The organism is Chitinophaga sp. S165 (genome assembly GCF_003182155.1).
In the GTDB taxonomy this organism is placed as follows: Bacteria; Bacteroidota; Bacteroidia; order Chitinophagales; family Chitinophagaceae; genus Chitinophaga.
The window spans coordinates 692,057-883,548 of sequence record NZ_QGTG01000002.1; the positions used below are offsets into that span (position 1 = coordinate 692,057).

Annotated in this window: 165 protein-coding genes, 2 tRNA genes and 1 riboswitch (1 of these 168 cut by a window edge); of the genes, 79 read left to right on the top strand and 88 right to left on the bottom strand. The window is 45.6% G+C overall.

The window, feature by feature from the left end:
- Positions 1–148, top strand: partial view of a cardiolipin synthase gene (cls, locus tag C7475_RS11035; protein WP_110053411.1) — the final stretch only. 1,331 nt of this gene lie to the left of the window's left edge; only the last 148 of its 1,479 coding nucleotides appear in the window; the start codon falls outside the window, past its left edge; its stop codon occupies positions 146–148.
- A gap of 7 nt (positions 149–155) precedes the next feature.
- Here the strand turns inward: cls and C7475_RS11040 are convergent, their stop codons facing one another.
- The 5 genes from C7475_RS11040 to ybeY all read right to left on the bottom strand — a co-directional run bounded on the left by C7475_RS11040 (position 156) and on the right by ybeY (position 6,672).
- Entirely contained in the window at positions 156–509 is a 354-nt protein-coding gene (locus C7475_RS11040) for a hypothetical protein (protein WP_110053412.1), read from the bottom strand.
- 68 nt (positions 510–577) lie between these two features.
- Positions 578–1,663 (bottom strand): lactonase family protein, encoded by a 1,086-nt coding sequence (locus C7475_RS11045; RefSeq protein ID WP_233259819.1) that lies wholly within the window; start codon positions 1,661–1,663, stop codon positions 578–580.
- A gap of 682 nt (positions 1,664–2,345) precedes the next feature.
- Positions 2,346–4,214, bottom strand: coding sequence for a tRNA uridine-5-carboxymethylaminomethyl(34) synthesis enzyme MnmG (gene mnmG / locus C7475_RS11050; protein WP_110053414.1), 1,869 nt, complete (start codon positions 4,212–4,214; stop codon positions 2,346–2,348).
- Between the two features lie 398 nt (positions 4,215–4,612).
- Positions 4,613–5,152: a hypothetical protein gene (locus C7475_RS11055; protein WP_110053415.1), complete on the bottom strand. Its 540-nt coding sequence runs from the start codon at positions 5,150–5,152 to the stop codon at positions 4,613–4,615.
- A gap of 1,097 nt (positions 5,153–6,249) precedes the next feature.
- Positions 6,250–6,672 (bottom strand): rRNA maturation RNase YbeY, encoded by a 423-nt coding sequence (gene ybeY / locus C7475_RS11060; RefSeq protein ID WP_110053416.1) that lies wholly within the window; start codon positions 6,670–6,672, stop codon positions 6,250–6,252.
- Positions 6,673–6,876: 204 nt separating this feature from the next.
- On the opposite strand from ybeY, the gene C7475_RS11065 reads away from it, so the two are divergent.
- From C7475_RS11065 to C7475_RS33155, 4 genes are all read left to right on the top strand, one after another.
- On the top strand, positions 6,877–7,116 hold the full coding sequence (locus C7475_RS11065; RefSeq protein ID WP_110053417.1) for a FeoA family protein: 240 nt from the start codon (positions 6,877–6,879) through the stop codon (positions 7,114–7,116).
- 71 nt (positions 7,117–7,187) lie between these two features.
- Positions 7,188–8,168, top strand: a complete 981-nt coding sequence (locus tag C7475_RS11070) for an AraC family transcriptional regulator (protein ID WP_110053418.1) — start codon at positions 7,188–7,190, stop codon at positions 8,166–8,168.
- Between the two features lie 50 nt (positions 8,169–8,218).
- The gene (locus C7475_RS33150; RefSeq protein ID WP_199236209.1) at positions 8,219–8,569 is read left to right on the top strand and encodes an SDR family NAD(P)-dependent oxidoreductase; all 351 of its coding nucleotides are present in this window, start codon (positions 8,219–8,221) and stop codon (positions 8,567–8,569) included.
- A gap of 15 nt (positions 8,570–8,584) precedes the next feature.
- Positions 8,585–8,935 carry an SDR family oxidoreductase gene (locus tag C7475_RS33155; protein WP_199236210.1) on the top strand — a complete coding sequence of 117 codons (351 nt, stop codon included), beginning with the start codon at positions 8,585–8,587 and terminating at the stop codon, positions 8,933–8,935.
- A gap of 723 nt (positions 8,936–9,658) precedes the next feature.
- Here the strand turns inward: C7475_RS33155 and nadA are convergent.
- Entirely contained in the window at positions 9,659–10,663 is a 1,005-nt protein-coding gene (nadA, locus tag C7475_RS11080; RefSeq protein WP_110053419.1) for a quinolinate synthase NadA, read from the bottom strand.
- A gap of 769 nt (positions 10,664–11,432) precedes the next feature.
- Here nadA and C7475_RS11085 point away from each other — a divergent pair.
- Positions 11,433–13,541, top strand: a complete 2,109-nt coding sequence (locus C7475_RS11085; protein WP_110053420.1) for a peptidylprolyl isomerase — start codon at positions 11,433–11,435, stop codon at positions 13,539–13,541.
- A gap of 176 nt (positions 13,542–13,717) precedes the next feature.
- Positions 13,718–14,221, top strand: a complete 504-nt coding sequence (locus tag C7475_RS11090) for a DUF2480 family protein (protein ID WP_110053421.1) — start codon at positions 13,718–13,720, stop codon at positions 14,219–14,221.
- Here C7475_RS11090 and corA read toward each other — a convergent pair whose 3' ends face one another.
- A complete protein-coding gene (corA, locus tag C7475_RS11095) occupies positions 14,222–15,343 on the bottom strand; it encodes a magnesium/cobalt transporter CorA (protein WP_110053422.1) in 1,122 nt (373 codons plus the stop codon).
- A 247-nt stretch (positions 15,344–15,590) separates the two neighbouring features.
- Between corA and C7475_RS11100 the strand changes: the two genes are divergently transcribed.
- Both C7475_RS11100 and C7475_RS11105 read left to right on the top strand, forming a co-directional pair.
- Positions 15,591–16,598, top strand: coding sequence for a hypothetical protein (locus tag C7475_RS11100; protein WP_110053423.1), 1,008 nt, complete (start codon positions 15,591–15,593; stop codon positions 16,596–16,598).
- Positions 16,599–17,155: 557 nt separating this feature from the next.
- On the top strand, positions 17,156–17,707 hold the full coding sequence (locus tag C7475_RS11105; RefSeq protein ID WP_110053424.1) for a type 1 glutamine amidotransferase domain-containing protein: 552 nt from the start codon (positions 17,156–17,158) through the stop codon (positions 17,705–17,707).
- Positions 17,708–17,780: 73 nt separating this feature from the next.
- Here the strand turns inward: C7475_RS11105 and C7475_RS11110 are convergent, their stop codons facing one another.
- From C7475_RS11110 to C7475_RS11150, 8 genes are all read right to left on the bottom strand, one after another.
- A complete protein-coding gene (locus C7475_RS11110; protein ID WP_110053425.1) occupies positions 17,781–18,155 on the bottom strand; it encodes a septal ring lytic transglycosylase RlpA family protein in 375 nt (124 codons plus the stop codon).
- A gap of 51 nt (positions 18,156–18,206) precedes the next feature.
- Positions 18,207–20,513 (bottom strand): BamA/TamA family outer membrane protein, encoded by a 2,307-nt coding sequence (locus tag C7475_RS11115; protein ID WP_158286485.1) that lies wholly within the window; start codon positions 20,511–20,513, stop codon positions 18,207–18,209.
- A 1-nt stretch (position 20,514) separates the two neighbouring features.
- Complete coding sequence (locus C7475_RS11120; protein ID WP_146217520.1) at positions 20,515–25,578, bottom strand: translocation/assembly module TamB; 5,064 nt, start codon at positions 25,576–25,578, stop codon at positions 20,515–20,517.
- A gap of 163 nt (positions 25,579–25,741) precedes the next feature.
- Positions 25,742–26,314, bottom strand: a complete 573-nt coding sequence (locus C7475_RS11125; protein WP_146217521.1) for a hypothetical protein — start codon at positions 26,312–26,314, stop codon at positions 25,742–25,744.
- 77 nt (positions 26,315–26,391) lie between these two features.
- Positions 26,392–26,976 carry a hypothetical protein gene (locus C7475_RS11130; protein WP_146217522.1) on the bottom strand — a complete coding sequence of 195 codons (585 nt, stop codon included), beginning with the start codon at positions 26,974–26,976 and terminating at the stop codon, positions 26,392–26,394.
- Positions 26,977–27,143: 167 nt separating this feature from the next.
- Positions 27,144–28,619, bottom strand: coding sequence for a glutamate synthase subunit beta (locus C7475_RS11135; protein ID WP_110053430.1), 1,476 nt, complete (start codon positions 28,617–28,619; stop codon positions 27,144–27,146).
- A 30-nt stretch (positions 28,620–28,649) separates the two neighbouring features.
- On the bottom strand, positions 28,650–33,179 hold the full coding sequence (gene gltB / locus C7475_RS11140; RefSeq protein WP_110053431.1) for a glutamate synthase large subunit: 4,530 nt from the start codon (positions 33,177–33,179) through the stop codon (positions 28,650–28,652).
- Positions 33,180–34,146: 967 nt separating this feature from the next.
- Entirely contained in the window at positions 34,147–34,917 is a 771-nt protein-coding gene (locus C7475_RS11150) for a DeoR/GlpR family DNA-binding transcription regulator (RefSeq protein WP_110053433.1), read from the bottom strand.
- Between the two features lie 322 nt (positions 34,918–35,239).
- Here C7475_RS11150 and C7475_RS11155 point away from each other — a divergent pair, with 322 nt between their 5' ends.
- From C7475_RS11155 to pafA, 5 genes are all read left to right on the top strand, one after another.
- Positions 35,240–36,814 (top strand): glycerol-3-phosphate dehydrogenase/oxidase, encoded by a 1,575-nt coding sequence (locus tag C7475_RS11155; RefSeq protein ID WP_110053434.1) that lies wholly within the window; start codon positions 35,240–35,242, stop codon positions 36,812–36,814.
- Positions 36,815–36,871: 57 nt separating this feature from the next.
- On the top strand, positions 36,872–38,410 hold the full coding sequence (glpK, locus tag C7475_RS11160) for a glycerol kinase GlpK (protein WP_110053435.1): 1,539 nt from the start codon (positions 36,872–36,874) through the stop codon (positions 38,408–38,410).
- A gap of 67 nt (positions 38,411–38,477) precedes the next feature.
- Entirely contained in the window at positions 38,478–39,218 is a 741-nt protein-coding gene (locus C7475_RS11165) for an MIP/aquaporin family protein (protein ID WP_110053436.1), read from the top strand.
- A 73-nt stretch (positions 39,219–39,291) separates the two neighbouring features.
- A complete protein-coding gene (locus C7475_RS11170) occupies positions 39,292–40,221 on the top strand; it encodes a glycerophosphodiester phosphodiesterase family protein (protein WP_199236211.1) in 930 nt (309 codons plus the stop codon).
- Between the two features lie 342 nt (positions 40,222–40,563).
- Positions 40,564–42,201 carry an alkaline phosphatase PafA gene (gene pafA, locus C7475_RS11175; protein WP_110053437.1) on the top strand — a complete coding sequence of 546 codons (1,638 nt, stop codon included), beginning with the start codon at positions 40,564–40,566 and terminating at the stop codon, positions 42,199–42,201.
- A gap of 67 nt (positions 42,202–42,268) precedes the next feature.
- Here pafA and C7475_RS11180 read toward each other — a convergent pair whose 3' ends face one another.
- Positions 42,269–43,822 carry a glycoside hydrolase family 10 protein gene (locus C7475_RS11180; protein ID WP_110053438.1) on the bottom strand — a complete coding sequence of 518 codons (1,554 nt, stop codon included), beginning with the start codon at positions 43,820–43,822 and terminating at the stop codon, positions 42,269–42,271.
- Between the two features lie 261 nt (positions 43,823–44,083).
- Here C7475_RS11180 and C7475_RS11185 point away from each other — a divergent pair, with 261 nt between their 5' ends.
- The 4 genes from C7475_RS11185 (at position 44,084) to C7475_RS11200 (ending at position 47,687) form a co-directional block, all read left to right on the top strand.
- Complete coding sequence (locus C7475_RS11185; RefSeq protein ID WP_110053439.1) at positions 44,084–44,680, top strand: NifU family protein; 597 nt, start codon at positions 44,084–44,086, stop codon at positions 44,678–44,680.
- Between the two features lie 109 nt (positions 44,681–44,789).
- Positions 44,790–46,463 (top strand): PNGase F N-terminal domain-containing protein, encoded by a 1,674-nt coding sequence (locus tag C7475_RS11190; RefSeq protein WP_233259821.1) that lies wholly within the window; start codon positions 44,790–44,792, stop codon positions 46,461–46,463.
- A 19-nt stretch (positions 46,464–46,482) separates the two neighbouring features.
- Entirely contained in the window at positions 46,483–47,118 is a 636-nt protein-coding gene (pnuC, locus tag C7475_RS11195) for a nicotinamide riboside transporter PnuC (protein WP_110053440.1), read from the top strand.
- Positions 47,119–47,165: 47 nt separating this feature from the next.
- A complete protein-coding gene (locus C7475_RS11200) occupies positions 47,166–47,687 on the top strand; it encodes an AAA family ATPase (protein WP_110053441.1) in 522 nt (173 codons plus the stop codon).
- 21 nt (positions 47,688–47,708) lie between these two features.
- Here C7475_RS11200 and mtgA read toward each other — a convergent pair whose 3' ends face one another.
- Positions 47,709–48,422 carry a monofunctional biosynthetic peptidoglycan transglycosylase gene (gene mtgA / locus C7475_RS11205; protein ID WP_110053442.1) on the bottom strand — a complete coding sequence of 238 codons (714 nt, stop codon included), beginning with the start codon at positions 48,420–48,422 and terminating at the stop codon, positions 47,709–47,711.
- Between the two features lie 111 nt (positions 48,423–48,533).
- Here mtgA and C7475_RS11210 point away from each other — a divergent pair, with 111 nt between their 5' ends.
- Together C7475_RS11210 and C7475_RS11215 are read left to right on the top strand one after the other, a co-directional pair.
- Complete coding sequence (locus C7475_RS11210) at positions 48,534–49,151, top strand: L-threonylcarbamoyladenylate synthase (protein ID WP_110053443.1); 618 nt, start codon at positions 48,534–48,536, stop codon at positions 49,149–49,151.
- A 20-nt stretch (positions 49,152–49,171) separates the two neighbouring features.
- The gene (locus C7475_RS11215) at positions 49,172–49,519 is read left to right on the top strand and encodes a hypothetical protein (protein ID WP_146217523.1); all 348 of its coding nucleotides are present in this window, start codon (positions 49,172–49,174) and stop codon (positions 49,517–49,519) included.
- Between the two features lie 568 nt (positions 49,520–50,087).
- Here C7475_RS11215 and C7475_RS11220 read toward each other — a convergent pair.
- The 3 genes from C7475_RS11220 to polA all read right to left on the bottom strand — a co-directional run bounded on the left by C7475_RS11220 (position 50,088) and on the right by polA (position 54,982).
- A complete protein-coding gene (locus C7475_RS11220; RefSeq protein ID WP_110054039.1) occupies positions 50,088–51,230 on the bottom strand; it encodes an aminopeptidase C in 1,143 nt (380 codons plus the stop codon).
- A gap of 174 nt (positions 51,231–51,404) precedes the next feature.
- Positions 51,405–51,926 (bottom strand): GNAT family N-acetyltransferase, encoded by a 522-nt coding sequence (locus C7475_RS11225; RefSeq protein ID WP_110053445.1) that lies wholly within the window; start codon positions 51,924–51,926, stop codon positions 51,405–51,407.
- Between the two features lie 233 nt (positions 51,927–52,159).
- On the bottom strand, positions 52,160–54,982 hold the full coding sequence (polA, locus tag C7475_RS11230; protein ID WP_110053446.1) for a DNA polymerase I: 2,823 nt from the start codon (positions 54,980–54,982) through the stop codon (positions 52,160–52,162).
- A 41-nt stretch (positions 54,983–55,023) separates the two neighbouring features.
- Between polA and C7475_RS11235 the strand changes: the two genes are divergently transcribed.
- Complete coding sequence (locus tag C7475_RS11235) at positions 55,024–55,485, top strand: arsenate reductase family protein (RefSeq protein ID WP_233259822.1); 462 nt, start codon at positions 55,024–55,026, stop codon at positions 55,483–55,485.
- A 160-nt stretch (positions 55,486–55,645) separates the two neighbouring features.
- On the opposite strand, the gene C7475_RS11240 is transcribed toward C7475_RS11235, so the two are convergent.
- Complete coding sequence (locus tag C7475_RS11240) at positions 55,646–56,746, bottom strand: glycosyltransferase (RefSeq protein WP_110053447.1); 1,101 nt, start codon at positions 56,744–56,746, stop codon at positions 55,646–55,648.
- A gap of 378 nt (positions 56,747–57,124) precedes the next feature.
- On the opposite strand from C7475_RS11240, the gene C7475_RS11245 reads away from it, so the two are divergent.
- From C7475_RS11245 to C7475_RS11255, 3 genes are all read left to right on the top strand, one after another.
- On the top strand, positions 57,125–57,373 hold the full coding sequence (locus C7475_RS11245; RefSeq protein WP_110053448.1) for a hypothetical protein: 249 nt from the start codon (positions 57,125–57,127) through the stop codon (positions 57,371–57,373).
- Between the two features lie 149 nt (positions 57,374–57,522).
- A complete protein-coding gene (locus tag C7475_RS11250) occupies positions 57,523–58,668 on the top strand; it encodes a formimidoylglutamase (RefSeq protein WP_110053449.1) in 1,146 nt (381 codons plus the stop codon).
- A gap of 17 nt (positions 58,669–58,685) precedes the next feature.
- Positions 58,686–59,585 carry a YitT family protein gene (locus C7475_RS11255; RefSeq protein ID WP_233259823.1) on the top strand — a complete coding sequence of 300 codons (900 nt, stop codon included), beginning with the start codon at positions 58,686–58,688 and terminating at the stop codon, positions 59,583–59,585.
- A 40-nt stretch (positions 59,586–59,625) separates the two neighbouring features.
- Here C7475_RS11255 and C7475_RS11260 read toward each other — a convergent pair whose 3' ends face one another.
- The 5 genes from C7475_RS11260 to C7475_RS11280 form a co-directional block, all read right to left on the bottom strand.
- A complete protein-coding gene (locus C7475_RS11260) occupies positions 59,626–60,033 on the bottom strand; it encodes a lysozyme inhibitor LprI family protein (RefSeq protein ID WP_110053451.1) in 408 nt (135 codons plus the stop codon).
- A gap of 113 nt (positions 60,034–60,146) precedes the next feature.
- Complete coding sequence (locus C7475_RS11265; protein WP_110053452.1) at positions 60,147–61,430, bottom strand: pitrilysin family protein; 1,284 nt, start codon at positions 61,428–61,430, stop codon at positions 60,147–60,149.
- Between the two features lie 64 nt (positions 61,431–61,494).
- Positions 61,495–62,730 carry a pitrilysin family protein gene (locus C7475_RS11270; RefSeq protein ID WP_110053453.1) on the bottom strand — a complete coding sequence of 412 codons (1,236 nt, stop codon included), beginning with the start codon at positions 62,728–62,730 and terminating at the stop codon, positions 61,495–61,497.
- 58 nt (positions 62,731–62,788) lie between these two features.
- A complete protein-coding gene (locus C7475_RS11275; protein WP_110053454.1) occupies positions 62,789–63,721 on the bottom strand; it encodes an aspartyl protease family protein in 933 nt (310 codons plus the stop codon).
- 82 nt (positions 63,722–63,803) lie between these two features.
- Complete coding sequence (locus C7475_RS11280; RefSeq protein WP_233259824.1) at positions 63,804–65,036, bottom strand: aspartyl protease family protein; 1,233 nt, start codon at positions 65,034–65,036, stop codon at positions 63,804–63,806.
- Between the two features lie 61 nt (positions 65,037–65,097).
- Between C7475_RS11280 and mqnC the strand changes: the two genes are divergently transcribed.
- The 3 genes from mqnC to C7475_RS11295 all read left to right on the top strand — a co-directional run bounded on the left by mqnC (position 65,098) and on the right by C7475_RS11295 (position 67,772).
- Positions 65,098–66,222, top strand: a complete 1,125-nt coding sequence (gene mqnC, locus C7475_RS11285) for a cyclic dehypoxanthinyl futalosine synthase (RefSeq protein WP_110053455.1) — start codon at positions 65,098–65,100, stop codon at positions 66,220–66,222.
- A 316-nt stretch (positions 66,223–66,538) separates the two neighbouring features.
- Complete coding sequence (locus C7475_RS11290; RefSeq protein WP_110053456.1) at positions 66,539–67,180, top strand: hypothetical protein; 642 nt, start codon at positions 66,539–66,541, stop codon at positions 67,178–67,180.
- Between the two features lie 49 nt (positions 67,181–67,229).
- Positions 67,230–67,772: a GNAT family N-acetyltransferase gene (locus C7475_RS11295; protein ID WP_110053457.1), complete on the top strand. Its 543-nt coding sequence runs from the start codon at positions 67,230–67,232 to the stop codon at positions 67,770–67,772.
- On the opposite strand, the gene C7475_RS11300 is transcribed toward C7475_RS11295, so the two are convergent.
- Complete coding sequence (locus C7475_RS11300; protein ID WP_110053458.1) at positions 67,769–68,662, bottom strand: hydroxypyruvate isomerase family protein; 894 nt, start codon at positions 68,660–68,662, stop codon at positions 67,769–67,771. The two genes, C7475_RS11295 and C7475_RS11300, sit on opposite strands and share 4 nt — an antisense overlap.
- A gap of 322 nt (positions 68,663–68,984) precedes the next feature.
- Between C7475_RS11300 and C7475_RS11305 the strand changes: the two genes are divergently transcribed.
- A complete protein-coding gene (locus C7475_RS11305; protein ID WP_110053459.1) occupies positions 68,985–69,302 on the top strand; it encodes a hypothetical protein in 318 nt (105 codons plus the stop codon).
- A gap of 193 nt (positions 69,303–69,495) precedes the next feature.
- On the opposite strand, the gene C7475_RS11310 is transcribed toward C7475_RS11305, so the two are convergent.
- Both C7475_RS11310 and C7475_RS11315 read right to left on the bottom strand, forming a co-directional pair.
- A complete protein-coding gene (locus C7475_RS11310; protein WP_110053460.1) occupies positions 69,496–72,363 on the bottom strand; it encodes a TonB-dependent receptor in 2,868 nt (955 codons plus the stop codon).
- A 42-nt stretch (positions 72,364–72,405) separates the two neighbouring features.
- Positions 72,406–73,188, bottom strand: a complete 783-nt coding sequence (locus C7475_RS11315) for a GLPGLI family protein (protein ID WP_110053461.1) — start codon at positions 73,186–73,188, stop codon at positions 72,406–72,408.
- Between the two features lie 174 nt (positions 73,189–73,362).
- Between C7475_RS11315 and C7475_RS11320 the strand changes: the two genes are divergently transcribed.
- The 5 genes from C7475_RS11320 to C7475_RS11340 all read left to right on the top strand — a co-directional run bounded on the left by C7475_RS11320 (position 73,363) and on the right by C7475_RS11340 (position 78,475).
- Positions 73,363–74,769 (top strand): sensor histidine kinase KdpD, encoded by a 1,407-nt coding sequence (locus tag C7475_RS11320; protein ID WP_110053462.1) that lies wholly within the window; start codon positions 73,363–73,365, stop codon positions 74,767–74,769.
- 11 nt (positions 74,770–74,780) lie between these two features.
- The gene (locus C7475_RS11325; protein WP_110053463.1) at positions 74,781–75,473 is read left to right on the top strand and encodes a response regulator transcription factor; all 693 of its coding nucleotides are present in this window, start codon (positions 74,781–74,783) and stop codon (positions 75,471–75,473) included.
- Between the two features lie 15 nt (positions 75,474–75,488).
- A complete protein-coding gene (gene pheS / locus C7475_RS11330) occupies positions 75,489–76,517 on the top strand; it encodes a phenylalanine--tRNA ligase subunit alpha (RefSeq protein WP_110053464.1) in 1,029 nt (342 codons plus the stop codon).
- A 91-nt stretch (positions 76,518–76,608) separates the two neighbouring features.
- Positions 76,609–77,469, top strand: a complete 861-nt coding sequence (locus C7475_RS11335) for a 3-hydroxyacyl-CoA dehydrogenase NAD-binding domain-containing protein (protein ID WP_110053465.1) — start codon at positions 76,609–76,611, stop codon at positions 77,467–77,469.
- A 19-nt stretch (positions 77,470–77,488) separates the two neighbouring features.
- A complete protein-coding gene (locus C7475_RS11340) occupies positions 77,489–78,475 on the top strand; it encodes an NAD-dependent epimerase/dehydratase family protein (protein WP_110053466.1) in 987 nt (328 codons plus the stop codon).
- Between the two features lie 3 nt (positions 78,476–78,478).
- Here the strand turns inward: C7475_RS11340 and C7475_RS11345 are convergent, their stop codons facing one another.
- From C7475_RS11345 to C7475_RS11405, 12 genes are all read right to left on the bottom strand, one after another.
- Positions 78,479–79,153: a hypothetical protein gene (locus tag C7475_RS11345; protein ID WP_146217524.1), complete on the bottom strand. Its 675-nt coding sequence runs from the start codon at positions 79,151–79,153 to the stop codon at positions 78,479–78,481.
- A gap of 58 nt (positions 79,154–79,211) precedes the next feature.
- On the bottom strand, positions 79,212–80,156 hold the full coding sequence (locus tag C7475_RS11350; RefSeq protein WP_110053468.1) for a UDP-3-O-(3-hydroxymyristoyl)glucosamine N-acyltransferase: 945 nt from the start codon (positions 80,154–80,156) through the stop codon (positions 79,212–79,214).
- A gap of 484 nt (positions 80,157–80,640) precedes the next feature.
- Complete coding sequence (hemN, locus tag C7475_RS11355) at positions 80,641–81,999, bottom strand: oxygen-independent coproporphyrinogen III oxidase (protein WP_110053469.1); 1,359 nt, start codon at positions 81,997–81,999, stop codon at positions 80,641–80,643.
- A 1-nt stretch (position 82,000) separates the two neighbouring features.
- Positions 82,001–82,717, bottom strand: coding sequence for a sulfite exporter TauE/SafE family protein (locus tag C7475_RS11360; protein WP_110053470.1), 717 nt, complete (start codon positions 82,715–82,717; stop codon positions 82,001–82,003).
- Positions 82,718–82,724: 7 nt separating this feature from the next.
- Positions 82,725–83,162, bottom strand: coding sequence for a FixH family protein (locus C7475_RS11365; protein WP_110053471.1), 438 nt, complete (start codon positions 83,160–83,162; stop codon positions 82,725–82,727).
- Between the two features lie 30 nt (positions 83,163–83,192).
- A complete protein-coding gene (gene ccoG / locus C7475_RS11370; RefSeq protein ID WP_110053472.1) occupies positions 83,193–84,575 on the bottom strand; it encodes a cytochrome c oxidase accessory protein CcoG in 1,383 nt (460 codons plus the stop codon).
- 23 nt (positions 84,576–84,598) lie between these two features.
- A complete protein-coding gene (locus C7475_RS11375; protein ID WP_158286486.1) occupies positions 84,599–85,693 on the bottom strand; it encodes a cbb3-type cytochrome c oxidase N-terminal domain-containing protein in 1,095 nt (364 codons plus the stop codon).
- 40 nt (positions 85,694–85,733) lie between these two features.
- Positions 85,734–85,898 (bottom strand): CcoQ/FixQ family Cbb3-type cytochrome c oxidase assembly chaperone, encoded by a 165-nt coding sequence (locus C7475_RS11380; protein WP_110053474.1) that lies wholly within the window; start codon positions 85,896–85,898, stop codon positions 85,734–85,736.
- 30 nt (positions 85,899–85,928) lie between these two features.
- The gene (ccoN, locus tag C7475_RS11385; protein WP_110053475.1) at positions 85,929–88,055 is read right to left on the bottom strand and encodes a cytochrome-c oxidase, cbb3-type subunit I; all 2,127 of its coding nucleotides are present in this window, start codon (positions 88,053–88,055) and stop codon (positions 85,929–85,931) included.
- A 56-nt stretch (positions 88,056–88,111) separates the two neighbouring features.
- Entirely contained in the window at positions 88,112–88,324 is a 213-nt protein-coding gene (ccoS, locus tag C7475_RS11390) for a cbb3-type cytochrome oxidase assembly protein CcoS (protein ID WP_110053476.1), read from the bottom strand.
- An 86-nt stretch (positions 88,325–88,410) separates the two neighbouring features.
- Positions 88,411–90,804 carry a heavy metal translocating P-type ATPase metal-binding domain-containing protein gene (locus C7475_RS11395; RefSeq protein WP_110053477.1) on the bottom strand — a complete coding sequence of 798 codons (2,394 nt, stop codon included), beginning with the start codon at positions 90,802–90,804 and terminating at the stop codon, positions 88,411–88,413.
- A gap of 662 nt (positions 90,805–91,466) precedes the next feature.
- On the bottom strand, positions 91,467–92,147 hold the full coding sequence (locus C7475_RS11405) for a Crp/Fnr family transcriptional regulator (RefSeq protein ID WP_233259825.1): 681 nt from the start codon (positions 92,145–92,147) through the stop codon (positions 91,467–91,469).
- A 95-nt stretch (positions 92,148–92,242) separates the two neighbouring features.
- Between C7475_RS11405 and C7475_RS11410 the strand changes: the two genes are divergently transcribed.
- The 7 genes from C7475_RS11410 to C7475_RS11440 all read left to right on the top strand — a co-directional run bounded on the left by C7475_RS11410 (position 92,243) and on the right by C7475_RS11440 (position 97,997).
- Entirely contained in the window at positions 92,243–92,830 is a 588-nt protein-coding gene (locus C7475_RS11410; RefSeq protein WP_110053480.1) for a pseudouridine synthase, read from the top strand.
- Positions 92,831–92,954: 124 nt separating this feature from the next.
- The gene (locus C7475_RS11415) at positions 92,955–93,830 is read left to right on the top strand and encodes a YicC/YloC family endoribonuclease (protein WP_110053481.1); all 876 of its coding nucleotides are present in this window, start codon (positions 92,955–92,957) and stop codon (positions 93,828–93,830) included.
- Positions 93,831–93,878: 48 nt separating this feature from the next.
- Entirely contained in the window at positions 93,879–94,385 is a 507-nt protein-coding gene (locus C7475_RS11420) for a gliding motility lipoprotein GldH (RefSeq protein ID WP_110053482.1), read from the top strand.
- Positions 94,366–95,385 carry a sensor histidine kinase KdpD gene (locus C7475_RS11425; RefSeq protein WP_110053483.1) on the top strand — a complete coding sequence of 340 codons (1,020 nt, stop codon included), beginning with the start codon at positions 94,366–94,368 and terminating at the stop codon, positions 95,383–95,385. The genes C7475_RS11420 and C7475_RS11425 overlap by 20 nt, the downstream gene beginning before the upstream one ends.
- Before the next feature lie 23 nt (positions 95,386–95,408).
- Positions 95,409–96,116 (top strand): response regulator transcription factor, encoded by a 708-nt coding sequence (locus C7475_RS11430; RefSeq protein ID WP_089829386.1) that lies wholly within the window; start codon positions 95,409–95,411, stop codon positions 96,114–96,116.
- A gap of 282 nt (positions 96,117–96,398) precedes the next feature.
- Positions 96,399–97,112 carry a sensor histidine kinase gene (locus C7475_RS11435; RefSeq protein ID WP_110053484.1) on the top strand — a complete coding sequence of 238 codons (714 nt, stop codon included), beginning with the start codon at positions 96,399–96,401 and terminating at the stop codon, positions 97,110–97,112.
- 132 nt (positions 97,113–97,244) lie between these two features.
- The gene (locus C7475_RS11440) at positions 97,245–97,997 is read left to right on the top strand and encodes a LytTR family DNA-binding domain-containing protein (RefSeq protein ID WP_110053485.1); all 753 of its coding nucleotides are present in this window, start codon (positions 97,245–97,247) and stop codon (positions 97,995–97,997) included.
- A gap of 53 nt (positions 97,998–98,050) precedes the next feature.
- On the opposite strand, the gene C7475_RS11445 is transcribed toward C7475_RS11440, so the two are convergent.
- The 3 genes from C7475_RS11445 to C7475_RS11455 all read right to left on the bottom strand — a co-directional run bounded on the left by C7475_RS11445 (position 98,051) and on the right by C7475_RS11455 (position 101,632).
- Positions 98,051–98,812, bottom strand: coding sequence for an SH3 domain-containing protein (locus C7475_RS11445; protein WP_110053486.1), 762 nt, complete (start codon positions 98,810–98,812; stop codon positions 98,051–98,053).
- Positions 98,813–98,831: 19 nt separating this feature from the next.
- Complete coding sequence (locus C7475_RS11450; RefSeq protein ID WP_110053487.1) at positions 98,832–100,817, bottom strand: BatD family protein; 1,986 nt, start codon at positions 100,815–100,817, stop codon at positions 98,832–98,834.
- A gap of 110 nt (positions 100,818–100,927) precedes the next feature.
- Entirely contained in the window at positions 100,928–101,632 is a 705-nt protein-coding gene (locus C7475_RS11455; protein WP_110054042.1) for an SDR family oxidoreductase, read from the bottom strand.
- Between the two features lie 94 nt (positions 101,633–101,726).
- Between C7475_RS11455 and C7475_RS11460 the strand changes: the two genes are divergently transcribed.
- Entirely contained in the window at positions 101,727–102,425 is a 699-nt protein-coding gene (locus tag C7475_RS11460) for a YjjG family noncanonical pyrimidine nucleotidase (RefSeq protein ID WP_110053488.1), read from the top strand.
- Between the two features lie 82 nt (positions 102,426–102,507).
- Here C7475_RS11460 and C7475_RS32765 read toward each other — a convergent pair whose 3' ends face one another.
- Genes C7475_RS32765 through C7475_RS33265 form a run of 5 tightly spaced genes read right to left on the bottom strand, consistent with a single transcriptional unit; the run spans position 102,508 to position 105,627 of the window.
- Positions 102,508–102,759, bottom strand: a complete 252-nt coding sequence (locus tag C7475_RS32765) for a hypothetical protein (RefSeq protein WP_146217526.1) — start codon at positions 102,757–102,759, stop codon at positions 102,508–102,510.
- Between the two features lie 36 nt (positions 102,760–102,795).
- Entirely contained in the window at positions 102,796–103,449 is a 654-nt protein-coding gene (locus C7475_RS11470) for a phosphatidylserine decarboxylase family protein (protein ID WP_110053490.1), read from the bottom strand.
- Positions 103,450–103,474: 25 nt separating this feature from the next.
- Positions 103,475–104,362, bottom strand: a complete 888-nt coding sequence (locus tag C7475_RS11475; protein WP_110053491.1) for a phosphatidate cytidylyltransferase — start codon at positions 104,360–104,362, stop codon at positions 103,475–103,477.
- 47 nt (positions 104,363–104,409) lie between these two features.
- A complete protein-coding gene (locus tag C7475_RS11480) occupies positions 104,410–104,631 on the bottom strand; it encodes a DUF2007 domain-containing protein (protein ID WP_110053492.1) in 222 nt (73 codons plus the stop codon).
- A 30-nt stretch (positions 104,632–104,661) separates the two neighbouring features.
- Entirely contained in the window at positions 104,662–105,627 is a 966-nt protein-coding gene (locus C7475_RS33265; RefSeq protein WP_110053493.1) for a CPBP family intramembrane glutamic endopeptidase, read from the bottom strand.
- Between the two features lie 93 nt (positions 105,628–105,720).
- Here C7475_RS33265 and dusB point away from each other — a divergent pair, with 93 nt between their 5' ends.
- On the top strand, positions 105,721–106,785 hold the full coding sequence (gene dusB, locus C7475_RS11490; protein ID WP_110053494.1) for a tRNA dihydrouridine synthase DusB: 1,065 nt from the start codon (positions 105,721–105,723) through the stop codon (positions 106,783–106,785).
- 31 nt (positions 106,786–106,816) lie between these two features.
- Positions 106,817–107,386 (top strand): helix-turn-helix domain-containing protein, encoded by a 570-nt coding sequence (locus C7475_RS11495; protein ID WP_110053495.1) that lies wholly within the window; start codon positions 106,817–106,819, stop codon positions 107,384–107,386.
- Positions 107,387–107,466: 80 nt separating this feature from the next.
- Here the strand turns inward: C7475_RS11495 and C7475_RS11500 are convergent, their stop codons facing one another.
- Complete coding sequence (locus tag C7475_RS11500) at positions 107,467–110,778, bottom strand: DEAD/DEAH box helicase (RefSeq protein ID WP_110053496.1); 3,312 nt, start codon at positions 110,776–110,778, stop codon at positions 107,467–107,469.
- Between the two features lie 71 nt (positions 110,779–110,849).
- Positions 110,850–111,368 carry a thermonuclease family protein gene (locus tag C7475_RS11505; RefSeq protein WP_110053497.1) on the bottom strand — a complete coding sequence of 173 codons (519 nt, stop codon included), beginning with the start codon at positions 111,366–111,368 and terminating at the stop codon, positions 110,850–110,852.
- Positions 111,369–111,443: 75 nt separating this feature from the next.
- Between C7475_RS11505 and proC the strand changes: the two genes are divergently transcribed.
- A complete protein-coding gene (proC, locus tag C7475_RS11510; protein WP_110053498.1) occupies positions 111,444–112,244 on the top strand; it encodes a pyrroline-5-carboxylate reductase in 801 nt (266 codons plus the stop codon).
- A 2-nt stretch (positions 112,245–112,246) separates the two neighbouring features.
- Here the strand turns inward: proC and C7475_RS11515 are convergent, their stop codons facing one another.
- From C7475_RS11515 to rimP, 6 genes are all read right to left on the bottom strand, one after another.
- Positions 112,247–112,747 (bottom strand): histidine phosphatase family protein, encoded by a 501-nt coding sequence (locus C7475_RS11515; RefSeq protein WP_110053499.1) that lies wholly within the window; start codon positions 112,745–112,747, stop codon positions 112,247–112,249.
- 201 nt (positions 112,748–112,948) lie between these two features.
- The gene (locus tag C7475_RS11520) at positions 112,949–114,796 is read right to left on the bottom strand and encodes a class II glutamine amidotransferase (RefSeq protein WP_110053500.1); all 1,848 of its coding nucleotides are present in this window, start codon (positions 114,794–114,796) and stop codon (positions 112,949–112,951) included.
- 134 nt (positions 114,797–114,930) lie between these two features.
- Complete coding sequence (locus tag C7475_RS11525; RefSeq protein ID WP_110053501.1) at positions 114,931–116,316, bottom strand: peptidylprolyl isomerase; 1,386 nt, start codon at positions 116,314–116,316, stop codon at positions 114,931–114,933.
- Positions 116,317–116,404: 88 nt separating this feature from the next.
- Positions 116,405–119,995, bottom strand: a complete 3,591-nt coding sequence (gene infB, locus C7475_RS11530) for a translation initiation factor IF-2 (protein ID WP_110053502.1) — start codon at positions 119,993–119,995, stop codon at positions 116,405–116,407.
- A gap of 124 nt (positions 119,996–120,119) precedes the next feature.
- Positions 120,120–121,367, bottom strand: coding sequence for a transcription termination factor NusA (nusA, locus tag C7475_RS11535; RefSeq protein WP_110053503.1), 1,248 nt, complete (start codon positions 121,365–121,367; stop codon positions 120,120–120,122).
- A 22-nt stretch (positions 121,368–121,389) separates the two neighbouring features.
- Positions 121,390–121,854 (bottom strand): ribosome maturation factor RimP, encoded by a 465-nt coding sequence (gene rimP / locus C7475_RS11540; RefSeq protein ID WP_233259826.1) that lies wholly within the window; start codon positions 121,852–121,854, stop codon positions 121,390–121,392.
- Between the two features lie 260 nt (positions 121,855–122,114).
- On the opposite strand from rimP, the gene C7475_RS33520 reads away from it, so the two are divergent.
- The 3 genes from C7475_RS33520 to C7475_RS11555 all read left to right on the top strand — a co-directional run bounded on the left by C7475_RS33520 (position 122,115) and on the right by C7475_RS11555 (position 123,042).
- On the top strand, positions 122,115–122,357 hold the full coding sequence (locus C7475_RS33520; RefSeq protein WP_370445426.1) for a DUF2752 domain-containing protein: 243 nt from the start codon (positions 122,115–122,117) through the stop codon (positions 122,355–122,357).
- The gene (locus C7475_RS11550; RefSeq protein ID WP_110053504.1) at positions 122,350–122,700 is read left to right on the top strand and encodes an NINE protein; all 351 of its coding nucleotides are present in this window, start codon (positions 122,350–122,352) and stop codon (positions 122,698–122,700) included. The genes C7475_RS33520 and C7475_RS11550 overlap by 8 nt, the downstream gene beginning before the upstream one ends.
- Positions 122,701–122,790: 90 nt before the next feature.
- Positions 122,791–123,042 carry a DUF4834 family protein gene (locus tag C7475_RS11555; protein WP_110053505.1) on the top strand — a complete coding sequence of 84 codons (252 nt, stop codon included), beginning with the start codon at positions 122,791–122,793 and terminating at the stop codon, positions 123,040–123,042.
- A 9-nt stretch (positions 123,043–123,051) separates the two neighbouring features.
- Here C7475_RS11555 and C7475_RS11560 read toward each other — a convergent pair whose 3' ends face one another.
- The gene (locus C7475_RS11560) at positions 123,052–123,666 is read right to left on the bottom strand and encodes an HAD family phosphatase (RefSeq protein ID WP_110053506.1); all 615 of its coding nucleotides are present in this window, start codon (positions 123,664–123,666) and stop codon (positions 123,052–123,054) included.
- A 154-nt stretch (positions 123,667–123,820) separates the two neighbouring features.
- Between C7475_RS11560 and C7475_RS11565 the strand changes: the two genes are divergently transcribed.
- Positions 123,821–123,894: transfer RNA gene (locus tag C7475_RS11565), tRNA-Ile, on the top strand.
- Positions 123,895–124,144: 250 nt separating this feature from the next.
- On the opposite strand, the gene C7475_RS11570 is transcribed toward C7475_RS11565, so the two are convergent.
- Positions 124,145–124,684 (bottom strand): hypothetical protein, encoded by a 540-nt coding sequence (locus C7475_RS11570; RefSeq protein ID WP_110053507.1) that lies wholly within the window; start codon positions 124,682–124,684, stop codon positions 124,145–124,147.
- Between the two features lie 487 nt (positions 124,685–125,171).
- On the opposite strand from C7475_RS11570, the gene C7475_RS11575 reads away from it, so the two are divergent.
- The 9 genes from C7475_RS11575 (at position 125,172) to C7475_RS11620 (ending at position 132,110) form a co-directional block, all read left to right on the top strand.
- Entirely contained in the window at positions 125,172–125,678 is a 507-nt protein-coding gene (locus C7475_RS11575; protein ID WP_110053508.1) for a hypothetical protein, read from the top strand.
- Between the two features lie 529 nt (positions 125,679–126,207).
- On the top strand, positions 126,208–127,050 hold the full coding sequence (locus tag C7475_RS11585; protein ID WP_110053510.1) for an AraC family transcriptional regulator: 843 nt from the start codon (positions 126,208–126,210) through the stop codon (positions 127,048–127,050).
- 30 nt (positions 127,051–127,080) lie between these two features.
- Positions 127,081–127,614, top strand: a complete 534-nt coding sequence (locus tag C7475_RS11590; RefSeq protein ID WP_110053511.1) for a carboxymuconolactone decarboxylase family protein — start codon at positions 127,081–127,083, stop codon at positions 127,612–127,614.
- 172 nt (positions 127,615–127,786) lie between these two features.
- Positions 127,787–128,257: a YHS domain-containing (seleno)protein gene (locus C7475_RS11595; protein ID WP_110053512.1), complete on the top strand. Its 471-nt coding sequence runs from the start codon at positions 127,787–127,789 to the stop codon at positions 128,255–128,257.
- A 22-nt stretch (positions 128,258–128,279) separates the two neighbouring features.
- Positions 128,280–128,729, top strand: coding sequence for a YHS domain-containing (seleno)protein (locus C7475_RS11600; RefSeq protein WP_110053513.1), 450 nt, complete (start codon positions 128,280–128,282; stop codon positions 128,727–128,729).
- 24 nt (positions 128,730–128,753) lie between these two features.
- Complete coding sequence (locus C7475_RS11605) at positions 128,754–129,155, top strand: DoxX family protein (RefSeq protein ID WP_110053514.1); 402 nt, start codon at positions 128,754–128,756, stop codon at positions 129,153–129,155.
- On the top strand, positions 129,152–129,667 hold the full coding sequence (locus C7475_RS11610; protein ID WP_110053515.1) for a DinB family protein: 516 nt from the start codon (positions 129,152–129,154) through the stop codon (positions 129,665–129,667). Before C7475_RS11605 ends, C7475_RS11610 begins: the two co-directional genes overlap by 4 nt.
- Positions 129,655–131,445 (top strand): NRDE family protein, encoded by a 1,791-nt coding sequence (locus tag C7475_RS11615; RefSeq protein WP_110053516.1) that lies wholly within the window; start codon positions 129,655–129,657, stop codon positions 131,443–131,445. The genes C7475_RS11610 and C7475_RS11615 overlap by 13 nt, the downstream gene beginning before the upstream one ends.
- On the top strand, positions 131,442–132,110 hold the full coding sequence (locus tag C7475_RS11620; protein WP_110053517.1) for a LysE family transporter: 669 nt from the start codon (positions 131,442–131,444) through the stop codon (positions 132,108–132,110). The genes C7475_RS11615 and C7475_RS11620 overlap by 4 nt, the downstream gene beginning before the upstream one ends.
- An 18-nt stretch (positions 132,111–132,128) precedes the next feature.
- Here the strand turns inward: C7475_RS11620 and C7475_RS11625 are convergent, their stop codons facing one another.
- Complete coding sequence (locus tag C7475_RS11625; protein ID WP_110053518.1) at positions 132,129–133,004, bottom strand: helix-turn-helix domain-containing protein; 876 nt, start codon at positions 133,002–133,004, stop codon at positions 132,129–132,131.
- 141 nt (positions 133,005–133,145) lie between these two features.
- Positions 133,146–134,024 carry an SDR family oxidoreductase gene (locus tag C7475_RS11630; protein ID WP_110053519.1) on the bottom strand — a complete coding sequence of 293 codons (879 nt, stop codon included), beginning with the start codon at positions 134,022–134,024 and terminating at the stop codon, positions 133,146–133,148.
- Between the two features lie 150 nt (positions 134,025–134,174).
- Between C7475_RS11630 and C7475_RS11635 the strand changes: the two genes are divergently transcribed.
- Genes C7475_RS11635 through map form a run of 3 tightly spaced genes read left to right on the top strand, consistent with a single transcriptional unit; the run spans position 134,175 to position 136,050 of the window.
- On the top strand, positions 134,175–134,546 hold the full coding sequence (locus C7475_RS11635; RefSeq protein WP_110053520.1) for a helix-turn-helix domain-containing protein: 372 nt from the start codon (positions 134,175–134,177) through the stop codon (positions 134,544–134,546).
- A 45-nt stretch (positions 134,547–134,591) separates the two neighbouring features.
- Positions 134,592–135,278 carry a dTMP kinase gene (gene tmk, locus C7475_RS11640; RefSeq protein ID WP_110053521.1) on the top strand — a complete coding sequence of 229 codons (687 nt, stop codon included), beginning with the start codon at positions 134,592–134,594 and terminating at the stop codon, positions 135,276–135,278.
- 7 nt (positions 135,279–135,285) lie between these two features.
- Positions 135,286–136,050, top strand: a complete 765-nt coding sequence (gene map / locus C7475_RS11645; protein ID WP_110053522.1) for a type I methionyl aminopeptidase — start codon at positions 135,286–135,288, stop codon at positions 136,048–136,050.
- A gap of 76 nt (positions 136,051–136,126) precedes the next feature.
- On the opposite strand, the gene C7475_RS11650 is transcribed toward map, so the two are convergent.
- From C7475_RS11650 to C7475_RS11675, 6 genes are all read right to left on the bottom strand, one after another.
- The gene (locus C7475_RS11650) at positions 136,127–137,692 is read right to left on the bottom strand and encodes a RagB/SusD family nutrient uptake outer membrane protein (protein ID WP_110054045.1); all 1,566 of its coding nucleotides are present in this window, start codon (positions 137,690–137,692) and stop codon (positions 136,127–136,129) included.
- Positions 137,693–137,721: 29 nt separating this feature from the next.
- Positions 137,722–140,877 carry a TonB-dependent receptor gene (locus C7475_RS11655; protein ID WP_110053523.1) on the bottom strand — a complete coding sequence of 1,052 codons (3,156 nt, stop codon included), beginning with the start codon at positions 140,875–140,877 and terminating at the stop codon, positions 137,722–137,724.
- Between the two features lie 496 nt (positions 140,878–141,373).
- Positions 141,374–142,504 carry an esterase-like activity of phytase family protein gene (locus tag C7475_RS11660; protein ID WP_110053524.1) on the bottom strand — a complete coding sequence of 377 codons (1,131 nt, stop codon included), beginning with the start codon at positions 142,502–142,504 and terminating at the stop codon, positions 141,374–141,376.
- Between the two features lie 139 nt (positions 142,505–142,643).
- Complete coding sequence (locus tag C7475_RS11665; RefSeq protein ID WP_110053525.1) at positions 142,644–143,468, bottom strand: ferritin-like domain-containing protein; 825 nt, start codon at positions 143,466–143,468, stop codon at positions 142,644–142,646.
- Positions 143,469–143,507: 39 nt separating this feature from the next.
- The gene (locus C7475_RS11670; protein WP_110053526.1) at positions 143,508–144,206 is read right to left on the bottom strand and encodes a ferritin-like domain-containing protein; all 699 of its coding nucleotides are present in this window, start codon (positions 144,204–144,206) and stop codon (positions 143,508–143,510) included.
- A 288-nt stretch (positions 144,207–144,494) separates the two neighbouring features.
- Complete coding sequence (locus C7475_RS11675; protein WP_110053527.1) at positions 144,495–144,647, bottom strand: lmo0937 family membrane protein; 153 nt, start codon at positions 144,645–144,647, stop codon at positions 144,495–144,497.
- 307 nt (positions 144,648–144,954) lie between these two features.
- Here C7475_RS11675 and C7475_RS11685 point away from each other — a divergent pair, with 307 nt between their 5' ends.
- The gene (locus C7475_RS11685; RefSeq protein ID WP_110053529.1) at positions 144,955–145,416 is read left to right on the top strand and encodes a PA2169 family four-helix-bundle protein; all 462 of its coding nucleotides are present in this window, start codon (positions 144,955–144,957) and stop codon (positions 145,414–145,416) included.
- A 205-nt stretch (positions 145,417–145,621) separates the two neighbouring features.
- On the opposite strand, the gene thiH is transcribed toward C7475_RS11685, so the two are convergent.
- The 7 genes from thiH to thiS form a co-directional block, all read right to left on the bottom strand.
- A complete protein-coding gene (thiH, locus tag C7475_RS11690) occupies positions 145,622–146,734 on the bottom strand; it encodes a 2-iminoacetate synthase ThiH (protein ID WP_110053530.1) in 1,113 nt (370 codons plus the stop codon).
- 11 nt (positions 146,735–146,745) lie between these two features.
- Complete coding sequence (locus tag C7475_RS11695; protein ID WP_110053531.1) at positions 146,746–147,519, bottom strand: thiazole synthase; 774 nt, start codon at positions 147,517–147,519, stop codon at positions 146,746–146,748.
- On the bottom strand, positions 147,516–148,130 hold the full coding sequence (locus C7475_RS11700; protein ID WP_110053532.1) for a thiamine phosphate synthase: 615 nt from the start codon (positions 148,128–148,130) through the stop codon (positions 147,516–147,518). Before C7475_RS11700 ends, C7475_RS11695 begins: the two co-directional genes overlap by 4 nt.
- Positions 148,127–148,882, bottom strand: coding sequence for a hydroxymethylpyrimidine/phosphomethylpyrimidine kinase (locus C7475_RS11705; RefSeq protein ID WP_110053533.1), 756 nt, complete (start codon positions 148,880–148,882; stop codon positions 148,127–148,129). Before C7475_RS11705 ends, C7475_RS11700 begins: the two co-directional genes overlap by 4 nt.
- Entirely contained in the window at positions 148,855–149,469 is a 615-nt protein-coding gene (locus tag C7475_RS11710; RefSeq protein WP_110053534.1) for a thiamine phosphate synthase, read from the bottom strand. Before C7475_RS11710 ends, C7475_RS11705 begins: the two co-directional genes overlap by 28 nt.
- 5 nt (positions 149,470–149,474) lie before the next feature.
- The gene (thiC, locus tag C7475_RS11715; protein ID WP_110053535.1) at positions 149,475–151,304 is read right to left on the bottom strand and encodes a phosphomethylpyrimidine synthase ThiC; all 1,830 of its coding nucleotides are present in this window, start codon (positions 151,302–151,304) and stop codon (positions 149,475–149,477) included.
- A gap of 111 nt (positions 151,305–151,415) precedes the next feature.
- Positions 151,416–151,619, bottom strand: coding sequence for a sulfur carrier protein ThiS (gene thiS, locus C7475_RS11720; RefSeq protein ID WP_110053536.1), 204 nt, complete (start codon positions 151,617–151,619; stop codon positions 151,416–151,418).
- A gap of 51 nt (positions 151,620–151,670) precedes the next feature.
- Positions 151,671–151,779: riboswitch (TPP riboswitch) on the bottom strand.
- Positions 151,780–151,824: 45 nt separating this feature from the next.
- On the opposite strand from thiS, the gene C7475_RS11725 reads away from it, so the two are divergent.
- A complete protein-coding gene (locus tag C7475_RS11725; RefSeq protein WP_110053537.1) occupies positions 151,825–152,325 on the top strand; it encodes a lipocalin family protein in 501 nt (166 codons plus the stop codon).
- 85 nt (positions 152,326–152,410) lie between these two features.
- On the opposite strand, the gene C7475_RS11730 is transcribed toward C7475_RS11725, so the two are convergent.
- From C7475_RS11730 to dnaN, 3 genes are all read right to left on the bottom strand, one after another.
- Positions 152,411–152,668 (bottom strand): hypothetical protein, encoded by a 258-nt coding sequence (locus tag C7475_RS11730; RefSeq protein WP_146217527.1) that lies wholly within the window; start codon positions 152,666–152,668, stop codon positions 152,411–152,413.
- A 42-nt stretch (positions 152,669–152,710) separates the two neighbouring features.
- Positions 152,711–153,514, bottom strand: a complete 804-nt coding sequence (locus tag C7475_RS11735; RefSeq protein WP_110054046.1) for a sterol desaturase family protein — start codon at positions 153,512–153,514, stop codon at positions 152,711–152,713.
- A gap of 234 nt (positions 153,515–153,748) precedes the next feature.
- Positions 153,749–154,867 (bottom strand): DNA polymerase III subunit beta, encoded by a 1,119-nt coding sequence (gene dnaN, locus C7475_RS11740; RefSeq protein ID WP_110053539.1) that lies wholly within the window; start codon positions 154,865–154,867, stop codon positions 153,749–153,751.
- A gap of 352 nt (positions 154,868–155,219) precedes the next feature.
- Here dnaN and C7475_RS11745 point away from each other — a divergent pair, with 352 nt between their 5' ends.
- Positions 155,220–156,479: a pyridoxal phosphate-dependent aminotransferase gene (locus C7475_RS11745; protein ID WP_110053540.1), complete on the top strand. Its 1,260-nt coding sequence runs from the start codon at positions 155,220–155,222 to the stop codon at positions 156,477–156,479.
- Positions 156,480–156,587: 108 nt separating this feature from the next.
- Here the strand turns inward: C7475_RS11745 and C7475_RS11750 are convergent, their stop codons facing one another.
- Complete coding sequence (locus C7475_RS11750; RefSeq protein ID WP_110053541.1) at positions 156,588–157,067, bottom strand: hypothetical protein; 480 nt, start codon at positions 157,065–157,067, stop codon at positions 156,588–156,590.
- Between the two features lie 995 nt (positions 157,068–158,062).
- Here C7475_RS11750 and C7475_RS11755 point away from each other — a divergent pair.
- The 4 genes from C7475_RS11755 to C7475_RS11770 all read left to right on the top strand — a co-directional run bounded on the left by C7475_RS11755 (position 158,063) and on the right by C7475_RS11770 (position 164,616).
- Positions 158,063–158,674: a TetR/AcrR family transcriptional regulator gene (locus tag C7475_RS11755; RefSeq protein ID WP_110053542.1), complete on the top strand. Its 612-nt coding sequence runs from the start codon at positions 158,063–158,065 to the stop codon at positions 158,672–158,674.
- A 302-nt stretch (positions 158,675–158,976) separates the two neighbouring features.
- Positions 158,977–160,338, top strand: coding sequence for a TolC family protein (locus C7475_RS11760; protein ID WP_110053543.1), 1,362 nt, complete (start codon positions 158,977–158,979; stop codon positions 160,336–160,338).
- 30 nt (positions 160,339–160,368) lie between these two features.
- Complete coding sequence (locus C7475_RS11765) at positions 160,369–161,430, top strand: efflux RND transporter periplasmic adaptor subunit (protein WP_110053544.1); 1,062 nt, start codon at positions 160,369–160,371, stop codon at positions 161,428–161,430.
- 6 nt (positions 161,431–161,436) lie between these two features.
- Entirely contained in the window at positions 161,437–164,616 is a 3,180-nt protein-coding gene (locus C7475_RS11770; RefSeq protein WP_110053545.1) for an efflux RND transporter permease subunit, read from the top strand.
- 140 nt (positions 164,617–164,756) lie between these two features.
- On the opposite strand, the gene C7475_RS11775 is transcribed toward C7475_RS11770, so the two are convergent.
- Together C7475_RS11775 and C7475_RS11780 are read right to left on the bottom strand one after the other, a co-directional pair.
- Entirely contained in the window at positions 164,757–166,172 is a 1,416-nt protein-coding gene (locus C7475_RS11775) for a nicotinate phosphoribosyltransferase (RefSeq protein ID WP_110053546.1), read from the bottom strand.
- An 11-nt stretch (positions 166,173–166,183) separates the two neighbouring features.
- Positions 166,184–167,092, bottom strand: a complete 909-nt coding sequence (locus C7475_RS11780; protein ID WP_110053547.1) for an NUDIX domain-containing protein — start codon at positions 167,090–167,092, stop codon at positions 166,184–166,186.
- A 411-nt stretch (positions 167,093–167,503) separates the two neighbouring features.
- Here C7475_RS11780 and C7475_RS11785 point away from each other — a divergent pair, with 411 nt between their 5' ends.
- Positions 167,504–169,939: an ABC transporter permease gene (locus C7475_RS11785; protein WP_146217528.1), complete on the top strand. Its 2,436-nt coding sequence runs from the start codon at positions 167,504–167,506 to the stop codon at positions 169,937–169,939.
- 94 nt (positions 169,940–170,033) lie between these two features.
- On the opposite strand, the gene C7475_RS11790 is transcribed toward C7475_RS11785, so the two are convergent.
- From C7475_RS11790 to C7475_RS11800, 3 genes are read right to left on the bottom strand one after another with little or no spacing between them, the layout of a single operon-like run.
- Positions 170,034–170,720 carry an NUDIX domain-containing protein gene (locus tag C7475_RS11790; RefSeq protein WP_110053549.1) on the bottom strand — a complete coding sequence of 229 codons (687 nt, stop codon included), beginning with the start codon at positions 170,718–170,720 and terminating at the stop codon, positions 170,034–170,036.
- Between the two features lie 50 nt (positions 170,721–170,770).
- Complete coding sequence (locus tag C7475_RS11795; RefSeq protein ID WP_110053550.1) at positions 170,771–171,172, bottom strand: hypothetical protein; 402 nt, start codon at positions 171,170–171,172, stop codon at positions 170,771–170,773.
- Positions 171,173–171,209: 37 nt separating this feature from the next.
- Positions 171,210–172,829, bottom strand: a complete 1,620-nt coding sequence (locus C7475_RS11800; RefSeq protein ID WP_110053551.1) for a M28 family peptidase — start codon at positions 172,827–172,829, stop codon at positions 171,210–171,212.
- 306 nt (positions 172,830–173,135) lie between these two features.
- Between C7475_RS11800 and gcvT the strand changes: the two genes are divergently transcribed.
- The 4 genes from gcvT to C7475_RS11820 all read left to right on the top strand — a co-directional run bounded on the left by gcvT (position 173,136) and on the right by C7475_RS11820 (position 179,478).
- Positions 173,136–174,224, top strand: a complete 1,089-nt coding sequence (gene gcvT / locus C7475_RS11805; RefSeq protein ID WP_110053552.1) for a glycine cleavage system aminomethyltransferase GcvT — start codon at positions 173,136–173,138, stop codon at positions 174,222–174,224.
- A 34-nt stretch (positions 174,225–174,258) separates the two neighbouring features.
- A complete protein-coding gene (locus C7475_RS11810) occupies positions 174,259–174,732 on the top strand; it encodes an SRPBCC family protein (RefSeq protein WP_110053553.1) in 474 nt (157 codons plus the stop codon).
- Between the two features lie 89 nt (positions 174,733–174,821).
- On the top strand, positions 174,822–175,550 hold the full coding sequence (locus tag C7475_RS11815; RefSeq protein WP_110054047.1) for a 2-phosphosulfolactate phosphatase: 729 nt from the start codon (positions 174,822–174,824) through the stop codon (positions 175,548–175,550).
- A 181-nt stretch (positions 175,551–175,731) separates the two neighbouring features.
- Positions 175,732–179,478, top strand: coding sequence for a DEAD/DEAH box helicase (locus C7475_RS11820; RefSeq protein ID WP_110053554.1), 3,747 nt, complete (start codon positions 175,732–175,734; stop codon positions 179,476–179,478).
- Positions 179,479–179,546: 68 nt separating this feature from the next.
- On the opposite strand, the gene C7475_RS11825 is transcribed toward C7475_RS11820, so the two are convergent.
- Positions 179,547–180,068 (bottom strand): metalloprotease family protein, encoded by a 522-nt coding sequence (locus C7475_RS11825; RefSeq protein WP_233259827.1) that lies wholly within the window; start codon positions 180,066–180,068, stop codon positions 179,547–179,549.
- Positions 180,069–180,091: 23 nt separating this feature from the next.
- Positions 180,092–181,138 carry a hypothetical protein gene (locus tag C7475_RS11830; RefSeq protein ID WP_110053556.1) on the bottom strand — a complete coding sequence of 349 codons (1,047 nt, stop codon included), beginning with the start codon at positions 181,136–181,138 and terminating at the stop codon, positions 180,092–180,094.
- A gap of 171 nt (positions 181,139–181,309) precedes the next feature.
- On the opposite strand from C7475_RS11830, the gene C7475_RS11835 reads away from it, so the two are divergent.
- Positions 181,310–182,008, top strand: a complete 699-nt coding sequence (locus C7475_RS11835) for an outer membrane beta-barrel protein (RefSeq protein ID WP_110053557.1) — start codon at positions 181,310–181,312, stop codon at positions 182,006–182,008.
- Between the two features lie 72 nt (positions 182,009–182,080).
- Here the strand turns inward: C7475_RS11835 and C7475_RS11840 are convergent, their stop codons facing one another.
- Together C7475_RS11840 and C7475_RS11845 are read right to left on the bottom strand one after the other, a co-directional pair.
- The gene (locus C7475_RS11840) at positions 182,081–182,860 is read right to left on the bottom strand and encodes an enoyl-CoA hydratase-related protein (protein ID WP_110053558.1); all 780 of its coding nucleotides are present in this window, start codon (positions 182,858–182,860) and stop codon (positions 182,081–182,083) included.
- Between the two features lie 82 nt (positions 182,861–182,942).
- Positions 182,943–184,970 (bottom strand): S9 family peptidase, encoded by a 2,028-nt coding sequence (locus tag C7475_RS11845; RefSeq protein ID WP_110053559.1) that lies wholly within the window; start codon positions 184,968–184,970, stop codon positions 182,943–182,945.
- 137 nt (positions 184,971–185,107) lie between these two features.
- Between C7475_RS11845 and hflX the strand changes: the two genes are divergently transcribed.
- The 6 genes from hflX to C7475_RS11875 all read left to right on the top strand — a co-directional run bounded on the left by hflX (position 185,108) and on the right by C7475_RS11875 (position 190,534).
- Positions 185,108–186,301, top strand: coding sequence for a GTPase HflX (hflX, locus tag C7475_RS11850; protein WP_110053560.1), 1,194 nt, complete (start codon positions 185,108–185,110; stop codon positions 186,299–186,301).
- An 8-nt stretch (positions 186,302–186,309) separates the two neighbouring features.
- Positions 186,310–186,648, top strand: coding sequence for a Rieske 2Fe-2S domain-containing protein (locus C7475_RS11855; protein WP_110053561.1), 339 nt, complete (start codon positions 186,310–186,312; stop codon positions 186,646–186,648).
- Positions 186,649–186,719: 71 nt separating this feature from the next.
- Entirely contained in the window at positions 186,720–188,315 is a 1,596-nt protein-coding gene (locus C7475_RS11860; protein ID WP_233259828.1) for a glycosyltransferase family 39 protein, read from the top strand.
- Positions 188,316–188,387: 72 nt separating this feature from the next.
- A tRNA-Asn gene (locus C7475_RS11865) sits at positions 188,388–188,461 on the top strand.
- Between the two features lie 184 nt (positions 188,462–188,645).
- Positions 188,646–189,953 (top strand): AAA family ATPase, encoded by a 1,308-nt coding sequence (locus tag C7475_RS11870; protein WP_110053562.1) that lies wholly within the window; start codon positions 188,646–188,648, stop codon positions 189,951–189,953.
- Positions 189,950–190,534, top strand: coding sequence for a hypothetical protein (locus C7475_RS11875; RefSeq protein ID WP_110053563.1), 585 nt, complete (start codon positions 189,950–189,952; stop codon positions 190,532–190,534). Before C7475_RS11870 ends, C7475_RS11875 begins: the two co-directional genes overlap by 4 nt.
- Before the next feature lie 463 nt (positions 190,535–190,997).
- Here C7475_RS11875 and C7475_RS11880 read toward each other — a convergent pair.
- A partial coding sequence (locus C7475_RS11880) for a hypothetical protein (RefSeq protein WP_110053564.1) occupies positions 190,998–191,492 on the bottom strand: 495 nt, incomplete at its 5' end.

The following is a 191,492-nucleotide window of genomic DNA, read 5'->3' on the forward strand; positions in this document are numbered from 1 at the left end:
CGATAAACAATTCGTTCATAAACTAAATGCAGCTTTCGAGCAAGACCTACACGACTCAGTTCATATTGAACGCCGGCTGTGGAAAAACCGCTCGATCTGGCAAAGGTTCATTGACGCGGTATGTAGATTATTAACTCCCTTATTATAATAGATGATCAAACATCATCATCGTTAGTCTCTTCCAGGTCTTCATGTCTGTCACCACCCAGACTGTAGTAATTATTCTCTTCATCTTCTTCTCCGATCCGTTCATTCTCATCATCAAGATCAGAACCTGGAACATCAAGTCCTTCTTCTTCTTCTTCCAAATCATCCAGATTACCAGACGACTCTCTGGCTAATTCATTATTGATCCTGGAAGACCTGGTTACTTGTTCGACATCCAGATCTTCCTGTTCCCCTCTTGAGGTAATATCTTCACTCGCCGGATAAGCAGGATAACCTGGGAACTTTTCATCTTCGTTCAATTCGGATTTTTTATCTGTCGGTTTTGTCACTTTCTTTTTCATAGCTGATCCTTTTTAATTTTCTCTGAAAAAGTTATGCCAATCGGATGCGCTACATTTTTCCCTTCATTTTAATTACTGCCGATCATTTTCAAACAGACTGGTTTTGGAACTTTGATTTCATGTCCGGTAGCTTTTAACAGCCCGGTAGTTTTATTTCTTTTAAACACCACTACATTATCAGAATCCTGATTAGCTACTAACAAAAAGTTACCGTCAGGCTCAATCATAAAATTACGTGGCGCTTTTCCACCAGTTGCCTGTTCGCCTTTTTTAACCAGTTGCCCGTTTTTACGATCTATACTGTAGATAACAATATTATTCAACTTATCTCTGTTCGAAGCATACAAAAATTTTCCATCTGGAGAAACATGAATATCTGCTCCGGAGATAGGTCCTTTATATGCAGCGGGTAAAGTTGACAAAGTCTGAAAAGGAATCAGCCTTCCCCTCACATAATTAAAGGCGGTAACTTTTCCGTCCAGTTCATGAATGATGTAAGCCCACTTTCCATTGGGATGAAAAGTGATATGTCTCGGACCAGATCCCGGCGGTAGCAAAGCATACCCGGTATCAGCGGGTACCAATGGTAATACGTCACCCTGTCTGTATGAATAAATAACTACCTGGTCTATCCCAAGATCCGATACATATAATGAATGATGGTCCGGACCAAATACTGTACAATGTACATGTGGTTTTTCCTGACGGTTTTTATTTGGTCCTGTACCTGTATGCTCAATGGTTTGCACCGGTGCATCAATTTTTCCATCTGCCCGAACCGGTAATACAGATAAACTTCCTCCACTGTAGTTTCCAACGATCACATATTTTCCATCCTGGTCAGTAGTAATATAACAGGGCGCAGCTCCTCCCGAAGATTGTTTATTTAAAAAAGTTAAGGTTCCACTCGTTGTGTCCCATTCAAAAGCACTTACTCCCCCTTCATTATTTTCATTGACAGCATACACATGTTTCTGATCAGGTGCAATAACCAGGTAAGACGGATTATTTATATTTTTTGTAGTGCTCACATAACGTAATGCTCCGGTACTGTTGTTGAACGCGTAAACATTAATCCCTTCTTCCTCATTTTTTGTATAGGTGCCTATCAATAAATATTTTTCTTTCGTGGTATCAGTTTGTGCTGCTAACATAGTTGACGATAGTAAAACCGTGGAGGTGAGTAAAATATTGAGCATACATTGGGACTTTTTAGGTAAGACAAATTACTAAATATGACATAAAGTAAGAAAAAGCAATTTTAAGGCCTCTTTTTTCAATTACATCCCATTTTGAACCAAACATATTATTCAACATAAGATCGTTGAAATTTCGGGAGATAATGAGACCGACTAAAAAATTCATAATTATCTGATAATCAATAAATAATGAATTTTAGGATAAAAAAGCCCAGTCCGAAGAAACGGACCGGGTATTATATACTTCTAATTTAACCTTAACTTTAATCGTTAATAATTTATGTTGAATACAATATTATCGGGAACGGTGCCACGTTACATTTGATGCAACGTCACACTTATCCGAATAGTTAGAATAGTTGAAATAATTTGTTGATGAAATTTTCCAGGAAATCCGGTGGTGAATAAATCCATAGGCTCACTAAATAGTCATTAGTGGAACTGGCTATAAATAAATTTCAACCTGCTTCGTTAGAAATTCTTCGTGGATGAAAATTGTGTCGGTCGTGTCATAGGTTCAATCTCTTTCATCTTTTTTCAGGGTCCAGATATTTTGGTCGACAAACGAATATAGACAAAAAAAATACATGCCCATAGAAAGCATGTATTTTTATTTTCGATTCAATAAATATTTTCATTACCTCCCCATATACACCATCAGGATCTGTACATCACTTGGATTCACTCCACTTATTCTACTTGCCTGACCCAATGTACGTGGCCGGATTTTATTAAATTTCTGTCTTGCCTCGGTACTCAATGAAACGAGTTTTGCATAATCAAAACTATCTGGTATGATCAGATCTTCCATCTGGCTCATTCTTTTTACCAGGTCATTTTCCTTTTCTATATACACTTCATACTTGATCTGAATTTCCGCCTGTTCCAAAACTTCATCACTAAATTCAGAAAGCGCTTTTCCGATTTTCGCTACGTTGTTCTTCATGGAAAAAATATCCAGGGAAGGCCGTAATAAAATTTGGTAAGCGCGCATTCTCTGTGGAAGTGGTGAACTATTTTTTTCTATCAAAAGGTGATTGATCTCTTCCGGATCGATCGGTAATTCTTTCAAAATACTTTTTATCTTTTCTACCCCTTCCCTTTTCAAAGTCACTTTGTCAAATCTGTTTTGTCCGGCCAGTCCCATTTCAAAACTTCTTTCTGTCAATCGAAGGTCTGCATTATCCTGTCTTAATAAAGTTCTGAATTCAGCTCTTGATGTAAACATGCGATAAGGTTCATCGGTTCCTTTATTAATCAGGTCATCAATTAACACTCCGATATAAGCTTCACTTCTTTTCAACACAAATGGCGCCTGACCTTTTGCTTTCAGGTGAGCATTGATACCAGCCATTAGTCCCTGACAAGCTGCCTCCTCATATCCGGTCGTTCCATTAATTTGTCCAGCAAAAAATAAATGTTGGATATGTTTTGTTTCCAGGGAGAACTGTAACTGTGTTGGCGGGAAGTAATCATATTCGATCGCATACCCTGGACGGAACATTTTTACATTCTCAAATCCGGGAACTAACTGCAGTGCTTTATATTGTACGTCTTCCGGAAGGGATGTTGAAAACCCATTGACATAAATTTCTACGGTGTTCCAACCTTCCGGCTCAACAAATAGTTGGTGCCTGTCTCTTTCCGCAAATCTGTTTATCTTATCTTCAATACTTGGACAGTACCTGGGTCCTACTCCCTGAATCCTTCCCTGAAACATAGGTGATCTGTCAAATCCTGTTTTCAACATTTCATGTACCTTATCACTGGTGTAAGTGATATGACAACTTCTCTGTTGTTCAGGTTTAATCTTTTCAATGTCCAGATAAGAAAACCCAGTGATCACATCATCACCTGGCTGTTCTTCCATTTTTGAATAGTCCAGACTTCTTGCATCAATTCTGGGAGGTGTTCCTGTTTTTAAACGATCACTTTCGAAACCGAGAGAAACAAGTTGTTCAGTGATTCCGGTAGCTGCTTTTTCTGCAACCCTTCCTCCCCCGAACTGTTTATCTCCGATATGCATTACTCCATTCAGAAAAGTACCATTAGTCAGTACAACTGATTTTGCTTTTATTTCGTGACCGAGTCCGGTTACTACTCCATAACAAACCCCATCTTTAACAAGTAATCCTTTTACCATGTCCTGGTAAAAGTCCACATTTGGAGTTTGCTCCAATGCTTCCCTCCACTTTGCGGCAAATAGCATCCTGTCATTCTGAGTACGAGGGCTCCACATAGCTGGTCCTTTTGAACGGTTCAGCATGCGGAACTGTATCATTGATTGATCTGTAACAATACCGGAGTATCCACCCAGCGCATCAATTTCTCTTACTATTTGCCCTTTAGCGATACCACCCATTGCTGGGTTGCAACTCATCTGCGCTATAGTTTGCATATTCATGGTCACCAGTAATACTTTGGATCCCATATTTGCAGCAGCTGCCGCTGCCTCGCAACCGGCATGTCCGGCGCCTACCACAATAACATCGTAAGATGGAAACATAATCTTGTTTAAATAGAAATGCAAAAGTACATAGAAGGAAGGACATATAATGTTCCACGTGGAACATGTTGTTTATTGTTGTGAAGCACACGGAGGAGTTATATAAATATTACATGTTCAGGCCAGATTCTTTTTATAAACATGTTCCATATGTTGATCCCCCATTAGCGAACCACAATATCCCTAACGAATAGTTTCCTCACAAACATGAAAGATAACCAAAGTTTAAACGGACCAGGTTGAAAACCTGGGAGATTCGTGTGATCAGGTCACAGCCATGCCTATCCACTTTTAACGCGGAACAACACATATCAAAATAATCCATGCCAGGCTGGTAAACGTATTCGAGAATGTTCCTTAACCAGAAAGAAGCCATTCATAAACCGTGAAGACGGTTTTTATGTAAGCAGCAATTCTTTCACCGTTCGGTTTCCCGGTAAATCTCTTACGTCTACAATGACCTTACCGCCTGCAGGCAGTGCAGTGGCTATATAATACCAATCTACTCCGTTCCTGCCTAAAACTGCCCGCCCACGCTCGGTAATAACACCGTCACCGTCTATTACTTTTACCTCCACTTCCGCTACCCGGAACTCATCTTTGGCAGTCACCACAACCTCCTGGTCTTCTAACCTGATGTTTTGTACTTCGGGACTGCGGTAAGCATCCTTCACCGCCATATTATAGGCATTTTGCCCCGGCCCGGCCAGCGATTCATAGTAAGCCTTGATCTGCGGATCTTCCAGCATAATATGTGCACGCATCGAAGCGACAGTCATCTTATGCCTTGCTTCTAACTGCTTTTGGGTAGGCTTTTTCCGAGAAGGGCCGCGTTTCTTCGCCATAATGATTTGCCCATTCCTTTCGTAGATCGTGATCTGTTTGCCGAGGGTGCCCCGGACAAGTTGCATGAGGATATTGTCTTTAACAATGGCCATAAAAAGGTCGTTTTGAGGTTAGTACTACAAGTTTCCTGTATCGTTTTACTAAGGTACGTATAAGCTTACCAATATGTAACTAAAAGGTCATTTAAAGGTCACTTCAATATCGATTTGATATATAAATGCCCTTTAAATATCCTTTTGGTAACCTTTTAGTAAGCTTATATCAAGCCAGTAGAAAACCTATTGGGACACTGTAGAAGGATAACTATAATGAAGAGTCTATTATCCTGATGTGAGGAAACTGGCGGATTGCCAAAACCAACCGGTTCGGGGACTGCGACGCAAGCGGGTAAAGGAAAGAATTTGTCTTGAACGGTCTGAAATTTATGCTGAACACAAATCCCCGGTTTTTAACTTGATCCGTTAAACACTCACATTTGACCTATCTGTTTTAGGTCCCATCCGATTCACCATTCAAAAGATATGACAGCAGTAGTATTTTGGGGGGACCGGCCCAATCATATTTTAAAAATGAAATATGAAATTAAAGTACCTCCCATTTAACTAAACTCTGAAGATGGTATGTGCGCTTTAGAAATCTGGCCGGCCATACCTGATATTGGGTGTAAGACTATACTGACGGGCCAGTCTGTATATAAAGCATGTGTTTCCTCCCTACTCCCTTTCAACCACGCTAACCACCATTTTCTCCAAAACGACATAAATACCCCATATATAGTAACATATGAGTTATCATTATTTACCTCTTACGATATTAAAAAGTGTGCATGTATCAAAGAACTACCATTTGACGTGAGGTTATTAATCTCGGACAAAGGATAGAGATAAAAATTGTATACGGTCCGGGAGACTAAACATTGGGGTAATATTTCCATCAAGGATCTTTGTATGCCAACCGAGCTTAGTAAGGTGTGAGAATTGCATATATCAATTTCTGATAAAAGATCTTTTAGCTTGGGTTAATACAATGTAAAGGTGCGCATCTATCAGAACAAAGTATCGAATTCTTTCCTTCTGGAATTGAGATCAATACCACCCTATTTCTTTCCCATCAATATTTCCAAAATAAGAAAACCCGAACCTTAGTAGTTCGGGTTTCGTAAATGTTCCACGTGGAACATAATAAGTTTCTATCCAAAGTAAAGCTCGAGACACTCATTTTCCTTCTCCCTCATAAGAGCGGATTGATCTTTTGTTTTGTCCTTATAACCACATAAGTGCAAAGCTCCATGAAAAATTACCCTATGTAATTCCTGTTCTTCTGTTACACCAAACTTCATGGCATTTTCCTTAACCCTATCAACACTAATATAAATCTCCCCTTCGGTAACATCAGGATCCTCCCCCAATTCAAAAGTAACTATATCGGTCAGCGTATCGTGTTGTAAAAACTCCTGATTAATCTGCAGTAGATACTCGTCAGTGCAGAACACATACTGCAAATTTTGTAGCCCCTGCCCTTCTCTGGCAAATAAATCTTTAATAAAAGCCTTCAACCTGGTCTTGTTCTTCAGATTTAACTTCACCTCATGAGGGGCAAAATTGATAGCCATAAGCAGTATTCTTCGTTTTATAAGTAATTGAGAATGTAAAAATATGGTGAAATTTCGGTTTCACCCTACTCTGTCTTTGTTCGATTGATACCCAGCCTGTACCTTTGCTCCGTCAGGAAATCGAGACCTTAGTGAGATATACAATTTATCAACTGCTAAGTTTGAGAAAGAAAGCACCAGGCATTAAAGATTAAATTACAACGGATGAAAAAAGGAGTGATTAAATTGTCTTCGCTTGCTATTGGTAAAAGTGCCGTGATAACGTCTTTCGAAAAAGATGAACTGCACATCAAATTAATGGAGATGGGGTGTGTACCCGGAGAAACTGTAAAAGTAGAGAAAATTGCCCCCCTTGGTGACCCGATCTCTATCATGGTTGCCGGCTATAACCTTTCCCTCCGCAAAACAGAAGCTGACTTTATATGGGTAGAAGAATTAGTCTAATTGACAGATACGAATGATCCATTTGGTTTACAACATTTGGCGAACAATGGATCATTCGTATTTTTGATACTATGAAGCCGCCCAACAATATTCCAACCCAACCACTCTCCTCCCAACACGCTAAACTTCACCGTGATACTTCCCAAATAAGCCCCTTCGGATACCATCAACTAATAGAAACTAAAAAGCTACCAGGCTTTGAGATCTATTCAACTGAAGGAATGATACCGGATTATGGCCCTGCTAAATCAGATTTCTATAGGATCGGAGTAGTTACAAATGGCACTCTTAGGATGCAGCTCGGGCTTGAATTATTTGACGTGACTTCGGATACGCTTAATTTTTCCATCCCCGGGCAGATACATGCAAAGTCAAATGCCAGCCAAGACGTATTCGGCTACTATATTCTGTTCGAAGAAACCTTCATTGAAAATCTCATACCACATAATAATCTCAGGGGACAATTTCCATTCTTCAATCATGAAGGACATCAGGTATTCAAGTGTAATCAAATGGAGATGACAGAGATAACATTTTTACTTCAAAAAATAGATAGAGAACTCCAGGAAATGAATACAGATAGAACCACCGCCATCAAAATGTATCTTTATCTGTTACTGCTAACAGCAAAAAGAAGTTATGAAAGACAAGATCTGGCTGACGATTCGCGGGTTATGGATACAAATGCGCACCTTGTCAGTCGGTTCTATAAACTAGTTGGTAAAAGTTTTTTATCATTAAGACAAGTAACCGACTACGCAAAAATGCTTCATGTCACCCCAAATCATCTGAATAGGGTTGTAAAAAGCGTGACTAATCAGACCGCGTCGGACGCAATCAGTAACATGTTGGCCCAGGAAGCAAAAGTTTTACTCAAATCAACAACACTGTCAGCGGCGGAAATAGCCTATCAATTGGATTTTAGTGAGCCAGCCGCATTCAGCCGGTTCTTTAAGAAAGTAACCGGACTTACTCCCCTGATGTATCGCCAACAGGAAACAAGGATCAGGATTGCAGGATCCGATCAATCATCTGCATACTTGGAACAATAATACCGAGCATAGACTTTTGAACTTTGCACTGTTAAACAAACAGTAAACAAATGATCAAAGATCTCCAGAATCAAAAAATAGTAATAGCAGGCGGCACCTCTGGTATTGGACTAGCTACAGCGAAAATGTTAGTTGAATCATTAGCAAATATCACTGTAACAGGGCGCGAACAGAAAAAAATCGAGGCGCTTCATATTTCTGACCCCAAACTGAACGCAATTGCAATAGACAGTAGCGATAAAAACCAATTGACAACTTTCTTTTCCACGTTCGGTTCATTTGACCACCTGATCATTACCTTAAGTGGTGCAAAAGGTGCCGGTAGTTTTTCAGAACTTTCGTTAGATGATCTTAGAGAAGGTTTCGAGAAAAAATTTTGGCCCTATCTCCAAACAATTTAAAGCGCCCTCCCATTTTTGAAAAAAACCGGAAGCATTACAATATTAACCGCCTCGTCAACCGCTGCTCGTCTTCCGGGAACCGCCGGCCTGGCCGCTATTAACGGCGCACTTGAAATTATGGTCCCAATCCTTGCAAAAGATCTCAAACCAATTCGCGTCAACGCTATTTCGCCTGGCGTAATTGATACTCCATGGTGGAATTTTCTGAACGAAAAAGATAAACAGGAAACCTTCCGCCAATTTTCTCAACAAATACCGGTAGGAAGAATAGGCGCGGCAGAAGAGATTGCACAGGCAATTGCAGGAGTAGTAACAAACAACTATCTGAACGGAAGTGTGATCTTTTGTCACGGAGGACTTTCTTAGAAACTAAGAAAGCTTTTCTTTGCGTAAAACCGTGGGCAACTTACAGCTCTGATTATAAAATAAAGGCCGTTAGAATTTAACGGCTGGTTATACTCCTGATAACAATTTTTCCGCCGCACTCATAAGGCCTTCACATTTGAAGGCCTTATGACTTAAATGGAGTCTCATTTCCCGTAGTACCCTACAGAAAAAACTGATCCGTTGAATTCCTGAAGCATTCTTTTCAACTGCCCACCAGAAAGATATCGCCCACTGGACGTCGCAAATTAATTTTTCATCGTATTCATAAGCCCTTCAAAAATGAAGGCGCTATATTTTCGTTCTAAGGTAAATTCCCGTAGGGTCCTACGGGAATTCCAGGAATATTTAAGCCTTAAAGCCTTCATTTTAGAACGTTGACAGTAGCATATAGCCGACCATATCCCTATACCTACACATACACTACATCTATGAAGCCTTCATTTTAGAAGGCCCTATATTTTCAATAAACTAATTTTTTCCGTAGGTACCCACAGGAAAAATATTTTCATCGCAGCTATAAGGCCTTCAAATCGAAAGGCCTTATACTTAAACTGCATACCCATATACCCGATACTGTAATATTCATCGCAACTATAAGCCGTTCGAAGACATAAAAAAGGCCCGATTGATGTCTCAATCGGGCCTTTTTATAGAAAACATAACCTTGTATAACTTATAATCTATTAATTATCAACTAATTAACTATAATCCGTACTGTGCACTAATCTCTAACATCCGCTCAATAGGTTTCTTTGCAGCAATCCTTAATTGTTCATTCATTGTGATCTCCGGTTCTTCATATTCCATACACAAATACAACTTTTCCAGCGTGTTCAACTTCATATGAGGACAGTCATTACATGCACATGCGTTATTTGGTGGCGCAGGAATAAAAGTTTTGGATGGATTTTCTTTCTGCATCTGATGAAGGATACCGGTTTCGGTAACTACAATGTACTCCTGGGCATCATCTTTCTGAGAGAATTTTAAAAGTCCGGTAGTGGATCCTATATAATCTGCAATTTCGAGGACAGCTGCTTCACACTCTGGATGGGCTATCACTTTAGCTTTCGGGTGACGAACCTTCAACTTGGTTATCTTTTCCAGGGAGAAGATCTCGTGAACCATGCACGCTCCATTCCAGAGCAACATGTCCCTACCCGTTTTTTTGGCCAAATAAGCCCCTAAATTCCTGTCGGGGGCAAAAATGATCGGTTGATCCTTGGGGACGCTATCGATGATCTTTTCGGCATTAGACGACGTGCAAATGATATCGCTGAGCGCTTTGATGCCTGCAGAACAATTTATGTAAGAAATAACGAGGTGATCCGGATGTTTTTCCTTGAACTTTCTGAACAGTTCAGGAGGAGCACTATCGGCCAGGGAACATCCTGCTTTCAGGTCCGGTAATAACACTTTCTTTTGTGGACTCAAAATTTTTGCCGTCTCAGCCATAAAGTGTACTCCGGCAAAAACAATAATGTCTGCATCGGTTTTGGCAGCCTGCTGACTTAACCCCAAACTGTCCCCGATGTAGTCTGCCACATCCTGGATGTCGGGTTCCTGGTAATAGTGTGCCAGGACGATCGCATTTTTTTCCTTCTTAAGCCGTTCGATTTCTGCAAAGAGATCCAGTCGCACGTCAACCGGCAAATCCAGGTATCCTTTTTTTTGCAGTTCGCTTTTTGCAATTTCCAGCTCCCTCATCATAATTATATATATAGTTTATTATTTAAAAAGAAAAAACCCACTACTATTAGGGCTGTGAATATGTGAGAACTAATTTTGACCATCGTGTACAAATGTAGTTGTTATTCTTTTGGTCTTAGCTATCCACAGGAAATTAACAATGAAGATCGGCCATAGTATTGGAAAACCCTAACTTCATCCACATAGGTGGATATCGTTTTCCGTGAATATTTTTTTCTGGACCCACCTATTGAAAACATGTGGACAGCTGTTCAAAACAATCCCCAAAACTGACCTTTGGTTAACGCGACTATTTTCTCCGGGAATAACAAAATTAGTTTTCAGGTACCTGAAGTGAGGTTTTTACCAAGATATTGGACAAATTCTACCGCTTTTTTAACACTCAATGTGGATAAACTACAACTAAAAAGTTATATCAGGTTAAGATTGCTTTTTTAGCTTTACATCGATCTTTGTACACACTTTAATGTGAATGAAGATTTTGCCGTCTGCGAAATGTGAATAACCGAGCACATATTTTTAAGAAGGCAAAAATCCTGAAATAATGGCTGATAGCCGTATTGAAAATTCCCCGGGTCTTACGCACAACCTGGTACAAAAATCATGACAAATGTGGATAACCTGTGAATGAAACCTAAAATACCTTTCCCGGTAAATTGCTTGAAATCCTTTCCTGTATTGGGTTTGGGGCAATAAAAACTGTTTTGCAGTTACAGTTATTTTATTCTATTTTTGCTTTCCTTAAAAAATTTAGACTATATAATATATGTCAGTTATTCAGAAGATCAGGGATAAATATGCTGTGGTGATCGTCGTAGTGATCTGCCTGGCTATTGTCAGTTTCCTGTTACAAGATGCCTTTTTCGGCAAAAACTCTCTCATTCGCCGTTCCACGGTTGTTGGTAAAGTAAATGGTGAAGAACTAGAATTCTCTGATTATCAGCAGATGATCAAAGCTTCGGAAGATCGTATGCGCCAGGGTAATAATATGCTCGCCGAGCAGATTACCGAACAGGCACGCGAATCCGCATGGAACCAGTTCCTGAGCAAACAGATCATGGACGCTCAATACCAGAAACTTGGTCTTGCCGTAACTGATGAAGAGATTAAAGATCAGTTCACCGGTAAAAACCCTAGCCCGGTTGTTGCCCAGCAATTTACTGACGAAAAAACTGGACAATTTGATCGTGCCCGTATGCAACAGGTATTAGCTAACATCAGCCAGGACAAAACTGGTCAGATGCGCGCCGGTCTGTTACAACTGGAAGATTACATTGCTCAGTCAAGGATTTCCGAAAAATATCTTTCCCTGGTCAAACAAGCGGTATATTATCCTAAATGGTTAGCTGAAAAGCAAATTGCGGATAATGGACAAGTGGCATCTATCTCTTATGTGTCAGTTCCATACGCTACCATCGCTGACTCCACTATTAAAGTGACAGACAGCGAACTGAATACTTATATTAATAATCATAAAGAACTGTTCAAAACAGAAGAGTCCCGTAAAGTAGATTATCTCTCTTTCAACGTGATCCCTTCTGCTGCCGATACAGCTGCCGCACTGAAAGTGCTGTTCGAAGCTAAACAGGAACTCGATACTATCAGCAATACTGATGTAGCCGCTTTCATCAACCGCAACTCAGACTTACCTTTCTATGATAGCTACATTGCAAAGAGTGCACTGATGGTTCCTCAGAAAGATACTTTATTAAGTTTACCTAACGGCGCTGTGTTCGGACCGTATTATGATAATAACCTGATAGTTTTCGCGAAAATGATCGATCGTAAGTTATTACCAGACAGCGTTAAAGTTCGTCACATATTAATAGCTACACAAAATCAACAAGGTGGTGGTCTGCCGGATTCAATCGCTAAAGCCCGTGTTGATAGTATCGAAAGAGCTGTTAGAGGTGGTGCTGATTTCAAAGCCCTGGTTCAACAGTACACAGACGACGCGAGTAGCAAACCAACCGGTGGTGAATATGATGTAACTCCTTCTTCTGAACTGGTGAAAGAGTTTAAAGATTTTGCGCTGGAAAAAAGTAAAGGAAGTATTGGTGTTGTAAAAACGGTCTTTGGTTATCACCTGATCGAAGTTATGGATCAGAAAAATGTTGGTCAGGCTGTTAAAATCGCTTACCTGGCAAAACCAGTAGCACCAAGCCGCGAAACAGATAGCAAAGCCTATGCTGAAGCAAATGAATTCGCTTCCAAGAACCGCGATCAGAAAACATTCGAGAAAAATATTCAGCAGAATGGCCTGAACAAACGTATCGCTGACAACCTCCGCCCTATGGATCACATGATCCCTGGTATCGGTCAGGCACGTGAGCTGGTTCGTTGGGCTTATGATGCTAAGAAAGGTGACGTGAGCAACGTATTTACCTTTGATAATAATTATGTAGTTGCTGTACTCACAGCTGTTCGTGAAGAAGGTGTCGCTGCCCTTGAAGATGTAAGACCTGCTGTAGAAGCTGAAGTAAGAAAAGGCAAAAAGGCTACACAGATCATCGAGAAATTACAGTCTCCTGCTTCTCTGGAAGCTGCACAGAAAGCAACTAACCAACCGGAACAAAAAGCTGAAGGTCTCAGCTTCGGTACTCCGTTTGTTGCCAGCCTCGGTTTCGAGCCACGTGTAGTAGGTGCTGCGTTCAATAAGAGCTGGGGTACCGCGAAAGTATCTGCTCCGATCGAAGGTAACGCTGGTGTATATGTGATCAAAGTGGACAACTTCCAGGCATCTGGTCAGCCACAAGATCCGAAAAGTGTAAGCCGTGCTTACGAACAGAGCCTGCTTTCTGCATTAGATCAGCAGCTGTTCTCAGTACTGAAGAAGTTGAGCAAGATCGAAGATAACCGTAGCAAATTCTTTTAAGGAATAATCATCTTCAAATAACTGATAATAAAAGCTCCAGAGCATATAGCCCTGGAGCTTTTTATTTGTACCTATGCCTGTTAACCTGATCCCCAAATGCCGGCTACTACTGCAGAACCCTTCGAAATTATCCACAGGTACTTTTTTTTGTAACTTTGTAAAGTAAAAAGTGGTTTATGGAAGAGATTGTAAATAAGGTTGCACAGAGCGGGCTCATTACCCTGGACCTGGAAGATTATTATCCAAAAGAAGAAATTGTTGAATTTGATCTGAAGCAATATCTCTTTATGGAAATGATCCTTAAAGAGAAAGACTTCAGAACAGCACTTCAGTCGCTCGACTGGGAACAATACCGTAATAAAAATGTAGCCATCATCTGTACTGCAGATGCCGTTATACCTTTCTGGGCATACATGCTCGTGATGACTTACTTATCCCCCGTTGCTCATTTTGCTGCCTTTGGAGATAAAAGGAATGTACACCAGGTACAGTTTATGAAGAATCTGAACGCTATAGATATCAACGAATACGCTGATAAACGTGTGGTTATCAAAGGTTGTGGCGATCAGGGAGCCGGAGAAGCGGCATATGTGGAAATCACCCGCCTGCTGACGCCCGTGGTGAAAAGCCTCATGTATGGGGAACCTTGCTCTACCGTGCCTATCTATAAAAAGAAATGATCAGAACCATTTTTTCTTTCTGAAAAAGATGATCATACCGATCAACATGATCAGCATGAATAACATGGTTAAATAATAACCGTTTTTGGTATGCAACTCTGGCATATTGTCGAAGTTCATACCATAGATGCCCGCTATAAATGTTAATGGGGCCATCAATGTGGTTACTACCGCCAGCACTTTCATAATCTCATTCATCTTGAGATTGATCTGCGTATGATACAGATCCTGAACCGTTAGTATAACGTCGCGATAATTTTCTGCCAGATCATTTGCCTGTATGATATGGTCATACACGTCTTTATAATATTTGGTGGTCCGCTCTTCCAATAACTCACTTTCACTTTTGAGAAATCCGTTAACCAATTCCCGGACGGGGGCAACGGCTCTTTTGAATAATAAAAGTTCCCTTCTAAGTAGGTTGATCCGCGCTTGAGTGCGGGTATTGGCCTGGTGTTGTACTGCATCCTCCATCAATTCTATCCGCTCCCCTAATTTTTCAATAATACTATAATAGCTATCCACAATTACATCAAGGAGAGAATAACAGAGATAGTCCGATCCAACGGAACGGAACCGGGAATGGTTGATCCGTAGTTTGTCCCGGATATGATTAAATACATCTCTCTCCGCATCTTCCTGGAAAGAAATAACAAAGTTTTTTCCCAGTACAATACTTACCTGTTCCTGTTCAATGGTACAGGTCTCACTATTAAAGTACATCATTGGCAGAAGGCAGAACAAGTGGTCTCCTATCTCATCCATTTTTGCACGTTGCCCAACGCTCATAATGTCATCCTCGAGGAGAATATGAATATTCAGGCGCATACATATGTCATGTACCGTTTCCTTATTGATGCCATCTACATTTACCCATACAGTACCGTGATTGTCATCGATAATATGATGAAAGACCGGCTCCACGTCGTTTCCCATCACAGTTTGCTCCTCAAAATGTTTACTGCTGTAATTGAAGATCGTGATCTTCTCACATACGCTCTGTTTCCGGGTGACCGGCCCTTTTGCGGGGTTGTAATTCATTAAGCGCTGCTTCCTGACCTTAAAAGGATTCAGTGTTTCCAGTACATCATGTATGGGTAATATGCGACCTGGCTTGATCATTCTGGGCTGATTTGTGCTTATTATTTTAAAATTAACTTAAAATTGGCGTAACGAGGAGTTAACAACCGATGATTATCTTCGGCTGATCACTACCTGCAACTGTTCACATAATAAATTGTCTTTCAGGGACAATTGCTCCGCTTGTATGCCAGCTAACCCGGTTACGCAATGCCATTATTATGCTGCCATCAGTTTATATAGGTAAAATTAAAAATGCTTTTTAAACAACTGGTGAATTTTGAGGTTTATGCGTGTACTTATTTTTGTTATAGCTGCTCTCTTTCTGCTTATTTGTGCCTACAGCATTTATGAATCAGCAAATAGCAAAAAGATTGCTGAAAAGAATGTGCTGGTCTGGTATGAGCTGTCTGTTAAGAGGCTACAGGATAAAGTGGAAAAACTATGTACCGCACTGGTTACCCACCAGTCGCCCGAACATGTGCAAGAAGTATTCCGTGAATCAAGACTGGCTTATAAAAAAATAGAAGTGCTTGCAGAATACTTCAATCCCTACACCGTACAATTGATCAACGGCCGGGGTGATGATACTGTTTCAAATAAGAACAGGCAAGCGTTTCAGACCCTTGAACATCTGATATATCCAACTATACAGACAGCTAATACGCAGTTAGCTTACATAGAAGCACGTAAACTGGCTACAGCCGTGAACAGCCTGCGACAACTCGACTCCAGACCAATGCCCACTGATGCACAGTTATTTGATGCGATGAGGCTGGAATTAGTAAGAGTCATGTCTCTGGGCCTCAGTGGATTCGATTCTCCCGAAGCGCGTTATAGTCTCAAGGAAGCCGCTGCCGCTTTAGAGGGTGTCAGGAGCGTCTGGCATTTATACGCAGACCGTGTTAACATCTATAATCCAGGCCTCGTAAAGTACACAGAAGAATTATTGACTGCAGCAGGAAGACAGCTTGATCAGGCACAGCCCAATAATTTTGATAGGCAGGGATTCGTTACCGAGTATATAAATCACCTGTCGATAAACTTTAAATTATCCAGAGAGGCATTGAATATCCCCTATGACAATGGACAATATATTCTGGACCCCGCAGCATCTAACGTGTTTGCAAGAAACGCCGTACATCCGTTATATTTCTCCTCAGATGCATTGCAGGATTCGGCCGGCAGCAATGATCCATTGTACAACATCAACGGGCAGCAATTCAGAGCCAGTTACATATACACATTGTTACAACAGAATAGTGCCTTAAACGCAGTAGCAGAAAGGAAAAGATAAAAGAAAGACTGCCGGCGAAGAGTATCACCGGCAGCAGATTGGCTATTTAAGACTAGGATATGGAAGACAATGTATCAATAATGTTGTGGTCAACATCAGGCCATGCACGATTGACACCGTAAAACACTACGGGGCAAAAAATGCTGTACAAAAAAGGGAATTAATAGAGATTGGATATATAACAATTCTTCAGCTTTCTCTCACATTATACTTTCAACTATTGCCATTGCAGCAAACCGCGTATAAAAAAACATGCATTCTCAGATGCCTGGCAAATAGCGTTTTTTCATGAGAATATGGTAAAACTGATTGCGGTGCAAATAACAATACTGCTATAATAATTCCAAAAAAAATACCCTAAATAGCCTAGAAATGTGAGATAAATGAGTATTGTCAATGTAACTATGAGTAAAAAAATGCACAGAAGATAAATTGAATATCAGCAAAAGAACGCCTATAACCTCACCATGATACGGATTTCACTGTTGGGAATTGTTTTTGTTGTGAGTAAGTAGTAATCCTAACAGTTAATTACCAAAAACATAAAACGGAATATCATGGAAAACAAGCTCAGTAATAAGAAAGTGGCCATTTTAGTGGCTGACGGTTTTGAAGAGGTTGAATTTACAAAACCGCTGGAAGCGCTACAGGAAGCAGGAGCTAATGTGGAGGTTATATCTTTACATGATGGTGAGGTAAAAGCGTGGGCCGAAAAAGACTGGGGGAAAACATATCCTGTAGATAAAACCGTGGCAGATGCTAATGCAAAGGACTACGACGCACTTGTACTTCCCGGTGGCGTAATGAATCCTGATCACCTGCGCGAAAGTCAGGAAGCAGTGAATTTTGTAACCGGCTTTTTTGATGACAGCAAACCAATTGCGGCTATTTGTCACGGTCCGTGGACATTAATAGAAACGGGAGAACTGAAAGGGAGGTCTGTTACTTCATATCCTTCTCTGAAAACAGACCTTATTAACGCAGGTGCGAACTGGGTTGACCAGGAAGTAGTTGTGGATAATGGATTGGTTACCAGTCGTAACCCTAATGACCTTCCGGCTTTCTGTAGAAAGATGGTAGAAGAAATTGGCGAAGGCATCCACGCCTGATATCCCAATATCTTAGCATAAAAAAGCGGTCACGCCAAAGGCGGACCGCTTTTGTTTTATCTGATGGATCAGTTTACTTTTTCTTCTTGTATTTTATTTCGACAACGGCTACTCCTGTGCTGATCATGCCTATACGCTTGGCTGCCTTTTTTGAAAGATCGATCACCCTTCCCTGAGAGAATGGTCCGCGATCATTGACACGTACAGTTACCGACTTACCGTTGGAAACATTGATGACCTTTACTTTGGTACCAAAGGGCAGCGTACGGTGGGCCGCTGTTAATCCGTTCTGTCTAAAGGTTTCTCCGCTGGCGGTTTTACGTCCTTCAAACTTGTCGGCATAATAAGATGCTTTTCCGTTTTCGGTGATCTTCCTGCTGCAGGATGTAAAGCTAAGCAAGCTGCAAAGCAGAATGACGAAGATGCGAGTATAGTTTGTTGTTATCATAGGTCTGGTTTTTAAATAAAGGCGGGGTTTCGCCCGCCCAAGGTAAAAAAATCAGAAAGGATATCCAATTGCTATATTTAATATGAGATTTTCTCTACGCCAATCCGGATCGCCGAAGTTAATATCTTTTATTACCCATCTTTCGTCAGAAGGCAACCATGGTTTACGCAACGGGAATGCCAGATCAAGCCGTACTACAATGATAGAGGCATCTATACGTAACCCCACACCTGCATCCACAGCTATCTGATTGCCGAAAGACTTTGCCTTGAATTTGCTACCCGGTTTAGTGGGTACATCCTGCTTCAGCCAGATGTTACCTGCGTCCAGGAAGAGGGCCGCATTAAAGATGCCTGTAAGCCGTGCACGTAGTTCAGAGTTATATTCCAACCTGATATCGCCGGCTTCATTTGCCAGGAACTGACTGGTCGTGTCCTTATAGCTTCCAGGACCCAGTGTTCTGGCCCGGAATCCGCGAAGACTACTACTACCCCCTATAAAGTATTGCTTTACAAATGGTAAGGTTGTAGAGTTACCATAAGGAATACCAAATCCTGCATAAAGACGGTTTACCCAGGTCAGTCTGCGCGTAAATTTCCAATAATGCCTGATGTCTCCTGTTAATCGTACATATTGAGCAAATGGAGCTCCCAGCAGTGTCCTGCCACTATCTTTTTTAGGAATAACCAGGCCGGCCAGATTACCCGAATAGTCCAGATCTCCATTGAGATAGAAGCTATGTTCCCTGTTCTCCGACTGATTATTGTAGGTAATACTATAGTTGCCTCCAAGAATGAATTGTTTTTCAATAGCTGCCCGTTGACTAGGATCATTCTTTAGAATACTGTCATAACCAGGTGTAGTACTGGTTGGTAGCACATAGGTAATGGCAACCGGCGACCACTTATGTTCCAGATATTGTGTCTGACGCCAGATATACTGGAACTGGAAAGAATATGCGTTAAGGTTATATAATTGACTACGGCTGAATAATTCATAGCTTAAGCTGATTCGCGTACGGGGTACATAAGGCGTCCGCACGTTAAAGTTGAAAAGTGGCTGCCAGAACCGAGGAATAGTAACTGCCGCTTCTGCCTTCAAGTTGTAGGAGTTACCTCCTCTCAAAGTAGTGTTGTTAGCCGTTTGCCTTCCTCCTACCTGCCATTCCATACCGCCGGACAGTGTGATCTCCAGCAGGTTTGCTGCATGTAACCAGTTACGGTTACGGGAAGTGATCCGCACCTCAGAACCGACAAAGTTGTTTGACTTGGAGGTTCCTCTTAATTCGGCCGATAAACTTCTACGTGGATAAGGTGTGAGGAAGAAACTGGCGTTTAGTTTAGAACTGTCTCCCCTTACCTGCCTGAATTGACCCTTTACAAATTTAAAAGTACCGAGATCGGTAAGCCTGCGAAGGGTAACATTATGTGCACTAAGCGTATATAAACTATCCGGTTTCAGGAATACTGAGCGTCCAAGCACGCTGGGCCTGAACTTGTTGGTCGAATCAACGATACGTATATGCTGATACTGTACCGGCCTGCCCCTGCGGGAAAGAGAATCATTATCCAGCGAGTAATTAGGATACACTGTAATGTTCTTCATCCTGTATTGCTTACGCGCAGCCAGCGGGGTTTCGTCTTTCATTTTAAGATAGAGATCAACCATGCCTTTATTTGTGCTGTCTACTTCCACAAGTAAGTGATCAGCAGTAAAGTAGTAGTACCCCTGCTCCTTCAAAATTTCATGTACACGGTTACGTTCTGCTACCACACTATCCAGACGGAATGGACGTCTTAGACGTAGAGAACTGCCCTCTTGTGCAGCGGCTATCGCTTTACCAAGTTCGGTACTATCTGTTTCGTAAGTGACACTTTTGATGCGGTAACGGGTATTAGGAGTAGCAGTGTAAGTAATGGAGGCCTTCTTCTTTCCCTGGTACTTTATTTCTGAAGCAACGGCTGCCTGAAAGAATCCATTATCAACCAGGTATTGTTCCAGAACAGTAGCCGTATAATCTGGTTTGGCACTGCTTAGTAAAACAGGCGGTTCTCCCCACTTACGCCTTAAAAGATAATTCAATCCTTTCCCTTTAGGTTCCTTTCCAAGATTGTACAACCAAAGCCTGATAGGCATACCGGCGAACTTTCGATTGGGTTTAGGCCTTGTACGGTTGCTCATTTCTGCGATAAGCGTGCCGTAGTCCCTCCTGGGCTTTTTTCCTTCCCATTTTATGTTCGTCCCAGTATATAAACGGTCATTTTCGGGGACAGTTTTGGTGGTACTACAGGCACTTATGCACAGGGCAAAAAGCGCTGTAATAACAGTGGATGATATATACCTGTTTCTTCTGATCATTTTATTTCTTGCTGACAGTTTTCTTATTGCGGAGCCTTTCTTTTTTCTCCTGGGATTTAGCACGGCGGAATATTTCGCGGAATTCGTCATAATCCATTATCAATGCAAAGGCAACGCCGGTTTCTACTACCTGTCCCTCTATGACAGTACTGTTATCATTCCGTTGATATACCCTTACACGGTAACGGCCGTCTTTCGTCAGTTTATATTCTATGGAAATATCACCTACCAGGGAGGATGGATTCGCCTGGTTTTCTCCCTGCAGCATTACATTGGAGCCAACAGAAACAGACAACCGTTCATTGAAGAGTTTCTTGGATGCGCCCACCTTCAGATTGGTAGTTTCCTGTGCGGCTCCGGTGGAATAATCTTCCCGGGACTCCACGTCGAAATTCAGATCTACACCTTTAATAAGATTGCCTGCCAGGTTGTTTAACTGTTGAGAAAGGATCTTACTTACACTCTGACGAGCCATATTACGTGCACCAAAATCACCACTGCCACCACCATCACCTGCAAAAGGATCTTCAGGAATGAAGCTGTTGAGTACCAATAATCCCATTACCTGTTTGTTCAATTCTGAAGGGATCTGGTTGATCTGTTTCAGACGGTTATACACACTTCCGCTAAAGGCGTTCTGTTCTGCTTCAGGCATGTCGAGCTCAAAGGAGATCTCCGGTTTCATCATCTGTCCTTTGATACGGAGGTATACGTAGAATGGTAATTTCTGTCTGTACCTGTTCCTGTCAATTTCTGACATGTTAGTCAGCTGATCTTGTACCAGGTCGGCTGCTGTTGCATTGACCGTATAACGGGCGGTAATGTCCAGATCAGCTTCCATCGCCTCTCCGCTGAATGTGATCGTGCTGCCTTTTTCTATGCTGAAAGAACGCTTGATCAATTGATTGAGAGACATTTCATACTTACCCTCGGTTATTTCATAACGGCCGGTCAGGCTCATTTTGGTGCTCGCATCCAGTGTCGCATTGATATTAGCAGTTCCTTTAGCTTCTACAAAGTCTCCATTGATAGGGTCGATGATAATTCTGATAGTAGACTCCGGCGTGATCTCAGCATTGCCAGACAGGTTGATCCCTTTCAGGCGCGGGTTGAGGTATTTAGTACTGTCAACCGCTTTAATGAGACTGGAATCTAAAGGATTAGACTTATCCACAAATACGATCACTCCTTCCCTGTTGGCTATGCCTGGTTCTTCCGAAGGGAGGGTAACGGTGATATTTGATTTATCACGGAGTTTCACATTGGCGTCAACTCTTGGCAGGTCCATATTGCCACGTACGCTGATGCGGGTGTCTATAAATGCCGGACCATAATACAATTGCTGCGGATCCTGTTGTTTACCCAGTATCATGAAGTTATCCGAGTTGATACTGAGATTAAAGTTATACCGGGAGAAATCGCGTGTGTTGATCCGGCCGTCTACCACCAGTTCATTACCAAGACTGTCAGCAACTACAAACTGGTTGAATGCGATCCCTCTTTCGTCCATGTTGATCGTTTCGTCTGGCAGGCGTAAGGGGGCGCCAACATAAGTAATGGTACCGCCGGCATCGTTGAAATGCAGCATTCCTAAAACTTTCGGCTTATCCGTCGTGCCGGTAATAGTAAATTGCCCATCCGCACTACCATGCATACGTGTCACGTTCCCGAATGTGAATGATTCGAGAGATGCCATGTTGATATTGTTAATATCCACCGTCGCATTGATCGTACTATCGTAGGTACCATCTACTTTGACATCATTCTGATTGCCGGTCAGATTAGCAGCAAGTTTATATTGATTGGCTTGAGGTGTTTCTACATTAGCCTCCAGCGTTCCGACCGGCGTTCCCCGGAAAACAAGAGAATCTATTTTCAATGAGCTTTTTACCAATGGAGAATTGTCCAGGTTACTCACCAGAGCATCTGCATTCAGCAGGCCATTCGCCAGCAATGTATCTGATGACAGCAGTGCTGTTATAGTCGACAGTTTGAAATCTTTAATGTTGGTTTTTAACGGTGGCAGTTTCCCCTGTGCAGTATCTCTCAGTGTCTGTATCTGAATGGATTGGTTCTGATAAGAAAGTGTGAGTTGAGCAGTATCGGGGCCTCCGTTGATGAGATGTATCCGGTTACCTTCATCTACTTTCCATTGTTGTTTATTCAGTAACAGATCCGTTTTCAGTGAAAGGTTCATTGCATTGGCAGGCAGGAAGGTAACGTAACCGCCTATCTTATATTTCGGATTACGTTTGATATCATCCAGTAGCAGGTCCCAGTCCACCTTGCCTCCGGTGGCATTCGCTTTCAATTGCGTATGATACAGCGGTGCTATCTGATGATGCAGCCTGGCGAGATCCACAGAGGCATTCAAGGTTGTGTCCTGGATCCGGGCGGCAATCTGTACACTGTCTACACGCAAAGAATCATACACAAGTTTGAGCAGATTGGCGTTGAACACCAGCAGACTACTGTCTGTATTCAGTCGTCCGTCAATAACCAGTGGCTGTTCCATCCGAAGGCCGGGCGCCATATTTTTAAGACTGCGTGGCCAGGACAGGGCAGCATTCCACTGTAAGGTTTGTCCGGCAGGTAATTGTACCAGTTTCGCACTATCGTATGGTTGTAATGGTTTATTGATCAGCTGACCAAACGCACCGCCCACTTTTGTATAATCGATATTACCATTGGCATGTATGAACCCAAAAGGCCCTTCCAGTGCAAGATATTGCTGGTCATCATATCTGGCTGTGAGCGCAATGGTGTCTAAAGGAAATACCTGCCCGTTCGTAGCTACCTGCCAGTTATGAAGAAAGGCTGTTCCAACCAGCCGCTTGGGATCAAGACTACTGAAGTCTGCCGCCAGCGCGCCTTTCAATATCATCGGATCAGCGTACCAGTTTGTGGCATACAGGTCTGCCTTGTCCATCTGAAGGTTCGCCTGTAAAGATTGTACACTGGTGTCGCCTAATAATGCGTTAACATCAAAGGTGAGTGTGATGCTTGTATCGGTACTTTGGCCTTCTGCATGTAACTGATTCTTATCAATGTTGCCGTTGACAGAAATGCCGTGATAAGTATAGCGATTGTAGGTAGCAGCATCGAGGTCTATGGCAGCTTTGGCCACCATTCCGGGGAATGTATATCCCTGGCCGGAGGCAGACATCCTTCCGCTGATCCAGCCCATGGCTGTGTCGTACATCAGAATGCCGGGATGCACTTTAAAGGATGCTACGTTTACATCATAACGGGCACGGATGCTGTCTGTAATATGTACAAGATGTGCGGATAACTGTGCATTCGCAGAACTGCTGGTCAGGTGTAACTGTGTTTTAAGGTCCTGCATACCGCCAAGCATGTTGCCGGTAATAAGCATGTGCTCCGGTAGTCTTGGAGTATCGGGCAGCGTACCTGCCGGTAACCAGGACCGTAATGGTTTATTGCCTGACTGAATATATATCGAAGGAAGGTTTGCCCAGAAACGTTCTGCGTCTGTAGCATGCTCAATTTCTCCGTTTGTCCGGATATGGTTACCGACGTTGTCTGTTATACGCAGCGTTTCGATGATCAGTTTACCCATACTTCCCTTTAATTCCGCAGTCACATCTATCACCTTGTCCCACAACGGTTTCATGGAAGGATTCCGGCGTGAATCCGGTACAAATGGAAGGAACTCTCCCAATGTGATGCGGGAGGAGTCGATATCAGCGCGAAGCTGTAACTGATCCATCTGTTCAGAAAGCGTGGACCAGGAAGGGACCGTTACCGCAATCTGTTTTCTAAGCAGGCTTTTATTTGTTTCCAGTAGCAGGTTCTGTAAAGCCAGCGTCTGAGGAGTAAAGAGCACGTTAAAGTGTGCCTGTTTCACCGCGAAGCCTGACTTCTCGCTGACTTCCAGCGATTTAAGAGCGGCACTAATGGTATCGGTTTTATAAAGAATATTGGAAACTGCAGTATTGAAGTTGTAGAGGAAGAGATGGTTATAATCCGGATCATTACCTGCTCCTCTTGGCGGCGGCGCAGTATTATTATCAAACTTGAAATCCACATGCTCCAGTTCTGCTTTGGTAGCCAATACTTTCCATGTGTTGGGCACGCTATCTGTGGGAATTGGAGCGGATGTGTCTTTCGCGGCAGATAATGTAAATACACCTACTGTCCTGCTGATCTTTAACTCTCCGATCTTTACTAAGGTTGAATCAAGATCTATGTCTGAATTGGACAGTTGCAGATTGCTGATACGCCATACAGTTGATAGACCGCTTGCTTCGTCTGAGTATAAAAATGCGCTGTTTTTGATCTGAAGCTTTTTTAACAGCAGGTGGAATGGCGTGCTGGAGGTATCTGCCGGCAAGGGCGGCGGAGGCGCATTGTTAAGTGCTTTCGGACGGTAGGAGGTTGTGTATATGCCTTTCATACCGTTCAGCTCAATTCCCCGGAATGCGTACAAGCCTTCATCGAGTAAGAGGTCGTCCGGATCAACATGCAGTTCCTGGAAACGCACAATGGCAGTCATCCCCCCTTCTGCGTCTGCAAAGCGGAGGCGCACATTACTAAGCGTTACATCTTTGATATGGAATTGAAGCGTGGTGCCTGTCTCTGCAGAGAGGGTATCCGGTATGCTGTCTTTAGTAACAAAGGCGTCCTGGATAAACTGATAGTTATAGACGCTATCTCCCTGGTTACGATAAATATTGACCAGCACAGAGTCCCATTCGAGGCCATTGACCTTCAACTCATTGTTGAGAAAAGCCAACAGATTGTACCTTACCTTCAGTGTGCCGGAATACAGCAGGGCCTTCGAGCTGGTATCGGCAACATAAACATTCCTCAGTTCCAGGTATTTCCATCCGCGCATACGCAGATATCCGATGCGTACCTGGGTATGCAGCTTCTTTTGCAGATATTGTTCCCCCTGCCGGCGTATATAATCCTGCACTGGTTCCAGCTGCAAAAGTAATACTGCCATTACAGGAAGTATCAGCAGGACGACAAGCGTCCACAATAACCATCGCCACCAGGGACGACCATGATGCTTTTCTTCGTTCGTAGATGGATCTGTCACTATGAAAAAGGTTACTTATACAGTAATTTACTGAAATAAAACGCTTTAGGGTATTTATGCTTACATGGTTAAACAAACAAATACTATACCTGCTGAGTTGTAATACACAAAAAAAGTCCCGTCATAGACAGGACTTAAAAAAATAAAATGCCGGATATTGATATTACCAGGATGGCGTGTTCCGTTGATTGAACTTCTGGATATAATATATCAGTTTGCTCTTGTTGTCTTTGTCTTCGTTAAATTCCCTTAACAGGGCGGTGTCTTGCGGCAGAATATATTTACGCATATTAAACAGGGTCAGGTCATAAACATCCCCTGTTACCAGGTTCAACACCCGTTTGTCTGCCGTTGGCGGAGGGGTATTCTCAAAGACCATTCCGGCTGTAGCCCTGTTCCCTGTACTGGAAGTAATAGCCCTGATGCGGTATAGGCAATAGTATCCTATTTCTTCCAGTTTATTCAGACCGTTGTCTTTAATATAGATAGAAGAGCCATCTGAATAACCCCAGTATTTTTTCACTTTCTGCTCTTTTCCGGTTGAATCGACCAGGTTCAGTTCATTGGGCGCAGACAACAGATATACCTGTGCCGCCGGAGTCCTGTTCTTCACCGTAATTGTTCCCGTAACTGATGGATCATTCGCTCTAAACTCCCGGAAGGTTTTATAAATACCTTTTTTATATTGATGGGTATCGTAAACGGAAGTGCCTACCTGTGCTGATGTAAATTGCACAAATGCTGTGCATAATATAATAGAAAGTACCAACTGCCTCATAAGATTACAAATGTACTGCTTTTCAGGGTGCTGAATTAGTCAGGCAGCACGTGTTGCCTCTCCATGTCAGCGATGATCAGCTGCCGGAGCCTTTTGAATACAGTTAGTTTATCCATTATCATTTCGACAGTGAGGCGGCTGAACCAGATGTTCTCAGTGTTCTCGTTCAGTGCGATATCAAAATCATTCTGCAAATGCCGCTTTGTTTTATATCGAAGCGGTAATATATTATCTGCAGCCTGTGGTCCGAGCCGGGATAGTCCGAGTGCACGGACGTCTTCAGATTCGGTCCCGATTGGAAGGAACTGAAGAATGGCGTCGTGTGGCCATGCTTTAGCTTTTTCCAGCGCAGCATGGGTATTTACCTTTTTACTATCACCCAGATATTCATATTTACATTCAATTCTCCGGGAGTTAAACCCTTTGATAAGTTGGGCAGAGAGATAATCGAGGAACATATGCGCCTGCATATCCCCTTCACCGACAATGAGGATTTTCTGGTAGTGTTTTGCGCTATCCAGCGGCTTCTCAATAGGGTTCAATCTTATAACAGGTAACTGGGCCTGGGCATTAACAAGCAGCAGCAAACATGCTGATAATGACAGTAAAAGTGCTCTCATAAAGTATTTAGGGATAATTACGCCGCAAAGATAGGGAAACAAATTTCCCTATTAAGAGGCAAGCAAAAGGCCGGGTAAAAACCCGGCCCGGCTGAAGGTTACAACAAAATCTAAACCTGCTTATGAGACTCTTTGATATTTTTTATAAGCTGCGAGGCTTGGCGTTATTAAACTGCCAAAGCCTGCAAAGAATGATCTTTACTTTCCAGTTGTGAAGCACCCATCAGGAACTCGTCCACCTTTCTTGCACATTCACGTCCTTCACTGATTGCCCATACTACCAGGGATTGTCCGCGGCGCATGTCGCCGGCAGCAAATACCTTTGGTATGGATGTCTGGTATGCTCTTTCACCGGCTTTCACATTGCCCCGCTCGTCTTTTTCCACACCCAGTTCGTCCAGCAGGCCGGTATGTTGAGGATGTAAGAAGCCCATTGCCAGGAAGGCCAGTTCACAAGGGATCTCTTGTTCGCTACCTGGTACTTCTTTAAAGCCGCCTGGTCTGCCATCAGGACCCAGGGCCCATTCGAGGGCTACTATTTTCAACCCTTTCAGGTTTCCTTTTTCGTCTCCGACAAACTCTTTGGTACCTATAGCCCAGTGACGTACCGCACCTTCTTCGTGAGAAGAGGATGTTTTCAGTACCATTGGATAGGTAGGCCATGGCATATATTCTGTACGCTCTCCCGGAGGTTTTGGCAGTAGTTCCAGCTGGGTTACTCCTATTGCACCGTGACGATTGGAAGTACCTACACAGTCGGAGCCGGTGTCGCCACCGCCTATTACTACAACATTCTTGCCGGTTGCCATAATATCATGACCGGAAACAGGACGTTCGCCTACGCGTTTGTTCTGTTGCTTCAGGAAGTCCATTGCATAATGTACGCCATGGAAGTGACGGCCAGGAATGTTCAGGTCGCGCGGAATAGTAGATCCACCCGCCAGTACGATCGCATTGTATTCGCGAAGCAGGTCGTTCACACTTACATTCACACCCACATTTGCATTACACTGGAATACGACACCTTCTTCTTCCATCAGTTTGATACGACGGTCTATTACCCATTTCTCCAGTTTGAAGTCAGGAATACCGTAACGCAGCAAACCACCCGGAGCATCGTCTCTTTCAAATACAGTCACATTATGACCGGCATAGTTCAACTGAGCGGCAGCAGCCAGTCCAGCAGGACCAGAGCCTATCACAGCTACTTTTTTGCCAGTACGTACTCTTGGTGTTTTAGCCTGTACCAGACCTTTATCGAAAGCTACCTCTATAATGTGACGTTCTATTTCTTCGATAGCCACAGGAGGCTGATTGATACCCAGTACACAAGCACTTTCACACGGTGCAGGGCAGATACGTCCTGTAAACTCCGGGAAGTTGTTGGTGCTGGTCAATATTTCATAAGCTTCTTTCCAGTCTTTCTGGTATACAGCGTCGTTGAACTCGGGGATCACATTGCCCAGCGGACAGCCGCTGTGACAGAATGGAACTCCACAGTTCATGCAGCGTGCAGATTGTTCATTCAGTTTTGACTCTGAATATCTCTCCACGAATTCGTTATAGTGTTGGACTCTCTCCTTTGCAGGAGTTTTGCCCGGCAGTTCCCGTGTAAATTCAAGGAATCCTGTTGGTTTGCCCATTTGTCTCTTTTCTTAGATGTTAGAATGTTACTACTTCCCTACTTTCTGTGCACCTGCTTTGTTCGCGCTGAGTACAGCTTTGTACTCTTTCGGGAACACTTTCACGAAGTGACGCAGCTGGTTTTCCCAGTCTTTCAGTATGAATTTCGCCACAGTACTGTTCGTATATGCATGATGTTTGGTGATCAGGTCCTGCAGTTCGGCTGCATCTGCCTGGTCCAGCGGATCCAGATCGATCATCTCCTTATTGCAACGTCCTGCAAAAAGACCTTTTACATCATATATATAAGCAATACCGCCACTCATACCCGCACCGAAGTTGCGGCCGGTTTCACCCAGTATCACTGCTTTACCTCCTGTCATATATTCACAACCGTGATCGCCAACGCCTTCTGCTACGATGGTAGCTCCAGAGTTACGTACACAGAAACGTTCACCAGCTTTACCACGGATGTAAGCTTCACCGGAGGTTGCACCATAAAGGGCAACGTTACCTGCGATAATGTTTTCTTCCGCTTTAAAGCCTGCTTCAGGAGATGGGTACAAGATCAGTTTCGCACCGGAAAGACCTTTACCAAAGTAGTCGTTCGCTTCTCCTTCCAGCTCCAGTGTTACACCTTTCGTATTGAAAGCACCGAAACTTTGTCCGGCAGAACCAACAAACTTGTAGTGGATAGTATCTTCCGGAAGGCCAGGACCTGCATAACGTTTGGATATTTCGTTACTGAGGATTGTTCCTACTGCCCTGTCGGTATTCTTTACATTAAACTGCTGGAATACACGTGATTTCTTCTCCAGTGCCGGCTGCGCTGCTTTCAGCAACTGCCAGTCGATCACTTCACCGATACCATGATCCTGATCTTCCTGTTTGAACAGCCCTGTTTCTTCAGCAGCTGGTTCTTTATATAATATAGGAGACAGATCAAGTTGTTTGTATTTCCAGTGAGTGAGGTTTTCACGTACCTGAAGATTGTCTACCTGGCCAACCATTTCGGTTACTTTGCGGTAACCCAGGTCCGCCATGATCTCACGGAATTCTTCTACCAGGAATTTGAAGAGGTTCACTACATTCTCAGCGTCACCGTTGAAGCGCTTGCGCAGTTCCGGGTCCTGGGTGGCGACACCTACAGGACAGGTATTCAGATGACACTTACGCATCATGATACATCCTTCAGCTACCAGTGCGGCAGTTGCTACACCCCATTCCTCTGCACCCAGCAGTGTGGCGATTGCAATGTCACGGCCTGTTTTCAGCTGACCATCAGTTTGTACCACTACGCGGCTACGTAGTTTGTTCTTTACAAGTGTCTGGTGTGTTTCGGCCAGACCCAGTTCCCATGGCAAACCTGCATGTTTGATAGAGCTGATCGGAGATGCACCTGTACCACCGTCATAACCGGAAATAAGTACTACATCCGCTTTTGCTTTGGCAACACCGGCAGCGATGGTACCAACACCTGCTTTAGATACCAGTTTTACACTGATACGTGCGGCACGGTTAGCATTTTTCAGATCAAAGATCAGCTGAGCAAGGTCCTCGATGGAATAAATATCGTGGTGCGGAGGAGGTGAGATCAGACCAACACCTGGTGTAGCGTGACGAACCTTTGCGATCCATTCATCTACTTTATGACCAGGTAACTGTCCGCCTTCTCCAGGTTTAGCACCCTGTGCCATCTTGATCTGGAGCTCGTCCGCGTTAGTTAAATAGTTACTTGTTACACCAAAACGTGCGCTTGCTACCTGTTTGATAGAAGAACGCATGCTGTCGCCATTAGGCAGCACTTCATAACGGATCTCGTCTTCACCACCCTCGCCGGTATTGCTTTTCGCACCGATACGGTTCATTGCGATAGCCAGTGTGGAGTGTGCTTCGTGGGAGATGGAACCAAAGCTCATTGCACCGGTAGCAAAACGCTTCAGGATGCTTTCAGCTGATTCAACTTCTTCCAATGGAACAGAAGGACGTGTACGTTTGAAGGAGAAGAGGCTACGCAGGGTGGCTGCTTTCTCGCTCTGGTCGTTCACTGATTTTGAATACTTCTTAAAGATGCTGTAATCGCCCATACGGGTAGCATACTGTAAGAGGTGGATAGTGGTCGGATTGAAGAGGTGGAACTCTCCTTTTCTCTTCCACTGGTAGATACCGCCGGTTGTTAAACGCTGAACAGGAGTTTCCTTACGGCCATATCCCATCCAGTGCTTAGCCAGTGTTTCGCGGGCTATTTCATCCAGGCCCATACCCTGTATACGGGATACAGCGCCAGTGAAATATTTATCTACTACGGTACGGTTGATACCTAATATTTCAAATATCTGTGCACCCTGATAAGATTGCAGGGTGGAGATACCCATTTTAGAGAATACTTTCAGCAAACCGTCGCATACTGCCTTGATGTAGTTCTTTTTCAGTTTATCTACATCCAGGTTAGTTTCCAGTTTGTCGGTCAGTTTCATATCACGGATAGTGCTCAGTGCCAGGTACGGGTTGATGGCGGTTACGCCAAAGCCCAGCAAACAGGCAAAGTGATGCACTTCCCATACGTCCCCTGCTTCTACGATCAGCCCTACCTGGCCACGGTATCCTTTGCGGATGAGGTGGTGGTGTACGGCAGATGCAGCCAGCAGTGAAGGCATAGCAGCGTGTTCTGAGTCGATCGCCCTGTCGGACAGGATGATCACTTCGAAACCATCTTCCACAGCATCTACCGCATAACGGCACAGACGCTGAAGACCTTTTTCCAGAGAGCCGGGTTTACCGTCTGCTCTGAAATAAGTGTGGAGGGTCTTGGCCTGGAATAAACCGGTATCTATACTACGGATCTTTTCCAGTTCGAAGTTGGTCAGGATCGGGTGACGAAGCGCCAGACCATGACAGTGTAGCGGATCTTCGTCCAGCAGGTTACCATTGTTACCCACATAGGTAGCAAGAGACATAACCAGCTTTTCACGGATCGGATCAATTGGCGGATTGGTTACTTGTGCAAACAGCTGTTTGAAGTAGCTGGTCAGGTGCTGCGGCTGATCACTTAAAACGGCCAGCGGAGCATCTGTACCCATAGAACCTACAGGTTCTTTACCATCCAGTGCCATTGGCGCGATGATGGTGTAAAGATCTTCAGTAGAATAACCGAATGCGCGCTGATATTTGAAGATCTGATCATGTTCCAGGTGGGTGAAAGTAACCCGTGGTTCAGACAGTTCTTCCAGGCGGATCTTATATTTATTCAGCCACTCGCCGTAAGGTTGCTGGGAACAGATGTTCTGTTTCAGCTCCTCATCGCCGATGATACGGCCCTGTTCCATGTCCACGATGAACATTTTACCAGGCTGCAGGCGGCCTTTTTCTTTTACATTCTTCGGATCGATCGGCAGTACGCCAGCTTCTGACGCCATGATCACGCGGTCATCTTTAGTGATGACAAAACGGGCAGGACGCAGACCGTTACGGTCCAGGGTACCACCAATGATCTTACCGTCAGTGAAGGAGATACATGCAGGACCGTCCCATGGTTCCATGAGGGAAGCATGGTATTCGTAGAAGGCTTTCTTCACCGGGTCCATGTCTTCGTTACCGTCCCAGGCTTCCGGGATCAGCATCATCATAACATGAGGGAGAGAACGGCCGGTCAGCATCAGCAGTTCCACTACGTTATCCAGGCTGGCAGAGTCAGACTGGCCTTCTTCCACGAGTGGCAGCAACATATCCATTTCTTCCTGTGAGAAGTATTTGGAAACGAAGTCCTTCTCTCCTGCTCTTAACCAGTTCAGGTTCCCTTTCAGGGTATTGATCTCACCATTGTGCGCAATATAGCGGTAAGGGTGAGCCAGGCGCCAGCTAGGGAAAGTGTTGGTCGCAAAGCGGGAGTGGATCAGTGCAAATGCAGATACCATCTTCTCATCGCTGAGGTCAGCGTAATAATGACGTACCTGGTAAGTTGTTAGCTGACCTTTATATACAATAGTCTTTGTAGAAAGGGACGGAATATAGAACAGCGCTTTCTCTTTCGGAACGGTGTTGCGAACGGTTTTAGAAACGTAGTTACGCAGCACGAAGAGTTTACGCTCAAAGGTGTCATTGTCCGTAATGTGGTATGGACAGGCAATAAATACCTGTTCAATTTCTGGTTCAACAGAAAGGGCGCCTTCACCAATGCCGTCAGGACGTACCGGTACCTTACGGTAACCCAGTATTTCCAATCCCAGTTTCTCGGCCGCCCGGTTCAGGATCTCACGGCACTCTTCGCGCCAGCGAGGCTCTTTCGGAAAGAAAATCATGCCTACCCCGTATTTTCCAAATTCAGGGAGGCTAATGCCTATCTTAAGGCATTCGTCGTACAGGAACTCGTGTGGCAGCTGGATAAGGATACCAGCCCCGTCACCGGTGTTTTGCTCATAACCACATGCACCGCGATGTTCCATGTTTTCCAACATGGTCAGCGCATCCCGGATGATCTGATGCGATTTACGGCCCTTAATATGGGCTGTAAAGCCTGTTCCGCATGCATCATGCTCAAAATCCGGGTGATACAGTCCTTGCAATTGCTTCACTTCTTGCATTCGTTTAGATTTTTTGACCTTTTGGCACACCTTCCCCGCTTACTCTGGCGGCTGGAGGTACCGTAATTTTATCGGGAACGGTATAAAGATACTAAAGGAAACCGGTATTTTTTACGAAAGCTTTTGTATAACCCCAAAAATTTAGAAAAGATTAAAAAAGTACAGGCATTCGTTAGAATTAAATAAGTGGGCTGCTGATATGTGCCCGTATTTGGGCCTGAAGCCGGATTTTGAACTGGCAAAAATGTTTAATGTGTTGTACGGAAGATTTATGACGATCTCCGGTAATTATCTCTATGCTACAGGCGACGTACTTCCCCTCTATCGGTCATTCTATGCTCATATAAAGGTCAGACAGTCATTCAGCAAAGGCAATTTCACAGTTATAACTCATTTATAATCCATCATCAACCCATATATAACCCATATATATTCCATACCTCTTAAATATGGGATATATATGGGTTATATATGGGTCATATATGGGTTATATATGGGACATCTCACCAAATACCCTATAGTAGCGGCCTTACAGCACTATTGCAAAAAGTATATTTTGTTATGCTCTAAGGATGAATGCTATGTACGTTGATATATTTCTCTATAAGAGGATCTTGAAAATAGCAAGAAGGCTGTTATCTGGATTGGCAGTGTCCGGTTAAGCGCTTCAACAATGGAACATGCCCGGAGAGTACGGGAGTGTCCCCCCTGTTCAGGCTAACGGCTTTATTGTATACGGTTGGGCTGTGAACAGACGGACGGTACTGGTTTGCAGGACAGCGCACTACAGCGGAATAAGGTCATATGGAGACGCCTCAATATGACAGAGGCGTACGACGTTAGAGGGCAAAAAAAAGAGGGAGGTATCTTTCCTCCCCCAAAAAATATATAATGGTTCCTTCGCTTCGGGAATAATGGGTACTGCACCCATTATAATCCGGGAAGAAATAATATAATCTGTTAGTAATTAAACGATAGTGACGTTTATCCCCATCTCTTCCAGCGCTTTCACAATGTGTGCAGAGATACCGCTATCCGTGATGATCTCATCCACATCTTCCAGATCACAGATCTTTCCGAAACCGCGGCGGCCGAACTTTGAAGAATCCGCCAGCACGATTGTTTTCTGTGCGGCAGCCACCATACGCTGATTCAGTTGCGCTTCCAGGAGATTCGTGGTGGTCAGGCCAAACTCGATATCAATACCTTCCAGTCCCAGGAACAATTTGCTGCAGGAAAAATCTGCAAGGATCCTTTCCGCATAAGTGCCTGTTACAGAAGCAGAACTGTTGCGCACAATACCTCCCAGCTGCAATACTTCGATCTCCGGATGACGCAGCAGCTCCTGCGCTACGTTCAGCGCCGGGGTGATCACTGTCAGATGTCCTTTCGGATGAATATTCCTGGACAAAGCGAGTGCGGTTGTTCCCGAAGAAATGATAATAGCATCATTCGGGGCAATCATAGCCGCTGCAGCGATGGCAATATTGTTCTTTTCGTCCCTGCGCAGCTTCTCCTTTTCATTAACAGGTTTATCGTTGATGTACGGATTGTTAACGGTAGCGCCCCCATGTGAACGGAATAAGAGGGACTTATCTTCAAGCAGTTTGAGGTCTTTACGGATGGTTACACCGGAAACATCCAGTTCTTTGCAGAGGTCCACCACATTCACATACCCTTTTTCGGCTAAACGATCAAGAATGAACTTGTGTCTTTCCGCAATATTGATCATTGACATATGAGCAAAAAATTAGCAGTTGTAGAAAAAAGTATTACATATTAAAAACAGCTTTGGAACAAATACGCCTATACTTTCTTCCAATTCGTTACAAAAGTACTTTCATGTTGTTGAATTTATCACATTGTATCAAAATAAATATTTAGTAAAAAATGAAGAATATCATGTATAAATGCCAGTTTATGCATTAACTTCCTGAAAAGGAAGCCGCAAAACATTTATTTTCGGCTTACGGGACTGCCAGCTCCCAACAGTTTTTTTTCCTGCATTGAATGAAATAAACTGAAACTATTTAAAAGAAAATTAAAGCATATTCCTCGCAATGAACAGGTTAACCTTTAAACAACAGATAGGCAATGCGGCTACAGTCGTTTGGGATATTATTGTGATCGGCGGTGGCGCTACCGGTCTTGGAATAGCCATGGACGCTGCTCAGCGGGGTTTTCGGACGCTGCTGCTGGAGCAATCGGATTTCGCCAAAGGCACGTCCAGCCGTAGCACAAAACTGGTGCATGGTGGTGTACGTTACCTCGCACAGGGAGACGTGGGCCTGGTAAAAGAAGCCTTGCACGAAAGAGGATTGTTGCTGGCAAATGCTCCTCACCTGGCGCATGACCAGGAATTCATTATCCCTTATTACAAATGGTGGCAGGGGCCATTCTATGGTATCGGCCTGAAATTATATGACTTCCTTTCAGGAAGGCTCAGCCTCGGACCATCCCGGGTTGTTGGAAAACAAAAGGTTATCAATGCGTTACCGGCTATACGCCGTGAAGGTTTGAAGGGAGGCATCGTATATCATGACGGACAGTTTGATGATGCCCGCCTGGCTGTGAATATTGCCCAGACTGCGGCTGAAAAGGGCGCAGTGCTGCTGAACTATTTCAAAGTGACAAGTTTACGGAAAGCGGAAGATGGAAGAATAAACGGGGTAGCCGCTACCGACCTGGAAACAGGAGAGACATATGAGCTGCAAGCTAAGATAGTGATCAACGCAACAGGTGTATTCGCTGACGATGTGCTGCAAATGGATAAACCCGGCGCCCGGCCTACCATCCGCCCCAGCCAGGGCGTACACCTCGTGCTGGACGCTTCCTTCCTGAATAGCTCCAGCGCACTAATGATCCCGAAAACGGCCGACGGGCGTGTGCTTTTCGCCTTGCCCTGGCATGGAAAAGTGCTGGTAGGCACTACAGATACTCCTTTGAATAATCACAGCCTGGAGCCGCAGGCGCTGGATACAGAAGTTCAGTTCATCCTACAAACAGCGGGCAGTTACTTACAGAAAGCCCCTACCCGCGCCGATGTACTGAGCGTGTATGCGGGCTTACGCCCATTGGCGGCGCCACAAAAAGATACTGACAGTACGAAGGAAATATCCCGCAGCCATAAGATCATTACGGCGGCTTCGGGGCTTATAACAATTACCGGTGGCAAATGGACCACCTTCCGCAAAATGGCAGAAGACACAGTTGATGTGGCGATTGCCTCTTCCGGCGGCGGACTGGCGGCAGCTCCCTGTGAAACAGAACATCTGCACATCCACGGATATACGACAGCGCCACTGGCTCCGGCTCCGCTGGATGTATATGGCAGCGATACCAATGATATCAATGCGCTGATTAAATCAGAACCGGCTTTAGCTGAACAACTGCATCCAAGACTTCCGTATATTAAGGCACAGGTAGTCTGGGCCGTGAGGGAGGAAATGGCCCGCACCCTGGATGATGTATTGTCCCGAAGATTACGTGCCTTGTTGCTCGACGCCCGTGCTGCCATTGAAATGGCCCCTACTGTTGTTGCGCTGGTGGCGGCGGAGCTGGGGAAAGATAAGATATGGGAACAGCAGCAACTGGATACCTTTACCGATATCGCGGAGAATTATCTGCTTGATTAACAGTAGACAAACAACGTCAATCATAGTTCCATACCCGTAAATACCACGTTAAGCTATATGAAGGAAAAGGAAATAACCCAGTACGTCCTGGCGCTCGACCAGGGCACCACAAGTTCAAGGGCGATCATTTTTGATAAGGCAGGCGCCATTGTATCCGTCGCTCAAAAAGAATTCAGACAGATTTTCCCTTCTCCCGGATGGGTAGAACATGATGCCAGCGAGATCTGGTCAAGTCAGCTGGGCGTTGCGGCGGAAGCCGTTGCCAAAGCCGGACTGAAAGGAGCAGACATTGCGGCGATCGGGATCACCAATCAGCGGGAGACCACCATCGTGTGGGACCGCCGTACAGGAAAGCCTGTGCATAATGCCATCGTATGGCAAGACCGGCGAACCGCTGCCTATTGTGATGAACTGAAAGCGGCAGGTCATGAACAGATGATCCGGGAGAAAACCGGCCTCGTTATAGACGCCTACTTCTCTGCCACGAAGGTGAAATGGATCCTGGAAAATGTCGAAGGCGCGAGGGAAAAGGCCGCCGGAGGCCAATTGGCATTCGGTACCGTAGATGCCTGGCTGGTATGGAACCTGACGGAAGGGAAAACACACGCTACCGATATTACCAATGCATCGCGTACGATGTTATTTAATATACATACACAGCAATGGGATGAAGAACTGTTGTCGCTGTTTGATATTCCGGCCTCCATGTTGCCGGATGTAAAACAGTCCAGTGAAGTGATCGCAGAAACAACGCCGACCATATTCTCTGTAACCATTCCTATTGCAGGTATTGCGGGCGATCAACATGCGGCCTTGTTCGGGCAGATGTGTACAAGTCCCGGCATGGTGAAGAACACTTATGGTACCGGATGTTTTATGTTGATGAATATCGGGGAGCAACCGATCATTTCACAGAACAACCTCGTTACTACGATCGCCTGGAAAATAAATGGCAAAGTCGAATATGCGCTTGAAGGCAGCATCTTCATTGCGGGTGCGGTAGTACAGTGGCTGCGGGATGGCCTGGGTATCATCCGCTCGTCCTCTGAGGTGGAGGGACTGGCCGCAAAAGTGACACATAATGACGGCGTGTATCTTGTGCCTGCCTTCGCCGGACTGGGTGCACCCCATTGGGAGCAGCATGCCAGGGGAACGCTTGTGGGAATGACAAGGGGAACAACGTCAGCGCATATAGCAAGGGCGGCCCTGGAGAGCATCGCATATCAGACGATGGAGGTACTGAAAGCGATGGAAGCCGACGCCGGTATCAGCATCAAAGAATTGCGTGTAGACGGCGGCGCTACTAATAATAACCTGCTCATGCAGTTCCAGGCAGATATCCTTAATACACAAGTGATCCGTCCTAAAGTCACCGAAACAACAGCTATGGGGGCCGCATATCTGGCTGGGCTGGCTACAGGTTTCTGGAAGGATAAGGAAGAAATAGCCCGCCAGTGGCAGGTTGACCATTCTTTTACTCCGGCAGGCAAGGACGAAGATGTGCATAAGTGGATCAAAGGCTGGAGCCATGCGGTGAAAGCAGTGAAGGCCTGGGCAAAATTCTCTGTCCAGGAAGATGCCGTTGTAACAGAGTAAGACCTTTCGTGGAATGGTCTGTAATTCCGCACCACGACCAATGACAAACTGATAAAATAACTATTCAATGCACCCTTTATTAGCAGAATTCCTGGGAACCATGTTGTTGATACTGCTGGGAAATGGCGTAGTGGCAAATGTGATCCTCAATAAGACAAAAGGCAATGGCGGCGGCTGGATCGTGATAACGACCGGCTGGGCATTGGCTGTATTTGTAGGTGTGGTGGTAGCCACCCCTTACAGTGGCGCTCACCTGAACCCTGCTATGACAGTGGCTTTGGCCATAGCAGGTAAGTTTGCCTGGGTACAAGTCCCCTTGTTTATTATAGCCCAATTACTGGGCGCCATGACTGGCTCCTTTCTGGTATGGTTCCATTATAAAGACCATATGGACGCTACTGCCGATCCCGGGTTGATCCAGGCCTGTTACTGCACAGCACCAGCCATCCGGAACGACGGGCGCAATTTCAGCAGTGAAGTGATCGGCACCTTTGTGTTGCTGTTCACCATCTTTTACTTTACCGGAGCTGAACTGGGAGAAGAGAAAACACCTGTAGGAATGGGTTCTCTGGGGGCTTTGCCCGTTTCCCTGTTGGTATTGGCTATTGGGTTATCTCTTGGAGGTACAACTGGTTATGCTATTAATCCGGCAAGGGACCTGGGGCCACGGATCATGCATGCACTGCTGCCGGTGAAAGGCAAACAGGGCAGCGGCTGGGATTATGCCTGGATACCTGTAGCTGGCCCGCTTATTGGGGCGGCTATTGCGGCAGCACTGTATCTATATTTACAGCCGGTGGCAAATTAATGATCAGTTAACATTGCCCGGATAGAAAAAGCATATACAGGATAGTACTTTAACAGCCGGAAAAAGTTAAACGATGAAACCATTTCAACAAGCGATGCTCGCCGCAGGCTTACTGCTGGCGGCTACAGGTATGGAAGCCTGTAAAACCACAAAACCGATGACAGCTCAACAGCCACTGCCTGCTTTTTATAAAGTAGGACACAGAGGCACCCGTGGCCTGATGGCGGAAAATACCATTCCATCCATGATCAAGGCCATAGAGACCGGCGCCAACACCATTGAATTTGATGTGCATATCACGAAAGACGGACAGGTAGTAGTATATCATGATCCTTCTTTCAACCCGGCATATACCACTATGCCCGATGGGTCGGACATTCCGAAGGAATCCCGGAACGATTACATTTTCTATAAAATGGAGTACAGCCGTATCCGCGAGTTTGTGATAGGAGAAAAGCCTTATCCGGAGTTCCCCGAACAACAACGGGTAAAGACACACGCTCCTCTCCTGTCTGAAATGATCGATTCAGTAGATGCCTACACAAAGGCGCACCATTTACCGCCGGTATTTTATTTACTGGAAATAAAATCATCTGCAAAAACAGATGGAACAGAACAACCGGCACCGGAAGAATACATCGACAAACTGATGGCGGTAAAGAATTTACTACCCCTGGGCAACCGCCTCATTATTCAGTCTTTTGATGCCCGTCCCCTGCAGGTTATCCACAGAAGATATCCACAGATCGCGCTTGGGTTCCTGGTATCTGATAAGGAGATCAATCCGGCGAAACAACTTGACCTGCTGGGCTTTACGCCACAGTTCTATAACCCGGCATATCAATATATCACACCTGAACTGATAGCGCATTGTCACAGCAAAAAGATCCAGGTTGTACCCTGGACGGTGCAGGACCCGGCAGAAATGAAGAAGTTGAAGGGAATGGGGGCTGATGGTATCATTTCAGATTACCCGGTACGTTTCAAGGACGCAGGATTCTAAAAAAAGGCCTCTTTTGCTTTGGTCGAAGAAGCGTCGAACAAGCGTCGAAGAGCCGTCGAACAAGCGTCGAAGAAATAATCGTCAATCAAACAAAACACAATAGGACTCCGGTAGGAGTCCCCTGTTGTGCGCCCTGGGTGCAAACCCTGGGTTAATAATGTAATATCCCCCGGTTAACGATACGGCGCCAATCCCATGTTATCAATGCACGGGTTTTATCCCGATATATCCCCGTTGGTAATATTTATACAATTTAAATTTTGAAAGGATAGATAATTTAACAACCTTAAATAACCGAAGGCGTTAGTAATCAGGTCTTATTTATTGTGGAAATTATCTATCATGAGAAAAATATGTAAATCGCTGTCTGCATTGGCGCTTACCGGCGCTATGTTTCAGACAGTTGTTGTTTCGGCCCAGAAGCCGGTAGACCGGCCCAAACTGGTAGTCGGTATCGTTGTTGACCAGATGCGCTGGGATTACCTCTACAGGTATTATGACCGTTACGAAGCAGGTGGCTTCAAACGTATGCTGACCGAAGGCTTCTCCTGTGAAAATACGTTCATCACTCATTTACCGTCTTTTACGGCGGTAGGACATAGCACCATTTATACCGGCTCCGTGCCAGCTATTCACGGTATTACCGGCAACGACTGGACGGACCAGGTGACTGGCCGCCATTGGTATTGCACGGAAGATACTACTGTACAGGCGGTAGGTACAACCTCTGACGCAGGGAAAATGTCTCCCCGTAACCTGCTCGCTTCTACAATTACTGATGAATTAAGGATCGCTACAAACTTCCGCTCTAAAGTAGTGGGTGTGTCCCTGAAAGACAGGGCATCCATTCTGCCGGCAGGACATGTTGCCAACGGCGCATTCTGGCTGGACGACAGCAATGCGAGTTTTGTAACAAGCTCTTTTTATATGCAGGACCTGCCGGAATGGGCGAAGACATTCAATGCCCGTAAGCTGCCGGCGCAAATGATGTCAAAATCCTGGGAGACGCTGTACCCGATCAACACCTACATCCAGAGTACAGAAGATAACAAGTCGTGGGAAGGCACTTTCGGCGGAGAAACAACGCCGACTTTTCCACACAACATGCAGGACATTTATCAGAAGGATAAAGGCAGCCTGCGCACCTCTCCTTCCGGCAACACGCTCACCCTGGAGTTCGCCAAAGCGGCGATTGAAGGGTATAAGCTGGGCAGTAATACAGTAACAGATTTCCTGACCATCAACTGTGCATCAACAGATTATGTAGGGCATAAATACGGACCTAATTCCATCGAGGTAGAAGATACTTACCTGCGCCTGGATAAGGATCTGTCAGCGTTCTTCCGCTACCTGGACCAGAAAGTGGGTAAAGGTAATTACCTGGTATTCCTCTCGGCAGATCATGGCGCGGCCAACTCTGTAGGGTTTATGAAAGAACATCAGATCCCTTCGGGGTTGCCGGACGGAAAGATGCTGACCGGATTGAACACATTGCTGAAGGAGCGCTTTGGAGTGGACAAGCTGGCAAAGAGCGGGGAAAACTATCATATCAGTTTTGATCTGAAAACCATCTCCGAGCAAAAGCTCGACTACGATGCGATAAAGAAAGTAACGGTCCAATACTTGCAAACGCTGCCGGGAGTTCAATTTGCGGCGGATGTGGATAACCTCGGAAATAGTCCTGTGCCCGAGCCGATCAAAACAATGATCGCCAATGGCTATAATCCTAAACGTTGTGGGTCTGTGGCCATTATTCCTGAACCAGGCTGGTATTCGGGCTCAAGTAAGGGCACGACGCATGGTAACTGGAATCCGTACGACACCCATCTGCCACTGGTGTTCATGGGCTGGCACGTTAAACATGGCGCCAGCAACGACGTGGTGAGTATGGCTGATATAGCGCCTACCATTGCGGCCATGCTGCATATCCAGATGCCGAATGGCGCGGTAGGTAAACCAGTGCAGGCAGTATATAAATAACAGATCGCCAAACATAAAAAAGCGGGGAGCCAGTTTAACTGACTCCCCGCTTTTTTTGTGGATAATATTATTGATATCTGTTGACCGGTTCGGGATCGAACATGAATAATGTTTTCTTTCCTGACTTCTTCATGTATAACGGATCGCTAGCCCAGCTCTCCGTTTGCAGGCGATTCAAAGCCGTCACAACGTATGTGTAAAGATTCCCTTTTACATAGGAGTAGTCTATGAACTGGGGATCAGGCATCTGCTGTATGATGGCCAGGATCTTAGTAGGATCATTCAGATTGATGGATTCACTGGCATTGAAACGGTACAATACGTACTGTTGCGTGCGGCCGGAAGTGTCATCGTCAGCCCAGTAAAGGTGTAGGCCGTCCGCTCTTTCAAATGCGTCTATGAAATAAGGCGGTAGCGGAGCCGGCAGCTTTATCCAGGGCATGGCAGGACGTAAGGCCGGATAGCGGTAAAAGTGATTGCGCAGGCTGTCTTCGAATCCTAAAGGATTGCCATTAAAGGACTTTGCACTGTAGTAGGCACTTCCCTGAATGGTGTTAAGCGTACGGGCTTCTGTGATCTGTATGGGCAGTTCGTACGGGAGGTTCCAGGCGGCATTACTTCGGATGCGGTACACGCCATGACCAATGTATACGTTGCGCCCGTAACCATGTTGCGCCCACCAGTTGAGCAGCAACTCGTAATTAGCTACGCGGTGGCCTCTTTCCCAGTACAGCTGTGGCAGCACATAGTCGATCCAGCCGTTCTGAAGCCATTTGCGTACATCGGCATACAGATCGTCGTAATTGGAAAGGCCTGTTGAGTAAGAACCGTCCTGGTCTTTATTTTTATTCCGCCAGATGCCGAAAGGACTGATCCCGAACTTCACCCAGGGCTTTTCCTCCTTGATCATTTTGCTTACCATCTGGATAATGGTATCCACGTTCCAGCGGCGCCAGTCGTCTTTCAGCATGTTACGGCCATACTGGCGGTACGAGCTGTAATCAGGGAAATCTCTTCCAGGAACAGGATATGGGTAGAAATAGTCGTCGAAGTGTACAGCGTCAATATCATAGCGGCGAACAACGTCCCGGATGATCTGGGTTACATATTCCCGTACCTCGGGGACACCCGGATCAAAGTATTTCTTGCCGTCAAAGTTGACGAACCATTGGGGACGCATACGGGTGATGTGATTGGCGGTAACCCGATTGGCGCTGATAGCTGCACGGTAAGGATTGAACCAGGCGTGAAACTCCATTCCCCGTTTATGGGTCTCTTCCAGCATAAAGCGGAGCGGGTCATAATAAGGATTTGGCGCAACACCCTGGGTACCACTCAGATACTCTGACCAGGGCTCGAAAGGAGAATCGTAAAAAGCGTCAGCTACAGGACGGACCTGAACTATAACGGCGTTCATGCCGTTACGCTGTTGTTTATCGAGGAGGTTAATAAATTCCTGTTTCTGTATTTCTACCGGCAAACCTTTCCTGGAAGGCCAGTCAATATTTTCCACCGTGGCAATCCATACCGCACGAAATTCCCTTTTGGGTGGCAGTTGTGCTTTGGCCTGGCTGAAGATGCCCGCAATTGCCAGCGCAACTCCCAATATATACTTCACCATCTAGTATGTAGGTTAAGACCTGAAAAACTGCGAAAATAACAAAACCATTCATTTAAGCAACCCTATGTAAAAGGCTGCTGGTCATGAAGGTCATTATGCAGCACAAACGGTGCCGGATTGGCAACAAACCGGGCAAAAAAGACATGTGAAGTAAAAAACGTCTATATCCCTATTGTAAAATTCGATATGGAAAACAGCTGATCCTACTGGGTATGTGGACGAAAGTTGCTACCTTTGTTCCATCAAAAAGTTTAGAGTACCATGATTAAAACAGGCAATCCCATTATCAGCATATATACGGAAATGACGCCAAACCCGGAAACAATGAAGTTTGTGGCTAACAAACTGTTGTATCCTGGTAAGCACATCGATTTTCCGGATGAGGCCAGCGCGAAGCCATCTCCACTGGCCGTTGAGCTGTTCAGCTTTCCGTTCATAAGGGGCGTTTTTGTTATGGCTAATTTTATTACCCTGACAAAGACTCCTGACACTGATTGGAACGACATTATACCTACTATAAAATCCTTCCTGAAGGAATATCTGGAAGATAACCGTCCCGTTATCAACGAAGAGGAAATAGTGGTGACTAAAGATACCGCCAGCAACGAAGTAAGTGCAGACGATACTGATGTGGTAAAACGTATCAAGGAATTACTTGAAAACTACGTTAAACCAGCAGTAGAAATGGATGGTGGTGCAATTCAATTTAAAGATTACGACGACGGTACTGTGACATTGATGCTGCAGGGTTCCTGTTCAGGTTGCCCCTCTTCCATGATTACGCTGAAAGCCGGCATTGAAGGCATGATGAAGCGTATGATCCCGGAAGTAAAGGAAGTGGTGGCAGAAGCAGAATAAGCCATAGTTGAGAGAATGATAGTGTTAAAAAAGGAGCGCAGTCTTTTGACTGTGCTTTTTTATTGTCCCTGCTATATCTTTAGCCATTATTCCGAAACACTTTATACTTATGAAAAAATATACATTGCTCTGGTTGACCCTGGTGATCGCCGGAGGTATACAGGCACAGTCAGGAGGCGGAAAGCCTGGGGCCGAAATCACCTATGGATTTAAATATAATGGAAAGGATGTTCCGGAGGGAGGCCTGAAATTGTTCATCCAGGGAGATAAAGTCAGCTACCAGCCGCTCAATGCTGTTGCACAGAAAGAACGGAAATTCCTGGACAACAAAGGAAAGGCAACCTATCAGGTTATTACCGGCAAACAAGGGGAACAGCTGGCATTCAGAAAAGCGTTCGCCGACTATGACAAGCCGGAGTTGCTGCCCGGTACAGATACTGTGTTGGGATATATTTGTAAGAAGGCTAAAGTAAGGGTCCGCTCCAATACTATTGAGATATGGTATACTGATGCGTTGCAGGTAAAAGCAACGCCGGTTTTAGAGTTTGGACCTGGGCTGGGGTTGATATTGAGGACATTGCGTAATGGCACATCCGAATATATTGCTACAAAAGTTGATCTCCGTAATGTTAGGAATGAAGAACTCAAATGGCCGGTAGCCATGGGCACCATGGTGGACGATGCCACTTACCTTCGGCAGGTGATCGAAAACAGGTTTACGACCCTGAACATTTTTAACCAGGAACAGATCAGCTGGGGGAATAAGTTCAATGATCCGGCAAATGATCAGGAGAATGTTACTTACCACTATGCAGGAGGAACCGTTATTCTCAAAAAAGTGAAACTGCCGGAAACCACCAATGTGACCCTCTTTGCAGAAGTAGCGGAACAATCGAACGGAGATGCTTACGACCGTACCGGATCAGTATTTGTGATCCCGGTAGATAAGAAGACCTCTTTCCTGGATGGTTTGAAAAAAGGAGTGAAAGAACTGCCTGCTTATCATGGGAAATACCGTGGGGTCGTAGCAACGGATAGCTACCTGCCCACCCTGGAACTGATGCGCTTTTTCACACCGTTTGGGGTTAAGTTCTATAATGAAAAGACAAGAATAAAAGGTTACCAATGGGCTGATTCCGCTGTGTACCGCCAGGACATCACTGAATTACTGCCTCGTTTACAGGGAGAAGTATGGCTGGGAATATATATCGGAAACTACGACAAGGGCGGCCATAAAGTGAGCCTGCGCCTGAAGTACTATCCCGCCGACAATGATCAGAAAGAAATAAAAAAAGAAGACTGGGTAATGCCGGTATTCAATACCACTAACCTGATGGAAATGGCAGACCAGGAATACGGCACCATGTTCGGGAAAGACTCGCTTGAAGTGACGGTAAACATCCCTGAAGGATTGAAGAACCTTCGTATGCGTTATACCACTACCGGCCACGGTGGCTGGGGAGGTGGAGATGAGTTCAACCAGAAGCTGAACGAGATCTTCGTAGATGGAGAGAGAGTATATCATTTTATTCCATGGCGTACTGACTGCGGTAACTTCCGCTTGTCAAATCCGTCGACAGGTAACTTCGTGAACGGTCTCTCCTCTTCTGACTTGAGTCGTTCCAACTGGTGTCCGGGAGGTGTAACAGAGCCGATAACTATTCCCCTGCCCGATCTGACACCGGGTGTGCATACCTTTAAGGTGGCTATCCCATTAGGAGAGCGGGAAGGAAATAGTTTCAGCGCCTGGAATGTTTCCGGTTGTTTATTAGGAGAAAAATAAGACGGTATAAATTTGGGACATGAATTTTGATGCACTATATCAGGGATTACAGGAAGGAATACATGCAATGAGCTGGCTGGAGATAGTGGCGGCATTATTCGGCGCCATCAGTGTGATCTGCAGTAAACAGAACAGTATATGGCTGTACCCTACGGGATTGGTGAGCACAGGGATCTATGCTTATCTCCTGTCCAGGGAACAATTCCGTTTATACGCAGAGGCGACATTGAACGTCTACTATTTTATCATGAGCGTATATGGCTGGTACCATTGGGCTAAAAAAGGAGACAGCGACCCGGAAACACCGGTAGAATGGGCTACGCGCAAAGATTGGACGATAACAGTGTTGATAACGCTTATCGGTTGGGGCCTTTTCGCCTACCTGCTCAGGAACTACTCCAACTCGGACGTTCCATTGATAGATGCATTTGTTTCTGCCACTGCCTGCAGCGGAATGTGGTTGCTGGCGAAGCGGAAGATAGAGAACTGGCTGGTACTGAATGTATCTAACCTGGTAGCTATCCCCTTATTGTTCCATAAACATTTATTGCCTACAGCTATACTGACGATATTCCTGTTCATAGTCGCCGTGTTGGGGTATTTCAGCTGGAAGAAGATCTGGCAGAAACAACATGCGGCAGGACTGGCAAAATAGAAAGCGTTAAGTACTAAGTAGATAAAGCAGGAAAAGTATATTAGTATATGTTGAAAGTAGTTGTTATAGGGCCGGAGTCAACCGGAAAGAGTACACTGAGTGAGCAGCTGGCAACACATTACCAAACGGTATGGGTACCCGAGTATGCACGTCAGTACCTGGAGGAGTTACCCCGGCCCTATGAACAACACGATCTGCTAACAATAGCGAAAGGTCAACTGGCATTAGAAGATGAGCAGGCAGCACGAGCCAACAAAGTGCTTATCTGCGATACAGACCTGCATGTGATCAATTTCTGGAGTGAGTTTAAATACAAGACCACTGACCCCTGGATAGTTGAGCAGATAAAAACCCGTCATTACGATCTGTATTTGCTCACTTATATTGACATTCCCTGGGAAGAAGATCCGCTGAGAGAATACCCTGACCCCAAGATGCGGGAATATTTTTATAGTGTTTACAAAGATCTCGTAACTGCATCAGGAACACCCTGGGTAGAGATCAAAGGAAGTTTTGAAGAAAGGAAATCATCGGCGGTAGCCGCTGTGGATAACCTGCTGAAAAAGTAAAAACAGGATAAGTCGTAACTATTATTTGCTGCTCACCAGTTCAGCGATATCCGGATCAGGCGCAATGAAACGCATCTGCTGCAATATTTTTCGCTGACGATAGGCTGTGACACGATAAGGAGGATTAACTGTATACTTTATAGGATTCGGAAGGCAGGCAGCGATCATGGCGGCTTGCTCACGATTCAGGCTCGCTGCACTTTTATGATAATATTGTTGTGCGGCAGCTTCAACCCCAAAGATGCCATCACCTGTCTGAGCGACGTTCAGATACATTTCCAGGATCCTTTCCTTCCCCCATATTTTTTCGATCATAAACGTAAAATAGACTTCCAGGCCTTTACGCATCCAGCTGCGTCCCTGCCATAAGAACACATTTTTGGCTACCTGCTGGCTGATGGTACTGGCCCCACGGATCTTCTTACTCTTCTGGTTATGCTTCATGGCCTTCTCAATAGACTTAAAATCAAAACCATTGTGATCAGGAAATAGCTGGTCCTCGCTAGCCAGTACGGCCAGCTTGGCATGTTGAGAGATCTCATTATAATCTGCCCAGCTTTTATGGAAATGTTTATCCGTTCCGATGAGACTAAACCAGGAGGAGATCATGGTAAGGGTGATCGGAGGATTGACCCATTTTAATATTATGATGTAAACGAATTGAGCAATGAATAGAATGAGTGCAATCTTTTTCAGCCGTCTCCAGGTTCTCGGAACAATCCCTTTTAAGTTCATCCAGATTGGTTTTGCAAATTGGCTGGAAAGATAGTAAGATTATTTAATGTGGAAAACGTGTTGGCCTGGAAATTGGGGCTGCTTCCCACAGGACTTTCGTAAATTTGTGATATGCTCTTAACCTTACATCCGGACAATCCGAACCCGCGACATTTGAAAACGATCGTAGAGTGTTTGAAAGATGGCGGCGTGATCATCTACCCTACCGATACCGTGTATGGTATGGGGTGTGACATCTGTCAGCACAAGGCGGTGGAAAAGATCTGTCAGATCAAGCATATTAACCCGGCCAAAGCGCAGTTCTCTTTTATCTGTTATGACCTCAGTCATTTGTCAGACTATGCAAAGAGTGTGGATACCCCCACTTTCCGTATGCTGAAGAAAGCGTTGCCGGGTCCATATACATTTATTCTGCCTGCCAGCCGGGCAGTACCCCGTATAATAAAGCAGAAAAAAGATACGGTAGGTATCCGTGTACCGGATAATAATATATGCAGGGCGATAGTTAAAGAACTGGGCAACCCGGTGATGAGTACCTCTCTTCCCGTTGACAAATACGTGGAGGAATACACGGACCCGGAGATCATACATGAGAAGTTTGGTAAGATCGTGGATATCGTTGTGGATGGAGGATTGGGAGGACTGACCTTTTCTACGGTCGTAGACTGTACCGGTGATGAGCCGGAACTGATCAGGGAAGGTGCAGGCAGTTGGGAAGCATTGGTTTAGAACTTTTAAATGAATTGATTATGAAGAAAATGGCGTCCATATTGGGATTACTGTTAATTACTTGCCTGACGCATCTATCTGCGCAGACGCGGATAGCGGTAGCGCCGCTTTATCCGTTGACTAAGTCAAGCAAGTTGTGGTTTACTGACAAAAAAGAGGTGGCGGCGCCGGCATATTTATCCTCTTTCCAGGTTACCGATAACCGTACCTTACCGGAGGCAAAACTGCCTCTTGCTGCGAATAGTTATTACCAGCAACATTTCGGTTTTTTCTGCAAAAAGGAGTGGAATTGGGAGAAGCAAACGCAGTTACCTGTGAAGGTACGATTGGGCAGTTACCAGGAGGCGCAGCGACTGGAGGGAAAGTGATCCCAATGTTCTACTATTCAATGCAGTAGTTGATTTTGCCGATTATTAATGACTTTGTCAACTAAATTGGTTGCTTCTGTCAATCAAATATTTGGCCGGTATACGCGCTCTTTTTTAAGTGCTAATACTCCAATTCTTCGTCTCTGCTTTGTACTCATTCCTGCGGATTTTCTGGCCTTAAAATAAGGTTCAAATTAGCACACAGCGTCTATTGTTTGATTTCGTCAAGTATGTGTTTGAGGCCTCTTTTTTTAAGTGTTTAAGGGTGAGGATACGATGATTTCAGGAAGGGAGTCGCGGGCCTTCGGCTCTTCGGGATACGCTTGATGCAGTCAAATAAATATTCCACAACTCATACGCTTGAAAAAGGTTAATAGCCATCCCACCGGAGAGGCGCCGATCGCGATCCCTTCCTGAAACCGAAGCAGTATGTCTATCTATCCGCACTACCCCCTTGAAAAGAGCATATCAATAAAGATCCGAGCATGACTTTCAGAGAATCTTGACGGGAATAAAAAACGGCTGCCACGAAAAACGAGACAGCCGCTAATATCAAGAGTAAAGAAAATTAAGATTGTTTGATCCCCAGCTTCTTCGCAATATCCGCAGGAATTGCTTTTTTGTTCAGCATAATGCTGGTGGTCTTGTAAGCGAAGAACGGTTCGGAAGCATAGAAATATCCGTTACCAGGATTGGCAGTACCCCAGGAGTTCTTCACACGGAAGAAAACTTTTCCGTTGGCATCTTTCGCCATCCCTACGATATGCATACCATGATCGTCCTGTGTTTCGTAGTTATCAAAAGCCTGCTGACGAAGTTCCGGAGTAATGGTTAATTCCTTTACCGGCTCAGTGAACGCTTTTCCTAATTGTTCAGGAGTCAGGCTGGCAACATCGGGAACGATAGCCAGACCTTGCGCGAAGTTGAAACCTTTTTCACTTACGTCAGAAGCCCATGCAATGGTATAACCATTCTGGATCGCATTTTCAGCAATAGTGGTCAGGTCGTTCAGAGGAACATTGTACATCTTGTCCCAGTTCCAGTTATCAGGAACTTCCAGTACGAACTGCTGGTAATATGGGTGGTGAGTGAAGGAGGTTACCATCACATAATCATCTGCATTGAGACCCAGTTCCTTTGCAAATGTTTGAGGAGTATAACTCTTGCCTTCGTACTCAAATTTTTCAGGAGCATCTCCGATGTAGGCGTTCAGTACACCATCAACGGCTTTGTTCCAGTTAGGATTGATGGTAGATTCGGTAGCACCGATCTTTTTAACCATACCATCCAGGATGGCGGTCATTTCAGCATGATTATATGTCTTTACACGTTTGCCATCATATACGCTTTGTGGAACGAGACCATATTCACGGAGGCAAAGCAGGTCGTCAGGGAATCCGCCGCCTTCACCGAAATTGGCCTTACCATGCATACGTACATAGTTAGAGGCTTTCAGTGGGTACATCTTTCTCACTACATACATCTCACTGAGGTTGATATTCTTACCCTTGCCTATACGCAGAGCTTCCGCCTGGAAGAAAGACAATCCGGAGAAAGACCAGCAGGTACCGGTGGCACCCTGGTTTTCCACATCCCCTGCATCGAGGTTCTTAATAACTGTGAATTTGTAGTTGCTTCCTTCTTTATTGGTTGTTTGTGCGATCGCCGCTGTTGAACAGAACACGGCAAGGCATAGCGCCCATTTCTTCATGGTGTTGATTTTGTTGACTTTTACAGATTGTTTTATAATATAACCGGCCGAATCTAAGTTAAAACCGCCATTTTCAAAGGAGAAAGAATGATGAGCGGGGATAACAATAGATTGCAGTAACAAGGAATACAAATATCCGGTTGCCCGATTGTGGAATTTATTGGAGGAACACTATTACTCAACGCTTTGAATAAGATATTCTTCCCGGGAGATTTCCCATCGCCACAGTTGTTCCGGGGCTTCTCCGACAAAGTGCATCCCGGATTTCTGCAGCACTTTTACAGCGGCATTATATTCTTCTTCTGTATGTGCGATGACTTTATTCACATACGAATGATTAAACGCAAAGCGTACCAGGGCTTGGGTCAACTCCGTGCCATATCCCTGCTCCCGGTAGTCGGAAGAGATCTCATACCCTATTTCAACAACACCGTGACGGTCGGGGCGGCCTTTAAAACCACCGGCGCCCATGAGACATTTGTCTTCCTGGTGTATTACCAGGTAAAAGAACCAGCCCAACATGGAAGGATCGTTACGGAGTTTGTCGTATGCTACGAGTATTACTTCTGGAAATTCTGTCCAGGATTCGGGGATATGGATGTCGAGCAGTTCACCCAATACCTCTTCCCCCTGTAACAGTGCTTCGAAGTACTGCAGGGTACATGGTAATAATTGAAGACGAGGTGTTAGGATCATAGGCGAAAGCTAGTAAACGATTTTGGAAAACGCAATAGGGAAAACAGGGTAAAAATTACTAATTATCAGCAGGAAATACAGGTACTGCGATAGCGTTTCGGGGCAGGTAAAATTCGGGGCGTAAGTGTTCGGATAAGGGACTTGTTAACAAAGGTCAGGGACCGGGAACAGCCAGACAATAATTGCTCATTGTATCGCTATTCCCGGTCCCTGATAATATAATGCAGATCGTTTTAATGGGCCTGCAGCCAGTTCTGGCCGATGCCTATTTCAACTTCAACAGGAACGGTCAGTGGTAAGGCGTTGCGCATACCTTCCTGTATCAGAGGTTTGATCAGTTCTACTTCATCTTTGTGCACGTCGAACACCAACTCATCATGTACCTGGAGGATCATGCGGGAGCGGAGGTTCTCCTTTTTCAGCGTTTTATGGATCGAGATCATGGCCAGCTTGATCATGTCGGCAGCTGTACCCTGTATTGGCATGTTGATGGCATTTCGTTCGGCATAACCCCTCACTACTGCGTTGGAGGAATTAATGTCTTTCAGCCAGCGTTTGCGGCCCAGTAAAGTCTCTACATAACCGTTGAGTTGTGCCGATTTTATCTGGTTGTCCATGTATTGTTTGATAGATGGATACTGCGCAAAGTAGTTATCTATCAGTGTTTTAGCCTCTCCTCTGGCGATGCCCAGGTTTTCAGACAGTCCGAAGGCGCTTACGCCATAGATAATACCGAAGTTCACGCTCTTGGCGTTACGGCGCATTTCTGCGGTTACGTCCGCGAGTTCCACACCGTATACTTTAGCGGCAGTGGCGGCGTGAATGTCCAATCCTTGACGGAATGCGTCAATCATGTGGACATCTTCGCTTATGGCGGCGATGATACGGAGCTCGATCTGTGAATAGTCGGCAGACATCAAGACATGTTCCTCATTTCTGGCTACGAAAGCCTTGCGCACCTCACGTCCTCTATCGGTACGGATAGGGATGTTCTGGAGGTTCGGGTTATTGGAACTGAGACGACCGGTTACTGCAACTGCCTGATTGTAAGATGTATGTACGCGGTTGGTCCGTTTGTTCAGCATCAGTGGCAGCGCATCCACGTAAGTGGATTTCAGTTTGCTCAACTCCCGGAATACCAGGATATCCTCTACGATCTGGTGTTTATTAGAGAGCTTCGCCAGCACATCTTCACCGGTAGCATACTGCCCTGTTCTGGTCTTTTTGGCTTTAGGATCGAGCATAAGCTTTTCAAACAGCACCTCACCCAGTTGTTTGGGGGATGCGAGGTTGAAGCGAACGCCGGCCTGTGAATAAACACTCTCTTCTGCACGTTTGATCTCTGTTTCGAGTTCACGGGAGTAGTCAGAAAGTGCCTGTATATCAATAGAAATGCCCTCGTATTCCATGTCGGTAAGTACCTTAACCAACGGATTCTCTACTTCATAGAACACCTTTTCCACAACCTTCTGTGGCAGCAATGGCGCAAATTTCTCTTTCAGCTGGAGGGTGATGTCGGCGTCTTCTACTGCGTATTCTTTAATCTTGTCGATCTCCACATCCCGCATGTTGCCCTGTCCTTTTCCTTTTTTGCCGATCAGGGTCTCGATAGACACAGGTTCGTATTGCAGGTATTGGGCGCTGAGCAGGTCCATCCCGCGCCGGCCTTCCGGTTCGATGAGATAGTGCGCGAGCATGGTATCGAAAACCGGTCCCTTTATTTCCACACCGTACCATTTCAACACGATCATATCATATTTGATATTCTGGCCGATGAAAAGAATATGGCTGGCATCGAACAGCGGCCGGAAGCTATCTACTATTGCCTGGGCTTGTGCTCTGTCGGCCGGTACCGGTATATACCAGCCCTCTCCTGCTTTAACAGAGAAGCTGATACCTACAAGATCAACAGCGTTGGCATCGGTACCGGTGGTTTCGGTATCGAAGGAGATCTCTTGTTGCTGTAACAGCGTCGCCAGGAGTTCGGCCCTTTTCTCAGGCGTATCCGCCAGCAGATAATTATGTGGAGTATTGTTGATATTCTTTTCGGCGATCAGGATGCTTGGGGCTGCTTCCTGGGGTTCTTCAGAAGGCGGAGGTACCGCGCCCTGGATCTCATTACCAAAAAGGTCCAGCTGTGCTTTGGCCGGAGCGGCTGGTTCGGTGGTGGTAGCAGTAGCAAAACCATCGCCCAGGATACGTTTTCCCAGGGTCTTGAATTCCAGTTCTGTGAAGACTTCCGCCAGTTGTTCCTTGTTGGGAGCTTTAATACAGAAATCGTCTTCCTGGAACGTAACCGGAACATCGGTGATAATAGTGGCCAGTTGCTTGGAGAGGATAGCGCTTTCTGCACCAGCTTTGATCTTTTCGGCCATCTTACCGCCGATCTTGTCTGCATTGGCAATTACTTCTTCCACAGAACCATACTGGGAAAGCAGCTTCATAGCCGTCTTCTCTCCTACGCCGGGGATACCGGGGATATTGTCTACGGCATCTCCCATCAGTCCCAGGATATCTATTACCTGGTGCACATCTGTGATCTGCCATTTTTCGCAAACTTCTTTAGGACCGAGGATCTCTTCTTTGTTACCCATGTAAGGAGGTTTGTAGATAAATACGTTCTCCTTTACCAGCTGGCCGTAGTCCTTATCCGGTGTTACCATGTAGACGCTATATCCGGCTTCTGCTGCCTGCCAGGCAAGTGTTCCGATCACATCATCCGCTTCATAACCATCCAGTTCCACGACAGGAATATTGAACCCGGTAATAATACGCTTGATATCGTCCAGGGAATCCAGGATATCTTCAGGAGCATCCATACGGTTCGCCTTATAATCGACAAAGGTGGTATGTCTTTCGGTAGGAGCATGCGTATCAAAGGCCACCGCTATGTGGGTAGGTTTTTCTTTATTGATAAGGTCCAGCAAGGTGGAGGTAAACCCGAACTGAGCGTTGGTGTTCCTTCCTGTGCTGGTGAGGCGTGGATTTCTGATCAATGCATAATAGGCTCGATAGATCAGCGCCATTGCATCCAGTAAAAACAATTTCTTTTGCATCCGCCAAAAGTAATTATGAATGATGAATTACGAATGAACAATTGAAGAATATCTCTCTGGATAAGATCGCTTTCTGCAGGAAGATGAACAAGGATATTTTGGAAGTTGCGTCTACCGGCGGATATTTGCGTGGAAAGTATAACGACATGAAGAAAATATATCATTTATCTACCTGTAGTACCTGCAAACGTATTCTGGAAGAGATCAAGGCGAAAGAGAACGGATTTGTACTGCAGGATATCAAGACTGAAAAGATCACGCCGGCACAACTGGAAGAGATGCATAAACTGGCTGGAAGTTATGAAGCGCTTTTTAGTCGCCGGTCAATGAAATACCGCCCAATGGGATTGCACGAAAAGCAACTTACGGAAAAGGACTATCATGACTTGATACTGGAGGAATACTCTTTCCTGAAAAGACCAGTGGCGATTGTCGGAAAGCAGATCTTTGTGGGAAGTGATAAGAAAACGGTGGAAGGCTTGCAGGCGGTAGCGGGGAAGTAAATTTAGTTCGACACTAAATGGCAAAAAAAAGGTAGCGAGAGCTACCGGGGTAGTCCTACTGCATAGACTAGCTATGTTCAGACTTAATACGAATATACAAAGGAACTTCACTTTACAGTAATTTCTCTTAAACGAAACTACTGTAAAGTGTTAAATATCATTAGTTTTTCAACTCCTCTACAAACTTCCTCACCACTCCCTTATACTGCTCCATATCCTGTTCATGTTCGAATGATTTGAACGCAAACTTCTCTGCAGCCTCCAGCGCGTCTTTCAGATTGAAAGTATGTTGTGGCACATTGTAGAAATAGCCCTTTTTCATCAGGAACTTGCCCAGGTACTCCTGTTCTGATTGTCCGGGAGTAGGGATCAGTATTGCCTTTTTATTCAGCTTCACCAGGTCCATCAGGGTGGTATAGCCGGAACGGCTTAACACCATTTTTGACGCCAGCATGGCTTCGTTAAGGTCTTTAGCGTTCATGTGGTTCACCTGTTGTACCCGGGGCGTGATCTGTTGCTTTTCCGGGGTACCTGGTTTACCGCTTACGATGAGGGCGCTGATAGGGAGTGCTTTGATCTGGTCAAGGATCATTTTCTCCAGATTGGAGCGTTGAGGCTCCGGACCGGATATAAGTACCAGCAGATCATATTGTTGTGCTACGTCAGACTTGTCTTCAAAACGGCTCAGACAGCCCAGGTAGGTTGTATTGGGAGGCAATACTGAAGGGTGTGCCAGTATGCCGGAAAGGTTATTGGCGTCAGCATAATCAGGAATCCAGCAGGCGCTGTACCGGCGGATATAGCGGTAATTGAGCGACTGAAGGAACTTTTCGGTGATGCCACCGAAAGGGGTCTTGATAAGTAGCTGGTGAGAGATGAAAACGGTAGGGATCTTACTATGATAAAGACCGAAACGGTTGTCTGAAATCACAGCGTCAATCTGATGTTCTTCTACCACTTTCTGGAGCCATTGTTGTTCGTACTTAATGGCATTCAATATTTTAGGTATCTGCTGGATGATCTTCCAACCAAACAGCCAGCCTTTCTGTGCGTACTGGATACGGTAGCCGGGCAGCGGTAAAAGGGTGAGGTCCGGGAATTCCTGCTGTAAAAGTGAAGCGTGTTTTCCCTCGGCTGCAATAACAACCTTACAGCCAGCGTTTAATAATTCATGGATGAGCGGGATGTCGCGGGTGGCATGTCCTAATCCCCAGTCGAGCGGGACTATCAGAACGGTTTTGCGCGTAGAAATTGTGGACAAATATTTGAAATTTTTACGAAATTAGCTTAATTTAGAAATGCGCACTGTTAAGAAAAGGTAAACTCTCGTACAGACGGGCATCAACAAAAGAGAACAGAACTTAAGAGTATGATAACAAGAAAATGGCTGACTATTTTTTTAGTGTGCAGTAGTCTAAGCATAATGAGTCAGGGTTGTAAGATTTTGAAGAAGAACGATTGTGGGTGCCCTACCATGAATAAAAAACGTATGCACTAATTGAAGTACTAGGTTTTTTAGCCGTTGAGTTCCCGAAAAGAAGGATAAACTTGTAACATCCAGTTGTTGAATACACGCCAAACGCTTACTCCTATATGAGAACGCCTTTAACAAATTTAAGGGAACAGTCAAATTATTCTAATGAAACAGGTAGAGAGGGATTTATTGATCTTACTGCATGAGGATCGATACAGCGAACAACAGATCCAGTATGCAGTAAAGCAGATTAGCGATATGCTTACAATGGTGGAAACCATGGAGTACCTATGTAACGTTATGGAAGTTGCTGATTGCAACAAGAATCGCATTACCAGCAAAAAATCTGTACTGCAGAAGGCATTTTCCAGGAAAGAGCATAAAGCATTTGAATTTATCGTTCACAAGAACTAGTTGTAATACTTCGCAGTTTATTCATGACCATATCTTGATCATGCGCCCCCTGATGCATGAAAGAAATATTAATCCGTAATTCATCTCCTTCTAAGACAACATATTTCACAATTGATTCGTAGGTTTGCCGGCAAACAAAAATAGTTGTGATGGCAGACTTTACTCTCCTGCATGATTACCTGCTCCCTGTTTCCAAAGCAAGTCTGAATGATGACGAGGAATATGATGAGTTCCAGATCGGAGGTATCGTAGATCTGTATGATGATGGACATACACCTAACCTCGACATCGCAGATATTATTCTACTGGGAGTAAATGAAGACCGTGGTTACGGCCCCGGTAAAAAAGGCCCCGATGCTGCAGACATCGTTAGAAGAGAATTCTACAGTTTATTTTACTGGCATAAGGATGTGAAGATCGCCGATATGGGCAATCTGCGTAAAGGTGTTTCCCTGGCAGATACTTATGCTGCTTTGAGAACAGTGCTGGCAGAACTGATCAATTCCAACAAGACCATTATCATCCTGGGAGGATCGCACGACCTTACCTATGCACAGTATAAAGCATACGCCACACAGAAATATGTAATTGAAGTTACTGTTGCAGATGCACTGATAGACCTCAAAGAAGAGTCGCCGATCCCTGCCGATAGTTTCCTGATGGATATGCTGACGGAACAGCCCAACTATATCCGTCATTATAATCATCTGGCATTCCAGAGCTACTTCGTACATCCCCGTATGTTAGAAACGCTGGACAAGCTCCGCTTTGATTGCTACCGGCTGGGTAAAGTGAGAGAGAACCTGGAAGATATAGAGCCTGTATTGAGGAACACTGATCTGTTAAGCCTGGATATTAATATCATCAAACATAATGATGCGCCGGCCAATACCCTCTCCCCTAATGGCATGGGCGGCGATGAAGCATGCGCCCTCTCCCGCTACGCCGGTATGAGCGGAAGGCTGAGTACCTATGGCATCTACGGCTACCGTCCCGAAAAAGATAAAGATTTCCTGACAGCCAGACAAATTGCACAAATGTTGTGGTATTTTGTGGATGGCTGCTCAGTTAAGAACAAGGAAGCACTGTTGAATGAACGGGATGCATTTTACGAATTCAATATTGTTTGTGCCGATCTCGATACAGTGTTCCTGAAAAGTAAAAAGACTGGCCGCTGGTGGATGCAGTTACCGGGAAAGGGAAAAGACTTTGTGCCCTGTACGTACAATGATTACGTTACAGCGAGCAACAATGAGATCCCTGAAAGATGGCTCAGACACCAGGAAAGAATGTAAGCCTATAGTACTAGCATATGTCAATGTCACAGTCACGGAAGAAAACACGTGCCCGGATCGGCTTTATCCAGAATATACAGGATATAGTGCTGATCGTTGCGGGCGTTTTATTGGCAGCCTTAGGGTTGAAAGGTTTTTTGTTGCCGAATGGTTTCCTGGATGGCGGCGTTACAGGTATCTCTCTGTTGGTTAACCGGCTTACAGGCTGGTCTATTTCCGTGCTGCTGATCGTTATTAATATTCCGTTTATTTTACTGGCATACAAGCAGTTGTCTTTCAGTTTTACAGTGAAGGCGCTTTGCGCTATTCTGGGCCTGGCAGCTGCATTAGTATTTATTGAGGTGCCTACGATCACCAGCGACAGATTACTGATCGCTGTTTTCGGAGGATTATTCCTGGGCGCGGGTATCGGACTTTCTGTAAGAGGAGGCGCTGTATTAGACGGCACAGAAGTGCTGGCGCTTTACATTAACCGGAAGACAGTGTTGTCTATGGGTGAAGTGATCATGTATTTCAATATTGTGATCTTTAGCATTGCAGCTGTACTTATCAATATTGAAACGGCCCTTTATGCAATGCTGACATACCTGTCTGCTTCTAAAACGGTGGATTTTGTAATACAGGGTTTTGAAGAGTACATCGCACTGACTATTATCTCTAACGAAAGTGAACTGATAAGAAAAACGCTGACGCTCTCTTTAAGGAAAGGCGTGACGGTTTTCAAAGGACAAAGCGGATTTGGCAAGCGGGGCTCGGTAGATAAGGATATTGATATCATCTATACAGTCGTTACCCGCCTGGAAGTCCACAAGATCATCGATGAAATAGAGAAAATAGATGGAAAGGCCTTCATCGTGCAACATAATATCAACGATACTAAAGGCGGTATGATCAAACGCCGCGTCACACATCAATAATCTCTGCGACAAAAGTATGCCGTATGACATACTCCGGTTATCAGGATTGCTTCTTCAATAATTCTATCACACGTGTTTTCAGGAACGCCGCTTTGTTGTCTGTCACGATCATATCGTCATCGAGACCGGCTAATGTTTGCGGCCTTTTCTTTTCTACACGAAGATCAATTTCTTTAAAATAGGTTTGTCTCTTTTCCTCCCACTGTGTTTGCGAGATCTGTAAGGTAGTACGGCGATTGTTGTCGAGATTATCATACAGCTGACGATACACGGTTGTCAACAGGCTGTCCATTTGAGTATAATACTGAAGGGCACAGTTATATTGACTTTTACCTTCTGCAAGGCAATGCTGATAACGTTTTTCAAGTGAATCAACGTCGGCTTTATTGGTTTGTGCGAAAACATTCATGCATATGCACAATGGTAAACATAGGATAAAACGTTTCATAGGATTGAACAATTAGGGTCGCAAATATAGTGAAATAATAATATGTGATACAACACAAAAAAGAAAGGTTTCCGATTGCGGAAACCTTTCTTTTTTATCTTTTTAAATCAGCATTAGATCACAACGAGCTCATAGAAATCTTCAGGTGTGAAGTACTCTTTGGCAAGTTCCTGCAGCTCTTCGGCTGTAATGGTTTTAATGACCTTAATGTTGTTATAGAAGTAATTTTCATCCAATCCATTCAGGATGAGGTTCTTCCATCGTTGAATAACTTCAAATGCGCCATCAAGGTCGCCCAGGATGGAACCGATCATAAAGTTGCGTACGAGGTGCAGCTCTTCTTCCGGCACAATTTCCTGTTGCAGGGTACGGAGCTCTTTATAGATCTCTTCGATGGTAGCCTCGCACACATCACGGCCGGCTTCTGTCTGGATATTGATGGCGCTTGTTTGGCGGAAATTATACAGCTGGGAATGAATACCGTAAGTGTATCCTTTTTCTTCGCGGATGTTGCTCATTAAACGGGAGCCGAAGTATCCGCCAAGAATGGTGTTGAGCACCAGCATCTTAGGGAAGTCAGGATGATAGCGGTTAGGGAAAGGACGTGCAACACGCACGGCGCCCTGTACACCGTTTTCATCGTTGAAGATGCGGAACTTCTTTTCTTCAGCAGCCAGTACCGGCATGTCCGGACGGATAATGGAAGCGTCGCCATTCCATTTTTCCTGACCGAATGCCTTATTCAGCAACTGAATGAGATTGGCCGGAAGGTTTCCCGCTACAAAGATCTTACAGTTGTTGTAAGTGTAATGTTGTTTGTAGAATGCCTGGAGTATCGGCGCCTGTAATGCATCGTAGGCATCCATGCTGCTAACCCTTCCATATGGGTGGAACTCTCCGAAGAGGTATTTATCAATATGCCTGTTAGCCACGAAATCGCATTTCTGCAAGTTCACCGCCAGACGTTGTTTCATGTTCTGCCTGAAGATGGCCAGTTCCTCTTCCGGAAATGATGGGTCCTGGATCACTTCCTGTAATACCGGCACGAGCGCCTCAAAGTGTTTGGTGAGGCAGTGCAGCGTATAAGTAGCATATTCATGATGACTGCTACGGTTCAGGTATGCGCCGTAATAATCGATGTTCTCATTGATCTCCAATGCGGAGTGTTTGCTGCTGCCGTTCTTCATGAGAAAGTTGGTTGCAGACGCTACCAGGTTCTCCGTTTCGTACCAGCTGCCTCCGGGGAATACCAGTTCCAGCTGCAGTGTATCCTGTTCATCAGACTTTATGATGTATACTGGGATGCCATTGTCCAGCGTTACCTTTTCGTAAGGTTTCAACGTGATATCAAAGGCGGTGGCATCCTTTATCTCAGGGGCAATTTTCCGGTTTATCATTAATCTTAAAGCATATTTATTTTACAAAAGGAATGAAGCTGTGAGATAGTTCAAATGAACAGCGTTATCCTGCGTAATAGTAAATCGTATTGGAATTTTTCTCGTCGAAAAGATGCTGCGCTTCGCGATGCATTTCTTCAGATGTTACAGCTTCGTAATGGCTGAATTCTTCATTCATCATTGCTGCATCACCGATCAGTTCATAGAACGCCAGATTGTTAGCGCGATTAAGCAATCCCATATCTTCAAAGGCCAGCATGCTCTCCACCCTGTTCTTCACTTTCTGCAGTTCACGTTCAGGGATAATGGTTTGCTGAATTTTATCAATTTCTTCCTGGATCGCTTTTTCAGCATCTTTCATTTTCACTCCCTTTACCAGCTTTCCTTCTATGGTCAGCAGGCCAGCATCCAGTGTACCGAAGTGATAACAATCAATATTGCTGAACAGTTTTTTCTCTTTTACTAACACCTGGTTCAGACGGGAAGAAGCACCTCCGCCCATAATGTCCGATATCAGATCTGTAGCGTAATATTCTTTTGCTGTACGTCCCGGCATGTGATAACATTTGTACAAAGCATCCAGCGGAACATTAGCTTTTACTTCCAGCTTGTGAGCAGCAGTTTGCGGAGGCTCTACCGGCAGGTTACGCTGTGTACGCTGTCCGGAAGGAATATCCCCAAACCATTTTTCCGCCAGCATCTTTACCTGTGCCGTAGTAACGTGACCGCCCACTACCAGGATGGCATTGGAGGGAACGTAATATTTGAAGAAGAACGCTTTTACATCTTCCAGGCGGGCATTCTCAATATGGGAAAGCTCCTTTCCTATGGTCATCCATTTGTAGGGATGTACTGCATAGGCAAGGTCTCTCATTTTGTGCCACACATCACCATAAGGCTTATTGATGTAGTGTTCTTTAAATTCTTCTGAAACTACTTTACGCTGTACGTCCAGGCTTTTTTCGCTGAAGGCGAGTGACAGCATACGGTCACTTTCCAGCCAGAAAGCGGTTTCTATATTTTCGGCGGGTAATTGTATGTAGTAGTTGGTGAGGTCACTGGTAGTGAAAGCATTGTTCTCTCCTCCGGCCATCTGCAGCGGTTCGTCGTATTCCGGTATATTGATGGAACCTCCAAACATCAGGTGCTCGAACAGGTGGGCAAAACCGGTCTTGCTGGCATCCTCATCGCGCGCGCCCACGTCGTACATCACGTTTACCACCGCCATAGGAGTGGTATGGTCTTCATGCACAATCACGCGCAATCCGTTGGCTAAAGTGAATTTATTGTAATGAATCATATTTCCCTGTTTATGAGAGTTGCAAGTTAACTAAAAGAATGGGAGAATAGATTGGGTCTTATTTTTCAAGGAATAGCTCGCGTCCGCTATAATTGATGGTAATGCTGCGGAACTGTCTCCATACCATAAAGCCAATAGAACCGGCCATTTCATGGATGGAGCCTGCGTCATTCACGTCGGGACAGTAGCTGGCAGCTACCAGATCGAGGCGTACCGGGCCAAGAGAGAGGCTTGGGAGGCTGGTATTGGTATAAGTTAATTCTTTGTAAAGATCTTTGACCTTATCCGTACTTAACACCGGCAGCCGGGTATTGAGTTTGTGCTTTTCCACGTAGGGATAGTTAAAAAGAATGCCATATTCCCCACCGGAAATGAAATGAAACCGGCTGCTGAGTGACTGGCCATCAGGTAGATTGATCGTTCCTTCTATCACCGGGGTATTAAAATTGAGGCTCAGAGGCATGCGCTGTCCGGGGGTACTCAAAGGCGTTTTATTAGAGCGGAAGAGCTGTAGCACCTGTTTCTCGTAGTCGATTTTTACGACAAAAGACTTCAGCAGGTCCACGCCAATAATGCCGTCTATCTTTATGTTGAGGTACTGGAACTCGGTCAGCGGTTCGATATATACCTTCACGAGCGGTAGCCTTGTTTTTTCGAAATAGAGGACATTCAGGGTGGCCGTCGGCACCCTTACCACCACCGCATCTGTACCGCTGATGCCACCGTTATTCTTGGTTTCCAGGTTTAGTTCTTCTGCGGTTTGGTCCCTGAAGGTGGTGACTTCTGCACCGGTATCGAAAATGAAGTGAAGACTGTCCGGAGGCAACCCTGAAGGAGTTGTGCCGGAAACGGTGGTACTGATGACCATGTACCTGTCATATAAACGGAATGGCAGCGTAGCAACGGCCTTCTGAATGGCGGCGTCCTGGGCGTGAAGAAACGCCGGCAGGCAAACGAGTATGGCAATAAGATACTGTCTCACGATGAACATTGTCTCCTTTAAAATTCCCTGAACGGGATTCGCCCCGTACCTGATTTTAACGGAGGATTTTGCAATGTATTATTTCAGACAGTTATAATATGCTTTTGATCTGGATTTTTTTTATCATTAGCTCTTTCCCACGCATTATCAGGAGGTTCGGCCGGGTGCCTACATTCTTTAGCACGTCGCGGTACAACTGAAGATTGGTAGAAAAGGTATTGTTGACTGCCAGGATAATGTCCCCTTTTAGCAGGCCCGCCTTTTCGGCGGGAGAACCTTTGATGATATCGGTAACCTCAATCCTGCCGTCTATCAGATAAATGATCAATCCTGTGTAAGAGTAGTCGAAAGGATCTTTGTAATGGGTGTTAGGCATCAGGTAGATCTCCTTTTTGCCATAGTTGAGAATGAGATTGAACCTTCGCAACAGATCATTACCGACCATTCCTCCAAGAAAGGGATAAGCCGTGACGTTGGTGACGTCGTCAAAGAGGTACACGGGAACATTTCTGAATGAGTAATTACCGAGCTTAAACTCCTGGATCGTTGTAATATCCATAGCCATTTTGCCGCCAAGTCCCTGGGCTTCAGTCTGTATCACTTTACGCTGCCTTTTTCGCGAGGAGAGAATGGCGCTGTCTTTTACATACTGGTGGGATAATAACAGGCACATACCGGCGCCGGTATCGAAATAATAACGGTTGTAGTGCTGTGCCCTGCCGTTCTTCAGGTGTGCATTGACAATAGGGATCAGTGTTAATGAAGGACGCATCAGGTGCCCTCCTTTCGGATAATTGAAAGCCCCTTTTTCATAGATGGAGATCATTTCGGTATCATAGTCCACCTGCACAATGAATTTGCTCAGCAGACTATATCCCACAATTCCATCTACCTGAAGGCCGTACACCTGACTGATTAACTCGTAGTCATTGACATGGAAATCAAGGCTATCTACCCGTAAACCAGGCAGGAACAGTGTCCGGTCCATGGCGAAAGCGACGGTTTTAGACCCTCCTACCCCACGCACGATCCTGTCTGTCGGCGTTAACTTGATACCCAGTTCGGTGCAGGTCGTTGTGTCCAGGGATATACCGGCGCTGCCGGTGTCCAGGATGAATTGCAGGGTATCTGTAATACCGTCCAGGCAAGCGCGGATCACGACAACGCCGCCATAGTATTGCTTAAAAGGGAAACGGGTGATCAATTCCCCTGCTTTCCGTGGGGTGGCATTGGCAGGTGGCGTTTGCGCGGAGGCAACGTGGAATGAACAGATAATGGCATATAGTATTAGCCAACAGTGCTTCAACAGCGTAGATTTTTGCATACAGTTACCGTAACAGAATAACGATGCTATAAATTTAACATTATTCCTACCTTTGTTCATCATGGAACTTAAAGATCTATACAGGAAAGCATTAAACTTCGAGTGGCTTACTCCGGAAGAAGGGATTTATCTATTTGAGAAAGCTCCACTTGCAGAACTGATGCACATTGCAGATGAACTGCGTAAGCAGCAGGTGCCACATGGAAAGGTTACCTGGCAGATTGACCGCAATGTGAACACCACCAATGTATGTACGGCCAACTGTAAGTTCTGTAACTTCTACAGGATACCAGGGCACGCGGAAGCGTACATTACCACCATTGACGAATACAAAAAGAAAATAGAAGAGACGCTGAAGTTCGGCGGAGATCAGCTGCTGTTGCAGGGAGGTCACCATCCGGAGCTGGGGCTGAAATTCTATGTGGATACATTCAAACAGCTTAAACAGTTATACCCGGCCGTTAAGCTGCACGCACTCGGTCCCCCCGAAGTAGCGCATATCACCAAACTGGAAAAAAGTACTCACATTGAAGTGCTTACAGCATTGAAGGAAGCTGGTATGGCCAGTTTGCCAGGTGCGGGTGCGGAAATACTGAACGACCGCGTACGCAGGCTGATCTCTAAAGGAAAATGCGGTGCACAGGAGTGGCTGGACGTAATGAGGGCAGCTCATAAGCTGAATATTCCATCTTCAGCTACAATGATGTTCGGCCATGTTGAAACATTAATGGAACGTTTCCAGCACTTTGCGGACATCCGTCAGGTGCAGAGTGAGAAGCCGGAAGGCCATTATGGATTTACGGCGTTCATTCCATGGACATTCCAGGATGTAGATACACTGTTATCCCGCATCCGTGGCGTACATAACATGACCACTTCAGAAGAATATATCCGCATGATCGCGATGAGCCGTATCATGTTGCCTAATATAAAAAATATCCAGGCTTCGTGGCTGACAGTTGGTAAGCAGGTTGCACAGATCTGTCTGCACGCAGGTGCAAATGATTTTGGATCTATCATGATCGAGGAAAATGTGGTAAGTGCTGCAGGCGCTCCTCACAGGTTTACCTACCGCTCTATGCAGGAGGCAATTAAAGAGGCCGGATTTGAGCCGCAATTGCGTACCCAGTTGTATGAGTTCCGCGATATTCCGGAAGGCATACAGGAGCAGGTCATCAATTACTAATTTGAGACACCGATATAAGAAGGCCCGGAGATCGAAAGATTTCCGGGCCTTCTCTTTTATATTGGAAAAAAGGCCAATGGTGATCCTGGAAGTACGCTTTATACACGACGCATACATGCTTCATATACGACGCATACATGACGCATCGTTGGACTTGAACAGGAAGATGGTATGCCTTTGTCGTCCAGAATCCGGAAGAAAATTCCAGTTCGTGGACTTAACATAGTTATCTGAGAATCAAAGAAATGTTAATTTATACTTTCCATGTAACTCTTCCGGTTTACTACCGTCTAACAGGTAGTTAAAAGGAGGAAACATGAAAAAGTTAGGATTATTTTTAATGGCTATAGGGCTGCTGTCAGTAACAGCCTGTACCAGCACCAAACTGACTTCGTCCTGGAAAACACCGGAGGCCCGGTTGCAGCAGGAGAATAAGATCATGGTGATAGCACTGGTGCCTGCGCGAGAGCGCAATCTGCGTATACTGATGGAGAATAACCTGGTTTCAGAACTGAAGAAGGAAGGCTATAATGCAGTCTCTGCTTATGCTACCTATGGGCCGGACGATGAATTAGCCAAGGGAGATGAGAAAGCTGCTTTAAAGAAATTCCGTAACAGTGACGTAGTCCAGGTGATGACCATCGCCATGGTGGATAAGTCGCGCGAGAAAACCTATGTGCCCAGCTACGGCGGGTATGGCCCATATGGATATCCGTACTATGGCGGTTTCTGGCCTTACTACAGGGGATGGTATGGACGTATGTACGACCCGGGGTATTATCAGGTGAATACGAAGTACCAGTGGGATACCAACTTGTATGACCTGAAAGAAAAGAAACTGATCTATAACGCGCAGACCGATTCTGTAGATCCTCCGACAGCTTACAGGCAAGCCTATCTGTTTGCCAGACAGATCGTGAAGGATATGCAGAAACAGCAGCTGATAGCTAAGAATTAAGATTTTATTACTTTTGAGGTTTGGCAGCTTGCCAAACCTCTTCTTTTTTATGCTGGAATTATTTGTAAATGAATTGATTGTGCTTCGGCAGTTACAACCGGAGAACGCGACAACCCTCTTTAACCAACTGGATACTTCACGCCGGAGCCTGCGCCGGTTTCTACCCTGGGTAGACTACAATACCAACGAGGAGCATACACTACGTTTTATTGAAATGATGCAGCGGAAGGCTGAAGACCAGGAAGCCATCGCATTTGGTATCTGGTATCAGGGAGAATTGTGTGGTGTGATAGACCTGCATTGCTGGGACCATCAGCTGGACAAAGCAGAGATCGGGTATTGGCTGGGGGAAAAATTCCGAGGTAAGGGCATTGCGGTCAATGCCAGCAAAGCACTGATTTCCTTTGCATTTCAAACACTGAAGTTGAATAAGGTGGAAGTTCGTTTTGCTCTCCAGAATATGGAAAGTGCCCAGATCCCCATCCGCCTGGGCTTTGCCAAAGAAGGTATTCTTCGCCACAGCGCCAAACTCCACGGTCAGTTTGCCGACACAGTGGTGATGGGGATCTTAAAGCAGGACTGGAAATATTAAATATCGCAGATCTCCACACCTTGTTTCAGAGAGGCCAGCTTATCTGCACGTTTAGGCACGAATTCCTGTGCCACAAAGCCCTTAAAGCCTGTTTCGTGGATGGCCTTCATAATGGCAGGATAATATAGTTCCTGTGTCTCATCAATTTCATTTCTGCCAGGAACACCTCCTGTATGGTAATGGGCGAAGTACTGGTGGTTGTTACGGATTGTAGCGATCACATCTCCTTCCATAATTTGCATATGGTAGATATCGTACAATAACTTAAAGCGCTCAGAACCAATTGATTTGCATAGCTCGACGCCCCAGTTCGTATGATCGCACTGGTAATCATGATGGTTCACTTTGCTGTTCAGCAGTTCCATCACGATCGTCACCTTCTTTTTCTCAGCATAGCTCATGATCCGTTTCAGGCCTTTTGCACAGTTCTCAATACCGGCCTGGTCGTCCAGTCCATCCCTGTTACCGGAGAAGCAGATCAGGTTAGTGAAGCCTGCTTTAGAGGTTTCATCTATCAGGTATTCGTAGTAAGTAACGAGCTGATCGTGGTGTGCTTCCCTGTTCCAGCCGCGGGTAATGCCCCAGTCTTTATTGATAGACGCCACCATAGCACAGGTGAGGTCGTATTTCTTCGCGGTTGCAAAGTCTTTCGGGTCCAGCAGGTCTATAGACTGCAGGCCGATCCTGTTGGCAGCTTTACAGAGATCTTCCAATGGAATATCGTTATAACACCAGGCACAAACGGAGTGATTGATCTGGCCTTTCAGTTTCTCATCCATCTTTGTCTCGTGCGCCATTACACGGGTGGAAAGAGATGCCAGGGAAGTGGACGCAAACGCCATAGCAGCGGCTTTCTTGATCATATCGCGGCGGGAATTTTCGTTAATCATGTCGGATTACGTGTTTACAGTTTGCGTGAAACTACGCAATTTAAAATTTGCGTACAGCTGTTACCTTAAATAGTTCGTAACTTTATGTCGTGCTAAAACGTTATTACGTTAATACACCAAATATAACGGGACGATTATGTTTGATTAAAAGAATTACGGATACACAGACGAGGAAATCAGCATTTTTTAAAAGATTGTATTACAGATATTTACTCCAAAGGAACGCCACAACATCGCATCGTAATTCCCATACCGCTCAACCATAATTGAATTTGGTAAGCTATTTGATTATACTTAGATAACATTTAAAGCGGAGGTCTGCATGGAAAGAAGATTTACCCCTGCATTATGGACTTGTATCGTAATGGATCTGATTGGATGTGCAAGTTATACTGTGCCGGTTTTAGGAGAAGTAAGTGATGTGATCTGGGCCCCCATTTCTGCTATTATTTTTTACAGAATGTTTGGCAGTAATCTGGGCGCTTTCGGAAGTGTTTTCAACTTCATGGAAGAACTATTTCCTGGTCTGGATTTTATTCCCACATTTACACTGAGCTGGGTAGTAAGAAAAGTGACACAGAGTATCAGAGAACGTAAGACGGCTCAGAAAGTACGCAGTTACAAAGTAGCCGGGTTATAGTACCATAAGCAACAGCAAAAAAATACTAAGGTTGTAAGGTTTCAAAGTTGGAGGTATGAAAGAGGAAGTACGCCGCCACCTTTGTTATCCTTTCAACCTTTCAATGAATCACCAACGTTGGAGTCATTTTACATTTATAGAATAAAAAAAGGTCTCACAATTGTGAGACCTTTTCGTTTTTTGTATTGTCTATCTAACCCCTTCGCATCATTCCAGGATTGCCCATCCGCATGCCCGGATTGCCCATCCTGCGGCGGTCACTGTTGTTGTTGTTACCACTGCCCGCAAATTTGTTGATAAAGTAAGTGAAGCTGATCATGAAATAACGTTGTAATACCATGTTCGTCACGTCTTCAATGTAGTTCTCTCCTGTGTTACGGCCTATGCTTACATTCTGATGCAGCAGGTCATAACCGGTGAATTTGATCAGCCCTCTTTTATCTTTAAACACACTCTTGGACACGAATGCATTCAGCATCGTTACGTCAACGTTGTAACCTTCTGCCCGGCCGGCATTCAGCGTATAGTTAATATCACTTCCTATAATAAAGCCCAGTGGCAGGTTCACGTTATAATCGAATGAAAACGCATAGTTGAAATAGTCGGTGTTATTGCTTGGCTGGATAGCATACCTTGCGCCGCTATAGTTTACGCTGGCGCCTGCGGAGAAGTCGAACAGCTCTTTAAAAGTATAGTTGAAGTTCACGCCCTGTGTGATGCCGAAGTTATTTGTATAGCTCTTTCTAAGTGTATTGAAATCGAACTTGGTACCTGTAAAACTTACATCACGGCTGTAGTTCAGATTAGTATTCAGGCTTACGGATGTATTCAGCTTTTTGATAGGAATAGTGTTAACTGCAAATGCACTCAGGTTATAAGCGCCATTGGAGTTAACCGGTTTCGTATATTGTTTACCGGAAGTATCCACACGGTTCGCATTCACGATCTTGTTACTGGTGAAACTCGCATTCACATTGGTGAAGAAACCGCGGAAAGTGGTGTTGTTAAACACATTGTAACCTGCGTTGATGCTGTGTGAGAACGAAGGTTTCAGATCCGGGTTACCCTGCTGTACATACAATGAGCTTGTCAGATCCGGCAGCGGCTGTAACTGTGTAACTGTCGGCTGTGAAGTACTTCCGTTGTAACGGAAACGCAGTCTTTTTCCTCTCTGGAAATTGTAGTTAAACTGAGCGGAAGGATAGAAATTGACTGTATGCTGGTCAATGAGTGTCTTCCTGCTTATATTATCATTCAGGAGGCTGCTGAATTGTACGTTCAATCCGAAGGTATAGTCATACTTCAGTTTCTGTGTACGAATGTTGATGCCTGCCTGTTGTGTAGTAAATGTGTTCTCAAATATGTTACTCAGACTATCATTAGGTTTATCGTATTTACCACTGCCGGTGCTATCAAAAGTCAGGTTCCTGGAGTCGCTATAGTTATTATTCCACGCATAGGATAATTCCAGGAAGCGGTCTTTCATGAGCGGCTCGGTGTACGTTAATCTCACTCCCATATTCCGCCCTTTGTTGTTAGCCTGGGTCATGCGGTTATAACCTGTGAATGCTGAATCAGTTTGATCTGCTGCCAGATGCGTGTCCGTTGTTTTGAAGAAATTCTGCCTGTCTGTTGTATTATAGCCAAAGCTGAAATTAGCGCTTAAGCTACGGCCTCTCTTGTTGAATTTCTTTCTGAACAACGCTGTCGTATTGAAGTTCGGCGACTTAGCATGACTGCTGTTCTGAGAAACCCCGTCTATTGTCTGCACTTTATTCTCATCCTTTGACTGATAGGTGTTGAGTGAGTTCGTGCTACCATCGGAGTAGCTGAAAGATGGGGTAACAATCAATGAATGCATGGAGTCGATCTGATATTCGACGCGCATGTTTAACCGGTGATTATTGTTGTTGGTAAGGGAACCAGACTGCTGGTCGTAATAGTAGGTAGTGTCGGTGAGGAACGTTTGTTTAGAACTGGTCCTGTTTGTTTCCGTCTTTGTATCGTTGATAAAGTAACTACCATTTATTTTCAGCTTTGAACCGAAGTCCTGGTTATAGTTAAAGCCCGCGTTCCAGTTACGGGTAATGCCCGTAGAGTTGTTTCCGCCCAGGCTGCTGATGGTGGATTGTGCCGCACCGCGGCCGCCCCCGCCGGCGCGGCCACCACCACCACCTCCACCATTACTGCTGAAGTTGAAGACGTCGTTGGATGTATAGCCAAGATTATTAACATTGTTGCCGCTTCCCAGGAAGGATAACTGTCTGTTATCGCGGAAAGCGTTCAGGCTTGTGTTTACAGCAAAGCGGTCATTATCGCCGTAGCCGGCTGAAGCCCTGCCGAAGAAGCCTTTCTTCTTATCTTTTTTGAGCGTGATGTTGATCGCTTTTTCTGTATTGCCATCGTCAATGCCAGTGAACTGTGCCTGATCAGATTTCCGGTCTATCAGCTGTATCTTGTCAATGATATCTGCAGGCAGGTTCTTGGTGGCCAGTTTAGGATCATCACTAAAGAACGGTTTACCGTCTACCAATACCCTTTTCACAGTTTCCCCCTGTGCTGTGATCACGCCATCCTTATCTACCGTTACACCTGGCAGTTTCTTTAACAGATCTTCCACCACTGAATTTTCTCTTGTTTTGAAGGAACCTGCGTTGAATTCCAGTGTATCCTGTTTTACCACAATGGGTGGTACTTCCTGGATAATTTCCACTTCATTCAACATCAGGCCTTTGCCTTTGAGTTGTATGGTTCCCATATCCAAATTCGGCTGGGCTGCGGAAATCGTGACACTTTTGAAAACCGGTTTGTACCCCAGGAAGGTAATGTATACCCTATAGTCGCCCAGGGCAACACCGGTGAAAGAGAACGCCCCTTTGCTATCGGTAAAGGCGGTAGACGCCAGGGAAGAGTCCCTGCCATTCAGCAGGGCGACGGTTGCATCCCCTAAGGGATGTGTAGCAGAAGAGTCAGTCAGTAATCCTTTGATCTGCCCCCGTTGCGCTTGTGTGGAAAGCGCAAACAGGAGCATTATTGAAGCAATAAGGGTAATTCTTTTCATGAAAAGGGAATTGGTAAAGAGGAAACGATGCAAGTTAAGCTGTTATTGGTTTCCGTTTTGACGTTCACGGAATTTCTGCATCGCTTCACGGCGCATGTCACGCAACTGATCTTCAGTTACTTTTTCTGCATTGGCCGGTAATGAAATGTTGGCGGTAACTGGTTTGAAATCTACTTTTACAGCGGTGAATGAACGTCTGCTGCCTTCTGCTGAGAGCACTACGCCTTTACCATCAGGAAGGAGACCATTGATGGGGCTGTAGCTGAACGGGAGGTCCTGTGTATACCATACGGTGTACTCTTCGTTACGTACGGTAACAGTTGCTTTTTTACAGTTGAGACCAGCGATCTTTTTAGTTTTATCGCTCAGTTTCGCATCTTTTGCGGGAGCGTATGCCTCTTCGGCATAATATGTTTTGGTGCTGTCGTCCGGTTTAGAGAAGATCTGCAGATATTTGCTGCCTGAAAGATCAACATACCCGCCGCCAAAGTTGCCGCGCATACGGCCACCACCAAAACCACGACCACCACGGCCTCCGCCATTACCGTCGCCACCTTGTCTGCCGCCTGGACGTCCGCCGCCAAAACCACGACCGCCGAAGTCAGGACGTTCTGTTTCCAGCTTGCCTTTTCCGGCAGCAAAGTAGAAGTGTTGATTGAAGGTAACAACCTGTTCGTCTCCATCTCCTTCTGCACCACCACGTTGTGGCATCTTCGCATTTACTTCATAATCGATCACGCCGGTATTTTTATCCTGCGCAATTGCTGTCATACCCGAGAAGGCAACTAATGCGACGCTGAGGAGTGTTTTTGATAAGTTCTTCATGTGTTCAGTTTTTTTCTGATACAAAAGTCATTATTCGGTTTTCATTTGTTGGTTAAATAGCTTTATTTACTGTTAATTATTGTTAAGGGCATAGAGCGGGTATGTAAGTATCCAATAGCTTTGCACCATACCCCCCGCCTGCGGGAGCTCACTTAACAGCGAAAATGGGAATTTATGCGTCAGCGGATCCGCAACATTCTGATACTAATGTGTGTATGTATACTCGGCATCTACCTCTTCCAGGGCTACTGGTTATACAACTCCTATCATATACAACTGGACCAGTTCAATAAGGACATTAACGAGTCGTTAAGAACGGCTGTGTTCAACAAGCAGTTTGCGGACGTTCGCCGGTACTTCCGTAATAATGGCGATTCTGCCAGGATATCCCGTGAAATGGCATCTCCCGGCAACCGTTTTACAAAAGGTACTGATAGCGCACGCTCAAGCCTGCCTTTTGATACCATTAAACGCCGAAGGGACCAGCGCTCCGGCGATGAGTATGCAGATACACTGGCAAGACAGATCTCAGACCTGATACTGCTCAATAACCTGACCAGTGATAGTGTGAAGCTCGTTAAACTGGATTCTGTTTACACGGCTGAGCTACATTCCCGTGAAATACTGACACCGTACGAACTGGATACATTCCATATTAATTTCGCCGGCTACAACCGCGAAAGCATCAGGGATAGTCTTCGGAAAAGGCCGCCATTAAAAACGTCCAAGATACCTTTTAACCCGGCAAGTAATCTTTATGTGCAGGCAAAGTTCGAATCGCCTTTACAATACATTTTGGCCAAAATGGTATGGACACTGGCTGGTTCATTGTTACTGCTGGTACTTACCACGATCTGTTTTATGTATATGCTGCGCACTATCCTGAAACAGAAGCGTTTGTCGGAAGTGAAGAACGACTTTATCAACAACATGACGCATGAGCTGAAGACGCCTATTGCTACGGTATACGCAGCGGTGGAAGCTATGCAGAACTTCAATGCGTTGAACGATCAGCGGAAAACACAGACCTACCTGGATATTTCCAAACAGGAGCTGCAAAGATTGTCCGACCTGGTGGAAAAAGTCCTGCATATCGCTGCCGAAGAAAGAGAGGAAATAGAACTGTTCAGGGAAGAAACAGACATGAGTGAAGTGATGGATAGTATCATCACCAATCATCAGCTGAAAACGGGCCGCCCGGTGCAGTTCCGCTATGATAACCTGCTGGGTGAACAGACCGTGGAAGTGGACAAGTCACACCTTTCCAATGCTATCAGCAACCTGGTTGACAATGCGATCAAGTATTCCGGCGATAACCCGTCCGTACATATCAAAAGCATGCTGGAGAACGGAAAGCTGATCATCCGTGTAAAAGATAATGGGATCGGCATCCCGAAAATATACCAGGAAAGCATCTTCGATACTTTTTTCAGGGTGCCTACAGGTAACCTGCACAATGTAAAAGGATTCGGACTGGGACTTAGTTATGTAAAGAAGATCGTGGCACTTCACGGAGGTACGATCAATGTGCATAGCGAGCCGGAAAAAGGAAGTGAATTTATCATGCAAATACCAGTTTAACACACATAACTATGTCGAAAGTATTACTGATAGAGGATGAATGGCAGTTGGGACAAATTGTGAAGGATAGCCTGGAAATGAGAGGCTTTGAAATGCTGTATGCCGCCGATGGCAAGGAAGGGCTGCGCTTATTCCAGGAACATAAACCGGACGTAGTGGTGCTGGATATCATGATGCCACACATGGACGGATTTACGGTTACGACAGAGATCAGGCGGCAGGATAAGACAACGCCTATCATCTTCCTGACGGCAAAATCGCAGACTAACGATGTGGTAAAAGGTTTTGAGCTGGGTGGTAACGACTACCTGAAAAAGCCTTTCAGCATGGATGAACTGATCGTGCGTATAAAGGCTTTGTTACAGCGGTTTAAGGAAGCGGAAGCTGCCAGTGTTTCCGGTGCTGCTGCCGATGTAATACCGATAGGCCAGTATATGTTCAACTATACCAAACAAACACTGACCCGGAATAATAACACCGAGTTCCTTTCTCACCGCGAGGCGGAGATCTTAAGGCGCTTGTCGGAAAACCTGAACCAGGTGATGGAAAGAAAGACGGTGCTGCTTGACCTGTGGGGAGATGACAGCTTCTTCAACGCCCGCAGTATGGATGTGTTTATCACCAAACTGAGAAGGTACCTGAAGGACGATCCACGGGTACAGATCGTGAATATTAGGGGTGTAGGGTATAAACTGATCTTTTAATTATCTTTGCCCCCTATGGAGCAGATAGAACAGCAAATAGCTGCCTACAAACAGGAAATACTGGCTTTCGAACCAGCCACGGTTGCGGATCTGGAACAATACCGTATTAAATTCCTCGGAACAAAGGGAATTGTAAAAGCGATGTTTGGCGAAATGAAGCAAGTGCCAAACGAGCGTAAAAAAGAGTTCGGACAGGTACTGAACGGCTTTAAGCAGCTGGCGGAAGAAAGGTATGCTCAGTTTGAGCACCTGAAAGACGGCGCTGTTGCCGATACAACCGATACAGACCTGACATTGCCGGCGGAACCACACCGCCTGGGAACCCGCCACCCTATAAGCGTAGTCAGAAATAAGATCATCAGCATATTTGAGCGTCTCGGTTTTGCTATTGCAGAAGGACCTGAGATTGAAGACGACTGGCATAACTTTACCGCACTGAACCTGCCGGAAAATCACCCTGCACGCGATATGCAGGATACTTTCTACATCAGTAAACATCCTGACTGGTTATTGCGTACCCATACTTCTTCCGTACAGGTAAGAGCTATGGAAACAGGCAAACTGCCTATCCGTATCATCTGTCCGGGACGTGTATACCGTAATGAAACGATCTCCGCCAGGGCGCACTGTTTCTTCCACCAGGTGGAAGGGCTGTACATTGACGAGAACGTGTCATTTGCCGACCTGAAACAGACCTTGTATCACTTCGTGAAAGAGCTGTTCGGAGATAATACCCGTATCCGTTTCCGCCCCTCTTACTTCCCGTTCACCGAACCAAGTGCAGAAATGGACATATCCTGCCAGATCTGTGGCGGTTCAGGATGTAACGTATGTAAACATACCGGCTGGGTAGAGATCCTGGGGTGTGGTATGGTACATCCGAAAGTGCTGGAGAACTGTGGCATTGATCCTGAAAAATATACCGGTTTCGCCTTTGGGATGGGTATAGAACGTATTACCATGTTGAACTACCAGATCAAAGACCTGCGACTGTTCTCCGAGAACGATACCCGGTTCCTGGAACAGTTTGAAGGAGCACTTTGACGATTGAAATAAGATTGTTGCAAAGGAGAAAACGTGCGCTTGTATATCCGCCGTTTTCTCCTTTGTTTTTTTACCCCCATAAATTCCCTTTATGATCACAGCAGACCAGATCAAAACCATCGCTGTATGCGGCGCCGGTACTATGGGCGCCGGTATTGCACAAGTAGCGGCAACAGGCAGTTACCGTACCATATTGTTTGACGTGCAGGCCGCCATGCTTGAAAAGGCGCAGCAGCAGATAGCACAGCAGCTGGAGAACGCAGTGAAGAAAGGTAAAATGACCCCGGAAGAGAAAGATGCCATTCTTGAGCGGATCATATTTACGCCCCGTGTAGAAGATTGCAAGGCCGACCTGGTTATTGAAGCGATCGTTGAAAAGCTGGAAATAAAAACCACTCTGTTCAATCAGCTGGCAGCCATTAACACATCAGACGCCATACTTGCATCCAATACCTCTTCCCTGCCGGTGAGCGGTATAGCGGCCGGAGTAGATCATCCGGAAAGAGTAGCAGGGATGCACTTTTTTAATCCGGCGCCGGTTATGAAACTGGTGGAGATCGTTAAAGGAAAAGAGACAGCGCCGGAAGTTGCAGCGTTGTTATATACCCTGTCTCAACGGCTGGGAAAAACGCCCGTAATGGTGCAGGATACGCCCGGATTTATCGTGAACAGAGTAGCACGGCACTACTACCTGGAAGCGATGCAGGTAGCGTCAGAAGGGGTTGCAACGTACAAAAGTATAGACAGGCTGCTGGAAAGTGCAGGCTTCCGTATGGGACCTTTTGCCCTGATGGACCTGATAGGTAATGATGTGAACCTGGCAGTGACACGTTCCCTCTATGAAGCATACAATGGCGCTCCCCGTTTTGCGCCCAGCCCATTGCAGATAGCGAAGGTGGAAGAGGGTGCGCTTGGTAAGAAAAGCGGGAAGGGATTTTATAATTATCTTTGATGCAAACGGGATTTATTTCATGATTTTAGTTACGGGTGGAACAGGATTTTTAGGCAGTCATTTATTACGGAAACTGGTGAATGCCGGGCAGCCGGTACGTGCATTGTACCGCAAGGAAATTCCTCAACAGGTAGCAGATATTAAGCAGAAAATAGAATGGGTACAGGGTGATGTACTGGACGTTTGCGCCCTGGAAGATGCCATGCAGGGAGTAGAGAAGGTCTATCACTGTGCAGGTGTGGTATCTTTCCGTCCGGGAGATCATCAGCAGCTGATGAAAGTGAATGTGGAAGGAACGGCTAACGTTGTCAACATGTGCATAGATGCCGGTGTCAAAAAGCTGGTGCATGTAAGTTCCACCGCTGCATTAGGCAGGGCGAAGACAGACGGCATCCTTGACGAATCGGCTGAATGGAGAGAAGGCAAGGGCAATTCCAAGTACGGAGTAAGTAAATACCTTGCTGAAATGGAAGTGTGGCGTGGAAAAGCAGAAGGGCTGGATGTAGCTATTGTCAACCCCAGCATCATAATAGGCGCAGGATATTGGGAAGACAGTTCCGGTATGCTGATAAAAAATGCCTGGAAAGAGTTCCCGTATTATACAGAAGGCGTCAATGGTTTCACCGACGTACGGGATGTGGCAGAAGCCATGTTCAGATTGATGGAGAGTGATATAACAGGAGAACGTTTTGTGCTGACCACTGATAACTGGAAGTACCACGACCTGTTTAATGAAATGGCGAAACAGTTGGGAAAGAAGCCGCCTCATATTGCAGTGAAGCCCTGGATGGCGGAAATAGTGTGGAGAATAGAGGCCGTAAAAAGCAAGCTATCCGGAAAAAAAGCATTGCTGACCAAAGAAACCGCCCGCACGGCACAAACGAAAGTCTACTATAGCAATAAAAAGATCCTGGAAGTATTGCCGGGATTTTCCTTCAGACCTTTACAAACAGCTATTGCCGATATGTGCCGGGAGTTCCTGGAAGAGAAGCGCCGGCAGTCATAAGTATCATCTTACCAGGAGCGCGCCTATAGCGGCAGCCAAAACTGGCTGGAGTGACTTTCCTTCCATCTCCGCGCTCACCCATACACGGGGCTGCGCCCCGGTAACGACAGCCGCAACTACCTGCCTGCGGATGTGAAATTCGTAACAGAGATTCTCATAAGAGTTTTTAGCCCCGAACCGGTTATGTGCTGTAATACGTACCTCATCGTCTTCCGAGCGGAGGACCCCTGCCGGTTTATTCTCATTGAGTTCCAGGTAGGTCACATCTTTCAGGATCATCTCCCATCGTTTTAAAGGCTCATTTTTCGTTCCGTTGATCAGTATGTAAGAGAAGAGTGCAGTAGCCGGCATATTGTCCAGAAATGAGGGCAGGGAATGGCCGGAGAAGGCAATATGGGCTGCCTGTATAACTTGTATCAGTACGTTCTCGTCCTTGCCGCTGACCCGGATATTGAAGGGATTCGAAGGGTCTTTGATGAAGGATACGGCAGCTGCATCGGCAATCCCGTTCTTCCTGGACGAGGTGCTGAATGGTCCAAAGGAGATCGTCTTTGCAGTGAACCAACCATCGCTGATCTTAACAGGCCATTCCTGTGCGGGCACATATAACCCGTTCTGGGCAGAAACAAAGTTGGTGTAAATGATCAGGAATATAAGGGGAAGAAGTTTGCGGAACATAGATAACGGATTAAACAAAAAGGCTCCATGCAAAACATGAAGCCTTTGGAATAGAATATCAGTTGCCATACAGCTTTTGCCACATCTCAGGGATACGTTTGATCCAGTTGATCTCCTTCATCTTCACTTTCGCATCTTCTACAGGAGAACCAAAGTATACCTTGCCTCCTTCCAGGGAAGAGGGTACGCCGCTTTGTGCCAGTACAATAGCGCCTTTACCGATAGTAAGGTCTTTGGAAACACCTACCTGTCCCCAAAGGATTACGTTATCTTCTATATGAGCTTTTCCGCCTACACCTACCTGACCTGCAAACAAACAGTTGCGGCCAATTACGGTACCATGCCCTATGTGGATCATGTTATCGAACTTTGTACCACGGCCGATGATGGTATCGCCACTTACGCCTTTATCGATAGTACAGCCAGCGCCTATTTCAACATCGTCTTCAATGATCACTCTTCCGCAGCTTTCCATTTTATCGTACATCACTTCCCTGTCGGCCCGTTTCTTAAAGTAAAAGGCGTCTGCGCCGATAACAGTGCCTGCATGGATGATCACGTTATTCCCGATAATGGAATTGTCGTAAATAGTTACGTTGGGATGAATGATACAATTTGTACCAATAGTAACATGATTACCAATGAATACGTTTGGCTGAATGATAGTACCCTCGCCTATTACAGCAGAATCGCTGATGGGACTGGTGGATGGTTCAAATGGTCTGAAGCGTTTCACCAGTTTTACATAAGCACTGAACGGATCGTCTAAAACCAGTAACACTTTACCCGGAGGACAAGCCACTTTTTTATTGATGATGATAATCGTAGCTGCTGATCTCAGGCAGGCATCATAGTACTTTGCGAAATCCACAAATGAGATATCGCCCGGTTCAACCTTATGGATCTCATTGATACCCGTGGCCATCAGCGTATCGTCGCCTTCCAGCTCTGCGCCTATGAATGCCGCTATTTCCGTTACTGCGATCGGTTCATTAAACTTCATGTTTTCTGTTGTTTAGTGAGGCAAAGGTAGTAGAGAATACAATACGATTATTCAACGGTTATGTTTCATGAGCGAGAGAAATAAAGTTTTAACGCTTCTTTGTAACTGTTGTTATCCACACTTTTTTTAGTGGTGTGAATAAAAAAGTTTGCATTTTTTTTCTTTTGTGATGAAATTCTTTTTAATATTGTGTAGGGAATTTTTGTTCCCTGTACTTACTAACCCATTCACATAACAAGAAAGTCTGATTGTAAACACGGTCAGACTTTTTTAATGCCCTTCAAAACCCCTTCCCTGCAAGTGTTTCAGCTGATTCATCATCATTCTTTTTATCTCTTCAGATAAGAACGGATACCCTTTTTCTTCCACCTCCTCACCAGATGTTTATAAATTCCATTTTTTGGAAAATGCATGCAGCCTTTCGGCAATTGAAATTAAGCAGGCTATAAAGTGATAAGAATGAAGTGAATAAGTTGGAAAATCATCAGATAGCAGCACTGAACAGTTGAGATTGTGGTAGCTTTCTCCATAAGCGGGCATCAAAAGCCATACAGATATTACGGATAAAAGGTCTGCCTTTCTCAGTCACTGATACTCCCTCTTCTGTAATAAGCACCAATCCATCATTCTCAAGCTCCTGGAGCCTTTCAAGCCCTTCCTGTATAACCGGTCCCTCTCTATCTGCCTTGCTCCAGGAAGTCTTAAAGCTACACATCAGCGCATGAATATGACGACGTAACAGAAGATCTTCCTCATCCAGAATATGACCACGCACTACAGGGAACTGTCCGCTGTTTACAAGTTGTTGCCATACGGCGATCCGTTTTTCATTCTGTGTATATGCATACCAGCTGTCGCCTATAGAAGAAGCGCCCAGCCCGATCATCAATGTGGTATGATGATCTGTGTATCCCATAAAGTTCCGGTGTAATGAGCCCTCATCGCAGGCATGGTACAAGCTGTCGTGCCGCAATGCAAAGTGGTCCATACCGATCTCTGTGTATCCGCTTTCTGCGAACAGTGTTTTACCCAGTTCATAGAGAGCTCTCTTCTCTTCATCTTTCGGAAGATCAGTTTCTGAATAACGCCGTTGTCCAACACCCTTCACCCAGGGTACATGCGCATAGCTGTAAAAGGAGATCCTGTCCGGCCGTAACTGCATTACCTTCCTGATCGTATCTTCCACACTCGTCATTGTTTGCAGCGGCAGGCCGTACACAAGGTCATAGTTGACGGAGGTATAACCTATCGCCCTTGCAGCCGCTGTTACGCTGGCAACTGTTTCATAGGGTTGTATCCGGTTAATGATGTCCTGCACCTTCGGATCGAAGTCCTGAATGCCGAGGCTCATACGACGGAAACCCAGGTTATAAAGCGTTTGCATATGTGCCGTAGTGGTATTGTTAGGATGTCCTTCAAAGCTGAGCGTTGCATCAGGCAACAGGTCGGCATGCAGATAGATGCGGGAAAGCAAGGCATGAAGATTCTCCGGACTGAAAAAGGTAGGCGTACCTCCTCCCAGATGGATCTCACGAATGCGGGGACGTTCTTCAAACAGCTGCAGGTACAATGCCCACTCGTTGAGGATAGATTGTATATAAGGCGCCTCCACGCCATGATTAACAGTGATGTGTTTGTTGCACCCACAATAGGTACATAGCTGTTCACAATATGGCAGATGGATATAAAGGCTAATGCCTTCAGTATGGTTTGTAGCGCGGAAAGATCTCAGTATAGTCTGCTTCCAAATATCGATGTCAAAAGTCGCCTCGTCCCAGTAAGGAACGGTAGGATAACTTGTGTAACGGGGGGCCGCGGTATTGTATTTTCTGATGAGTTGCATATCAGGATGGTTTAACACAGTGTTCAATAATTTTTTCTCCGGGTACTGTCAGTACAGGGCTGACATAAGGGATATTGAGATTCAACCCGCGTATGATCAGCAGAACAGCCATGATCGTTACAACAAAAGGTATACAGCGACGTAATCGGTTACGCAGGCTTAAACTGATAAGATCGTTGCACCAGGTAAGCGCGATCATGGCTGGCAGCGTGCCCGTTCCAAATGCCGCCATAAAGAGCGCTCCCTGAAAGGAACTGCCGGTAGCTACGGCTCCTGTTATGGCAAACCATACAAGCCCGCAGGGCAATAAGCCATTAAGGAAGCCGATAGCATACAAGGTATGTTGTTGCTGCCTGCGTAACAGGTGACCCAGCATTACCTTAATAGGGCGTGTATAAAAACGGATGTTGAGAGAGATGCGGGCACGTTGGAATCCGTATTGTAATACAATAAGCAGTAACATACCGCTTCCAAGTATAATTGACAGCCATTGCTGCAACCCACCCAGGTAAAATTGCCTGCCCAGCCATCCGGAGATGACTCCTAAACTTGCATAGGCTGTAACCCTTCCTGCATTATATAGCAGGATGCCTGCCTGCTTGCGTACACCTTCCAGGTGTTGCACAGGTAATGTAAGTGCAATAGGCCCACACATGCCGATACAGTGAAAGCTGCCAATAAAACCCAGCGAGAGTGCGTAGAGGAATGTAAGTAACATAGCCTGTTCAGTTAACCGTTACAAAGCTTTCCTGGTAGTACGACTTGCCTTTGGCTTCCCACTGCAACTTTACCCGGTAACTTCCCTTCCGGAATCTTTTCTTGTTCACCAGTATCAATCCGCTTTCATCTGGTTGAAGCGGCAGGGAAATGTCCTGTCGTGAGTCAGCGGCACGGTAGAACAACACATTGCCTTTTAATGGGATACCCTGCATTTCGGCCGGGAAAAGAATGCCTACGGCATTGTCTGACTGGTTGATGCTGACAGGTGTTGATAAGGATAGTGCTTCCCTTCTCCCGTCGATCACCTGTTGATATTTCAGCTCTTCCGCATAATAATCGGACGTAACCATGTCTATGCGTGTGCGCATACTTTTGGTTACCAGCGTAAGGATACCCGCTGCGAAAAGAACAAATACGATAATAATTTTATGACCCCAGTTCATGATTTGAAATATTTAATGATGTATGTGCAGCTACTGAGCAGGACCGAGAAAGGTGGTACCGATCGTGCCGGTCTTTTTATCGCCCGCGTACAGTGTGATATGCAAAGCGGTTTTACGTTTTTTAATAGCGGTGCGGGGCAATACGACGAAGAAGATGCCTTCTCCCTGCTGCTCGCCTTTTACGTCTATCTGCTGATGTCCCAGTAATTCTACTCTGCCCGGTGTATCTTCCAAACGCATATTGAGCCGGATGTCACTGGCCGTTTTGTTAACCAGTTTGATCTGGTAAAGATTGGAAATACTGTCAGCACCCCTTTCGTGGTACAACATGCCCGCAGTGCGGATGATGGTGCCGCTTACAGGCTCTCTGCTTATCAGCATCCAGGTAATAGCTGTAAGTAGTATCACAAGGATTGCACTGTACGATCTGAACCGCGTGGTGAAACGTAAAGGTTGTTTATTCGCTATACCATTTTCTGATGCATAGCGGATGAGATGAAGCGGGCGTCCTGTTTTTTCCATCATGAAATTGCAGGCGTCTATACAGGCAGTACAGTTTACACATTCCAGCTGTGTACCATTGCGGATGTCTATACCTGTCGGACAAACCTTCACGCATTGATGGCAATCAATGCAATCTCCCAGGTTATTGTCTGCCTGCTTTTTGAAATGCCCGCGGGGTTCTCCTCTTGTATAGTCGTATGCTACTACTACGGAATCTCTGTCCAGTAATACACCCTGAAGGCGGCCGTAAGGACATACAACTGTACATACCTGTTCTCTGAAGAATGCAAACACACCGTAAAACACGCCTGCAAAAATTACCATGGATGCGAGGCCTCCTGTATGTGCTGCAACAGGACCGGTTATTATTTCCAGTAAGCTGTCTAATCCGATAACGTAGGCAAGGAAGGTATTAGCAATCAGGAAAGACAGCACATAGAAGAGCACATGTTTGCCTGTCTTCTTCAGGATCTTTTCAGTATTCCATGAGTCACTGTTCAATACTTTCTGCGCTGCCGCATCTCCTTCTATCCAGTATTCTACTCTGCGGAACAGCATTTCCATGAAGATGGTCTGAGGGCATGCCCAGCCACAGAACAATCTGCCGAAGGCCATCGTAAATATTACAATGAAAACAATGAACGCCAGCATCGCCAGGCCGAAAATGAAGAAGTCCTGTGGCCAGAAGATAGCGCCGAACAGGATGAAACGTCCTTCTACAACATTGAACAAAAACAAAGGCCGGCCATTCAATTGAATGAATGGGCCGGCAAAAAACGCAAGGAAATAAAGGAAGCTTAGAATGCTCCTCGCGTTATAAAGTTTACCTTTCGGTTTCTGACTATAGATCCAGCTACGTTTTCCCTGTCTGTCAACAGTTGCCAGGCTGTCTCTGAATGTTTCTTCCATCACGAATACTTTTTAGATCTGGTCTATTCTTTTTCTAATGCACCTTGTGGTTCTTTCGGATCAGGCGGATTGGAACCATGGATGCTCTTAATATAGCTGGTCAGCATAGCCAGTTGTTTAGGCGAGAAATCGTCTTTCCACGATTTCATTCCCTTCTCCGGTACGCCGTATTTGATAGTAGTGAAGACCGCTTTAACCTGTCCGCCGTGCAACCAGTAGTCGTCCGTCAGATTAGGCCCTACTACTCCCTGCCCCTGTGCTCCGTGACATGGAGCACAGCTGGTAGAGAAGAGTTTTTGTCCACCGGCAATATCATCCGCAGCAGTCAGCAGGGTTACATTATTTTCATCGATGTTGTTTGCTGCATTTTTCAGATATTCTTCTTTTGCTTCTTTGGCATCCGCCTCTGCGATGGCCAGTTCTTCCAATTGTGAAGGGGCAGAGTGGGCTATCTGAAAACGCCAGATGTACACAAAGGCAAACACAATACTGCAGTAGAAACTCCATCTCCACCAGGGTGGCGTAGGATTGTTAAGTTCGCGGATCCCATCGTATTCGTGTCCCATATCTTCTTCTACTTCAGAAGCTGCATCCAGGGTCTTTGTTTTATTCAGTCGTTCAAACCAGTGTACAACCCGTTTGCCGGGAACGGCCATTTTCTTTTTACGTTCAATGCCCAGCAATACACGCAGTGTATACAACAAGGAAAAAATGATCAGGATCTCCAGTGAAACGACAGAGAGCATCAGGTATAAAGAAGTATCAGATAATCCACTGACGATATTGTGTACAACTGTTTGTTGCACAGGTGTTTCATCTTGCGCCAGCAGGCTGTTGGAAGAAAGTAGTCCTGCTACGAGCAGCACTATAGGAACAATCGTTTTGCGCTGACCGTTTTTAACCCTTTCCCTGTAGATGTCCATGGAACTGAGCACAGCGCTGCCCAGTATGGCAATGGCGATCAGCAGACCGGTGATAACTGCCATTAGTACGATAGCTACCGGATGCCCCAGTTCTGAAGGGGCAGCAGGCTTGTATTGCGCTGCTGCCGGTAAACTATCCGGGAGGCATAGGAAGAAAAGGACAAATCCTGTTATAGTGAATGATCTTTTGTTCATGATGTTGCGATTAGCGAATGATAAATTGAGCATGTGATGATCAGCAGTCATCCAGCGGGATGTTCCTGATGTGATCTATCATGCCTTTATCTGCCTTGAATGCCCATAAAGCTGCCAGCACAAAGAATACTGTGAAGATGCACAGAGAGGCCAGCGGGTAGATGCTTACACCTGTGATAGACTGCAGGTAATTGATGAATTTCATATCCCCTTAGATTTTTATAGATTGATCAGATTAGTTTTCGGCTGCTGCAACGGGATTTTTGATGTCGGCGCCCAGGCGTTGCAGATAAGCGATAAGGGCCACGATCTCCTTGTCTGGCGCTACATCCAGCTTGTCGTGCTTCAGTGCGACAGATATTTCCACCGCCTGTTTAGCCATATCTGCATTGGCCTGCTCCTCATATCCTTCGGGATATGGTACGCCTAACCTGCGCATTACCCTGATCATTGCAGGTGTTTTTGCTTTATTTATTTTATCATCAAACAACCATGGATACTGTGGCATTATAGAACCGGGCGACATAGACGTCGGGTCCAGCATGTGATTGTAGTGCCATGAGTGCGGATACTTCCCTCCCAGCCTGGCCAGGTCTGGCCCTGTTCTTTTAGACCCCCACTGGAACGGATGATCATAAACGAATTCACCTGCTTTGGAGTATTCACCGTATCGGGCCACCTCATCCCGGAACGGGCGGATCATCTGTGAGTGGCAGGTATAACAACCCTCTCGGATATACACATCACGGCCATGCAGTTCGAGTGGTGTATAAGGTTTTACACTCGTGATGGTAGGAATATTACTTCTTACCAGGAAGGTAGGGATCATTTCAAGCATGCCTCCTATACCTACTACGATAAGACTGAAAACGAACAGCTGTATAGGTCTGCGCTCTATCCAGTTATGCCAGTGTGTTTTACCATGTGTAAGGATCACCTTAGGCAGTGGCGCTGCTTCAGCCGGTTCATTTGCTACAAAAGAGCCACGGCGCACGGTTTTAGCTATGTTGACTATCATCAGTACCACACCGCTTACATATAGTAATCCGCCTAATCCGCGTAGTGCATACATCGGAACGATGGTATTAACTGTTTCCAGGAACTGGAACTTTAATTGTCCCTCCGGTGTGAACTGTTTCCACATCATGCTTTGAGTGAACGCCGCCCAGTATAAAGGAATAACATAGAAAACAATGCCCAGTGTGCCCAGCCAGAAGTGTGTATTGGCCCATTTGCGGGAGTATAGCTGTGTAGTGAAAATGCGGGGTATCAGCCAGTAAAGAATACCAAATGTCAGAAAACCGTTCCAGCCTAACGCGCCAACGTGTACGTGTGCGATGGTCCAGTCGGTGTAGTGACTGATGGCATTGACATTCTTCAGAGAAAGCATTGGTCCTTCGAAAGTCGCCATACCATAACAGGTCAGTGCTACCACAAAGAATTTAAGGATCGCATCTTCTCTTACGCGGTCCCACGCGCCACGGAGCGTAAGTAAACCGTTCAGCATTCCGCCCCAGGATGGAGCGATCAGCATGATAGAAAATACGGTACCGAGAGATTGTGCCCATTCAGGCAATGCGGTGTATAGCAAATGGTGCGGGCCTGCCCAGATGTAAATAAAGATCAGCGCCCAGAAGTGAATAATAGACCAGCGATAAGAATATACAGGCCTGTTGGCCGCCTTTGGCACGAAGTAATACATCAGGCCGAGGTAGGGAGTGGTCAGGAAGAAGGCCACTGCATTGTGTCCGTACCACCATTGTACCAGCGCATCCTGTACACCTGCATACCAGGAATAACTTTTCAGGAAAGATACCGGCATCTCGAAAGAGTTCACAATATGCAGCATGGCAATTGCCACCCAGGTACCGATATAAAACCAGATAGCCACATAGAGATGTGCTTCACGGCGACGAAGGATCGTGCCCAGCATGTTCGCACCAAAGGCAATCCAGATCAGTGTTATGGCGATATCAAAAGGCCATTCCAGTTCTGCATATTCCTTGCCGGTAGTACAGCCCATCAGGAGTGTAACAGCACCTCCGGCAATGATGGCCTGCCATCCCCAGAAATGTATTTTACTCAGTACATCGCTGAACATGCGTGTTTTACAGAGACGTTGCAATGAATAATAGACGCCCATGAAGATGCCGTTGCCAACAAATGCAAAGACAACTGCGTTGGTGTGTACAGGTCTTAGCCGGCCAAATGTTGTAGGTGCGTAACCCAGGTTAAGGTCGGGCAACACCAACGCCAGTGCGGCCCATAGCCCGGCTAACATACCGATCAGCCCCCAGCCGATACAGGCGTATGCAAACCATTTCACGGTACGGTTATCGTACGAAAACTTTTCGAGAGACATGTTTATTCAATTACGATTGATAAGAAATGAGTTGATAGTATATTGAGGATAGTATGTTATGGCTTGCAGATGCGTGATTTGCAGTTCTTATTGGTGCATGCATGACCTGATTTACAGGTAGTTTCAGGTGGTTTTACTTCGAATAGTATGCGATGTGCGGGAGAGAAATCATCTTCAAATTGTCCGTTCTTCACTGACCATATAAAAGCGGCGAGAAAGAAGATAGCCACCAACAGGCTGGCTCCGAGAAGTATCATGATCACACTCATAGTAATTGGGTTTATTTCCATGAACAAAGCTAGCCTGCGTCAGATGCGGATACGATGATGCTGCTCAATCACAATACTGATTGATATCAGGGTCTGTCCATCCATTCACTCAAACCATAAGTGAGTAGCACAATGCTGATGGAGCTTGCGGGCATGAGTATAGCCGCGGTTAACGGAGATAGGATGCCTTGTACGGCAAAGAATAATCCGATGAAATTATACAAAAGCGAAATGATGAAAGTGATCAGGATAATGCGCTTATTGTTTTTGCAGGTCCTGATAAAACGCGGCAACTGTGTTAGCTGTTCCGCTTCAAGGATGCCGTCACTGGCAGGTGTAAAATTGTTACTGTTTTCAGTCAGCGAGATACCTATGTCGCTTTGCTTTAATGCACCTGCATCATTAAGGCCATCACCGATCATGAGTACACGGTGACCTTGTTTTTGCAAGGATAGGATATAGCCTAATTTATCCGCAGGTTGTTGTGTAAAACGTAGTGTAGCTGAAGGTCCCATCAGTTTTTGCAGATAGTTTGATTCCGCGTCGTTATCGCCCGATAGTAATGACAGCGCATATTTTTTCTGCAGATGTTCCAGCAGTGTAGCAACCCCTTCCCTGTAGTGATGGCGGATGATGAAATAGCCGGTTTGTCGCCCGTCGATACTAACATATACGGTACTGCCGTCGGTACTGATCGTCTTCGTCGTTTCTGTAAATGCGGCATTCCCCAGTTGTATAAAATAATACTCTGCCCAGCCACTGATACCACTCGCCTGTACTGATCTGAAATTCCTTATTGGCAGATGATCATCTTTGCCACAGAACGCCACGATCATTTTACTTAGCGGATGTGTAGACTGTGCTGCTAACGATCCGATGGCACGTAGCTTTTCCATAGTAAGTGGCATACCGTGATAAGATATGCTGGCGGCAGCTTTGCCGGTTAACGTACCTGTTTTATCAAAGACGATATGATCAATATCAGCCAGCCTTTCTATAGCTGCCGCATTCCGCAGGTACAACCGGTGCCGGCTTAAGATGCGCAGGATATGCCCGTTGGTAAAAGTAGACGCAAGCAGTAATGCGCATGGGCAGGCAATGATCAGCACTGCTGTCACGGCCGGCCATATACGCGCCGGCTCGTGCGCCCACCAGTAAGTACCGGTAATAATAGCAATAGCCAGTACTACCCAGGTAAAGTAGCGGCTCAGCAGGTGGATAAAAGACGGCTGTTCTTCTTGCGGTGTGCGGAGCTCTTCCCTGTTCCAAAGGCTGGTCAGGTAACTTTGCGCTACCTCTTTGATACTAAGGATCTCAATATTTCCCTCCAGTTGCTTCCCGCCTGCATATACGATCTCTCCGGCTGTCTTGTGCACTGGCACTGCTTCTCCTGTTACGAAGCTATAATCGATAATGGCATTTCCTTTTACAAGGATGCCATCAGCAGGGATCAGTTCCTGGTGATGGATCAGTAAAGTATCGTTGATCCTGATATCGGGCAATGCTGTGGGTACTTCCTGGCCGTTCTTCAGTACGGAAACGGCAATAGGGAAATAGGCGGTATAATCGCGGTCGAACGAAAGTCCCTGGTAGGTTTTATCCTGCAGTACCCGGCCTATGAGCATGAAGAAAACGATACCCGTCATGGAATCAAAATACCCTGCGCCGCTGCCGGTGAATACGTCCGTCAGGCTACGGATAAACGTAACCATGATAGCCAGCACGATCGGAAGGTCAATGTTCAGAAAACCACTTTTGAGGCCGCCCCAGGCAGAGCGGAAGAATACCTGCGCGCTGTAAAAGAATACTGGTAGCGACAAGGAGAGGTTCAACCAGCGGAACACGTGGTTCATTTTTACATCAGCATATCCGTATTGGGAAAAATACTCCGGAAAACTGAGCAGCATGATATTGGCGAAACAAAAACCAGCTATTCCAAGCCGGTAGATCAGGTCTCTTTGTATCCGTGGTTTCTTTTGGCCCAGGTCCTTCAGACTGATATAGGGTTCATATCCGATACTGGTCAGGATTTCTGCAATATGCCTGAGAGAGGTTTCCTGTTGCCGGAATATGATCAGCGCTTCTTTTTTGGCGAAACTGACTGTTACCCGTTGTACGCCGCTATCCAGCCGGTGCAGGTTTTCGAGCAGCCAGAGGCAGGAACTGCAATGGATATGCGGGATATAGAAGGTGACATGGGTTTGTGTATCATCCTGGAAATGAATTAATTGCCGGTGGATCTTCTGGTCGTCCAGGAAGGAGAACTTGTCTTTCCTCACGGGTATCCGCTGGGCCTGCCCCGGATGGTTATTGAGAGTGTAATAATCGCAGAGATCATTCTCATTCAGCAGCTCATATACCAGTTTACATCCTTCACAGCAAAAGTGCTTGTTTCCCAGGAAGATCTTATGGTCCGGACAGTCTTCGCCGCAGTGAGTACAGCGTAATTGGGTACCGGGAGCGACGGAGATTGTAGCCATAACAGAGGATTTTTGCAAAACTACCGGCGGGGGCGACGGGTGACAATGATGGGGGTCAAAAGAAGAGCTGATCTTAGTCAGTTGAAGGTCCTATTGTAAGCCTACCTGGAACGGTCTGTATTTGTCCCTCATTTGGCGCTTACTTTAGAAGGGTCGTACAAGGCTTAACTTACGTTCATCCTACGTCTTTGAACGTAGGATGAACGTAAGTTAAGCCTTGTACGACCCTTCTAAAATCCGGTTCTAATGGGCGATCTCGTGAAGGAATACCACCAACAGATAGCATGAGAGGATTTTATAATGCATATCTGTGACTTTTGAAGACTCCCTGACCCCCGCATTATTGCGTCCTGCATACACGATTTTGCGTCTTGCATACACGATATTGCGTCCTGTATACATTGCCCGAAATGACGTAACAAAAAGGGGTAATATTGTGCCTGTAATCGCGATTGGCGGGGCTGCGCCCAGTGGTATTTTTCAGGCATACGAAGACGATGGCTTATTCACGCCGGGAGGATCAGGAGATGATCAAGAGACCAAGCAGAGACCAAGGGGTGGACCTAAAGAGAGAATGTACCCTACTACATTCGAACAGGCGTCGAAGAAGCGTCGAACAAGAGGCGGACTTGATATGAAGTAAAGGCGGACCTAAAACAGGATTAGTCCTGGAGATTGGCGGTGCGGGTCAGTTCTTCCGTATTCAGCAGGCGGATCTTCTTACCCTGGAGCTCGATCAGCCCATCTTTTTTGAATTCGGAGAGGAGGCGGATGGCCGATTCGGTGGCGGTACCGACCAGATTGGCTATTTCCTCACGGGAGAGGCGGACGTTGAGGGTGAAACCGTCCTGTTCCACGCCATAGGTTTCTTTGATGAAGAGCAGTGTTTCCGCCAGGCGTTCACGTACGGGTTTCTGGGCCAGGTGGGTGATCTTCATTTCTGCCTTTCTCAGCTCACTGGCAAGGATGCGCATCATTTCCAGGGAAAGGCTGGCATCTTTTTGCAGAACGCTCATGAAGAGATCTTTGGGAATAAAGCAGACGGAAGAGTCGTCCAGTGCAATGGCAGAAGCGGTGTAGCGTTCTGCACTGAGGAGCGCTTTATAACCTATAATGTCGCCGGGTTTAGCCAGACGAACGATCTGTTCGCGGCCATCATCGCCACAGTGTGACAATTTGATCTTACCGGTATTTACGCAGTAAATGCCAAAGGGATAAGCACCTTCCTGGAAGACGATCTGGCCTTTTTTGTATGTAGTACATACCTTGGCAGACTCAATCTCTTCCAGATTGCACTTCTCCGCTTTGAACAAAATTGATCCAAATCGGTCCTGGCAATTCATACACGAGGCATTATGGAAAGGCGTACACATAGTTTCAGACCGCAAAATTACTAATTTACAGCCAAAATAAACGCACGCTCCTTACTACTTCGGGTATGTCACTTAAATATTATATTATATATAAGCCTTTCCAGGTGTTGACCCGTTTCGGGCGGGAGGAAGGAAAGGCCAGCCTGGCGGACTTCTTTGACGTACCGACCGACGTTTATCCGGTAGGAAGACTTGATTATGACAGCGAGGGATTGCTCATCCTGACCAACGATAAATCATTGAATCACCGGCTGCTGGATCCCAAATTTGCCCATGAACGGGAATATTGGGTCCAGGTAGATGGGGCCGTTACGACCGAAGCGGTACAGCAACTTAAACAAGGCGTTAAGATTGCAGTGGACGGCAAAGAATATCAGACCAGGCGCTGTCATGCAGCGTTGTTTGAAACGGAACCGGTGGTGCCGGAACGTAATCCGCCTATCCGTTTCCGTAAGCTGATCCCTGCTCCCTGGATAAGGTTAGTGCTAAATGAGGGTAAAAACAGGCAGGTAAGGAAGATGACAGCAGCAGTGGGTTTTCCTACGTTGAGACTTATACGTTACCGGATAGGCCGTATTACAGTAGAAGGGCTGGAACCAGGACAGATGCGGGAAATGGGGCAAAAAGAGGTCTACGATATGCTGTTCAGGTAAGGGCTGCGGAGGCGCCCGGACGTGATTCCTGGCAGCTTATATGATACCCTGCTGTTGTTTGCTTGCACCTATTCTTTGTGCTTTGGGCTAATTTAGGTAGGTTTGTTGCCTACAAATCTCTATTATGCTGAAATCAATGACCGGCTTTGGAAGGGCGGAAAATACCAGAGGCGAGACTACAATAGTAGTTGAAGTAAAATCGCTCAATGGTAAGCAATTTGAGGTAAACCTGAAGATTTCCCCGTTGTTAAAGCCTTATGAGTTTGACATCCGTAACCAGCTGCAGCAGACCCTCCTGCGTGGTACACTGGATGCAACAGTAAATATAAGGCAGAACGGAGCTACCCGTCCGGTGGTCATTAATACGGATCTGGCGAAGTATTATCATAGCTCTATCACAACGCTGGCTACAGAGCTGAACCTTCCGCAGGAAGATATGCTGAATGTGCTGATGAAGTTGCCGGAAGTGGTGACCCCTGCTACAGAGCAGATGACCGAAGAAGAATGGCACGAGGTGGAAAAAGTGATCCAGCTGGCCGTGGCTGACCTGGACGCGCATCGCCTGGACGAGGGCCAGATGCTGTCGGCTGATCTGCTGTTACGTATTGAGAATATCGAATCCTATTGCATAAAAGTGCGTGAACTGGACCCGTTGAGAAAAGACAGGGTTCGTCAGCGACTGGAAGGCTTACTGGCGGAACATGTGGGGAAAGAAAACGTGGATGAGAACCGCCTGGAGCAGGAACTGATCTTCTATCTGGAAAAGCTTGATATCTCTGAAGAACTGGTAAGGCTGGAAAACCACTGCCGTTATTTCAAGGAGATCCTGGCGGAAGCTGATCCTGCCAAAGGAAAGAAACTCGGCTTCGTACTGCAGGAAGTAGGACGTGAGATCAATACCACCGGTTCCAAAGCCAATGATGCGAGTATCCAGCAATGGGTAGTACTCATGAAAGATGAACTGGAAAAGGCGAAAGAACAGGTATTGAACGTACTGTAAAGAATCCCGGACATCGTTCCTCAGATATAAAACGTATTTCGATAAAGTATGAATAGACTCTGCCGGATTATCATGGTCGCAGGCTTGTTGTTTACAGCAGCCTGTCAGCCACTGAAGATGGACACCTATGAAAGAAACCTGGATATTCCGGGGCATGAATGGTCCTATGCTTACAAACCTGTCTTTGAGGTTACCGTGCAGCCTCAGGATACGGCGTACCTTTACAATATATATGTAAACGTAAGGCATAAAGACTCCTACCCTTTCAGTAATATATGGTTACAGGTACATACGCAGTTTCCGGGCGAAAAACCGGTGGCACAGCGGGTAGAGTTACCGTTGGCAGATAATACCGGCAGATGGCTTGGTAGCGGTCTTGATGATATATATGAGCACAAGATCCCCATCCAGCAAAAGGCCATCCTGAATAAGCCGGGCACATACAAATTTACTTTTGAACAAAACATGCGGCAAAATCCGTTGCCGGATATAATGAATGTAGGCCTGCGGATTGAGAAAGCCGGGTTACGAAACAATGAAAAAGTTATTCCGTAAAATGGAAGGACGGGGTGGAATCCACTTCGTATACCTTTTTGTACTGGCATATACCATCCTTGCATTGGTGTGGTGGGGCGTGTTGCTGTTCAACCAGAGCGAGCAGATCACCCGTTTTGAGGTCCAGAACCTGGTACTCCGGACTGACAGTATAGCACATCCCATTGAATTTCACCAGGAATTACAACGTATAGAAGCCACCGAAGAGAGACGTTCTGTCATGTTTTTCGGTGAAGGACTTATATTTCTGGCTATTATATTGTTGGGCGGTTTCTTTGTTTACCGCTCTATCTGGAAGCAAATGCGCTTATCCCAGCAGCAACAAAACTTTATGATGGCGGTCACGCATGAATTAAAATCGCCTATCGCGGCTGCAAAACTTAACCTGGAAACGCTTCGCAAACACAGGCTGGATGAGGAAAAGCGGTTAAAGCTGCTGGACAATACCATCAGGGAAACAAACCGGCTGGACCAGCTTTGCAACAACATTCTGCTGGCTTCCCAGATGGAAGGGCAACGTTACCAGCTGTTCCGGGAAGACATAGACTTCTCTTCCCTCCTGGAAACAGGCATCAGGGAAATGCAGTCACGCATTACGACACATACGATACAGGCACATATTTTGCCTGATGTGTGGGTCAACGGAGATAAGTTCATGTTGCAGATCTTACTAAGTAACCTGGTTGAAAATGCTGTTAAATATGCACCGAAGCATACGGTGATCAACGTATCACTGGCCGAATGTAATGGCAGCACACTAAAACTGAAGGTGACCGACGAGGGGCCTGGTATCCCGGCAGATGAACGGGAAAGGATCTTCCTGAAGTTTTATCGTATAGGCAATGAAAATACGCGTAAAGCAAAAGGGTCGGGACTTGGGCTGTTCCTCAGCAGAAAGATCGTACAGCAGCATGGAGGCACGATTGTCGTGAAAGATAACGTTCCTGCGGGCGCCAGTTTTGAGATAACCTGGCCCGTATATTCCATTCAAAGTGTGTAAATTAGTGATAGCAATTATTAATTATGAAGGAAGCTACTAAAGCATCCATACTACTGGTAGAGGACGAAGAAAACCTTCAGGAAGCCTTAAAACTGAACCTGGAGCTGGAGGGATATGAAGTAACGGCTGTAGATAATGGCACCGCAGCTTTAAAGGCGGTAAAGAACGAATATTTTGACCTGATCATCCTGGATATTATGTTGCCGGAAATGGACGGTATTGCTGTCTGTGAAAACATCCGTATCCAGAATAATGAAGTGCCTATCCTGTTCCTCAGTGCAAAGAACAGCAGCGCCGACCGCGTGCTGGGCCTGAAGAAAGGCGGGGACGATTATATGACGAAGCCTTTCAACCTGGAGGAACTGCTGCTACGGGTAGAAAAACTGATCGTCAAAAATAAACGCATACAGGATAAGGACAGTGTATCTACCGTATATCATTTCGGTAATAATGAGATCGACTTTGCCGCGCAGGAGTGTATTGGTAAAGACGGAAAACACTATGAGCTGAGCAAGAAGGAAACGATGCTCTTGAAACTGCTCATTGAAAATAAGGGAGAAGTAGTGACCCGTGAAAAGATCCTGCAGGTGGTTTGGGGTTACAATGTATACCCGACAACACGTACTATTGACAATTTCATTCTGAACTTCCGTAAATATTTTGAAGAAGACAGCCGGAATTCCCGGTACTTCCACTCTGTAAGGGGTGTAGGATATAAGTTTACCGAATAGCCATTGATACCGTTTACCCTTTGTTTTCCCCCGGTTGTTCTGCAAATGCTGCCTTGTAGTAATTGCCTCTTTCCCGGCAACCAGATTTGACGGATATTTAGCACCAGCCTTGATTACGATAGTAAATATCGTGTTATCAGGATTGTACGACTTTGTGAGGTACTTATAATTTGTATCCTTTCGTAAACCTTTAAAATTTTGGTTTTTTGCTCTAACATACTCATCGCAGTAGGTTGGCCGTACTGGGTGTTTTTTCTGTTGAGTTTGACCACGATCTGCTGCGTGTTTTATATACGTGAGAAGCATATTAGACAGGCTTCAACAAAAGAGATAAGCAGGCTTCAGCAACTGGTACACCTGGAAATGCATGCATTTCAGGCGCAGATGGACCCTCATTTTATCTTTAATAGCCTGAACGCTATACACCACTACATTCTCACTACCAGTACGGATCTTGCCTCCCTCTACCTGACGCGCTTCGCACGCCTGATGCGTCTTATTATCCGCAATTGCAATAAGGAGTGGGTTAACCTGGAAGAAGACATTGAAGCGCTGGAATTATATCTGCAACTGGAACAACTTCGTTTCGGACCGCAGTTTGATTATGAACTGGACATTGCGCCCGATGTATTTCAACAGGTGACATTTATACCTCCACTGATCGTTCAGCCCTACATCCAGGAGGCTATCTGGCGCCGAATACTATTACGGCCGGCAAAGACCGGCGGCTGTCTGCGCATCCGGATCAGCCGTGAAAATGAAATGGTCTCTGTCAGGATCGAAGATAATGGCATCCGCCAGATACTGTCTGCAGAAGACTCTCTCCTCTCACAAGGTATTACCATAGCCGCAGCCAGGCTACAGGCCATAAATGAACGATATAATATGCGTGCGGGTATCTCCGAACAGGAACTTTATAATGAAATGCAACAACCTAGAGGTCATCTTGTTATTATCAATATGCAGCAGATAGCTACCAGAGAAGTGGTAATGTAAGACATAAAAACCGCATCTGCCTAAAATAAACTTTCACATCTTTACATTAAATATTGTATATTATATTGACTCTCACCTATGCTTTCTTATGCTGACCGAGGGAGAGTCTTTGGGGACAAGAACTAAAAGAACATGCGCACCATTATCGTGGATGATGAAAAACTCAGCCGAAGTGTTTTGAAACTTCTGCTTGAGAAACATTGCCCTGCAGTTAACATAGTGGCTATTTGCGCTGATGGGATCTCTGCATTGGAGGCAATAGAGAAATATCAACCTGATCTTCTTTTCCTGGATGTGGAAATGCCGGGATTGAATGGATTTGAAGTGCTGCGTGCCTGCAAGGACGCTTCGTTTTCCATTATTGTAACTACTTCTTACGACCATTATGCGCTGGACGCCATTCGCCATAATGCGCTGGATTACCTGTTGAAGCCGATCATTCGCGAAGACCTGGTGGAAGCCGTTGAAAAGGCCATGCAGCGAAAACGGCAAAAAGAACAATCGGGCGAAAAGACCGATTCCCTTATGGAATTCCTGCACCAGCACCTGTATCCGGGAGAAAGACTGGCGTTGCCTAGTCCGGAAGGACTGAGAATGCTATTGGTCAAGGATATCCTGTATTGTGTGGCAGATGGGGAAAGTACGATTATTCATCTGGTAAATACAACTGTGAAACCATCAGTATGCCGTTCTCTGAAAGAGGTGGAAGGCTTGCTTAAGAATAAAGGGTTCTTCAGGGTACATCACAGTTACCTGGTCAACCTAAACTATATGGACAGATATATAAAAGGGGATGGTGGGGATATTATTATGAGCGACGGAAGTTGTATACCTGTATCCCGTCAGCGTAAGCAGGAGTTTATGGAACGGATAGAAAAGCTTTAAGCCGCAAACTACAGGCTTCAGGAATTGCCCGTAGCCTGTAGTTTGCAGCTTGTCTACAACCTCCTGATCTCTCCACAAGCCAGCCAGCCGGTCTTGCCATCCGGCAGCGATATTTTACAGTATTCCTGTGTAGCGTCAGTCACCTGCACTTTTACACCTTCATGCAGCTCGAACATATCTTTACTCTCCTGGTCAGGAGCTGATTTTACCTTTACTACACTGCCCATGATAATGCCTTCGCTGTGCGTATTGGCAAGCACGTAAGTGCTGATGCCCATGGTCAGGTAGAGAATGAAAAGCAATGAAGCCACGGCTGTGCCCCACCGCAATAATACCGGTTTGAATGAAGGCACGATGAGCATGGCAATGAAGCCAGCTATCAGCAGCCAGAAGAAAATAATAGCGCCCGTAGCCCATCCGTTAGGGCTATGGAAATGTGTTAACTGTAACCACCACTGTTGAAAGAAAAGCAGCGGCAGATCGTTTACATAGCCCTCTACCCTTTGATTTGCAACGGCGAGATTGTGCGTAGCTGATTTATTAAAAGGGTCCTCCCCGAGGGCCTTCTCATAATTATAGATCGCGAGGCCGGTTTTATTAGCCCTATACCAGGCATTTCCCGCATTAACGAGCAATTGCGGCTGACTATAACCCTGGTCGATCAATTGCTGATAAATACCGGCAGCTTCACTGTATTGTTTCTGTTTGTAAAGCTGATTGGCCTTTTCGAACTGTTGCTGCTGATCAGGAGCTGCGCTTAAAACGTTGCATACCAGCAGTAAAAGGGCACAGATAGCTGTTAATGTTTTTTTCATCCGTTATAATTAGCTGGGTTTACACGACACTTTTAGCACGTAACAATTCATCTTCAAGGTGGCTGATCACGGCTACGGCCTGCTGATAGGTGCCCTGCATTTTATCATTGTTATGCATCGGCGTATACAGTGCCATTTCGCAATCATCAAGCAGATCAAAGAGTTGGGTGCTATATTGAACGCTTACCTGTTGCTGTGCCAGTTTATCCTGTATGAGTTGTTTACTGAGATCGGCAAACGGAATATGCAGTTTATTACTGAGATATCCCCATACTGCACGGGAAGTTTCCTCGTAGAATGCTTTGTCTTTTCCTTCCTTCAGATAACGTGCCGCCAGTTCCAGGCGTTTCAATGCTACCTTATTGGCAAAACGATGTTTGAGGAATGCCGCGTTATTCTGCTGATAGTTCCTTTTGCGACGGTATATCAGGGCCGCTACCAGTAAAAGGACGGGAAGCAGCAGGAGCACATAGAATAAAGGGCTTACCAGCAGGAACCTGCCTTGTTTTACCCAGTTCAGTACCCCGTTATAATTGGATGTAATGGTATTCCTGTTTACGCTGAAATCTTCCTTATCCCGTTTGGTCTGTTTGCCGGGAGTGACATGAACAGTGAACGGTTGTGAACGGATCGATTTGTAGCTATTGGAAGCCACATCGAAGTAAGAGAATTCTACCGCAGGAATTGTCTGATCGCCAGCTTCAAGCGGCATCAGTGCATATTCAAACTGACGTGAGCCGGACAGCGGGTTACTGTTCTTCTCGATATTGTCAGTCACTTTAGGATCGTATTTTTCAAAACCGGCAGGGATATCCACTTTCGGGCCATTCAACAGATTCACATTTCCCTGGCCGGACACCACTACCTTCAGTGTGAGCGCGTCATCCGTACTAAGTGTTTGTTTGTCGATGGATGCAGTCATGTTGAACTTACCGACTGCCCCTGTGAAACTTACCGGGCGATTATCCACCGGAAGCGGCTTAACGGTTACCCTTAACGGAGCTGTCTGGACTTTGTAAGGAACATCTTCGTAGGTCACTTCCGGACGATTGAAAAAGTCGTCAAAGAAAGGATCATCGAAGGGATCTTTAAAGCCAGGATCATTGAAGACGTCCGCGAAAGGATCGCGTGCCTTTCTGTTATTGTTGTTCTTCACCAGTTTGACCAGCTTCACATGGTTATCCACTTCTACAGGGTCAAGTTCCAGGGTGCCTGATTGTAATGGGAACAGCAGGGTCTTACGAATGGTGAACACCTTAAAATGCATGCCATTCACCGTTTCTTCAGTCGCCTGCGGTGGGTTTGGCAATTCAATGTCTTTTGCAGAAAACCCTTTGAATGCCGGCACCTTCGTCACACTGGAGTTAGTCGGAAGGCGGGTATACAGTTTATAAGTAGCTGTCAATTGTTCGCCCTCATAAAGAGAGGTCTTATCCACATCTACTTTAACAAAGATATTCTTACGCAGTTTGGCGTTGACATCTTCTCCGTTCCTGAGTACTCCTTCCATTTCATCCTGCTGCTGTTGCTGGCGCTGCGACCTGGAAGGAGGAAAACCGCTTTGCGGCGAGGCCTGTTGAGGGGATTGCTGATAACCGCTGCGGTTAGCCTTTACAACCTCTATGGTTACAGGATTGGAACGTACTACGTTACCATTTGAACGGGCACTGGCGCCGGGAATGGTAAAGTTACCCACTCTCTTTGGCTGAATTACATAGATCACAGCTATGTATTCAGAGCGTCTGCCATTCATGATAGACTGGCCTTGCATCTGGGAGGGCCCTTGCAGCACCTCAAAATCATTGAGGGTCGGGGGCGTAAAGCTCGTTACATTGGGAGCATTTTCCAGCATGAACTGTATCTGGAACGGTTCGTCCAGCGCTACCTTGTTATTACTAACCGAGGTAGTGAACCTGAATTCCTGTGCCTGCAGGCATGAGAATGCGCCCAGGCAGAAGAACAGGGATAATACAAACTTCCTTATACTAACAGTAGTGACATTCATAATGCAAAACAAATTTAGCCAAAGCCAGCCCTGTTGGTGCTGAATACCCAGTTAAAAGTTAGTTAAAAAAATAATCAATATAATGTTGGAAGTGCTTGCTGGTAAAGGGTTTATGCTATGTCGCCCAGCATTGGCCGCATGATAACTTCCTCCACAACGGCCTGTTTTGAAAGGGTATATGCCCCCCATATCAGGTCTGCCACGTCTTCAGGGTTCATCATTCTGTCGGGAGGGGCCTCAAAGCCATCCCAGGAAGCCGTCCATGTCGGCCCGGGACTAAGGGAGGTCACTTTTACATTATGAGGCTTCAATTCCTCCCGCAGGTTCCGGGAAAAACCGAGCAAAGCAAACTTTGTGATGCTATAGGCGCCCCCGTTCGGATATGAGGTATAACTGGCAGTAGAGCACATATTAAAAATATGACCTTTCCGGTTTGCCTTCATATCAGGCAGTAACTGCCGGGTAAGGTGATATGCACTGTAAACGTTAATTGACATGAGGTTTTCCAGTAATCCGTCTTCCTGGTCGGTCATGCCCCCGGGGATGAATAAACCAGCGTTGTTTACAAGTATGTCTATGGCGCCGAAGGCAGCCTTTACCTGTTCTGCAAATGCCAGTACTGCTGTTTTCTGGCCCATATCTGTAGGGATGGCAAGTACTTTAACGGAGGGGTTGATGGCCTGGATATCTGCCGCCGTCTTCTCCAGGTGAGCTGCGTTGCGGGCGCAGATGGCTACGTTAAATCCTTCTCTGGCCAGCTTCTCCGCGATGGCTTTTCCTATTCCTTTACTGGCTCCGGTAATTACTGCGTTCATATTACTACTTAGATTAAAGAACATGGAAAATAGTAAAAAATGTGCTTCCCAGCCTAATGAGTATCTTTGCAGTTGATTAAGGATTGTTGGCAAAATGAAATACAAGCATATATTTTTCGATCTGGACCACACATTATGGGATTTTGAAACCAATGCCAGCCTGGTCCTGGAGCAGCTGTATCACGCACATAACCTGGAAAGCCGTGGAGTACCCACTTTTAAGGAATTTCACAATACGTACATGGTGTATAACGAGAAGCTGTGGGACCGTTTCCGTAAAGGATTTATCACCCGGAATGATCTTCGCACCAAACGTTTCCGCCTGACGCTGCTTGATTTTAAGATCGGTGATGAGAAGTTGTGTGAAGCACTGGGCACTCAGTTCCTGGAAGAATTGCCTACGCAAACAGCCTTGTTCCCACATGCCAAAGAAGTGCTGGAGTACCTGGCGGCGAAGAATTATCCGCTGCATATGATCACTAATGGATTTGAAGAGGTACAGTTACGTAAGATGAGAAGTTCCGGCATCGATCACTTTTTCACACATGTGATCACTTCAGAGTCTGCCGGTAGCCTGAAACCCTACAAGGAGATCTTTGATTATGCCGTCCTTAAAGCCAACGCTACGGCAGATAGCAGTATCATGATCGGAGATGCTTTGGATATTGACATTCTCGGCGCCTTTAATGCGGGAATAGACCAGGTGTATTTCAATCCTTTGGTACCAGCAAACGGGGATTTAAAGCCTACCTTTGTTATCAATAGTCTGCATGAATTGAAACAGATCCTGTAGTACAGGACCTGTGTAAAAATAAGAAAGTCCATTTTTCATCAGTGATTGATGAGAAATGGACTTTCTGCTATTTTGTACTGATCTATTTTCCTGATGGTTTAGTTGCAGGAGCTGGCTGGGCAGGTTTAGCCGGTTTAGCTGCTGCTGTGCGCAGTGCAGCTGTTTTGCTGGGTTGTTTGCAGCAGGCATTACCTTTCGCAGCCTGGTCTTTTTTACAGCATGCAGCAGTGGTAGCCGACTTCTTGCAACAGGAAGCTTCTTTTGTCTTTTCCTGGGCAAAGGTTGCTCCGGCAAAAAATAATATAGCGGATGTTGCGATGATCAGTTTTTTCATGAAAGCTGTTTTATGCTGTTAAATATAACCAATTAGTTAGATAGTAGCGATCACTGTTTGACCTCCTCTCACTACCTGTTCCAGTTGAACGTTCACCTGAGTGCCTACAGGGAGGTAGATATCTACTCTGGAACCGAATTTAATAAAACCCAGTTCCTCATTCTGTACTACCTGCATACCAGGTTTCAGATAGTTCACGATACGACGTGCCAGTGCACCGGCGATCTGCCTTACGAGGATGTCTGTTTTTCCGTTACCGATCACTACTGTATGGCGCTCGTTTTCTGTAGAAGATTTCGGATGCCATGCAACGAGGTACTTACCAGCATGATATTGGGACAATTTTACCTGTCCGCTGATAGGGTTCCTGTTCACGTGTACGTTGGCAGGGCTCATAAAGATCGACACCTGGAGGCGTTTGTCTTTAAAATACTCAGGTTCATAGGTTTCTTCGATCACTACTACTTTACCGTCGCAAGGGGCAATTACCAGGGATTCGTCCAATTTCATTTCCCTGGCAGGGATACGGAAGAAGGAAATGATAAACAGGAACAAAACCACGGAAAAGGTTGCCACAGACTTCCAGAGAAGCGGCATATGTCCAAAAAAGTAGATTAAGGCGCCGTTCAGCAGGGCCAGAACAGCAAAAGTCAGTAAAATGGTAGCTAATCCTTCTCTGTGGATCTTCATTGTTGTTGTGTTATTTGGTGCGAAGTTAATTCATTGCAAAGAAATGTACATATAACCAGGCAAAAGGCGCTGCCAGTAAGAGGGAATCAAAGCGGTCCATGAATCCTCCGTGGCCGGGCATAATATTGCCGGAATCTTTTACACCGGCCATACGCTTCAGTTTTGACTCGATGAGATCGCCTGCGGTACCGAAAGTGGCGGCTATACCGGCCAGTACCAGCCAATGTTGCAGGGAAAGGTACGTGCTGCCCCAGAAATGACCATATACGCCGGCAGCAGCTACCGCCAGGATCATCCCTCCTACTGTACCCTCGATGGTCTTTTTAGGAGAAATAGCGGGTGCAAATGGGGTACGTCCTATCAGGGAACCTACTATATAAGCCATGGTATCATTGATCCAGATAAAAGCGATCAGCAGTAAAGGGATCAGCCATCCGGGGCCGGTGCCCACAGTTGTGTCGGTGAAATGGATGGTATCGTAATTCAGGCAGAGGTGTACCAGCAAACCCAGGGAAAGGGTGATATATGCCAGTCCCAATGCGGAGTAGCCCATGTTCTTCAGGGAGAAGTCTTTACTGAGCAGGATTTCACCGATGGGCATGATCAGCAGGAAGATGATCGTCAACCACCAGCCCAGGAAACCCAGGGAGAGGTTAGCGGAAGACGAAAAGTGCTCTCCCGTAAAAGCCATGATCAAAGCCGAACTGGCCACCAGCAAGCCGGTTTTGTGCCAGCCGGAAATGTTATTGTAGTCAGGATCAATATGGCGGATGAGCTTAAAATACTCCTGCAGCGCAAAGAAGTTGATCAGGAAAAAGAGCAAAAAGAAAGTGAACGGACTATATAGGATCCCGCCGAGCATCACGGCCACAAAAACAAGGGCTGTAGCTGTGCGGGTAAAGAAAGTTTTCATGCTGAAAGGTCAATTGTTTTTAAATATGTGTTAAACGAAGGCAGTTGTTAGGCAAGTCCCTCCGGATTTTGTGCCAGTAATTGTCTGGCATCGGCCTCCTGGGAATTATGCACAAACAGTTCCACCATGCCGGGCAATGCCACCAGGTATGAGGAATCCTGCCTGTTAATGAGCACTACATTGATCCCGTTCTCTTCCAGCATTCCCTTGATGATCTCAGCACGGAACAGTTGGTTAGTATAATAAATTTTCACCCAGTCTTTTTCCATAATACTCTGTTTGTTAGGGCTAAAGTACGATTACTTCCCGATTGATTCAATATTGTCGTTAAAGTCGTCACGGTGGTCATGTTCTTTTTCACCGGGCATGGTTTGTTTGTCAAAGAGCCAGATGGCGCCAATGGTCAATGCGAGGCTGATAGCTGCTATATACCATTGGGTAGGGCTGTCGGACATCGGATCTGTTTTGATCATTTTTGCCTGGTAAAGATAGACCAGGAACACCTGCAGGCCATTGTTCAGGAAATGACCCAGGATTGACAACCAGAGGTTACCACTCAGGTAAAAGATGGCGCCCAGGAGAAAACCTAACAGCAGGCGGGGAATGAAGTCCATCCATTGCATATGAATAGCGCTGAAGCATATGGCTGCGATGAATACCCCCAGCCATGGCATAGCGGGCATCATTTTGATATAAAGACGTTGTACAACACCCCTGAAAAAGAATTCTTCTGCGATGGCAGGGAGGATAGCGATAAGCACCAGGTTAAAGAGGAGGCTGGAGATATCGGGCATATTGAGTAATATCCGGGTAAGGGCGGCCGTTTGTTCCTCCATTTTCCTGAGTTCGGGCGGGAAGGGCCAGGTATGATTCCAGTCGCCGGTATAACTAACGAAGGGAATAGCTACGGTCATAATTAAAAAAGCCAATATGATAGGCAGGAAGCGGGGTTTTTGATCTATTCTTAACCAGTTCCCAGGGCGATTATCCACCAAAAAGGCAAAAAATATGGGAGGCAGTAAATAAACTACCAAAGTGTATAAAAATTGCGTTAATTTCAGATAGCCGAGAACTTTAGGGGATACGGGACGAAGCACATCTTCAGCAGTAGACAGCTCACTTTGGAGTGTAGTCAAGGAGTAACCGCTGATCAGCGGGAATACGAACGCCAGGAAAAACACGTACAAGATTATAAATATCAGAAATAAGCCAACAAATGCTGCGAATTGTAAAGCTGGCGGATATTGCTTCAAACGGCCTGTCATAGATTAAATTTGCGTAAATTTACACTGTGAAATCGAGTTGACAATTGCTTTCCGGATTTACCGGAGAAGGAGGTCGGCCTTACAAATGATAAAATGGTAAAGATTGGCAATATAGAATTGGGCAATTTTCCGCTATTGCTCGCTCCAATGGAGGATGTTAGTGACCCGCCTTTTCGTGCGGTGTGTAAAGAGAACGGTGCGGACCTGATGTATACAGAGTTCATTTCTTCGGAGGGACTTATACGTGATGCGATCAAGAGCCGGCAGAAGCTGGATATATTTGATTATGAGCGCCCTGTGGGCATTCAGATATTCGGAGGGGACGAAGAACCAATGGCGATGGCTGCCCAGATAGTGGAAGCCACTAACCCCGATCTCCTGGACATCAACTATGGCTGTCCGGTGAAAAAAGTGGTTTGTAAAGGGGCCGGTTCTGGTATTCTGAAAGATATTCCCAAAATGGTTAAACTGACAGCGGCCGTAGTAAAAGCGACCCGTTTGCCGGTAACCGTAAAAACCCGCCTGGGTTGGGACGATGATACGAAAAACATTGAGGAAGTGGCCGAACGCCTGCAGGATGTAGGCATCCAGGCGCTGACCATCCATGGACGTACACGTACGCAGATGTATAAGGGACATGCCGACTGGACACTGATCGGAAAGGTCAAGAACAATCCGCGTATTCATATACCTATATTCGGTAACGGGGACATATGTACCCCGGAACAGGCTATAGCGGCCCGTCAGAAATATGGGGTGGACGGCGTTATGATAGGACGTGCCGCGATCGGATATCCGTGGATCTTCAATGAAATAAAACATTTTATGAAAACGGGTGAACATTTGGCTCCCCCATCTGTTTTGGAACGGGTGGAAGTGTGTAAAAAGCACCTGCGGCATTCAGTAGAGTGGAAAGGACATATTGTGGGAATACTTGAAATGCGAAGACACTATACCAATTACCTGAAAGGGTTACCTCATATCAAAGAATTCAGGCAACAATTAGTAACTTGCAGTACATTGGCAGCTGTAGAAGAAGTGTTAGATTCGATAGCATTGCATTACAAAGATCATATAATTGAAAGGACATCCCCCCTTACTGACCAAAGCCTACTGCCAGCAAAAAATGAAGTAGCAGATTGTAACGTTTACGGATAAACCCCAGGTTCAACTATTAAATTTCTTTCACATGGCCACGATTAAAAATCTGAAAAATGAAGTCTGGAAAGACTTGCAGATTAAAAATAAATCTGCCCTGCGTAAAAAGTATGCAGTATCTAACATGGGAAGAGTGATTAGCTATTACGAAGATATTTCAGACGGGAAATTGTTGTCCGGATCCACAGTGGAGGGCTATACAGTGCTAAATGTAAAGCCTGCGGACAGTTATCAGTCCCTTTACCTTCACCGGGAAGTCGCAAAGTTGTTTAATAAGAAGCCGGGACGTACCTACAAGTTCGTTATCCACATGGATTACGATAAGAAAAATAATAAATCCACCAATCTGCAATGGGCTACTAAAGAGGAAATGGAAGCTCATCAGCAGTTCAGCCCCGCTAAGCTGGCCTATAAAGAAAAGCAGCGGAACCGTGTAAAAGGACTTAAGCTGAACATCACCAAAGTAAAAAGTATTAAACGCCTGCTGGCAAAACCTGGCAGGAAGACCATGAAGCAGATCGCTGAACAATTTGATATCAGCGAAATGCAACTCTACCGCATAAAAAGCGGGGAAAACTGGAGCCATGTAACACTGGATTAAAGCCTGGTTTTCCAGGAATGATCATATGATGTTGTCTGACATACAAGCCATCTGTTTCATGACAGATGGCTTTTTATATCTTACGAACACCTGACCATGCTGTTCAGAAGGTTCGCATAATGCCTGCTGGCCCTTAGTGCCGGCTCATGCCCCATCACGATCACCTGATGCCTTGCCCGCGAAAGTGTTACCAACAACTTCCTGTCAACCTCTACCCTGCTATCTTCCCAGTGAAAGGCGCCAAGATTTTGTAACTGGCCCAATTGTACCGGATGATATACTGCCAGTGAAACGATGATGATATCATTTTCTGCTCCCTGGAACCGCTCGGCCGTATCAATGTTAACGGTCTGCAGTTGTTCGTCCTCTCCTATCAGCTCCCTGATCAGGCTTATCTGTGTACGCCAGGGCGTAACCACGCCTACCGTCCCGCTATTGAAACGATGGCCATATTTTTCTTTAAGATGCCGTAATAGGGACACTACCTGCTGTGCTTCCGTACGGTGCATTTTAGAAGTGGGTTCGTGCGGACTGGGAATAAAGAGCGTACGTCCCTTGGAAAGTACGGCCGACCAGTTATCTGTACCGGTATGCTCTTCTGGACTATATGGAAATGATTGTATGGCGTTCCCCGCTGAGAGCTGTCCGGCGTAGTAGTGATTGATAAGGGACGCAATATCATTGTGCATCCTGAAATGTGTGTTCAGCATTCCCCATGCATGATGCCATTGCATTGTTTTACAACGTTGGACCAGTCTTTCGAATAAGGTACAACGAAGGTCTGTAATGCCTTGCGTGGTAAGTAAGGGATGCGTAGCCTGGCAGAAGTGATCTGCCTGTGCCACAACAGGTGGCAGCTGGTTGTGATCTCCTATCAGGATAAACTTCCGGAAAGGCATCAGTAAACCCAGTAGCTGTGGCTCCGTGAGCTGGGAGGCTTCGTCGGCAATCAACGTATCCATCTTGACGCCCAGTAGTTGTAACAGATGCAGGCGTGTGGCCATGGTAGCTACAGTGCCTACAAATACCTGCTGACTGGTGATAAACTTTCCGGCGCCCTCAATGTCTCCGTTCAGACAATACTGGCGCAGCTGGCTTTCAGCCGCTGAACGGCGGCTACCCATTCTGAGATAGGAAATACCCTTGTCGTCCAGCTTCCGGCAGATCTCCTCTACCGCTCTGTTCGTAAAAGCGACAATAGTTGTTTGGGTACCGGTGTTTACCAGGGCGGATACCAAAGCTGTCAATAATGCGGATGTTTTACCTGTTCCCGGAGGCCCCTGTACCAGATAATAATCTTGCGCCTCCAGTGCCGCCTGCAGAATGCTTTGCTGATTGTCGTTAAACATCTGCGGACAAGGAATGTCAAGCGGTGTAGTAAGGGGGGCACGTTGTCCCAGCAGCAGTTCCATCCGTTGTATAAAACGAGGCTCCAGTACATGAAACAATGCGGTAGCAGCAACCCAGTAGTTGGACTCGTAAATATCGTGTTCTATAACCCACAGTTGCTGCCGGCCGAAGAAGTCATGTGCTATCTGCCGGTTGTTCAGTGAAAAGGTAAGGCTGGCCTTTCCCAATGCATCTATTCTGCCCTTCAGCACCTGGTGCCGCAGGGGAAAGAGCCCGTCGGAAGACCGTGGGTAGATAATAGCAGTATCGCCGGTACGGAAGTTATGATTAACCGGTATATGGATATTGAAAACCACCGTGCTGCTTTCCGCATCGAAATGGCGGAACTGCAATCCGGGAATGATATTAAAACGTTCCAGCTTTTCCTGTTCCGACAGTAGCCAGAGGGCTGCGAAGCCTTCGGAATCGTCTTCCCTGTCTGGCGCGGAATACATGCCGCACTTGGCAAGGAGGTATTCCCGCAGCATGAAGGACAGAAATTGCTGATAATATATCCGCAGTAACGGAGATGCTGTCGTATATGCTTCGTGAAAGGCAGTAAAGTGTGTGGTAATGAAAGAAGGAAGGCCTTCTGCCGCATCGATAGTGATCTGGTCAAGTATCTCATATTCGCCGGCTGCGAGACGTAGCAGTTGGGATACTACTTCATTACGAAGTACAAGCAGTTCATTTTCTGCCGGCCGGTTACTGCTCACATTCCTGAGTGGCGTATCGTTGGCGGAGGAATACAGGATAGCTGAACTGCCACGCCGCTCATTGCCAAATGCAGATTGTAACAACAGGTTGTATCCCACTACCTGCATTTCATGATTCTTCCATGCTCCGTAATCAGGGCAGCGGCCACTTTTCAACTCGAAGATCTCTTTGCGGAGGGCATCACCCTCGTCTTCCGCCAGGATGTCCAGTCGTCCCTGGAGGCCATATAAAGCGGAAAAAAAGGTAGGTTCTATTCTAACAGGGCGGTTATGTAATTCCGCCGCAGATTGTAACAAGTTAGGCCAGTGCTTTGTACGGATATCCGTGAACATATTGTTTAGTTCTGTACGGCCGTAAGCTGCCGCCTGAAGTACATTTTCTGACACGGCATCCACGAATGACTGGCGTAGGTCCATTTCCGGGTTGCGTAACACATTATCCAGCAATGCGTTTACCACATTCCCTTTAAAAGCGGCAATACCTGGAGTTTGCGGTACCAGTTTCTTTACGAGGTAGAGCAGTTTACCTGCTCCGCGCGGGCCGAAACATTCAGCCAGATCACTGATATCAATCAGCAGGTCTGGCTCCAGGATGATCCTGGTGGTATTTACAGCCTCATACAGATCTGGCGCTTCAGTCTTACTGCAATGCAGTATGTGCACCGTATCATAAGCACGCAGTTGCTTATGCAGTAAGGTGGTGTGTGCGTACACGCTTTCGGAGATCATCAGCTGAAATGCTCCCAGATCATCATTACGGCAGCTTAACAGGAAATACGGCGCCTGGTCCGGCCTTTTCTGCAAAGGCCCGATATCTGTAATGAGGCATTTTAACTGTGGAATCAGGGTCGCAGAAAATTGCGGTGTATAACGTAATACGCGATCTTTTACGGAGGTGTATTGTTGTTCTAATACCGGCGGGATGGGAACTTCGTAAAAGTGTTGTATGGCATGGGCCATCGTCTGTATGCAGATAAGCGACAGCTCTTCGTCGGCGATCAGCGTACCGATAACAGCTTTGTGCGTGAGTATGCGAAGGGCAGTGAGCTGCTCTTGTAAGGCTGCCGGGACGGAATGTTTGTCAAAGAAGAATTGCATACGAGCAAACAGGTTGCCGAAACTGCGTGTTTCTTCTTTTGTAAGATAGCGGAATAGTTGTTCGAGCAACTGCCGGAGTTGTCGCAGCGTATCTGTAGGAGACGGCTTGCCGGCCGCTTCCTGCAGGCGCATATAACATGCCTGACCGGTAAGTACGTGTGTTGGTGCATTGAGCTTATTCACTGACATATTCAACAGACAGGTCAACAATCATTAAAACTGTAAACGAATGAAGTAATCAGCAAGATAAGTAAAAAGCATTAAGCCGCTTTACGATGTGTTTTGTCTTTTCGTTTATCCGACCTGTAGATCCAGGGAGCTATTGGTTTTGATAATGACCATAATCCCAGTTTCTGTCTTTTTGCAGTTGCCTGTGCAGCTGCCAGCGGTGCGCTTTTAGAATATTCGGTATAGTGCCATGCATATCCGTCAGAGATCATCCTGCCGTTGATATACTGACCGTCGGCGCTATATACCTCCCCTATCCAGCGTTGATATCTATCTTTTCGCAGCAATTCTACTGTGACTGTTTTATTGAAGCAAAGATCTGCAAGCGCCTGTTTACTTCTCTGATAAAAATCCTGTCCTTTTTCCGGCGCATCGATCGCACTTAAGCGTATCTTATAAGTTGTTTTGTTCACCAGCAGTTCGAAAGTATCGCCATCCATGATGCGCACCACTTTTCCCTTTACTTTCTTCGGAGGTTTGGCTGCATTCGTCAATTGAGTGAATAGACATAGGATAAGGCACAAGACCGCACAATAAAATACTTTCTGCATTACACGCTGGATTTAGGGATGCGAAGTAACAAATTTTTGTTCTACCTTCCGAAGGATTTAAAGTAATATGTGAACATGTCTAACAAGAAAATAGCCATCATCGGTGGTGGCAACCTGGGGAAAGCGATAGCACAGGGACTGCTAAATAGCGGGTTTTCAACGCCTGCGGACCTGACTGTGACCAAACGTAATCTTGCTTCACTGAGTGATCTGCAATCAATAGGAGTCCAAACAATTTCTGACAATGAAACCGCTATACGGGGCGCTGAAGTGATCGTGGTGGCGCTGAAGCCTTACAATGTAAGGGAAGTGCTGGCACAGGTAAAACAGGCCTTTGATCCCTCACGCCAGATCCTGATCAGCGTGATAACCGGTGTTTCCATTGACGACCTGGAACAGATCGCAGGCGCCGGTATGCCGGTAGTACGTGCGATGCCCAATACAGCAATTGCTATACAGGAGTCGATGACCTGTATCTGTTATAAGAACGTGACGCAACAGCAGGAAGCTTATGTGAACGAGATGTTCAGTCAGTTGGGCGTTGCTGTCAGTATTGACGAAAAACTGATGGACGCAGCAACAGTGCTGGGAGCCTGTGGTATTGCCTATGCGCTGCGCTTTATCAGGGCAAGTATACAGGGAGGTATCGAGATCGGTTTTGACGCACGCACGGCAAACCTGATCGCGGCACAGACCGTGAAAGGAGCAGCCCAATTGCTCATTAAAGAGAACCGTCATCCGGAGGAGGAAATAGACAAGGTTACAACTCCTAAAGGCTGCACTATTGCAGGTCTTAATGAGATGGAACATCAGGGTTTCAGTTCCTCATTGATAAAGGGAATTACGGTATCTTATAACAAGATAGCCAAGGATTAACTTCAGACAACTTCCTGTTTGGGATAATCAAAGAAAAGGAAGGACTTCCGGGCACGGTCAAAGTCTTTCCAGGACTGGATATTGGCCTGAACAGCAAACATACCGGAGGTGGGAATATTATCAATCCTGATCTCCTGGGTTACATAATTGGCGAAGTCGGTAATACCGGGGTTGTGTGCAAAAATGGCGACCGTATCTATGTCATCATCTACTTTAGTGATCACTTTCAAAAAGGTTGAAGCATAACATAGGTACAACTCTTCCTCCAGGAGGATAGCGTCTTTGTCATAGTGCCATTCTTTGGCCATGAGCCGCGCCGTACTCTTGGTACGTTTTGCCGGGCTTGCAATAAGCAATTCAGGCATGATACCACGGTGAGACAGGCGGTGTGCCATTTCAGGGGCATTCTGTTTGCCGCGCTTATTCAGGGGCCGGTCAAAATCGTCTACGTCGGGGTCATTCCAGCTTGATTTGGCATGACGGATAAGTAATAATGTTTTCATAACAACAATGTTATTATGTAGCGAAAAGAGATTGCTGTTCGCGATCTGAATTAGTATTTAATACTAACTAATTTACGGATTTTACTGAAAGTAAGTGTAGTATAGGGGGCTCTACAGGGCTAAGAACAGTGGATTTAAAGGAAATTTAATAATGGCATCATAATGAAAAAGGGCCCGTTTCAAACGAGCCCTTTTCTATTTTTAATATCCTCTTTCGTTTTTGCCTTCCATGTAATTCATGAACGCTTTGTTCACCACGCGGTTTCCTCCCGGTGTCGGGAAGTTACCAGTGAAATACCAGTCGCCCAGGTTATTCGGACATGCTTTATGCAAACTTTCAATGGACTGGTAGATTACGTCTACTTTAGCACTGATGTTGGACGGAGTAATGATCTCAGCGATCTTGGCGGAGATCTCTTCAGTCGTGAATGGTTTGTAAATGTTCCTCACTACGTTCTGTGCATGCAGTGTATTGGTACGCTGTAGCTCCAGACAAAGGCCATAGGCTTCCTGCAGGATGTGTTCCTTGCCATGGTCCTTTAAGAGCTCAATAGCGGCCTTAAAGGCAACGAAATCTCCTATCTTACTCATGTCGATACCATAACAATCCGGATAACGGATCTGCGGAGCGGATGATACCACGATGATACGTTTTGGTCCCAGACGGTCCAGCATCCTGATGATGCTTTCACGGAGAGTAGTACCACGTACAATAGAGTCATCTATTACAACCAGGGTGTCTATTCCCGGACGTACAGTACCATAAGTGATATCGTAAACGTGTTGTACCATTTCATTACGACTGGTATCAGCAGCAATGAAGGTGCGCATTTTTACATCCTTGATGGCGATCTTGTCTATACGGATACGGCGGTTGACCATTTCCGATAGCTTTTCTTCATCAAAATCTTTCCCCCACGCCATGATACGCTCTATCTTTATCTTGTTCAGATAGTCTTCCAGCCCTTTCAACATGCCATAAAAGGCAATTTCTGCGGTGTTTGGGATGAAGGAGAAGATAGTATTGCGAAGGTCATTATCGATGCTTTTCAGCACGGTTTCTGACAAGTTATAACCTAAAGCGGTACGCTCTTTATAGATCTTTTCATCGTTCCCGCGAGAGAAGTAGATACGTTCGAAGCTACAAGCGCGGCGTTCTTTCGGTGCGAGGATCTGTTCTACGCTGTATTCCCCGTTCTCTTTTACGATCAGGGCGTTACCGGGCATCAGTTCCAGTACTTCATTCTCACCCACATTGAAAGCGGTACGGATGGCAGCGCGTTCAGAAGCGGCAACGATGACATCCTCATTCACATAGTAATAAGAAGGACGGATACCGTGTGCATCGCGCATTACGAAAGCGTCTCCGCTACCGATCAATCCGCATACATGGTAACCTCCGTCGAACATAGAGAAAGCCTGTTGGAGGATGGTTTTCACATCCAGTCCGTTACGTCTCTCTTCATCTTCTTTACTCAGGAAGTGATGCAATACTTCCAGCATAGCAGCGAGGTCACTATTGCGGTGGGTTTCTCCAGGTTCAACGTTCACGAACTTGAACAGTTCATCTACGTTTACGAGGTTGAAGTTACCGGCAAGTGCGAGGTTGCGTGCAGGAATGGTATTGTGACGTACAAAAGGGTGGCAGAGTTCTACATTGTTCTTGCCTTGAGTCGCGTAGCGGAGGTGGCCCATCATAAGTTCCCCGAGGAAACGTATGTGGCCTTTCATGAGGCCTGGGTATTTAGTGATTTCCGGCTGGTATTTCTCTATTTCGTCTATTTCGTCTCTGACCTTGGCAAAGATATCTCCGATGGCTTGCGGTGCGCTGCTTCGCAGGCGATGCATGAATGGTACTCCTGGTTCTGTGTTTAACTTCACTGTGGCTATACCTGCTCCGTCCTGTCCGCGGTTATGTTGTTTCTCCATGAGGAGGTACAACTTGTTGAGGCCGTAGAAAACAGTTCCGTATTTCTGTTGGTAATATGAGAACGGCTTTCTAAGTCTGATAAACGCTAATCCGCATTCATGTTTTATGGCATCACTCATCCCTATTAGAATTGAAGGCGCAAAGTTACGGGTAAAAAGCCGAACCCCCAACGCCTATTGATAAATGCAATAGGGCTATAAACGAACAATCCCCGGTATGTATTATACCGGGGATTGCTATTGAATTATATGTGTTATTGTTTTGCTATACTTCCTATCCACTGGGCGATGTGGCTGCACTGTTTAAACTCGTCTTCCACATGGATATAATATGTCGGGATCTTTTCCCTTAACCATTTGTCGCGGGCTTCCGCCTGTTTCAGCTGAAGGGTGCGTTGCTGGATACGGGCATAATCGTCGGTCATATTCTCTCTGTGCGGATGTGTACGTGTTTTCAGGTAAATAATACGAACACCGTTACGGCCGCCTGGCTGGTCATCGATATAAGGCATCGGTTTGGAGATACCACCTGGTTTCAGGGTATCTAACAGCAGTACGATGTCTCTTTCTGAAGGCTGGTCCAGCTGGTCGATGGTGATCAGGGAGCTACCGTTCATTCTGTTCTGGAGCATACCGCCGTCAAATTTTGCCATTGGCAGATCGCTGTATTTCACTACTGCTTCACCGAAAGTCATTTTTCCGTTCAGGATAACCAGACGGATACTGTCCAGTTTCTTGGTAGCCTCGGCCAGGTCGTTACGGGTTACGTTTGGCTTCAGCAGGATGTGCTGTACAGTGATGTTGTCACCCTGGCGTTTGATACACTGGATCAGGTGATAACCGAACTGACTTTTGATTGGCGAAGAGATCTCATTTTCTTTCAGACGGAAGGATGCAGCCAGGAAGTCTGGATCCCATTGTTTGTCATTACGGTTCAGGATGTATACCCCTTTATTTTCTTTAGCGCCGGGATCTTCTGAGTAGAGTATCGCGAGACGACCGAAATCACTGGTTTTTTCCTGCACCTGTTTTTTGAATTCCAACAGACGATCTATGGAATACTGGTCCATTTCCTTGGTGGCTTTGGGCTGTATTACGATCTGTCCGATTTCCAGCTCAGATTCATAGAATTGGAGGCTGTCCTTTGGAATAGCGTCGAAATATTTTTTAACCTCGGAAGGTGTTACTTTCACTGAACTGGTGATCTTGTCCTGCATCGCCTTTGCAAGCAGCCCTTCCTTAATAGGCTGACGGAAGCGCTCACGTAGCTGGTATATGGAATACCCGGTCACTTCTTTCATTTTCTCACGGCTACCGTACAGATCTTCGAAGTAACGGATACGGTTTTCTATCTGACCGTCCACATCTTGTTCGCTTACGGGCAAGCTATCTCTTTCTGCCTGCATAACCATCACCTTCTGGGCGATGATCTGTTCCATTATCATACAAGGAGCATTGGGAGGCAGGGTATTATCCACAGTAGAACGCTGCAGATTGACCATTTCTCCTTCAATGTCTGATCTGAGAACGATTTTATCCCCCACTATAGCTGCAATTTTATCAGCTACCATTTTCTGCTGGGCCATACCCATCTGACAGAGGAGCAGCGTACCCGCAGAAAGTGCAAAAATTTTATTCATGTTAACGAGTGCAGTGAATTCCAAAAATAGCCAATAAAAAATAAGCCGCTATTGTGCGGCTTATTTTTTTAACAAAAGTTTATACTGATTATAAAGTCCTCTTTACTTCTACTTCTTCGAAGCCTTCTACGATATCTCCTACCTGTAGAGCGCTGTAGTTTTTGATACTCAGACCACACTCCATGTTGGAAGCAACTTCCTTCACGTCGTCCTTGTAGCGTTTCAGAGAGGCCAGTTCGCCGGTGTAGATCACGATACCTTCGCGCACCAGGTTCACACGGGTGTTGCGGGTGATCTTTCCGTCCAGTACGAAGCAACCTGCAACGGTTACCTTGTCGAAGCGGTAAGTTTCGCGGATCTCCACATTGGCCACCACTTTCTTCTCGATCTTCGGCTCCAGCATACCTTCCATCGCGCTCTTCAGTTCGTCGATAGCGTCGTAGATGATGGAGTAAGTACGGATCTCGATGTTCTCTTTCTCTGCCAGTTTGGATGCCTGAGAAGAAGGACGTACCTGGAAACCTACGATGATAGCGTCGGAAGCGGTTGCCAGCAATACGTCGGACTCGGTGATCTGACCTACTGCCTTGTGTACCACGCTCACTACGATCTCTTCGGTAGAGAGTTTCTGCAGGGAGTCGCTCAATGCTTCTACGGAACCATCAAAGTCACCCTTGATGATGAGGTTGAGCTGTTTGAAGTTACCCAGGGCAAGACGGCGTCCGATCTCATCCAGCGTGATGTGTTTCTTCGTACGGATACCTTGTTCACGGATGATCTGGGCACGGCGGTTAGCCACTTCTTTTGCTTCAGATTCATCTTCGAACATGCGGAACTTCTCACCAGCCTGCGGTGCACCGTTCAGACCGAGCACCTGTACAGGAGCGGATGGTCCTGCGGAGTCAACACGCTGACCGCGTTCGTTGAACATTGCCTTGATCTTACCGAAGTTAGAACCGGAAGCGATGGTATCGCCCTGATGCAGGGTACCGTTTTGTACGAGCAGGGTAGCTACGTAACCACGGCCTTTATCGAGGGATGCTTCGATTACGCTACCTGAAGCTTCCCTGTTCGGGTTGGCTTTCAGTTCGAGCAATTCAGCTTCCAGGAGTATTTTTTCCAGCAGGACGTCTATATTCAGACCGCTCTTGGCAGAAATTTCCTGGCTTTGGTATTTACCACCCCAGTCTTCCACCAACAGGTTCATACCTGCCAGTTGTTCTTTGATCTTTTCAGGGTTAGCACCGTCTTTATCCACCTTATTGATGGCGAATACCATCGGCAGACCAGCAGCCTGTGAGTGGGAGATCGCTTCACGTGTCTGTGGCATGATGGCGTCATCTGCCGCAATTACGATGATGGCGATATCCGCTACTTTGGCACCACGTGCACGCATCGCGGTAAAGGCTTCGTGACCTGGAGTATCCAGGAAGGTGAGCTTTTTACCTGAAGCGGTAACTACCTGGTAGGCACCGATGTGCTGGGTAATACCCCCTGCCTCACCGGAAACTACGTTTGCGTTACGGATATAGTCAAGTAAGGAGGTCTTACCATGGTCTACGTGACCCATGATGGTCACAATAGGCGCTCTTGGGATCAGATCTTCCTCGTTGTCTGTTACTTCTTCTTCTTCTATTTCATCTGCATCGTCCACGCCGATGAATTCCACTTCATAACCGAACTCTCCTGCTACCAGTTCTATTACCTCTGCGTCCAGACGCTGGTTGATAGACACCATGATACCAAGTCCCATACATTTTGAGATCACTTCGGCAAAGCTTACATCCATCAGGTTAGCGAGTTCGCTTACAGATACGAATTCAGTTACCTGGAGTTTATTGCCTTCAGCCCCCTGGTTAGCCATTTGCTCTGCGAGCTCATGACGTTTCTCACGGCGTTGTTTGGCTTTAGTATTCTTACCGCGGTTACCACCACCAGACATTTTGGCCATGGTTTCCTTGATCTTATTCTGGATCTCGTTCTTATCGATTTCTTTATCCTCAGGTTTCCTGTCGCGGTCACCGAAGCGGTTGTTACCGAAGCCTCCTGGTCTGTTACCACCGTGTTGGCCTCCTCCTGGTCTGTTACCGTGCTGGCCGCCACCCGGTCTGTTACCACCCGGTCCGCCTGGGCGGTTACCGCCACCATGTTGACCACCGCCAGGTCTGTTACCACCTGGTCCGCCTGGGCGGCCATCGCGGTTAGGCGCTGCGTGAGGTCTGCTTGGGCCTGTAGGTCTGTTGGTATTGTCGCCACCGCGATTGTCGCGGTTTCCGCCGGGACGGTTATCCCTGTTAAAATCTCCACGGTTACCAGGACCGCGGTTATCGGCGTTCCCTCCTTTAGAAAGATCGTTTGGCTGAATAGGTTCAGGTTTCTTTTCAACAATGATACGTTTCCGCTTGCGGTTATTGTCGGCATTATTGTTATTGCCGCCACCACCACGGTTGAAATTACTGTTCCCCTTGTTGTCACGTCTTTCTGAATGTACAGGCAACTCTATTTTTCCGATCACTTTCGGACCGCTGAGTTTTTCGGCCTGTATATTTTCAATAACGGCGGTTCCTCCGTTATCACCCTGGTCTGATGCAATGTCTGCTGCAACTTCGTCCATATGCTGTGCGGCCGGTTTGTGTGCGGGTTGTTCTTTCGCTTCTGCCGGTTCTTTTGTTTTTTCCTGGGCAGCTGCCGGTTTTTCGGCTGCCGGCGCTTGTTTCTCTTCCACAGCGGGGACAGCAGGTTTTTCAGCAGCAGGAGCCGTTGTTTTTTCTTGTTGTACTGGTTGTACGTTTTGTACTGGTGGCTGAACGGGTTGCTGCGGTTTCGCTTCTGGTTGTGCAGGTTTGGCTGCTTCTACCGGAGGCTGTTGCTGTGCAACGGGTTGCGGTTGTGTTTGTGCCTGTGGTTGCGGAGTTGGTTCTTTAACCTTGTCCTTATCACTGGCAACAGGTTCCGGTTGTTTTGCAACAACTGGTTTTTCCTCCTGTTCCGGCTTTTTGGTTGCCGTAGGTGGTGGCGCAGGAGGTCTTTTTGGTTTATTCAGAGCATCCAGGTCAATAGTGGCTACGACTTTCGGGCCATTGATCTTTGGAGCGTCTGTTTTTATTACTTCCGGAGTTTCCGGTTGTGTTTGCACAGGCGGCGTTTTCTCAGCAACGGGCTGTTGAGGAGCAACGACGGGTTCTTTAGGTGCCTCTTCTGTTTTAACAACAGGTTTTTCTTCCGCTACCGGTACCGGTTTAGGCTCGGGTTTAGGTTCAGGCTTCGGCTCCGGTTTAGGTTCGGGCTTTGGCTCTGCTTTAGGTTCCGGCCTGGGTTCAGGTTTTGGTTCGGGTTTAGGCGCTTCAACTGCGACCGCGGGTGTGGGTTCCTCTTTAGGAGTTGCTTCTTTCTTCTTGGCTGCTGCCTCTGCTTCTTCCTTCTCTTTCTTCTTCATTGCATCTAACACACTTCCTTTAGGCAGGGCTATCTGATCGCTTTTGCGCTTGTTAGCCTTGTCCTGCTGGAACTCGGACTGCAAAGCTGCATACATCTGGGACGTAAGACGGGCATTGGGTGAGCCAAAGCCCCCCATATCATAGCCCTTATTAGCAAGGAAATCGATCAACGTTTCCTTACCAATATTGAACTCCTTGGCTGCAGCCAGCAATCGTGGCGTGTTGTTTGTTACTTCAGGCATATTGTAATCTCGGGCCTCCCCATTTTTCCCGTTAGCTAACGGGACTCCTTTTTAACAATTAACAATAACTAAAAAATACTTTCTGTCGAGCAAGCCCACATCCCGGGGAAGTTGTGGTGTGAACCTACTCTTTATCAAATTCTTCCTGTAGTATTCTTCTTACTTCGCTTACAGTTTCCTCTTCAAGATCTGAGCGACGTACCAGCTCCTCTACCGTCAGGTCAAGTACACTACGGGCAGTGTCACAACCGATACGTTTGAGTTCATCCAGTACCCATTCTTCGATTTCATCGGAGAATTCTCCCAGGTCGATGTCAAATTCAGCCTGTTCCTGCTCTTCATCGCGGAAGACGTCAATTTCATAACCTGTTAATTCACAGGCCAGTTTAATATTAACGCCTTTTTTACCGATAGCCAGGGACACCTGATCTGCTTTGAGGAAAACGGAAGCATATTTATTTTCACTATCCACCTCCATACGGCTGATCCTTGCCGGTGTCAGCGCACGCTGTATTAACAACTGTATATTAGAGGTATAGTTAATGATATCTATATTTTCGTTACGCAGTTCGCGTACAATCCCATGAATACGGCTACCCTTCATACCTACGCAGGCACCTACAGGGTCAATGCGGTCATCATAAGACTCTACAGCTACTTTAGCTCTTTCTCCAGGTTCGCGTACGATTTTCTTGATTACGATAAGGCCGTCAAAGATCTCGGGAACTTCAATTTCCAGCAATTTAGCCAGGAAGGTAGGATGGGTGCGGGAAAGTATGATCAGCGGAGCATTGTTCTTCATCTCCACTTTTTTCACTACTGCCCTTACATTTTCCCCTTTCTTGAAATAATCGGTAGGAATTTGTTCAGATTTAGGTAAAATTAACTCATTCCTTTCATCATCAAGCAATAAAACTTCTTTTTTCCATACCTGGTAGACTTCACCCGTTACAATTTCACCTACACGGTCAGCATATTTCTTTACAAGAATGTTCTTTTTTAGGTCGCCGATACGGGCAGAGAGGGTCTGCTTTGCAGCCAGGATGGCCCTGCGGCCAAAGTCCATGATCTCTACTTCCTCGTAAAGGTCTTCTCCTACCTGATAGTCTGGTTCAACTAAAATGGCTTCCGAATAAGCAATCTGGGCATTATCATCCTCCACCTCACCGTCAGTAACGATGGTACGGCGGCGTAGAATTTCCAGGTCACCTTTCTCAGTATTTACAATCACGTCAAAGTTCTCATCAGAGCCATACTTTTTACGGAGAAGAGTTTTGAACACATCTTCCAACACTTTCATCAACGTAGGGCGGTCAATGTTTTCCGCTTCTTTAAACTCCGTGAATGACTCAATCAGGTTAATACTAGCCATGTTTCGGTTATATTATTATATTTTAAAACACGATGCACACCTTCGTGTGCTTGATTTCATTTAAATTTATTTCAGTTGTTTTTTTCTCTTTCTTTTTGCCCACCAGTTCCTCTATAGTCACCTTCTCCTCCGTGATGGACAACAGGGTCCCCTCTTTTTCGGAATCATCCAATAAAGTAACTGCTATCTTTCTACCTATGTTCTTAACATATTGACGGTGAAGTTTCAGTGGTTCGTCTAGTCCGGGAGAGGATACTTCCAGGGAAAAATCGTTGTCGGGGAACAAATTAGCACCTTCCAGCCTGGTATACAGGTTCCGGTTAAATGCGACCAGTTTATCGACCGGTACACCATTATCCCCGTCTACAAAGAGTTTTACGTTATTCGTGGGTTTTATCCGCACATCTACTACGAAGTATTCCGGATAAGGCGCAAGCATTTCTGTTGCGATGTCCCGGATGTTTATTATCACTTGTTCGTTTGCCATAAAAAAACGAGAAGGGGACCGCTCAGTCCCCTTCGTTAGTATCATTTTCCTATGCAAAATTACTATTTTATTTTGATCCAAGAACATTTTCTTTAACTTGTATGAAATAATTTCACGAGAGAAAACGCCCTGTACACATAGATTTGGAAAAATAATAATAACTACGCCCCCTGGTATGAAGCATGCAAATTAAAGCATACATACAACGTATTAATATAGAATTGATCATGTGGCCGGCAGCCCTGCTGCTATTATTTTTTATGGATCCCGGTCAGCACAACGGCGAAAGTTTCTGTCTGCTCAAAAGACTTGAAATACCCTGGTGCCCCGGATGTGGTCTTGGACATTCTATCAATTTTCTATTACATGGAGAATGGAGCGCTTCTCTGAAAAGCCATCCTCTCGGACCATTCGCCGTAATAATATTAACATACCGAACTTTTCAACTCGCCAAACTGCAATGGCAATCTTTTGCAGAACTTAAAATCACTATACATGACTGACCACGCATTCGCTACATTACCCGGTATTGAGCAGGAAGAACTGCTATGGCTGCAGGAACTTACCCGCGATTACTCCATTGAGACCCGTCAGCGCTTTCTGGCTATTTACCAGGGACGAAGAAAAGACCCCCAGGTAGTGCTCATTTGCTGCCTCATCGGTCTAATCGGCCCCGCCGGCATCCATCGTTTCCTGCTGAACCAGATCGGCATGGGCATATTATATATTTTAACATTGGGTCTTTGCCTGGTAGGTACTATTGTTGACGCAATCAACTACCGTCGGCTGGCCTGGGAATACAATAAAAAAGCCGCTCTCGAAAGTGCCGCTTTATTAGGTCTTTAATCAGGTTAATCTGCTTCCACGGCTGTTAAAGAAAACCTAAAGGCTTTTTTTTCTCTGGCCTGAAAGCAGATTAACTGCTACATTTGTTACATGATACTGAAATACGCATTTTTAGCATTTGTATTCTGGTTGCTGTACAAACTCGTATTCGACTTCATTGTACCTGTGTACCAATCTACCAAACATGTACGCAGACAAATGGGAGATATTCAGGAACATCTCCGTCGTCAATACCAGCAACAGGAACAAGCACAAAGACAAACAGCGCAGGCACAACAGCAGCGAACTGCTCCTAAAAAAGCCGACAAGGGAGATTATCTGGATTTTGAAGAAATCAAATAGTCTTCGCCGTTATTTGAAGATATCGGCCATCGTTTTTGGTGGCAGGAGATGTATTGTTTGTATGCCAACTGCTTTGGCGCCTTCAACATTGGGAAGTGTGTCATCAATAAATAAGGTCTCGGCAGGCTCCAGACCATTCTCATCCAGCACAAACTGATACGCCTCTTTCTCAGGCTTGCGTAACCCGATCAGGTGTGAATAATAAGCTTTATCAAAGAACGATGCCAGCGAAGGGATGCCCCTGCTATCCTGTAATATCTTATTAAAGGCTTGCAGGTGGATGGCATTGGTATTACTTAAAAGGTATAATCCGTAATGTTGTCTTAACTGCTGTAATATCTGCAGCCTCCGTAACGGGAAATCCAGCAGCATTGCATTCCATGCATCGGTGATCTGCTGGTGAGTGGTACCGGGCGCTGTATGCTGCTGCATCTCATTCAGGAAAAGTTCAGGTTCGATCTTGCCCGTTTCCAGATCGTCGAACAATGTAGTCAACGAAAACTGGTTGTATAAACTGGTGAACTCTTTTACCCCGAGTTCCTCGAATGCCTTGTAAGTCAGCTGGTAATTGAGATTGATAATAACTCCGCCCAGATCAAAGATGATGTGTTTAATTCCTTTCATATGGTGAAATGCTGAATGGGAAAGTGCAAATTTATACGTCCGGAATAAAAAAATCTGAAATGATTGGATAATTGAATAAAAAATAATTAATTTTGCCGTCCCCTGAAAAGGGAACCCACGAGAAAGTTTCAAAATATTCGTTCTGCAAAGAACAGGTCCTATAGCTCAGTTGGTTAGAGCACCTGACTCATAATCAGGGGGTCCCAGGATCATGCCCTGGTGGGACCACACGAAAAAAAAGGCTTTTAGCATTCAATCGCTAAAAGCCTTTTTGCATTTGCACAGGAAAGCAACAGAAGGTTATCCCGGATCAAGTTGAAAACCCGGGGATTCGCGTGATTAGGTCACGGCTACGCCTATCCACTTTTAGTACAGAATAGGATATATCAAATAATCCATGTCGGCTGGCAAATTAAAGCGCATTCGGGAGTGATCCCCAATCCGAAAGAGGCCATTCGTAAACAAGTGAAGATACCTTCTATGTAAGCAGTAATTCTTTTACCGTTTGATTCCCCGGCAAACTTTTCACCACCACAATGACTTTACCACCCGCAGGCAGCGCAGTGGTTTTATAAGTCCAGTCTACGCCGTTCCGGCCCAAAAATGCCCGGCCGCTCGCAGTAACAACGCCCTCGGCGTCTATTACCTTTACCTCCACTTCTGCTACCCGGAACTCATTTTGGGCGGTCACTACAACTTCCTGGTCTTCTAACCTGATATTTTGGACTTCAGGACTGCGGTAAGCATCCTTCACCGCTATATTATAGGCGTTTTGCCCCGGTCCTGCCAGCGACTGATAGTAAGCCTTTATCTGCGGATCTTCCAGCATTAGCTGCGCCCTTGCTGAAGCAATGGTCATCTTAAGCCTTGCTTCCAGCTGCTTTTGCGTAGGCTTTTTCCTTGAAGGGCCGCGTTTCTTCGCCATAATGATCTGCCCATTCCTTTCGTAGATCGTGATTTGCTTGCCGAGGGTCCCCCGTACAAGTTGCATGAGGATATTGTCTTTAACAATGGCCATAAAAAGGTCGTTTTGAGGTTAGTACTACAAGTTTGCTATATCGCTTCTCTAAGGTACATATAAGGATACTAAATCGACATTAAAATATCATTTAAAGGTCACTTCAATATCGATTTGATATATAAATGACCTTTAAATGTCCTTTTGATGACCTTATAACAACCTTATATGAAGCCGATAGAAAGCCGATAGAAAGCCTATTCGAATATTGTAGAAGGATAAACTGTAGCGAGGAGCCTATTATCTTGACGTAAGGAAATTTGCCGGATGGTTTTCGCCATCCGGTTCACGACTGCGAGGCAAGGGGGGAACAGATAGAATTTGTCTTGTTTGGACGTTCTGAAATTTATGCTGAACATCAATTCCCAACACTTCAACTTGATCCAAAGTATTACATAAAATGGGAAGGCCTTTGTTCATATATCCAGGAAATTTCTTTAAGTTTTCCCCAATAAGAGAGGAACGCTGCTCACATAAATAAAGTTGTATGGATCTGATATTTGAAATACTCATTCCCGCTGGTACGCACATCCCTGGCCTCACATTTAGTGAGCCTGTTTTCGAATGGCAGGGAGAAAAATACCCGCAGGGACCACCCGAAGCTGATTTCGGCTCGAACTACAAACTCGTTTATAGCCCGGTAACTGACTTTGTGCAGCGTAACCTTCCGGTCATGTCTACATCGACTGACTGGCAGTGCATCAGCGTAAAAGGTGCCGGACTAGACATCTATGGCCGAAAACTATGGATGAATACTCCGGAGTATGAAGAGCCGGAAGATCCTGAAGAAGCTCATTATACAATGAGAGACCTATTACAAACAATGTGTGCCGGCAACAAATGGGTTGTTGTTATCGATACCGACGAACCGTTCGATGTAATATCTTCAGGAAGCCTGACACTGGTAATGACAAATCTGGCCGGTGTAATAAAAGGAGATATAGAGGAAAAAGGATTTTTGATCTGTGGTGAAGGGAGTAATCTTGTGGGTTAATGGCATGACCTGCTGGATATGTTTTCCATCATTTAAACCTGGCGATGTTCAAGGAACTATTCATTTAAATAGTCAGCCTTCAAGTATATATGCGATGGTTTGGAAAGATAGTATTAATACCACCTCTTCAAGCGTGCTTTTGCAATAATTACATATAGGATAAAAGCCCTGACAGATAGTGAAAGCCTTACCGGTAATTGCCGGTAAGGCTTTCTTGTTTTCCGGCAAGTATTCTTTCACAGTTGTTTAACACAACCGGGGATTTCATTCGTACAACCAGTTCGAATAGTTCCCTCCCTCCTTCTTCGGGAAATCTGGATAACATATCGGGAAAGGCTGGCATTGCTTCAGCAATACATACCAGATAGTTTTGCATGCTGGTCCGGAATATAATATAGCAAATCAAAGACGAATTTATGAGCGCCAGCCGGACCATCCTCGAAAGCAGTTCGAAAAGCACTTTTGTAAACGGCCAGCTGTGCCAAAGCGGGTAGTACAATCGGGGCTGCTGTTAAAAAAGACAGGTGTTATGAATTTACTCTTCGTAGAACGAGGTACCAATGGATTGTTTTCAGTAAGAACAGGGGACAGTGACCTAAAAGGGGATGGCGTTCCCAAAGCAGGTGCAATCAATACTATTGTTTTCAACAGGTATGGTGATCAAAAGGCTACTATCGATCAGGTGCCTTATAACTTTCCGGCAAATTCGATCCTGCCCCTGGTAGCCAATCAGCACTTCGCGTTTGAACGACCCGAAGAACTTGTCGCCTGGCAGTTTAACAGGGATTTCTATTGTATCGTGGATCACGATGTCGAAGTAGGTTGCGCAGGATTTCTTTTCTATGGCATCCGCCATCCTTTGTTCGTACGCTTGTCACAACAGGAAATAGACCAGATCGCTCTTATAGAGAAACTGAGCATAGAAGAGCTGGAAAGCAAAGACAGTATGCAGGCAGAAATGTTACGCATATTGTTGAAGCGCCTGATCATTATCGTAACCCGTATCGCTAAAAAACAGACAGAAGGTTATAGCAAACTGACGGAAGATAAAATGAGCGTTGTGCGCATGTTCAATTTGCTGCTGGAAGATAATTTTAAGACACAGCATGATGTACAGTTTTATGCCAACGCGTTAAATAAATCGCCAAAAACACTGGCTAACCTTTTCGGCATTTTTAATTATCCCGCTCCTTCTAAACTGATCCAACGCAGGATTATTTTAGAAGCAAAGCGTTATCTCTTCTATACTGACAAATCAGCTAAAGAAATTGCCTACCTCTTAGGTTTTTCTAATCCCGCGCACTTTAGCCGGTTTTTCAAATTGTATAGTGGTCATAGCATTTCTGACTTTAGGGGACAGCGGGTAGAATGATATTAATTCATCGTGTTATAATGAACAGTTATGCATACGTTCTGTATACCAACAAAAGAAGACGTCTCTCCCTTGAATAAAAAGTACTTCGATTATTTTAATGACAAGTTAGGAATAATGCCTAACCTATATGCCATGCTTGCCCTCTCTGATACAGCACTGGATACCTATGTGCGGCTACAGTCCAGAAAACAGCTGTTGACAATAGAGGAAAAAGAAGTGATCAGCCTTGTGGTCGGTGCTTTTAATGAATCAGCATATTGTTTGCAATCACATGCCATGATAGCCAGCCTCAATGGTTTCAGCGAACAACAGATAGGTCAGATCAAAGCCGGGACAGCCGCATTTGATCTGAAATATGATACGCTTGCCAGACTCACACATAGTATGATGCTTAACAGATGTAAGCCGGAAGAATCGACGCTGGACCAATTCTTTGCAATGGGCTATACTAATGCCCATCTTGTAGATGTTGTATTGTGTATAGGTGCGAATATGATCTCCAACATGCTGACTCGCACGATGAATGTACCGTTGGATAATCCCCCTGAAATTTCAATCTGATCCTACCTTCTCAGTTCGGGCAATTTAGATAAGTGTTCGGGAACTGCGGGCATTTACCAGGGTTTCAGGACATAGTAGTTTTACAGTGTTGTTAGTCAACGGGCAAAAAGAAGAAGCCTGTGACATAAAGACAACACGTTTATTTCACCAATCACTCGATAAAACGAAAGTCATGAAAAAGCTAATTGGTACACTGGTTTTGGCATTGGTATTTATAACCGGGGTTTCAGCACAGCAAACGGCGCCGGTGCGCAAGAAGGAATATAATGTAGACAAATCGGGCATAGCGTTACAGGGCTACGATCCTGTCGCTTACTTCACCGATCACAAAGCAGTGGAAGGCAAGCAGGATATTGCTACAGTTTATAATGGTATTACATACCGTTTTGCATCAGAAGAGCACAGACAAACATTTAAAATCAATCCTGCAAAATATGAACCTCAATACGGCGGATGGTGCGCATATGCAATGGGTGCTAAAGGTGAGAAAGTAGAGATCAACCCTAAAACATTCAAAATCGTGGATGGTAAGCTGTTTGTTTTTTACAACAAATACTTTAATAACACGCTGGAAAAATGGAACGAGGACGAAGCTCAGTTGAAGAATAACGCTGATAAGAACTGGACCAGGTTTGTCAAATAATCCATAACAATATAAAACACACATGAGAAATCTGATCATCGCAGCATGCGTACTATTTCTGGCGGCATGCGGAGCAAACAAAACAAACACAAAGAAAGAGATCTTTACCCCCGATGGTAAGGCTATTAAAGGGTATGATCCCGTTGCGTTCTTTAGAGAGCAGAAGGCTGTGAAGGGTAAGGAAGAATTGTCCTACACCTGGAAAGATGCGCAGTGGCTTTTCGCTTCGAAAGAGAACCTTGACAGCTTCCAGGCTAATCCGGAGCATTATGCACCACAGTATGGCGGATATTGTGCCTATGGTACAGCTCATGGACATAAAGCGCCGACTGAGACTGATACCTGGACGATCGTGGACAACAAGCTATACTTCAACTATGATGCTAAAGTTAAAGAGAGTTGGATGAAAGATCAGCCGGGCTTTATTGAAAAAGCAGATAAGGAATGGGTGAACATAAAAGATAAAGAGTAATCATCAACAACTAAAAGAAGTTATATGATCAAAGTTGTCATTCTCTGGGTACTGCGGCTAGTCGCTGCTGTTATTATGCTACAGACACTATTCTTCAAGTTTACCGCTGCTCCTGAATCAGTTTACATCTTTTCTACTTTGGGAATGGAACCCTGGGGACGCATTGGCATTGGTACGCTGGAGTTGATTGCATCCCTTCTGATACTATATCCGCGAACCACTGGTTTCGGTGCTGTATTGGCTACGGGATTAATGGGCGGTGCGATACTCTCCCACCTCACTAAATTAGGCATTGTTGTACAGGACGACGGAGGCTTGCTTTTCATGTATGCTTTGCTGGTATTTATAAGCAGTGGCGTTTTGGCATTGGTATACAGGGCGCAGATACTTCATTTGCTTTTTAAGCCCAAATCTACTGCGTTATGACAACCGCTGTATCACAAGTAATGATTCCTCTGGCAGGACTGCTGCTACAATTGCAAGACCTGCTGGAGGAACTCACAGACGAACAATATGTGCGGCCGGTAAAGGTGCTCACCAATGCTACATTGGGACAACATACAAGGCACATTATAGAGTTCTTTCTGGAGTTGAATGCCGGTTATGCGACCGGACAGGTGAACTACGATAAAAGGAAACGGGATTACCGGATAGAGACCAGCCGGGCCTGTGCCATAGATAGTTTAACGATGGTTCTATCACTGCTGGACAAAGAGAATAAGGCGCTGACGCTGACGGTAGATTACAGCAATGACAATGAGGTGTTGGGATCAGTTGAAACAAACTACAGCCGTGAATTGGTTTATAACCTGGAGCATACCGTTCACCATATGGCATTATTAAGAATTGGAGTTAACGCGGTGTCAACAATCGTGCTGCCGGAGGAATTCGGTGTTGCTATTTCAACTTTAAAACACAGGAGCGCATGTGTACAGTGACCTTCATACCAACAGCATCAGGTATTCACCTTACATCTAACAGGGACGAGCAGGTGAACCGGGGCCGGGCAATTGATCCGGCTTACTTCTCCGGGGATGGATATAAACTGGTCTTTCCCAAAGATCCCGATGCCGGAGGTAGCTGGATCGCGCTTAAAGATAACGGAGACGCCCTGGTGCTGTTGAATGGAGCTTTTATAAAACATCTGCGTAAGCCGCCATACAGAAGAAGCCGCGGACAGATTGTACTGGATATTATAAAGGCGGCAGATCCTGAACAACAGTTCAATGAAATTGACCTTGAAGGAATAGAACCATTTACGTTAGTACTTTTTACCAAAGGAGTGCTATGGGAATGCCGCTGGGATGGTTTTGGGAAACACCGGTTGTTACTCGACGCCGGAACGGCGTATATATGGTCGTCAGTCACTTTGTATGATGATGAGGAAACACTGGAGAGGCGGCAGTGGTTCCGTGATTGGCTGGATCAGCGGAATGATAGGATTAGCACTGAAGAGATCTTTTCTTTTCATCAGCATGCGGGGAAAGGAGATGTAAGGAATAGCCTGGTCATGAACCGGGAGAATAAAGTCCGTACAGTAAGTATCACGTCGATCCTTATAGGCGGCAGTCAGTTGCGGATGCGTTACAGGGACCTGCAATCCGGATCTGATGCAGAGAGATCTTTTAGTCGCAAGAACTCACTCGCTGATCGGAAAACCACGAAGTTGCTGTCTGCAGTGCGTCGTGCCATCATCAGAGCACGGCACTGGGAATATTGGCCGTCTTACATGATATATGGACCATTATATTTTTACTGGTTGTGGTTAAGTATAAAAGCCCGCTCTTTCTTTTTCTTCAGTGCTGCCAATCCAGGGATTGAGAATTCCGGATTTGCGCAGGAGCGCAAAAGCGATATCTATAAGTTGATCCCGCAACGGTATTATCCCCAAACGGCACTCTATCAAGCCGGCGCAACTCCTGAAGCAGTAATAAGACAACTGAAAGAGAGAGGAATGACTTTTCCTCTGATAGCCAAGCCGGATATGGGAGAACGCGGCGTACAGGTAAAACTGCTGTATACAATAGCAGATCTGGAAAACTATTGCCGTCTTAGCAAGGTGGACTTCATTGTACAGGAATACATTGATTATGAGCTGGAAGCAGGCATTTTCTATTACCGGATCCCCGGAGAGCAAAGCGGACATATTTCCGGTATTGTTGGCAAGGAATTCCTCTCCGTTACAGGAGATGGAAGATCAACGATCGCGATGCTGCTTGAAAAGCAGGACCGGGCATTACTGCAGCTCCCTTCTCTTCGTCAAACTGAGGGCTCAGTACTAGATGTGGTCCTTGAGGCGGGGATCAGCCGGTTGGTAGTGCCATATGGCAACCATAGCCGTGGAGCTTTATTTGTGGACTTGAGCGAAAAGATCACAGAATCATTGACACGCGAGATAGATGCAATTTGTAAACAGATACCCGGCTTTTACTATGGCCGCTTAGACATAAAATTCAAAAGCTGGGAAGCGCTGAATAAAGGGGCGGACTTTTCTATTATAGAATTAAACGGTGCGGGCAGCGAGCCTACACATATTTATGATCCTTCACATTCGCTGTTTTTTGCCTGGAAGGAAGTGTGCAGGCATTGGAGGTTATTATACTGCATCAGCAGGCTGAATGTGAAGAAGAAAGGGCTTTCCCTCATGAATATCGCAGAGGGCATGAAAATGCTGCAAAGCCACACACGTCACTTAAAACAAGTCAGGCAGCTATGAAACAACATATCAGACTTATTGCCTGGGCGATGATCATCAGCTTTGCGGGGTCTCTGCCGCTGGGAACACTTAATCTTACAGTTGCTAATTTCAGTTTTTCAGATGATCTGCCGGGAGCAGCAGCTTTTTCTGTAGCTGCCATCTTCGTAGAAATGCTCCTGGTACGTATTGCATTGATGGCAGTACAGCAGCTGGAAAAATTGAAACGGTTAGTATTGTATTTTAACCTGATCGCCGGGGGGATACTATTACTGCTTGCGTTTAACAGCCTGATGGCCGCCTGGCAAAAGCTGGAGTTCAGTGCGGAATTGCCTTTTACAGACCTGCATCCTTTGGTCTTAGGGCTGTTGCTGAGTGTTATCAATCCCCTGCATGTACCTTTCTGGATTGGATGGACAGCTGTGCTGAAGTCTAAGCATGTATTGGATGATAACAATGCTTCTCATAACTTTTATGTTTTAGCGATAGGTCTGGGTACTGCAATGGCATTTGGGTTATATGCACTCGCCGGACGCTTTTTGATCGATCATCTGGTACAGCAGCACGTGTTGTTGAACTGGATAGTGGGGATAACATTGCTGGTAACAGCACTGGTGCAACTCTATAAGGCGTTTTTTGTACAACCGGCTCCTGTGTTAACAGGGACCAGCCGTATAAATGAGTAAAGAGGTCAACTATTCCGTCTAACAGTTATTGTTGTTGCTTGTAAGAATGGCAGGCTTGTTATTCCGAAAATCCGAGGGTGCAAATGATGCCAGTTTTTTGAAGAATGCACTGAAATGCGCAGCATCTGCAAAACCGAGATCATAGGCTATTTCTTTCGATGTTTTGTCAGTATATATTAGCAGCCGTTTTGCCTCAAGCAGTACTCTATCTTGTATAATGGCCAATGGGGACTTGTCATTGTACAGGGCAAAAAGGTTAGCAAGGGTTTTGGGAGAGCGGTTCAGCTGATCTGCATAGAACTTGACACGGTGTTCAACCTTGTAGTTCTTTTCCACCAGCAGATTGTATTGGCGAACTATGCTAAGCTTTGATTCGGGAAGTTCTTCTTCATTCAGGAATTGTTCTTTTGCCAGGCGGGTGATAATAATGATCAGTCTTTTCAGGAGCATTTGCAGCATGTCCTGCTGGATGTTGTCTACCGTCTCAAACTCATCCAGAAAAACCTTTAACAGCAGGTCGATTTTATACTGCATTACATTATTCAGCGCAATGAACATCATATCCCTTGAGCCATAAAACAGAAAGCCTACACAACTTACTTCCTTGTCATGGTCTACAATGCAATAGAACGGCCGGTTAAACTGCCAGGCAACAATACACTCTGGATTCGCGAACTGGAAGGTTTGATTAACCATCAGGCAGAGTATGGTGTTGTTGGGGAACTCATATTGTACTCCGTCAATTAGTACCGCCTGGGATTCTCCCCTGTTCCAGGCTATAGTCAGCAACTTTTCCTTTCGGTCTTTCCCATAGAAGTACCGGTCAAATTCTGGCTCGTCCAATATCAGCCTGCATTCTCCGGAAGTCTTATTGTTTTTATACGCTAACCTCATGGTAGTATGAACACATTTTTAAATTCAAATGTTGTAATGCCATTCAGCATATAATCGTCTGTAAAATAAGAAAGTACCCCGTCTTTTAAACGAGGTACTGTTCTTTATTTCATTGCTCCTTAATATTTTATTTTAAATGGCTTACTTCGCTCCATATACCTGCTTCAGGTACGTGTCAACGCTGTCTGCTTTTTTGCCCGTCAATCTTTCAAGATCGCTACTGATGTTGGTAAACTCTCCTTCTTTGGCAGCTACAGCAAACCCGGTGAATAAGCCGATATACTCTGCGGGTACACCTGCGTTTGTCAGTTCAGCGGCAAAGACTTCCGGCGTTGGTGATACATAGGAGATCTGTTTTCCGGTGATCGCGGAAATTTTCGCTGCCAGGTCTTCGTAAGAGATAGCTTCTGAGCCGGTCAGCTCATAACTGTGGTTCTCATGTCCCTCTTCTGTCAGCACGGCTACTCCCGCGGCTGCGAGTTCGCTCCGTAAAAGATAGGAGGTTTTACCATCGCCTGCCGGAAGGAACATAACACCTGTTTCCAGGGGCCTGTCTCCTATGAACAACGGGATCATCTCAGCATATATACCATGTTTCAAAATGGTGTATTTTAGGCCGGATTCCCGCAGTAATCTTTCTGTCAGCAGATGTGTTACTGCAACAAAGTGGATCGGAGATGTTGCGGTTTCATTCTTCCGCTGGAAGCTGGTGTACACTACATGGCCTACTTTGGCTTCTATAGCGGCATTTACAACGTTTTCGTGTTGTTTACCGCGGTTGGCAACATCATTGCCCGAAACAAAGTATAGCTTGTCTGTGTTTTGGAAAGCTGCTACAAGTGATGCTTTATCGTCATAGCTGCCTATGGCGACTTCTACACCCAGTTGTTTAAATGCTTCCCCTTTTTCAGCGTCGCGTACTAATACTTTAACATTTGAGGCTGGTACCTTGTGGAGCAGTTTTTCCAGTACGATCCTTCCTAAGTTTCCTGTTACGCCGGTTACTAATACTTTTCCCATTTTACGTTATTTTACAATATTGGTTACTTAATTATCTTAACTTACTTTTGGTAAGTCAAAGGTATGGCACTGCTAAATCGCTGACAAGAAGGCACCGCGCGGTTTGATTGTTACGCTGAAGTAACTATTGTTGAAAATCAATGTATTGAGATGAAAAAAAATCAGGGAAAATGTGGAGTTGCTCCCGAAGGGTGTGCCGTAAGGAACGTATTGGACCGCCTCGGGGATAAATGGTCCATGCTTGTTGTCACTATCCTGGGGGAAGAAGGCACTATGCGGTTCAATCAATTACACCATGAAATAGGCGACATCTCTCAGAAGATGCTGACCGTTACGCTCAAGAGCCTGGAGGCGGACGGACTGGTGACCCGCAAGGTATATGCAGAAATTCCACCTAAGGTTGAATACACACTGACCGAAAGAGGGACCAGCCTGTTGCCACATCTTGCAGGCCTCGCGGAATGGGCTACGACCCATATGGAGGGCATCTATGCATCCCGTGAAAAGTATGCTGGGGTGTAAACTCCAATTAATGCTATCTTTACAGATAGTTTTAATTGATTCTTAATGCAAAACAATAGCAGGTTTATTGCCATTGAAGGACTGGATGGAGCGGGTAAATCTACCCAGATCGCTTTACTGACAGAATATTTCAATAAGCAGGGAATAGAAACAAGGTTCGTACATTTTCCTATTGTACAGGAGGGTATATTCGGAGCGCTGATCGCGAGGTTCCTGAGAGGAGAATTCGGAGATGTAAAGAGCGTACATCCGCAATTGGTGGCGCTGTTATTTGCAGAAGACAGAAAAGCATTTGCACACAATATTAACGAATGGCTGGCCAGCGGATATGTAGTACTGGTAGACCGGTATGTATTATCCAATATAGCCTTTCAGTGCGCGAAGCTGCACACAGAAGAAGAGAAAAAAGAGTTGCGTGAATGGATCAATATGTTTGAGTATGAATACAACCGTATTCCCCAGCCAGATCTTTCCGTGTACCTTGATGTACCCTTCTCTCATACGGAGAAGGCATTGACAGAAAGACGTTCAGGAGAGGAAAGAAAATACCTGAACGGAAAAGAGGATATCCATGAAAAGGACTTCTCGTTACAGCTGGCGGTAAAACGTGAGTATGAAATATTAGCAGATACAGATCCATCCGTCACAAAGATCATTTGTTATGACAGTGACCAGCAGATGAAGTCTATTGCGGACATCCACGCAGCTATTATACATAACATCATAAAATAATTAGTTTATGTCTATAACATCCGATGCAGAACTTTTAGGTATGCAGGCAGTGAGTGAAGCTGTTGGTATTACATTAAGGAAGATGAGGGAGTACGCCAGCCCGGGTATGTCAGCAAAAGAGTTGGATGAATATGGTGGCAGATTGCTGAATGAAATGGGTGCTAAATCTGCACCAAAGCTGACCTATGGCTTTCCCGGCTGGACATGTATCAGCCTGAATAATGAAGTGGCGCATGGCATTCCTACCGAGAATAAAATACTTAAAGAAGGTGATCTGATCAACATAGATGTATCTGCGGAGTTGAATGGTTTCTGGGGAGATAATGGAGGTTCGTTTGTGTTGGGAAATGATATCAACAACCATAAGCCGTTGGTGGATGCTTCAAAGCTGATATTGCAGAAAGCAATCAGAGAGATCAGAGGCGGAGTAAAGATCGCCGATATTGGTCATCTCATTGAAACAACGGCAAAGAAGATGGGCTATAGGGTCATCAAAAACCTGGTAGGCCATGGTGTAGGCAGAAGCCTGCATGAAGAACCGAAAGAGATCCCGAACTACTATGATCGTATGAACAAGAACCGTTTCCGGAAAAATAGTGTTGTGGCCATTGAAACGTTCATCTCTACGAAAGCGTCTTATGCTTATGATATGGGAGACGGCTGGACGCTGGTAACCAGTGATGGTAGTTTTGTAGCGCAGCATGAGCATACTATTATTGTAACGGACGGGCAGCCGGTGATCCTGACGGCAGCCAACCAGATATGGGAATAAATAGTTTTCTGAATAAAAAAAGAGAGGGCCTCGTTCTACAACGAGGCCCTCTTCTTTATTATGGCAAGATATGATTTTAAGATCCGTAACCGTCGTTCTGAGGTCTCAGATTAGGGTTGTTACGCATTTCCTGAATTGGCAACGGGAACAGCAGGTGTTTTGTTTCCAGTGCTCTACCCGAATTTTTGTTGATGTGCCCTTCAAAGTTGTCGAAGCCGTTATTGTCTTCGTTATATACTTTTTTCAGACGCACCATATCAAACCAGGTGATACCCTCATAAGCAAACTCATGCCAACGCTCACGCCATACAGCTTGTTCGAAGGCGTCAGCTGACAGTCCTGACAAAGGATCCAGTCCAGCTCTTGCACGTACACGGTTTAATGCGTCATATGCATCAGCATTTGGATTATCATCTGCCTGGTTCTGTGCCTCAGCGTAGATCAGCAGTGTTTCCGCGTAGCGGATATTCATCATGTTCAGATTACTTCTACCTGTACCGGCGGTGCCTTGTACACCATGAGCAGCATAGTCGAAATGTTTGAAGATGTAAGGTCTGTCTAATGTAAACGGATCGCCTTTGCCATCTACAAAATAGGAAGTAAAGAAGAACTGCCTGTTGTCTGTACGCTTGTCTTTAGGTTCAAACTTTTTATATGAATCATAAAAAGAAGAGGAGGGTACAGAGCTACCTACGCCACTACCCATAGCAGAGATATTCTTTGCCAGTGAGTTGTTGGGCAGCATCAGTGACTGCATCGGATTACCCTCGATATCTGCAAGATATTGCACCTGGAAGAGGTGTTCGATCTTGTTGTTATTAGCCACAGAATGCAGCTGATCATAAGTTTCGAACAGATTGATCTCGCCCGTATGGGTTTTTGCATAATCAATTACCTCTTTTGCTTTATCTGCAGCCAGTCTGTAGTATTCATCCTTTCGCAGCGGATATCCGGCCATAGTCAGATATACTTTTGCCAGCTCAGTTTTGATTGCTGCCAGTCCCACCCTGCCGGATGCATCCATCCATGGAAGACCGGATTCTTCGGCCATTTTCAGGTCGGCAACGATCTGATTGTATACACTGTCAACACTTGTACGGTTGGGATAGAAATCAGAAGAAGCAGGCGTTTGTGGTTTTGTTACTAATGGAACAGGGCCCCAAAGTCTTACAACGTAGAAGTAAGCCCATGCACGCATGAAAGCGGCTTCACCCAATGTTCTTTTCTTCTGTGCTTCATCCATAGGATTGATACCAGGGATCTTTTCGAGCGCGAGGTTCGCCTGGGCAATTACTCTGTAAGCACCAGTCCAGAATTGTCTTACGTGAAGATTATCCCCATCGTATACAAGACCTAACAGGTTGTTCAGGTCAGAGTTCTGAGCAGTAGCAGTAACTGCAGTACCTGTAGGTGCATCCAGCATCTGGAAGTTGGCGGAAAAGATACCGGCGCCGCTACCGATGAAACGTGCACGCGCATAAGCTGCATACACCGCTGCATCAGCGTGTTCCGGTAAAGTATAATAGTTGTCGGGAGACAGGTTTGACGGGTCCTGTTCTTCCAGGAATTTATTGCAACCGGTCGTAAACAAGCTACTACCGATCAATATGCTAAGTGCGGTTTTTATAATGTAGTTCTTCATGAGCATCTCTTTTTCTGATGAATGTTAGATTAGAAAGCAACGTTTGCACCAAGCTGGAACGTAGTTGGTTTCGGATAATCAAAGAATGTTTGACCCTGTGCAAATGGTTGTGAGTAAGTGCTTACCTCAGGATCATTACCACTGAACTTAGTAGCAAGGAAGAAGTTCTGTACGGAAGCATATACTCTCAGTTTGCTGAGATGCAGGCGTTTCAGTTTTTCGGCAGAGAAATTATAACCTAATGCCAGGTTTCTACCACGGAGGAAGGAACCATCTTCTACCCAACGGGTATCCACGTTGGTAACATAACCAGCATCCGGATGACGTGGAGCCGCGATATCAGTATTCTGATGATCAGGTGTCCAGTAATTCAGTACTGAGCTGAAGCTGTTAGCCAGGCCTGTACGGTCTTCACCGGAGTGGTGGGTCATGTTCAGTACATCGTTACCATAAACGAACTGCAGTTCAACGGTCAGGTCCAGGTTTTTGTACTTGAAGGTGTTAAAGAAACCACCCCATCCATCAGGATTACCATTACCAATGATCTGACGGTCAGCATCGTTGATTGCATGGTCGCCATTTTTGTCCTGGTATTTAATATCACCTGGCAGAATTGGTTTACCACCACGGTAATCTTTAAACAGTGCCGCTTCAGCAGCATCTTTTGTTGACCAGGTACCTTCGCGTACCAGACCCCAGAAGGAACCTACAGGTTCACCTACACGGATGATGTTTGTCTGGTTAGTGAAGTTTGGACCGCCGATGCCGAAGATGTCAGCAGGAGTAGCCAGGGCAAGTACTTTATTTTTGTTGAAAGAGATGTTGAAAGTAGTAGACCAGGAGAAGTTTTTAGTCTCAATATTCACGGTGTTCAGACCGAGTTCCAGACCTTTGTTCTCCATAGCACCGATGTTCCGGCTAATAATGGTATAACCGCTGGTGGTAGGTACCGGAGCATCCAACAGCATGTCTGTTGTTTTCCTGTAGTAGATATCACCTTCCAGGGAGATCCTGTTCTTTAACAGACCCAGTTCCACACCAAAGTCATACTGTGCTGTTTTTTCCCATTTCAGATCTTTATTAGGCAGCCTGTTGGTACCCATACCCTGAACTTTCTGGCCGTTCAATGGGAACGCATAGTCGTTGCTTGCAGTCAACAATGACAGGGAGCTGTAAGGTGGAATTTCAGAGTTACCTGTCAAACCGTAGCTCGTACGCAGTTTCAATGTAGAGATGGTTGGATTGTCTTTCAGGAAAGGCTCTTCAGATGCACGCCATGCCAACGCTGCGGAAGGGAAGAATGCATATTTGTTGTTAGGACCGAACTTGGAAGAACCATCCACACGACCTGTGAAGGTAACGAGGTACTTATCTTTAAAGCCATAGTTAACACGGCCAAAGTAAGAGTTGAAGGCAAAACCGAGGTTACGTGATCCTGCACCGGATGAAGGGATCAGACCAGCGGAACCGAGGCTGTTAGTTTCCAGGTAATCGGTAGAGAAGTTCTCACCACGCACGTTGAAACCAAAGATGTTGTCTTCCTGCCAACCCACACCCGCTAAAGCGTTAATGGAGTGTATTTTATTGAAACGTTTGTTATAGGTCAGGTAGTTTTCAAATGACCAGTATGTTTCCCTGTCGTTAGCCACGATCGCGATACCTTTCTGGGTAGCAGAAATGTCTATCAGAGAGCGTCCGTTCCATTCGTTACGACCGCGGGTCACTACGTTAGCACCTATAACACTGCGGAATTCCAGGCCTTTAGCCAGGGTGATGGTTGCATATGCGTTACCCAGTACGTTCTGTGTCTGAAGGATGTATTTACGATCAGTCAGAATGTGAACAGGGTTTGAACCACCTTCTGCACCAGGATAAAGTTTGTTATTAGAGAAGGTACCGTTAGGCATTCTTACAGGAAGGAAAGGCAGTGCCTCAGTGATCATACGTACTGAGTTCAGACCGCCTGTTCCGATATCTACCAGGTTCTCATTCTGGCTTGTGTAACCTAGTGATCCACCTACTTTCAACCATGATTTCATCTGGCTGTCGAATGTGAAACGTGCGGAATATCTTTTCAGATAAGAATTCAACAGCAGACCTTCGTCATCCCTGTAACCCAGGAACAAACCGAACTGGCTGTTTTCATCGCCGCCTGTAAAGCCCAGCTGGTGGCTATGAGATACTTTATGTTGTACAGATTCTTTAAACCAGTCTGTGTCATATTTTGGATTGCCATTGGCGTCAAACAGATCGGGATTGGTTCTCTTTAATTTCGGCTCTTTAGATACGTAGTTACCTTTAGCCCAACCTTCCGGATCATAGATCTCTGCGTTTTTCCATGCCAGGTCTTCTACCTGCATATATTCTTTTGCATTGAGCATGTGAACGCGTTTAGGACCGATGGTGTTGTAAGCCAGACCTACGTCATAAGTTACACGGCTACCGCTGGCATTACCTCTTTTAGTGGTAACCAGGATCACACCATTCGCACCTCTTGCACCATAGATCGCGGTAGAGGATGCGTCTTTCAGTACCTCTACTGATGCTATTTCATTCGGGTTTAAGAAGTCAATTGCGTTACTGCTCTGTGTTTGCGCACCTACCGGAATTACCACTCCATCAATTACATACAACGGGTTGTTGGTAGTGTTGATAGAACTGAAACCACGGATACGTACGTTGGTCTGACCACCCGGGCGACCGGAGTTGGTATTTACCTGTACACCGGGAATCCTGCCTGCCAGCGCCTGGTTTACAGAAGCTGCGGGCCTTTCTTCCAGCTGTGCGGTTTTAACAGAGGCTACAGCGCCTGTCAGGTCAGAACGCCTTGTGGAACCATAACCTACTACTACTACGTCCTGTAAGGATTTTACGTCGGAGGACATGCTGACGTTAATGTTGGAGGCGCCATTAACCACCTTCTCCTGGCTTAGATAGCCGATGAAAGAAAACACAAGCGTGCTGCCGGAAGCGGCCTCTATACTATAGGTACCGTCTGGTTTGGTTTGTGTTCCGCTACTTGAACCTTTAATTTGTACAGATACACCAGGGAGAGGGGAATTATCCCTGTTGTCAAGGACCCGGCCGGTAATTTTCCGGCTCTGCGAGAAACCGTGCAGCGTCATCAGCAATGCTAATGTTCCTTGCACAGCAATTCTCATGAAACGTGTGAATTTAGAACTCATATTCTGGAGGTTTTAGATAAAAGATTATAGGTCTGCAAGCATTCGATTGCAGTCACGACAACAAGTACAGTTCACTAATTACATTACATCATTATTTTACGTGGCGTTGTAATGAAAAACAGAAATAAATAAAATGCTGATTGTTTATCCTGTGGATAAGAAATAGCTACGAGTAAATAATTAATGACGAATGATTCAAATAACGTTTTACGGAATTGTGTTTTAGTTCAATAATTCTGGTTTTATAATAACGATTTCGGCTTTTTAAAATATAGTAACTCCGGATTAAAAGTATAATATTTTTTAAGTAAAGTAAAACGTTTTTGCAAAAAAGTTTTGGGAGGTGTAAATCTGCTATGGTAGGGAATAGTAGCGATATTTCGGGGAATTTGAAGCAAATCTGAAAACTGATACAATATTGACCAAAACAGGAAAGTGTTATTTTGGCATACTTTCCTGTTTGGTGTGATTTTTCTGATAAAATAGTATATCTTTTCTACCTGACTTCGAAAATGTAAAACTGGGTCTCTTCTCTTTTATCAAAATTATTGTCAACCACGAAAATAAGTGTCTTATGTCCATTTGGTAGATCCGGCCCGAAAGTCATACCCTCAACATTGTCCACGAACGTATCCAGCCCGTCAAAATTGAAGAATAACGTCTTTTGTACAGGTGTAAATTGTTTCGTTCCCTGCAATGAATGAATGGTGGAAATATTTGTAGCGTTTTGAAGATTAACCTTAAATACACGGATGGAGTTGTTTTCCACCCCTGTTGAGAAAGAACGTTCCATTACCAGTAGCTCTGTTTCGGAAAGCACAAGTATGTCAGAAATGCCGTTCACATGAAAGGCTGATTCGGGAATAGACGGATGTGCAACAGGCTCCAGTTTATAAGCATACTGTGCTGCCGGTTTGCCGCTACGCATTGCGTATTTAATAATACGCACATAGGCAGTGGTGTCTTTCAGGCCGGCACGGGGACCATCTTCATAACGGGGTTCTTCCAGGCTCACAAACATATGTTGGCCGTCAGGCGTGAATCCAAGCCCCTCAAATACACCATTGCGTCTTGGCCCGTTCTCTGTTGCCTGCATACGAAATTGCTCCGGTAAAGGATAGCTGCCGATGTAGCGCCCACTACTGTCAGTTTCAAATACGCCCGGGTCATTGATAATATTACCCTGTGCCGAAATGATCCGTTCTCCCTCGCTACTCCATACTAAATGACCGGTATGTGCATTGTAACGCATCGCTTCAGGATCCGGCACGATGCTTTTAGTTGCCGGATATACATTCCCGTCAGGCATTCTCAAATAGGTAACACCCGTGAAACGGATGCTGTCATTATCGAAATTACCTACAGGCACCTGTGCCGTGTAGAACCTCGCCGCTTGTCTTTCTGAACGGTCATCGCAGATCATATAATACACCTTCCGGGCACTGTCATAATCAATACCTGAAAGTCCGCCGACAGTCGTGCCGTTAAAAGGCATGTTGTGAGGAACGATGTATTTATGGAGTAATGTCAGTGAGTTAATAACGGGTGTCGTTGTGTCTTTAACATTGGTATTATGCATAGTGGCGCAACCACTTAGCAATATACCAAGCAGCATATATCGTCTCATAAATGAAGCATGGTTTTTATGAGATACAAAAGTAGTAAATGAAAGCAAGCGGCCCTCCCACCTAAAACGGGGAGGGCCAGCTTGTATGACACTAGTTGCTTGTGGTTACACCACCACACGATCCGGGACGATGGAAATACTATGGTTTAATAAACATACCAGCTATAGCCAATACTTGTTCTTCTGTCAGAAATTCATCAAAAGCTTCTGTAGCATCTTCTTTTGTGATGTCGGCCGCAATACCTGTGATCGTTATTGTGGCCTGCACATCATTATCTTCACCTGCGTAAACAGGTTGAATAAGCGGGACGTCATTAGCAGCGTTTGTGATCCACGGCTTCAGTGCTGGTTGCAGCGCTCCGGGAAGATTTCTGCGCATGTAACGTAAGTGTGCCGCATGACGGGCTTCAACAGAATGGATCCTCAATGCAACGGTAAGTACATCAGGATTCTCCTGCAATACGGTTGCCTTTCCTTTATAAGCCCTTACGCCCGTATCTTCAAATGCCTGTGCTACGATCAATAAAGTAGGATAGTCATTGAAAGGATCAAGCCCTTTACCGCCGGAGAAATCAAAAGTAGGTTTAGGATCAGGTGTTCCTCCTGCACCGGTGATAGCTCCTTTGAGAAGTTCCACATGTGCCGCTTCATGATTGGCAATAGTGGTAAATGCACCACGCGATGCATCTGTGGGAAATAATCCTGGCTTTGCAATAGCAGTCGCATAAAACTCAGCTTCGAGATATTCGAGTTTCAATGCATAGTTCAGCACACCCAATACATCTGCCGGGGCGCGTCCATATGCCTTTTTGAACATACCTCCAAGTGCCATGGGAATAGCTGATAGTGCCAGTACTCGTCCTATGTCCCTGAATTGTTTCATGGCATCTCTTCGCGTATCAAGGCGCTGATATATTTCCGGGTCTGCTTTTTCTATAACAGAAAAAATGTTTTGCAGATTCATAATGATCAGATTTAACGGTTGAAGAATTAAGTCTGCGGTTTACTTTGGCAGCGTATTGATATTGATGGGCGTCTTGATATAGACCCCTGCCGCAGCAAATACTTCCGTAGGAGATTTAACAAAATCAAGACCCTGTGCATCTGCATCTGACGCAAAAGTGCCATTACTGATAAGATCCCTGATAAGCGCAGCGTGCCGTGCTTCTACAGAAACGATCTTTCCCGCTAACACGAGATAATCAGCCTTGTCGATGAATTGTCCTGCGCCATTGTAAGCCGCTACGCCCAGATCTTCAAACGTTTTGGCAACAGCAAGTACTTTATCTCTGCTGGTAAAATCAATCGTTGAAAAATCTACAGCAAGGTCTTGTATGGCGCTGCCTCCAAGCGCCTTGCGAAAGAACTCACGATGTGCAATTTCATGATTGCGGATGTCTGTAAAAAAATCCCTTTCAACATCTGAAATACCTGCATAAGGTGTAGTCAATACTTGTATATAGAATGCAGCTTCCAGTTGTTCCAGCGCGAATGCATAGTTTAATACCGACGTATCGCCGCTACCAAAATTGACACCAGCGCTATCATCATCATCACTACTACAACCAGCCAGTGATCCGACGCCTAGTATAGCAGTGCCCATGCCTGCATATTTGAGAAAAGTACGACGGTGCACGTTAGGCATAGCAATACCATTCCCCTGACCATTACTGGTCACAGAGCGGGGTTTCCGTGTGAACATAAATTGAGATTTTGAGTGAATGAATTTTACGTCGACTGATATCAGTAGAAACAATGCGCTAGCTGGAAACACGAGTAGTACTTGGGATTATCACTGGTGCTTCTGATAAGGATATACGCGGGTTTCAGGGATCCGGTTTTAAAAACAAAAATAATAACTACTGTATAGTATGCTATAATACAAGCTGAACTTAGAAAAAAATAAGGTAATCAATCACAACAAGACAATGTTTAAATTATCTGTTACGATTGATTACCTATTTCACACAATGGAGCCTGGTTGCATGGCCTACACAGCCCTGCCGCGTATAATATTTACAAGAATAGCGATGATAGCTAATACCAACAGCACGTGAATCAAACTGCCGGCGGAGTAAACAAACGCACCGAGAATCCATCCGATAATGAGGATCACTGCGATCAAATAAAGTAAGCCGTTCATGTCATAAAGATTTGGTTACAATAAGAAGTAAAAAATCTATGCCAGATAGTGTTAATTGAAACAGATCATACGTATATTCAGTATTTATAGGGGTTACAGCGTATTCTTCCCTTTCCTGAGTAGTACGTAATAGTGTTTTTTAGACGCTTTTTTTTGTGGAGTGTATTCCCCAGCAAGGGCAAAATCCCCGCCATGTAATGCGCTGTAATCTACCACCACGCTGGCCTGAAGTGCAAGCGCAGAAACTGGTCGTATTTTTGACTTATGCAGATATAACCATAATTGAATTAATCTAAAATTTACTATCATGCAACTCAATGAAAAATTGCTGGAAGCCCTGAGTGATCTGGTCAGGATCAATCAAGATCGTGTGGAAGGATATAAGAAAGCAATAGAATTGACAGAAGATACCGACCTGAAGGCTTTGTTCCAACGAATGTCAGATGAAAGCCGTACTTATATTGACCAGTTGAATAACGTATTGTTGGAAAGTGGAGGAGACGTCGGACAGGGCTCTTCCATCTCCGGAAAGATCTACCGCACCTGGATGGGCGTAAAAGCGACCTTTTCAGGGCACGACCGCCAGTCTATCCTGTCTTCCTGCGAATATGCAGAAGACGCGGCACAAAGGACTTACGAAGACGTATTACGCTCAAGTATCCCGATGCCTTATAGTATCCGGGAGCTGATCGCTAATCAGAAGGGGGCGCTCAGAAGCTCCCATGATACGGTGAAAACTTATAGGGACCTGGAGAAGATCCCTCATTAACGAGACGTGTTCATTTTGACAACCGCTGTTCTTTTTGTTCATAATAGGGATGAACGCGGTTGTTCATTATGTGCAGCTTACATTTGAAATGTAAGATTAAGCTGCTACTTATCTCTATAAGTAACATTTTTCAGTAATGGATTTAGGTAAATTTACAGCCCCGTCGGATGCGGGGCTGTTCTGTTTAATATCTAAAGCCCCGGAATTATACATAGCCTGCATCCCAGTCCTTCCATACCGGCTCATATCCCTGGGCACGCAACATACCACTGATACTGGCCGGACTACGTTCGTCCGATATCTCAAATTGCTCCAGCGAAGACAGGTCGGAAGCATATCCTCCCGGATTGGTCTTCGAGCCTGCACTAAGGGCCGTAATGCCCAGCTTGATCACATTGTCCCTGAAACGGGGCGTTTCTCTCGTCGAAAGGCTCAATTCTATCTCCTGGTCCAGTAACCGGTAGGCACAGATCAGCTGTACCAGCTCCCGGTCGTTCATTTCCACTTTCGGCGGTAAGCCTCCTGAACAGGGACGTAACCGTGGGAAGGAAATACTGTATTTAGTTTGCCAGTACGTCTTTTCCAGGTACCGGAGATGTAGTGCCGTGAAAAAACTGTCCGTACGCCAGTCTTCCAGCCCTATCAGTACGCCCAATCCTATTTTGTGGATACCTGCCCTACCCAATCGGTCTGGTGTGTCCAGACGGTACTCAAAATTCGATTTACGCCCTTTGGGATGATGCAGTTTATAATCTGCCTGATGATAGGTTTCCTGGTAAACCAGGACCGCATGCAGACCATGAGGGATCAATTCTGAATAATCTGCCTCATCCATAGGTTGTACCTCCATTGAAATATTAGAGAAGTGTGGCCGTATCACTTCGAGCGCTTCACGGAAATAATCCGTGCCTACTGTCTGGTTAGCCTCGCCTGTTACCAGCAGCACATGATCATATCCCATGGCTTTGATAACGGCTACCTCACGAAGTATCTCTTCCCTGTTCAGCGTTTTCCGGGCAATCTTGTTATCCAGGCTAAATCCACAGTAAGTACAGATGTTCTGGCACTCATTGCTGAGATATAGCGGGATGTATAATTGCATGGTATTCCCGAACCGCTGCTGCGTAAGCTGGCGGCTTAGTTGTGCCATTTGTTCAAGATAGGGCGCCGCCGCCGGCGAGATCAATGCCTTAAAGTCTTCCAGGGTGCGTTTGCTGTTATGTAACGCAGCCTCCACATCTCGGGAAGTCTTTGCATAGATACCGGCTTTGACATCATCCCAGTTATATTGATCAAAGATGTCTTTGAAACCTGACATAATATGCTTGTTTAAACTTCATCAAGAAAGCCGATCAGCGGACTGGAAGCCACTGCCTGCCGTTGCACGGAAGGCAATCCCGCTTCATAGGCCTGTCTGCCGGCTATTACGGCCTGTCTGAATGCCTGTGCCATCATTACCGGGTTTTGGGCCACGGCTATGGCCGTATTGACCAAAACGGCATCCGCTCCTATTTCCATTGCTTTTGCTGCATCTGAAGGACTGCCGATACCAGCATCCACCACTACAGGTACATTACTCTGTTCAATGATGATCTCGAGGAAATCTATTGTCCGCAATCCCTTATTACTGCCTATAGGAGCGCCTAAAGGCATAACGGCAGCGGTACCGGCTTCTTCCAGTCTTTTACACAGCACGGGGTCTGCATGAATGTATGGCAATACGATAAAGCCCAGTTTTACCAGTTCTTCTGCCGCCTTCAACGTCTCTATCGGGTCCGGTAGCAGGTAGCGCGGATCGGGATGTATTTCCAGTTTCAGCCAGTTCGTTTCAAGCGCTTCTCTGGCCAGTTGTGCTGCATATACAGCTTCCTTTGCCGTTCTCACCCCCGAAGTATTGGGTAGTAATTTTAGCTGCGGATGATGTACGTGCTGCAACATATCGTCCGATTCATTGTGTACGTCCACTCTTTTAAGCGCCACGGTTACAAGCTCTGAGCCGGAGGCCAGCAAAGCTTCCTCCATAACAGGCAGCGAGGCAAACTTGCCTGTACCGGTAAACAGGCGGGAAGAAAAAGAATGGCCGGCTATTACAAGTGGTGTCATGTTGTAAGAGATGATACGGTTTGAAATTTATTTGCTGCATGTGTGATCAGGCCACTTACGGCTATACCGTGAACGCCCGCCTGTTTCAGTGCCGGCACGTCTTCCGCAAGTATACCTCCTATGGCGATGACAGGAATATGAATGCCCATATTTCTGAGCGATTCCATGATGCCGGCAATGCCTTCCAGTCCCAGAATGGGGCTAAGCTTTTCTTTGGTAGTGGTGAAACGGTAAGGGCCGAGGCCCACATAGTCAGCACCGTCCTTTACATGAACAAGAATGTCTTCCAAAGTATTGGCTGTGCCACCGATGATGAACGTATCTCCGAGAATGGCCCTGGCGCCGGCAACGGTCATATCCTGCTTGCCTACATGTACGCCATGTGCGCCGACAGTTTTGGCAATATGCGGATGGTCATTGATGATCAGGGTAGCGTTGTACCGTGAGCAGATGGCCTTTGCTGCAAGTGCGCTGGACAGGATATTGTCTTCAGATTCATTCTTGATACGTAGTTGTATCCATCTGCAACCTGCCTCACAGGCAGCCAGGATGTTATCCAGGTGGGAGACCGTTGTCGTTTGTTGTGATATATAATGCAATGAGCTGATCATGTGATATGATAACCTAAAAGTGATGAATGACTGGCCAGGAACTTTTCTGTATATAGTTTGGCCGTGATGCAGGCGGTAGCCAACGAGCTTCCCGCCGCTAATTGTGCTGTAATAGCGGCACTAAGTACGCAGCCTGAACCATGTTTGGGAAAGACGCTTTCGTTGCCTGCAGGAATGTCGAGAATGTTATCCGGAGTTGTGTATAAACTATCCACCCCCTGTCTCTCCTGCCGGTGGCCTCCTTTTAGCAACACTGCGCAATAGGTGGCCAGTGTATCGGCTGCGGCATGACCTTCCTCCTCACCGCTTAGCATCAGCGCTTCCTGGTAATTTGGCGTTAGCAGGTATACCTCCTGTAACACCTCTTTCCATAGAGACAGTGTCGCTGTATCATGAAAGGCATAGCCCGCACTTGCTTTCAGTACCGGGTCCAGTATGATACGGATGCGGGGCCGTATGGCTTTAACAGCCCGTATCACATTCAGTATGGTAGATGCATCCTTTACGATACCGATCTTGCAATAGTCCACCGGGTACGTTTCCAGTAATGGTGTTGCCTGTGCAATGATCTGCTCTGCGGACTGCCATTCCACTGAAAGGAAGCGGGAATCTGTCTGAACGGTAAGTGCGGTGCAAACGCCCAGGCCATAAGTACCGAGCGCTTCAAAGGTTTTTATGTCTGCCAGCAGGCCTGCGCCACCAGATGGGTCCAGGCCGGCAATACTCATGACATATGGCCGTCTGTTCTCCATATATCCCTGATGCGGCGGAAGTTGCTGACTGCAATAGCAGGTTCCTGCCAGATGGCGCCCAATAGGGCAATCCCGTCAAACTGCATGTTGCGGGCCTTTGCTGCTGTGGTATGATCGATCCCACCCAGTGCCAGTACCTGACCGTTGTAGCCGTCCTTAAAAAGGCGGAAGCCTTCTCTGAACATGCTGTTATGCCCCGGTTTGGAAATGCTGTCAAACACCGGCGCCAGTAGCAGCTGGTCCCACTCATCGCTGGCTACCTGCAAGGTTTCGGCGGCGTGTATGCTCGTGCTGAGCCGCCATCCTCTTTGCCGGTAACCGGTGATCTGCTCCCCGGTTATTAGCGCCCTGCCCGATTCATTGAAGTGCACGCCTTGCAGATGGTACTTTTCACAAAGTGAAGGATGGCCGGATATCATGAGTTTACTGTAACACGATGGATCGGCCTCCTGTAACAGCTGCTCATAATCTGTTTCTGACCATCCTGGTTTGCGCACCAGGATGCTGTCTGCGCCTTCAGCGAGCAGGAGCTGCCAATAGCTGGTTTCTTCCGGTAGGAATGTACTGTGTGTGATGATCTGTATCATGCGTATTAGAAGTAAACTTCTCCCCCTTGTTCTTTAAATGCATGTGCCTGTGCCGTCATTCCGGTTTCCAGCGCTAATGTTTCATCTATCTGCTGAGTGGCAGCATAGTCCCGAACTTCCTGTGTAATTTTCATGGAGCAAAAATGAGGCCCGCACATGGAACAGAAGTGAGCAATCTTAGCGCCTTCTGCCGGCAATGTCTCATCATGGTAGGAACGGGCTGTTTCAGGATCAAGGGAAAGATTGAACTGATCTTCCCAACGGAACTCAAAACGGGCCTTACTCAACGCATTGTCGCGGTGCTGTGCTCCCGGATGACCTTTTGCCAGGTCGGCAGCGTGAGCGGCAATTTTATACGTAATAACACCCTGCCTTACATCTTCCTTGTTGGGGAGACCCAGGTGCTCTTTGGGTGTTACATAACACAACATGGCGGTTCCAAACCAGCCTATCATAGCAGCGCCAATGGCAGAAGTAATATGATCGTAACCAGGTGCGATATCGGTAGTTAAAGGTCCGAGCGTATAGAACGGAGCTTCTTTACAATGTTCAAGTTGTTTATCCATGTTCGCCTTGATCAGGTGCATAGGCACGTGCCCCGGCCCTTCTATCATGGTCTGCACGTCATGTTTCCATGCAATATGCGTCAGTTCTCCCAGTGTTTCCAGTTCCGCAAATTGCGCAGCATCATTTGCATCTGCAATACTACCCGGACGAAGACCGTCGCCCAGCGAGAAGGCTACGTCATATGCTTTCATGATCTCACAGATCTCTTCGAAGTTGGTATACAGGAAGTTCTCTTTGTGATGTGCCAGGCACCATTTCGCCATAATTGATCCTCCGCGGGATACAATACCGGTAGTACGTTTTGCGGTTAGCGGCACATAACGTAATAATACACCTGCGTGGATAGTGAAATAGTCTACACCCTGCTCCGCCTGTTCTATCAGTGTATCCCGGAAGATGTCCCATGTCAGTTCTTCTGCCTTGCCGTTCACTTTTTCAAGTGCCTGGTAGATAGGAACGGTACCAATGGGAACGGGTGAATTACGGATGATCCATTCTCTTGTTTCGTGTATGTTCTTGCCGGTACTGAGGTCCATGATAGTATCGGCACCCCAGCGACAGGCCCATACCGCTTTTTCTACTTCTTCTTCTATGCTGGAGCTTACGGCGGAGTTACCGATATTGGCATTGATCTTCACCAGGAAATTACGGCCAATGATCATAGGCTCACTCTCCGGATGGTTGATATTGTTAGGGATGATAGCACGGCCTGCGGCGATCTCCTGTCTTACAAATTCAGGTGTGATGAATTTCACCGGCGTATTGGCGCCGAATGACTGACCCTTATGTTGCTGCCAGAGGGCATTATTTTCCTGGAATAATTTATCTACGCATTGATTCTCACGGGTAGCGATATATTCCATTTCCCGTGTGATGATCCCTTTTTTTGCATAATGCATCTGGGATACGTTATGGTCTGCTTTCGCTTTCATCGGTGAATGCTGGTAGGAGAAACGCAGCGAATCCAGCTTGCTGTCAGCCAGTCTTTCCTTTCCATACGCGGAAGTGATGCCGGGCAGCTGTTCAACATCATTACGGTCCTTGATCCAGCTTTCGCGCAGCCTCGGGAGACCTTTGCGTACATCAATATCGATAGCAGGATCAGTGTAAGGGCCGCTGGTGTCGTAAATCACAACGGGTGAATTAGGGACTTCAGCACCTTTACTGCCATGAAGGCGTGTAGGTGTCAATGTGATCTCTCTCATGGCAACGCCATCTACATAGATCTTTCTGGATGCCGGGAAAGGCGTACGGGAAATTGAATGCATAATAAAATGATTGAATCAGGATTTGAGAATAGTGAAGACAACACATAGGGACACACCACGGCCTTACGGCTATGCGCATATCATTGTAGTTGTATACCGGTAATTGAATGGTTATCCGCCCTGTGTAGCGCGGATGATGGTGACCTTATCTGCTGTTTGTAATAGTTGTTCCTGCCAGGAGGCTTTCGGTATGACCTGGCTGTTAATGGCGATAGCAACGCCCTTTTCTGAAGAAAGTTGAATAAACTGTAAGAGGGCAGCAACAGTTGTTCCTGGCTGCACCGCATAAAGTTTATTGTTTACAAGCACTTCCATGTTTGCAAGGAATTAAAGTGAACAATAAACTTTAAGGATGGAAAGATGAAGAAGAGTTCAGCTACTTTTCCCTACGGCAGTATGAGCTGCGTCAGGTACTGAGGGTTTCATCTCAGCTTCCGGGCTGTAAAACAACCGGGAAACACCCCTAAAGTGCCTTAAAGGTAGTTAAATTTGTTAAACTACTATTGCTATCTTTGAAGCTATGAAAAAATGTCTGGTCGTCTCAGTGATCTGTACTGTTATTATCACAGCCTGTCAACAGCCTGCCCCGTCTTCGAAAACCGTTACGGTAGAAGACAGTAGTCTGATTGATGTGAAGGATACAGTTAGCCCTGAAACGATCGCTGATTCCGTAACACTGGTAAAAGCAGATACGATCTCCTATACCGAAGACCAGTTGCTCGGAAGATGGTTGCAGCCGGTACCGGGAGTGGATAAGGCCACCCAAGGATTTCAGCTGAAGAAAAAAGGCGCTATTACTTCAATCAATACATACTCAATGGTGTACGACAAGTGGAGTGTTTCACATGACACGCTACTGTTATGGAGCCACGCAGAGGGTGTGCAGCAGAAAGATTCTGCCGCCGTCATAGACACTACGCTTATCAAGGCACTAACAGATTCTACGTTAGTCTTGTTTCCCATCAAAGCCGCAGAGGGATACCTCGAAGAATACAAAAAGGTCAAAAGTAAAAAGAGATAGTCCCATCCCATAGTCTACAGGCAACAGACAATCGCGATACATTGCCTGTTACCTGCATGGCAGACTATAGTTTGTCATGAACTAACTAATTATACATTTGCCACAAAGCCACTGCACAGGCTACAACTGCCATGAAAATACCGGCGGTAGCTACCTGTGTGTCATCAATGTTTTTGTGGGCCTTTATTACGGAAAGTCCGCCCACAACAATAGCTGCTATCCCCAGCACCAAAGCGGTGGTAGGGTTCCTTGCTACGAAGGCGTATACCGCAGCAAATATGCCCGCAAACATGGAAACGAAGCAGGCGATCTTAGTGGGAGTGGACGTGGTGTGCTGTTGCATATAGATATCAATTAGAATGATGATAAAAAGTTCATAACCTGTTTATTGCTTTCGTTCTTCCCAGGGTACTTTTAATAATGTCCCTATTTCCTGGTAGTGGGATTCCTGGTATTCATCCAGTCCGTAGCGTAGCCGTGTTACATCATTTACTACCACAAACGTGCCGAAGAGGCGGTCCCAGAACGAGAAGATGTTTGCGTAGTTGGAGTCTGTTTCCGGCTGGTAATGGCTGTGATGCACCTTATGCATGTCAGGCGATACAATGATCCAGCTAAGGGCGGTATCCAGCCATTTAGGCAAGTGAATGTTGGCATGATTAAACTGGGACATAAAGGCTGAAATGGTCTGGTATAACATAACCATCCAGATGGGGATGCCCATGCAAACAATGGTCAGTAAAAGGGCTACTACGCGGAATACAGACTCGACCGGGTGATGCCGTAACGCCGTAGTAGTATCTACTGCTGTATCGATATGATGGATCTTGTGGAAGTGCCACATCCAGGCAATTTTGTGCTGAATGAGGTGGACGAGGTAAGCGCCTATAAAATCCATCATCATAATAGCCAGCAGGCAATGGACCCATACCGGCAGTTCAATGAGGTATAACAGCCCGAAATGTGCTTTCGCTGTCCATTCGGAGGCAATGACGATCATGAATGCGAAACCAAAGTTAACAATGGCTGTAGTGAGGGTAAAGAACAGGTTTGTACCTGCATGCCGGTAACGGTTGCCCTTGAATGAAAGACGGGGTATAGCGCCTTCTATCATCCAAAGAAGTAACAGTCCGCCTACAAGAATAGCGGTACGATACCAGGAAGGAATATTATTAAAAAATTCTTCCATACGGGAATTCAATTTTATGGCCTGGCGGGTACAAGCCTTGATCAATTTATTGTGAAATAGTGGTCATCAAACTGGGGCAAATCAATCGCTTACTGTCCTTTTATTTGGTATTAATTTACGAACTTTTTAAATAATAATTCTTTTGAAAGTGGCTGTGGGCAAAGAAAAAAGCAATCTCCTTGTGAGAGATTGCTTTACAAATAAATATAAGTTATTAGTTGTTTGTTGCGCTGATTAGTTATTCAACATAAGTGGCATTACCAGCATCAGCAGGTCCTCATTTTCTTCTTTTTCAGAAGGCTTCAGAATGCCGGCTTTGGTCGGTGTAGACAGCTCGATGGTAATCTCATCTCCTTCTGCTGCGTTCAGCATTTCGATGAGGAACTTCGCATTGAAAGCAATTTGCATATCATCGCCGGTGTACTGGCAACTCATGCGTTCGTTACCTTCAAAAGAGAAGTCAACGTCTTGTGCAGAGAGCTGGAGTTCGCTGCCGGTGATGTTCAACGCTACCTGGTTAGTGCTCTTATTAGCAAATACGCTCACACGTTTCAGGGCGTTCTGGAAATCGCTTTTCGTCACAGTAAGGCGGTAAGGATTTTCCTTTGGAATAACTACTTTATAGTCAGGGAACCTCGCATCGATAAGGCGGCAGATCATCTGAGCACCGTCATGTGTTACGAAGAAGTGGTTCTGGCTGTAAGCGATCTTTATTTCGCTGTCGTTATCCGGTAATGCTGATTTCAACAGGTTCAAAGGCTTTTTAGGCACGATGAAGGTTTCTGCTTTCGGGCATTCCACACCGGTCCTTACATACTTTACCAGGCGGTGAGCGTCGGTAGCTACGAATGTGAGGCTGGATGGGGTCAGTTCGAAGAACACGCCGGTCATTGCAGGACGGAGGTCGTCGTTACTTACCGCAAACAGGGTTTTGTTGATAGCTGTTACCAGTGCAGTGGAAGTCAGCGTCAGAGAGGTAGTATCATCTGCTGTAGGCTCTTTGGGGAAATTCTCAGGATTTTCGCCCATCACCTTGTACTTACCATTGTCGGAGGTGATCTCTACCGCATAAGAGTTAAGATCTATATGAAAAGTCAGCGGCTGATCCGGCAGGTTCTTGAGAGAATCCATGAGGATCTTTGCGGGGATACAGATACGGCCATTTTCTTTGGCTTCAACCTCCAGCTTTACCTTCATGACAGTCTCAAGGTCTGTGGCCACAACGGTCAACTCGTTCTTGTCGATCAGGAAAAGGAAATCCTCCAATATAGGCAACACCGTATTAGAGTTAATCACCCCGCTGATCTGCTGCAATTGTTTTAACAAAGTAGAGGAAGAAACGATAAACTTCATGTGATATATTGTTATTTAACTTTTTGCTTTTTTGTCAAAATCGGCTACTGTAAAGGATCTTGATGCTATTGGCCGTATTTCGGGTTTGTTAACCGCACTAAAAATAAGGCTTTTTGAGAAAGCGGACAAAGATAGAAAGAATTGTCAAGTATCGTGCTATTTACAGATATTACCGGAAAATGCAATGTTAGATAAAGCGCTAATTAAGATTTGTTTTGTTAGAATAAATTTAATGAATTGTCCATTTATTGTGATGTGGTGAAAAAATCTGCTGTTTCTTTTAAATGATGTTCATATCCTTTAGCTTTGCGGGCGCAAAAAAATATTTTTTAAACTAAAATTCTTTTGGGTTATGAAACTGTCTCATTTAGCCGAAACGTTGATCGGGTCTGAAATTATTAAGCTGGCCGGTGAGATAAAGGAGAAGCAGGCCAAGGGCGAGAAGATCTACAATTTTACCATTGGGGATTTTGACCCGAAGGTATTCCCAATTCCGGCTGAATTTGAGGAAGAGATCATAAAGGCTTATAAGGAAGGGTTTACCAACTACCCTCCTGCTGACGGTATTCCCGAATTAAGGAAATCTGTAAGCGAATTTATCGCTGAACACGAAAACCTGACTTACGATCCTGCAAAGGAAATTGTGATTTCCTGTGGTGGTCGTCCGATCATCTATGCAACTTTCAGAACAATTGTTGACAGGGGCGAAAAGGTAGTATACGCTACCCCGTCCTGGAACAATAACCACTATACTCACTTCCTGGAAGCAGAGCACGTAGTACTGGAAACAAAACCAGAGAACGACTTCATGCCTACTGCTGCCGAACTGAAACCTCTGCTGAAGGGTGCTACCCTCCTGGCGCTGTGTTCTCCGCAGAACCCTACAGGTACTGCCTTCCATAAGCAACAGCTGGAAGAGATCTGTGACCTGGTAATTGCCGAAAACAAGAGCCGCGGTGCTGACGAGAAACCTCTCTACATCCTGTTCGATCAGATGTACTGGGTGCTGACCTTTGGCGAGACAGTACACTACACGCCTGTTTCCCTGCGTCCTGAACTGCGCGACTATACCATCTTCATCGACGGTATGAGTAAAGCTTTCGCAGCCACCGGTGTAAGAGTTGGCTGGGCCCTCGGACCAGCTCACGTAATTGGTAAAATGAAATCCATCCTTTCTCACGTAGGCGCCTGGAGCCCAATGGCAGAACAACATGCCGCTGCACGCTACCTCCGCCGTAAGGATGAAGTGAACGTTTACCTGAAAAAATTCAAAGCTGAAGTAGAAGAGCGCCTGCAGAAGATCTATGAAGGTTTTGACAGCCTGAAAAAAGCCGGCCATCCTGTAGAAGCGATCGCTCCGCAGGCAGCCATCTACCTGACCCTGAAGATCGACCTGGCTGGTAAAAAGACCGCCGATGGTACTGTTCTGGCAGATCAGGCAGCTGTTACTTCCTACATCCTGAACGAAGCAAAACTGGGTCTGGTGCCATTCTATGCATTCGGTTCTTCTAAAAACTCTCCATGGTATCGCCTCAGTGTTGGTACCTGTAAGAAGGAAGAGATCCCGGCGATGATCGCCCAGCTGAAAGCAGCACTGGAAAAACTGCAATAACTGATTATACTGGCAAGCTATAAGAAAAGAAGAAAGGCCGCCCCCGTTTTATACGGAGCGGCCTTCTTCATTGAATAGGTGTGGTGTGGAAAGAAGGGTATAGAATACTTAGTGTTTATCGTGACGGCTGCCCCTACCGCCATGACCGCGATTATCTTTCTTCCACTCGTTATGCTGTGGATGGCCCCTGTTTACAAAGTATCTCCTGTCCCTGCTATCGCGGATGGCTATCTGGTCATGTTTGTTCCTGTAACCATAATACTCCTTACGATACCTGTCATGGAATAAATAAGGCCTATTTACCCCGTTAATCACAACCTTATGGGCATGGTATACATCATAGTTGGCATACCTGGCCGGTAAGACGGCAGACCTGCGCCAGTCATTACCATATCTGTAGATATATACCCTGTCAGGTACATAGTAATATGATTCGATATCCGGCAGATAGTAATAATCCACATGATCATATCCCACTGGTCCCCATGCCGGTTGTCTTCCAATATTTATACTCACGTTGATCTGCTGGGCCATTGTTGTAGCCGTAAGACCTGTTACGGCCACCAGAAGAAGCATTAACTTTTTCATAGCGTTTGATTTTACCTATGTAAGGCAAAAGCAATGCCCCAACTGTGCCAGCGTTGTTTTTTGAGATATAGGGGTAAAATTTGTCGGCTAAAAGCCTGAATGTTGAGACCAGCTCCCTTGTGATATTTATACGTAACGCTCCCGATTACTATCCCGACAAATGAAAAGGTATGCTCCAGGTTCCTTAAAGCATAGTATTAGCGGCTAATAAGCGAAGATCAGGTGTAATGCTCCCGCAGCCCTTAGATAACCCCTCTAAAGCCTGAATGTTCACTTTTCTTTGTTAATTGACTGTAAACGATACTGTTTTTTCCCTTGTGCATACTTTTCGTATTCAATTTCCACCCCTTAAATTTCAATATAGCGTTATATATAAATATGTAAAAAGTTTAAAGGTATTTAGATACGAAAAACAACTGTTTTTGTAATGGGCTGAAAGGCCTACTGGTATTGCCTTATAAGGGATATAACCCGTATATAAGCCGTATATAACCCATATATAAGCCGTATATATCCCGTATCTAAAAAATATGGGTTATATACGGCTTATATATGGGTTGACTATAGTTTATTGATGAGTTATCATAACGTTATCTACTTGTAAAGACTATACCAAAGCTTATCTCGGACAAGCCAAAACCGGAATTCCGGGATTCACACAACCAGGATACAGCTTCCATATGACGCTCATGATCTTCCTTTCATCCTCCGCTTCGAACGGAAGATGAAAGGAAGATCATGGACGTTATATGCAAGCCGGAAGGAATATTAACCTGACCCGGAATCTGCTAAAAATTTGACTTTCTGTTTTTGGGACTTATATAGAGTTATGTAATTAATTGTTTTTCAATAGTTAAGAAAACTGACTTTCTGACTTTTCAACTATCTGACTTTTAAAGTCGAAAAGTTAATCGTTTGTTAAATGCTCAACTTCCTTCGCTTTTATCTGAAATCTTCCTAATTTTGACCCGGAAACAAAAAAAGTCAAAAAGTTAATGCTTGCTGAGAACAAAGATGAAATGAGGGAGAAGATCCTTGAGGCGGCTTTGAAAAGGTTTATGCACTATGGTGCGTCTAAGACCACTATGAATGAGATCGCAGATGACCTGCGTTTCTCAAAGGCATCACTGTACTATTATTTTTCCGATAAAAAAGCATTGCATAATGCCGTCCTGATGAAGATCGGTGAAACCTTCTTCCAGGAGCAGGAGGCAGAGGCAGATAAGGATATATCATCCGAAGAGATATTCAATAATATCATCACCATAAAAAAACAGTTCGTTGAGCGGTTCAGCCGCCTGGAACTTTTTAAGATCCTCAACGATAAATCAGAGGAGATACAACAGATCATCCGGGAGGTGAACGAACGGGAAGCAAAGATGCTTACCAAGATTGTTGAGAAAGGAGTAGCATCAGGAGAGTTTGATGTAGATAATCCCCGGGAGATCGCACAACTATACAGAGACGCAATGGAGGGTTTACGTTTTGCAGGCTTAAGCTGCTTGCCGGAAACACTTCCCGAGATAGACAAAGAAGCATTTGAAAAGATAGTAGCACAGCAGAAATTGTTGACGGAAATATTCGTAAGAGGAATCAAGAAACGTTAAACAGGAATAGCACCACCAGAGAGGAGATATTGAAGGAACATTTTCGTCAGCATTCTGCCGGGGCTATCCGGAACATAGAGAAGGATTTGGAGTAGATAGATTTAGTGGCTGCAGCCGGGACATAACTTCCGTACTGCAGCTTAAGGCTCACCAGGGTGATAACACAATCACCAGTTTTTACACAGTAAAGAATAACAATGAAAGAACACAGGCTGGCAGCTCAATAGCTGCTGCGCCAGGGCAACTTATGCCATCACTTAAAACTATATCCGCCAACTAAAAAATTAAAGTAAAACATACGGATGAAAAGGATAATGTTAACGCTTATTCTCTTAATGGGAATAGGGGGATATACCTCCTATGCGCAATCGGAACTGTCGTTGCAGGAGTGCCTCAAGTATGCGCTCGCAAACAATCAGCAACTGGCAAGTACCCGGCTGGAAGAAGATATGGGCCGTTTTAAAACCAGTGAAGTAAGAGCCAGGGCTTTACCCCAGGTAAATGCACAAGGACAGTATACCAACAATATCAAGAAACAGGTACTGCCTGTTCCAGGTGAGATCACAGGAGGTGCTCCCGGTACCACTACCCTGCTGGAAGCCGGTGTTACACACAACATTGTGGCTTCAGGTACTGTAACGCAAGAGGTGTATAATCAATCCGTATTCACCGGTCTGAAAGCTGCGAAAGCAGGTGAGGAATACTATAGAATGCAAACAGCGCAGAGCGAGGAAACAGTTATCTATAACGTAACACAACTTTATTACAGCACCCTGGTATCCCGCGAAAAAATGATCGTGCTGGATGCTAACATTGAGAAGCTGACCAAACTGGTGGAAACTACTTCGTCCCAGGTGCAAAATGGTCTGGCGCGTAAGATAGATCTCGACCGTATGCGTGTGAACCTTACCAACTATAAAACACAACGCACACAGGCACAGAACCAGTTCCTGGTACAGGCCAATCAGCTGAAACAGCAAATGGGCATGGCGATGAATACCGCACTGAACCTGCCTTCCACCTCATTCAAAGAAATAGAAAGCAAAGCAACGGTGGCAGATTTTGGTGGTATGAACATCGATAACAGGATTGAATATCGCCTGTTACAAAAACAACAAGAGTTACAGGAGTTTCAGAAGAAAGCATACAAGGCGGAATATTATCCTTCGCTCGCATTATCAGGTAACTACTCCTACAATGGTATCAGCAACAAGTTCGACATGCTGAAATCCAAATCAGGCGGGTCCACTGCAAACTGGTATGATATGGCTGCAGTAAGCCTCACCCTGAAGATCCCCATTTTTGACGGATGGGCGCGTCGTTCCCGTGTAAGCCAGGCCAACGTTACATTGAAACAGCTGAGAAAAGATATGGAGGCAACTACCCTCTCTCTGAATACGCAATATGAAAATGCCAAACTGCAGGTACAGAATAACCTCGCTACCATCAGGGCGCAGAAAGAGAATGTGGAACTGGCCGATGAGGTTTACAATTCTACCCAAAACAACTATAACCTGGGCCTCGCCAATCTGACGGACCTGCTGGATGCCGAAACATCCCTCACTTCTGCACAGAATAATTATAACGAAGCCTTGTTACAATATAAGCTGGCAGAGCTGGACATTATCAAGTCAAATGGTAATCTTAAAAGCCTGCTGAACTAATTAAAACCTCTAAAACGCATACCAAACTATATGAAAAAGATTCTTATCTGGAGCGCAGTGACCATCGCAGCTGTTGTATTGATCATGTGGAAACTGGGCGCCAATAAAAAAGCCAACGAAGCCAAAACGGAATTTGTAAAAGAAAGTAATAGCGGGGAAGTACCGGTATTGGTAGAGAAGGTTTCAAAATCTGATTTCTCACAGGGTTTCCTGGCTAACGGGAACTTCACTCCTTTCCGCGAGCTGACTTATCTCGCGGAAACTACCGGCCGTATTACCAAACTGCTTGTAGATGAAGGTAGTATTGTAAAACAAGGTCAGGCTATTGCTTATGTAGATGGTGAAATTCTCAATACCGACCTGCAGGCGGCTAAAACCAATCTGGAACAACTGAGAGTGGATAAAGAAAGATATGAAGCCGCTTTTAAAACCGGCGGTGTGACAAAGAAACAGGTAGATGACGCCACGCTGCAATATGAGTTGTCGCAAACTAAATACGCTGCCGCCAGCCGTCGTGTAGGCGATACATATATCAAAGCGCCTATCAGTGGTGTGATCAACAAAAAATACATAGAGCAGGGCGCTTACCTCTCTCCCGGCAATAAGATGTTTGACATCGTAGATGTATCCCGTCTTAAACTGGCGGTATCCGTACCGGAAATACAGGTAGTGAACCTGAAAGAGGGTGATAAAGTGAAAGTGACTTCCAGCGTATTCCCTGAAGCCAGCTACGAAGGCCGCGTGTCTTTCATTGCTGCCAAAGGTGATAATACACTGAACTATCCCGTAGAAATGGAAGTGTCCAATAACAGCGGCAAACAACTGAGAGCAGGCATGTACGGCACCGCTCATTTTGAAATGAAGGAAGCATTACCCGCTATACTGGTAGCTCGTACAGCTTTCATTGGTGGTGTGAACAGTAACCAGGTGTATGTGCTGGAAAACAATACCGCTAAGATCCGGAAAGTAGTAGCCGGTCGCATTTATGGCGACAGAGTGGAAATAAGAGAAGGACTGAATGAAGGAGAAACTGTCATCACCAGCGGACAAATCAACCTGGTAGACGGAGCTAAAGTAACGGTGCAAAAATAATCAACTATGAAGATCACAGAAGTTTCCATAAAGCGGCCTACTATCGTAGTGGTAGTATTTACCATCCTGACGCTGCTGGGGGTAATGAGTTACAAGTCGCTCAACTATGAGCTGCTGCCGAAGTTCACTTCGCCGGTAGTGACCATTGCCACCGTATATCCGGGTGCTTCCCCTAAAGAAGTGGAAAGCACTATCACTAAAAAGATCGAAGATGCGATCGCATCTATGGAGAAGATTAAGAAGATCATTTCCAAATCTTCCGAGAGCTTGTCTACCGTTACTGTGGAATTGAATAACGACGCGAACGTAGACATTGCCCTGCAGGATGCGCAGCGTAAAGTGAACGCGATCCTGTCTGACTTACCGAGTGATGCGAAAGCGCCGTCTTTGAATAAGTTCTCTCTGGATGACCTGCCGATCATGACGTTATCTGCTACTGCCAAAATGGACAGCAAGCAGTTCTATGACCTGATCGACAAAAAGCTTCAGCCGCTCTTATCACGTTTGCCCGGTGTGGCACAGATCTCCCTGATCGGTGGACAGGAGCGTGAAATACAGGTGAATATTGATCCGAAGAAACTGGAGGCGTATAAATTATCCATCCTGCAGGTAAGGCAAACCATTACCAATGCTAACCTCGATTTCCCTACCGGTAAGGTAAAGACCCAGGACCAGCAGATCCTGATCCGTCTGGCCGGTAAATATAAAGATGTGGACCAGCTGCGTAACCTGGTGCTTAACACAACGGCAGATGGTTCCCAGATACGTCTGAAAGATGTGGCCGATGTACAGGATTCGCAGAAAGATGTAGACCGTATGGCACGTGTGGATGGAGTAAGTTCCATAGCATTGCAGGTGCAGAAACAGAATGACGCCAACGCCGTGACTGTGAGTGAGGAGATGAAAAAAGCCATCGCTTCCATAGAGAAAGATTATGCTGCCAGCAATCTGAAAATATTTATAGCGAACGACTCTTCAGACTTTACGCTGGAATCGGCCGACTCGGTTATACATGACCTGATCATTGCTATCGTACTGGTGGCAGGGGTAATGCTGTTGTTCCTGCACAGTATCCGTAGTGCCATCTTCGTAATGATCTCTATCCCGGCTTCACTGATCGCTACTTTCATCGGTATGAAGCTAATGGGCTTCTCACTGAACCTGATGTCCTTACTGGGGCTGTCACTGGTGGTAGGTATCCTGGTGGATGATGCGATTGTGGTGCTGGAAAACATCTACCGGCACATGGAAATGGGTAAGAACAGGGTACGTGCTGCATTTGATGGTGTAAAAGAAATAGGCTTCACCGTTACCTCTATTACCCTGGTAATTGTGGTGGTGTTCCTGCCTATCTCGCTGACGAATGAACTGGTATCGAAGATCCTGCGTGAATTCTGTGTGGTGGTGATGATCTCGACGATGCTCAGTTTGTTGTCTTCCTTCATGATCGTACCGCTACTCTCCTCCCGCTTTGGTAAGCTGGAGCATATTACAGGAAAGAACTTCTTTGAGAAATTCATCCTTTGGTTCGAAAGGCAGCTGCAGAAATTTACCGACTGGATGACCGGCATCCTGAAATGGGCGCTGAACCATAAAGCGATTACGCTGGTAGTGGCTGTAGGATTATTGTTCCTGTCCTTCATGCTGATCGGTAAAGGATATATAGGAGGTGAGTTCATTCCTAAAGGCGACCGCGGACAATTCATCGTTGTGCTGGAAATGCCGAAGGACGCATCTGTTGAACAGACTAACCAGGCTACCCGTAAGGCGGAACAATACCTGTCAAAGAAAAAGGAGATCACCCGTTTGATCACTACAGTGGGGCAAACCAGTGAAGACGGATTAGGTACTTCACAATCGACCGCTTATAAATCTGAGATCACGGTGATGCTTGTAGATGCAGAAGAACGTAAAGACGGTTCTGACATCTATGCCGCCAAGACTAAAGTAGAACTGAGAAAACTGCTGCCCGGTGTGAAACTGAAAACGATGGACGTAAGCATCCTGGGTACTGCTGAAGCATCTCCTGTGGAACTGGTTGTGATGGGTACTGATATGGATAGTGTGATGGTCTTTGCAAAACATGCGATGGGCGTACTTTCTAAGATAGATGGTACGAGTGATGTGAAATTGTCAGTAGAAGAAGGTAATCCGGAAATCAACGTACAGGTGGACAGGGATAAAATGTCTGCCCTGGGCCTGACACTGGAAGGTGTGGGTGGTACCATGCAGACCGCTTTCAGTGGTACTGCGGATGATTCCAAGATAAAGTTCAGGCAGGGTGATTATGAATATGATATCAATATCCGCTTTGATGACTTTAATCGTAAGAACCTGGAAGATGTTTCAAACATCGAGTTTGTAAATAACCAGGGACAGCTGATCAGGTTATCACAGTTTGCGAAGGTGACAGAAGGTTCAGGGCCAAGCAGGCTGGAAAGAAGGGACAAAAATACGTCTGTGTCAGTGAAGTCGTTGGTAGTAGGCCGTCCGAGCGGTTCCGTACAACAGGAGTTTGCTACGGCGCTGGAAAAGGAACGTAAGCCTGTTGGTATCAGTTACCTGTGGGCGGGAGATGCAGAGAATCAGGGAGATTCCTTCGGTACACTGGGCGCGGCCCTGCTGATCTCTATCGTGATGGTATACCTGATCATGGTGGCGTTGTACGATAACTATATTTATCCATTCGTGGTATTGTTCTCTATTCCGCTGGCTATCATCGGGGCATTGCTGGCACTGGCGCTGACCAATAATACACTGAACATCTTCACCATACTCGGTATGATCATGTTGATAGGATTGGTGGCGAAGAATGCGATCATCTTGGTGGACTTTACCAATCAGATGAAAGAGCAGGGACAAAGTACCAACGAGGCATTGATCCATGCGAACAACGCACGTTTACGTCCTATCCTGATGACGACCATTGCGATGGTAATAGGTATGTTACCGATCGCACTGGCAACAGGCGGTGTGGCTGCGACTAAGAACGGTCTGGCGTGGGTAATTATCGGAGGGTTGATCAGCTCTATGTTCCTGACATTGATCGTAGTGCCGGTTGTGTACAGACTTGTGGACAGTGCGATGAACCGTTTTGGCTGGAATAAGCCGTCGGCTAAGAGATTGATCCGCCAAAGACTGGTAGCTCCTTATGCAGCTGAAATTGAAGAAGCATCATTGAATTGATCATAAAGAGTTTAGTTACTAATAGTGTAACAGTTGTAGGTTTAGGCAACAGGCCGGAGTAGTCTTACTCCGGCCCTTTTGTTTAAAAAAAAAGCCGTCACTTGGGACGGCGGTATTGGGGGACAAATGATGGCGATAAGTCAGATCGTTGCGTTCTTTCTGATCTGGTTAAAGTCGTACGAAGCTTTGATCTCACCGTTTTCAAAAACTGTGACCAGCTGGTCTTTCAGTTCCGGTGCTTCATTTTCGGGAAGGGATTTATAGGTACCATTGTCAAGTACAAGTTTCTGTTTACCACATTTTGATTTTTTGAAGGATGTTCTGAAATTGCCATTGGCATCCAGTTCAAGCGGGTTCTTTTGTACATTGATGGCTTTACCATTCACCTGTGCAAAGGAACATTTCAGTGCGTATTCCTGTGTGTCCCTGTTCACTCTCTGGAGCAGCGCACCACCCATTCCCAGTACGAGATTTTCAGCACTTATACCTGCCTGTTTCAAGGCCTCAAATATGGGAGGAATAGAAGAGTAACTGATACCATCACCCTGTATAACTCTCACCTGTGGCGGCAACACTTTATAGCCTTTTTCATTCACGGTATAACCAAAGGTTTCCATCAGGATCTCAAATACTTTCAGGAGGGTCTGGATAGCATCGCCGCTGTCAGGACGGATCACGAGTGTACCTTGTCTGCTGAGGATCTGTTCTTTCAGTTCAGTACCCCAGTATTCTTTACATGCTCTGAAAATATTGTAAGAGTCAGAAACACAAGCAATGGTACCGGTAGGGAATGCATTGAGGATGTGACGGAAAATGTCGATCTCTCCTTCTTCCCCTAGCATGGTCATGATAGAGTGTTCCGTAGCCGGAATGGATAATCCGGGAGCAGCAGGGGCCTTGTAATAACGTTTGGCGAAAGTAGAACCGATCAGGGTGTCGCTACCGGAGAAATTGAGCAGGTGAGCACTGCCACCGATACCGGCACTTTCTACAGAGCTTGCGCCACGGAAACCGAAGTCGTTCAATACAAAGTCTATCCCTGCAAAAGCCGCTTCACTGGCAGTTTCTGTATAATATTTCTTTACTGTTTTTTTGATCTCTCTTGATAGCGTGGCTACGGTACAAGGATACCATATCTGCATGAGTAGGGTTTCCAGGAAATTGGTCAGCCAGTAACATTCGGGGTCAGTGTTCTCGATGGTCATTAACACATTGCGTACACTGGTCACGGTACCTTCAGGTACTGCCTTGATACGTACAGGCAGGCGGCCTCCGTGTTTCTCAATGATATATTCAAAACGGCTACGGTCAAATACATCGTTGCGGCCAAACACTTCCAGTAAGGTAGCTTCCGCCTCGTCAATATTTTCTTTGGTGATAACAGCGCCCTGCAGGTATTCCATCAGGAAATACTGCAGACCGTAGAAAACTGTTTCTTCGAATTTGCCCCCACGGCTTTCAAAGTAAGAGTAGATATATTCTGTGCCAGGGATATACAGTTTGTGGTGGGAATATTTATAGGCATCTGCTAATAAAATGAGGTTTTCCTTTGTCATGATTCTTCCGTTTAGGCGTTAGTAGAATATTTTTCAGCTAATTTTTTGAGGAGGGGGATGTGCGTGCTAACTATTTCACCCTGTGCTATCAGTTCAGGGATAGCGTTTACATTGATCCAACGCATAGCGGTCAGGTCATCGTCGGCAACAGGCTCTCCGTACAGGAGGTCGGTACTGAAAAGCGTGGTAATGATCTTATCTACTTCAGAGCGGTAGCGCCAGTCATCCATCTGCAAAGACAATTCATATTGCATAGGGCTGGTTTCTATCTGTCCGCATTCTTCACGTAGTTCTCTTGCAGCAGCAGTGTCGAAGCTTGTATCAGTAGGATCAGCAAAGCCTCCAGGCAATCTCCAGGCATTTTCTGCCGGTTTGCGACCCAGGAGTAGTTCCCGGCGGTCATTGCGGAATAAGGCAATGTCTACGGTCGGATATACTTTTGGATAGAGGTTGTAGATGCTATAGATAACGCCATCGCGAAACTCTTCTGTATCGAATACTTTATCGGCAATGGCTTCCCTTTGTGCAGTAGCGTTAAAATCCTGTACCGGAGGTAACGCTGTTGTAGGGAAACGGCCGGAATAAGAAGTAATGAAACTATCGCGGCTACCATACAGTATGAATGATTCATTGAAGTTGTTGCTTAGCAGTTCATCCAGTTTACGGGACCATACTTTATCAGAAGCCTGATCGCTGAGAGGAAGTACAATTACATCAGGGAAGAGCTGCTTCAGCATCCGCTCCCGGGTGTAGTAATCCAGTGGGTTCTTACGGCTACCTTTTATCGGGCTAACGCCTAATACGATGATCAGCCGGTTATGTTTGGATTTTACTTCTCTGATCAACTGGAGGTGTCCCTCATGAAGGGATGGTGTTTGAAACCTTGCTATAATTACTCCTGTGGGCTTTTGCGTTGTCATAGATAGTATGCTTTTGCGTCATTCTTACACAAATGTATACAAGTTTAAACATATAAGCAAAATATTTTCCGTAATAATTACACAAATAGTGGTAAAAAGGTTGTGAAGGTTTTCAAACGTATTGTTAACCAATGTGGTTGATGTTGTGTTGCTAACCATGGTTTGATGCGATATTAATAACCCGGGGACATCGCATTGGCACCCAGGGTTAACACCCCGGCTACAAACAGGGGACTCCTAACGGAGTCCTATTGTGTTTTGTTGTTTTTATGATTGCACATGTCCAGAACCGGACAATACCTGTGCTGTAAGCGCACATAAAAAGCAATTGATATGATGCTATCTGATTGAAAATGAGATATTTTTTCTTTTGACCTGCTTTTTGTGACATATGGCAGCAATACCCTTGCTATGCTAAACAGCTATTTTAAACTATCATTCCGGGCACTCGGGAAGAACAGATCTTTCTCGCTGATCAACATCCTGGGATTGGCGGTAGGAATTGCAGCCAGCTTGCTCATTTTTCTGGTGATCCATTATGAGACCAGTTATGATAACTATCAGAGCAGGTATGACAGGATATTCAGAATAGTGACTACTGACCACAGTCCTGCAGATGGAGGAATAACAGGAACACATAGCATGACGCCCAGACCTTTAGCGGATGGTCTCCGGCGTTATTTCCCGTCCATGGAAAAGGTTGCTGCTGTACAGGCAACAGGGTCAGCACAATTCTATATACCTGTTGCAGGACAGGCTGAGGAAAAAAAGTTTAAGGTGGAGGAGGGGGTCTATTTTACGGAGCCTTCGCTATATGATATTTTCGACTTCAAATGGGTGGTTGGGACACCTGCTGGGTTGAGTGAGCCCAATACGACAGTATTGAATGAAAGTCTTGCTACGACCTTTTTTGGCAAGCCTGAAAATGCAATCGGTAAAACAGTGTTATTATGGTCTTACCGTGTACCCTTAAGGGTTACAGGTGTGTTTAAAGACCTGCCGGATAATACTGATGTTCCCATCCGTTTAGGGGCGTCTTATAAGACCTACCGGAATCTGATCGGGGAAGAACAGTGGGACAACTGGCGTGGGCTGGGCGGCGGTACTCAGTGTTTTGTATTATTGGCAAAGAACCAGGAGGTAAGGAAATTACAGGCACAGATGCCGGCTTTTGTAAAGAATAATTTCAGGGAAGAGCAGGAACATGCTAACACAAGAGTGTCCCTGGGTTTGCAACCATTAGGGGAATTGCATCTCGACAAACGTTTTGGTACCCTTAAAGGAGATAGTCTTACACAGCGAGAACTGTGGACACTAGCGCTTATTGGTGTGTTTCTGTTGCTGGTAGCATGTATAAATTTTATCAATCTGGCAACAGCCCAATCCGTCAACAGGGCTAAAGAAATCGGTGTGCGTAAAGTATTGGGCAGCGGTCGCAGTCAGCTGGTTAAACTATTTATGAATGAAACCGCATTGATCACGTTATGTGCCCTGGTATTGGGAACCCTGATTGCCTGGATAGCTGTCCCCTACCTGAGTGAGCTGATGGAAAAACCGCTGTCTCTCAGCCTATATCAATCTCCTGCTATACTGCTCTTTTTATTATCGACAGGGATCATTGTAACGTTGCTGGCAGGGTCTTATCCTGCAATTGTACTATCGGGGTTCAATCCTTTAATGGCCATAAAAAGCAGGATCAGTAACAGGTCTGCAGGCGGAATTTCCTTGCGCAGGGGCTTGGTGATATTCCAGTTTGTAATTGCGCAGCTGTTAGTAATAGGAACGCTGGTAGCAATAAAGCAGATGTCATTTTTCAGGAATAAATCGCTGGGTTTTGAGAAGGATGCGATCGTGTTGGTAGACCTGCCCAGTGACAGTGCTCTTAAAGTTAAATATCCATATCTGAAAGCAGAGCTATCCAAATTGCCGGGAGTAGAAGCCAGCAGCTTGTGCTGGACAGCACCAGCTTCAAACGCGCAGCAGTATTCGAACCTTTATTTTGGTAATGATGGAGAGAAACAATCCTTCTCCGTTAAACGGCTCTATGGTGATTCCGGTTATTTTAAAACATTCCGCCTTGAACTGGCTGCAGGCAGACAACCTTTTCCCAGTGATACCGTCCGGGAGATATTGGTAAATGAAGCACTTGTGAAAAAGCTTGGGTTAAGGTCAAAAGAAGATATATTGGGTAAGCTGGTGGGATTTGAACCAGGGAAAAGATATCCTGTTGTTGGTGTAGTGAAGGACTTTAATGATAATTCCCTGCGGGACGCTATAAGTCCGCTGGTTATTACTTCTGACTATAACGGTTATGGAACACTGGCGCTAAAGCTCCATCCGGATAAAGTAAGTGCCACCCTGAAGGACCTGGAGCGGGTGTTTACAGGCATCTATCCTACATACATATACGATGCATGGTTCCTTGACGATACGATAGGCCGTTTTTATAAAGCGGAAGCGGTGACGGCACAGTTGTTTAAAGTCTTTGCCTTCCTGGCTATTTTTATTTCCTGCCTGGGGTTATATGGGCTGGTGTCGTTCATGGCGGTACAAAAGACAAAGGAAGTTGGTATCCGAAAGGTATTAGGGGCTTCGATACAAAATATCCTTTATCTTTTCTCGAGGGAATTCACTGTGTTGATCGGGATCGCCTTCCTGATATCGATGCCGGTAGCATACTATTTTATGCAGCGATGGCTGGAAGGATTCTATTATCATACAAACATGGGTTGGGAAATCTTTCTACTGGCGATCGTTTTATCCTTAGTAATTGCCTGGGTGACTGTTGGGTACAAGGCGGTAAAGGCAGCAATGGCCAATCCCGTTAAAAGTCTGAAATCAGAATAAATGTAAACAGATAGATAGCAAGGTCCCTGTCAATGGCAGGGATCTTTTTTATAGCCTCTACAGGCTGCATATAACCTCACGATGTTAATGTAACTCAGATCTCGAAAGTAATACCCTCCTCTTTCAGCTTGAAATAGCGTTCCTCATTAAAGCTGTAAAGTTTAGCTGGCCTGCCGGCAGAAGGGTGTTTTTGTTTTTCATTGTGTCCCGCCAGAATGCCCAGGTGGTTGATCTTCTTCTGAAAGTTACGGCGGTCAATAGGCCGGTCGAGTACTGTTTCATAGAGCTTCTCCAGGTCTGAGATCGGGAATTTCTGATCGAGCAGTTCAAATCCTATAGGCTCATACCTGATCTTAGCGCGTAAACGCTTAACGGCAGCTTCGACGATGGAGGAATGATCAAACGCCAGGTCGGGTAGTTTTTTGATGTCGAACCAGTTGGCGTCTTCAGCGTCAGAGCTGGCAGCCAGCTTGAAGTTGGTCGGGTTAACCAGTCCGAAGTAGGCTACAGATACTATCCTGCCACGTGGGTCGCGTTCAGGCTGGCCGAATGTATAAAGTTGTTCGAGGTAGTTGATGTGTACTCCTGCTTCTGTTTGTAACTCGCGGGTCACTGCTTCTTCCAGTGTTTCGCCGTCTATTACAAAACCTCCGGGCAATGCCCAGCGATGCATGAAGGGAGGAATGGTTCGTTTGATAAGTAATACCGAAATGCTTTCTTTAGCGGTATAGCCAAAGACTACCGCATCTACACAAAGTCTTATGTTTTGCTTAGGTTCCAAATCCAGTTCTAAAGATTAGGGCCGGTAATGGTTATCCCGGCATATACTCACTATTTAATATATTGTTCCACCTGTGTAGTGTCTTTTTTCAGATTAATGAACAGGGGATTTTTCATCGGATCAAATGCAATGATCAGGTTAGCCTCTGCCGTAGTTGATGGTACCGGCAGTTCAATGACCACTTCCTGTCTGTTGTTACGGCGGAACACGATGCTGTCCTTTGTAGCCACGTGGCGTACAAAGCCATGGCGCTCAAGGTAACCGGTCAGTTCCTGCTTCCGTTGTAGTATGGAGTCTACTTTCGGATCTCCGCTTACGGGTTTGACATTGCGTACTACATAACTCTTTTCTGTAATGACATCATAATTGGAGGTATCCGTTTCCCTGGTACGTGTCTGATTACACGCAACACAAAAAGCGAAGGCACTCAATATGAACAAAACAGGCTTCATACAACGATATTAAGGGCTGCAAGATATTATAAAACGGTCAGAATTGGACATCAAATACTTTTTCGCTGTCTTCCCTCCTGACTTTCACGGTTGTTTTGTCCCCTTTTTTGAAGGTGGACAGGGCCTGCATATAATCTTCCAGATTCACAATGGTGTGGGTACCCAGCTCAACGATCACGTCGTTAGTCAGGATACCGGCCTTGCTGGCGGGTTTATTATCAGACACGCCGTCAACCCTTACACCTGCTTTTTGGTAGGTATAATCAGGCATAATGCCCAGTGTTACAGTAAACCGGGCGCTGGTAGTGGTGGCCTGTTTGTCGCGTGTGCGGGTGAAGGCCAGTTTATCCATGCTGTTGGTCTTTTCTACCAGTGTATATACCAGTTTGATCACGCTTAGCTCTCCTGCATAGTTGATCTTGGCCGCTTCGTCGGATGGCTTGTGATAGTCGCTGTGCGTACCGGTGAAGAAGAACAGCACGGGAACATTTTTCAGGTAGAAAGAAGTATGATCGGACGGACCAGTGCCGGATGAGTCGTATGTAGTACGAATATCGGCCGGGATGGTTTGCTGCAAGAGTGTTGGCCATACCGGGGAAGTACCGATCCCTCCTACCTGTAGTCCCTTGGCGGGGTCCAGTCTTCCTATCATGTCCATATTGATCATATAATTGAAAGTAGTGGGGGCTACAGAACTGTGTTCTGTAAAGTATTTAGAGCCGAACAGTCCGAGTTCTTCTCCTGAGAAGGCTACGAACAGATAGTTGTATTTCTGGAGGCGGGAGGCTTTCAGCAGTTTGGCCAGTTCCAGCAATGCCGCAGTTCCGCTGGCATTATCGTCGGCACCATGATGGATGGTCTTGTCGTTAGGCGCCAGGGAATTATGGTCTTCACCATGTCCCAGGTGATCGAAATGTGCACCTATTACAATTGTATTGGCAGCTTTGTTATCTATATAACCTACTACGTTGGTACCTGTACGTCTGCCGGAGGCGAAGTTCACCTGCATATTGATCCGAAGGTCTTCTGCATCAGAGAGTAGTTTGCTGGTTTCCCCGTTTACCCAGATTACGGGTATGGACAGTGGTTCGACAGGAATAGCTAACCATTTCTGGACTTCCCGTGGAGTCTCTTCACCATTGTAGAAGATAACACCGGTAGCGCCGGCTTTGGCGGCTTCCCGGGCGTTCTGCCGGTATATTTCCAGGGGATCGGCATGAGGCTGCATTTCAAAGTCCTTCACATTAAACAGCCAGATGTTCTCAGGTTCATTCACTTCGCGCAGCACGTCGCCTTTGGCGCTTTTCTGGGCGCTGAAAGGCAGGGGAATGAATTGTTCTCCCGGAGTAAGGGTAATCTTATTAACGGTGAGGTTAGAGGTGTTCGCAATCAGTTTGCCTTCGCTTACTGGAAATGTCTGGAGGTAACCGCTATCTCCCTTTGGAGTGAGGCCTGCCAGTTTCATCTGGGCAGAAATGTATTCCGCCGCCAGTTGCTCGCCGGGAGTGCCGGTACGGCGGCCTTCGAGTTTATCGCTGGCCAGGAAGGTAATATGGGCCTGAAGATTACCCAGCGTCTTACGATCGGCTTTCTTTTGGGCGTTCAGCTGATGAGTAAAGGGTAATAACAGCGCCAACAGGCATGCGGTATGCTTCACAGTTATTGAATTTTTAAAGAGTCTACTGAAAGAGCCGGCAGACCAGGTCTTTGTTGCAAAGATACGTTTCTAAGTAGCTGGTTAGCAACGAATGTACCGATTGCTAATAACAGTTTAAGGTTCTAACTTGTTCATATACCGTTGCAGGCAGGGATGGTTCTCTGGCGATGCTCATATACCCGGAGGCAATTATTGCACCAAAATCACTATTTACCTGCCTAATTTGGAAAATCAGCCTATTTTTGCGGGGCTTAAACAAAACTTAAACCTAAAAACATACCCAAAACAGAACCGATCATTAAATTTATGAAGAACACACCATTTACACACAAACACATAGCGCTGGGCGCTAAGATGGCTGCTTTTGCCGGGTATAACATGCCGATTTCCTATACAGGCATCAATGATGAACACCTGGCTGTCAGGAATAATGCAGGGGTGTTTGATGTAAGCCACATGGGTGAATTCATACTGAAGGGAGAAAACGCACTGGACCTGATACAGCGTGTTACCAGCAACGACGCCTCCAAACTAACAGCAGGAAAGGCGCAATATAGCTGCCTGCCTAATGACGAAGGTGGTATCGTGGACGACCTGCTGGTATATTGTATCGAAGAAAATAAAGTTTATATGCTGGTGGTGAATGCCAGCAATATAGAGAAGGACTGGAACTGGATCAGCAAGCACAATACCAAGAACGTGGAAATGCACGATATTTCCGAGAAGACCTGCCTGCTGGCTATCCAGGGACCAAATGCGGCCAGTATACTGCAACCGCTGACCGGCATTGAACTGGTAAACCTGAAATATTACACCTTTGCAAAGGGTGAATTTGCGGGCGTACCGAACGTATTGGTAAGCGCTACCGGTTATACCGGAGCAGGTGGCATTGAGATCTATTTTGAAGATAAAGATGGTGCTGCCGATAAGATCTGGGACGCTATTTTCGAAGTAGGCGGTCCTAAAGGCCTGAAGCCGATCGGCCTGGGTGCAAGGGATACCCTCCGTCTGGAAATGGGCTTCTGTCTGTACGGCAACGATATTGACGATACAACCTCCCCTCTGGAAGGCGGTTTGGGCTGGATCACAAAATTTACTAAAGAATTCACTTCCCGTAGTAAATTTGAGCAGCAGAAAGCGGCAGGCATTACCAAAAAACTGGTAGGCTTTGAAATGATAGACAAGGGTATTCCCCGTCATGACTATGAGATCAAGGATGCTGCCGGCAACGTAATAGGCAAGGTAACCTCTGGTACACAGTCACCTTCCCTGCAGAAAGCGATTGGTCTGGGATACGTAAACACGGCATTTGCGGCCCAGGATTCTGAAATATTTATCGGCGTAAGGGACAAATTATTGAAAGCCAGAGTTGTGAAGGTGCCATTCTTAAGTTAAGTTAGCTTATAATTGCAAAAACCATATCTATTCTATGCCCACAATTCATATCACCACCGTCATTCATGCTCCGCTGGAGCGGGTCTTTGACCTGAGCCGGAGCATTACACTGCACAAGCGCAGTATGTCGCATATGCAGGAAGAAGCGATCAAAGGACGTACCAACGGACTGATAGAGCTGGATGAAACGGTAACCTGGCAGGCCAAACACCTGGGTAAGTTAAGGCAGCTGACCACCCGTATCACAGAAATGCGTAAAACAGAGTATTTCTGCGATGAAATGGTGGCAGGGGATTTCACCTATATGAAACATGAGCATCATTTTAAAGAAATAGGTAACGGTACAGTTGCAATTGATATAATGGAGTTCGGAACGCCATATGGCTGGCTGGGAAGATTATTTGAAAGGTTTTACCTTAATAAATACATGACCCAACTGCTGACGTTACGGAATCAAGTGATTAAAGATTACGCGGAGACCGAGAAGTGGAGAGTGATACTGGATTAAAATAAATGATCAGGAATTAAGCGTCAGCAATTGATGGATACATTGACATTCAATTCCTGGTACTTAATTCCTGATTTTTAAATATGGCAATGGAACAGCAGAAACCGACCTTAGAAGTATGTTTATCACCGGCATTGTTACACTTGTATGATGTAAAGAACAGTATTGTGGTGATCATTGATGTGTTGAGGGCAACGTCCACTATTTGTACAGCATTATATAACGGAGCCGCCAAAGTGATACCCGTTGCTTCCGTACCGGAGTGTATCAGTATAGGGGAAGCGCTGGGACACGACGCTATCACGGCTGGTGAAAGAGATGGGCAGATTGCGGAAGGTTTGCTGCATGGGAACTCCCCTTTTGAATACTCCCGGGAATTTATACAGGATAAAACACTGGTGCTGACCACCACAAACGGGACCAAGCTGTTGCATATGGCTAAAGATGCCATTGAGATCATTACGGGCTCATTTCCAAACCTTTCTGCAGTATGTGATTACCTCCTGGCACAGGGCAAACCAGTGATACTGGGTTGCGCGGCCTGGAAAGACCGGGTAAATATGGAAGACACCCTGTTTGCAGGTGCTGTCGTAAGCCGGTTGAAAGAACACTTTACTATTGACGATGATTCTGCCGTTGCAGCAGAAGCATTGTACCAGATCTCAAAAGACAATATTCACGAAGTCATGAAACAGGCCTCTCATTACAGGCGCTTAGCCAAATTTGGTCTGGAGAAAGATATCAGGTACTGCCTCACACCCGATGGGGCCAACGTACTGCCCATTTTCAGGAACGGAGAGCTTGTTGCTGCGGAATAAGCGCAAGATAATTCCTTTTTATAAAGTGTTTGTTTCTGGAAGTGATACAATGTATCGCGAAGACTACTCATGCTGTAGCTTTTTAGGATTTTTCTGCGTACTTTTGTGAATTGCCTTTTCATCAGCTGCTAAATATTTTAGCTTTTAACCCGGCTGATTATAAAGCGGGCAATTTGAAACTATGTCGCTACCCCAGCTACTGAAATATGTATATAACAACGGAACCGATGAGGTGATCCGGAGGGGGAAGCGCATCTTTGCAACCGGAGGAGTGGAGTTGTTAGAAGCTGATCCTATTCTCAAGTCGGCCACTTTCAGGGTAAAGAGCGATACCCACGCAAATTATTACCGCGTTTCCATTAACAAATACCATGAGACAGGCAACATGTCCGTCCGTTGTCAGTGTCCCTATAACCTGGGAGACATCTGCCGGCACGAAGCTGCTGCCATGTTCCAGTTGCAGGAAATGCTGGACAAAAACCACTTCGAAAGCTATGATACCCAGTATAATCAGCAGCATACGCTGGTGAAAATGAAGTTCATAGACCTCAAGTCGCTTAAACTGCTCACTTCCACTGAGATATTCACGGAAGCAGAGAAAATGGCAAAATCTGCAAAAGCCTTTAAAGTCACTTCAGCGAAAGATGAGAAGGTGGAGGCTACCCTTAAATATGAAGGGCAGGAATATCCCCTGATCATCCAACGGAATGAAGAACGTTTCTTTGATACACACTGTACCTGTGATGAAACAGAACATGCTGTGTGTAAACACAAGACCGCCCTGTTCATTCATTTACTGAATACCCAGGGGCCATATTACTTTGACACACTGCGTAACTGGGATAAGGAAAAGAACAAACTCCTGTCCTTATACGGTTACTCACTTGATGATAACCTGGAAGGAAAGTTCACCTTTTCCTATATGGAAGGAAAGCCTTTCCTGCGGGTACTTGATCCGAGCATCAAACGAGTTGACGGGGCCCTGGCCAGCAGGCAGCCAGCTCCTCCCCCTCCGGCACCGGAGGTAGCCGCCGCGATCACTCAGCGCATAGGCGTAGTATTTAATGCGAACGAACCTTTGTATCCTTTCTTCCGTATAGACCTCGTAAGTGGTGAAGTGAATGAAGAGCAAACAGGTTTTGTATCGCTGGTCAATAAACTGGACCTCTCCAAATACGTAGACTTCTACCTTTATAAAGAAGCCGACCGTGACCTGATCACGCCTGTACGTAAGGTACAGGGTATGGAAGTCAGCAAATTCCTGAGTAAGAACTCTCCTTTTGCAGGCATCTGGGAAAATATCACCCATGATGATAATGAATCGGCCCTGCCAACGGAAACAAAGGAACTAATGCTGGAATACCTGCATCCTAAACTGGCCAAACTGTTTCCGCAGATAGCGGCACATGGCCTGTTGTTCCTGTTACCGAACCGGCAGCCGTTCAAAACAAAAAATCTTCACCCTGTTCACCTGGCTGGCGACAGACTGCAACCTGTTTTTAAAACACATGCTTCTGCTGATGTCATTGAAGTGACCTGTCATGTCCTTATAGAGGGTGAGATGGTGAACGTCTCTGATAACGAGTGGGATAGCTCTATACTTTTCCTGAAGAACAATGTTCTCTACCTGTTTGAAAATGCACAGGATGCACTGCACGTTGAATTGTTCCGTGAAAGTGGCCGTATCCGTATCCCAGCAGACCAGTGGGGGACGTACTTGCAGGATTACCTGCTGCCATTAAGCAAGCAATACCAGATCCAGTTTGATAATTCGTTACTGGCCGAAGTGGATGATATCCTGCCTGAATGCAGGGTGTTCCTTCGTGAAGTAGGTGAAACATTTATCATTCAGCCGGGATTTGCATATCACGGACAGGAAGTCGATTGGAATGATGATGGCAAGATAACGGTGCAAGAGGGGAACAAGGTCCTGATCATCCACCGGAATAAAGAAGCAGAAGAACAGTTCGTTGAGAAGCTGAGTACCCTGCATTCCAATTTCTCCCAGCCTAACTCAAATAATTATTTCTTTCTGAAGGCAAAAGAGGCGCTGAAGAACAACTGGTTCTTCCTCTTCTTTGATACGCTGAAGGAAATGAATGTACGGGTGTTCGGGTTTGAGAACCTGAAGAACTTTAAGTTCAGCGCCCATAAGCCTGTGACCAATCTTCAGATCAGTTCCGGCATTGACTGGTTCGATGCACAGATCGAAGTAACGTATGGTGATCAGAAGGTAAGCATACGTGATATTAAACAGGCGCTGGCAGGTAAGCAGAACTATGTACAGCTGGCGGATGGATCTCTCGGATTACTGCCGGAAGAATGGTTAAAGAAATACTCCCTGCTGTTCAAGATCGGCGAGGAAAAAGATAAAGGTGCACTGAAACTGAGTAAATACAATTTCAGTGTGATCGATGAACTGTATGAGTTCATTGATGACGACGCGGTATTAATGGAGCTCGAACAGAAGCGGCGTAAGTTGTTGCAGTTTGACGAGATCCGTAATATATCCCTGCCTCACAACCTGCACGCGACCCTGCGTCCATACCAGGAAAGTGGCTTCCAATGGCTGAACTATCTGGATGAAGTGAAGTGGGGAGGTATCCTGGCAGATGATATGGGTCTTGGTAAGACCATTCAGGCGCTTACATTTATCCAGCATTATAAGAATAAACATGATGATAAGTGTCTGGCGCTGGTGGTATGTCCTACTACCCTGATCTACAACTGGGAAAATGAGATCAAGAAGTTCACGCCGAGTATGACCTATCATATTCATCACGGCCCCACCCGACTTAAAACGGTTGAGGAGTTGCTGAAGTTTGACATCCTGATCACTACCTACGGTACCCTGAGAAGTGATGTCCAGACATTGATGAAGATGGACCTGGATTATGTGGTGCTGGATGAATCCCAGGCTATCAAGAATCCACAGAGTAAAGTGACTAAAGCGGCACAGCTGCTGAATACAAAGAACAAACTTGCATTGAGCGGTACGCCGATGCAGAACAATACATTTGATATTTATGCCCAGATGAACTTCCTGAATCCGGGCATGCTGGGAAGTGTGGACTTCTTCCGGAATGAATTTGCCACACCGATAGACAAGTTCCAGGATGAAGAGCGCAAAGACCATCTGCGCAAGCTGATCTATCCGTTCATTCTGCGCCGTACGAAAGAGCAGGTAGCGAAAGAACTGCCAGAGAAGATAGAAACTGTGATCTTCTGTGAGATGGATGCGGAACAGCGGCATATATACGATGCATACAGGAATTCTTACCGTTCCAAGATATTGGGCGTAATTGAAGATCAGGGTATGGAACGCTCACAGCTGACCATCCTGCAAGGGTTGATGAAGCTCCGTCAGATCTGTGATTCGCCGGCTATCCTCAATGAGGCCGAACAATATCCGAACCATTCAGTGAAGCTGCATGAGTTGACCCGTGAAATGTCAGAGAACATCAGTAACCATAAAGTGCTGATCTTCTCCCAGTTCCTCGGCATGCTCGGCCTGATAAGGGAGAAACTGCAGCACATGAAGATACCGTTCGAGTATTTTGACGGTAGTACATCTGCTACGGAACGTGAACGCGCTATTCAGAACTTCCAGGCGAATGACGATTGCAGGGTATTCCTGATCTCACTTAAAGCGGGTGGTGTGGGTCTTAACCTGACAGCGGCCGACTATGTATATATAGTGGACCCATGGTGGAACCCGGCAGTAGAGCAACAGGCTATTGACCGTACTCACCGTATTGGTCAAACGAAGAACATCTTTGCTTACCGTATGATCTGTAAGGATACAGTGGAAGAAAAGATCCTGCAGTTACAGGAGCGAAAGAAATCGCTGGTGAAAGAGATCATTGCAGATGATTCCGGATTTGTGAAGAAGCTCACGAAGGAAGATGTGCTTTATCTGTTCAGTTAATCATGAAACTTATTATAACTAAGAAGGACGTACCAGTTTGCCGGTACGTCCTTCTTAGTTTGACAGGCTTACATGAGCTGCGAAAAGAACTTAACGATAAGAATAGGTAATCCGAATGCAACGCCCATTCCATAGGCCAGATCAAGCCAGAACATGGAACCTATTGCCCCTGCATAGATCAGTCCCGTGATCGGAACGGTGATGATCTTCAGCCACAAAGGGGTGTCTTCTCCGTGCCAGATAGTATTCCACATCACTTTCGCGTCTCCGGTGCTAGGAAAGGCATGCATGGCGATGGAAAGTCCTAAGTACAGCAAGAGATAGTCGAACAGCGAACCATCATTAAACATAAATACAGGTATCGCTGCCGGAAAGGCAAGAGCAAGTGCGAGTATGTTGTTAACAATGAAAGGACCTACGCTAATGAGCAGTTGGTGCGCAGGTTTTTTAGCCGGTTCATGTTCTACATAGCCCACCGGATCGGCCATCTGAAAGTATTTCACATCGAAGATGGCCACGCCACACAGGCGGCAAAAGAGCTGATGGGCAAACTCGTGCACCACTACGCCCGGAAAGGTTATCAGGGCCATATAAACGCCAGGAATCATCATATTTAGTCCCTGTAGGGTGTTTTGTCGGTTATGAAATTCTGAAGATCAGCCAGCTGAGTGTTGTCGGCGGAAGTCATGTTCTTCAGTTTTGCAAGCATACGTGCAGATTCCTCCTGCTGGTGATTAAAATGGCAGGCCAGAGAAAGTATTGCAAGTACGTCTGGCGTATCCGGCCATAACTTGAATGCCTGCCGGGCAGTCGCCAATGCTTCTTTGTCTTTTTTCAGTTTGAGCTGGAATGTAGCCAATGAAAGAAGGGCCGATAGCGATTCTGTATTTTGTGCCAGCAGCTCATTTGAAAGGGTCAGACCTTCTTCGTATTTCTTCTGATCTTTCAGTGATGACAGCAATTCGAAATAAGCGGGCCTGAATAATGGAGCGTCATGAATTGCTTTTCTACAAAGGCTGTCAGTCCCTTTATAGTTTTTAAGATCAAGATAAAGATAGGCCAGATCAACTGCTGCAGCAAGATCGTAAGGAGCCTTCAACAGATAATCTTCCAGTACTTTACGATAAGCTGTGGTATCCTGTTTTAATATATCCCACTGATTTCTTATTGAGTCGTCCTGGATATCGTAGTACCTGCTATTATCCGTTACAAGGGAAAGTTCGTCCATTAATTCCTCGTCATCCAGCGTTGTTGTAGTAGCTCTCAGTACGGAGAACAGGCTGTCTGTTCTGGTCAGGTCATCATTGAAATAGGCAGCCGTGATAAGATGTACGAGGGAACTGGTGTGCCCCGGAAATTTTTGCAGGGTGGCGGTAAAGATCTTTTCAGAACTTACATACTTATGTTCTTTAGCCAGCTGGACGCCTTTCATATAGTCTACCCCAGCTCTGAAATAAGCAGGTAAACGGAAGAGGGCGAGCAATAGTATAACGCTTACCCCTAGTGCACCCCAGATCACTTCTCTTTTGAGCGGGTACCGGGATAATTCCCGCCGGCAGTCCTTGCAAAGCCTTACTTTATAACCGCGTTCGTATTTGGGATCATGACATTTAGCACATCCTGCAGACCGCAGATTGATGCGGTTACTGAATTCTTCCATAGGTTATAACATATTAGGTAGCGGAAAGATATGTTTTTAGACCGGTATTCGGAAAAGGAGCTAACAGCTGTATAAACAGGCGTTAATATTTTATAAATATTTTAACCCTTTGTTTTATTCCTATTCCATTAAATTTGCCTAATATTCTTTTTCAAGACTTTATACTTAAACATGAAGAAATTATTCTTTTCGCTGGGACTAATGGCGGCTTCTTTCGGTGTTTTTGCACAGGATGCCAAGAATGCAGTTGCTAATACAGCTATGGGAGCAGCCACACATTCCAAGGATTTCTTAGTGATTCAGTTGGGATATGTCGGGTTGACAGGTACGGGCGCTGGCGCTATCAATACTGGTTTTAACCGCCAGCTGAATATCGCATTTATGTATGATATTCCTTTGCAGAAAACTAATTTCAGCCTTGCAGCAGGTTTAGGGATCGGGTCTGATCATTATCACCTGAGTGATATGAGCCTGGACCTGAGAAGTGCTTCTACTATTCCTAATTTCGATGAAACTGATGCTTACAGCAAATTCAAACTGGCGACTACCTACCTGGAGATCCCATTGGAATTACGGTATCGCCAGGTTCCTGAGAATGCAAACAAAGGCTTTAAGGTTGGTGTAGGTCTGAAGATCGGTAACCTGTTGAATGCACATACAAGATCAGTAAGTAATGTGAATGGTTCCAAACTGATTGAAAAAGAAGCCAGCAAACGTCTCTTCAATACCTGGCGCTTTGCCGGTACAGCTAGAGTTGGTTATGGTAACTTCGCATTGTATGGTACTTATGCACTGAACGGACTGTTCAAAGACAACGGTACTTATGACGTGAACCCTTATTCTTTCGGATTTATGCTCAGCGGTTTATAATCTGTTGAGAAGAAATATTAAAGGGCATTCGCTTATGCGGATGCCCTTTCGCTTTTATGGTAATATTGTGTCTTAGTTGCCTTTAAAAGCAGGTTTACGTTTCTCAAGGAACGCTTGTACTCCTTCTGTGTTGTCGGCTGTATTACCGGCAATTTCCTGGCAGTAAGCTTCGTAGTCAAGTACTGTATCCAGGTTTTCTGTCATCCCTTTTGTGAGCATCTTTTTCAGCAGTGCAATGGCTTTAGTAGGAGCATTGGCATAAAATGTTGCCTCTGCTAATACCGCGGCTTCCAGTTCTTCAGGTTTCACCACCTTATTGACAAAGCCCAGTTGTTGTGCTTCTGCTGCGGATAATTTTGTAGCCTTTGTGGCTAGTTCGAAAGCCCGGTGATACCCGACAGTACGGGGCAGGAAATAGGAAGATCCTGAGTCGAGCACCAGGGCTATATTAATAAAGATCTCCACCATAGCAGCCGTTTCGCTGGCGATGATCATATCGCAGGCAAGCGCCAGGGAGCAACCTGCTCCGGCCGCAATGCCATTCAGCTGGCAGATAACAGGCTTCGGCATATTCCGTATAGCCCTGATAATAGGATTATAACGTTTATGCAATGATTCACTGAGACTACGTTTTTCTCCATTCATAGCCGCTTTCAGGTCCTGACCACTGGAGAAGGCCTTGCCCGCACCAGTCAATACTACTACCCTTACAGCAGGGTCCTTTTCTACCTGTTTCAGGGCATCTTGCAGTTCATAACTTAAAGGGTCATTAAAAGCGTTGTATACATCCGGACGATTCAGTGTGATGGTGGCAATACCTTCCTGGATGTTCAATAAGAGAGAGGTGAACATAACGTTTGGAATTTATAATAACTTATCAATGAAGGATAAAGGATCAGGAATCGTGATCAATTCCTGATCCTTTATTATTTCTTTACAGTGTTTCTTTCAGCCATTGGAAGAATTCCCGTTGCCATACAAGGGCATTCTGGGCTTTCAGTACCCAGTGGTTTTCTTCGGGGAAATACAGCAGCTTACTTTTGATGCCTTTCAGCTGCGCCAGCTGGAAGGCCTGCAATCCCTGTTCAATGCCCACACGGAAATCAGTGCCACCCTGAATAACCAGGATAGGCGTATTCCACTTGTTAGCATATTCGCTGGGATTGTATTCCTTATAAACTTTTCCATTGGCAGCATCCCAATAAGCTCCAATATCCCAGTTAGCGAACCAGAGCTCTTCTGTGGTACCATACCAGCTTTTCAGGTCAAACAGACCGTCGTGTGCAATGAATGACTTGAAGCGGTTGTTGTGTACACCAGCCAGCATATATACAGAGTATCCGCCGTAGCTAGCCCCTACTGCGCCAAGACGGTTTTTGTCTACATATGGTTCCTGGCTTACAGCGTCGATTGCACTGAGATAGTCGCGTATAGGCTGTCCACCCCAGTCTTTGCTGATAGATGCATTCCATTCCACACCATGTCCTGGCATACCGCGGCGGTTAGGAGCTACTACGATGTAACCCTGAGAGGCAATAAGCTGGAAGTTCCAGCGGTAGGAATAGAATTGAGAAAGTGCCGCCTGTGGGCCTCCCTGGCAATATAATAAGGTCGGATACTTTTTAGCAGGATCGAAATCGGGCGGGAATATTACCCAGGCAAGCATGTCTTTATTGTCTGTGGTTTTGATCCAGCGCTTTTCTACTTTACACATGCCCGTTTTGTCGTAGGTCTCTTTATTCACCGTAGTGAGCGGTTGCAGCGTACCTTTAGGCAGTTGCAGGGTGAAAAGCTCGGCTGCGTGGTTCATATCCGTACGGGATACCACCAGCGTATTGCCTACCTGGCCTACGATACCACTGATATCGAAGTCGCCTTCTGTTACCTGACGTATGTTTTTAGCGGTGGTAGCTGTAATGTCTTTCTGAAGATTGATTTCCAGCAGCTGTTCAGTGCCTTTTACTACAGCCAGGAAGAGCAGTTGTTTGCCGTCTTTATTCCAGTGGATGGAAGCAACGGTACCATCCCAATCTTTTGTAAGATTAGTACGTCTACCGGTAGCGCGTTCAAATACAATGATGTCGTTCTTGTCTGCTTCAAAACCATCTTTCGCCATCCCCAGCCATGCCAGGTATTTGCCATCGGGGCTAAAAGAGGGAGCTACATCATAACCAGCCAATCCTTCGGAAAGGTTTTTGGTAGAGCGCGTTTCCAGGTTGTATTCGTAGATCTCGGTGTTGGTGCTGAGTGCATATTCCTTACCGAACTTCTTTTTAGCAACGTAGATGATACTTTTACCATCGGGGCTCCAGATCATATCTTCTGAACCACCGAAAGGCATCTGAGGGCTGTCGTACAATTCGCCCTCCATGATATCTACAGGGGCGCCTATTTTACCATTCTCGTAAGTGGCATAAAATACATGCTGGAAGTTACCGTCTTCCCAGGTATCCCAGTGGCGGTAGTTGAGATTATCATATATCTGCACGTTAGACTTAGGAAGATCAGGATAGAAATCACTTCCTGCCACTTTTTTCAACTTCACTTCCTTGGAGAACAGGATATGTTTGCCATCGGGCGCAACACGGATATTCTGCAGGCCACCTTCGATATTGGTGATCTGGGTAGCGCCAGTGCCATCGGCGTTCATTTCCCACAGCTGACCTTTATAGGTATAGCTGATCTTTTGTCCGGCGATAGCGCTGACATCGCCTTCAGCACCGGGTTCTGTGGTGATCTGTTTGGCGGTGCCTCCTGTGAGCGGGATAGCGTACAGGTTCTTTTCGCTTTTATTTTCCGCGATGTTATATCGCGAAACGCCGTAAATAACTGTCTTACCATCTGCTGTGATCGTTTCCCCGCTAACTCTGCCCAATTGCCAGAGCAGTTCAGGCGTCATTTTCTGCTGCGCCGTTGCCATAGTTGATATAAAAAGTGATGTTAACAAAAGTGATTTGTGCATGTTCAGATTTTGTTTGGACGCTAAATGTAGGGAAAATAGTCAGTTGTAGAGCCAGAAGAGGGCGATTACCGGTCATATCCTGCCGCCTATGGGGCAATGGACTAATTCCATACCTTTGCAGTAAATTATTATATACTTTGATTGAGAAGAAACAAATTGTACAACAGGAAGAGAGAGCGGTTATTGTGGGATTGATTCATAAGGAGCAGTCGTCAGAGCGCCAGGTACAGGAATACCTGGATGAGCTGGTGTTCCTTGCGGAGACAGCCGGAGCTACTACTGTAAAGCGGTTTACCCAGAAATTGGCTCGTCCGGACAGGGCTACTTTCGTAGGAAAGGGTAAGCTGGAAGAAATTAAGGATTTTATTACTGGTAGAAATATCAATCTTGTCATATTTGACGATGAGCTGACTGGTTCCCAGATAGCCAACATCGAGAAGGTATTGAATGTGAAAGTGATAGATCGTAGTGACCTGATCCTGGACATCTTTGCCCGCCGTGCACGTACGGCCCAGGCGAAAGTACAGGTGGAGCTGGCGCAATATCAGTACATTCTGCCCCGCCTGAAAGGGATGTGGAGTCACCTGGAAAGACAAGGAGGTGGTATCGGTAGCCGAGGTCCGGGGGAAACGGAAATTGAAACGGACCGTCGTATCATCAAGGAGAAGGTCGCTTTGCTGAGAAAGCGTCTTGCCGAGATTGAAAAACAGTCGCTTACACAACGTAAAGACCGTGGTGAATATATTCGTGTGGCCCTGGTAGGTTATACGAATGTGGGCAAGAGTACTATCATGAACCTGTTGAGCAAGAGCGAGGTATTTGCCGAAAACAAGCTGTTTGCTACACTGGACACTACCACCCGTAAAGTGGTATTTGACCAGACTGCGTTCCTGCTTAGCGATACGGTAGGGTTCATCCGCAAGCTGCCTCACCATCTTGTAGAGAGCTTCAAGTCTACCCTGGACGAGGTTAGGGAAAGTGATATTCTGCTACATGTAGTGGATATTTCTCATCCGCAGTATGAAGATCAGGTAGAGGTGGTGAACCGCACATTGCAGGACCTGAAGGCTTTCGACAAGCCCATTATCATGATCTTCAATAAGATGGACCTGTATGAACAGCAGACTTTCGACAAGTGGCTGGCTGATGATATTAAACAGGACATCCTGAACCAACTGAAAGAGAATTGGGAAACCCGGACCCAGGGAAACTGCGTATTCATTTCCGCTTTAGAGCGTAAGAATATTGAAGAACTGCGTAAGACCATCATGGAAAAGGTTGTAACCCTTTACAGAGAGCGTTACCCATACAAGAGTGAATATTTTTATTAGAAGACTTCATGGCAAAACAATACAACTGGCATCGTTTATCAGATCTGTATGCGAGAGATGGGGAGATCGGTGTAATGGAAATACAGGGTAAAAAGATCTGTTACACCCGCTATGAGCAGCAGCTCTATGCATTCGCATATAAGTGTCCGCATGCAAGCGGCATCATGGCGGATGGTTTTATAGATGATGTCGGTAACGTTGTTTGTCCGCTGCACAGATACCGGTTCAATATAAAGAACGGGTATAACAGTAGTGGTGAAGGCTTTTACCTGAAAACCTATCCGCTGGAGCAGCGGGAGGACGGCCTGTATATCGGGTTTGAAAAATCCAGTCTTTTCGGTTGGTGACACCCTGTTAATTTTCGATTAATAACCCGCTTACTTTTGTGGAAGTGCTGGCAGTGCTGTACCTTTTCCGCATGTCACTATCTTCTGTTTCGGAAAAAAAAGTCAGTCTGTGGATGGTCGGGCTGCTGATATTTGTACATATCAGTGGTCTTCCGGTTACTATAATGGAGCCGGACGGCGCTTTATATGCTGGTATCGCCAAACATATGGTGCAGCATCATGATTACCTGAACCTGTTTGTTGACGGTCAGGATTGGCTGGATAAACCTCATTTCCCTTTCTGGATGGCGGCCCTCTCCTACCAGTTATTCGGCTTTACATCGTTCGCTTACAAGTTGCCTGCATTTTTATTCCTGATGCTAGGGGTGGCTTATACCTACCGTTTTGCAAAGGACCTCTATGGAGAACAGGTGGCCCGTTGGTCTGTTTGTATCCTGCTGACAGCAGAGCACCTTGTTATATCGAGTACAGACGTGCGGGCAGAGCCTTATCTGACAGGGCTTATCATTGCAAGTGTTTATCATCTGTATAAACGGCAGTTGCTGTTGGGAGCTTTGATGGCCGCCTTTGCCGTAATGACAAAGGGCCCTTTCGCTTTGGTGCCGATAGGCTTTGCGCTGATAGGGCAATTTGTATTCACAAAACAGTGGAATGAGCTTTTCCATGTACGCTGGTTGATAGTGGCGGTGTTGGTCGGTGTGTTTATTACACCAGAGCTGTATGCATTGTATCAACAGTTTGACGCTCATCCGGAGAAGGTTGTTTTCGGGCAAACAGGTGTATCAGGTATCCGTTTCTTTTTCTGGGATAGCCAGTTCGGGCGCTTCATGAACAGTGGCCCGATCAAAGGCAGCGGGGACCCTTCTTTCTTTCTGCATACAGTATTATGGGCCTTTCTGCCTTGGTCTATTTTCCTTTATGTGGCGGTGATCACCTTTATCAGGAAAGGACGCCAGGCAAGGGAGTATTATTGCATCAGCGGGGCGCTTACTACCTTCCTGTTATTTTCGTTGTCGAAATTCCAGCTACCGCACTATCTGAATATTATATTTCCCTTCTTTTCGATCCTGACAGCGCAGTATATTCTGTCGATCAGAAAAGAAAAAGCGTTCCGTATTACGCAGTATGTCATTATGGTGATTATCGCTATCGCTATTCCTGGTTTATGGGCGCTTTACCGGCCTCAAATCAATTTTGTGGCTGTTATATTGATCGGGCTCGTAATCGGCGTTTTTATATGGCTCCCATTGCAGGGAATCGCAAAGGTGTTTTTCCGGACCTGCCTGGCGAGCGTAGTGCTGAATCTTTTTCTGAACGGACTGTTCTATCCTGATGTGTTGCGGTATCAAAGTGGAAGTGAGGTGGCGTTTTATGCAAATGAAAATCTGAAGGGCGGAGCAGTAGGTATGTACCGGGCGCATTCTTATGCGCTGGAATATTATCTCGATGCGCCCTGGTTGATGTATGATACTTTACCTCCGGGACCTTCGTTGATTTATACGACTCCTCAGTTTAAAGATTCATTGATAGCGCAGGGGCATCAGTGTAAGGTTATTCAGACGTTTTCGCATTTCCCTGTGACCAGGCTTGACGGTCAATTTGTAAATTTTTATACCAGGGAATTCGCTGTGGATAAGCGTTTGCTGGTTCTTGTAGATTCTTTTTAGAAAAAAATATGAAAAGAATTTTGCAGGAATAAGAATTTGTCTATCTTTGCAATCCCGAAACGGGGAAAACACTCCTCCTTAGCTCAGTTGGTTAGAGCATCTGACTGTTAATCAGAGGGTCTCAGGTTCAAGTCCTGAAGGGGGAGCGAAAAAGAAAAGGCTTGCAAATGTAGATTTTGCAAGCCTTTTTAGTTTTCAGTAACTTCAGCGATTAACAAGATATCTTTCTTTAAAGTTTTGGCAGGGTTTGATCATTTAACAGCTAAGTTGTAGCTTGAATACTCTCTATCTTTTATATACCCGCTTCAACATAATTCTTAATTAAGGGCTATGAAGATTAAAAAGCTTAACATAAAATCATACAGACATCTAGAGAATATAAATTTTGACTTTACTTACCCGGAAGGTCATAAGAAGGCAGGAGTACCGTTGGAAAAGATCTGTATAGTTGGGCAAAGTGCGACAGGGAAGACAGGTATTTTAGAGTTGTTGAAGAACAATATGTTAATATTATCCCAGACCGAGCTTCTTAATAATACTTATTTGTACAGATATGATAATGCTTTTTTGGATGGTGATGTACAAACAGAATATCAATATAATGGAGGGAGTTTGATCTCTGAAAAGGATAAAATTATTAAGAATGGAATTGAAATTAAAGACTTACCATCTTCTGGAGGAGGTGCTGTGGGAAGGCTTGTTGATGAGAGTTTCAAATTACTGTATTTTAGCGCTGACATTATTTCAAAAGAGACAATAAATATTCTTGATAAAAATCCTTTGGATATTGTTACTGTTATATCTGACAAGAAGCAAGAGAATATCAGTGTTTCAGGATTTACTGAGAATCCAGGATATATATATGAATTTTCGCAGGCTATAAATGTTGACGTGTGGCTACTGTTATTAAATAATATATTGAATTACAGGAAGGAATTTACACAGTTGATGTCTAAACTGATAAATAATGGAGCTATAGGAGACGTAAATAGATTGAATAAAGAATATGTCAATTGGTCAAAAGCTCATGAAAATCCGTTGTCGGCTTTTGCAGGAGCCATTAATCCTGTGCTGGATAAATTAAGTTTGGAGGTTGACCTTGTTAATACAGAATATCCAGTTCCCATCCGATCAAAAATAACGGAAGAGATCCTTTCAATTTCAAGTTTAAGTACGGGTACTAAGGGATTATTACTTTCTTTATTTCCCTTAATGCAATTGGATACTGATAATGCTATCATTTTATTAGATGAACCTGAACGATCACTTTTTCCGGATGTACAGATTGACCTGATGTCATATTATCAGCAACTGGCCCCTAAAGCTCAATTTGTGGTCGCTACGCATTCGCCCTTTATTGCAGCCGCATTTGAACCGGAAGAGCGTTTTATTTTATACTTCGATAAGAATGGCAAAGTAGCTCTTAGACAAGGATTATCTCCCATTGGGGATGACCCCAATGACATTCTTCGAGAGGACTTTAACGTTGAGTATTATAACGAATTTGGCAAAAAAGCATATCAGGATTATTTGAAATTGAAACAAGAGATGGTCCAGGAAAAAGATCCTGAGAGAAAGAAGGACCTCCTTTTAAAGGCGGTAAAGTTGAATAATAAATACAATTTTGATTTTGAATGAGGAAGGCAATAAAAGATCCGAATTCGACAATTATAGTCGATGGCTTAAGCTATATTCCTAAAAATTCGGCTAACAATAAAAAAATAGAAGCTGTATTATTACAAGAACAGAAGAACTATTGTGCATATACAGATGAGTATATGGGCAGGCCTGACGCAAAAGATATAGAGCACTTTAATCCAACATTAAAAAATACCCAGCAAGATAGCTACTTTAATTGGTATGTTGTAAAACATCAATGGAATAAAGAAAAGGGCAGCAAATGGGCAAATTTCCAACCAGTATTACATCCTGATTCTGTGGATTTCGAGGATAGAGTATTATACTACAAAGGAGACTACATAGCAAAATCGAATGATATTGAAGCAAGTAACTTGATTAAGTTATTAAAATTGGATGATCAAGTGTTAGCCGATAGGAGAAAAAGGTATATTAAGAATACGAGAACGCTTATCAGCATCTATGGTGCAGACGAACATAGCTTTTTTAATGATCTAATTGGCCGGGATCCTGAGCAGATTCATTACCCAAGAGCAATTAAAGAGGAATTCAAAGTAGATATTTGGTCAATGCTACCATAAAATATCCTATATTAATGATTATAGTTTGTTGAATTTTTTTAATAAATTCTGCAAGAGCTAGTTAGATAATCGTCTTTTTAGGGGAGAAAAGAAAAGGCTTGCAGATAAGATTGGAACAAATCCGGTATTTTAGGAAACAATGACAACCGGCTATGTGGGGACGATGAGAAATTCGCTGAATTCTGATAAATCGTGAGAGGAAAAGTTATATAATTATCTCATTAGGGAAGCGAAAGAAAGTGATGGCTTCCAGAAATGCAGGCCTTTTTTGTTTTTATGAACCATCAAAAGGGATCAAGTTGAAACCCTGGCGATTCATGTGATCAAGTCACGGCTACGCCTATCCACTTTTAGCGCGGAATAACACATATCAAAATAATCCAAGCCGACTTTCAAATTAGAGCGCATTCGGGAGTGATCTCCCAATCGGAGAGAGACCATTCATAAACAGTGAAGACATTTTTTATGTAAGCAGCAATTCCTTCACCGTTCGATTCCCCGGCAAGCTTTTCACCACCACCATGACTTTACCACCCGCAGGCAGTGCCGCTGCTTTGTAATACCAGTCTACGCCGTTCCGGCCCAAAACTGCCCGGCCGCTTTCTGTGATAACGCCCTCTGCGTCTATTACCTTTACCTCCACTTCTGCTACCCGGAACTCATTTTGGGCAGTCACTACAACTTCCTCCTTTTCTAACCTGATATTCTGGACTTCAGGACTGCGGTAAGCATCCTTCACCGCAATATTATAGGCGTTTTGGCCCGGCCCTGCCAGCGACTGATAGTAAGCCTTTATCTGCGGATCTTCCATCATCAGCTGCGCGCGTGCCGAAGCAATAGTCATCTTAAGCCTTGCTTCCAGCTGCTTTTGCGTAGGCTTTTTCCTTGAAGGGCCGCGTTTCTTCGCCATAATGATCTGCCCATTCCTTTCGTAGATCGTGATTTGCTTGCCGAGAGA

Coding starts and splice junctions, on each gene's coding strand:
- C7475_RS11670 (WP_110053526.1), bottom strand. CDS start 144,206: ATGTTCACACGGAAACCCCGCTCTGTGACCAGTAATGGTCAGGGGAAT.
- C7475_RS11155 (WP_110053434.1), top strand. CDS start 35,240: ATGAACAGGTTAACCTTTAAACAACAGATAGGCAATGCGGCTACAGTC.
- C7475_RS11505 (WP_110053497.1), bottom strand. CDS start 111,368: ATGCAGAAAGTATTTTATTGTGCGGTCTTGTGCCTTATCCTATGTCTA.
- C7475_RS11495 (WP_110053495.1), top strand. CDS start 106,817: ATGGCCACGATTAAAAATCTGAAAAATGAAGTCTGGAAAGACTTGCAG.
- C7475_RS11325 (WP_110053463.1), top strand. CDS start 74,781: ATGTCGAAAGTATTACTGATAGAGGATGAATGGCAGTTGGGACAAATT.
- C7475_RS11265 (WP_110053452.1), bottom strand. CDS start 61,430: ATGATAAACCGGAAAATTGCCCCTGAGATAAAGGATGCCACCGCCTTT.
- C7475_RS11770 (WP_110053545.1), top strand. CDS start 161,437: ATGAAGATCACAGAAGTTTCCATAAAGCGGCCTACTATCGTAGTGGTA.
- map (WP_110053522.1), top strand. CDS start 135,286: ATGTCTATAACATCCGATGCAGAACTTTTAGGTATGCAGGCAGTGAGT.
- C7475_RS11610 (WP_110053515.1), top strand. CDS start 129,152: ATGACAACCGCTGTATCACAAGTAATGATTCCTCTGGCAGGACTGCTG.
- C7475_RS11045 (WP_233259819.1), bottom strand. CDS start 1,663: ATGTTAGCAGCACAAACTGATACCACGAAAGAAAAATATTTATTGATA.
- C7475_RS11280 (WP_233259824.1), bottom strand. CDS start 65,036: ATGCAAAAATCTACGCTGTTGAAGCACTGTTGGCTAATACTATATGCC.
- C7475_RS11705 (WP_110053533.1), bottom strand. CDS start 148,882: ATGGAGAACAGACGGCCATATGTCATGAGTATTGCCGGCCTGGACCCA.
- C7475_RS11815 (WP_110054047.1), top strand. CDS start 174,822: ATGGAACAGCAGAAACCGACCTTAGAAGTATGTTTATCACCGGCATTG.
- C7475_RS11600 (WP_110053513.1), top strand. CDS start 128,280: ATGAGAAATCTGATCATCGCAGCATGCGTACTATTTCTGGCGGCATGC.
- C7475_RS11150 (WP_110053433.1), bottom strand. CDS start 34,917: ATGTCAATGATCAATATTGCGGAAAGACACAAGTTCATTCTTGATCGT.
- pnuC (WP_110053440.1), top strand. CDS start 46,483: ATGAATTTTGATGCACTATATCAGGGATTACAGGAAGGAATACATGCA.
- ccoS (WP_110053476.1), bottom strand. CDS start 88,324: ATGAGTGTGATCATGATACTTCTCGGAGCCAGCCTGTTGGTGGCTATC.
- C7475_RS11860 (WP_233259828.1), top strand. CDS start 186,720: ATGTCACTATCTTCTGTTTCGGAAAAAAAAGTCAGTCTGTGGATGGTC.
- C7475_RS11055 (WP_110053415.1), bottom strand. CDS start 5,152: ATGGCCATTGTTAAAGACAATATCCTCATGCAACTTGTCCGGGGCACC.
- C7475_RS11840 (WP_110053558.1), bottom strand. CDS start 182,860: ATGTTCACCTCTCTCTTATTGAACATCCAGGAAGGTATTGCCACCATC.
- C7475_RS11785 (WP_146217528.1), top strand. CDS start 167,504: ATGCTAAACAGCTATTTTAAACTATCATTCCGGGCACTCGGGAAGAAC.
- C7475_RS11875 (WP_110053563.1), top strand. CDS start 189,950: ATGAGGAAGGCAATAAAAGATCCGAATTCGACAATTATAGTCGATGGC.
- C7475_RS11695 (WP_110053531.1), bottom strand. CDS start 147,519: ATGACACCACTTGTAATAGCCGGCCATTCTTTTTCTTCCCGCCTGTTT.
- C7475_RS11730 (WP_146217527.1), bottom strand. CDS start 152,668: ATGCAACAGCACACCACGTCCACTCCCACTAAGATCGCCTGCTTCGTT.
- mnmG (WP_110053414.1), bottom strand. CDS start 4,214: ATGTTTCCATCTTACGATGTTATTGTGGTAGGCGCCGGACATGCCGGT.
- C7475_RS11130 (WP_146217522.1), bottom strand. CDS start 26,976: ATGAGAGCACTTTTACTGTCATTATCAGCATGTTTGCTGCTGCTTGTT.
- pafA (WP_110053437.1), top strand. CDS start 40,564: ATGAGAAAAATATGTAAATCGCTGTCTGCATTGGCGCTTACCGGCGCT.
- C7475_RS11065 (WP_110053417.1), top strand. CDS start 6,877: ATGAAAAAAGGAGTGATTAAATTGTCTTCGCTTGCTATTGGTAAAAGT.
- proC (WP_110053498.1), top strand. CDS start 111,444: ATGTCTAACAAGAAAATAGCCATCATCGGTGGTGGCAACCTGGGGAAA.
- C7475_RS11450 (WP_110053487.1), bottom strand. CDS start 100,817: ATGAATGTCACTACTGTTAGTATAAGGAAGTTTGTATTATCCCTGTTC.
- C7475_RS11180 (WP_110053438.1), bottom strand. CDS start 43,822: ATGGTGAAGTATATATTGGGAGTTGCGCTGGCAATTGCGGGCATCTTC.
- C7475_RS11375 (WP_158286486.1), bottom strand. CDS start 85,693: ATGAACAAAAGATCATTCACTATAACAGGATTTGTCCTTTTCTTCCTA.
- C7475_RS11760 (WP_110053543.1), top strand. CDS start 158,977: ATGAAAAGGATAATGTTAACGCTTATTCTCTTAATGGGAATAGGGGGA.
- mqnC (WP_110053455.1), top strand. CDS start 65,098: ATGGAACTTAAAGATCTATACAGGAAAGCATTAAACTTCGAGTGGCTT.
- ybeY (WP_110053416.1), bottom strand. CDS start 6,672: ATGGCTATCAATTTTGCCCCTCATGAGGTGAAGTTAAATCTGAAGAAC.
- C7475_RS11210 (WP_110053443.1), top strand. CDS start 48,534: ATGCTCTTAACCTTACATCCGGACAATCCGAACCCGCGACATTTGAAA.
- C7475_RS11200 (WP_110053441.1), top strand. CDS start 47,166: ATGTTGAAAGTAGTTGTTATAGGGCCGGAGTCAACCGGAAAGAGTACA.
- C7475_RS11255 (WP_233259823.1), top strand. CDS start 58,686: ATGTCAATGTCACAGTCACGGAAGAAAACACGTGCCCGGATCGGCTTT.
- C7475_RS11620 (WP_110053517.1), top strand. CDS start 131,442: ATGAAACAACATATCAGACTTATTGCCTGGGCGATGATCATCAGCTTT.
- C7475_RS11605 (WP_110053514.1), top strand. CDS start 128,754: ATGATCAAAGTTGTCATTCTCTGGGTACTGCGGCTAGTCGCTGCTGTT.
- C7475_RS32765 (WP_146217526.1), bottom strand. CDS start 102,759: ATGAAAAAACTGATCATCGCAACATCCGCTATATTATTTTTTGCCGGA.
- C7475_RS11750 (WP_110053541.1), bottom strand. CDS start 157,067: ATGAAAAAGTTAATGCTTCTTCTGGTGGCCGTAACAGGTCTTACGGCT.
- C7475_RS11380 (WP_110053474.1), bottom strand. CDS start 85,898: ATGAAATTCATCAATTACCTGCAGTCTATCACAGGTGTAAGCATCTAC.
- C7475_RS11430 (WP_089829386.1), top strand. CDS start 95,409: ATGAAGGAAGCTACTAAAGCATCCATACTACTGGTAGAGGACGAAGAA.
- C7475_RS11100 (WP_110053423.1), top strand. CDS start 15,591: ATGCGTGTACTTATTTTTGTTATAGCTGCTCTCTTTCTGCTTATTTGT.
- C7475_RS11575 (WP_110053508.1), top strand. CDS start 125,172: ATGGATCTGATATTTGAAATACTCATTCCCGCTGGTACGCACATCCCT.
- C7475_RS11350 (WP_110053468.1), bottom strand. CDS start 80,156: ATGAAGTTTAATGAACCGATCGCAGTAACGGAAATAGCGGCATTCATA.
- C7475_RS11250 (WP_110053449.1), top strand. CDS start 57,523: ATGGCAGACTTTACTCTCCTGCATGATTACCTGCTCCCTGTTTCCAAA.
- C7475_RS11225 (WP_110053445.1), bottom strand. CDS start 51,926: ATGATCCTAACACCTCGTCTTCAATTATTACCATGTACCCTGCAGTAC.
- C7475_RS11395 (WP_110053477.1), bottom strand. CDS start 90,804: ATGGCTACAATCTCCGTCGCTCCCGGTACCCAATTACGCTGTACTCAC.
- C7475_RS11520 (WP_110053500.1), bottom strand. CDS start 114,796: ATGAGTGATGCCATAAAACATGAATGCGGATTAGCGTTTATCAGACTT.
- polA (WP_110053446.1), bottom strand. CDS start 54,982: ATGCAAAAGAAATTGTTTTTACTGGATGCAATGGCGCTGATCTATCGA.
- C7475_RS11360 (WP_110053470.1), bottom strand. CDS start 82,717: ATGTTACTTACATTCCTCTACGCACTCTCGCTGGGTTTTATTGGCAGC.
- C7475_RS11745 (WP_110053540.1), top strand. CDS start 155,220: ATGAAACTGTCTCATTTAGCCGAAACGTTGATCGGGTCTGAAATTATT.
- C7475_RS11305 (WP_110053459.1), top strand. CDS start 68,985: ATGGAAAGAAGATTTACCCCTGCATTATGGACTTGTATCGTAATGGAT.
- thiH (WP_110053530.1), bottom strand. CDS start 146,734: ATGTCAGGTTTCAAAGACATCTTTGATCAATATAACTGGGATGATGTC.
- C7475_RS11660 (WP_110053524.1), bottom strand. CDS start 142,504: ATGAGACGATATATGCTGCTTGGTATATTGCTAAGTGGTTGCGCCACT.
- gcvT (WP_110053552.1), top strand. CDS start 173,136: ATGAAGAACACACCATTTACACACAAACACATAGCGCTGGGCGCTAAG.
- C7475_RS11585 (WP_110053510.1), top strand. CDS start 126,208: ATGAATTTACTCTTCGTAGAACGAGGTACCAATGGATTGTTTTCAGTA.
- C7475_RS11710 (WP_110053534.1), bottom strand. CDS start 149,469: ATGATACAGATCATCACACACAGTACATTCCTACCGGAAGAAACCAGC.
- C7475_RS11270 (WP_110053453.1), bottom strand. CDS start 62,730: ATGATTCATTACAATAAATTCACTTTAGCCAACGGATTGCGCGTGATT.
- tmk (WP_110053521.1), top strand. CDS start 134,592: ATGCAAAACAATAGCAGGTTTATTGCCATTGAAGGACTGGATGGAGCG.
- C7475_RS11685 (WP_110053529.1), top strand. CDS start 144,955: ATGCAACTCAATGAAAAATTGCTGGAAGCCCTGAGTGATCTGGTCAGG.
- C7475_RS11655 (WP_110053523.1), bottom strand. CDS start 140,877: ATGAGTTCTAAATTCACACGTTTCATGAGAATTGCTGTGCAAGGAACA.
- C7475_RS11365 (WP_110053471.1), bottom strand. CDS start 83,162: ATGAACTGGGGTCATAAAATTATTATCGTATTTGTTCTTTTCGCAGCG.
- C7475_RS11855 (WP_110053561.1), top strand. CDS start 186,310: ATGGCAAAACAATACAACTGGCATCGTTTATCAGATCTGTATGCGAGA.
- C7475_RS11420 (WP_110053482.1), top strand. CDS start 93,879: ATGAATAGACTCTGCCGGATTATCATGGTCGCAGGCTTGTTGTTTACA.
- C7475_RS11295 (WP_110053457.1), top strand. CDS start 67,230: ATGCTGGAATTATTTGTAAATGAATTGATTGTGCTTCGGCAGTTACAA.
- C7475_RS11775 (WP_110053546.1), bottom strand. CDS start 166,172: ATGACAAAGGAAAACCTCATTTTATTAGCAGATGCCTATAAATATTCC.
- C7475_RS11615 (WP_110053516.1), top strand. CDS start 129,655: ATGTGTACAGTGACCTTCATACCAACAGCATCAGGTATTCACCTTACA.
- dusB (WP_110053494.1), top strand. CDS start 105,721: ATGGTAAAGATTGGCAATATAGAATTGGGCAATTTTCCGCTATTGCTC.
- C7475_RS11335 (WP_110053465.1), top strand. CDS start 76,609: ATGATCACAGCAGACCAGATCAAAACCATCGCTGTATGCGGCGCCGGT.
- C7475_RS11625 (WP_110053518.1), bottom strand. CDS start 133,004: ATGAGGTTAGCGTATAAAAACAATAAGACTTCCGGAGAATGCAGGCTG.
- C7475_RS11110 (WP_110053425.1), bottom strand. CDS start 18,155: ATGATAACAACAAACTATACTCGCATCTTCGTCATTCTGCTTTGCAGC.
- C7475_RS11345 (WP_146217524.1), bottom strand. CDS start 79,153: ATGTTCCGCAAACTTCTTCCCCTTATATTCCTGATCATTTACACCAAC.
- ccoN (WP_110053475.1), bottom strand. CDS start 88,055: ATGTCTCTCGAAAAGTTTTCGTACGATAACCGTACCGTGAAATGGTTT.
- C7475_RS11245 (WP_110053448.1), top strand. CDS start 57,125: ATGAAACAGGTAGAGAGGGATTTATTGATCTTACTGCATGAGGATCGA.
- C7475_RS11170 (WP_199236211.1), top strand. CDS start 39,292: ATGAAACCATTTCAACAAGCGATGCTCGCCGCAGGCTTACTGCTGGCG.
- dnaN (WP_110053539.1), bottom strand. CDS start 154,867: ATGAAGTTTATCGTTTCTTCCTCTACTTTGTTAAAACAATTGCAGCAG.
- infB (WP_110053502.1), bottom strand. CDS start 119,995: ATGCCTGAAGTAACAAACAACACGCCACGATTGCTGGCTGCAGCCAAG.
- C7475_RS11215 (WP_146217523.1), top strand. CDS start 49,172: ATGAAGAAAATGGCGTCCATATTGGGATTACTGTTAATTACTTGCCTG.
- hemN (WP_110053469.1), bottom strand. CDS start 81,999: ATGCAACTCATCAGAAAATACAATACCGCGGCCCCCCGTTACACAAGT.
- mtgA (WP_110053442.1), bottom strand. CDS start 48,422: ATGAACTTAAAAGGGATTGTTCCGAGAACCTGGAGACGGCTGAAAAAG.
- C7475_RS11165 (WP_110053436.1), top strand. CDS start 38,478: ATGCACCCTTTATTAGCAGAATTCCTGGGAACCATGTTGTTGATACTG.
- C7475_RS33150 (WP_199236209.1), top strand. CDS start 8,219: ATGATCAAAGATCTCCAGAATCAAAAAATAGTAATAGCAGGCGGCACC.
- C7475_RS11440 (WP_110053485.1), top strand. CDS start 97,245: ATGCGCACCATTATCGTGGATGATGAAAAACTCAGCCGAAGTGTTTTG.
- C7475_RS11470 (WP_110053490.1), bottom strand. CDS start 103,449: ATGAAGATCCACAGAGAAGGATTAGCTACCATTTTACTGACTTTTGCT.
- C7475_RS11460 (WP_110053488.1), top strand. CDS start 101,727: ATGAAATACAAGCATATATTTTTCGATCTGGACCACACATTATGGGAT.
- thiS (WP_110053536.1), bottom strand. CDS start 151,619: ATGGAAGTGCTTGTAAACAATAAACTTTATGCGGTGCAGCCAGGAACA.
- C7475_RS11085 (WP_110053420.1), top strand. CDS start 11,433: ATGTCAGTTATTCAGAAGATCAGGGATAAATATGCTGTGGTGATCGTC.
- C7475_RS11475 (WP_110053491.1), bottom strand. CDS start 104,362: ATGAAAACTTTCTTTACCCGCACAGCTACAGCCCTTGTTTTTGTGGCC.
- C7475_RS11780 (WP_110053547.1), bottom strand. CDS start 167,092: ATGACAACGCAAAAGCCCACAGGAGTAATTATAGCAAGGTTTCAAACA.
- C7475_RS11665 (WP_110053525.1), bottom strand. CDS start 143,468: ATGAATCTGCAAAACATTTTTTCTGTTATAGAAAAAGCAGACCCGGAA.
- C7475_RS11190 (WP_233259821.1), top strand. CDS start 44,790: ATGAAAAAATATACATTGCTCTGGTTGACCCTGGTGATCGCCGGAGGT.
- C7475_RS11675 (WP_110053527.1), bottom strand. CDS start 144,647: ATGAACGGCTTACTTTATTTGATCGCAGTGATCCTCATTATCGGATGG.
- C7475_RS11115 (WP_158286485.1), bottom strand. CDS start 20,513: ATGATCAGAAGAAACAGGTATATATCATCCACTGTTATTACAGCGCTT.
- C7475_RS11500 (WP_110053496.1), bottom strand. CDS start 110,778: ATGTCAGTGAATAAGCTCAATGCACCAACACACGTACTTACCGGTCAG.
- C7475_RS11275 (WP_110053454.1), bottom strand. CDS start 63,721: ATGTTCATCGTGAGACAGTATCTTATTGCCATACTCGTTTGCCTGCCG.
- nusA (WP_110053503.1), bottom strand. CDS start 121,367: ATGGCTAGTATTAACCTGATTGAGTCATTCACGGAGTTTAAAGAAGCG.
- C7475_RS11630 (WP_110053519.1), bottom strand. CDS start 134,024: ATGGGAAAAGTATTAGTAACCGGCGTAACAGGAAACTTAGGAAGGATC.
- glpK (WP_110053435.1), top strand. CDS start 36,872: ATGAAGGAAAAGGAAATAACCCAGTACGTCCTGGCGCTCGACCAGGGC.
- C7475_RS33520 (WP_370445426.1), top strand. CDS start 122,115: ATGGATCCCGGTCAGCACAACGGCGAAAGTTTCTGTCTGCTCAAAAGA.
- pheS (WP_110053464.1), top strand. CDS start 75,489: ATGGAGCAGATAGAACAGCAAATAGCTGCCTACAAACAGGAAATACTG.
- nadA (WP_110053419.1), bottom strand. CDS start 10,663: ATGAGGGAGCTGGAAATTGCAAAAAGCGAACTGCAAAAAAAAGGATAC.
- C7475_RS11825 (WP_233259827.1), bottom strand. CDS start 180,068: ATGGCCCTGATAACCTTTCCGGGCGTAGTGGTGCACGAGTTTGCCCAT.
- C7475_RS11795 (WP_110053550.1), bottom strand. CDS start 171,172: ATGAAGCCTGTTTTGTTCATATTGAGTGCCTTCGCTTTTTGTGTTGCG.
- C7475_RS11405 (WP_233259825.1), bottom strand. CDS start 92,147: ATGAATTGCCAGGACCGATTTGGATCAATTTTGTTCAAAGCGGAGAAG.
- ccoG (WP_110053472.1), bottom strand. CDS start 84,575: ATGGAAGAAACATTCAGAGACAGCCTGGCAACTGTTGACAGACAGGGA.
- C7475_RS11845 (WP_110053559.1), bottom strand. CDS start 184,970: ATGCACAAATCACTTTTGTTAACATCACTTTTTATATCAACTATGGCA.
- C7475_RS11810 (WP_110053553.1), top strand. CDS start 174,259: ATGCCCACAATTCATATCACCACCGTCATTCATGCTCCGCTGGAGCGG.
- C7475_RS11550 (WP_110053504.1), top strand. CDS start 122,350: ATGACTGACCACGCATTCGCTACATTACCCGGTATTGAGCAGGAAGAA.
- thiC (WP_110053535.1), bottom strand. CDS start 151,304: ATGCATTCAATTTCCCGTACGCCTTTCCCGGCATCCAGAAAGATCTAT.
- C7475_RS11310 (WP_110053460.1), bottom strand. CDS start 72,363: ATGAAAAGAATTACCCTTATTGCTTCAATAATGCTCCTGTTTGCGCTT.
- C7475_RS11415 (WP_110053481.1), top strand. CDS start 92,955: ATGCTGAAATCAATGACCGGCTTTGGAAGGGCGGAAAATACCAGAGGC.
- C7475_RS11070 (WP_110053418.1), top strand. CDS start 7,188: ATGAAGCCGCCCAACAATATTCCAACCCAACCACTCTCCTCCCAACAC.
- C7475_RS11635 (WP_110053520.1), top strand. CDS start 134,175: ATGAAAAAAAATCAGGGAAAATGTGGAGTTGCTCCCGAAGGGTGTGCC.
- C7475_RS11185 (WP_110053439.1), top strand. CDS start 44,084: ATGATTAAAACAGGCAATCCCATTATCAGCATATATACGGAAATGACG.
- C7475_RS11040 (WP_110053412.1), bottom strand. CDS start 509: ATGAAAAAGAAAGTGACAAAACCGACAGATAAAAAATCCGAATTGAAC.
- C7475_RS11220 (WP_110054039.1), bottom strand. CDS start 51,230: ATGAAGAAATGGGCGCTATGCCTTGCCGTGTTCTGTTCAACAGCGGCG.
- C7475_RS11835 (WP_110053557.1), top strand. CDS start 181,310: ATGAAGAAATTATTCTTTTCGCTGGGACTAATGGCGGCTTCTTTCGGT.
- C7475_RS11525 (WP_110053501.1), bottom strand. CDS start 116,316: ATGAATAAAATTTTTGCACTTTCTGCGGGTACGCTGCTCCTCTGTCAG.
- C7475_RS11515 (WP_110053499.1), bottom strand. CDS start 112,747: ATGAAAACATTATTACTTATCCGTCATGCCAAATCAAGCTGGAATGAC.
- C7475_RS33265 (WP_110053493.1), bottom strand. CDS start 105,627: ATGACAGGCCGTTTGAAGCAATATCCGCCAGCTTTACAATTCGCAGCA.
- C7475_RS11830 (WP_110053556.1), bottom strand. CDS start 181,138: ATGGAAGAATTCAGTAACCGCATCAATCTGCGGTCTGCAGGATGTGCT.
- C7475_RS11340 (WP_110053466.1), top strand. CDS start 77,489: ATGATTTTAGTTACGGGTGGAACAGGATTTTTAGGCAGTCATTTATTA.
- C7475_RS11090 (WP_110053421.1), top strand. CDS start 13,718: ATGGAAGAGATTGTAAATAAGGTTGCACAGAGCGGGCTCATTACCCTG.
- C7475_RS11595 (WP_110053512.1), top strand. CDS start 127,787: ATGAAAAAGCTAATTGGTACACTGGTTTTGGCATTGGTATTTATAACC.
- C7475_RS11735 (WP_110054046.1), bottom strand. CDS start 153,514: ATGGAAGAATTTTTTAATAATATTCCTTCCTGGTATCGTACCGCTATT.
- C7475_RS11290 (WP_110053456.1), top strand. CDS start 66,539: ATGAAAAAGTTAGGATTATTTTTAATGGCTATAGGGCTGCTGTCAGTA.
- C7475_RS11870 (WP_110053562.1), top strand. CDS start 188,646: ATGAAGATTAAAAAGCTTAACATAAAATCATACAGACATCTAGAGAAT.
- C7475_RS11725 (WP_110053537.1), top strand. CDS start 151,825: ATGAAAAAATGTCTGGTCGTCTCAGTGATCTGTACTGTTATTATCACA.
- C7475_RS11260 (WP_110053451.1), bottom strand. CDS start 60,033: ATGAAACGTTTTATCCTATGTTTACCATTGTGCATATGCATGAATGTT.
- C7475_RS11315 (WP_110053461.1), bottom strand. CDS start 73,188: ATGAAGAACTTATCAAAAACACTCCTCAGCGTCGCATTAGTTGCCTTC.
- C7475_RS11105 (WP_110053424.1), top strand. CDS start 17,156: ATGGAAAACAAGCTCAGTAATAAGAAAGTGGCCATTTTAGTGGCTGAC.
- C7475_RS11480 (WP_110053492.1), bottom strand. CDS start 104,631: ATGGAAAAAGACTGGGTGAAAATTTATTATACTAACCAACTGTTCCGT.
- C7475_RS11820 (WP_110053554.1), top strand. CDS start 175,732: ATGTCGCTACCCCAGCTACTGAAATATGTATATAACAACGGAACCGAT.
- C7475_RS11650 (WP_110054045.1), bottom strand. CDS start 137,692: ATGAAGAACTACATTATAAAAACCGCACTTAGCATATTGATCGGTAGT.
- C7475_RS11455 (WP_110054042.1), bottom strand. CDS start 101,632: ATGAACGCAGTAATTACCGGAGCCAGTAAAGGAATAGGAAAAGCCATC.
- C7475_RS11410 (WP_110053480.1), top strand. CDS start 92,243: ATGTCACTTAAATATTATATTATATATAAGCCTTTCCAGGTGTTGACC.
- C7475_RS11320 (WP_110053462.1), top strand. CDS start 73,363: ATGCGTCAGCGGATCCGCAACATTCTGATACTAATGTGTGTATGTATA.
- C7475_RS11300 (WP_110053458.1), bottom strand. CDS start 68,662: ATGATTAACGAAAATTCCCGCCGCGATATGATCAAGAAAGCCGCTGCT.
- C7475_RS11135 (WP_110053430.1), bottom strand. CDS start 28,619: ATGGGCAAACCAACAGGATTCCTTGAATTTACACGGGAACTGCCGGGC.
- C7475_RS11570 (WP_110053507.1), bottom strand. CDS start 124,684: ATGGCCATTGTTAAAGACAATATCCTCATGCAACTTGTACGGGGGACC.
- C7475_RS11560 (WP_110053506.1), bottom strand. CDS start 123,666: ATGAAAGGAATTAAACACATCATCTTTGATCTGGGCGGAGTTATTATC.
- C7475_RS11700 (WP_110053532.1), bottom strand. CDS start 148,130: ATGATCAGCTCATTGCATTATATATCACAACAAACGACAACGGTCTCC.
- C7475_RS11755 (WP_110053542.1), top strand. CDS start 158,063: ATGCTTGCTGAGAACAAAGATGAAATGAGGGAGAAGATCCTTGAGGCG.
- rimP (WP_233259826.1), bottom strand. CDS start 121,854: ATGGCAAACGAACAAGTGATAATAAACATCCGGGACATCGCAACAGAA.
- C7475_RS11445 (WP_110053486.1), bottom strand. CDS start 98,812: ATGAAAAAAACATTAACAGCTATCTGTGCCCTTTTACTGCTGGTATGC.
- C7475_RS11765 (WP_110053544.1), top strand. CDS start 160,369: ATGAAAAAGATTCTTATCTGGAGCGCAGTGACCATCGCAGCTGTTGTA.
- corA (WP_110053422.1), bottom strand. CDS start 15,343: ATGATCAAGCCAGGTCGCATATTACCCATACATGATGTACTGGAAACA.
- gltB (WP_110053431.1), bottom strand. CDS start 33,179: ATGCAAGAAGTGAAGCAATTGCAAGGACTGTATCACCCGGATTTTGAG.
- C7475_RS11590 (WP_110053511.1), top strand. CDS start 127,081: ATGCATACGTTCTGTATACCAACAAAAGAAGACGTCTCTCCCTTGAAT.
- C7475_RS11555 (WP_110053505.1), top strand. CDS start 122,791: ATGATACTGAAATACGCATTTTTAGCATTTGTATTCTGGTTGCTGTAC.
- C7475_RS11425 (WP_110053483.1), top strand. CDS start 94,366: ATGAAAAAGTTATTCCGTAAAATGGAAGGACGGGGTGGAATCCACTTC.